Consider the following 189,698-nt stretch of genomic DNA (forward strand, 5'->3'; position numbering starts at 1 on the left):
GCGACACCCGGCTCGGCGATCGGATCCTCGCCTCCTGCGACGACATCGTCGACCAGGGCTGCCACGCCTGGAACCGCCTCATCGATCAACCGTACAAGATCATGTCCATCCGACTGCGCCGGTGACCATATCGGTTATCAGCACCCCAATTGGTATGAGAGGCCCGAGACCATGCCCTACATTATCGAGACCTTCGACAAGCCCGGCAGCCTCGACATCCGCAAGGCGAACCGGGCCGAGCATCTCGCCTATCTCGACCGGATCAAGGAGCGCCTCCTGGCCTGCGGCGCCAAGCTGAACGACGACGGCAGCGACGCGGGCGGGGGCCTCTACGTCGTCGATGTCGAGACCCGCGCCGAGGCCGAGGCGCTCATCGCGGCGGACCCGTTCTTTCAGGTGGATCTGTTCGAGCGGGTCGAGATCCGGCGCTGGCGCAAGGCCTATCTCGACGGCAAAAGCTTTCTTTGAAGCGGGAGGCGGCGGATGGCTTTTGCCGATTTGGACGGTGTCCGGTTGCACTACAGGGCGGAGGGCGACCCGGCGAACCCGGCGCTCGTGCTGTCCAACTCGCTGGGCGCGGCGCTGGACATGTGGGCGCCGCAGGTCGAACCCCTGGCGGCCCGCTTCCACCTGATCCGCTACGACACCCGCGGGCACGGGCAGTCGGCGGTCACGCCGGGGCCCTACACGATCGCCCAGCTCGGCCGGGACGTGATCGGCCTGCTGGACCATCTCGGTCTCGGCCGGGTGCACTTCGCCGGCGTGTCGATGGGCGGCCTGACGGGGCAGTGGCTCGCCCTGAACCATCCCGAGCGCCTGCACCGCCTCGCCCTGTGCAACACCGCCGCCTATATCGGCCCGCCGGAGAACTGGACCAACCGGGTCGCGGCGGTCCGCGCCGACGGCGTCGGGAGCATCGCCGATGCGGTGGCGTCGCGCTGGCTGACCGCGGACTACGCGGCCGCCAAGCCCGAGCTGGCCGCAAGCCTCCGGCAGATGCTGTCCGCCACGGCCTCTGAGGGCTACGCGGCGGCCTGCCTGGCGGTGCGCGATGCCGATTTCCGCGCCGACCTTTCGCGGATCGCCGTGCCGACGCTCGTGATCGCCGGGACGCACGATGCGTCGACGCCGCCGGCGGAAGGCCGCTTCCTGGCCGACCATATCCCCGGCGCGCAGTTTCGCGAGCTGAGCGGCGCGCACCTGACGAACCTGGAGGATGTGGAGCACTTCAACGCGGCGCTGCTGGCGTTCTTCGGCGAAGCGGCTGCATCGTAGGGCCGTGACCACGCGCGATGGTCCAGGCAGGAGGGCCATTTGAGAGCGACCGTCCAATCCACCTGCTCATCCTGAGGTGCCCGCGTCCGCGGGCCTCGAAGGAGAGCTCCAGGGATCGTCGAGCTGGCTGGAGGGCTCCTTCGAGGTCTTCGCTTCGCTCCGGCACCTCAGAAAGAGGGGGAGGGACGGGATCGGCTGGGTTTGGGCCGCCGTGCGGTTGAAACGACGCGCGGCATCAAAAAAATCAAAGACAATCAACGGATGGGGAGGACATCGATGGCTGATCGGATCTCGCGGCGCACGCTGGCCCGGCGCCGGGGCGCGACCCTGGCGGCGGCCGTCTTCACGGCCTGCCTCGCCGCCGCGCCGGCCCGCGCCCAGTACGCCGACGGCGGCATCAAGATCGGCGTGCTGACCGACATGTCGGGCGGCTATTCCGACCTCGCCGGCAAGGGCTCGGTGACGGCGGCGCAGCTCGCCGTCGAGGATTTCGGCCGCCCGATCAACGGCCGCAAGGTCGAGCTGATCTTCGCCGACCACCAGAACAAGGCCGACATCGCCTCCGCGATCGCCCGCCGCTGGTTCGACACCGAGGGCGTCGACGCGATCTTCGACACCAACTCCTCGGTGGCGGGCCTCGCCGTGCGCGAAGTCGCCCGCGCCAAGGGCAAGATCGACATCAACTCCGGCGCCGGTTCCATGGCGCTGACCAATGCCGCCTGCTCGCCGACCGGCGCCCACTGGAGCTGGGACACCTATTCGCTCGCGGCCGGCACCGCCACGGCGCTGGCGGACGACCCCAAGAACACGTGGTTCTTCATCACCGCCGACTACACGTTCGGGCACGACCTGGAGAAGCAGGTCACCCGTGTGGTGAAGGCGAAGGGCGGCACGGTGCTGGGCTCGGTCAAGCACCCGTTCCCCAATCCCGATTTCTCGTCCTACCTGCTGCAGGCGCAGGGATCGGGCGCAAAGATCATCGGCATGGCCAATGCGGGCGCCGACACGATCAACACCATCAAGCAGGCGAGCGAGTTCGGCATCCCGCAGGGCGGCCAGACCCTCGGCGGGCTCAACATCTTCCTGACCGACATCCACTCCGTCGGCCTCAAGGACGCCCAGGGCATGATCCTGACGACGGGGTTCTACTGGGACATGGACGACCAGACCCGCGCCTTCGCCAAGCGCTTCGGCGAGCGGATGGGCGGCCGGATGCCCACCATGGTGCAGGCCGGCGACTACTCGGCCGTGCTCCACTTCCTGAAGGCGGCCGAGGCCGCCGGGACGGATGACGGCCTCAAGGTCATGGCCAAGATGCGCGAATTGCCGATCCAGGACTTCTTCGCCCGCAACGCGACCCTGCGCGTCGACGGCCGCATGGTCCACGACATGTACCTCGCGCAGGTGAAGACGCCCGCGGAGTCCAAGGGGCCGTGGGATTTCTACACGATCCTGAAGGCCATCCCGGGCGAGCAGGCGTTCCAGCCCCTGTCGGAGAGCACCTGCAGCCTCGTGCAGAAGTGAGGCCGGGGCCTACGCGTCGTCGGATGCGGCGCGGGCCTGCGCCCAGGCGCGGTCGCGCTCGGCCTGCCGGGCGCGCTGCTCCGCCGCGTAGGCATCCTGGTCCGGCTGCTCCTGCCGGCTCCGGCGCTTGGCCCGGGTGGCCGCCCGCTTGCGCCACGCCTCGGTCTCGACCTTCTGGCGCAGCAACTCCTCGACCGTGATGGGCGTCACCGGCGCCTTCGGCTGCGCCCAGGCATAGGTGCGCTGCGGGGCCGATCGGGGGGCCGCTCGGGGCGGAACGTCCGCCCGCGCGGGCCGGATGGCGCGGATCGCCGCGTCGAGCGTCAGGCCGGCCCCGGCGGCGATGCGTTCGGCCGCGGCCCGCCCGGCGGCGCGCTCGCCCGAGGTCGCCCCCTGCGCGGCGAGCGCGAGGCACTTCTCGAACCGGTCTCGATCGGCGGGCGTCATCGGCCGCGTATAGCGCCCGGACGACCCGCCGTCCCGCCCGCTCGCAATCCGGCTCGATCAGTCCGGCTTGGCGCTCGCCACCGTGCCGGTGAAGCTGTAGCTGCCGAGCTTCTCGCCGACCACCTGGACCGCGCCCTCCGTCAGGGTGTTCAGCCGGCGCGAGCGGATCGTCATCGTGCCCGACAGGCCCGCGAACTTGCCGGTGCCGCCGATCCACTGGCCCGTCCCCTCGTTCACCGCCGCGAGCGGCTGGCGCGGGTAGTCCCACTTCTCGAACACGTGGTCGCCATCGGCGTCGACGTAGTCGCAATAGCCGTGGTTCTCCAGCGTCTTGGCGCCGTTGTCGATCACCGGTGCGGAGGTGCAGCGCCCGGCCATGTTGTGCAGGAGCTTGCCGCCGGATTCGTTGACCGCGGTCATCAAGTTGATCGACGCCGAGGCCACGCGGTTCTCGCCGATGGTCACGGGCTTCGGCGCCCCCACCACGGTCGAGGTGTAGGTGATCCGGAAATCACCCTGCCGCGGCATGTCGTCGGCGCCGGCCGTGGCGGAGCCGAGGAGCAGCAGGCCGAGTGCCGCAACCGAATATCCCGCGGGTGGTGCGAACGCGATTTCTCTGCATATCATGACGACCTCCCAGTCCGGCGCATGCAAGGCAGGCCGGCGAGGATCCTCCTGGCCGAATCGTCGCCCACCGACTCATTGGCGCCACACGAATATTTGTGCCGTAGAAAGATCCGTTCCACAATACAATTCTCGCGATTATTTCATCGGCAATCGAAAAATATCTACAACGGATGCAGTATTATCTGATTGTAAGATCTTATCGTACGGCCAAAGACGATGCGCCTTTGCCAAGATGGTGCTTTACAGACAAAATCAGCCTTTTTGAGCTACGATTGAGACTTAATGTCCTGATCGGCCGACTCTGTGATTTGATAAAAATTTGTCAACATTAAATATGCGAGTTCCGATCTGTACGAAAGGTTCTCTATGACGCAAACATAGATTCTTGATACGAACGCAATCCCGGGCCGGTACGCCGTGCCGCGGCACCTCACGCGTCGGCGCAGGTCTTGCCGTTCCGCCGGCTCTCCGATGTGCCCGCGCCGTGCGGGGGGCTGAGGACGAGGAGGATCCGCCCCAGCAACACCCGCGAATGCCGCGCGGTGCTGGTCCCGAGGGCATCCGAAAGGTTCGGGCTGGCGTCGTAAGCCGCACGCAACCGGGCGAGCTGGCGCATCCGCAGTTCGGGATCGATGGAAGCCATCCCCCGCCCTCCCGGCTGGCTGTGCTCCGCGGTGCGCCCCCGCGAACGAGCCTTGGACCACCCCGAGTCGGGGAGTTGGAAAACCGTGTCTGAACGGCCCTACGACCTTTAGCGCCGGAACGCCTGGACATACGCCGCAGGCTCCCCGACCGTGTGGTCAAGGTGCAGGTGCCGTTCTGGTCGGCACCAACCATCAGACAGGGGATTCCACGCCCCGGGGCCGCGCGTACGACCCCGCCGGACCTCTAGCCGATTCTAGGAAGCAAATCCAGATCGCCGCGCCGCACCAAGTTCGAGCGCGCGCAAGCCGGCGTCGATCAAAATGGCGAGCGCCGAGACCACGAGACCGCCCTGCAGCACATAGGCCGTGTTGCCCGTGAGGAGGCCCGAGATGATGACTTCGCCCAGCGTGCTGGCCGCCACCGTCGAGCCGATGGTCGCCGTCGCGAGGCCGATTACGGCCGTGAGGCGGATCCCCGAAAGGATCATCGGCAGGGCGAGCGGCAGTTCCACCTGGACGAGCCGCTGGCGGTCGGTCAGCCCCAGGCCGCGCGCCGCGTCCATCAGCGCCGGGTCGAGGCCTTCGAGGCCGGTAAGCGTGGTCTCGAAGATCGGCAGCAGACCGTACAGCACCAGGGCGACGAGGGTCGGCACCGGCCCGAACCCGAAGACGGGCACGGCGAGGGCCAGGACCGCCACCGGCGGAAACGTCTGGCCGAGATTGGCCACAGCCCGGGCGAACGGCAGGACGTCGCGACCGGCCGGCCGGGTCGCCGCGACCGCGAAGCCGATGGCCAGCACGCTCGCCGCCAGGGTCGCACCGGCGACCAGCAGGAGGTGGTTGACGGTGAGCGTCAGCAGCGGGGTCTGCGCGTAGATCGGCGCCGTATCGCCGGGCGCGAAGGGGCGGAACAGCTTCGCAAAGCTCTGCGGCGTGAGCAGGAAGGTGCCGAGCAGCACCAGCAGCGCGCCCTGCGCCAGGGCACCCGCACGGCTCACGGGCGGGCGCCCTGCGCCTCGAGGGCGGCGCGCGTCACCCGGCCGAGCAGCACGCCGTCGCGGCTGACCGGCAGGGCCGGGCGCTGCGACCAGAGGCTCTCGGCCAGCGCCGCGCGCACCGAAGTGCCGGCCGGGATCGGCGCGCCCGGCGCCGGGCCGGGCTCGATCAGGTCGTCCACATCGCGCAGCGCCATGAGCTGGAAGGCCCGGTCCCCGCCGCCGAGGAGGGCGCGGACGAAATCCGTCGCCGGCATGCCGATGAGCGCCGCCGGGTCGGCCTCCTGCACGAGATGGCCCCGGTCCATCACGGCGATCCGGTCGCCGAGGTGCAGAGCCTCGTCCATGTCGTGGGTCACCAGCACGATGGTGGTGCCGGTGCGCCGCTGGATCGCCCGCAGGTCCGCCCGGGCCTGGCCGCGGATGATCGGATCGAGGGCGCCGAACGGCTCGTCCATCAGCAGGATCGGCGGCTCGGCGGCCAGCGCCCGGGCGACCCCGATCCGCTGCTGCTCGCCGCCCGAGAGCGCCGCCGGCAGCCGGTCCCGGTAGGCGGCCGGATCGAGGTTGAACAGGCCGAGCAGCGCGTCGACCCGATCGGCGATGCGCCGCCGGTCCCAGCCGAGAAGCCGCGGCACCACCGCGATGTTCTCCGCCACGGTCCGGTGGGGGAACAGCCCGTAGCCCTGGATCGCGTAGCCGATCCCCCGGCGCAGGACGTGCGGGGGCACCGTCCGGATGTCGCGGCCCCCGACCCGCACCGTGCCGGCGCTCGGCTCGACGAGGCGGTTGATCATCCGCAGCAGGGTCGTCTTGCCGGACCCCGAGGTGCCCACCACCGTCAGGATCGCGCCGGCCGCCACCCGCAGGCTGACGTCGGACACGACCGTGCGGGTGCCGAAGACGCGGCTGATCCCGGCGAGTTCGATCATCGGATCCGTCATCATCGGCGCGGCTCCGCGGTCCGGCTCGCCGCGATGGCGGCGTCGAACAGCACGGCGGCGGCGCTCGCCAGGGCGACGGTGGGCAGGGCGCCGAGGAGGACGAGGTCGCCCGCGTTCTGGCTGATGCCCTGGAACACGAAAACGCCAAGGCCGCCGCCGCCCACGAGGCCCGCGATCACCGCCAGTCCGATGTTCTGGACCAGCACGATGCGGATCCCGGTGAGGAGGCCCGGCAGCGCCAGCGGCAGTTCCACCTGGAGGAGGCGCTGGCGGCCGGTCATCCCGACGCCGGTGGCCGCGTCGCGCACCGGCCCGGGGACGGCATCGAGTCCCGCCACCGTGGCGGCCGTCACGGGCAGCAGCGCGTAGGCGAACAGCGCCACGAAGGCCGGGGCGGGGCCGATCCCCGCGATCCCGAAACCCGCCGCCCCGGGGATCGTGCGGCCGATCCAGGCGAGCGGCGCGATCAGCATCCCGAACAGCGCCATGGAGGGGATGGTCTGCACGACGTTGAGGCCCGCGAGCAGCGCCCGCCGCAGGGACGGGACCGGGCGCGCCAGGATGGCGGCCGGAATCCCGACGAGGGCCGCGGCCGCCACCGACGACAGGGCGAGACCGAGATGGGTCCGGACCTCCCGGCCGAACGTGTCCGCATGGCCGGCATATTCGCGCATCACCGAGAGGTTGTCCCAGAACCCGGACCGAAGCGCGAAACCCGCCAGCATCGCGACGGCCGCCAGCGCGGCGACCCGCATGCCTGGGCCGGGCCGCAGGCGTGCCAGCCCGTCGCCCGTGGCGAGGCCGGCGGCCGCGGATGCCAACCACCAGCCGGAATCCAGCGAGATCCGGCTGTAGCGGTCGCCCGGCGGTGTCAGGTGGTCGGCTGCCCATCCGGCCGCGAGGCCGAGCGTCAGCAGCGCGGCCGCGCCCGCGGCGAGGCGCAGGGGCGGCGGGATCCGGAGCGTCAGCAATGGGGCGGCGAGCGCCGAGACGGCGAGAAGCGCGAGCGCCTGACCGGCCGGCAGCGCCGACCACGCCGTCAGCGCGGTGCCCTCGGCGATCCGGTTCGGCCGCGCGATTATCAGCGGCAGCGCCAGCAGGCCGACGGCGAGCAGGGCGGCGAGAACCGCGCCGAGCGGGTCGAGGCCCTCGGCGATCCGGTCGGCCGGTTGGCGGTCGGTATGCATCCCGGTCGCAGACTCTTGACCCATCCCGAGGCTCCCGGCGCGGCCGCGGGAGCGTGGCCGCGCGTGGCCAGGACTTAGCGCGTCCCGCGCGGACGTGGCGAGCGTCCCGGCCTCACGGCACGAACCCCGCCGCCTTCAAGAAGTCCGACGCCACCGCGGAGGCGGGTTCGCCGCCGATCTGCACCCGGCCGTTGAGGTCGCGCAGGGTGGCGAGATCGAGCCGGCGGAAGATCGGATCGAGCACCGTGGCGATCTCCGGATGGGCCCTCAGGACGGCCCCGCGGACCAGGGGGGCCGGCTGGTAGACCGGCTGGACGCCCCGATCGTCCGCCATGACGACGAGGCGGGCGACGGCGAGGCTGCCGTCGGTCCCGAACACCATGGCGGCGTTGGTCCCGGAGGTGCCCCGCGCCGCCGCCGCGATCGTGGCGGCGGTGTCCCCGCCCGCCAGGATGATCAACTGCTCCGGCTTGAGGGTGAAGCCGTAGGCCCGGCTGAAGGCCGGGAGCGCGGCGGGCGAGGAGACGAACTCCGAGGAGGCGGCGAGCTTGATCGGGCCGCCGCCGGCCACGTAGCGGCCGAACTCGCTCATGGTCGTCAGGCCGTTGGCGGGGGCGCGTTCGGCCCGCACCGCGATCGCCCAGGTGTTGTTGGCGGAGGCCGGCCTCAGCCACACGATGTCGTTGGCCTTGAGATCGAGGCTCCGGGCGGTCTCGTAGGCCGCCTGCGCGTCCTTCCAGACCGGGAGATCCTGCCGACCGAAGAAGAACGCCGCGTTGCCGGTGTATTCGGGATAGATGTCGATCTGACCCTCCAGCAGGGCCTGGCGCACGATCGACGTCGCCCCGAGCTGGGTCTTGTCCACCGTCGGGATGCCCTTCGCCTTCAGCGCCTGAAGGATGATGGCACCGAGCACCCCGCCCTCGGTGTCGAGCTTCGAGCCGACCACGACGGGCGCCGCCAGCGCGGACGACAGGCCGAGGAGCAGCGCGACGAGGCCCGCGAGGATCCGCTTGCCCATCTTGACTGCCTCTCCTGTCGGCCCCCGGCGCAGGATCGGCGCGGGTGTGGCCGCCGTCCAGACCAGGCGGCGGGTGTCCGGTTGGCGAAGACTCAAACAAGTCGTCGAAATCTGATTAAACCTGCTTAACCTTGACGCGAACTTGCGCTGAACCCCTGCGGCCCGGGCGATATATGCACGTATAGGTTGTTTCAGATGGAGCCGAGTGAGACACATGTCGTATTCGATCTTCGTCCGTGATCTGGCCCGGGACGACGGGGGCACGCCGCAGCTCCTGGCCTACGACATCCACGACCGGTCGTTGGCGGCCTCCCTGGTCTCGGTGATCGCCACCTCGTACCGGGACCACGGATTCAACCCGGCCACGCGGGTGCACTGGTTCCGTACCGAGGGCTCCGTGCATGAGATCTACGCCTGGCCCCGGCCCTGACGCGGCTCACGTGCCGCAGAAGGTGCGGTAGCCGACGCCGCCCCCCTCGGGCGCCTGCGCGTAGCGGGCGTTCTCCGGCTGATCGGCATAGGGGTGCGCCAGCACCGACAGGAGGACCTCGAAGGGGCCGAAATCGTCCCGCTCCACCGCCGCCGCGATCATCACCTCGACCTGATGGTTGCGGGGGATGAAGGCCGGATTGACCGCCCGCATGGCAGCGGCGGTCTCGACCGGGTCGCGGGCCTCGTCCGCGAGCCGCGCCCGCCAGCCGGTCGCCCACGCGTCGTAGGCGGTGGGGTCGACGAACAGGTCGCGCACGGCCCCGTCGCCCGCCGGACCTTCGGCGGCCCCGCAGAGGGCCCGGAACGTCAGGGTGAAGTCGGCCTGGTTCTCGGCCATCCGGCCGAGGAGGTCGCCCGCCAGCGCGGGATCGCCCTCCCGCACCGTGCCGAGGCCGAGCTTCCGCGCGAGGCCGCCGTGATAGGCGTCTTCGAAGCGCTGCGCGTAGCCGGCGAGCGCGGCTTCGGCCTCGGCGACCGCCTCCGTTTCGGCTTCGGCGAGCAGCGGCAGCAGGGTCTCGGCGAAGCGGGTCAGGTTCCAGAGCGCGATGCGCGGCTGCTGGCCGTAGGCGTAGCGCCCGCCCTGGTCGATCGAGCTGAAGACGGTGCGGGGATCGTAGGCGTCGAGGAAGGCGCAGGGGCCGTAATCGATCGTCTCGCCGGCCACCGCCATGTTGTCGGTGTTCATCACCCCGTGGACGAAGCCCACGAGCAGCCAGCGCGCCACCAGTTCGGCCTGGGCGGCGATGACCGCGTCGAGCAGCGCCCGGTAGGGATTGGCGGCCTGCGCGGTCGCCGGATAGTGCCGGGCCACGACGTGGTCGGCGAGCGCCCGCAGCGCCTCGACGTCGCCCCGGGCGGCGAAGAACTGGAAGGTGCCGACCCGGATGTGGCTCGCCGCGACCCGGGTGAGCACCGCGCCGGGCAGCACGGTCTCGCGGATCACGGGCTCACCGGTGGCGATGGCGGCGAGCGCCCGGGTGGTCGGGATGCCGAGGGCCGCCATGGCCTCGCTGACGAGGTACTCGCGCAGCACCGGCCCCAGCGCCGCCCGCCCGTCGCCGCGCCGGGAGAACGGGGTCGGGCCGGAGCCCTTGAGCTGGATGTCGCGGCGGATGCCGGTCCGGTCGATCACCTCGCCGAGCAGCACCGCGCGCCCGTCGCCGAGCTGCGGCACGAACTGCCCGAACTGATGCCCGGCATAGGCCGCGGCGATCGGGTCTGCGCCCTCCGGACTCGTGTTCCCCGCGAGTGCCGCGACCCCGTCCGGACCCGCGAGCCAGTCGGCATCGAGGTCCAGCTCTTCGGCCAACGCCCGGTTCAGCCGGATCAGGCGGGGGCCCGCCACGGGCGTCGGCGGGCGGCGCGCGTAGAAGCGCTCCGGCAGGCGGGCGTAGCTGTTGTCGAAGGGAAGTGCCGTCATCGGGGGGATCTATGAAGGGGTGTCGGGGCGGGCAAGCGGGGCGGAGTTCCGGTCAGACCGTGCAGGCCATGCCGGTTAGCGTCTCGGACAGGGACCAGAGCCGCTCCGCCGCCGCTCGATCCTGAGCCTGAGGCGCGATGTCGGCCCGGGCCGGGTGGCCGCGGAGTTCCCAGGCCCCGTCCGGGCCGTAATAGGCGCCGCCCTCGGCCTCCGGCGCCGTCGCGGCGAAGAGAAGCGGCAGCGCGCCGTCCGCGGCCGACTGGCCGAGCACCGAGAAGATCGCGTGCCCGGCGAACCGCTGGATCGGGCCGGCCCTGTCGCCGCGCCGGATGACGTCGGTCCGGGCCACGCCGGGATGAACCGGGATCGACCGGATCGGCGCGCCCACGGCGCGCAGCCGCCGGTCGAGTTCGAGCCCGAACATCAGCATGGCAAGCTTCGACTGCCGGTAGGCCCGCTGGGGGCCGTAGGCGTGGTGAAGTTGCGGATCGTCGAAGTGGATCCGCCCCGACCGGTGGGCGAGGCTGGCCACCGGGACGATGCGGGACGAGGGCCGCCGGTGCAGGAACGGGAGGAGCAGCCCCGTCAGGGCGAAATGACCGAGATGGTTCGTGCCGAGCTGGCGCTCGAACCCGTCCTCGGTCTCTTCGCGGCGGGGCACGCTGGCGATGCCGGCATTGAGCAGGAGGATGTCGATCGACCGCCCCTCGGCCCGCCACCGGTCGCCGAAGGCCTGGACCGAGGCGAGGCGGGCGGTGTCGAGGGGATAGGCGGCGAGCCGCGCATTCGGGTGCCGGGTCCGGATCGACGCCATGGCGCCCTCGGCCTTCGCGGCGTTCCGGGCCGCCAGGACGACCTCGGCCCCGGCCCCTGCCAGCGCGAGGGCGGCCTCGTAGCCGATCCCGCTCGTGGCGCCGGTGATGATCGCCAGCCGTCCGGCCTGGCTCGGCATCGCGCGCGTCGTCCACCGGGGCTCGGGCATGGTCTGTCGGATCTCCACTCTCAGGCTAATACGCCGGCGCCGGGGCGGTTCGCCGCCCGCGCGGTCAGGCGTCGACCGGGCTGATCGCGCCGCGGACCGGGCAGCCCGTGACCGCCGGTGCGCGGCGCCGCGCCCGCCTGCGGACCGCGATGGCGGCGAGCGCCAGGACCGCGCCGCCCAGCAGGTCCGGCAGGTAGTGGCCGCCCGCGCCGAGCGTCGCCACGATCACGGCCGCGTTCAGGAGGATCGCCAGCGGGCCGAGGACGGGCAGGGGCGCCAGCGCCCAGGCGGTCAGGATCGCGAGGCACACGTGGAAGGACGGGAAGGTGGCGAGCCCCCGCAGGTCGCCGAGGGCCAGCGTGTCCAGCGCGCCCGCCCGCAGCCGCGCCACCGGCTCCAGATGCCAGAGCGCGCCGACCGTCTCCAGGTGGTCCGCCGGGACGATGCGCGGCGCGTAATGGGCGTAGGGGCCCAGCGCGGGCAGCAGCGCGGCGAGGACGATTACGCACAGGAGCGTCACGGAAAACAACCGGGTGTAGGCCCAGAGCCGCCCGAGCCGGCGCGTCGCGCTCAACGCGATCACCACGAGGCCGACCTGCGGCCCACTGGAATGGTAGGCGAGGGCCAGCCACCACGACAGGGTGGGATGCTGCGCCAGGAAGCCCACGTAGGCGGTCCAGTCGAAGCCGAGGCGCAGCTCGAACCGGGCCAGGGCCTCGTCGACGAACGGCAGCCCCAGGCCCGCGGCGAGGAAGTGCAGCACCGCGACCGGCACCGTGAAGGCGATCAGGAACGCGCTCGCGAGCGCCATGCCGCGCAGGGGCGGATCCGACTTCACCGTGGCGAGGCAGGCGGCGGCCACCAGAAGAATCGTCACGAGGGCGGCGGCCACGGCGAAACCTGACGGTGCGACCGCGATGCCGGCTAGGCGCATCCAGACGGCGTCGATCCCGACGAGGGCGAGGCTCAGGGCCCAGAGCCGGGGATCGGGGGCGGCGATCCCTGCGGTGTGACGGCGGAGGTGGTGCAACCAGGAGCCTGTCGCGCCCGGATCGGGATCGCCGCTCCGGGGTTTGGCTTCGACCATCCGCTCATGAGGTATCATCCGGCTCAGCTCACCGCACGGCCGATGCTTGGCCGCACCGGACAGACGCACGACGGCGGCAATGGTTCGCCTCCGGACGCTGCAGCCGGTTCCGCGCGGTGTCGTCTATCGGCCCGTGGCGGGGGGCGTGGCAGCCGGCGGCTTGCCGCTGCCGACCGCTCCTTCGGTGGGTGGCACCGCGGCGGGATTGGTGACGGCCTCCGTGGCCGTCTTGCCCGGATCCCGCGTATCGGCGGCGGGCTTGCCCGCGGTCTCAGCCGGCGTGTCGGTTTTGATGACAGCCTTGGGCTCCACCCCGGTCCGATCCTGCGCCCGGGCCGCTATCGACGGGCCGGCGACGGTCGCGGCGGCGATCAGGAGAGCGAGGATCGGTCGGTTCAAGGTCGGCTCCGGGCTGTTCCGAGGGCAACGGTCGGTCGCTCGCGTCGTTCCGGCCCGGGCGGGCGCCGCGGCGCGCCGCCCGGGATGCCGGAACCACCCGCGAAGAGCCTACGCGTCGGCTTTCTTGCGGCCCCGCGTCGCCTTGGCGGGCTCCGGTGCCGCCGCGGCCGTCTCGGACGGGGCGGCGCCCTTCGAGGCAGGGCTCCGGCGCTTGTGGCCGAGGCCGGCATTGCGCGCGAACTCGGCCCGCATCGCCGAGTAGCTGGACGCCGTCGTCGGGTAATCGGGCGGCAGGCCGTAGCGCTGCCGGTACTGCTCGATCGTCATGCCGTTGCCGGTCAGATGACGCTTGAGCGTCTTGTACGGTTTGCCGTCGATGAAGCTGACGAGCGCGTCCGGCGTAATCGACTTCTTGATCTGCGCGGGTGTCGCCTTCTTGAAGTCCGGCTCCGCGGGCATCGAGCTCTGGCCAAGCCCTGTCAGCGCAGCATGGACGCCGGACAGAAGCGTCGGCAGGTCGGGCATGGGAACCGAGTTGTTGGCCACGTAAGCCGAGACGATATCGGCTGTCAGCTCGACGAAATCGATCGAGTCTTGGTTCGGGGTTGAAGTGCTGTCTTCCATCGACGCCTCTCTGTCGGGAGTGCGCCATGAACATGGCTTTCTCTGCTGGCAGTCAAGGGCTGACCTGATCTAATATAACCAATCATGGTCGTTATCTACTGGTTACGTGGCAAATACCAACATAGATTAAAGGCGGCTCCGACGCTGGAGACGTTCAGTTACAAGCCCGCGCGTCCTCCCCGCCGAGGAGACGGCGCGCGCGTCGGGTCGGGCCTGCCCGCCGATGGCCGAGCATGACCCGTGCCGCTCGCGCACGGCGTGGGGGCTCTGCTTCCTTTGGCCGGGCGACCATGCGGGAAGGCCGATCGTGCGCACGGGATGAGGCCGACGCCCCGTCCGGACGCACCCGGATGATGGTTTGGGACGTGCGGGCCCCCCCGGCCGAGGGCTCTGCGTCGCCGTCAGGCGCTGGCTGCCGTCCCGTGCGGCGCGGCGATGGCGCCCCGCGTCCCGGAGGAGACGACCGCCTGGAGCATCCGCGCGGCGCCCGAGCCGGTATCCGCCCGGTAGGTGCGTTCGAGGGTCATCAACGGGCGCATCGGCGTCTCGGCCAAGTCGAGCAGGCGCGCGTCGCGCCAGCGCAGCTTGGTGGAACCGCTGCGGCTCCACCACCGCGGCTTCTCCTCTTCGACGAGCAGGATGAGCTTGCCCGTCCACGTCTTGCGAAACCAGAACCGTCCCGTGAGCTTCGCGGCGCCGAACATCAGACCCTCGCGTGCAAGACACCCAACACGCCCCTCCGGGAAAACGCGGCGGAAACTCCGCGGTTTCTTTGCGAAACCGCACGGGCGGCCCCGGAATTCCGTCGCCGCCCCGAGGTGCTTCGACCGTCGAGGCGCTCCACCCGCGGCCTTACCGATCCGGGACGCGGGTCGGACGACGGGCCGCCGCGGCGGTGACTCCGAGCCCCGCCACGGCGCCGGCCAGCGCCGCGCCCGCCTTGACGAGAAAGTCATCGATCCGGCCGTGGCGCGTGCTGGTCAGGGTCTGCGCCGCCTCGAGGCCGCCGGCGAGGAGAACGCTGCCGATCAGGACCTGGAGCCGGTGCCGCGGGTAGCCGACCATCATCAGCAGCCCGGCGAGCGCGTAGGCCGCGATCCGCTCGATGCTGGGATTGGCGGTGACCACCGGCCGGAGGCCGATCGGCACGAGGGTCACGGCGACGATGAGGGCCACCAGGATCCAGGCCGCGATGCGCACCAAGCGCAGGTGCCGCGTATCCGACTCGAGCATGGGCGGTTCGTAACCTCGCGCTGACGGCTTGAGGATACACGGTTTGTCAGCCGTTGCCTGCCGCTGTACGGCCGATGAGGACCGGATCGACTGATCATGCGCCGTAAGCTGGCCATCGCGACACTGCTCGCGTTCACGCTGATCCCGGTCGCCGACGCGGCCAATCCGGCGCGGGACGTGCTGTGGGTCGCGCTGCAGGGCTGCGTCCTCGCCAAGAAGGCCGCGGGCCGGAGCTTCCCGTGCCTGTCGGTGGATCTCGGCGACGCTGTACGGCCGGGAACGGCGGTGCTGCGCGCGCCGGGCGAGCCGACCCACACCGTCGTGATGCCCACCGACAACGTCTCGGGGATCGAGGCCCCCGTGCTCCAGGGCCCCCGGGGCGTCGCCTACTGGAAGGCCGCCCTCGACGCGCGGCACTTCGTGACGGACGCCCTCAAGGATCGCCTGCCGATCGCCGCGGTGGGGCTGGAGGTGAACTCCGTCGATGGCCGCAGCCAGGACCAGCTGCACATCCATCTCGACTGCATGCGCCGCAGCGTGATGGCGGCCCTGAAGGCGCACGGTTCCGCCGTCGGCGAGACGTGGGCGCCGTTCCCCGTCCCGCTGGCGGATGACGATTACCTCGCCCTGCGGGTGCCGGCGGACGCGGTCGAACGCTTCAACCCGTTCGAGGCGCTCTCCCGCGTGCCGGGCTGGCGGGGGCGGCTCCACGATGTGAGCTTCGCGGCGGTGGCGGCCGATCCGGACGATCCCGCCTCCGGCATGATCGTCCTGGCCTACCGGATGCCGGAGGCGAGCGCGGAGGAACTCATGGATCACGAATGCCGGGTGGCGCGCCCCGGCCGGGCCCGCTGAGCGCTGGTGCCGAACGTCCTGGACTGTTGCCGATCCGTTCTATCCAGAGGGGCCGCCCATGGGGCATAGGACGGCGATGCGCATGCCGTTGCCCGAGCGCTGTCCGTCGGTCTCGATCCGGCGGGGGACAGCGCGTTGCGACACTCGTCTCGAAGGGCGTCCCGCGCCGACGCGGCCGGCGGCGCCCCTGGTCGTGTGCGCCCTCCTCACCCTGGCCACCGTCCCGGCGGGCGCCGAACCGGCCGGTCCGCGTCCGGCCGATCCGCGCACTCTGGAACAGGCATGGCACCGCTGCCTGCGCGAGGCCTCCGGCCATCAGCCCTCGGGGCAGAGTCGCGCCGGGGACGAGCGCAACGCCCTCGACGAGTGCAAGCCGCGGGAGGATGCGCTGGTGGCGGCGCTCATGTCCGGCCATCGCGCCGAGGACAGCCGGACCGGGACGGTCTGGGCCCGGACCTGGGCCGCCTTCGTGGAACCGCTGACGGCCTGGATCGGCGGCCTGCGGCGCTGAACGCCGGGGCTTCGCGTCAGGAGGTCGACCACTCCCGCATGACCTCGGCGGCCGGCCGGTCGAGCTCGACCTTGCCGTCGTTGACCGCGTGCACGAAATCGAGGGGGATGTAGTGGTGCAGGCCGCCCGAGGCGGCATCGCGCTTGGTCAGCTTGATCTCGCCCTTGTCGACGTGATCGACGGTGCCGACATGGACGCCGTCCGAGCCGACCACGTCGGCGTGCTCCCGGATCTGCGCGGCATCGACCATCGGGCTTCTCCCTGCTGTGGGACGACAACCGGCGCGATTCGGTGCTGTTCCGGCTTCAGCGCCGCGGCAGCGCGCCGCGCCGAACCGGAGCGCCGACCGATCGTTGGGCTCGCATGACAGAGCAAGCCCCCACCCCGACCCACGACCCGATCGTCGAGGCAAGCCGCCGCGAGATGGCGACCGAGCACCTGCTGTTCGGGACGATCCGCTTCCTGGCCCAGCGCCATCCGGAACTGCTCGACGAGCTCGACGGCAGCCTGGATCATCTCTGGGACAGGGGGGATGGGGAGGCCCGGGATGATGCGGCCGTGCGCAAGATCGCGAGCCGCATCATCAAGAGCCTGCGGGCCGAGCGCTGAGCCGGCCCGATCCGGTCTTACCGCCGGGACGTTCTTACCGCTGGGACGTCTCGTTCAGACGGATCGTCGGGATCATCTCGACGGCCTTCTTGGTCACGCGGTCGAAGACCTCGCCGGTCAGGCCGCGCTCCGTTGCGAGCTTTCTGATCCGCTCCGCATGCTGGGATAAGGTCAGACCAAAATAGGTCTTGTCTGTCGCCTGATCGACAGCCTCGTTTGCCACGCGTCAACTCCTGTTCATGGTTGGCTTGGGACCGCTGATGTGGCCGATGCTGTGCGGCTGTTCAAGACATCCTGCATCCACGCTGCCATGCCGTGGCCGGGCGCGCGCGCGAGCCCGGCCCGATCCCTACCGTGCGCAGCCGATGCAGATGCCGTTGGTGATGGCGTCGTTGCGCTCCTCGTTCGTGCTGCGCCGGTCGATGCTGCCGGTCTCCCTCGGATTGAGGGCATTCGGGTTCGGCACGGTCTGGCCGGTCGCGGTGGTGTGCGGGGCCTTCGCGGTCGAGGTCGGGCCGCCGCCCGTGCCGGTCTGGCTGATCGGATCCGCGAAAGCCGGGGCGGCGAAGGCCAGGGAGGCGGCCAGGGCGAGGATGGTCGTCGTGCGCATGGGAAACTCCTGACGGGACAAGCGTCTGTTTGCGGAATCGACGCTCCCGGCCGGCGGAAGTTCCCGGGGCGTCCCTGCAACCCGCTGACGGCGCGCCGGTCATGGCCTATGACAACCAGCAGGAGATGCGAGGGGGCGCAGGCATGGGCAACGGCGAGGGCATCCGCGCGCCGAACGCGAAGCTCGCGGAGGTCCAGCGCCTGGCGACGGCGCTCGCCGCCCGGGTGCGCTACGCGCAGCTCGTCGGGCGGCCGGTCTACGACGCGCAGATCACCGCCCTGGTCGGCGCCGCGCGCCTCATGGACGCGGAGAATGCCCCCTGGCCACCCATGGTCGAGGAGGTGCTGACCGAACTCGCCCGCTCGCTCGACGGCGATAATCCGGCTTCCGGAGATGGCGACAGCCCTTGAAGGCGCGGCGTCGGGGCCCCCCTTGTCACCCTCGATCGCGGGACGAGGCAGGTGCGCGGGCGTGCGGCCGGTTGCGGGCCTTCAGCCAGATTGCGGTGTCGAGCAGGACGACGGGTGCCACCGCCAGGGACACCGCCAGGGTGCGGCCGCGGCGGGGATCGGCGGGGGTGGAGCGGGCCGCCGGCAGCCCGCCGTCGCGGAGGTCGCCCGCCACGCGCACGCCGAGCTGCCGCTCCGGCTCGGAGGAGACCAGGATGGCCACGCCCGAGGCGATCTCGGGCAGGCCGTAGAGCCGGATGAGGCCCGCGTGGCCTTCCAGCCCCGCCGCTTCGGCGACGCGCCGCGGCGCGAAGGTCTCGGCGAGACCGAGCCAAGCCAGCCCGCGGGCCCTCGTCCGATCGTCCATGGGATTCCGGCTCCGGGCGCCCGCTCCAGGACAGGCCAACCGGGCGGTCCGGGTCGTGTTCCGGGCGTTTCCCGGCTCGGAACTTCGGCGCGGGGGTCTGATTGGACAGGCAGGCGCGGGGCAATGCCGGGCACGTCCCGTCGCCGCGGATCCTCCCGCCGAAAGCGCGAAGGTTGTGCGCCCCATGATCCTGAACCTGCAGTCGGCGCAGGTCGCAACGCGGAGCGACGACGCCGAGAGCCAGCTCGTCTTCGCGGACGGCTTCCTCGTCGCCGTGCTGGTCCGCCTGTCGGAGCAGCACGGAGCGGACGCGGGCAAGTGGTTCCTCGAAGCGGGCTTCGGTCCGATCGACCCGATCAACCCGCCGGTCTTCGCCAATCTCGCCGTCGCGCAGGTCTGGATCCTGCAGCAGCTCGCCAATGACGATTGAGCCGTCCGCGGTCCGGTGCGCCCTCAGCTGAACCGACCGAGCCAGCGCAGGGCGTGGCGCAGGCGCGCGGTGGCGTCGCCCGCGAACCATAATCCGTGCGCGAAGATGACCCGTTCCGGCTTCAAGGCGATCAGCTCCGCAGCCGCCCGTGCCGCCGCTCGACGCCGCAGCTTGATCACGAGGCGCAGATAGGGCGGCGGCTGTCCGTGGGGCGTCGTCATGCGGGCCAGCTGCAGGAACGGCCGCACCAGGGCCGGCATCTTCGCCGGCTCGAGGTTGAGGACGAGGTCGGTCAGGATCAGGGTCCGGCTCGCGTCGTGGAAGAAGCCGACCTCCCGGAACGACAGGCCGCCCGGCACGACGGTCTGGCGCAGGTCCGCTTCCCAGTCCGGCGGTGCCGCGTCCGCCAGCACCCGGTTGATCCGCAGGCCGGAGCGGCGGACCTGCCCCCGCCGGCGCAGGTTCGGGGCTGCCCAGGTCAGCGCCTCCGGGCAATGGTCCTGCCACGCCTTCAGGTAGGTCCAGTGGGCGATATTCGGCGCGACGAGATGGCGGATCGGCCCGAGCGCCGCGATCTCCCGATGCAGGCGCGGATCGTAGCGCGTCGGCGAGTGCAGCCAGAGCGCGCCGTCGCGGAGCCGGATGACGGTCATCCGGACGGGGAGCGGGATGCCGAGGGCGCGCAACGGCCCGCTGTCGACGATCCACACGCCGTCGGCCACCGCCTTGAGCACGTCGAGCGGGGGATAGGTGGCCTCGGGCAAGGATGGGTCTCCGGTCGATGGCCGGCCGCTGGACGCGGCGCAATCGGCCCTAGCGGAACGCCGGGAACCCATGGGGTTTCCCGGGTCGATCGCCGCAGGGGCCCGCTACGCCCGCAGGCCCTCCGGGGTGATCGGGCGGGCCGGAAGCGCACGCAGCAGCGCGATCGCGAGGCCGAAGATCGTCAGCAGGTCGCAGGTCAGACCGAAGGCCGAGCCGACCAGCAGGTTATGGCCGGCCCAGCACAGGGAGGCGCCGAGGAACAGCAGCCGCATGGGCTGGGGCGCCGCGTGGAGGCGCGCGCCCTCTGGCAGGCCGAGGGCGGCAGCTTCAACCTGCACCTGTTCCAGGCCGAGGCCTGATCCAGCTTTCAGCCGACCTCGATCGGCGCGTGCTTGCCGTCATGCGCGGAGCCGGTTTCGAGGCTGCGCGTCTCGGCGGCGTGCTGCTGGTCCCGCGCCGGCGGCGGGTAATCCGCGAGCGGACGCCAGGGGGCCGCCGGGACGCCCTGGCGGAAGCCTCCGGGCCGCAGGAACAGCCAGGCGGCGACGGCCATCCAGGGGATGACGAAGAAGGCGAAAGCGGCGAGCCCCACGGCAGAACTCCGGGCAGGGGTGGCGGTCCGGGAAAACGCCGCAGCGGCGCAGACGGATCCCGCCGCCGCAGCCGGCCTCAGAACCGGGCGACGAGACCGACCCCGGCGATCATCAGGGCACCGCCGAGGATGCGCCACAGGCTCGCCGGGTGGACCTTGAAGCCGACGAGGCCGAAATTGTCGAGCAGGATCGAGGTGACCACCCCCGCGGTGACGATCAGGCCGAGGAAGGCGGCGGCTCCGATCCGCTTGGACAGGTAGAGCTGCGCCGCCGTCAGGCCCGCGCTCATCAGGCCGCCGAGCCAGGCCCACCAGGGGACCTCGGCGAGGCGACCCATCCCGGGCAGACCGAACGCGCCGCTCACCACCATGATCACCGCGATGGTGACGATGCTGACCAGGAGGCTGACGACGCCCGCCAGGAGCGGCCGTCCAAAGGATTTGGCGAGGCCCGCATTCTGGCCCGGCTCGACCGCGCTGGCGAGGCCGGCGAGCAACGCGAAGCCGTAGAGGAACAGCATGCGACGATCCTGATCGGACGGGGAGGGGCGTGCGGGCGGTCAGAACGCCGCCACCAGGGCGACGCCGACGAGCATCAGGACACCGCCCGCGATGCGCCAGCGGCCGGCGGGATGGCGCTCGAAGCCGACGAGGCCGTAGTGATCGAGGGCGATCGAGCCGACCACGCCCGCCGTGATCACGCAGCCCAGGAAGGGCGCGGCGCCGATCTGCTCCGAGACGTAGAGCTGCGCCAGGACAACGAGGGCGCCGAGGATGCCGCCGGGCCACGCCCACCAGGGGACCGGGGTGGCCTCTTCGGCGGTCGACGGGTTCCACAGCCGGACGACCACCATCGCGCCGAGGAGGCAGACCATCGCCAGGGCGAAGCAGAAGATCCCGGCCAGCATCGGCTGCCCCGTGGCCTTGGCCAGCGTCGCGTTCTGGCCGGGCTCGATGGCGTTCGCGACGCCGGCCAGCAGGGCGAGGCCGTAGAGATACCACATGGCGGCGTCCGGGTTGTCGCGCGAAGGAGCCGCCGGCGCAGACGGTCTGCTGCGAAACCCGTCGGGTCGGCGGATGACTGCATCACATCCGCCGCTCGACCCGGGACAGATCGCCTCAGTCGGTCTACTGTTTCAAATATAGGGCTCGAATAGTGGTCTCGGGAAAGTTCTGTACCCTCAAGCTGTTTGCATACGACAGCCAGGGGACCGGATGGACGCCCGCAGCCCGACGACGTCGCTGAGATCGCAGGACCATCCGGCGGAGCTGACCCTGCGCGGCATCGCCCTGGGCGCGGCCATCACGGTCGTCTTCATGGCGGCCAATCTCTACATGGGGTTGAAGACCGGGATGACGTTCTCGTCGTCGATCCCGGCCGCGATGATCTCGATGGGTGCGTTCCGGCTGATGGGCGGGGCCGGCATCCTCGAGAACAACATCGTGCAGACGCAGGCCTCGGCCGCCGGCACCCTGTGCAACGTCATCCTGGCGCTCCCGGGCCTCGTCCTCGTCGGGCACTGGCACGGTTTCCCGTTCTGGCAGACCACCGCGGTGTGCCTGCTCGGCGGCCTGCTCGGCGTCGCCTTCTCGATCCCCCTGCGCCGCGCCCTCGTGGCGGGCAGCGACCTGCCTTACCCGGAGGGGATCGCGGCCGCCGAGGTGCTCCGGACCGGCCAGGAGGAGGAGGGTAGCCGCGGCCTGCGCGACCTGCTGTCGGCCGCGGGCGTCGCCGGCGCGATCGGGTTCGCCACCACCGGCCTGAAGGTTCTGGGCGACGGCCTCAACGGCGCGATCAGCCTCGGCGGGGCGGCGTTCCGCACCGGGACGGGGTTCTCGCTGGCGCTGGTCGGCGTCGGCTACCTCGTGGGCATCGGCGCCTGCCTCGCGCTGCTGACCGGGGTGGTGATCGCCTGGGGGATCGCGGTGCCGGTGCTGACCGCCCTGTCGCCCGATCCGTCCAAATCCGCCGGGGCGGCGGCCGAGGCCGTGTGGTCCGATCAGGTGCGGCTCATGGGGGCCGGCATCATCGCGGTGGGAGGCCTTTGGACGGTCGGCTCGCTCGCCAAGCCGATCCTCGGCAGCATCCGCGCGGCGCTCTCCGGTGCCGGCGGCCTCGGCAAGGATCATCCCCGCGAGGAGCGCGACCTGCCGATCATTTGGGTCGCCGCCGCGAGCCTCGCCCTGAGCGTGCCGCTGGCGGGCCTGTTCTGGGTCTTCGCCCAGCCCGCCGATCTCGGCGGCCTGCTGATCGTGCTGGTGCTCGCCGCGACTGTGTTCACGGTGCTGTTCGGCTTCCTGATGGCGGCGGCCTGCGGCTACCTCGCCGGCCTCCTCGGCTCGTCGTCGAGCCCGATCTCCGGGATCGGGATCCTGACCACGATGGCGACCGCGCTGCTGCTGCCGCTGATCCTCGGCCATTCCGCCGGGCCGGAGGGCGACCGGTTCGTCACCGGCATGACCCTGCTGCTGACCTCCGTCATCGTCACCACCTCCTCGATCGCCAACGACAACCTGCAGGACCTGAAGACCGGCCAGGTGCTCGGCGCGACGCCCTGGCACCAGCAGGTCGCGCTGATCCTCGGCGTCGGGATCGGGGCCGTGGTGATCGCCCCGATCCTGTCGCTGCTCTACGAGGCCTACGGCTTCGTCGGGGCACCGTTGCGCGAGGGCCAGGATGCGGGAAGCGCCATGGCGGCGCCCCAGGCCGCCCTGATGACCCAGATCGCCAGCGGCATCGTCCACAGCGCGCTGCCCTGGCGCATGGTGCTGATCGGGGCCGGGCTCGGGGTGGTGCTGGTCGCCGCCGAGACGTGGCTGAAGCGGCGCGACTTCACCTTCCCGGCGCTGACCGTCGGGATCGGCATGTACCTGCCGCTGTCGGTCGAGATGACGATCGCCATCGGCGGCATCCTCGGCTGGGTGGCCGAGCGCCGGCTGCGCGCCCGGGTCGGGGCCGGGGGCGACACGGCGGCCGACAAGGCGGTGGGCGCCGCGCGCCGCCGCGGCGTGCTGCTCGCCTCGGGCTTCCTGGTCGGGGAGAGCTGCGTCGGCGTCCTGCTGGCCGGCGCCGATCTCATGGCGGGGCACAGCGCGGCGCTCGCCATCGCGGGGAAGGGCTTTGCGCCCTACGCCACGGGGCTCGGACTCGGGGTCTTCCTGGCGGCCCTGGCGGTCTACCTGCGGATGGTCTCGACCCCGGAGCGGCGCGCGTCCTGATCCGGCTCTACCGATCAGGCGCCCGCGGCCTCGCCGAGCAGCGTGCGGATGAAGCGCCGCGTGCGCGGATCCTCCGGCGTCCCGAACAGGTCGGCGGCCGACCCCTGCTCGACGATCCCGCCGCCCTCCAGGAACACCACCCGGTCGGCGACGCGACGGGCCAGACGCAGGTCGTGGGTCGCCATCAGCATGGTCATGCCCTCGCCCGCGAGACCGGCCAGCACGTCCACCACCTCGGCGGCGAGTTCCGGATCGAGGGCCGAGGTCGGCTCGTCGCAGAGCAGCAGGCGCGGGGACGGCGCGAGGGCCCGGGCGATCGCCACCCGCTGCGGCTGGCCGCCCGACAGGCTGGCGGGCCAATCCGCCGCCTTCTGGGCGAGGCCGACGCGCTCCAGCAGGTCCAGCGCCCGGGCCCGGGCCTTCGCGGGCGGCCACTTCGCCACGGTGACGAGACCCTCCATCACGTTCTCGGCCACGGTGCGGTGGGGGAAGAGCTGGAAGTTCTGGAACACCATGCCGGTCTGGCGGCGCACGGCGAGCACGTCCCGCCGGGCGGGCGGATGCCCGGGCCGGAAGGCGAGGCGGATGTCGCCGAGGGTCAGCGTGCCGCCCTGCGGGATCTCCAGCAGGTTCACGCAGCGCAGGAGCGTCGACTTGCCCGAGCCGGACGGGCCGATCAGCGCCGTCACCTGCCCCTCCGGAATGGCGAGGTCGACCCCCCGCAGCACCGGGTTGGCGCCGAACCGTTTCTCGATGGCCGACAGGGCGATCATGCGCGCGCCTCCAGATAGCCGCCGTAGCGCCCGAGGCGCCGTTCCAGGAGCGTCTGGAGTCCGGACAGGAGCGTGGACAGGACGAGGTAGATCAGCGCGGCCTCGGTGTAGAGGATCAGCGGCTCGTAGGTGACCGCGACGATGCGCTGGGCCGCCTGGAACAGCTCGGGCACCGTGATGGCGGCGGCGAGGGAGGTGTCCTTCACGAGGGCGATGAAGGTGTTGGCGAGCGACGGCACCGCCACCCGCGCCGCCTGCGGCAGGATCGTGCGGCGCAGCGCCTGGGCGGGTGTCATGCCGATCGCGTAGGACGCCTCCCACTGGCCTTTCGGAATGGACGCGATGGCGGCCCGGATGATCTCGGACGTGTAGGCGCCGACGTTCAGGGTGAACCCGATCACCGCGGCCGGGAAGGCGTCGATCAGGATCCCGGCGCTCGGCAGGCCGTAGAAGATCACGAACAGCTGCACGAGGAGCGGGGTGCCCCGGAAGATCCACACGTAAAGCCACGCCAGCGCTGCCACGGGGCGCGGGGCGAACAGGCGCACGAGGGCCGTCCCGAGCCCGAGACTGAGCCCCAGCGCGAAGGCGATCAGCGTCAGCGGAACGGTGAAGCGCAAGCCCGCGACGAGCAGCGGCCCGAGCGACTGAAGCATGAGGTCGAGCCAGTGCGGCACGGGGCGGTGATTCCTTTCGGGGGAAGGGAGTTCTTTACACGGCTGTATCGGAGAATGGGCCGGATCCGCGCATGCTCCCGCCCGCTTGCGGACAGCGGATTCACACGTCCCTGCCGAACACCCAGGTTCTGAGAAACAGGCGCTTTTCCCTCCCCCTTGCGGGGAGGGGCCAGGGGTGGGGGTGGTTCAGGATGGGGCGCAGCGTTGCCTTCTACACCACCCCCACGCGGGATCTGCGATCCCCAAACTCCTCCCCGCAAGGGGGAGGAGAGCGCGTTGCGGCTCGCGCAGTGTCGATATTGTGGCCCGCTGATGAGAGAACTGGACAAACCTACTTCGACACGTCCGTCCCGAAATACTTCTGCGCGATCGCCGCGTAGCTGCCATCGGCCTTGATGTCCGCCAGCGCCTTGTCGAGGGCGGCCTTCAGCGCGGGGTTGTTCTTGCGCAGGATGATCCCGGAGGCGTCCGCGTCGGCCTGCTCGGCGGCGATCTTCACCGGGGCGTTCGGCTTCTGCTTGTGGAAGTCGAGGAACGACAGGCTGTCATTGATGGTGGCGTCGGCCCGCCCGGTGATCACCAACTGGACCGATTGATCGAACCCGTCGGTGCCGACGAGCTGCGCCCCGGATTGCTCGGCGAGGCGGGCGAAGTTGCTGGTCAGGCTCTGGGCCGCCTTCTTGCCCTTCAGGTCGGCGAAGGACGTGATGTCGGCCCGGTCGGCCTTCGTGATCAGCACGGCGCGGGAGCGGATGTACGGCTCCGAGAAGTCGAACTTCGCCTGCCGCTCCTTGGTGATGCCGACTTGGTTGATCACCACGTCGTAGCGCCCGCCGTCGAGCCCGGCGATCAGCCCGTCCCACTTGCCTTCGAGGAATTGCGGCGTGACCCCGAGCTTCTCGGCGACCTTGCGGCCGATCTCCACGTCGAACCCGGTCAGCGCCCCGGAGGCATCGTGGAACGTGAAGGGCGCGTAGGTGCCCTCGGTGCCGATGCGCAGGGTCTTGGCGGCCCGGATCGTGTCGAGATCGTCGGCCCGGGCGGGCGCACCCAGGAGAAGGGCCGAGACGGCCAGCATCGCGGCCAGACCGGTCGAGAAACGTCGCATCCGAAAATACCTCAGGCCGATAACACTATTCTCTCGCGGTGACCGAAGTCGATCCCGGCCCCCGCGCGCATTGCGTCAATGAATCGAGGCCGGCCGTCAAGGCAAGGAAGCGGATCGATCGTGGCAAATCCCCACTCCATCGCGCCGGTCTAGTTCGGCCGCGTCGGGATTGCCCTGGGGCTCGGGCCGAAACTAAGCTGGCGCTCCTGTCACACCGACGGCTCCTCATTGCGACACTGCCGCATGGCGTTCGTGATAGGAGGCGGCCCGCCTCGTTCATCCGATGATTCGCGGGGCGGAACCCCTGGCTCCGCGGCAGAAGGACCGCCCATGACCTCGTTTGCCCAGCCCTATCGCGGCGTCTTCCCGGTCGCCCCCACGGTGTTCGACGCCTCCGGCGCCCTCGACCTCGACGGGCAGCGCCGGGCGATCGACTTCATGATCGATGCCGGCAGCCACGGCATCTGCATCCTCGCCAATTTCTCCGAGCAGTTCGTGCTGACCGACGACGAGCGCGAGCGGGTGATGGACGCGGTGCTGGACCACGTGGCGGGCCGCGTGCCGGTGATCGTCACCACGACGCACTTCGCCACGCAGGTCTGCGCCGAGCGCTCGCGCCGGGCGCAAGACGCCGGGGCCAGCATGGTGATGATCATGCCGCCCTATCACGGCGCCACGATCCGCGTGCCCGAGGCCGGCATCTACGACTTTTTCCGCGCCGTCTCGGACGCGATCTCGATCCCGATCATGATCCAGGATGCACCGGTTTCGGGCACGCCGCTCTCGGCCGCGTTCCTGGCGCGCATGGCCCGGGAGATCGCCAACGTCTCCTATTTCAAGATCGAGACCGCCCAGGCGGCCGCGAAGCTGCGCGAGCTGATCGCGCTCGGCGGCGACGCCGTGGTCGGCCCCTGGGACGGCGAAGAGGCGATCACCCTGATGGCCGATCTCGATGCCGGCGCCACCGGGGCGATGACCGGCGGCGCCTATCCGGACGGGATCCGCCAGATCACCGACGCCTACGCGGCCGGCCGCCGGGACGAGGCCTTGGACGCGTACGAACGCTGGCTGCCGCTGATCAACTACGAGAACCGGCAATGCGGGCTGCTCGCCTGCAAGGCGCTGATGCAGGCGGGCGGAGTGATTGCCCACGAGACCGCGCGCCTGCCGCTCCAGCCGCTCCACCCGGCGACCCGGTCCGGCCTGATCGAGCTCGCCCGGCGCAACAACGCGCTGGTGCTGCGCTGGGGGCGGTGAGATTCATCGACGGCGGACGCGCAGTGGCCTGACAAGCGCGCTGCTTTCCCCCTGCTGTCATGTTGCGACATTGCAGGAGGCGACGCTCCCTCCCCCCTGTGCGGGGGAGGGGTGATACGGAGCCCTTCGTGCCCGTTCGCGATGGAAATGTGTGGATCTACAAGCCCCGCAGGCGGGGCGAGGGAACTCGGCTTTCACGCCGAGCCTGAACTCCGGTCGGTTCGTCCGTCGCGCCCCAGCACGGCCGACAGGCGCGCCACCGCCTCCCGCGCCAGTTCCGGGCTGATGGCGAAGCAGATCCGCACCAGACCCTCGCCCTCCGGCCCGAAAGCGGTGCCGGGGGCCACCCCGACCTTCGCCTCCCGCAGCAGGCGCAGCGCGAGGTCGAGGCTCGGCTCGTCGCCGCCCATCCGGGCCATCAGGTAGAAGGCGCCGTCCGGCGGCGCCACGGTGACACCCGGCAGCCGGGACAGGCCGTCCACCAGGATTGTCCGGGCCTCGGCGCAGCGGTCGACCATGGTGCGGATGAAGCCGTCGCCCTCGTTCAGCGCCGCGATGCAGGCATGCTGCACGAAGGTCGAGATCGAGGTGGTGCTGTACTGCCCGAGCTTGGCGAAGGTCGGCGCCAGCCCGCGCGGATAGATGACCCAGCCGGCCCGCCAGCCGGTCATCGCCCAGTTCTTCGAGAAGGTATTGGTGACGATCAATCGGTCGTCCGGCTCGCAGATCTGCAGGAAGGACGGCGCGATGTGGTTGCCGTAGGTGAAGTGGGCGTAGACCTCGTCCGACAGGATCCAGAGGCCCCGGGCGCGGGCGAGGTCGCGCAGGGCCTCCATCTCGGCGAGCGGCATGGTCCAGCCCGTCGGGTTCGAGGGCGAGTTGATCATGATCACCCGGGTGCGGGGCGTCAGCGCCGCCTCGATATCGGCGAGCGGCAGGGCGAAGCGCCCGTCCGGTTGCCTCCGGTAGGGCACCGCCACCGGCACGCCGCCGGCGATGCGCACCGCCTCCCGGAGGTTCGGCCAGGCCGGGGAGGGGATGATGATCTCGTCGCCCGGCTCCAGCAGCACCTGGGCGGCCTGCATGATCGCGTTCATGCCGCCGGCCGTGACGGCGAACCGGTCGGGCGGGATCTCCACGCCCCAGTGGCGGGCGTGATAGGCGCCCAAGGCCTCGCGCAGGGCCGGCAGGCCGAGGGACGTCGTGTAGCGGGTGTGCCCGTCGAGCATCGCCCGGTGCGCCGCCTCGATGATGAAGGGCGGCGTCGGCAGGTCGCCCTCGCCGATCCAGAGCTTCACCACATCGGGGTCGTCGCGCCCGCGATCCGCCACGAGGCCGATCTGGCTCGTGCCGATGCCGCGGATGCGGTCCGACAGGAGCGCGTTGAGATCGACCGGGGCGGCTTCGGCAAGGGTCGCGGCGGGGGAATCGGCCATGGGGCGCGGTGGGCTCTCGTGGTGTCCGGCCGCGATCGGCTGGGGGCGCGTCGCGGCCCGTCGGCCCGATGCGGCGCCGGGCCGGCAGCGTCCCGATCGTGGGTTGGGCGCCGACCCTGCCGCGTTCCGGACCACGCGTCCAGACCTGTCGGCGACCCTGCGTGGCGCATCGACCCGGATCGGCACGCAGAAGTTATCGTCTTTTCAGAAATTTCTGAAATTGCTATACGGTGAGTCGCCAACGCTTGGCCGGAGGCCTGCCGTGCTCGCCCATCTCGATCCGCTGATCCTCGCCCGCGTGCAGTTCGGCTTCACGGTGGCGTTCCACATCGTGTTCCCGTCCTTCTCGATCGGGCTGGCGAGCTTCCTCGCGGTGCTCGAAGGGCTGTGGCTCGCCACCGGGCGGCCGGTGTTCATGGACCTGTTCCGCTACTGGCTGAAGATCTTCGCGATCGCCTTCGCGATGGGCGTCGTCTCCGGTCTTGTGATGTCCTACCAGTTCGGGACCAACTGGTCGGTCTTCTCCGACAAGACCGGGCCGGTGCTCGGGCCGATGATGGGCTACGAAGTCCTGACGGCCTTCTTCCTGGAGGCCGGCTTCCTCGGCGTGATGCTGTTTGGCATGACGAAGGTCGGCCCGCGGCTCCACTTCGTCGCGACCCTGATGGTGGCGATCGGCACCTTCATCTCCGCCTTCTGGATCCTGGCGGTGAATTCGTGGATGCAGACGCCGGCGGGCTACGGCACCAATCCGCAGGGCCAGTTCGTGCCGCTCGACTGGTGGGCGGTGGTGTTCAATCCGTCCTTCCCGTTCCGCCTCGTCCACATGGTGCTGGCGGCCTACCTCACCACGGCGTTGGTGGTCGGCGCGGTCGGCGCCCGGCACCTGCTGCGCGACCGGACCAATCCGGCCGCCCGGACGATGTTCTCGATGGCGATGTGGATGGCCGCCCTGGTGGCCCCCGTCCAGATCCTGGCCGGCGATGCGCACGGGCTCAACACCCTGGAGCACCAGCCCGCCAAGGTCATGGCCATGGAGGGCCATTACCAGAGCCACCCGGACGGCGCGCCGCTGATCCTGTTCGGCCTGCCCGACCAGGAGGCCGGCACGGTCCGGTACGCGCTGGAGATCCCGAAACTGTCCTCGCTGGTGCTGAAGCACGCCCTCGACGCGCCGCTCGCCGGCCTCGACAGCCTGCCGCGGAAGGACTGGCCGCCGGTGCCGATCGTGTTCTGGTCGTTCCGGGTGATGGTGACGATCGGCCTGCTGATGCTGCTGCTCGGCTGCCTCAGCCTGCTCGCCCGCTACCGGGGCCAGCTCTACGCCTGGGCGCCCCTGCACCGCTTCGCCCTCGCCATGGGGCCGGCCGGCTTCGTGGCGGTGCTGGCCGGCTGGATCACCACCGAGGTCGGGCGCCAGCCCTACACGGTCTATGGGCTGCTGCGCACGGCCGAGTCCGCCTCGCCGCTCGACGGGCCGGCGGTGGCCGCCTCGCTGACCGCCTTCGTGGTGGTCTATTTCTCGGTCTTCACCATGGGGACGCTCTACCTCCTGCGCCTCATGGCCAAGCCCCCGCAGGCCGGCGAGCCCGGGCTCCAGCCCGGCGCGCCGATCCGGACCGCGGGCATCACGCCCGCCCCCGCGGTCGATCCCGACCGCCATCTCCAGCCGGCCGAGTGAGGCAGCCATGCTGTACAGCGTCGATCTGACTGTGGTCTGGGCGTTCGTGATCGCCTTCGCGGTCTTCGCCTACATCGTGATGGACGGCTTCGATCTCGGCATCGGCATCCTGTTCCCGACCCTGCGGCCGGGACCGGAGCGGGATACCGCGATGAACTCGATCGCCCCGGTCTGGGACGGCAACGAGACCTGGCTGGTGCTGGGCGGGGGTGGCCTGTTCGCGGTCTTCCCGCTCGCCTACGCGGTGATCCTGCCGGCCCTCTACGCGCCGATCCTCGCGATGCTGCTCGGGCTGATCTTCCGGGGCGTCGCCTTCGAGTTCCGCTGGCGCGATCCCGGCCATCGCGCCGCTTGGGACGTGGCCTTCGCGGTGGGCTCGGTGGTGGCGGCGCTCGCCCAGGGGATTACCCTCGGGGCGCTGCTCCAGGGCATCACCGTCGAGGGCCGCGCCTATGCGGGCGGCTGGTGGGACTGGCTGACGCCGTTCAGCCTGCTGGTCGGCGTCAGCCTCGCGGTCGCCTACGCGCTGCTCGGGGCCACGTGGCTGGTGCTGCGCACCGAGGGGCTGCTCCAGCTCCAGGCCCGGCGCCTCGCCCAGCACCTCACCCTCGCCACGGTAGCGGCGATCGCGCTCGTGAGCGCCGCGACCCCGTTCCTCCAGGGGCGCTACTTCGCGCGCTGGCTGGCGATGCCGAACGTGCTCGTCACCGCCCAGGTGCCGCTCCTCGTGGCGCTCGCGGGCTTCGCCCTGTGGCGGACCCTGCGGGGAGGGGCCGAGCGGGCGCCGTTCCTGATCGCGCTCGGGCTGTTCGGCCTCGCATTCCTGGGGCTCGGCATCAGCATCTACCCCGACGTCGTGCCGGGGCGGATCACCATTTGGCAGGCGGCCGCCCCCGAGACGAGCCAGATGTTCCTGATCGTCGGCGCCGCGGCGCTGATCCCGATCATCCTGGCCTACACCGCGTATTCGTACTGGGTGTTCCGCGGCAAGGTCGACACGCACGGATATCACTGATGGTCACCGCATCGCCGTTCCCCCTGTGGAAGCGCCTCGCCTGGTTCGTGGCCATCTGGGCGTTCAGCATCGCGGCCCTCGGATCGGTCGCGACGCTGCTCCGGTTCTGGCTCAAGAGCTGATAGGTTGCCGGGTAACGCCGGCCCCGCCGGATCCAGGTCCCGTCGGAACGCCCCGTGCAGCTGCCCCCCCTCGTCCAGACCTTCGTGCTCCATTTCGGCGAGATGGGCTCCCGGTGGGGCATCAACCGGACGGTCGGGCAGATCTACGCCGTGCTGTTCGTGGCGGAGCGGCCGCTCAACGCCGACGACATCGTCGAGCGGCTCGGCGTGTCCCGTTCCAACGTCAGCATGGGCCTGAAGGAGCTGCAGGCCTGGAACCTCGTGCGCCTTCAGCACAGGCCCGGGGACCGGCGGGACTACTTCGCCACCCCCGAGGATGTCTGGCAGATCGTCCGCACCCTGGTCGAGGAGCGCAAGAAGCGCGAGATCGATCCGACCCTGACCATGCTGCGCGAGCTGCTGATGCAGGAGGTCGGGACCGAGGCCGAGCGACACGCTCAGGCGCGCCTCGGCGAGATGCATGACCTCTTCGAGCTGTTCACCGGCTGGTACGACGACATGCGCCGTCTTGAGACCGACCGTCTCATCCAGCTCCTCACCCTCGGCGCGAAGGTCCAGAAGGTGCTGGAGGTGAAGGATCGGCTGACCCGCTTCGGCGGCCGGGGCGACAAGCGGGCGTGAGGCTTCCGGCCGGCCGTGTCGGCGGCGCGCCGCCGATCAGAGCCGGGCCAGCCCGTCCCGGTAGACCGCCACGAGGCACACGCCGACATGCTCGATATGGGCGCGCAGGGCCTCCGCCGCTGCCTCGCTCTCCCGCGCCTCGCACAGGGCCAGGATCTGCGCGTGTTCCTCCTGGGCGCGGGTGACATCGCCGCTGGCTTGAAGTTGCAGGCGTGTCGGGCGATCGCAATCCTGCAGCAGGCCCGACACGATCGTCAGGGCGCGTGGCCGATCCGCGTGGCGCAGCAGGTCGAAGTGGAAGCGCCGGTTCAGCTCGCCCCAGCGCATGACCTCGCCGCCGTTCAGCGCCTCGCCATAGGCCTTCAGCACGTTACGCAGGTCCTGAAAGTCCTTGTCCGTGAGGTGAGGGATCGAGAGCGGCAGGAGCTGGGGCTCGAGCTGGACGCGCAGCCGGAAGATATCCTCCACCTCGTCCACGGAGAGGCCCGACACCACCGCACCGCGATGCGGCGCGATCTTGACGAGATTGACGGCCTCCAGCTGCAGGAGCGCTTCCCGGATCGGGATCCGGCTGATTCCGAACTCCTCGGCCAGCGCATCCTGGCGCAGCTGGTCGCCCGGGCGCAGTTCCCCGTTCAGGATCCGCTCTCGCAGCGAATCGGCCACCGCCGCCGAAACCGTCTTATGCCGAAGCCGTTCAGGCACGCGACGCTCCGGAACCGCAGTGACCATCGGGACCTCGATCGGACGGTATACACTCATACATAGCACCTCTATCCGACAAAGTCCCGGCGCGGGCTTGGACTATAGTCCTTGCATACGTGAGGTTGCTACGCAAGTAGAAGGTTAACCTGATGGTGAGACTCCTGAGAGTCTGACAGTCTTGTGTCGCGTGAAGCATGGTATCGGATGAACGAAGCCGGAACATGCGCTTCGATGCAGGAGGTGTTCCAAGTGTTCATAAGCGGCCTGATGCCCCGGGGTCGGACGTTGTGTCTGGTATTGTCGTCTCAACGCAGGGTAGACTATCGCCGCACAACGCGCCCTAAAGTGCATTAGGTTCAACTACAGGCTGAGGATCGCGCGGCGTCACCCGTTTTCGGATCAGCCCAGGGGGCATGGGCGAGGCGCTGCGCCAGATGGCTCATGAGGACCGTGACGCGTGCCGGCCGGGGATCGCCGGGGGGCGTCACCAGATGCAAGGCGATCGGGGGCGGTGACCAGCCGGGCAGGACGCGCTCCAGGCGACCCGCCTCCAGATCGTCCCAGATCATGAAATCGGGCTGGAGCGCGAGGCCGAGGCCGGCCCTGAGCGCCGGGGCCAGAGCATCGGCGTTGTTGACCCGCAGCGGCCCGCCGGGCGTGACGACGGCTTCCACGCCGGTCGCGTCCGAGAACCGCCACCGGTCGGGCGTCGGCAGGTAGGCGTAGCCCAGGCAGGCATGGCGGGCGAGGTCGTCCGGATGATGCGGGCGGCCGTGGCGGTCGAGATAGTCCGGGGTCGCCACCAGGGACCGGCGGATCGTGCAGAGCCGGCGGGCGCGCAGCGACGAATCCGGCAGGGCCGCGATGCGCAGGCCGATATCGAACCCGCCGCCCACCAGATCGACCACCGCGTCCGACAGGTGCAGGTCCACCGACACCGCCGGGTACGCCCGGAGGAAATCCGGCAGCAGCGGCGCGATGTGCATCACCCCGAAGGTCATCGGGGCGGCGAGCCGCACCAAGCCGCGCGGCTCCGCGGCGCCCGCCATGGCCAGCGCCTCGGCCGCCTCGCCCTCCGCCAGGATGCGCCCGGCGCTCGCCTTGGCGGCCTGACCCGCCTCGGTGAGGGCGAGCTTGCGCGACGTGCGGTTGAACAGCCGGGCGCCGATCCGGATCTCGAGCCGGCCGACGGCCTTCGAGACCGTGCCCTTCGACAGACCGAGATCCGCGGCCGCCCGGCCGAAGGACCCGGTCTCCATCACCTTGGCGAACACCGCCCAGGCCTCGAAATCCGGCAGTCGCATGGGTCAATCCTGGAAACGATGGGTTTCCAGAGTTTCTATTTTCGCCACCAACGGCAAGGGGCACATTGCGGTCATCGCGAAACGCACCGCGCCCGGCGCGGCAGCCCCAGGAGACAGCGCCATGATCCAGACCGGCCTCCACCACGTCACGGCCTTCTCCGGGCCGGCCCTGCGCAACCTCGACTTCCACACCCGCGTGCTCGGGCTGCGGCTGGTGAAGAAGACCGTCAATTTCGACGATCCGGGCACCTACCACCTCTATTACGGCGATGCCGCCGGGCGCCCCGGCACGATCCTGACCTTCTTCCCCGTCGAGCGGGCCGCGCCGGGCCGTGTCGGGGTTGGCGAGACGCAGGAGACCGCCTTCCGCATCCCGCGCGCCTCCATCGGCTGGTGGACCCACCGCCTGATCGAGAAGGGCGTCGCCCACGAGCCGCTGGTCCAGGTGTTCGGCGAGCCGACCCTGCGCTTCCGCGACCCGGACGGGATGATGCTGGCTCTGGTCGGTGTCGCGGATGCCGAGGGCGAAGCCTGGGCCTCCGGCGAGGTGCCGGCCGAGCACGCCATCCGCGGCCTGCACGGGGTCACGCTGCTCCTCGACCGGGCGGAGCCCACGGCCGCGATCCTCACGGAGGTGCTGGGCCTGAGCGAGGCCGGCCGTGAGGGGAACCTGATCCGCTTCGCGGGCAGCGCGGCGATCGGCGGAGTCGTCACCCTGCGGGCTGTGGGCGGCTTCCTGCCCGGCCGGCCCGGCGCCGGCTCGGTCCACCACATCGCGTTCCGGGCGGCGGACGACGCCGCGCAGGCCGCGATGGGCGAAGCGCTGACCGCCCGGGGCCTCGACGTCACCGAGCAGCGCGACCGGCAGTACTTCCGCTCGATCTACTTCCGCGAGCCCGGCGGCGTGCTGTTCGAGATCGCCACGGACGCGCCCGGCTTCGCGGTCGACGAGCCGATCGAGGCCCTCGGGTCCGATCTGAAGCTGCCCGCCGGGCTGGAGCCGCACCGGGCCGAGATCGAGGCCGTGCTGCCCAAGGTCGCCTGACCATGCGGTCCCGCCCCGTCTTCTGTGGGGCGGGACCACCCCCGAATCGCCAGGAGGTCACCATGACCAACGACACCCTCGGTTTCATCCACCGGTTCGAGCCGGGCCCGGATGCCGCCCATCCGCTGCTTCTCCTGCACGGGACCGGCGGCGACGAGACCGATCTCCTGCCGCTCGGCCGGATGCTCGCCCCCGAGGCCGCCCTTCTCGCCCCGCGCGGAGCCGTCCTGGAGAACGGCATGCCGCGCTTCTTCCGCCGGCTGGCGGAGGGCGTGTTCGACGAGGCCGACCTGCGCCGCCGCACAGGCGACCTCGCCGGCTTCGTGGCGGCGGCCCGGGCGCGGTACGGGATCGGCGCGCCGCTGGCGCTCGGCTTCTCCAACGGCGCCAACATCGCGGCCGCGCTGCTGATGCTGCGGCCGGAGAGTCTGGCGGGCGCCGTGCTGATCCGCCCGATGGTGCCCTTCGCCGAGCCCCCGGCGGCCGATCTCGCGGGACAACCGGTCCTGATCCTCTCCGGCGCCATGGACCCGATCGTGCCGGTGGAGAACGCCCGCCGGCTCGCGGCGCAGCTCACCGCCGCCGGCGCGCAGGTCGAACACCGGATCCTGCCGGCCGGCCACGGCCTGTCGCAGGCCGAACTCGGCCTCGCGGCGGACTGGCTGCGCGATGTCGCGCTGCCGCGCGCGGCCTGAACCGCACGCCTCCTCACCCCCACGGAACGGACGACACCCATGGCCTCCTCGATTGCCCCCACGCCGACCACCGCCGGAGCATCCCTGGCGGCGCTGCTGCCGGTGACCGGCCGGGTCCTGATGAGCGCGCTCTTCCTCGTCAGCGGGGCCGGCAAGCTCGCCGCGCCCGGCGCGACCCTCGCCACGATCCAGGCCGCCGGCCTGCCGCTGCCCCCGCTCTCCTACGGGACGGCGACGCTGGTGGAGATCGGCGGCGGCCTGCTGCTGATCGCCGGCTATCGCACCCGGCTCGTCGCCCTGGTGCTGGCCGTGTTCGCGGTCGCCACCGCGGTGACCTTCCACGCGGCTCTCGGGGACCAGAACCAGATGTTCCACTTCCTGAAGAATCTCGCCGTCGCCGGCGGGCTGCTGCAGGTGGCGGCCTTCGGCGCCGGCCCGCTGAGCCTCGATGCCCGGCAGGGTCGAGCCTGACGGTGTATGGGGCTGCGGCCTTTCCCGCGCCGATCAGGATCCGTAAGGCTGCGCCGGGAGGCGCATCCGCGCCGACCCTCCATGCGGGACCCTCCATGCCGGCCACCGACGCTACGCTCGCCCTCGGGATCATCGGCGCGGGCATCATGGGCGAGCGCCTGCTCGGCGCGATCCACGGGGCGAAGGACTCCCCCGTCCGGGTCGCGGCGATCTGGGATCCGTCCCCGGAGGCCCTGGCCCGCATCGGCGCGGCCTTCCCAGGCGTGCCGCGCGTCGCCGACGCCGCCGCGGTCGTGGCGGCGAGCACCTGCCTTTACGTCGCCTCGCCGCCGGCCTCGCATCTCGGCTACGCGCGGGCGGCCCTGGCGGCGGGCCGGAGCGTCTTCTGCGAGAAGCCGCTCGCCATCGATCTGGCCGAGGCCCGCGCCTTCGTGGCCGAGGCCGGAGCCGCCGGCGCGGTGAACTTCCCCTTCGCCTCGTCCCCCGGCGTGGCGGCGTTGCAGCGCTGGATCGCCGAGGGCGCGGTCGGGACGCCGCAGCGCCTCGCCATCGCGGTGGAATTCGCCCGCTGGCCGCGCCCCTGGCAGGCCGACGCGGCGCGCTGGCTCGACGCCCGGGCGGAGGGCGGCTTCACCCGCGAGGTGGTCTCGCACTTCCTGTTCCTGGCCCGCCGCCTGCTCGGCCCCCTGGCGGGGATCGGCGGCCGTGTCGACTTTCCGGAACCCGGCCGCTCCGAGCGTGGGATCACCGTGACGCTCACGGCCGGCGGCATCCCGGTGACGCTGACCGGCCGGGTCGGCGTCACCGACAAGGACGACCACAACACGTGGACGCTGGAGGGCGATGCGGGCGCCGTCCGCCTGCGCGACTGGGCGATCGCCGAGCGCCGCGGGGCCGACGGCCGCTTCGAGCCGGCACCCGACGCGATCCCCAACGAGAAACTGCGCCCGATCACCCTGCGGCGCCAGCTCGACGGCGTCGTCCGCATGGCGCGGGGCGAGCCGCACCACCTCGCCACCCTCGCGGAGGCCCTGGCCGTGCAGGAGGCCGTCGAGGCGATCCTGGCCCTGTGAGGCGGCCTCAGACCTCCAGCAGGTCGATCAGGAACGGGATCAGCGGCGCGTCGGCGGGGGGCATCGCGAGGTCGCGCAGGGCCTTAGGCCGGACCCATTTCAGCGCCTGTCCCTCCAGCGGCTGCGGCGTGCCGGTCCAGCGGCGGCAGACGTAGAGCGGCATCAGGAGGTGGAACTCCGGATAGGCGTGGCTGGCGAAGGTCAGGGGCGCCAGGCACGGCTCCTCGACCCGGATGCCGAGCTCCTCCGCCAGTTCACGGATCAGCGTCTCCTCGGGCCGCTCGCCCGGCTCGACCTTGCCGCCGGGGAATTCCCACAGGCCGGCGAGCTGCTTGCCCGCCGGGCGCTCGCTCACCAGCACGCGGCCGTCGACATCGACCAGGGCCACGGCAACGACCAGCAGGAGGCGCGGGCCGGCAGTCCCGGGCCCGCTCACGGTGCCACCGCGAAGGTGGCGGCGACCTCGGAGGACATCTGGATCGTGCCGGCCTCGATCGGGACGCGCCGGCCCTTCGCCGCCATCGGCGCCGCGAGGGCGCGGTTCGCGAGCGGGTAGGGCGCGCCGCCCGCGGGCCCGAGCGTGCAGAGCGGGCCGAGCTTGACGCCGAGGGCGTCGGCGAGCGCCGCGGCGCGGCCGCGGGCGTCCCGGGCGGCGGCCACCTGAAGGGCGGCGTCGAGCCTGTCGGGATCCCGCAGGCCGAAGCTGACCCCGTCGATCCGGTTGGCGCCGGCATCGAGGGCTTGGCGCAGGAGGTCGCCGAGTCGGTCCATGTCGGCGAGGCGGATGCTGACGAGGTTGCTCGCCCGGTAGCCGTCCGGCTCCTCGGTGAGGCCGCCCCCCGGCCGGGCCACCGACCGCGTGGCGGCCTGGAGCGACACGGCGGCGGTGCCGATATCGGCCACCGGCACGCCGAGGGCGCGGGCCTGCGCCGAGACGCCCGCCACCGCCTTCGAGGCGGCGTCGAGCGCCGCTGCCGCATTGGGCGCGCGCGCCTCGATGCCCACCGTCACCTCGGCGAAATCCGGCGCCCGCGTCTCGGCCGCGCGGCCGACCACGCTGATCTGGCGGGCGCAGGCCGCATCGTCGGCCCGCACCCCGCAGGCCTGCGCCAGGATCAGGGCGGCGCCGACGAGAACCGCCCTCACGAGCGGTAATCCCCGTTGATCTCGATATAGGCCTTGGTCAGATCGCAGGTCCAAACCCGGGCTTGGCCATCGCCGAGCCCGAGATCCACCCGGATCTCGATCTCCGGCGCGCGCATCACCGCGCTCGCCGCCGCCTCGCTGTAATCCGGATCCCGGGCGCCCTGGACGGCCACGCGAACGTCGCCGAACCAGATCGCCAGCCGGTCCCGGTCGGCGGGCTCGCCGGCCTTGCCGACCGCCATGACGACCCGGCCCCAATTGGCGTCCTCGCCCGCCACCGCGGTCTTCACCAGCGGCGAGTTGGCGATCGACATGGCGATGCGGTGCGCCGACGCATCGCCCTCGGCCCCCGTGACCCGGACGGTGACGAACTTGCGCGCGCCCTCGCCATCCTTGGCGACGAGCTGCGCCAGCTCGACGAGCAGGCTGTCCAGGGCTTCCCGGAAGCCCGCGAGTCGCGGATCGGCCGGGTCCGACAGAGCCGCGGTGCCGGCCTTGCCGGTCGCGAACAGCATCAGCGTGTCGGAGGTGGAGGTGTCGCCGTCCACCGTCACGCAGTTGAAGCTGGTCTTCGTGCTCGCCGACAGCAGGTCCTGGAGCACTGCCTGGGGCAGGGCGGCGTCGGTGAACACGAAGGACAGCATCGTGGCCATATCGGGCGCGATCATGCCGGCGCCCTTGGCGATACCGTTGATCGTCACCGTCACGCCATCGATCGTGGCCGTGCGGGTCGCGAGCTTCGGGAAGGTGTCGGTTGTCATGATGGCGCGGGCCGCCTCGGCCCAGGCGGCGGAGCCGTCGGTGGCACGGGCCGCGCAATCGGCGAGTACGCCGTCGAACCGCTCGGCCGGCAGCGGCTCGCCGATCACGCCGGTCGAGGCGACGTAGACCTCGCGGGGGCCGCAGCCGGCCGCCTGCGCGGCGATCTCGACCGTGCGGGCCACCGCCTCCCGGCCGAGCCGGCCCGTGAAGGCGTTGGCGTTGCCCGAATTGACCACCAGCGCCCGGGCCGAGCCCTCGGCCAGGGCCTCGCGGCACCAATCCACCGGCGCCGAGGGGCATTTCGAGCGGGTGAACACGCCGGCCGCCTGCGTCCCGGCCTCCAGCGCGACATAGAGCACGTCGGTCCGGCCGCTGTAGCGGATCCCGGCCTGGGCGGTGGCGATTCGCACCCCCGGCAGGGGCGGCAACTCCGGCATCGCGGCGGGCGCCAGCGGGGAGACGGGCGGGGATTTCGCGGACGACATCGGCTCGGGCTCCGGCAGCGCGCGGTTCGGTCCCGCGGGCGGCCCGGTGTTGAGCGCAGGACCCCGGCGGCGTCAACCGTATGCCCGTCCTATGATCAGGACGTCGGGCTGCCGCTTGCTTGTGCTGCCGCGGCGCGGAATGCGGCGCCTTCGCGGCGCCAGGCTTGCGTCCGGGTTACAACCCGGCATAGCATGCTGCATTGCAAAGCCAGCGCGAAGTCGAGTGCGGAATGCCCACGGCCGACATCGGGACTGCCTCCAGCACGGGAACCGCCTCCGGCACGATGCCCCAGGGCGGATGCTATCGGATTCAGGTTCTGGTGGTCGGCCGCCACAAGCGCTGGCGCGACGAGGTGGCCGCGCAGGTGCGCCTGCTGGGCTATCAGGTCACCGCCTGCGACCGCGGGATCGACGCCATGACGGTCCTGGCGCTCGGTCTGCCGGTCGACGTGTTGGTGGTGGATTCCGGCCTGCAGGGCGGCCTGTGCTGCGCACAGCTCGCGGTCGAGGCGCGGACCCTGCGTCCGGGGCTGCGCATCGTGCTCGCCGGCGATGCGCTCGACGATCCGGAGCCGGAAGCACCGGTCCAGATCCCCGATGCGCTGCGCGTGCGGCACGACCAGCTCCAGAGCGGGATGGTCGCGACCCTGATGCGCGAGGCTCTGGCCGATCGCGCCGCCTGACCTGAACAGCGTTCACCCCTGACCGTCCGTTGCCCGGCCGTTCCGCAGCCTGAAGCTGTGCCGGATGGGCTGTGGCTGCTCGCGGAACGTCGGGTCCGCGCAAGGCTTGATTCGTATCCGCTCGATCAGTGGTCCCATGTGAAGCGGGCCCGGTGAGGATTGGTCGATCAATTCGGGTTCAGGATCCGGCGCCGTTACCCCGGCGGCATCCCGGCCAAAAATCCACTGATCCCGCGGTCATGCGCGTCCCGCCTGAAGCGCCGATGAAGCGTGATGTCTGCCTCTTTCAAGTTGCGCGATGCCAGGATCGCATTTGGGATGTGACTGATCGATCAGCATAGGATCGCGACATCATAGGGACGGCCAAATTCTGTTATTGATATCCGAATTATATTCGCTGGTTGAATGATAATTCTACCCGCATATACCAGACATGGCTGAAGACAACTTCAGGATTTCGTCGGTCGCTGTCATGAAAGCGTCGCGGGTAATTCGCTTGCTGGAGGAGATTGGTCTTGCAAAGATCTTCTCACCTAGAAAGTTGGCTCCCGTGAAGATCGGAATACGTATTCGCCTGTATGCGGGGTTCGCGATGCTCGTCGCGATTGCCGCCATCATTGGTGCCTTTGCGATCTACCAGCAAGATGACCTGAACCGGGAATACGGGAGGCTGATCTTCATCCAGGAGAGCGCGCAGGAGATCATCGCCATGGATGGCCGCGCCGCCCAGCTCTCGGCCAAGGCCGAACACTACCGCGTGGCGCCGGACGTCGCGCAGATCGCCGCCATGCAGGACTTGCGGCGCTCGCTTGAGGAGATCGCCCGGAACCGCACGGCCAAGGCCCTGACCGAAGAAGGGAGAAACCGCTATCGCGCCATCGTGGACAGCGCGACGGCGATGAAGGCCGATCTCGACCATCTCGCGGAGGCCGGCACCCGGCTCGAAGCCGCGAGGCTCCGCCTCATCAAGGCGGGCAATAGCCTTGCGCAGCAGATCGAGGGTCTGATCGCGGAGATTGAACAGGGTGGTCATACGGGGGCGAAGCTGCAGGCCAGCCGCGTCGAGAACGCCATCCTGGCCTCACGCCTCGCGGCCGCCCGCTCCGTGATCAGTCAAGATCTGCGCTTCCAGGAGGACTTCCGCGGGAAGATCGAGCAGGCCCGCGTGGCCCTTCAGGCCCTCGAAGGCTTTGGTGTGACGGGCATCGCCGGGCGGATCACGGAACTCGCCGATACGCTGGCCGGCTACAAGGCGGATCTTGCCACTTTCCATGGGGCGTCGAACGCTTCGAAGGCGACGTTCGAGGCCGGCATCAAGCCGCGAACGGATGCCATCGCGGAGAACTGCGCCAAGCTTCGTGAGCGGATCCTGGTGGCGGCGGCGGACATCAACGCATCGACCGCCGAGCTGGCCCTGCGCGCTTGGCGCATCGAGGTCGGTCTCGGAGCCCTCGCCCTGATCATCGGCGTCGCCCTGGCCTCCATCATCGCGCGCAGCATCATCCGGCCCCTCAACGGCATGCTGGACGCCATGACCCGCTTGAGCGGCGGCGACACGGATGTCGTGGTGCCCTTCCAGGCTGCCGGAGGCGAGTTGGGCGCCATGGCGAAGGCCGTCGAGGTGTTCCGGAAGAACGCCGTCATCCGGGCCGAGCTGGAAGCCGCGCAGGCCGCCGCGCAGGCGGCCAGCCTGCGCCGGGCCGAGCGTCGCGAACAGCTCGTCGAGATCTTCGATCAGAAGATCGCCGCCTCCCTGGAGATCGTCACCCTGGCCACCGGCGAGCTCGATGCGACGGCCCGCTCCATGACGCGGATCGCCGACGACACCAGCAACCAGGCGGTCGCCTCCAGCACGGCCGCCGACCTGGCGTCCATGAATGTCGAGACGGTTGCGGCGGCGGCCGAGGAGATGGTGTCCTCGCTGCAGGAGATCGAGCGGCAGGTGCTGCGGGCCAGCGAAGCGGCCGGCCTCGCCGCCGATGAGGCGGAGGCGAGCAACGCCGCCATGGCGAGCCTGCGCGTGGCTTCCGAGCAGATCGGCGATGCCGTGACGACGATCTCCGGCATCGCGGCTCAGACCAACCTGCTCGCGCTCAACGCGACGATCGAGGCGGCACGGGCCGGCGAGGCGGGGCGGGGCTTCGCCGTGGTGGCGGCCGAGGTGAAGGAGCTGGCCGGCCAGACCGCGAGGGCGACCGATCAGATCGGGGGGCTGATCACCGCGATCCAGACGGCCACCGCCCAGGCCGCGGAGGCCATGGCGCAGATTTCGCGCACGATCGCGAGCGTGAACGACATCAGCGGCGCGATCGCGTCGACGGTGGTGGAGCAGACGGCGGCGACCAGCGAAATCTCGCGCAACGCCAGCGAAGCCGCCCAGGGAACGCAGCACGTGTCGACCAACGTGGGGCGGGTGCTGACGGCCGCGGGCGAGACCGGCAATGCCGCCGCGCAGGTGCTGAACGCGGCGGCCGAACTGGCCAAGCAGTCGCTGGCCGTCCAGGGAGAGGTCGACAGCTTCCTGCGCGACATCCAGGCGGTGTGAAGGCGGCGCGGCCGAGCGAGGTCAGGCCTTGCCCTGACGACCCACCGAAGGGCTCGCCCTTTGAAAACCCGGAATCACGGGTCGTACGCTCAGATCGCGGCGGCGGGATCCGTCTCGTCGCCGTCCCGGCCGCGCCGCGCGCGCGGTCGGCGGTCGAGGACCGAGCGTCCCAGCGCGCGCAGCGGTGCCGTGAACCGCCGGACGTCCTCGGCCCGCTCCATGATCCGCTCGCCGTTGCGGATCTCCTTGTCGAGCCGGGCCATCGTCCGGGCGAGGGCCGGATCGTCGTCCTCAAGCCACGTCTGGGTCACCCGGGCGAAGGCAATCACCACGCCCTGGAGCTTCAGCTGGCCGAGCGGCCCCTCGGTGTCGATCCCCGCCGCCGCCAGCATGTAGCGGTGCGAGTTCAGCATGACGCCGTTCAGCGCCAGCATCGACAGGGGCTCGCCGCGCAACGCGTAGGCGATGCGGCGGAGCGCCGGCTTGTAGGGCTCCATCGCGTCGAGGCGGCGCATCAGCACGTCGAACAGGCGCTCGCGGGTCGGCTCTTCCTCCAGTCCCGCGAGATCGCCTTCGAGCACCTTGCGGTCGATGATCCGGGTGAGGCCGCCGAGAATCGCGCCCTTCGACGGGAACATGTCGCGCAGCTCGGCCAGCGTCAGCCCCGCTTCCTGGGCGATGTCGCCGATCTCGATGTCGTTCCAAGGTTGCTCGGCGGCGAGCCGCATCAGGGCCTCGACGGCGGCCTCCCGGGGCGACGCCTTCGGCGCGCCGTCGATCGATGCGGCGCTCGCTTGGCTTGCCGTCACGGTCTCGGGGGCAACGCTCTCCTGCGCGATGCTCTCGCGTGCGCTGCCGGCCTTGGCCGGGCTCGCGGGCTTGCGGGGGCGCTTTGCGGGGCCTTTGCTTTCAGTCATGGGTCGTCGCCCGCTCCTGTCGGTCGTCTCACCTGATGTAGGCAGTCCGCCGCGGGAGGGCAGGGGCTTCGCGCGGCCATGCCGCACGGGTCCGGCCGAATGTCAGCCGGCGAGTTCCCCCGCCCGCCGCCGGGCCGCCGCCACCGCGTCCCGCATCAGCGCGCCGAGCCCGTCCGGGCGCATCAGCACGTCGAGGGCGGCCGCCGTGGTGCCGCCGGGGGAGGTCACGTTGCGGCGCAGCTCCGCCGCCTCCGCGGGAGTCGCATCGAGGAGCGCACCGGCCCCCGAGACCGTCGCCCGGGCGAGGCGACGCGCCACCTCCGGATCGAGCCCGGCCGCGATGCCGGCCTCGGCCAGCGCCTCCGCCAGCAGGAAGACATAGGCCGGCCCGGAGCCCGAGACCGCCGTGACCGCATCGATCTGTGCCTCGTCGCTCAGCCACGCGACCGTGCCGTTCGCCGCCAGCAGGGCGTCCGCGGAAGCGCGCTGCCCGGGCGTGACCTCGGGATTCGCGTAGGCGCCCGTAGCGCCCCGGCCGATGCTGGCCGGCAGGTTCGGCATCGCCCGCACAACGGCCCGCGCCCGGGGAAGCCGCCCGCGCAGATCCGTCACCGTCTTGCCCGCCAGGATCGAGACGACGAGCGTGTCGCGGCCGATCAGCCGGTCGAGGCCGGGGGCCGCCGCCTCGAGGCCCTGCGGCTTGATGCCCAGGACCAGTACGGCCCCGGGCTCGGGATTCGGGGGATTGAGGGCGAGGCCCTGCTCCGCGCAGAGATCGACGATGTCGCGGCTCGGCACAGGATCGATGAGGGTCGTGCGCCGCGGGTCGAGGCCCGCCGCGAGCCAGCCCGCCAGCATCGCGCCGCCCATCTTGCCGGCCCCGGCCAGGACCAGCGATGCGGGCATCGATGCCGCGTTCGACTCCGGGGTGGTCACGCCTCGCCTTCGGTCTCGAACAGCACGGCGTCCAGCGACTCGCGGGCGCTCTTGCCGGCCCAGAGCACGAACTGGAACGCCTGATAGTAGCGCTCGCAGGCATCCACCGCGGTCTTCATCATGGTGGCGCATTGGGGATGCGTCGGAACCGCGCCGCCGGTCAGCAGGTGCGCATGGCGGAACATCACCACGCTGTCGCTGGACCACAGATCGAAATGCCCGACCCAGAGCTGCTCGTTGATCAGCGCGATGAGGCGCATCACCTCGGTCCGCTGCCGCTCGGGCACCTTGAGATCGAACGCGCAGGCGACGTGCAGCGCCTCCACGTCCTCGATCCAGGTGAAGGCCACGTTGTAGTCGGTCCAGCGACCGGGGCTCGTCACCGACATCTCGTCGGTCTCCGCCCGGTCGAAGATCCAGTCGCGCAGGGACGCCAGACGTTCGACGACGTCGAGCGGATGCTCGTTTCGATCCGGATCGTGGAAGTCGACGTTGAGCAGCGGCATGACGATCCAAAAGGACGGCCCGGACACAGATCCGGTCCACCGTGAGCGATGATGCGAAACCGGAGTGCCGAGAACACCCCGAGACCTTGAACAGCCGGCCGATTTGCGCCGGGGGTGATGCGATCGACTGTCGAAGCTCCGCGGACATCGCCCCGCAGCCCCCGAATCACCCTATGCCCGACTATAAACCGGCCATGACTCGCGACACAAAGTGCAGGTCATAATCGGTGAACAGGAAACCGGATCGTCGCTGCGGCTTCCTGTGTAAAAGCCCCGGGCGTTGCCCCGAAGACTCAGACCACTTCGCTCAGGCCCGCAGCGCCCGCCGCGGCCGGGCCGGATTTCGCCTCAAGGGCCGCGACCCGGGCTGCCAGGGCCTCGTTCTGCGCCTGCAGGCTGGTCACGAGGTCGCGCAGGACGTCGAGCTCTTCGCGGGAGGCGATGTCGAGGTCACGGATGACGCGCTCGAGCTGGGCTCGAGCGACGGTTTCGGCCTCGCGGCGCACGCCCTGCGCGGCGCCGGCCGCGTCGGTCATCAGGCGGGCGAGGTCGTCGAACAGGCGATTGGAGGGGGGCATTCAAGACTCCCGGATCGGCCGGCTGCCGCGACGGCCGCCTGACGGCGCGATTCGAGGTGACGAGATAGGAATCTTCGAGGGGGCGGGCAACGTCAGGACCGCCCGGGTTGCGGAGCGGGGCCGGATTGGACCCCACTCCGCACCGAAATCACATGCGGTGCATGCGGCGATGCATGCGGTGATGCATCATGCGCCGCTCCATCCGACGGTGCATGCGGTGGTGCATCATCCGGCGCTCCATCCGGCGGTGCATCATACGCCGCTCCATGGGCGTCACCCGGACCTGAGTCACGGCGTCGGGGGCCGCGACGGCGCCCGGCATGGCGGGGGCCGCGGAGGCGGGCTGCACGAGGGCGGCACCGCCCAGCGAGGCCAGCACGGCGAGGGCGAAGGTCAGTTTCCTCACGAGGAGACTCCAATTCTCTGATGGCCGGGTATGAGGCCCGGTTCATCCTCCCGGACGGGAGGTGCGGAGAGTCGTCTCGTGCCGCGGGCGGCACGGCGGGCCGTCGAGGGCCCGCCGCAACCAACTTCTGACTTAGAGATTTGTTTCCTCGAACGCCTTCACCCATTCGGCGCAGATGCCCGAGCGGACGATGTCATTTCGGGTAAACTCAACCACCGGTATCGGCATCATCCGGCTTTTGACCATATGCATGACGGTGCGCAGGCCCGAGGTCTCGCGCAGGTCTGTCTGCGAGACGTCGCCGTTGATGATGACCTGGCAATCGTCGCCGATCCGGGTCAGGAACATCTTGATCTCGTTGACCGTGGTGTTCTGCGCCTCGTCGAGGATCACGAGACAGTTCTTGAAGGTCCGCCCGCGCATCACCTCGAACGGGACGATCTCGATGTCGCCGGTCTTGAGGGCGATCTCGAAGGCGGCGGCGCCCATCCGCTCCTTCATGGCCTCGGTCAGCGGGGCGACCCAGGGGGCGATCTTCTCTTCCAGGGTTCCGGGGAAGAAGCCGAGCGAGCGGCCGGACGGCACGTTCGGGCGCGTGATGACGACTTTGGAAATGCGGCGCTGGCGGAGCTGGTCCGCGGCGCGGGTGCCGGCGATGAAGGTCTTGCCGGTGCCGGCGGGCCCCAGGACGATGACCTGCGGGGAGCGGGCGAGGGCGTCGAGATATTCGGCTTGGCGCTCGGTGAGGGGTTGTATCGGGGCGAGGTTGCGTTCTTCGTCGAAGCGTGTGCGGTGGATGCGGGACGTGCGGTCTTCAACCAGTTCAAGTCGTGCGCGGCGTCTCTTCATGGATGTACACTCCAACGGGACTAGCCAACCTGGATCTGTCTCTGAACTGCCGTTTACCTGCGTGCTCCCGGTTCTACGTCTTTCGCGGAACTAATACGGCCCCCTTCCCAAAGGTTCCGCAGCGCGCTCGTCCGCCTGTGGAGAGCGTCACGACATGAGGCGCGCGGCCGAATACGCAATGCAACTGCCGCACCAGCGTGATTCGTACCCAACGATTGCCCGCGGGGTGTGACCAGGGGGTGACGGTCGACTCGGCCGGTTCGAAAAAGGCGCCGTGCTGGCGCGGATGCATCAGGTTCGCATCGGGCTTGGGATGAGGGGAGACGCGGTAACGCGGCATCCGGCACGATCGCGATCCTCCCCGCCCGCAGGGGCGAAGCCGGCCGACCCTGCCGCCCTGAAACGTCCGGGCTTGGTCGGCGGGACGCGCCTCACCCGGCCTGGATGAAGCTGTCGAGGACCATTTTCCGGCCGGCCTTGTCGAAGTCAACGGTCAGCTTGTTGCCGTCCACGCCGGCGATCGTTCCGGGGCCGAACTTGGTGTGGAAGACCCGCTGGCCGGCCTCGAACGCCGAAGGCGCACCCGTGGATTTGGCGATCAGCTCGCCCTCGATCTGGCGCGGGCCGCCGCCCGCCCGTCCGCCGGGTGCGGAGCCGAAGCCGCGGCCGCCCTGGGGCGCCGTGTTGGCCTGCGCCCGCTGCCAGCCGGGCGTGCCGTAGCTCGACCCGAACGGCGTCGGGTTGCGGTCGAACCGCGAGGCGCCGGCGGAGAAATGCGCGGGGGCCTCGACCACGTCGACGGCCGATTCCGGCAATTCGTCGATGAACCGGGACGGGATGGTCGACGACCAGAGGCCGTGGATGCGCCGGTTCACCGCGAAGGACAGCTTCGCGCGCTTGCGCGCCCGGGTCAGGCCGACATGGGCGAGGCGCCGCTCCTCCTCCAGGCCGGCCCGGCCGCTCTCGTCGAGCGCCCGCTGGCTGGGGAACAGGCCGTCCTCCCATCCGGGGAGGAACACGGTATCGAACTCCAGGCCCTTGGCGGCGTGGAGCGTCATGAGCGAGACCTTCTCGGCGCCCTCGGTCTCGGACGCCTCCATGACCAGCGAGACGTGCTCCAGGAAGGCCGCCATGTCGGGGAATTCCTCCATGGAGCGGACGAATTCCTTCAGGTTCTCCAGGCGTCCGGCGGCATCGGCCGAACGGTCCTTCTGCCACATCTCGGTGTAGCCGGATTCCTCCAGGATGGTCTGCGCGACTTCGCTGTGCGGCTGCGATTCCACGAGGCGCGCCCACCGCGAAAAGCTCTCGGTGAGCGCCCACAGGGTAGAGCGGACCCGGGGCTTCAGCTCGTCGGTTTCGATCAGGCGCTCGGCGGCGATCCGCAGGGGCAGCCGATTGGCGCGGCCGTAGGTGTGGAGCTGCTGCAGCGTGGCGTCGCCGAGGCCGCGCTTCGGGGTGTTGGCGATCCGCTCGAAGGCGAGGTCGTCGCTGACATTCATGGTGGCGCGCAGATACGCCAGCGCGTCGCGGATCTCGGCTCGCTCGTAGAAGCGCGGGCCGCCGATCACCCGATAGGGCAGCCCGAGCTGGACGAACCGATCCTCGATCTCACGCATCTGGGCGGAGATCCGCACCAGCACGGCGATCTCCGACAGGGGATGCTGCTTGGACTGGAGGGACTCGATCGACTCGGCGAGCAGACGCGCTTCTTCCTCCGAATCCCAGGCGCCCGTGACGGTGACACGCTCGCCCGGCTCGTCGTCGGTGCGCAGGGTCTTGCCGAGCCGGCTCTCGTTCTTGGCGATCAGCCCGGAGGCCGCCGCCAGGATGTGGCCGGTGGAGCGGTAGTTGCGCTCCAGGCGCACCACCACCGCGCCCGGGAAATCGTGCTCGAACCGCAGGATGTTGTCGACCTCGGCGCCGCGCCAGCCGTAGATCGACTGGTCGTCGTCGCCCACGCAGGCGATGTTCTTTCGGGATTGCGCCAGCAGGCGCAGCCAGAGGTACTGAGCGACGTTGGTGTCCTGATACTCGTCCACCAGGATGTAGCGGAACCGGTCCTGGTAGTTGGCGAGCACGTCCGGGTTCTCGCGCCAGAGCTTGAGGCACAGCAGCAGAAGATCGCCGAAATCGACGGCGTTCAGCGTCGCCAGCCGGGCCTGATAGGCGGTGTAGAGCGTGCCGCCCTTGCCGAACGCGAAGGCCGAGGCTTCCCCCGGGGGCACCTGCTCGGGGCCGAGGCCGCGGTTCTTCCAGCCGTCGATCGCCGAGGCCAGCGCCCGGGCGGGCCAGCGCTTCTCGTCGACGTTCTGGTCGGCGATCACCTGCTTCATCAGCCGGAGCTGATCGTCGGTGCCGAGGATGGTAAAGTCGGATTTCAGCCCGACCAGCTCGGCATGGCGGCGCAGGATCTTGGTGCCGATGGCGTGGAAGGTGCCGAGCCAGGGCATGCCCTCGCCCGCCGGGCCGATCAGGGCGCCGATCCGGTGCTTCATCTCCCGGGCGGCCTTGTTGGTGAAGGTCACCGCCAGGATGTCGAAGGGCCGGGCGCGGTTCGTGGCGATCAGGTGGGCGATGCGGGTGGTGAGCACCCGGGTCTTGCCGGTGCCGGCCCCGGCCAGCACGAGGACCGGGCCCTCCGTGGTCTCGACCGCCCGGCGCTGCTCGGGGTTGAGGCCTTCGAGGTAGCCGGCGGCGTCGCGGCGGAGCGCGCCCATGGCGCGGGCGGCGATGGAGGAGGACGGAGCGCCGTCCCCGGCGGGCTGCGCATGCGGGCGGTTCTGCATCCCGCTTCCCTGGACCAAATCGCGAACGGCGTCGAGGTGGTTCGGGTCAGGATGCGACCGGTGGGTGTGGGGTGGGGGGCTGCGACGCTGCGCTCGGGCCGGCCGCCTCGGCACATTGAAAAGGAGCGATCACCCATATATCTTCTTTTTCCGCGGAAACTTTATGGAGGCGACTATGGGAGAAGCGGCGATCCTGCTCCGCTCTCCGCAGGCAGCATTCGTCTCCGGCACCGCCGTGAAGGCGGTCGATCGCGCGATCGACGAGCACGTGCTCCCTGAGGGCTTCTACGTACTCGATGGCGGCCGTCGGCTCACGCCCGGTGCCTGCGTGATGATCGCCTTCTACCACGGGGCGGCCGACACCTTCACACCGGGCCAGCGCAAGCACATCATCACGCATTTCGAGGGACGGCTGCGTCACATCGCGTTCGACCGCTGCAAGGTGATCGCAGGCGAAGATTGGAAGCTCGGCGAGCAGTACTGGAGCGTCGATCTTGCGCCGTTCATCGAGCGCACCGCTTGCAGCTACGAGCGGCTGCGCGAGGCCGAGGCCGCCGTGTCACGCAGCGAGGATGTGATGGGCGGCGCAGACGTGGTGCGCGGGACACGGGTGCCTGTTCACGACATCGCCGCCTCAGTGGCCGTCGGCGAGCCGATCGATCGCATCCGCGACGCCTATCCGTCGCTGACCGATCGCCAGATCCAGCTTGCGATCGTCTACGCGGCCGCCCACCCGCCGCGTGGCCGGCCGCGCGGCACCGCTTTGCCGGCCGGCACCGAGCACGTCGCGCGCAAGATCATGCAGCGTAAATCGGCCGGATGAAGTTTCTGGTCGACGAATGCCTGAGCCAGCGGTTGACGATGATGGCTCGGGACAGAGGATATGCTGAGTCCTCGCACGTCCACTGGCTCGGCCTCGGCGGAATCCAAGACTGGAATCTGATCCTCCGCGCCGTCGAGGAAGATTGGACGCTGGTGACCTAGAATGCCTATGACTTCCGCGGCGCAGCTGGTGCGCCCGGTAAGCCTGGGCTCCATGCCGCGCAGCCGATTCATGCTGGACTCGTCTGCCTGAACGGTCCGCCCGGCATGAATCTCATTCTGCAGGAGGAGCTATTCGATATCGCGCTCTGTGAGATCTCTGCTCTCGGCGACGATCTGGTCAATCACGTGCTCGAGGTAACAGCCGATGCAACGACGATCGCGGTAACGCGCTACCCGTTGCCCGTGACCTGATTCACCGGAATAGATTACATCTTCGTTCCCCAATCGACACGCTTGCTGAAGGGGACGAGCCGCCCACCCACAAACCTCACCGGGAAGCGCCCCCGACCGCGTAGATCCCCGCTGGCGCTCCCGGCCCCTGATCGTGCTATGGCCCTAGCGGTTTGCCCGCGGGGGCACGCGGGGGCTCCCGCGCGGAAATCGAGTGCGGAACGGGACCATTGCGTGATCTTCTGACCGCGCTGGCGGGCGCCGTCATCCTGGTTCTCGTGGCGGCGCTGGCCGTCCCGCCCTTCGTGGATTGGCAGGCCCATCGCTCCCTGGTCGACCGGGCGATCGCCCGGTCGCTCGGCGTCCCGGCCCGGACCGACGGACGGATCGAGGTCCGGCTGCTGCCCTCGCCGCGGCTGCGCGTCGACCGGCTGCATCTCGGGACCGATCCGGAGCGCCCGACCCTCGATGCCCGCTTCGTCAAGGCCGAGGTCGCGCTGGCGCCGCTCCTGAAGGGTGAGTTCCGCTTCACCGAGACCCGGGTCGGCCGGGCCGAGATCAAGCTCCCGCTCGCCGGACCCGACGCCGTGAAGCTGCCGGACGATCTCGGCGCCGCTCTGCGCGGGCGCGATTTCGCCATCGAGGCCCTGCACGTCCAGCAATTCCTCGTCACCACCCAGGTGCCGGCGACCGGTCGGACCGACCAATTCTACGCGCAGGATCTGACCCTGCAGGCGCCGGCGCTCATCGGGCCCTGGCGGGTGGAGGGCACGAGCGGCGGCGTCCCATTCCGGGCGGTCAGCGGCACGCCGGGGCCGGACGGGCGGCTCGCCGTGAAGATCTCCGGCGGCGGCGACGCCCATCCGCGGTTCGAGGCGGATGCGCGGTTCGGCCTCCTCCCGCAGGACAATGGCCAAGCCGTCCAGGTGGAATCCGAGGGCACGGCCCGCCTCGTGGTCGGTCCGCCGACCCAGGCCGCGGGGCCATACCTGCCGTTCTCCCTGAGCGCCGCGTTCAAGGCCCGGGGCGCGCAAGTGCGGTTCGAGGGGGTGGATCTCGCCCTCGATCCGGGCGGGCGCACCCTGCGGCTCGGCGGCACCGGCCGGCTCGACCTGCGCCAGTGGCGCGCCGGCCTGAGCCTGGAGGCCCGCCGCCTCGACCTCGACGCCTTCCTGGCCTCGACCGAGGGGCAGAACCTGATCGCCCGCGGGCTGCCCAGCTGGGGCGGCGCGCTGCCCGCGATGCTCGACCTCGACCTCGCGGTCGGCAGCGCCATGCTCGGGGGCGACGAGTGGTCGAATCTCGCGCTCACCGGGACCCTGGAGCGGGCCGGCGGCCTGCTGCTGCGCCGCTTCTCGGTCACCGGCCCGGCCGAGTCGACCCTGAGCGTGAGCGGTCAGATCGAGACGGCGCCGTTCCGCCTCACCGGCCCGGTGGCGCTCACCGCCCCCGATTCGGACGCGCTCGGCCGCTATCTGCGCCGCCTCGGTGTCGAGGGGCCGCTCACCGCGCTGCTCGACGGACGCCGGATCGAGGCCGCTGCCGACCTCTCGGCCGATGCCGCGAGCCTGTCCCTGAGGAACCTCCGCCTCGGCCTCGGCAACGCCCGGATCACCGGGAACGCCCGCTACACGGCCGCCGAGGCAGGCGCGCGGGGTCGGTTCGACGCCCAGATCCGGGCGAACGGCATCGACATCGCGGCCCTGCCGCCCGTCGGGACGACGCTCGGGACCCTGCGGGACCTCGACCTCGCCCTCACCCTGGAGGCCCGGGACGTTCGCTACGGGACCATCGGCTCCGGCAACGGCACCATCGCGGCCAGCATCCAGACCGACGGGGCCAGCGTCGTGGTCGACAGCCTCGCGGTGACCGACCTCGCGGGGGCCAGCGCCACCCTCTCGGGGCGGATCGGCGCGGACGGGACCGGGCGCGTCTCGGGGCGCCTGAAGGCCCCGGTGGCGGCGCCCTTGCTCGGCCTGCTCGAACGGGTCTGGGTCGGCGATCTGCGGCTGCTCCCGGCTTTCCTGCAGGACGCGCCCCTCGATCTCGCCGTCACCCTCGACCGGGAGGGGGGCGCCGCCGAGGCCCTGCGCACGCAGGCGAAGGGCAGCGCCGGCGGCGGGACCCTCGACCTGACGCTGACGAGCCAGGGGACGCGGATCGCGGGCGGCACCGCCACCTTGAGCACCGCCCGGGCCGGGACGTGGTTCGGGCGGACCGACCTCCCGGGCCTTCAGCAGCCCGCCGAGTTGCGCCTGAGCGCCGAGCGGCCGGACGGGTCTGCCCTCGCGGTCACCGCCAACGGGACGGTGGCGGGGTTGCGGGTCGCGACGACCCGGCCGATCCTGATCGGCGCCGATGGACTGCCGACCGGCGGCGCGATCCGGACCGACACGGCCGACCTCACCCCCTTCCTGACATTGGCCGGCGCCGCGCGCCTGCAGCCCGGTGCCTGGCCCGCCGACCTGACCGTTACGCTGTCCCAGGAAGCGGGCGCCGGCACCGCCGCGTTCACCGGGCAGATCGCCGGATCCACGATCAACGGCGCGCTGCTGCGCCCGCCCGGGGGCATCCCGCGCGGCCGCGTCAGCCTCGATCGGCTGTCGGTGCCGCAGCTGGCCGAGGCCCTCGTGCTCCCGGTGCAGGGGAACGGGCGGTTCGCGCCGCCGGCCCATCCCCCGGCCCTCACCCTCGACGCCCGCGTCGCCAAGCTCGATCTCGGGCGCGGCCTCACGGCGACGGATGCGGCCGTGGCGCTCGCCCTGTCGGATTCGAGCCTGACCCTGCGCGACCTGACGGCCAAGCTCGCCGGCGGGCGGATCGCGGGCTCGGCCGCGCTCACCCGGGCGGGCGCCGGCGCGGCGGTTTCGAGCTCCGGCCACCTGGAGGATGTGGCGATCGCCGGGCTCGGCGGCGGGCCGATCGGCGGGCGCCTGGATGCGGATCTGCGCGTCTCCACCGCGGCCGAGACGCTGTCGGGCCTCGGCGATGGACTCTCGGGCAGCGGCACGCTGACCCTCAAGGATCTGCGCATCCCGGCGGCCGATCCGGGGGCGGCGGGCCGCGCCCTGGCCCGGGCGGTGGAGATCGACGACCCCCTGCGCGAGGGGCGCCTCCAGTCCCTGGTCGCGGAGGAACTCGGCAGGGCGGCGGCCCAGGCGACCGGGCCCGCGCGCGCCGCCGCCACGATCGTGGGCGGGATCCTGCGGGCCGGCCCGTTCGACATCGATTTCGGACCTGCCCGCTGGGCTGGGACGATCGGCTACGACCTGCGCAACGCGCGCCTCGACGCCCGCGGGACGCTCACGGGCGGCCCGGTGCCCCGGGGTTGGAGCGCCGGCCCGCCGACGATCCAGCTCGGCCTCGCGGGGCCGCTCGCCGCCCCCGAGCAGGTGCTCGAGGTCGGTGCCTTGTCGAACGGGCTCGCCGCCTTCGTGCTTCAGCGCGAACTGGAGACGATCGAGCTGACCGAGGCCGACCAGGTCGAGCGCCAGCGCCGCCGGGCCCGGATCGAGATGGACAAGGTGCGGGCCGCGGCGGTGAAGGCGGCGGCCGACAAGGCCGCCGCGGATAAGGCCGCCGCGGAAAAAGCGGCTGCGGAGAAGGCCGCTGAGGAGGCGGCGCGCCGGGCTCGGATCCTGGGGGAGGGGATCGCCCAGCCGCCCGCACCCGCCGAGGTACAGCCCTGAACCGAGCGGTTCAGGCCTTCCCCACCGCCATCAGCGCGAAGGCGTAGATCAACGCCACCTCCTCCAGCCGGTCGAAGCGGCCGGCGGCGCCGCCGTGGCCGGCCTCCATGTTGATCCGCAGGAGCACCGGGCCGCCCCCCGTCATGGTGGCGCGCAGCCGGGCGACCCACTTGGCCGGCTCCCAGTAGGTCACCCGCGGGTCGGTGAGCCCGCCGAGCGCCAGGATCGCCGGGTAATCCTTGGCGGCGACGTTGTCGTAGGGGGAGTACGCCAGGATCGTCCGGAAGGCGGTCTCGCTCTCGGCCGGGTTGCCCCATTCGGGCCATTCCGGCGGGGTGAGCGGCAACTCGGCGTCGAGCATCGTGTTCAGAACGTCGACGAAGGGCACGTCGGCGACGATCCCCGCGAACAGATCGGGCGCCAGGTTGGCCACGGCCCCCATCAGCATCCCGCCCGCCGAGCCGCCATGGGCGACGATGCGCTTCTCGGCGGTGTAGCGGGCCGCGATCAGGGCGCGCGCGCAGGCGATGAAGTCCGTGAAGGTGTTGGGCTTCTTCTCGCGCTTCCCGTCGAGGTACCAGCGCCAGCCCTTCTCGGTGCCGCCGCGGATATGCGCGATGGCGTAGACGAAGCCGCGATCGACGAGGCTCAGCAGGTTGGTCCGGAACGCCGCCGGCATCAGCGTGCCGTAGGAGCCGTAGCCGTAGAGCAGGAGCGGCGCGCTGCCGTCGAGGACGAGGTCCCGCCGGTGCAGCAGCGAGATCGGCACCTGCTCGCCGTCCGGCGCGGTGGCGAACAGCCGCCGGGTCACGTAGGCGGCCGGATCGTGCCCGCTCGGCACCGCCTGCCGCTTGCGCAGGGATCGCGCCCGGCTGGCGCAGTCGTAATCCCAGGTCTCGGACGGGGTCGTCATCGACGAGTAGACGAACCGGATCGTCGCCGTGTCGAAGGCGAGGCCGCCGCGCAGGCCGAGGGAATAGGCCTCCTCCTCGAACGCCACGCTGTGCTCGCCGCCGGACTCGAGATCGCGCACGACGATCCGGGGCCGGGCGTTCTCGATCTCCAGCCGGATGAGATGGCCCGAGAGCAGGTGCAGGTGACGGATCATCACCCCGGACCGATGGGGCACGAGGTCGGTCCAGTTGGCGCGGCCCGGATCGTCGAGGGGGGCGGTGACGATCTTGAAATCCTCGGCCCCGTCCGCGTTGGTGCGGATGTAGAGCCGGTCGCCCCGGTGCTCCACGCCGTAGATCAGGAGCGGCGTGCGCGGCTCGACGAGGCGCAGGGCGGCCCCCTCCGCGTGCCGGTCGAGCAGGCGGACCTCGGAGGTCTCGTGGTCGCTCGCCGTGACGTCGAGGAAGGCGCCGGACTGGGTCTTGCCGATATGTACGAAGTAGCCGGCATCCGGCTCGGTATAGACCGTCTCGTCCGCGCTCTGGGGGGCGCCGAGGCGGTGGCGCATGACCTTGGCGGGGCGGTGGTTGGCGTCCACCGCCACGTACCAGAAGCTCTCCCCGTCCGCCGCCCAGACCGCCTCGCCGGAGGTGGCCTCGACCCGGTCGTCGCGGTCGAGGCCGGTGGCGATGTCGCGCACCCGGATCGTGTAGAGTTCCGATCCCTTGGTGTCGGCGCTCCAGGCGAGCCGCGTATGGTCGTCGGAATGGACGGCCGCGGCGATCTCGAAGAACGGCAGGCCCTCGCCCTCGCGGTCGCCGTCGATCAGGATCGTTTCGTCGGGGTCCGCGCCTGATTCGGGCACGTCGGGGGAGGTCGCCGGGCGCCGGCAGATCAGCGGGTGCTGCCCGCCCTCGCGATGGCGGGTGTAGTAGGCGAACGGACCGTCGGGCTCCGGGACGCCGCTCTCGTCCTCCTGGATGCGGCCGCGCATCTCGCCGACCAGCTGCCTGCGCAGATCCGCGGTGCCGGCGAGCGCCGCCTCGGCGAAGGCGTTCTCGGCCTTCAGGTAGGCGGCGATATCCTCGGGCAGGGCCGTGGGGTCCTTGAGGACCGTCTGCCAGTTCTCGGCCTTCAGCCAGGCGTAGGGGTCGGTGATCTCCTGCCCGTGGACGCTGAAGTGCCGGGGCCGGGCCTCGGCCCGGGGTGGCTCCATCGGCGCACCGGCCTGCTGAACCGGGAAGCCTCGGCCGATTTCCGTCATCGTGTCTCCCGTCGGATCGCGCCGTCTGCGGGGCAGGGCGTGCTGGTCACGGGATGTGTCCCGGCGTGCGGCGGGATGCAAGACGGTGCTGCGCGGGGCTGGCGGCCGACTGGCGCCCCCTGCGGGACCCCATTCCAGCCTTGGACGTTTAACCAGCGCCGCGGCGCATCCGCGCGGGCGGCGCCGGTCCAGGTCCGAGGTGCCGTCATGGTCGCAGCCCCCGATTCCCAGCCCGACTCGCCGGGCGACCCGTCCCCGCCCGATCTGGAGCAGGTCAACGACATCCTTGCGGACTGGGCGGCCCGCTCGGCCTCAGGCAGTGCGGCGTTGATCGATCGGTTCGAGGCGATGGGCTACGAGGTCCGCGGCAAATCCGAGGACGAGATCGCGGACGTGCTGCATCGGCCACCGACCCGGGCTGCGACGCAATAGCTGGGGATAGTAGGTAAAAATACCTTGATCTTCTGATATTTCCTGGCAGGCTGATTCCGTGCGTACGAGGCATACCGCATCAGGAACAAAACATGAACATAAAACACGGAACGGCGTCCCTCGGCGTCAGCCCGTCGAAGCGGGCCCGGGCGCGGAAGGCCGATCTGCCGCCGGAGGCGACACGCCTGCTCGGCCGGCTCGGCGAGCCCGGCGCCTATGCCCGGCCCGACCCCTTCGCCGAGGATTCGCTCATCGTCCGGCGCGGCGGAGACGGGATCTCGGTGGGGAGCGGACGTTTCGCGGCGGCATCCGGCCGGGCCCTCGCGGCGGCCGATCTGGCGACGTGGGACGAGTCCGGCGTCCGGCTGACGATCAGCACGGCCGGGCGGTCGCGCCTGCGCCGGCAGGCGGCCGGGGGCGAGGCCGCCTTCGCCGCGCAGCATCGCGAGCTGACCGTGGAGCGGGGGGAGGGGGGATCGGAGCCGATCCTGCGCAACGCCGCCGAGAACCCGCTCGCCTGGATGGTGCGCCGCCGCGGCCGGGACGGGGTCCCGCTGATCGACGCGGCGTCCTTCGAAGCGGGCGAGCGGCTGCGGCGGGACATGACGACCGCCGCGCTGCTGCCCCGGATGGGGGGCGAGTTCGGAGCCACGCGGGTCGATGGCGGTGGCCCGCGCGACCCGGCCTCGGCGGCGGACCACGTGATCGCGGCCCGGCAGCGGGTGCGCGGCGCCCTCGACGCGGTCGGCAGTGACCTGTCCGGCCTTCTGATCGACCTGTGCGGCTTCCTGAAGGGCCTGGAGCGGATCGAGGTCGAGCGGCGCTGGCCGGCGCGCTCCGCCAAGGTCGTGGCGCGCATCGCCCTCGGGCGGCTCGCCGAGCATTACGGCCTGGAGCGGGAGGCGACCGGGCCGGAGCAGGCGCGGCTGCGCCTGTGGCGGGGGTGAGGGCCGCCGCGCCCTATGCCTCGGCGGCGAGCCGGGTCGCGTCCCGGTGGATGCGCTCGGCCATCGCGCGCACGCCGTTCGACCGCTTCGACGTCACGTGGGAGCCGAAGCGGAGCTGCCGGAACAGGTCCAGCCCGTCGGTCTCGGCGGCCTCGCGCGGGGTCTTGCCCGTGTAGAGCGCCACCATCAGCGCCACGAAGCCGCGGACGATGAACGAATCGCTGAACCCCTGCAGCCTGAGGCGGCGCTCCGCGCCCGAGCCTTCGGCAGCCGTGTCGATCCAGACCTGGCTCTCGCAGCCATGGACCCGGTTGGCCTCGTTGCGCAGGGGCTCGGGCAACGGCGGCAGGGCGCGGCCGAGCTCGATCAGATATTCGAGCCGCATATCGTCGTCTTCGACGATCTCGAAATTCTCGATGATGGTTTCGATCGGGGGCAGCATGCGGGTCCGGATCCGGAGGACGTCCGCGCCGCTATAGGCCGGTCCGGCGGTCGTGGCGACGGGGCCCGGCGACGCGGCGGGGTACGGGGGGCCTCATTGGGCGGTGGCGCTCGGCGGCAGGGTCAGCCTCAGGGGAGCAACCGGACTGGCATCGCCGGACACGGCAATCTCGGCCTGCGCCGCGTAGGCCGCGATCAGCCTCGGCCCGAGCTTCGGCACGTTGGGCCGGCCGGAGGCGGCCATCTCGCTCACGCCCGAGACGATCGAGACGCAGAGCGGCTGGCCTGCCGGGGCGTCCAGGCCGATGCTGATGGCGCAGGCGACGTGCTCGGCCGTGGCGTCCAGGCATTCGGCCACGATCTCGGCGACGATCATACCGAGCGCGTTGGCGGTGCGCGGCTCCACGAGCCCGTTGCCCGAACCGTCGACCTGCACGCTGATTCGGCCGGCCCGGCGGAGCTGGCCGAGGCCCGAGGCCAGGCGGTGCAGGTAATCCCGGAGATCGATGGACGCGATGTGCGGCGCCTCGTGAAGGTGCTGCTGCACCAGCGCGATCGCCCGGACCCGCTGCCCCAGGGCCTCGAAGCTGCCGCGGCAGGCGTCCGGCGCCGCGCGTCCGTACAGGCCGATCAGACTGACCATCACCTGCAGGTTGTTGCGGACGCGGTGATAGACCTCGGCGAGCAGCGTCTCCTTCTCGGCGAGCGCGTGCTCGATATGCTCCTCGGCGTGCTTGCGGTCGGTAATGTCGAAGCAGGAGCCGAGATAGCCCTGGAACCGCCCGTTCTCCATCAGGGGGCGCGCCGTATCCAGCAACCAGCGATAAACGCCGTCGTGTCGGCGCAGGCGGAACTCCACCACGAACGGCTTGCGCGCCTCGAAGGCCTCGGCGACGATCCGGGCGTGACGGTCGAAATCCTCGGGGTGCAGCCCTTCGCGCCAGCCGAGGCCGAGTTCCGCCGCGAGCGGGCGGCCGGTGAATTCCAGCCAGCATTCGTTGTGGTGGATCGCGTGCCCATGCTCGTCCGAGCGCCACATCATCAGCGGGACGACATCGGCGAAGCGCTTGAAGCTGTCGCTCAGCGCGGCCGCCTCGGCGCTGCCCTGCGTCACCGCCACATCGGACGCCTCCCCAGAACCATCGTCCTGCGGACCAGCCGTTCCGGACCCTGGGGGCTGTCCGACCATACCTTGTTTGACCCGCTGTGACGCTCTGTGTGGGGAGAGGACCGTTCGGAATGCGCCGGTCAACGTGCCGACCGGGGCGCCGTTCCGGTCCTCGACCGCCTTTGGCGCGGTCATTCACAGGGATGGGATGATTGGTCCACCTGCAACGTATGCCTGCGCACGGGAGAGGGGGCCTGTCGCGCACTGCCGTCAGCGTCGATGGGCGCCGGAGATGGGTAAATTGCGTAGCCTCTGCGGGGCAGCCCTTTCAAGGTGTTTGCAGGACCACTCAGACACCGGTCCGCGGCGCACGCTCCTCCCCTGGGCGATCCCGGGCCTGCCCGGAATCGCTCAAGCTTGTGGGAAGGAATTTGGGGATCGCAGATCCCGCGTGGGGGTGGTGCAGACGGCACCGCTGCGCCTCATCCTGCACCACCCCCACCCCTGGCCCCTCCCCACAGGGGGGAGGGAAAAGGCGGCGCTCTTTCAGGACGTCAGGACCACAAATTGCGATCCTCGCAGTCAGCTCAAACACTCTGAAAGGGCTGCCTCTGCCGGGGAGACTGCCGGTCCAATTGGATCTACACGCCCTGAACGACGCTGCCCCCGAACAACCCTCGTACCGCTGCGGCTCAAATTCCCAAATTCTACTCGCATTAGGAATTTGGGCTTGACAGCGGCACGCTCCTGGGCTATCCATCAAGCACGGTCGAGACGTATGCGGAGGGGGCGGCGATGCAGGTCGGCGCTGCTCACCCCAAGGCGCAGCGCACCGAGGTGCTGCGGCTCCTGCGCGAGACCGACCTGACGATCGCCGGGATCGCCGCCCGTACCGGGATCCCCCCGAGCACGATCAAGACCTGGAACGCCCGGGACGGGTGGCCGCGGTCGCCGCGATGGCGCTTCGTCCTCGCGCGATGGTCCGAGCCGCGGCGCCAAGCCGTCAGGCGGCTCCTGAGCCAGCCGGGCCACGATCCCGTCGATGTCGCGGTGGCTCTGGGCTTCGGGCGCAGCCAGACGGAATGCCTGAGCGCGGCCATACAGCTGACCCCGCTGGTGCAGCAAACCCGCCGCGGTGGTGCGCGCGATCCGGCGACCGCGATCGACCCATCGAACCTGCGCGCACACCTGCGCGCCCATATCGCCCGGCAGATCGCGGCCTTCGACACGGCGCTGAGCCAGGACGGGGTGGCGCTCGCCGAATCCGCCCGGGTCCTGCGCGACCTCGGCGGCCTGAAGCGGCTGCTCGACGACGTGGGCGGCGCGCAGGGCACAGGGGAGGGCGGCGATGACACCACCGAGCTCGACCTGCCCGCGCTCCGCGCGGAGATCGCGCGACGCTATGATCGCTTTGTCGGCGGCGGGGCGCCTGCCTGATTTCCTCGCCGCGCTGCCGCCTGAGCTGATCCGGGCGCTCGAGGCCGACTGGCTGCACTGCGCCCGCGCCGATCAGCTCCCGCCGGCCGATCCGGAGGCGCGTGACGCGGAGCCCCGCGGGGAACCCTGGACGACCTGGGCGGTGATCGGCGGCCGCGGCAGCGGCAAGACCCGAACGGGGGCCGAATGGGTCGATGCCCTGGCCCGGGGCGATCCGGCCTTCACGTCCGAGCCGGTCGGGCGCATCGCGCTGGTGGGCGAGACCCATTGCGACGTGCGCGAGGTGATGGTCGAGGGCCCGTCGGGGCTCCTCAGCCTGCCCCGGCGCGGCCGGAGCCGGCCGGTCTGGTCCCCGAGCCGGCGGCGGCTCGAATGGGGCAACGGTGCCGTCGCCCAGGCGTATTCGGCCGAGGAGCCGGATGCGCTGCGCGGCCCGCAATTCGGCGCGGCGTGGTGCGACGAGGCCGCCAAGTGGCGCCGGCCGGAGGCGACCTTCGACATGCTGCAATTCGGCCTGCGGCTGGGCGCCCGCCCGCGCAACCTCGTCACCACCACGCCGCGGCCGGTGCCGCTGATCCGCCGCCTGCTCGCCGATCCGCGGACCGTGGTGAGCCGCGCCCGCACCCGGGACAACGCCGCTCACCTCGCGCCGGACTTCCTGGAGCACGTGGTCGGGCGCTACGCCGGCACGCGGCTCGGCCGCCAGGAACTGGACGGCGAGCTGATCGAGGATCGCGACGACGCCCTGTGGGACCGCGCCGGCCTGGACGCCGGCCGGGTCGCCGCCGCCCCCGATCTCGGGCGGATCGTCGTGGCGGTCGATCCGCCCGCCACCTCGGGGGCGCGCTCGGATGCCTGCGGGATCGTGGCGGCGGGCCGCGCCGGGGAACACGCCTACGTGCTGGCCGATGCGAGCCTGCCCCGCGCCACGCCGCAGGCCTGGGCCGGGGCGGCGCTCGCGCTCTATCACCGGCTCGCCGCGGATGCCCTGGTGGTCGAGGTCAATCAGGGCGGCGAGATGGCGGCGTCCGTCCTGGCCCAGTGCGATCCGGCGGTGCCGGTGACCCGGGTCCACGCCACGCGCGGCAAGTACCTGCGGGCGGAGCCGGTCTCGCTGCTCTACGCCCGCGGCCTCGTCCACCATGTCGGGGCGTTCCCCGCCCTGGAGGACGAGCTGTGCGATTTCGGGCCGGACGGCCTGTCCGGCGGGACCTCGCCCGACCGGCTCGACGCCCTGGTCTGGGCGCTCACCCATCTCATGCTGGAATCGCGGGCGGTCCCACGGATCCGCCGTCTGTGACGCGGCGCAACCGGCGCACGGCCCGAAAAACAATACGGCGCGCCTCCATGGGAAGCGCGCCGAAAGGCGGTTCGTGGTCTCATGAACGAACTGCATCCTGTATACACGATATGGTGTGCCCCACTGTGGCAACCGCACCACGGTTGCGCTTCGCGGTTGGGTTGAGCCCGTCTTTTTTCCTGTCGCGGCGGATGATTTTGGTGCGGTGCGGCTTCGCGGGGCGTCGCCGCGCCGCCGGGCGCAGCCCCATGGCCTGACGGCGCGGCCCGGGCGGCGCGGACCTCCGGCCCCCATCGCCGTCATCAGACCCCGCGCGACCCCAACGCAGGACCGGACCGGCATGTCGACCCTCCTCGAACGGCTGGCGCGGGTCGCCCGCCGCACCGCCCGCGACGCGGCCCCGGCCGCGAAGGCCGCCCCGGCCTTCGCGCTGTATGCCGACAGCCGGGCCTGCTGGACGCCCCGCGACCCGGCGGCGCTGGCTCAGGCCGGCTACGCGCGCAATCCGGTGGTCCACCGGGCGGTCCGGCTGGTCGCCGAGAGTGCCGCGAGCCTGCCGCTGATCGCCACCGGATCCGGCGCCGACCAGGGCGCCGACCTGCTGGCGCTGCTCGCCCGGCCGAACCCGCGGGAGAGCGGCACGCATCTGCTGGAGACGATCTACGCCGATCTGCTCCTGGCCGGGACCGCCTATCTGGAGGCGGTGAGTCTCGACGGCCGGGTCGCGGCGCTGCAGGCCCTCCGGCCGGGGCGGATGCGGATGCTGCCGGGGCCGGACGGCTGGCCGGCCGCCTATGTCTACACGGCGGGCGGGCAGAGCCGCCGGTTCGACCTGCCGCCGCCCGGCGCCCCCGAGATCGCGCCGATCCTGGCGCTGAGTCTGTTCCATCCGGAGGACGAGGCGGGCGGCCTTGCCCCCGTGGCGGCGGCGGCCGCGGCACTCGACATCCACAACGCCGCGAGCGCCTGGAACAAGGCGCTCCTCGACAACGCCGCCCGGCCCTCGGGGGCGCTGGTCTTCGCGGGCGCCACGCTCTCGGAGCCGCAATTCGACCGGCTCAAGGCCGAGCTGGAGGCGAACTATCAGGGCGCCGCCAATGCCGGCCGGCCGCTGCTGCTGGAAGGCGGGCTTGACTGGAAGCCCCTCGCCCTCTCGCCCCGGGACATGGATTTCGTGGAGGCCAAGAACGCGGCGGCCCGGGAGATCGCCCTGGCGTTCGGGGTTCCGCCCCTGCTGCTCGGCTTGGCGGGCGACAACACCCACGCCAACTACGCCGAGGCCAACCGGGCGCTCTACCGTCAGACCCTGATCCCGCTGGCGCGCCGTACCGCGCAGGCCCTCGCGGTCTGGCTGGAGCCCGCCTTCGGGCCGGTTGATTTGGAGCCCGACCTCGACCGGATCGAGGCGCTGGCCGCCGAGCGGGAATCGCTCTGGCGCCGGGTGCAGGCGGCGGACTTCCTGTCTGTGTCCGAGAAGCGCGAGGCGGTGGGCTACCCGCCGGCGATGCCCGGAGCGGGGGAGGGCTGACTGTTCTGCGCGCCGCGCGGCGGATCCCCTCTCCCCGCGGGCGGGGAGAGGCCCGCACGGACCTTGTCGTCCATGCGGGAAGCGGAGGCGAAGCCGCGGCAGCGGTGAGGGGGATTGGCCGGAAGCGTCTCGTCCTGAACCACCCCCTCACCTTCGGCTGCCGCCGCGATGCGCCGACGGCGAGGTCGTCGCATCCCTCTTCTCGCCCGCGGGGAGAGGGGATCCACCGCGATCCGCGAGAGCGGACCACCCCTGAGGACTCCCATGGACGGCCATTTCACCGGCTACGCCAGCGTCTTCGGCGTGCCCGATCTCGGGCGCGACGTGGTCGTGCCGGGCGCCTTCGCGGCGAGCTTGGCCCGCCAGGGGCCGGCCGGCGTGCGGCTCCTGTTCCAGCATGACCCCGCCGAGCCGATCGGCCGCTGGCTCTCCCTGCGCGAGGATGCCCACGGCCTGTTCGCCGAGGGGCAGCTCAACCTCGCGGTCCAGCGCGCCCGGGAGGTCGATGCCCTGCTGCGCGGCGGCGGGATCGACGGCCTGTCGATCGGCTTCCGCACGCTGCTGGCCCGCCGGGGCGCGGGGGGCGAGCGCCGGCTGCATCGGGTCGATCTCTGGGAGATCTCCCTGGTGACCTTCCCGCTGCAGCCGAGCGCCCGGGCGAGCCCCGCCCCGGACCCCCGCGCCCCCGATGCCCTGGCGGCCGAGATCCGCGGCCTCGCCCGACGAATCGCCCCACCCGCGACCCCGCGGCCCTGAAACCCACGACCCGGAGCTTCCCGATGCACGCCGACACCCCGCTCGCGCCCGCCGCCTACGAGACCAAGGGCGGCCTCCCCGATTTCGGGACCCTGGACAACAAGGCCGTCCGGCCGGACGGCGCCCCGGTCCGCTCCGCCCTCGACGAGCTCTCGGCCGCCTTCGCGGCCTTCAAGGAGACCAACGACGCCCGGATCGGCCGGATCGAGGGCCGCCTTGGTACCGATGTGCTGACCGAGGAAAAACTCGCGCGGATCGACGCGGCGCTCGATGCCGCCCGCACCCGCCTCGACCGGATCCACCTGGAGCAGGCCCGGCCGCCGCTCGGCCAGCCGGGGCCACGGATGGAGGCCGGCGCGCAGGAGCACAAGGCGGCCTTCGACCTCTACGTCCGGGCCGGCGAGAGCGCCGGCCTCAAGCGTCTGGAGGCCAAGGCCCTCTCGGCCGGCTCGGGGCCGGACGGCGGCTACCTCGTGCCGGACACGATCGAGCGGACCGTGCTGACGCGGCTGGGCGAGATCTCGCCGATCCGCGCCATCGCCAGCGTGCAGCAGATCTCGGGCGCGCAGTACAAGCGCGCCATCTCGGTCGGCGCGCCGGTGACCGGCTGGGCGGCCGAGACCGCGCCGCGACCGCAGACCGACGCGCCGGCGCTCTCCGAGATCGCGTTCCCCGCCATGGAACTCTACGCCATGCCGGCCGCCACGCAGACGCTGCTCGACGACGCCGTGGTCGATCTCGACGCGTGGCTCTCGGCCGAGATCGAGACCGCCTTCGCCGAGCAGGAAGGCGTGGCCTTCGTCACCGGCAACGGCGCCAGCCGCCCGCGCGGTTTCCTGAGCTACGACACGGTCGCCAATGGCGCGTGGGTGCCGGGCAAGCTCGGCTTCGTCGCCACGGGCGCGGCCGGGGCGTTCCCGTCGGGCAATCCGGGGGACGTGCTGTTCGACCTGATCTACGGGTTGCGGGCGGGCTATCGCCAGAATGCCGGCTTCGTGATGAACCGGCGCACCCAGAGCGCGATCCGGAAGTTCAAGGATTCCGAGGGCAACTATCTCTGGCAGCCGCCGCTCGCCGCCGGCCGGCCCGCGACCCTGATCGGCTTCCCGGTCACGGAGGCCGAGGCGATGCCCGACCTCGCCAAGGACAGCCTGTCGGTGGCCTTCGGCGATTTCCGACGGGGCTATCTGGTGGTGGACCGCACCGGGATGCGCGTGCTGCGCGACCCGTATTCCGCCAAGCCCTACGTGCTGTTCTACACCACCAAGCGCGTCGGCGGCGGGGTGCAGGACTTCGACGCGATCAAGCTGCTGAAGTTCGGCTGAGCAGGAGGGATCGCGCGCTCCCTCCCCCTCCGCGGGGGAGGGTGGTCCCCGAAGGGGGTCGGGAGAGGGGAGCGACGGGGCAGATCGAGGCTCTGCCCTTCAAGCCGCTCGCGCCCCTTCCTGAACCCGGGTTCCCCCTCTTGCGGGACTTCGTCCCGGCCCGACCCCTGCTGACGCAGGGGCCACCCTCCCCCGCAAAGGGGGGAGGGGGGTCTGCGGCTCAGAACCGGCTCAGCGGCCCGAATTGCCGTCGCGCATGGCGCCGGTCGGCTCCTGCACGTGGGCCTCGAGGAACCAGAGCTGTTTGTCGACCGCCCGGGAGATCTCGGTGAACAGGTCGGCCGTGTCGGGGTCGCCCGCCTCGTCGGTCTCGTCGATGTTCTCGCGCACGGCGTTGGCGTAGGCGGCGTAGCTGTCGATCAGCGCGGCGATGTGATCGGCGATGGCGTAGATGCCGGTCGGGTAGGGCGGCAGCTTGGTGCGCTCGGCGACCGCCTGGGTCGAGCCGAAGGCCGTGGCGCCGAGCTGGACCGCGCGCTCCGCGACGCTGTCGTTGAACTCGTCGAGCTCGGTCCGGAACCCGTCGAGCATCTCGTGGACGCCGATGAACTGCGGGCCCTTGAGGTTCCAGTGCGCCTGCTTGATCGCGAGCGCGAGATCGATGCCGTCCGCCAGCCGGGCGTTGAGGGCTTCGATCGACACCTTCTTGGCGTTGGAATCGGTGTTGTTGCGGGTCTTGTGCGACCGGGGGGTGTTGCTGGTGCCGGTGTCGGCCATGGGTCTCGCTCCGTGTCCGGAAAGGTTCGGATGCGAAAGTGCCGATGCGGCCTCAGGTTCCCACCCGCGTGCGGGATCCCCTGGCGGATGAGGGGCGCGCGGGGCGCATATCGCCCTATCGACGGCGCGGGCGCGCCATCCAGGTGGACCGGTTGCCGCGCGGCGTGGCGTCGCTCACCTGCATCTGAGACAGTTCGGCCGCGCGCGCCGAGATCCAGCCGGCATGTTCGGCCACCGGGGTCACCGCGGTGAAGCCGCCGCAGGCGGTCCGGCGGCTGCCCTGCTGCAGGGCGCCGCTCGACCAGCTCACCACGCCGACGATCCGATAGCCGCCGGGGCCGCCGGTGAGGATCGGGCCGCCGGAATCGCCCAGGCACGCGCCGGCCCCCGAGGTCTCGGCCATGCGCCGCCGGTCGGTCACCACGGCCACCCGATTGGCGACCTGCAGCGAGCCGATCGAGACGAGATGGGCCAGCCGCAGGACGCGGGCCGAGCCCCGCCGGTTCTCGGCGACGACGCCGAAGCCCGCGATGTCGACCGGCTCGCCGTTGCCGATTGCGCCCGCACCCCGCGGATCGAGGGGGACGAAATCGGCGCCGAGGGGACGTTCGAGCTTAAGCAGCGCCAGGTCGACCCCGGGCTGGTCCTCCGGCGTCGTGCCGGGGACGAAATCCGGATGCATCGTGGTGGCGATCACCGCGGAGCGGCGCTGGCGGAAGCTGCGGTCCACGCCGATCACCGTGTAGCCCGCCGGACGCATCACGCAGTGGGCGGCGCTGAGCACGAGATCCGGGGCGATCAGCGTGCCCGAGCAGATCTCGCCCTCCGTGCTCTCGATGCGCACGACGAAGCTGCGCGCCCCGTCCCGATCCCGGGTGGTCGTGCCGTTGATCACGGCCGAAGCGGGAGCGGGGAGCAGCCCGGCCAGCGCCCCGAGCACCATCGCGCCCAGCAGGCCGGCCCCGAGGCGCCCGCGCGCAGGGCGCTCGCAGGGGCGGGCCTTGCGGATCGGGCGAGGGAACATCGGGCACTCCGGGGCGCGGTCGGCGCGCCCTCGACGTGCGGGCGACGGGGGCGAGCCTAGAGCAAACCAATGGGTTGGCCAAGCTGAGGTTCCCTGCGGATTCGGACCGTCCGGAGGGAGGCGTCTTTCCGGCGTCCCGGCGATGCCCGGCGGTTTTTCGGCAAAAGCCGGCGCCGCGCGAAACGATACGGTAGCCCTACCGTGCTATGAACACGGACACGCGATCCCAACCCCGATAAGGGGGTGTTGCCGCGATCGACCGAAGGGTGCGGCACGCCGCATGCAAGCCGAACCTATTCTACGCCGGTCTCCCGGGAAGAACTTCAGGCCGTCTCAGCCATGAACGACCTGATCGCAGCAGTGGGCCTGGGGATCCGAACCGATGATTGGCTTGCTGGTTGTGGCCGTGGCTGGCGTATTGATGGGATGGTACTTCCGGGTCGGCTTCGTCGTCATCGCCTGTCTGGTGTTCCTGATTGCCGACATCCTGCGCATCCTGCTGAAAGCAGAGTTTCAGTTCGCCGATCTCTTGATCTTGTTTGCTTATATGTCGGCCTTGCAGGGTGGATTCATGCTGGGTGCTTATCTTAAGCATCGGCGCCGCAACTAGAGCGTGTACTGCCGTAGCGGACGCCTCTGCGGGGCACCGTCACCCCATTTCACGAGCTGCCCCGTTTCCCGGACCGGGGGAGCGGAGTCTGAACGGGATTGAGCACGGGAAACGCCGCGCGAGCTGTTCGAGGCGGGTTGGGCGGAGGCTTCGCGGCGTCTCGCGCCGGCGCCCGCGTCCCTGTCCGCGACCCTGTCCGCGGCATGCACCTGGATCAGCTGCTGATCCGATCGACGTGTGCGCTCGGCGCCCGCCGATCAGCGCAGAGGCCGGCGTGGGCTCGGCTCAGAGCCACCAGATCACGCCGCCGCGCAGGTAGGAGGCCGCAGCCCAGAGGATGATGGCCGTCATCGAGAGCGTGAGGCCCCAACCCAGGCGTTGTCGGTTGCTCAACATGCGTCGCGGATATCCCGAGGCTCGCTCGTCTGGCGCGCTCGACCGCCCTCGGCTCGCCGCGCGGCGAACGATCTCGGCTGCGCGCCGACCCGTTAGTCCGAGATCTGTCGCGTAACAGGCCCGGTTGATAACGCGTCTGGCTCAATCGCCGACTCGTATTCGGTCCGATTGAATTGTGGGCGATGCAGACTGCGCAGCGCGCGCCCCGTACCCGGAGGCGTACTACTCGGTCCAGCGGGCGCTCCGGCCCCATCCGCCCAGCACCTGATCGATCCAGCCACGCTGCGGTCCGACCAGCACGCCCTGGGTGAGGCCACCGCAGGCCCCGCCGATCCAGGCGGCCAGCGCCCGCACGGCGCCGTCCGGCCCGGTGATCGGGCCGCCGGAATCGCCCTGGCAGGCCCCGCCGGCGCCGCCCTTGAGCCAGACCAGGATGCGGCTCGGCCCGTAGGGCTCGATCACCGGCAGAGTCACGCTCCGGTAGGTGCCGGTCGAGCGCGGATCCCCGGGCTTGGCGGCGCCGTAGCCGCCGAGGGTCAGATCCTCGCCCGCCCGCGGCGCCGCGGCGCTCAGGGTCGCCGGCGTGAAGCGCGGCGGCAGCGGCGTCGCTGTGCGCAGGAGGGCGAGGTCGATGGAGCGCCGCCGGGCCTTGGCGGCGCCCGCGTCGTAGCCCGGATGCACCGCCCGCGCCGCCACCTCGACCAGCACGGGGGCACCCGCGTCATCGCGAAAATGAACGCGGTGCTGCGGGGCGTCGGCGAGGCAATGGCCGGCGGTGAGCACCGTGTCGGGGGCGAGCACCACGCCGGTGCAGACGCCACCCTTCGAGGACAGGACCATCACGGCCCCGCCCGCGGGCGCCTCGGCCCCGCCCACGATGGCGCCGGCCGGCGAGCCAGCCAGCGACAGGGCGGCCGCGAGTGAAGCGGCTGCCGCCGCGCGGCTTTTCGAGACCAGCATCGGATCACCGCTCAGAGGGACACACCATGATCCCGTTACGCATCGATGCCGCCGTCGTCGAGCCGGTGAGCGTGGCCGAGCTGCGCGCCTACCTGCGGTTCGACTCGGACGATGACGGCGCCGAGGATGGGCTGCTCCAGGCCCTGATCACGGCGGTGCGGGCGAGCCTGGAGATCGAGACGCGCCGGATCCTCGTCCCCGGCCGCTACCGGATCGCGCTGCCCGCCTGGCCGCCGGACGGGCGGATGCCCCTGCCGCTGAGCCCCCTGGTGACGGTCCTGCGCGCCGGGCTCGCGGACGCTTCGGGCGTCACCGACCTCGCCGGGGGGCTGGTGCGCCCCGGCCCCGACCCGGTCGAGGCGCCGGGCCTGCTGATCGACCCGGCGGTGCCGGACCCCGCCGGGCGCACGATCCTGATCGAGGTCGCGGCCGGGTTCGGCGGTGACGGGCCGCCCCTGCCGGCGCCCCTGCGGCTCGCGATCCTGCGGCTGGCCGCCGCCCGCTACGAGCACCGGGGCGACGAGGCGGACGCAGTCCGCACCGACGCCGCCGATCTCGCCGCGCCGTTCCGCCGGATGCGCCTGTGATGGCGGGTATCGGAGACCGCCCGATGGGCCTGACGCCCCGTCACCCGCCGCTCGGCGCCCGGCGGCGGCGCTTCGTGCTGGAACGCCCGCTTGAGGCGCCGGACGGGTTCGGTGGCGTGCTGCGTCGCTACGTGGCCGGCCCGGTCCTGTGGGGCGCCCTGGCGCCCGCCGGGGTGGTCGACCGGCCGGAGGGCGGCCGGACCGACACGCTGCCCGCCTACCGCATCACCCTGCGCGGCCGGGCCGACCTCGACCCGACCATGCGGCTCGCCGCCGGCCCCCGCCGCTTCGCGATCCGCGCCGTGACCGAACCGGACGGGCGGGGCCGCGACCGCATCTGCCACGTCGAGGAGCTGCCGCAGGAGAGCGCGTCGTGAGTGATCCGAGCCCGCTCCTGGCGCTCCGCGCCGGCCTGATCGCGCGCTTCACCCCGGATGCGGCCCTGGCGGGTTTGCTGGGTGGCCGCGTCCGGCTCTACGACGAGCCGCCCCGGGGCGCGCCTCCGGTCTATGCCCTGTTCGGCGATGCCGCGATCGAGGACGATTCCGTCGATGGCGCCGAGCGCCACCGCCACAGCCACGAGATCGCGGTGATCGCCAAGCCCGGCTCGGTCCGCACGGCGCTCGACGCCGCCGAGCGCATGGCGACGCTGCTCGCCGACACCGCGATGCCGCTCGCCGGCTGCCGCCTCGTCACCCTGCGGGTGCGCGCCATCAAGGCCCACCGCGACACCCGGACCGGCGAGGCGCGGGCGAGCCTCACCGTCGAGGCCGTCACCGAGAGTCTTTGAGGAGGGAGCCGATGGGCGCGCAGAAGGGCAGGGACCTGCTGATCCGGGCCGGGGACGGCGCGGGCGGCTTCGTGGCGGTGGCGGGCCTGCGCAGCCGCCAGATCACCCTCAACGCCGAGGCCGTGGACGTCACCAACGCCGATTCCGCCGGGCGCTGGCGCGAGCTGCTCGCCGGGGCCGGGGTGCGCCGGGCCGCGATCGCGGGCTCGGGCGTGTTCCGCGACCAAGCCTCGGACGCCCGCCTGCGCCTGATCTTCTTCGAAGGGGTCATCGAGACCTTCCAGATCGTGGTGCCGGCCTTCGGCCTCCTCGAAGGCCCGTTCCAGATCGCGAGCCTGGAATACCGCGGCGACCACGCGGGCGAGGTGACCTTCGACATGAGCCTCGATTCGGCGGGCGCGCTCGCCTTCGCGGCGGTTTGACGCCAAGGGGAGTTCGATGGCGAACCGGATCCGCGGCGCGGTGCCCCTCGACCTCGCCGGGCGGCGCTACACCCTCTGCCTGACCCTCGGGGCGCTGGCCGAGCTGGAGGACCTGCTCGGCGCCGGCGACCTCACGGGGCTCGCGGCACGCTTCACCGCCGGCCGCCTCTCGGCGCGGGACCTGATCGCCCTGCTGGGGGTCGCCCTGCGGGGCGGCGGCCACGACCTCGACGACGCGGCGGTGGCGGGTCTGCCGCTGGCGGGCGGGCTCGAGGCCGTCACGGCGGCCCTGGAGGCGGTGCTCGCCGCGGCGTTCGGGGCGGCGCCGGGGCCCTCCCGATTGCCGCGCGACGCGGGACACGACAGTGGCGCGCCGACGCGCTCGGAGGACGCGGCGGGCCCCCTCTCCCGGGCGGGGGAAGGTTGGGGTGAGGGACCAGGACTCGCAGGATCGAGCGCGTCGTCGACGCGCGTCGCATGCGCGCCTCCTTCGGAATCCGCGTATCCCTCACCCTGTCCCTCTCCCGCACGGGAGAGGGGACCTGTGCCTCATTTGGGCAAGACGGCACGCCCTTCGGCAGAGAGCGCTCCCGAGTCGGAGACGGATGCTCCGACCGGAGTCCCGCCGGCTTTCCCCTGGGACGACGCCCTGTCCCTCGGCCTCGGCGTGCTGGGCTGGCGCCCCGGCGACTTCTGGTCGGCGACGCCCCGCGAGTTCGCCGCCGCCCTCGGCCGGCGCGCCCGGCCGGAGCCGCTGACCCGGGCGGGTTTCGAGGATCTGCTCGCCGCCTATCCCGACCGAACCTGAGACGGGGCTGATCCATGGCCGATACCGACACCGAGGAGGCCGCGCGGGTCGAGCGGCTCCAGACCCTCGACCGTCTGGCCCAGAATTTCGGCCGCAGCCTCGACGCGGCCCTGACCCGCGGCGCCGCCTCCGGGCGCAGCCTCGACGGCGTGCTCGGCCTGATCGGCACCCGGCTCGCCGGCGTGGCGACCCGGGCGGCCGGCGGCGCGATCCAGACCGGCGTCACCGGCCTGATCAATTCCGTGCTGGGTGCCGGTTCGGAGGCCGGCTACGCCCGGGGCGGTGTGTTCCGGGGCGGGCGGGTGCAGCCCTTCGCGGCCGGCGGGGTCGTGGCGGCGCCGACCTACTTCCCGATGGCGAGCGGCACCGGCCTCATGGGCGAGGCCGGGCCGGAGGCGATCCTGCCGCTCGCCCGTGGCCCGGACGGCCGCCTCGGCGTCGCGGCGGGCGGCGCGTCGGCCCGGCCGGTCTCCGTGACGGTCAACATCGCCACGCCCGATCCGGCGGCCTTCCGCCGCTCCGAGGCGCAGGTGACGGCGAGCCTCGCCCGGGCGGTGGCGCGCGGCCAGCGGGCGACGTGAGGGACCGCCAAGCCACCCACCTCAACCCCGGGGACCATCATGGCCGACGACTTCCACGAGGTGCTGTTCCCCCTCGACGTCTCGCTGCGCGCGAGCGGCGGGCCGCAGCGACTGACCGAGATCGTCACCCTGGCCTCCGGCCGGGAGCACCGGAACGGCCGCTGGGCGGATTCCCGCCGCCGCTACGATGCCGGATTCGGGCTGCGCGGCCTCGACGCGCTCCACGCCGTGCTGGCCTTCTTCGAGGAGCGGCGGGGCCGCCTCTACGGCTTCCGCTTCCGCGACCGGGTCGATGGCCGCTCGGGGCCGCCGGGGCGGGCGATCGGCCCCCTCGATCAGCCGATCGGCACCGGCGACGGCGCCACCGCCACCTTCCCGCTGGTGAAGACCTACGGGAGCGGCTTCGCCCCCTATCGCCGCCGCATCGCCAAGCCGGTGGCGGGCAGCGTGCGGATCGCAATCTCGGGGCAGGAGATCGGTCCGGGGGCCTTCGCGTGCGACCCGACGACCGGCCTCGTCATCGTCACGCCCGACCACGTCCCGGCTCCCGGCGCCCCGGTCACCGCGGGCTTCGCCTTCGACGTGCCGGTTCGCTTCGACACCGACGAGCTCACCATCGACCTCGCGGCCTTCACGGCCGGGGAGATCCCGCGGGTGCCCCTCGTCGAGATCGTGCCCTGAGGGAACACCCATGCGCGACATCCCGGCGGCCTTCGCGGCCCATCTCGCGGGGGGCGTGACCACCCTGTGCCGCTGCTGGTCCCTGCGGCGGCGGGACGGGCTCGCCCTCGGCTTCACCGACCACGACCGCGACCTGACCGTCGCGGGTCTCGTCCATCTCGCCCGGACCGGCCTCGACGCCGCCGAGGCCAGCGCGGAATCCGGCTTCGCGGTCTCGGGGGGCGACGTGGCCGGCGCCCTGAGCAGCCTCGGCCTGACCGAGGCCGACATCGCCGGCGGCCTCTATGACGGCGCCGCGGTGGAGACCTGGCTGGTCGACTGGACCAACCCCGAGACGCGCCTGCTCCTCGACCTTGCCACGATCGGCGAGGTGCGCCGGGACGGCGATGCCTTCGTGGCGGAACTGCGCGGCCTCGCGCACCGCCTGGATGCGGAACGCGGCCGGACCTACCGGGCGACCTGCGGGGCCGATCTCGGGGACGGGCGCTGCCGGGTCGACCTCACGGCATGGCGGACAACCGGCCGGGTCACCGCCATGCCGGAGCCCGCCACGCTGGCGGCAGCGCTGGCCGGGGATTTTCCGGACGGCCTGTTCACGGGCGGGCGCCTCGCCTGGATTGCGGGCGCCAATGCCGGACACGCCGCGGATGTGCGCCTGCAGCTCGGCGGCCTGATCGAGCTCTGGACCGCGCCGCCCCGGCCGGTCGCGGTCGGCGACGCCTTCACGCTGACCGCCGGCTGCGACAAGCGCCTCGCCACCTGCCGGGACCGCTTCGCCAACGCGGTCAACTTTCAGGGCTTTCCGCACATGCCCGGCAACGACACGGTGATGCGCGCCGTCCCGGGCTCCGACCACGCCCTCGATGGCGGGAGCCTGTTCCGATGAGCGCGATGCGGCGGGACATCGGGGCGGCGGCGCTCGGCGAGGCGCGGCTCTGGCTCGGCACGCCGTATCGGCATCAGGCCTCGCTCCGCGGGGTCGGCTGCGACTGCCTTGGCCTTCTCCGCGGGGTCTGGCGGGGGCTCTACGGCGCCGAGCCGGAGGTGGTGCCGCCCTACTCCGGCACCTGGGCGGAATCGGCCGCCCCCGGCACCGACCCGCTCACGGAGGCGGCCCTCCGCCACCTCGTGCCGGTGCCGGGCCCCCTGGCGGAGGCCGCCCCGCGGGCGGGCGACGTGCTGCTCTTCGCCTTCCGCCGCCACCTGCCGGCCCGCCACTGCGCCATCGCCACGGGCGACGGCGCCATGATCCACGCCCATGACGGCGCCTGCGTCGCCGAGGTGGCGCTCACCGGATGGTGGCGGCGGCATGGGACGGGGGTGTTCCGGTTTCCAGTGGGCTGGTCAGATCCGATTCACGACGAACCGGTTGCCACGGTCAGCTTCACGCCCAAGGCGTCCATGACCTTGCGGACGGTCTCGTAGCGAAGCTTCGAGCCGGGCATCAGGGCCTTGTAGAGGCTTTCCCGTCCCAGGCCCGCCTCACGGGCAATCTGCGACATGCCGCGGGCCTTGGCGATGTCGCCGAGGGCGGCGATGAACAATTCGGGATCGGGATCATCCAGGGCGGCAGCGAGGTACTCGGCGATGGCCACCTCGCTGTCGAGAAATTCCGAGGCGTCGAAGGGGACGAAGCGCATCAGGCAATCCCATCAAGCTTGGCAGCCATGGCTCTGGCTCGCTGAATGTCCCGGCTTTGACTGGACTTGTCGCCGCCGCACAGCAGCAGGTACGTCACCTCGCCGCGTCGGATATAATAGACCCGGTATCCGGGGCCATACGGGATCCGCATCTCGAAGATGCCTGTGCCGACCGGTTTGACATCACCGAGATGACCGAGCCCCGCGGCGCGGATCCGCGCCGTGATGCGAGCCTTGGCGCGATGATCCCGCAGGCCAGCGAGCCAAGCGCGGAACGTATCGGACAGTAGGATCGTCGCCACGCCAGAAACGTATCCGAATGGATACCGCTTCGGCAATGCGTTCCCGCCCGGCCGGCCGTGGCCCGACCCGCCCGCAGCTTCACCACGGAGCCCCGCCATGGCGACCCTCATCCTGTCCTCGGCCGGGGGGGCGGTGGGCACCGCCCTCGGCGGGCCGATCGGCGCCGTGGTCGGGCGCACCCTCGGGGCTGTCGCGGGGGCCGGGCTCGACGGCGCGCTGTCCGGCTCCGGGCCGCATACGCGCTTCGTCGCGGGGCCGCGGCTCGCCGATGTCAGCGGACTCACCTCCACGGAGGGCGATCCGATCCCCCGGGTCTACGGCCGGGCGCGGATCGGCGGCAGCCTGATCTGGGCGACGCGTCCGCTCGAGGTCGCCAACACCACGGTGCAGCGTGCCGCGACCCCCGCCAAGGGGATGGGCGGCGGCCAGAAGACCGTGACGACCCGCTACAGCTACTTCGCCAACCTCGCGGTTGGCCTGTGCGAGGGGGAGATCGCCCTTGTCCGCCGGATCTGGGCGGACGGCAAGGAACTCGATCAGGTCGGCCTTTCCATCCGGGTCCATACCGGCGGCCCGGATCAGGCGCCCGACCCGCTGATCGTCGCCAAGGAGGGGGCGGAGACCGCGCCCGCCTATCGCGGCCTCGCCTACGTGGTGTTCGAGAACCTGCCGCTCGCCGATTTCGGCAACCGCATCCCGCAATTCGCCTTCGAGGTGATCCGCCCCGTCAACGGGCTGTACGGCCGCATCCGCGCCGTCGAGATGATCCCCGGCGCCAGCGAGTTCGGCCTCGATCCGGATCTCGTCACCGTCGATCTCGGCCTCGGCCGCACCGAGGCCGCCAACCGGCACCAGCTCCAGCGGGCCACCGACGTCCTCGCCTCCCTCGATGCGCTTCAGGCCCTGTGCCCCAACCTGCGGCGGGTCGCCGTGGTGGCGACGTGGTTCGGCACCGACATGCGGGCCGCGTCCTGCCGGGTGGTGCCGAAGGTCGAGGCGCGCACCAAGCGGGCGGTGCCGGCGGATTGGAGCGTCGCCGGGATCAGCCGCGCGGATGCCGAGGTCGTCTCGATCCTGCCGGACGGCAACCCGTCCTACGGCGGCACCCCGAGCGACGACGGCCTGACCCGGCTGGTGGCCGAGCTGGCCGGCCGCGGCCTGGAGGTGCTGCTCTACCCCTTCGTGATGATGGACGTGCCGGCCGGCAACGGCCTGCCCGATCCGCGCGTGCCCGGGGCAACGCAGCCGCCCTATCCCTGGCGGGGCCGCGTCACCTGCGATCCGGCGCCGGGCGTCCCGGGGAGCCCGGACGGGACCGGGGCAGCCGACGCGCAGGTCGCGGCCTTCTTCGCCAACGGCTACACCGCCGAGGTGCTGCACTATGCCGACCTGGCGGCGCAGTGGGCGGCCAACGGCGTCCAGATCGCGGGCTTCGTGATCGGCAGCGAGTATGTCGGGCTCACCCGGGTGCGGGGCGTCTCCGGCTACCCGGCCGTGCAGGCCTTCCGGGCGATCGCGGCGGCCGTGCGCGCGCGCCTCGGCCCGGGCGTCGCCCTGGTCTACGGCGCGGACTGGACCGAGTACGGCGCCCATGTCGTCGACGGCGGCGCCACGATCCGCTTCCCCCTCGACGACCTGTTCGCGGATCCCAACATCGCGGCGGTCGGGATCGACTGGTACGCGCCGGTCTCCGACTGGCGCGACACGCCCGACCACGCCGATCTCGCGGCCGCCGGCGACATCTACGACCGCGCCTACCTCAAGGCGCGCGGCGCCTCCGGCGAGGCCTTCGACTGGTACTACCCCGACGCGCAGGCCCGCGCCGCCCAGGCCCGCAGCCCGATCACCGACGGCGCCGCCGGCAAGCCCTGGATCTACCGGGGCAAGGACCTCGTGGCCTGGTGGTCGAACCCGCATGTCGAGCGGGACGGCGGCGTCGAGACCCGGGCCACCGCCTGGGTGCCGATGGGAAAGCCGATCTGGCTCACCGAACTCGGCGTGCCGGCGGTCGACAAGGGCACGAACGGCCCCAACGTCTTCCCCGATCCGAAATCGATCGAGAACGCCTACCCGCCGGAATCGCGGGGCTTGCGCGACGAGCTGATCCAGCTCCGGGGCCTGGAGGCGGCGATCGCCCGGTTCGATCCGGCGGTGCCGGGCTTCCGGGAGGCCGACAACCCGGTCTCGCCGGTCTATGGCGGCCGGATGGTCGATCCCGCCGGGATCTTCGTCTGGGCCTGGGACGCGCGGCCCTATCCGGCCTTCCCGACCGTCCGCGGGGTCTGGGCCGATATCGGCAACTGGCGGGTCGGACACTGGATCACCGGGCGGATCGAGGGTTGCGACCTCGACCTGCTGGTCCTGACGATCCTCGCGGATTTCGGCTTCGACGCCCCGGTCGCGATCGAGGCCGCAGCCTATCTCGACGGCTACGTGCTCGACCGGCCGCTCTCGGCGCGGGGCGCCCTGGAGACCCTGGCGCAGATCTACGGGCTCGATGTCTCGGCGGTGGCCGGCCGATTGCACCTGCGCGGGCCGCGGCGGGACCGGCCGGTGGTGCTGGAGGAGGCCGACCTCGTCCGGCTCTCCGAGGAGACGCCCGTGCTCCGTCAGGTCCGGGCCGAGGAGAGCGCCCTGCCGCGCTCGGTCGAACTCGGCCTTACCGAGTCCGAGAGCCCGGATTACCGCCGCGCCACGGCGGCGGCTGTGCGGCCCGTGGGCGAGCGACGCCACGAGACCCGGATCGAGGCGGCGATCGTCACCCGGCGCGAGACCGGCGACGGTCTCGCCGAGGCGATGCTGGATCGGATCATCGCGGCCCGCGATAGCGCGGTCCTGACGTTGAGCCCGCGCCGGGTCGAGCTGGAGCCCGGCGACCTCCTGGCGGTGCCGGCCGATGTGCCGGGCGGCACGGTGCTGCGCAGGATCGACCGGATCGACGATGCCCCCACCGGCCGCCGGATCGCGGCGAGCGGCGTGCCGCCCCGGGCTGGGCCGGTGCGCGGCGTGCCGCGCAGCATGGCGCTGACCGGGGTGGCGCGCCCGTCCTTCCCGGGGCCGCCGCTGGCGCTCGCCCTCGACCTGCCGGCGGACCGCGGCAGCCCCCCGATCCTGCAATACCTCGCGGTGGCGGCCGAGCCCTGGCCCGGGGCGGCCGCGATCTGGCGCGCCGAGGGGGCGGGGCCGCTCACGCTCCAGGGCATCGTCGATTACCCCGCCTGCCTGGGCCGGACCCACACGGCGCTGCCCGCCGGGCCGCTCTGGCGGATCGACCGGCATCGGCACCTGGACGTGACCCTGCGCCGGGGTGGGGCGCTGGCGTCGATCGGCGAGGCCGCGATGCTGGCCGGCGGCAACCTGTTCGCGCTGATCGGTCCGGACGGGGCCGTGGAACTGCTCGGCGCCGCGTATGCCGTGCTGACCGGGTCCGACACCTACCGGCTATCGGGCCTGCTGCGCGGGCTCGCGGGCAGCGAAGCGGTTGCGGGCCGGACGGCACCCGCGGGCAGCCTGATCGTACGCCTCGACGATGGCGCCGTGGGGCCGCTGGTGACCGGGCTCGACGCGGTCGGCCGGGCCTTCCGCTACCGGATCGGGCCGGCGGGGCGCGACCCGGGCGATCCGGCCTTCACGGAGCTGACCGCCACGGCCGGGCTGACGGCGCTCCGGCCGCTCAGGCCGGTCCACCTGCGGGCGCGCCGGACCGGCGAGGGCGTGCTGCTCTCCTGGATCCGGCGGGCGCGCCGCGACGGCGATGCCTGGGAGCCCGCCGAGATCCCCCTGGACGATCCGGAGGCCTACGCGGTCACGGTGTTCGCCGGTACCGGCACGGCCCTGCGCACGCTCAGCGCCGAGGCGCAGCAGCTCCTCTACGCCGATGAAGTGGCCGATTTCGGAGGCCCGCAGCGGAGCCTCGACGTGGCGGTCGCGCAGATCGGCCTCGTCGCCGGTCCCGGACCCGCCTGCCGCGCCCGCATCCCCGTCCGTTCGGCCTGATCCCGGAGACGCCCATGTTCGACGCGACGCCCCACCTCGGCCTGCCGCTGATCGCGGCGAGCCAGGCCCAGAAGCACGTCACCCACAACGAGGCGCTCGGCCTCCTCGACGCCCTGGTTCAGCTCGCCTGCCTGGACAAGGATCTCACGGCACCGCCGCCGAGCCCCGCCGAGGGCGACCGCTACTTGGTGGTGACGGCGAACCCCGGCGGCGCCTGGGCGGGGTTTGCGGGCCAGGTGGCGCGCTACGCCGACGGGGGCTGGACCGGCGCGATCCCGCGGGCCGGCTGGCTCGCCTACGTGGTGGACGAGGCCGACCTCTACGTGTTCGACGGCGCGGCCTGGACCAGCGTCCGCCGCACGCTGGCGGCGATCCGGAGCGTGAGCCGCCTCGGGATCAATACGGAGGCCGATGGGTCCAACCGTCTCGCCGTGAAGGCGGATGCGGCGCTCCTGAGCTGGGACGACGTCACGCCCGGAACCGGCGACATGCGGGTCACCGTCAACAAGAAGGCGGCCGCGCGGGACGCCGGCTTCGTGTTCCAGACCGGCTACGCGACCCGGGCGCTGTTCGGGACGCTGGGCGGCGACGACTTCGTCCTCAAGACATCGCCGGACGGGGCCGCCTTCACCACCGCACTGACCGCCGCGGCGGCGACCGGCATCGTCGCCTTCGCGGCGAGCCCGACCGCGCCGACGCCGGCCGCGCAGGACAACGCGACCCGCCTCGCCACCACGGCCTACGTGGACCGCGCCGACGCGGCGGCCGTCGCCCGCACCCAGGTCGCGGACGCCGCCTACGCGATCCAGCCGACCGACCGCACGGTCGCGGTGATCGCCCTGACCCAGGCGCGCACCCTCTCCCTGCCGGCGGCCTCGGCCTTCCCGGAGGGAGCGACCCTGACCATCCTCGACGAAAGCGGCGCCGCCTCGGTGGCACTGAAGCTCACGGTCGCGGCTTCCGGGGCCGACCGCGTCAACGGCGCGGCCTCGGCTGCCATCGTGGCGGCCTACGGGGTCCTGGCGCTCCAGAGCAACGGCTTCGACAAGTGGACGATCGTGGACCAGGCGACGGGGGCGATGCCCGCGCTGCTCGGTGCGCCGGTCGGGAACTTCCTGTTCACCCCCGGCGGCGACGGCACGGTCTCCCTGTTCCGCAACACGGCCCCACACGGCGCCAATCCGCGCGGGACCACCCTCGCGGGGGTCTCCGGGACGACGCTGACCCTGAGCGGGGGCAACGATGCCGCCCTGTTCTACGACGCTGCCATGCAGGGCGTGTCCCTCGCCCGGATCTGGAACACCACGCGCGGCACCGCGGCGTGGATCGCCGCCGCGCCGGCCGCCAACCAGCTCGACGTGACGAGCGCCGCCGACGTCGCGGGCTGGGCCTCTGGCGATGCCGTGCAGCTCGGCGATCCGCCCGGGCAGCACGGCGGCCTCAACGTGGTCGCGCTCGATCCCAGCCCGATGCTCGTCAAGCTGTTCGGCCGCGCGTTCCCGCAGACCGGCATCCTGTGCAAGGCCTCGCTGGCGGGCGCACAGGCGAGCCTCGCCCTGTCGGGCTCGGCCGTCACCGGCAGCTTCGTGGCGATCTCCAGCCCGAACGACGGATCGCCGAGCAACGGCCTGATTCTCGTCCCCTGCACCGTCGCCTCGCCGGTCTCCGCCGCGAACCTCGTGTTCCTGCGCGAGACGATCACCGGCTCCGGCGGCATCACGGTGAGCCTCGCCTCGTCGCTCGCGGTGTTCGCCTGAGCGTCGCGGCCCGTCGGAGTCCCGTTCCCAATCCCCGATCCGGGAGGTTTCCATGACCGCACCACTCGTGCGGGCGACCTTCTTCGCCCGTCTGCGCACCGCGGGACCGTGCGGGCCGCGCCTCACGCAAGTCGAGGTCGACGGGCTGACCGCGCTGCTCGACGCGTGGGAGCGGCTGGGCTGGCCGCCCGATCCGCGCCCGGTCGCCTACACGCTAGCGACCGCGTGGCACGAGTGCCGGCTGGACCTGTCGATCCGCGAGGTCGGGCTCGGGCGCGGCCACGCCTACGGCGTGCCGGTGAACGGCCGGATCTACTATGGCCGCGGCGCCGCCCAGCTAACCTGGATCGACAATTATCGGACCTTCGGCCGACTGCTCGGCCTCGACCTCCTAGGCGATCCCGACCTGGCGCTGGTGCCGGCGACGAGCGCCACGATCCTGGTGCTCGGCGCCCGGGATGGGCTGTTCCGGCCGGGCCACGCGCTCGGGCGGTACTTCGACGCCGACACCGATGATCCGGTCGGCGCGCGGGCGATCGTCAACGGCGACGGCGCGAAGAACGGGCTGCGGATCGCCGGCCACCACAGGAGCTTCCTGGCCACCCTGACCGCCGCGCTTCAGCCCGCCGCACCCAACCAACAGCCGACCGCGTGGTGGCCGCGCCTGCGCACGGTGATCCGCCGCAACATGCAGAAGGGTGTCTGACCATGGGATTTCTCGCCATCCTCCCCGCGCTGCTCGGCGCCGTCGGTCCGATCCTCGCCAAGGTGCTGCCCGACGAGGGCCAGCGCCTGCAGGTGCAGCTCGACCTGCAGAAGGCCCTGATCGACCAGCAGGGCGACCTCGGCCGGGCCATGGCCGAGGTGATGAAGGCCGATGCCGGTTCGGAGAGCCCGCTCGCCCGCAACGCCCGGCCGATCACGGTGCTCTGGGCCCTGGCGATGATCACCTGGGTCGGCGTGGTCTCTCCGATGATTGGGTTGCAGGTCGAGGTCATAGCCGCGCTGAAGGGCGTGCCGGCCGAGCTGTGGTCGCTGCTGACGGTCGGGATTGGCGCCTACATGCTGGCCCGCTCGGTCGACAAGATCGTGCCGCAGATGGTGGGGCCGAAGGCATGAGCCCTCGAAGCCCGGACAGCGCACCGATGACCGAGCAAGCACCATCCCGGACGCGCGCGGTGCGTGTGGCCCGGGGCGAGCGGAGGACTGGAGCGATGGCCGACCACCTGCCCGAATGGATCGGTCGCCTGATCGAGCGCGTGGAGGCGACCGGCCGTCAGGTGGACGCGCTGGGCAGCAAGCTCGACCGGATGGACGAGAAACTGGAGGGGGTGGCCTACCGGCGGGACATCGAATCGTTCGTGGCGCGGGACGAGATCGAGCGGCGGATCGACAAGGCGGTGGACGGGGCGAAGCTTGAGACGGCACGGGGTCTGGCCGAAATCAACGGCCAGGTGCGGGTGCTGTATCGGATCGGCTGGGGGCTGGCGTCGACGGCGCTGCTGGCGTTCGGCGGCATCGTGCTGGCGAAGGTCGGACTGACGCCGCATTGAGCGCGGTGTGCCGGCGAGACCGTCCCATCGGCATCCTGCCCCGGCGGGCTGTTACTCGCCGCCTGGGCGCCGCCTTGGGGCCCCTCCGGTCATTCGCGACGGGAAGTCGCTGCTGGTTTCGGCTGTGCTCTGCGGGGATATCGGGGGCAACCCCAAGGTTAGCCGACACAGGTTGTTGCGCCGGTCCAGTCATTAACGCAGCGCGCCGTCCCGCATCGCAAGATGCCGGCATGTTCAAACCCGCGAGCCTGCCATGCATTTCAAAATTCGCTCAACCGGTCGTCACCTGTGGACCTGGGTCCTGCTGGATGCGACGCAGATGACGGTTCTGGAGTCGGACCGTACCTTTCCGTCCGAGACGCAGGCCTCGGCCGCCGCGCTCGCCTTCGCGAAGCTCGTGACCCGGGCTGGCCGATCGCTGACCGCCGGGCCGAGCAACGCATTGCTCTGAGTTTGAACGCCGCGCCGCATCGTCGCAACTTTTTCTGCGAATACGCGATCGCGGAATCGCGATGAACGGCGATCTTCAGCACCTCGGAGTGCTGAGTTTTACGCTATCGACCGCGCAGGAAGAAGAACCAGATCAGGATGAGGACGGGAATCGGCACGCCCAAAAGCCACAAAAGACTACCGGTCAGCATGTTTTACTCCTTCAACTGAAGGAGCAACCCCAGGCTCCGCAACCTGTTCCTGGATGCGATCCACTCTTCCGCCCGTGCCGTCGCGCCGAAATACGGGGCGACGGCACGCATGGGGCCATTCGAGCCCTTCGTGATGTTGACGGCCCGCGTCACGGCTGCGGCATGCGCCGGATCGAATTGACGTTTTCCGGCGAGAGATCCGCTTCGAGACTGCCGTGCGGATGCGAGGCCGCGGGCTTGTCGTCGTGGCGCGCCGCGACCGGCTTCGTCGGGCGGGCAACCGATCCTGTGGTGGCAGGCCCGGCGCGGTCGGGCCAATCCTGCACCTTGAGGGCTCTGGCGGGCTTCTGGTCGCCGCAGCCATTGCAGACCGAGACCAGCCACGACTGCCAGAGACCGTCGGTCCGTTCCTTGACCGATTCCGCGCGCTCTCGATGCGCGGACGCCAAGGCGACGGTATCGAGATCCGATTGCTGCTTCGGCGCCACCGCGCCAAGGCTCGTGTCCCGCTGGCCGATGCGGTCGTCCGGCGGGCCGCCACGCACCTCCGGCGAGACGGGCGGGCGGATCCGCAGATTGAGTGTTTCCGCCGACGCGGACTCGGTGTTGCAGCCGACGCAGATCTGGGCCGCGATCGCATCCGTCGAGACCTGTTCGGCGGTCGGGCGCTCGATGGGCTTGATTGCGGTGGGGCTCGCATCGCGGCTCGGCGGCTTGGTCTGCCCGACGGCCGTTGTATTGGGCGCCCGTTCAGTCGACAGCACGCCGCCTTGCGTACTCGCTGGGTCCGTCTGTGCGAATGCTGTGCCAATTGGCAACGTGCTGATCAAGGACGTGGCGATCAGGATACGGAATGCTGTCATGGCTTCCTCCATGACAGGGTTAATGCCCCGACTCGCGTCGTGTTCAATCTCGAAACCAGATTCAATACCCCCCAGGGGTTGGCGGAGAGCTGTCTAGGAGCGCAGGGGTCGCCTCAGGATCTTGCCGGCTGAGCGGCCGCGCCGCGATCCCTCCTGAGCGGATATGAGCCCCCCCACCACGCCGCGCGGGAACCGGGGGCGGCCTCAGCCGTAGTGCCGGCACGATGCCGTCCGCACGTCGCATATCCGATTCCCACCTGCCGGCCGTGACCCGTCCACGGCTACGTATTCAGGGCGCATTCAGTGCCATCGGCCCACATCTGCCACCAATGCGCTACGCCATCGCCCTCGTCGCCATCAGCCTGACCGCCGCGGCCCTCGCCGCGGGCGGCCTCGGCTCCATGGCCGACGACGGGCCGGCCCCGCAGACGGGCGCGGTCTCCGGCCAGGCGCCCCTGCGGGTCGAGACCTGCCTGTCGCCGGCCGATATGCGCGAGGAGGTCGGCGAGCGGCGGGTGATCCCACCCGTGGCGGCGATCCGCGCGGCCCGCACGGTGATCCCCCGGGCCGAGATTCAGCGGGCGAGCCTCTGCCGTTACGAGGACACCCTCGTCTACATGCTGACCGCCTTGCGCCGGGACGGTCATTTCGTGCACGTCATCGTGGACGCGCGCACCGGCAGCGTGGCTGGTCAGTATTGAGCGGGCGCCGAGATCGTTTCGGAGGGGAGTGAGCCGTGCGTCTGCTCGTCGTGGAGGATGACAAGGACATCAACCGGCAGGTCGTCGCCGCCCTCGAAGAGGCCGGATACGTCGCCGACAAGGCCTATGACGGCGAGGAGGGTGGCTATCTCGGCGAGAGCGAACCCTACGATGCCATCATCCTCGACATGGGCCTGCCCAAGGCCGACGGCGTCACGGTGCTGCAGAAATGGCGGCGCTCCGGGGTGAAGACGCCGGTGATCATCCTCACCGCCCGCGATCGCTGGTCCGACAAGGTCGACGGCTTCGATGCCGGCGCGGACGATTACGTCACCAAGCCGTTCCACATGGAAGAGCTGATGGCCCGGGTCCGCGCGCTCCTGCGCCGCGCCGCCGGCCACGCCACCAGCCAGATCGCCTGCGGGCCCGTCACCCTCGACACGCGCTCCGGCAAGGTCTTCGTCGACGGCGCCCAGGTGAAGCTGACGAGCCACGAATACCGGCTGCTCTCCTATCTGATGCACCATACCGGCCGGGTCGTCTCCCGGGCCGAACTCACCGAGCACCTCTACGACCAGGATTTCGACCGGGATTCCAACACCATCGAGGTGTTCGTCGGGCGCCTGCGCAAGAAGCTCGCGGTGGACCTGATCCAGACGGTGCGCGGCCTCGGCTACCTGGTGGATCCCAACCAGCCGCCGGCGCGGGTGTGAGCGTGGCCCGTCCCGGCACCCTGCCGGCGGTCTTCATGCGCGGCGGCACCAGCAAGGCGCTGATGCTGCACCGCCGGGACGTGCCGGGGGATCTGGCCGCCTGGGAGCCGGTCTTCCTCTCCGCCATGGACAGCCCCGATCCGTTCGGGCGCCAGCTCAACGGCATGGGCGGGGGCGTCTCCTCGGTGTCGAAGATCTGCGTCGTCGCGCGGTCCGAGCGGCCGGACGCCGACATCGACTACACCTTCGTGCAGGTCGTGGTCCGCGAGGGCCGCATCGACCTGTCGGGCAATTGCGGCAACATGCTCTCGGCGGTCGGGCCCTTCGCGGTGGATGAGGGGCTGATCGCGGTTCCGGACGGCCCGGCGCGGCTTCGGATCTACAACACCAACACGCGCAAGCTGATCGAGGCCGGGTTTACGGTTCGGGGCGGTCGCACCGTCTATCGCGGCGACCTCGCGATTCCCGGCGTCACCGGCACCGGGGCGCCGATCCGGCTCGACTTCATCGATCCCGGCGGCGCCACCACGGGCCAGCTTCTCCCGACCGGGGCCGTCCGCCAGATCCTCGATGTCCCGGGCCTCGGCCCGATCGAGGCCTCGCTGGTGGATGCCGCCAATGCCTGCGTGTTCGTCCGCGCCGCCGATCTGGGGCTCGCCGGGACCGAGCTGCCCGCCGCCCTGGAGGCGGTCCCCGGTCTCCTCGACCGGCTCGGGCGGATCCGCCGGGCGGCCTCCATGGCGATGGGGATCGCGCCCGACCTTGAGGCCGCCGCGCGCATCGTTCACGTGCCCTTCGTGGGCATCGTGGCGCCGCCGCGCGAGGCCGGCAGCCTCTCCGGTGAGGCGGTGCGAGCCGCCGACATCGACCTGACCGCCCGGGTGATCTCCAACGGCGTGCCGCATCAGGCCCTGCCGCTCACCGCCACGCTGTGCCTCGCGGTCGCCGCCCGGATCGAGGGCAGCCTCGTCCATGAGGCCGCGCGTGCGACCGACGCGGCGCTGCGGGTCGGCATGCCCTCCGGCATCCTCACCGCCGACGCCGTGGTGACGCGCGACGGCGGTGTCTGGCAGGGGGAGCGGGGCTCGTTCTACCGCACCGCGCGGCCGCTGATGCGGGGCGACGTGTTCCATGATTCCGCGCCGCCGGTCTGAGCGTCGAGTGCTGTTGTCGCTGTGTCGCTGATCGTACTAGATGGCGCAGGCCGCCACGCTACGGACCCGTCCTCCCCATGACCCCTGCCCACAAAACCGGTTCGGCGCAGCGGATCCGTCGGTTCAGCGCCTGGAGCGGTCTGGGTACTCTGGCCTCCCTATGGCCCCCCACCGAGCTGCTTCCGTATCCCCATCGCGACGAGGCCGATGCTCTGCGCGGCGACTTCTCCCGGATCGGCAACGATTTTTGGCGCGTGATCGAGCGTGAGGCGGCACGTGGGACGGTCAAGCAGGACTAGAACGCCTGCGCGCCAGCCCGGCCCGACCGACCAGGGTGCATCCGCTCCCCGAGGCGACACCGCAGCCGAGGTCGGGCGCGCCAGCTACTGGCACGGCCCGCTGCCGCCGCCGTCCATGCTGGAAGGCTTTGCCCGCTTGGTGCCGGACTCGCCCGAACGCATCGTCCGGCAATGGGGGTTGGAAGCCGAACATCGGCGGGCGTACGAGCGGCAAGCGTTGGAGGCCGCGATCCGCCGCGATGCGCGCGGTCAGGTCAGCGCGCTCTTTTCCGCATTGACGGCCCTCTCGGTGTCCGCCTTCGCGGTCTGGCTGGGCCAGCCCTGGGGTGCCGGGACGATCGGGGGCGGAACCATTGCCTCCGTGGTCGGGGCGTTCCTGTACCAACGTGCGACGGCGAAGACGCAGGCGCTACCCCGTTCCCCGAGCGATCGATGACCGACCTGATCGGCCTCTTCTCCCTGCGCCGCCGCTCCATCGCGGTGCGGCTCGCCGTGTCGGCGTTCCTGTCGAGTTCGGCGATCCTGCTGATCGCCGCCTGGATCCTGACCACCCTCTATCGCGAGAACACCGAGCGCGCCTTCGACAGCCGGCTGCTCGTCTTCACCAACAACCTCGCCACCGATCTCGTCTCGCCGAACGATCCCGAGAGCCGGACCTTCTCGCTGGGCGATCCGCGCTTCGACCTGCCCCTGTCGGGCTGGTACTGGCAGGTCGGCAAGCCCGACGCGAAGCCCCGGGACGTGCGCACCTCCCGCTCGCTGGTCGGGGTGCCGCTGCCGCCGGCCACGGATTCCGAGGGCAAGGTCGGGGTCGGGCAGATCCGCCAGGGCTACGGCCGGGCGCAGGACGGGCGCCTGCTGCGCATCATGGAGCGCGACGTCGATCTCGGCGAGGAGGGGCGCTACACGGTCCGGGTCGCGGGGCCCGCCGACGAGATCGTCAACGACGTCGACCGCTTCCGCAATTCGCTGACCATCACCTTCGGCCTGCTCGGCCTGTCGCTGGCGCTCACCACCCTGCTGCAAATCCGGTTCGGCCTCGCGCCCTTGAAGAAGATGCGCGCGGCTTTGGGCGCCGTCCGCCGGGGCGAGGCCGATCGCATCACCGGCACCTATCCCCGCGACATCGCCCCGCTCACCGGCGAGGTGAACCTGCTGATCGAGACCAACCGCGAGATCCTGGAGCGGGCCCGCACGCAGGTCGGCAACCTCGCCCACGCTTTGAAGACGCCGCTCTCGATCATCGTCAACGAGGTCGGCGCCTCGGACGCGCCGGAGGAGCTGGCCCAGAAGATCCGCGAGCAGGCCGCGGTGATGCGCGATCAGGTGAACTACCACCTCGACCGGGCCCGGGCCGCCGCGCTCGCCGGCACGCTCGGCACCTCCACGGAGGTCGAGCCGGCGCTCGCGGGCTTGGTGCGCACCTTCGGCAAGATCTACCGCGACAAGGACATCGCCTACGAGGTCCACGTGCCCCCCGGCCTGCGCTTCCGCGGCGAGCGCCAGGATTTCGAGGAGATGGTCGGCAACCTCGTCGACAACGCCTCGAAATGGGCCCATGCCCGGGTGGCGATCCGGGCCGAGGCGGTGACCAAGGCCGATTATCCCCACCTCGTCGTCGCCATCGAGGATGACGGCCCGGGATTGCCGCCGGAGGCGCGCCAAGCCGTGCTCGGCCGGGGGCGGCGGCTCGATGAATCGAAGCCGGGCTCCGGCCTCGGCCTCTCCATCGTGGCGGATCTCGCCGCCCTCTACCGGGGGCGCTTCACCCTGGAGCAGGCGGCTTTGGGGGGCCTGCGCGCCGTGCTGGAGGTGCCGGGCGATGCGCCGGTGGGCGCGGCGACGCATTGATACGATCCGGGAAGCCGGATCGTGGTCGGCGTAAGTCTTGGCCCTGAATCAACCTTTTGTTTCACTCTTGTCTTCGCGCGGCAGTTGCGTGACACCGTGCCGCCGCCGGGGGGCGTCGTGGCGTTCCGCTGCCGGGTCCACATGGTGTGGCGAGATACGGGCCGGTCCGGCCCGCTGGCGAAGGTGCGATGACGGCGATCTGGTTCATCCTGGCGGCCATGACCGCGGCGGCCGTGCTCGGCCTGCTCTGGCCCCTGTCGCGGCGTGCCATCGTGCCGGCCGGCGAGACCGGTGGAACGGCCATCGCCACCGAGACCGCCTTCTATGAAGACCAGATCGCCGAGATCGCCCGCGATCTGGATCGCGGCCTGATCGCCCCGGAGGAGGCGGAGTCCGCCAAGGCCGAGGCGGCGCGCCGCCTGCTCCGCGCCAGCCGCGAGGGGAAGCTCGAGGCCGAGGATGCCGGCGCCGTCGAGGCCGCGCGCCCGGCCGAGCCGCGCCTGCGCCGACGCCGGGCGGCTTCGGCCTTCGCGGTCTCCACCATCCCCCTCGTGGCGCTGATCGCCTACGGCCTCTACGGCTCGCCGGAACTGCCCGCCCAGACCGACGCGGACCGGCAGGCGGCCCGCGGCGGGGCCGACGAGCTGATGAAGGCCGTCGGGCAGATCGAGGCGCGCCTCGCCCGCGATCCGAACGATGCCCGCGGCTGGGCGGTCCTCGCCCCCGTCTACATGCGCACGGGCCGGTTCGACGACGCGGCCCGCGCCTACGGCAACATCGCCCGGCTGAAGGGCGAGACCGCCGACCTCCTCGCCGATCAGGGCGAAGCCCTCACGGCGGCCGGCGACGGCACCGTCACGCCCGACGCCAAGGCGCTGTTCGAGAAGGCGCAGGCCAAGGACCCGAGCGCGCCCAAGCCGCGGTTCTACCTCGCCCGGGCGGCCGAGCAGGCCGGCGATACCGGTGAGGCGATCCGCCAGCTCACGAGCCTCGAAGCCGCGAGCCCGCCGGACGCCCCCTGGCTCGGCGTGGTCCGCCAGACGCTGGCGCGCCTCAAGGGCGAGCCGGCACCCCCGACGCCGGCGCCGACCGAGCCGAAAATCCCGGCCGCGCAGCAGGCGGCGATCCGCGGCATGGTCGATGGGCTCGATGCCCGTCTCAAGACCGGCGGCGGCACGCCCGACGAGTGGCTGCGGCTGATCCGGTCCCGTGTCGTGCTGGGCGAGCACGATCAGGCCGCCGACGCCCTGGCGCGCGCCCGCACCGCGCTCGCCGGCGATCCGCAGGGTCTGACCCAGGTGGAGCAGGGCGCCCGCGCCGTCGGCCTCGGTCCGGAGGGCGAGCCGGCGCGCCCCGCGGAGCCCGCCCCCTCCGGGCCGTCGGCCCGGGCCGAGACCGAGGCGGCGATGGCGGCCGTGCGCGCCATGCCCCAGGCGGAACGCGATGCTGCCATCCGCGGCATGGTCGATGGGCTCGACCGGCGGCTGGCCGCCCGGGGCGGCACGCCCGACGAGTGGATGCGGCTCGTGCGCTCCTACAGCGCGCTGGGCGAGCGCGATCAGGCGATCAAGGCCCTGGACCGCGCCCGGATGGCGCTCGCCGCCAATGGTGACGCCGTGACACGGCTCGATGGGCTCGCCCGGGAACTCGACCTGCCCGGCAAACCCAATCCCTGATCGAGCAAATCCCGATCGAGCAAATCCTGATCGAGAAGGCGTGAGGTCCCGGCTGTACGACAATCGGTCCCGACGCCCGGCCTTGACCGGCGCCCTCGTGAAGCCGACACCCTTGTCAGCTAGAATGAGAACGGTTCGGGTCTGGGCGGGTGACCGCCCACCGGATCGCGGGGTGGAAGTATCGTGACGCGTAAGAGCCGCCGCCTGATCCTGATCGCCGCCTGCGGCAGCGTGCTGGCGCTGGCCGTGGGGCTGATCCTGTTCGCCATGAGCGGCTCGATCGTGTTCTTCCGCTCGCCGTCCGATATCGCCCTGCAGGCCATCGCCCCGGGCACGCGGCTGCGGCTCGGCGGTCTGGTGAAGGACGGCTCGCTCAAGCGCGGCCCGGACCAGGCGGTGGACTTCGCCGTCACCGATACGAACGCCACCGTCGAGGTGCACTACAAGGGCCTGCTGCCGGACCTGTTCCGGGAGGGGCAGGGGGTCGTCGCCGAGGGTGTGCTGGAGCCGGGCGGGATGTTCCGCGCCGACACCGTGCTGGCCAAGCACGACGAATCCTACATGCCCCGCGAGGTCGCCGACGCGCTGAAGGCGCAGGGGCGCTGGCAGGAGGGCGGCCCGAACAAGGCCGCGCCGCCGAAGCCCACCACGGCGGCCGCCGATTCGACCCTCGGCCCCCGCAGCGAGCGGTGAGGGAACCCGCATGATCGTCGAGACCGGCCACTTCGCCCTCGCGCTCGCGCTGGCGATCTCCCTCGTCCAGATGGTGATGCCGATCTGGGCCGCCCGCTCGGGCGATCCGGCGCTCCGGCAGATCGCCTCGCAGGCGGCGCTCGGGGCCTTCGCGTGCGTGCTGTTCGCCTTCGCGGCGCTGACATACGCGCACGTCACCTCGGACTTCTCGGTCCAGAACGTCGTCGAGAACTCGCACACGCAGAAGCCGCTGATCTACAAGATCTCCGGCGTCTGGGGGAACCACGAGGGCTCGATGCTCCTCTGGGTTCTGATCCTCACCCTGTTCGGCGCCTGCGTGGCCGCCGCCAAGAACTCCGTGCCGCCGCGGCTCCGGGCCAACACGCTCGGCGTGCAGGGGCTGATCACCTTCGTGTTCGTGCTGTTCATCATCACGACCTCGAACCCGTTCAGCCGCGTCGTCCCGGCGCCCCTGGAGGGCAACGACCTCAACCCGCTGCTCCAGGATCCCGGCCTCGCGATCCACCCGCCGCTCCTCTACGTCGGCTATGTCGGCTTCTCGATCAGCTTCGCCTTCGCGGTCGCCGCGCTGATCGACGGGCGGATCGACGCCGTCTGGGCGCGGGCGGTGCGGCCCTGGACGCTCACCGCATGGTGCTTCCTGACGCTGGGAATCGCGATGGGCTCGTACTGGGCCTATTACGAGCTCGGCTGGGGGGGCTGGTGGTTCTGGGATCCGGTGGAGAACGCCTCCCTGATGCCGTGGATCGCCGGGACGGCGCTGCTGCATTCCACCGTGGTGATGGAGAAGCGCGACGCCCTGAAGGTCTGGACGGTGCTGCTCGCCATCCTGACCTTCTCGCTCTCGCTGATCGGCACCTTCCTGGTCCGCTCGGGCGTGATCACCTCGGTGCATTCCTTCGCCACCGACCCGACCCGCGGCGTCTTCATTTTGGCGATCCTGATCCTGTTCATCGGCGGTTCGCTGACGCTGTTCGCGTGGCGGGCGCCGCTCTTACGGCAGGGCGGGCTGTTCGCGCCGATCTCCCGCGAGGGGTCGCTCGTCCTCAACAACCTCTTCCTGGTCGCGGGCTGCGCCACGGTGCTGGTCGGCACCCTCTATCCGCTGCTCCTCGAGATGCTGACCGGTGAGAAGATCACGGTCGGGCCGCCCTTCTTCAATTCGACCTTCGTGCCGCTGGCGATCCCGCTCCTGCTGATCGTGCCGGCCGGGCAGGCGCTCGCCTGGAAGCGCGGCGACGTGCTCGCCGCCGCGCAGCGCCTGTTCGCCGCCCTGGCCCTGGCCCTGGTGGTCGGCTTCGCGGTGCTCGCCCTGACCTGGGGCGGCCCGGTCATGGCCCCGGTCGGGATCGGCCTCGGCGTCTACCTGCTGATCGGCTCCGCGCTGGAGATCGTCTCCCGCGCCCGAGGCTACGGCGCGAGCCGGGCCCGGTCGCTCGGCCAGATCGGCCGCCGCGCCATCGGCCTGCCGCGCTCGGCCTGGGGGACGGCGTTCGCCCATGCCGGGGTCGGCGTGGTGGTGCTGGGCATCGCGGCCCAGGGATGGGCCGCCGAGGGTTTGGCCACGCTCAAGCCCGGCCAGAGCCTGACGACGGGACCCTACACGGCGACCCTGGAGCGCGTCGCGCCGCGCAAGGGCCCGAACTACGAGGAGGCCGCCGCCTATCTCACGATCCGGACCCGCGCCGGCGACGAGGTTGGGCAGGTCGAGACCGGCAAGCGCTTCTACCCGAGCCGCAAGATGGCGGTGACGGAATCCGGCCTGCTGACCATCGGGGCGAGCCAGGTCTATGCGAGCCTCGGCGAGATCGGCCAGGACGGCAGTATCGGCCTGCGGCTCTACTACAAGCCGCTCGTCCTGCTGATCTGGCTCGGCGCGGTGGTGATGGCGGCGGGGGGCGGGCTTTCGCTCACGGACCGCCGGATGCGTGTGGGCGCGCCCGCCAAGGCGAGGGTGCGGCCGCTGCCGAATGCGGTGCCGGCCGAGTGAGGGCGGCGATGAGGATTTTCGCGCATCTCCCTCCCCCCTTTGCGGGGGAGGGTGGCCCTCGAGTCGGCGCCGCGCTCATGCTTCTGGCCGCGCTCGTCACCCCAGCCCACGCCGTGCAGCCGGATGAAGTCCTGAAGGACCCCGCCCTGGAATACCGTGCCCGGGAGATCTCCGCCGAACTGCGCTGCCTCGTCTGCCAGAACCAGTCGATCGACGATTCCGACGCGCCGCTCGCCAAGGATCTCCGTTTGATCGTCCGCGAGCGTCTGGAGAAGGGCGACAGCGACAAGGCCGTGCTCGCCTACGTGGTGGCGCGCTACGGCGAGTTCGTGCTGCTGCGCCCGGTCTTCGCCCTGCACACGCTGCTGCTCTGGCTGACACCCGTGCTCGCGGTCCTGCTCGGCGGGTTCGGAATCTGGCGCCTCGCCCGCCGCCGCAGGCCGGCACCGACGCGCGGCCTGTCGGCCGCCGAGGAAGCGGAGGTCGCCGCGCTCCTGCGACGGGAGTAGAATCGGCCCCAGCGGTGATTCGCGAGGCCCCGCGGCACGAGTCTTGGATCGGGTCTCGCAGACCGCATGATCGGCGACGTACCTGGGGGCAGGACGATGACGGCCGCGACGCTCACCATTTCGAGCCGCAACTACTCCTCGTGGTCGCTGCGGGGCTGGCTGATCTGCCGGATGGCGGGTCTCGACTTCCAGACCGAGGTCCTGTCCGGGACCGATGCCAGCAGCCGGGCGGAACTGCTCCACCTGTCGCCGTCCTTCCTCGTGCCCCGCCTGCGGCACGGCGATGTCGTGGTCTGGGACACGCTGGCCATCGCCGAGTACCTCGGCGAGATCGTCCCGGAAGCCGGCCTGCTGCCCGGCCCCGTGGCGGAACGCGCCCATTGCCGGTCGATCTCCGGTGAGATGCATTCGGGCTTCGTCAACCTGCGCTCGGCCCTGCCGATGAACCTGCGGGCCTTTCACCCCGATTTCCGGGTGTTCAACGGCGCGAAGGCCGATATCGAGCGCATCGTCACGATCTTCGACGATTGCCTGGACCGCTATGACGGGCCCTTCCTGTTCGGCGCCAAACCCTGCCTGGCCGACGCGATGTACGCCCCGGTCTGCACGCGTTTCCGCACCTACGATGTCGCGCTGCCGCCCCGTGCCGCCGCCTATCGGGACACGATCCTGCACTGGCCGCTGATGGTCGAATGGGCAGAGGCCGCCGCCGACGAGCCGGATGAGATCGAAGAACTCGAGATGGAGTTCTGATCCGTCCCCGGCGCTGTAGCCTCGCGCGCTTGTAACGTGGCGGTACAAATCCGACGCTGAGGAGCGGTTTGGGCTGCGCCCCGTCGTAGGTCGGGCTGCCTGATGCGCGGTGGCGCGGCACGGCGATACCGATCGCAGATTGCAAGCGCGGCAGGCGGTTGAACTGTCCGGGGCTATGCAATTTCTTGCAGGGCACAAATCTTTGCTGCGGTGCGAAAAAGAATTTTCTGCCCCGCGGTCGATTCGAAACTGAGAAGTGTGACAATTGTTTAAGGCAATGCGCCCTGAACCCCCCGGGCCGAGTGACAGCTCGACAAACGTCCTTTGTCGCGCAACCGGACAGCGCGGTTGAAGCGAACCGGCATTTCTGTTCCTCTTCGCATTAGAACAGGAACAGACTGGGCTGGAAACCATGGCGCGTCACGAGCCCTGGAGCGCCGAGCGCGCCACCGGGATCATCGCCGAACACACCCATCTCGAAGGGGCCACGCTGCCGATCCTGCACGCGCTGCAGGAGACGTTCGGCTACGTGGATCAGAATGCCGTGCCGCTGATCGCGGATGCGCTGAACCTGTCGCGCGCCGAGGTGCACGGCTGCGTGACCTTCTACCATGACTTCCGCGCCCATCCCGCCGGCCGCCACGAGGTGAAGCTGTGCCGGGCCGAAGCCTGTCAGGCCATGGGTTCGGACAAGCTCCACCGCGAGATCCTCGGCCGCCTCGGCTGCGACTGGCACGAGACCACCGCGGACGGCAACGCCACGGTCGAGCCGGTCTACTGCCTCGGCCTCTGCGCCAATGGCCCCGCCGCGCTGGTGGATGGTGAGCCGGTGGCGCACCTGACCGCCGACGCCCTCGAAGCTGCCCTGACGGAGGTGCGCCAGTGAGCGTCACGCTCTACGTTCCGCGCGACGCCGTCGCGCTCGGCCTCGGCGCCAACAAGGTCGCCCGGGCCCTCTTCGCCGGCGCCGAGCGCCGCGGCCTCGATGTCACCATCGTGCGCACCGGCTCCCGCGGCCTGGCGTGGCTGGAGCCGATGGTCGAGGTCGGTACGCCCGAGGGGCGGATCGCCTACGGCCCGGTGAAGCTGGAGGATGTCGACGCGCTTCTGGATGCCGGCCTGACCGAGGGCGGCGACCATGCCCTGCGCCTCGGCGACCCGGAAAAGATCCCGTTCCTGGCCCGGCAGCAGCGTCTGACCTTCCACCGCTGCGGCGTGATCGACCCGGTCTCCGTGGACGATTACCGGGCCCATGGCGGTTACCGCGGCCTCGAGGCCGCGCTGAAGCTCGATGCCGAGGGCATCGTGGCGGCGGTGCGCGATTCCGGCCTGCGCGGCCGGGGCGGTGCCGGCTTTCCGGCCGGCATCAAGTGGAACACCGTGATGCTCGCCAAGGCGGACCAGAAGTATGTGGTCTGCAACGCCGACGAGGGCGATTCCGGCACCTTCGCCGATCGGATGATGATGGAGGGCGACCCCTTCAACCTCATCGAGGGCATGACCATCGCGGGCGTCGCGACCGGCGCCACGCGCGGCTACATCTACCTGCGCTCCGAGTATCCGCAGGCCTTCGCCACCCTCAAGGAGGCGATCGCCAACGGGATCCAGGCCGGCATGCTGGGCGAGAACATCCTGGGCTCGGGCAAGACCTTCCACCTGGAGGTTCGCCTCGGCGCCGGCGCTTATATCTGCGGCGAGGAGACCTCGCTGCTGGAGAGCCTGGAGGGTCGCCGCGGCATCGTCCGCGCCAAGCCGCCGATCCCGGCGCTCAAGGGCTTCCTCGGCAAGCCGACGCTGGTCAACAACGTCATGACCTTCACGGCCGTGCCGTGGATCCTGGAGAACGGCGCCAAGGCCTACGCCGACTACGGCATGGGCCGGTCGCTCGGCACCCTGCCGATCCAGCTCGCCGGCAACATCAAGCATGGCGGCCTGATCGAGATGGCCTTCGGCATCACCCTCCGGCAGGTGATCGAGGATTTCGGCGGCGGTACGCGCTCGGGCCGTCCGGTCCGCGCCGTGCAGGTCGGCGGGCCGCTCGGGGCCTACTTCCCCGACCATCTCCTCGACACGCCCCTCGACTATGAGGCGATGGCGGCCAAGAAGGGCCTCGTCGGCCACGGCGGCATCGTGGTGTTCGACGACACCGTCGACATGGCGGCCCAGGCCCGCTTCGCCTTCGAGTTCTGCGCCACCGAGTCCTGCGGCAAGTGCACCCCCTGCCGCATCGGCGCGACCCGTGGCGTCGAGACCATGGACAAGGTCATCGCCGGCATCCGCCCGGACACGAATCTCAAGCTGGTCGAGGACCTCTGCGAGGTCATGACCGACGGGTCGCTCTGCGCCATGGGCGGGCTCACCCCGATGCCCGTGATGAGCGCGATCACCCATTTCCCCGAGGATTTCAGGCGCGCCGGCGATCTGCCGGCCGCGGCCGAGTAAGGAGGCGTCGATGGGCCTGATCAAGGAGATCGACTACGGCACGCCGATCCGCGTGGCGGAGCAGACCGTCACGCTGACGATCGACGGCATGTCGGTGACGGTGCCGGCGGGCACTTCGGTGATGGCGGCGGCGATGCATGCCGGCACGCAGATCCCGAAGCTCTGCGCCACGGATTCGCTGGAGCCGTTCGGCTCTTGCCGCCTGTGCCTGGTGGAGATCGAGGGGCGGCGCGGCACGCCCGCCTCCTGCACGACGCCGGCCGAGAACGGCATGGTGGTGCACACGCAGAACGACAAGCTCCACAAGCTCCGCAAGGGCGTGATGGAGCTCTACATCTCCGACCACCCGCTGACCTGCCTGACCTGCGCGGCCAACGGCGATTGCGAGCTGCAGGACATGGCCGGCGTCGTCGGCCTGCGCGACGTGCGCTACGGCTACGACGGCGACAACCACGTCGCGCCGACGGCCGAAAAGTACCTGCCGAAGGACGAGTCGAACCCCTACTTCACCTACGACCCGTCGAAGTGCATCGTCTGCAACCGCTGCGTTCGCGCCTGTGAGGAGGTGCAGGGCACCTTCGCGCTGACCATCGCGGGCCGCGGCTTCGACAGCCGCGTGGCGGCCGGTCCGACGAACTTCTTCGAGTCCGAGTGCGTGTCCTGCGGCGCCTGCGTGCAGGCCTGCCCGACCGCGACGCTCCAGGAGAAGTCGATCCACGAGTTCGGTCAGCCCGAGCACGCGGAGGTCACGACCTGCGCGTATTGCGGCGTCGGCTGCTCGTTCAAGGCCGAGATGCAGGGCGAGCGCGTCGTCCGCATGGTCCCCTACAAGGGCGGCAAGGCCAACGAGGGCCATAGCTGCGTGAAGGGCCGCTTCGCCTACGGCTACGCCACCCACAAGGACCGCATCACCAAGCCGATGATCCGCGAGAAGATCACGGATCCGTGGCGTGAGGTCTCCTGGGAGGAGGCGATCGACCGCGCGGCCTCCGAGTTCAAGCGGATCCAGGCGAAGTACGGCAAGGACTCGGTCGGCGGCATCACCTCGTCGCGCTGCACCAACGAGGAGGCCTACCTCGTCCAGAAGCTGGTGCGCGCCGCCTTCGGCAACAACAACGTCGATACCTGCGCCCGTGTCTGCCACTCGCCGACCGGCTACGGCCTGATGTCGACGCTCGGCACCTCGGCCGGCACCCAGGACTTCAAGTCGGTCGAGAATTCCGACGTGATCCTGGTGATCGGCGCCAACCCGACGGACGGCCACCCGGTCTTCGGCTCGCGGATGAAGAAGCGCCTGCGCCAGGGCGCGAAGCTGATCGTTGCCGATCCCCGCAAGATCGACCTCGTGAAGTCGCCGCACATCAAGGCCGACTTCCACCTGCCGCTGAAGCCCGGCTCCAACGTCGCCTTCATCAACTCGCTGGCGCACGTGATCGTCACCGAGGGGCTGATCGACGAGGCCTATGTCCGCGAGCGCTGCGATCTGGCCGAGTTCGAGTCCTGGGCCCGGTTCATCGCCGAGGAGCGTCACTCCCCGGAGAACCAGCAGCAATTCACCGGTCTCGACCCCGAACAGGTCCGCGGCGCGGCCCGGCTCTACGCCCAGGGCGGTGCGGCCGGCATCTACTATGGGCTGGGCGTCACCGAGCACAGCCAGGGCTCGACCATGGTGATGGGCATGGCCAACATCGCCATGGCCACCGGCAACATCGGCAAGCTCGGCGCCGGCGTGAACCCGCTGCGCGGCCAGAACAACGTGCAGGGCTCCTGCGACATGGGCTCGTTCCCGCACGAGCTCACCGGCTACCGCCACGTGTCGGACGATGCGACCCGCGAGAGCTTCGAGGCCCTCTGGGGCGCCAAGCTCGACGGCGCGCCGGGCCTGCGCATCACCAACATGCTGGACGAGGCCGTCGAGGGCTCGTTCAAGGGCATGTACATCCAGGGTGAGGACATCGCCCAGTCGGACCCGGACACGCACCACGTGACCGCCGGCCTGATGGCGATGGAGTGCATCGTCGTCCAGGACCTGTTCCTGAACGAGACCGCCAAGTACGCCCACGTCTTCCTGCCGGGCGCCTCGTTCCTGGAGAAGGACGGGACCTTCACCAACGCCGAGCGCCGCATCTCGCGGGTCCGCAAGGTCATGGCCCCGATGGGCGGCTACGGCGACTGGGAGGGCACAGTGCTGCTCTCCAACGCGCTGGGCTACAAGATGGAGTACAGCCACCCGTCCGAGATCATGGACGAGATCGCCTCGCTCACCCCGAGCTTCACCGGCGTGTCCTACGCCAAGCTCGACGAGCTCGGCTCGGTGCAGTGGCCCTGCAACGAGAAGGCGCCGCTCGGCACGCCGATGATGCACGTGGACCGGTTCGTCCGCGGCAAGGGCCGGTTCATGATCACCGAGTTCGTGGCCACCGAGGAGCGGACGGGGGCGAAGTTCCCGCTGATCCTCACCACGGGCCGGATCCTCTCCCAGTACAATGTCGGCGCGCAGACGCGGCGTACCGAGAACTCGCGCTGGCATGAGGAGGACGTGCTGGAGATCCACCCGTTCGACGCGGAGCTGCGCGGCATCGTGGACGGCGATCTCGTCGCCCTGGAGAGCCGTTCGGGCGACATCGCCCTGAAGGCCAGGATCTCCGAGCGGATGCAGCCCGGGGTGGTCTACACCACCTTCCACCATGCGAAGACCGGCGCCAACGTCATCACCACCGACTACTCGGACTGGGCGACCAACTGCCCCGAGTACAAGGTGACGGCGGTGCAGGTCCGGCGGACCAACCGGCCGTCCGATTGGCAGGCGAAGTTCTACGAGGAGGATTTCTCGTTGACGCGCATCGCCAATTCTCAAGGCACCACGCTCGACGCGGCGGAGTGAGGCGATGAGCGCAGTGACGCAGGAGGACAAGCTCCTCCGGATGGCCAACCAGATCGCGTCCTTCTTCCGGTCCTACCCGGAAGAGGAGGCGGTCGCCGGGATCCACAAGCACATCGTGGCGTTCTGGACGCCCAAGATGGTCTCGAGACTCGAAGCCGCTCTGCCCGAGATGGGTGACCGGGCCGACACCCTGGTGCAGCGGGCTCTGCGCGGCGCCGAGCCTCAGGCCGAGAGCCCGGTGCGACCCGCGACCCGCGACCCGCAGAAGCTCGGCGAGGGGGCCAGCGACGCCGGCTGAGTCGTTCGACCGAGATCGATCGCATCGCGTCATCGAAGCATCGCCAGGGTCCGGACATTCCGGGCCCTGATTTATTGCCGGGCCCTGATTTATTGAGACGCCTTGCAATATTGAGCGCCTGGCGCCCGTGTCCTCCCTCGGGTCAACGGGGCCCGTTGTAGCGATCCGCGAGGCTGTCGGCGCGGCCCGTACGACACCGGCGAGGGCACGAGACCTTCGGACGTTCGCCTGCAGAATGCGCAGACATGGATTAAATCTGTCCACGCAGCGTGCATCACGCTAGCGCCTTGTACACAGATCGCGCATCGTGCGGCCTCGCGTGGTCCACCGAAGTGACCGCCGTCGAGGAGTCCATCATGGGTGCTGGAGTAGCGGGCGCGGTCGCGCCTGGTGGCGCGCCGGGTCTGTTGACCCGCGAGCGGATCGTGGCCAAGCCGGGCTTCAACCGGTGGCTGGTCCCCCCGGCGGCGCTGGCGATTCATCTCTGTATCGGCATGGCCTACGGCCTGTCGGTGTTCTGGCTGCCGCTGACCCGGGCTCTCTCGGTCGGCAAGCCGGCTCCCGCGGCCTGCCCCGACATGGGCGTGATGACGGCCCTGTTCACGACCACCTGCGATTGGCGTGTCAGCGACCTCGTGACGGTCTTCTCCATCGGCATCGTCGTGCTCGGTCTGTCGGCCGCCCTGTTCGGCGGCTGGCTGGAGCGGGCCGGTCCGCGCAAGGCCGGCATCGCGGCGGCCCTGTGCTGGGGCGGCGGCTTCCTGATCGGCGCGCTCGGCGTCTACGTTCACCAGCTCTGGCTGGTCTGGCTCGGCATGGGCCTGATCGGCGGCATCGGGCTGGGACTCGGCTATATCTCGCCCGTTTCGACGCTGATCAAGTGGTTCCCCGACCGGCGCGGCATGGCCACCGGCATGGCGATCATGGGCTTCGGTGGCGGCGCGATGATCGGCTCGCCGCTCGCCGACACCCTGATCAAGAGCTTCCGGACGGCGGATTCCGCCGGGGTCTGGCAGACGCTGGCGGTGATGGGCGTCGGCTACATCCTGTTCATGCTGGGCGGCGCCTTCGGCTACCGGGTCCCCCCCGCCGGCTGGCGTCCGGACGGCTGGACCGCGCCGGCCTCGAAGAATGCCATGATCGCCTCCGGTCACGTCCATCTCCGCGACGCCCACAAGACGTTCCAGTTCTGGATGATCTGGCTCGTCCTGTTCCTCAACGTGTCGGCCGGTATCGGCGTGCTCGCGCTGGCCTCGCCGATGCTGCAGGAGATTTTCGGCGGCGAGCTGATCGGCCTGCCGGGCACCGGCTTCTCCGCCCTCGACGCCGGCCAGAAGGCGCAGGTCGCCGCGATCGCGGCCGGCTTCGTCGGCCTACTCTCGCTGTTCAACATCCTGGGCCGGTTCTTCTGGGCCTCGATGTCCGATCGCATCGGCCGCAAGGTCACCTACGCGATCTTCTTCGCGCTGGGCGGCGTCCTCTACGCGGCCGCGCCCTGGGCGGCCGGCATCGGCTCTCAGGCCCTGTTCGTCGCTATCTTCTGCGTGATCCTGTCCATGTATGGCGGTGGCTTCGCGACCGTGCCGGCCTACCTCGCCGACGTGTTCGGCACGCAGTTCGTGGGCGCCATCCACGGGCGCCTGCTCACCGCGTGGTCGATGGCGGGCATCGTCGGGCCGTTCGTCATCACCAAGATCCGCGAGGCGCAGGTCGCCGCGGGCGTGCAGGGCGCGGACCTCTACGGCCGGACCATGTACGTGCTGGCGAGCTTCCTGGCGGTCGGGTTCCTCTGCAACCTGCTCGTCCGGCCGCTGGCCCAGAGCTGGTTCATGTCCGACTCCGAACGGGCTGCCCTCGATGTCAAATCCGGCGCGACGGCCGCCGGGCCATCGGGCTCCTTCGGCATCGGCCGCGGCGGGTTCAGCCCCGGTGCGGCGGTGGCCTGGGCGGTGGTCGGCATCCCGATCGTCTGGGGTATCGGCATCACCCTGTCGAAGGCCTTCATCCTGTTCCGGTGAACGCGCGCGGCGCGCGGTTGTGGGTGTCGCCGGGGGTCGCTAGGCTCCCGGCGACTCGCGGTGCCGGGATCCCTGCGTGGTGATCGACAAGCTGGACTTCCTGCTCGCGCTCGCCCGCGAGCAGCATTTCGGACACGCCGCCGAGGCCTGCGGGGTGACCCAGCAGACCCTCTCGGCCGGCGTGAAACAGCTGGAGAACCGCTTCGGCGTGCAGCTCGTGCTGCGCGGCTCGCGCTTCCAGGGCTTTACCCCGGAGGGGGAGCGGGTGCTCGCATGGGCGCGCCGAATCGTGGCCGATGCCCGGGCCATGCACGAGGAGGTCACCGGGCTGCGCCGGGGCCTCACCGGGCATCTGCGGATCGCGGCGATCCCCACGGCGCTGCCGATGATCGTGCGCCTCACCACCCCCTACCGGGAGCGGCACCCGGACGTGCGCCTGACGGTCGAATCCGCCACCTCGGCCGACATCTTCTCGCTGATCGAGAATCTCGAGGCGGATGCCGGCCTGACCTACCTCGACAACGAGCCCGTCGGGCGTGTGATCTCCGTGCCGCTCTACCGGGAGCGCTACCGCCTCGTCACGGCCATCGGCGGCCCCTTCGACCAACGCGCGAGCGTCACCTGGGCCGAGACCGGCAGCCTGCCGCTGTGCCTGCTGACCCCGAACATGCAGAACCGGCGGATCATCGACCAGCAGATCCGGGAATCGGGCGCCGAGCCCGCCGCCACCCTCGAATCCAATTCGATGATCGTGCTGCTGACCCATGTGCGCACGCTGCGCTGGGCCTCGATCATGCCGGAGATCCTGGTGGATGCCCTCGGGCCCATGGAGGGCGTGCGGACCATCCCGATCACCGCGCCGGATCTGGTGCACACGATCGGCCTCGTCGCCCCGCGCCGCGAGCCGTCCACGCCGATGGTCACCGCCCTCGTGGCCATCGCCCGGTCGCTGGCGCGGACGCTCGACCCGGGATTGTCGGACACGACATCCGCCTGATCGCAGGTCGCGTCCTCTGCGCCATCCGCCGGGACCAACGAAAAAAGCCGCCCCGTCTCCGGAGCGGCTTCCCGAAGGCCGGGATGCGGCCTGCCGGCTTACTTGATCTTGGTTTCCTTGAAATCGACGTGCTTGCGCGCGACCGGGTCGTACTTGCGCATCGTCAGCTTCTCGGTCTGTGTCCGGGAGTTCTTCTTGGTGACATAGAAGTAGCCCGTGTCGGCGGTGGACATGAGCTTGATCTTGACGGTGACGGCCTTGGCCATGGCGCGGCGCTCCTGCAGGGGTGCGGCATTCCGCGTGAGCGAAACGCAAATGGCCGGGAAGACCCGGCCGAATACGGCCGGGTGAATGCCCGATCAGGCCGGGCAGGTCAAGAGCGGACGCGCTTGCGCGCCATGGCGGCGAGGAAGCCGGCGAAGGCGAGGAACAGGGCCAGCAGTGCCCACGCGAAGCCGTGCGGCGGCACGAGATCGAGCCCGCCGCCGATCACCGGCGGCCCCAGCATCAAGCCGACATTGTAGAGCACCACGAAGGCCGCGTTGGCGCCCGCGAGGTCATTCGGGGGCGTCCGGTCGCCCAGCATGGCGAGCCCGACCGTGTAGAGCGTGCCGGCGATGCCGCCCCAGACCAGCAGGAGCAGGCCGAACGCAACGGGGCTTCCGGCCGCCAGGGGAATCAGGGCCGAGCCCGCCGCCCCCGCGAGGCCCGCGCCGAGCAGGACCAAGCCCCGGTCGAACCGGTCGGCGAGCCAGCCGAACGGGATCTGGAACAGCACGTTGCCGAGGGCGATCAGGCTGACCAGTCCGGCCGCGCCCTGCGCGTCGTATCCCAGGCGCAGCCCGTAGAGAGGCAGGATCGCGAAGATGCCGGTCTCCACCGCCCCGTAGGCGAGGGCGGCCGCCAGCGCCCCCGGGGCGAGGCGCAGATAGCCGAGGATGCCCCGGCCCGATCCCGGCTCGATCGTCGGCGACAGGCCGCGGGCGAGTAGGATCGGTAGCCCGCCGGCCAGCATGAGGGCGGCCCCGGTCGCGTAGGGCGCCAGCCCCTGGGTGCCGACCAGCGCCAGCAGCAGCGGGCCGACCGCGAAGCCCGCCGCCAGCACGGTGGCGTAGATGCCCATCACGAGGCCCCGGCGCTCCGGCGGGGCGGCGGCGTTGATCCAGTACTCGGAGAGCACGAACAGGGCGCCGAGCGTCATCGAGAAGACGAAGCGCAGGGGGAACCAGAGCGCGATGCCCGGCAGAATCGGAAACAGGGCGAGGCTCGCTGCCCCGACGATCAGCGCCAGGCCGAGCAGCCGGGCGACGCCGATCCGTGCGGCGAGCCGCGGCACGAACGGCACCGTGCAGATGCTGGCGATGCCCGCAACCGCGGTGTTGATCCCGATCAGCGTGCTCGAGGCCCCGCGCCGCTCCAATTCGATCGACAGAAGCGGGATCGACAGGCTGAGCCCGATGCCCACGACGGTGACGCAGGTCACGGCCGCCGCGATCGCCGCCACATCCTCCGACCTGATCCCGCGCCGTCCGTCCTGTTCCAGGTCCTCCGAACGCCTCACAGAGCCACCCGTTCGCGGCGGCCGTAGCGTTCGTAATGGAAGGGGATCATGCGGTGCGGGGCGAAATCGGCGGCGATCTGGGCCTCCAGATCGTCCAGGATGGCGCGGGTGATATACGGCAGGTCGAGCTTGCGGGCCGCATCCAGGCGGACCCAGGCGAGTTCGGTGAATTCCGCGTCGGCCTGGACCCGGCCCGGCTCCTCGGCAGCCACCATCCGGCTGTCGACGGCGAAGAAGCGCGTGTCGAACCGGCGCACGCGCTTGGGCGGGGTGATCGCCCGGGCGACGAGGTGCAGCGCCTCGAGATCCGGCAGGACGCCGTGCCGGGTAAACCCCTCCCAGCCCGCGGGCGTCTCCTCCGGGGCGCCGTGCTCGGTCGTGCCGAGCAGCAGGCCGGTCTCCTCGTAGGTCTCGCGGATGGCGGCGAGGGCGAGCGCCCGGCCGAGATGATGCGGCGGCCGGGAGACCTGCCGGGTCAGGGCCGCCTCGGCATAATCGGGCAAGGCCCCCGCCACCGGCATGTGGCGGTCGCCGAGCTCGATCCGCCCGCCCGGGAAGACGAACTTGCCCGGCATGAAGGCGAGGTTCGGGTTGCGCCGGCCCATCAGGATCTTGGGGCCGCCCCGCCCGCGCCGGTCGATCACGATCATGGTGGCGGCATCCCGCGGGCGCAGGCGCGTCGTGGCGGGCTTGCGCTCAGGCGCGGTCGCGGTCTGGGACTCCGGCTGCGGCAGCGGCAAGGCGCGTTTCCTCCGGCCCCGGGGCAGGGCGTCTCCGCGGTAGCTTGGCGAAGCCGTGCATGCCAAGGGCGTATTGCAGCCCGACGACGGCACCTTTGACGGGCTGAAGCAGAACCAGGGCGAACAGCAGCGTGAAGACCGGCCAGACCCCCATCTCGACCCAGAGGGGAACCTCGTAGGCGCTCTCCGTCTCCAGGATCAGGTAGCCCACGATGTGGGCGACGATGAAGATCACCACGTAGGGCGGCAGGTCGTCGGCCCGGTGGTGATGCAGTTCGAGGCCGCAGGCCTCGCATTCGGGCCGCACCTTGAGGAAGCGGCCGAAGATCCGGCCCTGGCCGCAATGCGGGCAGCGGCCGATGAAGCCCCGGGCCAGCGCGGGGATCAGGCGGGTGCGCTCGGGAATCGCGTCAGTAGCCATGTCCGGGGTCTACACCGCCCGGCTCAGCGGCGCGAGCCGCGGTGACGCGACCCGGTGTTGCGGATGCCGGCGGGGCGGCCGGGCGGCGCGGCCTTGAACGGACGGCCGACGGGCTTCTTGGCGGGGCCGGACTTGCCGGTTCCGGAACGGTCCTCGCTCAGCAGCTCGAAGCGCAGGGCGCCCGCCACCGGGGCGGCCTCGACGAGGCGCACCTCCACCCGGTCGCCGAGGCGGAAGGTCTCGCCGGTGCGCTCGCCCACGAGGGCGTGGCGGCCCTCCTCGTAGCGGAAGTACTCCGCGCCGAGCTGCGAGATCGGCACGAAGCCGTCCGCCCCGGTCTCATCGAGCTTGATGAATAGCCCGGCCCGGGTGACGCCCGCGATCTGGCCCGCGAAGGTCGCGCCGACCTGATCGGCGAGGTGGTGGGCGATCAGCCGGTCGATGGTCTCGCGCTCGGCCGCCATGGCGCGGCGCTCGGCCGCCGAAATCTGCTCGCCGATCTGCGCCAGCTCGCCCGCCGAGACATCCGGGGACAGTCCATCGGAGCCGAGCTTGCCGGCGGTGATCAGCGCCCGATGGACGATCAGGTCGGCGTAGCGCCGGATCGGCGAGGTGAAGTGGGCGTAGCGGCGCAGGTTCAGGCCGAAATGCCCGAGATTCTCGGCGGCGTAGACGGCCTGGGCTTGGCTGCGCAGGATCACCTCGTTGAGGAAGACGCCGTGCTCGGTCTCGGCCGCCATGGCGAGGATGCGGTTGAACAGGGCCGGGCGCAGCGCGCCTTCCTTCGGCAGCTTGATGCCGACCGAGGCCAGGACCTCGCCCAGCGCCCGCATCTTCTCGAGCGCCGGCTCGTCGTGGACGCGGTAGATCAACGGCTGCTTGGCCTGCTCGAGCGTCTCGGCGGCCGCGACGTTCGCCTGGATCATGAACTCTTCGATCAGCCGGTGCGCGTCGAGGCGCTCCGGCACGATCACCCGGTCGACGGCGCCGTCCGGGCTCAGCAAGACCTTGCGCTCGGGCAGGTCGAGGGCGAGCGGCCCCCGGCGATCGCGGGCCGTGCGCAGGGCCGCGTAGGCGGCCCAGAGGGGGCGGAGCGCCGTCTCCAGCAGCGGACCGGTCGTGTCGTCCGGATGCCCATCGATGGCGGTCTGCGCCTGCGCGTAGGCGAGCTTGGCGCGGGAGCGCATCATGACCCGGTGGAAGCCGTGGCGGCGCTTCTCGCCGTCGGCCGAGATGACCATGCGCACCGCGAGCGCCGGCCGGTCCTCGCCCTCGCGCAGTGAGCAGAGGTCGTTGGAGATCCGCTCCGGCAGCATCGGCACGACCCGGTCGGGGAAGTAGACCGAGTTGCCCCGCTCCAGCGCCTCGCGGTCGAGGCTGGAGCCCGGCCGCACGTAGGCGGCAACGTCCGCGATGGCGACGGTGAGGATGAAGCCGCCGGGGTTGGCCGGGTCGGGATCGGCCTCGGCCATGACGGCGTCGTCGTGATCCTTCGCGTCCGGCGGGTCGATCGTGAGCAGCGGCCGGTCGCGCCAATCCTCCCGGCCCTTCAGCGTGACGGGCTTGGCGGCATCCGCCTCGGCCAAAGTCGAATCCGCGAAGACGTGCGGGATGTTGTGCAGGTGGAGCGCGATCAGGCTCACCGCCTTCTCGGAGCCGAGGGAGCCCAACCGCTCGCGCACGCGCCCCCGCGGCAGGCCGAACCGGGTCTCGCGCTCCAGCGAGACGCTGACGAGGTCGCCGTCGCGGGCCTGCCCCTCCTCGCCGGGCGGGATCAGGATCTCGCGGCCCTGCGAGCGCTTCTCCACCGGCACGATCCGGCCGCCCTGCGCGCCTTCCCGGTAGACGCCGATGATCTCGGCCTTGTTCTTCCCGATGACCTTGACGACGCGGCCGCTGTAGCCGCCCTCGGCGTCGCGCTCGACGCGGATCAGGGCCCGATCGCCGATCCCCGGCGCCGGCCGGCTGCCCTTGCGGGGGCCGCGCCCCTGCGTCAGCACGATGGAGGGTGGCTTGCCGGTGCCGGTCCACTCCGCGGGAACCGCCAGGAAATCGCCGTGGCGGTCGCGCGAGCGGATGTCGGCCAGCACCACCGGCGGCAGATGACCCGCCGGAGCGAGGCCACCGCGACTCCGGTCGATGGCGCCGTCCGCCTCGATCTCCTTGAGGAGGCGCTTCAGCTCGATCTTGGCGGACCCCGTGATGCCGAAGGCCTTAGCGATCTCGCGCTTGCCGACGCGCTCCTTCGACTCGGCCACAAAGGCGAGGATCTGCTCCCGGGTGGGGACGGGCGGCGGAGCGGCGGGCTCGGCCGCCGGAACGGTGGTGCGTCGTGCCAAACGAGGGATGCCGGATAAGTCTCTGGAAACGAAGCCCATGCGGGCCGAGGACCGACTCGATCCTATGCGCCTAACATGGGTGCCGGACCCGCCCACGGCAACGCCGCGACGACGCTCCTCAACAGGCGCGCTCAGCCGGTCGAGGCGATCTTCCGGATGTGGTCGACCGCCTGATCCACGTCGAAGCCCGGTGCGACGATCGCCTCCAGGGTGAAGGGGCAGGCGCGCGGCAGGGTCAGATTCACCTGTCCCTCCAGCGGCGCCAGTTCGGGCGTCTCGGCCTCCTGGATCGCCAGCGTCCAGGCGCCATCCATGCGCAGGCTCGCCGGGTCGGGCGGATCGCCCGCGAGCGCCGCGAGCTTGGTGCGCCCTGCGTCCCGGCAGGCGAGACTCGCCGCGTCGTCCGAGATCAAGGCCGCCTTGATCAGCTCGGCCAGGGCATCCCTGACCCGTTCCACGCTCGCGTTCATGGGCATCCGTTCCGAAGGTCCTGGCCGTATGGCAAGCCGGATGCCAGCGTTTGGCGAAGCGATGTGACAGAACCGCCGATCTTCCCTCGCGACCGCCGCGGTGTAGAAAGCGGGGATGATCCCTGTCCTGACCCGCACCGCCGAGGCCGTGCCGCTCTACGCCGCGGCCTGCGCCGAACTGCGCCTGCGCGGCTTCGAGGGTGACCTGTCCCTGTCGGACGCCGACCGCACCGTCTTCTCCACCGACAACTCGATCTATCAGGTCGAGCCGGGCGCCGTGGCCTTCCCGCGCTCCCGCGACGACCTCGTGCGCATCGCCAAGCTGCTTGAGGATCCGCGTTTTGCGGAGATCGTGATCCGGCCCCGGGGCGGGGCCACCGGCACCAACGGCCAGTCGCTCGGCCATGGGCTCGTGGTCGACACCTCGCGGCACATGAACCGCATCCTGGAGCTCGACGTCGCCAACCGCACCGTGCGGGTCGAGCCCGGTGTGGTGAAGGACCAGCTCAACCGGGAATTGGCCAAGTACGGTCTGTTCTTCGCGCCCGAACTCTCGACCTCGAACCGCGCCACGATCGGCGGGATGATCTCCACCGATGCGTGCGGGCAGGGTTCGTGCCTCTACGGCAAGACCCGGGACCATGTCCTGGCGCTGACCTGCGTCCTCACCGACGGCGCGGTCTGGACCGCCGAGCCCCTGGATGCGGCCGGCCTTGAGGCCGCCAAGGCGCGCAACGACCGGGTCGGCGCGATTCACCGCACCGTCGATGCCGTCGTCACCGAGAACGCGGCGCTGATCGACGAGCGCTTCCCGAAGCTCAACCGCTGCCTCACCGGCTACGACCTCGCGCATCTGCGCGATGCGGAGGGGCGGTTCGACCTCAAGAGCGTGCTCTGCGGCTCGGAGGGCACCCTGGCGCTGATCGCCGAGGCGCGGCTCAACGTGCTGCCGATCCCGAAGGCCGCGGTGCTGGTGGCGCTCTCCTACGTGGATTTCGATGCGGCGCTCCGGGACGCGCAGGCGCTGCTGCCCTTCGGCGCCGCTTCGGTGGAGACCATCGACTCGACCGTGCTGGCGCTCGCCCGGAAGGATCCGATCTGGGCCGAGGTGCAGGCCTTCTTCCCCGACGACCCGGCCGGACGGCCGGTGGACGGCATCAACCTCGTGGAACTCGTCGGCGACGACGAGGCCGGCGTCGAGGCCGCCCTCGGACGCGTGACCGGGATGCTCGAGGCCGAGCGCGGCACCGACACCAAGCGCCTCGGTTTCACGATCGCCCGGGGCGAGGCGATCGAGCGGCTCTGGACCATGCGCAAGAAGGCGGTGGGCCTGCTGGGCGCCGCCAAGGGCGATGCCCGGCCGATCCCCTTCGTGGAGGACACCGCCGTCCCGCCCGAGCGGCTCGCCGACTACATCGCCGAGTTCCGGGCGCTCCTCGACGGCAAAGGGCTGCGCTACGGCATGTTCGGCCATGTCGATGCCGGCGTGCTGCATGTCCGGCCGGCTATCGATCTGAAGGATCCGGACCAGAACAAGCTCATCCGCGAGGTCACGGAGGGCGTGGTCGCGCTCACCGCCAAGTATGGCGGCCTGCTCTGGGGCGAGCACGGCAAGGGATTCCGTTCGGAATTCGTGCCCGCGACCTTCGGGCCGCTGATGCCCGCCTTGGAGGCGATCAAGGGGGCCTTCGATCCGGGCGACCGGATGAACCCGGGTAAGATCGCCTCCGCCAAGGGGCAGGGCCTCACGCGGATCGACGGCGTGCCGCGCCGGGGCGAGCAGGATCGCACCATCCCGGCCCCGGTCCGGCAGACTTTCGACGAGGCGCTCCACTGCAACGGCAACGGCGCCTGCTTCTCGTTCGACGCCGACGAGGCCATGTGCCCGTCCTGGAAGGCGACCCGCGAGCGTCGTCACTCGCCCAAGGGTCGTGCCTCGCTGATGCGCGAGTGGCTGCGGCTGGCGGCGACGGAAGGGCTCGATCCGGCTGCCGAACTGGCCCGGCAGCGGTCCGGCTGGCTCCGCGACGTGGCTGCCACGCTGCTGCGTGCCGTGCGACCGCGCTTCGCGGCTGCGGATTTCTCGCACGCCGTGAAGGAGGCGATGGACGGCTGCCTCGCGTGCAAATCCTGCACGGGATCGTGCCCGATTAAGGTCGACGTGCCCACGTTCCGGGCGAAGTTCCTGGCGCTCTACCACACGCGCTACGCCCGGCCGCTGAAGGACCACCTCGTGGCGGCCCTGGAGCCGCTCCTGCCGCTGGCGGCCCGGGCGCCGCGCCTCAGCAACGCACTCCTGACCAGCCCGATCACCCGCCTGCTTCTCGCCAAGGCCGGGCTGGTGGCGATCCCGCCCCTGTCGCCCGTCGATCTCCGGACCCGGCTCGCGGATCTCGGCGTCGCCGTCGCGAGCCCGGAGGCGCTGGCGCGATTGAGCCCGCAGGAGCGGGAGACGGCCGTTCTGGTGGTGCAGGACGCCTTCACCAGCCACTTCGACGCGGAGGTCGTGGCCGATGCCTGCGCGCTGCTCCTCGCCCTCGGTTTCCGGCCCTGGCTGGTGCCTTACCGACCGAACGGCAAGCCGCTGCACGTTCACGGCTTCCTCGCCCGGTTCGCCGGCGTCGCGCGGGCGAATTCTACCATGCTGCGCGACTTCGCCCGACAGGGTGTGCCGCTCGTCGGCATCGACCCGTCGATGACGCTGACCTATCGCTCCGAATACGCGCAGGTCCTGGGCGACGACCTGCCGAAGGTCCATCTCCTGCAGGAATGGCTGGCGACCCGGCTCGACCGGATCACGCCGCGTCGGGGCGGTCGGACCATGCGGCTCCTGCCCCATTGCACCGAGCGCACCAACACGCCGGGGGCGGTGCGCGACTGGCAGGCCGTGTTCGCCCATCTCGGCCTGCGGCTCGATGTGCCGGCGGCCGGCTGCTGCGGCATGGCGGGGACCTACGGGCACGAGGCGCATCACCGTGCCACCTCGGAGGCCATCTACGGCCTGAGCTGGGCCCGCCACGTCGCCGAAGCCCCCGGCTGCACGCTGCTCGCGGACGGCTATTCCTGCCGGTCCCAGGCCAAGCTGGTCGACGGCGTGCGGCTGCGCCACCCGGCCCAGGCGCTGCTCGAGCATGTCCGTTCGGAGGCCGGTGCGGCGCCGTTCCATCCCGAGCGCGCGGCGGCCGCGGCGCAATGAGCGAGGCAGGCCTCACCGTCGCAGTGGTGGGGGCCGGCGCGGTCGGCTGCTACTACGGGTTCCTCCTGGCGAAGGCCGGCCACGCGGTCACCCTGATCGGACGCCCCGCCCTGGTCGAGGCTGTCCGTACGTCGGGACTGATCTTGGACAGCGCGGCCGGGACCGACGTCGTGCCCGTGCAGGCCCGCACGGAGGGAAGCGGTGTTGCTGGCGCGGATCTCGTTCTGGTCTGCGTGAAGTCCGGCGATACCGAAGCGGCCGGCGCGATGATCGCCCCGCATCTCGACCCCGCGGCGACGATCCTGAGCCTCCAGAACGGCGTCGACAACGCCGAGCGCTTGGCCGCGGTGCTCGGGCGGCCCGTCGTGCCGGTGGCCGTCTATGTCGCCACCGCGATGGCCGGGCCCGGCCGCGTCCGGCACAACGGGCGGGGCGACCTGATCGTCGGCGCCTCACCGACGAGCGGGCGCATCGCCGCCGCCTTCACGGCGGCCGGCATCCCGACCACGGTGTCGGAACGGGCCATCGACGCCCTCTGGGGCAAGCTGATCCTCAATTGCGCCTACAATGCCCTCTCGGCGCTGACGCAGCTCCCCTACGGCCGGCTGGTCCAGGGCGAAGGCGTCGTCGCGTGCATGACCGATGTGGTGCAGGAATGCGTCGCCGTGGCCGGGGCGGCCGGGATCTCGGTGGCGCCCGACATCCTCGATCAGGTGCTGAGCCTCAGCACCACCATGGCCGATCAGCGCTCCTCCACCGCGCAGGACCTCGCCCGGGGGCGTCCCAGCGAGATCGACCACCTCAACGGCTACGTGGTGCGCACGGGCGCCGCGCTGGGTCTTGCGACGCCGACCAACCGGATGCTGCACACGCTCGTCAAGCTCGCCGAGGCGCAGCTTCGCGACTGAGCTCGGGAGCCGCGACGGACTTCAGGCGCGACGGCTGCCGACCGCCATTCCGCTGGGTCGGGTGTGAGGCTCGGCCGGGAAGTAGGTCTGCTGGACCTGCCCGAAATCGTCGATCCAGTGCTGCATGGTCTCGGCTACGACGGCGATGCCGGTCGACGTCAACTGAATGTGCCGCGAGCCCATGGAGTCGATGGTCGCGACGAAGCCCAGTCGTTGCGCCTTCGCGACGTATTTCCGGATCGTCTCAGGCTTCAGCGATGCGATCTTGATGCTTCCGAAGGCCAGCTTCTTCTCGACCTTCAGGCCGGGCTGAAGCGCGAGGAACGACAGGATGTGCCAGAGATCCATCGCGTCTCCGGCATCCGTCGTCTGACCCGACACGGTGCGGAGAGAGGCGTCCCACCCGACGAATTGCCGATTCGTGAGTTTCAGAAGCTCCTGGACGCCCTCACTGCACAGAAAATCGGTCTTGGCGCCGGTCATTTCGAGACCCTTTGGTCAAATGCGCCCAACCCGGGCGCAGCTCGCCGCCGGAGCACAACATAGGCGGTGGTCGACTTCTAGCCCCCTTTCTACCAATCCTACATTCGATGAATACAAATTTCGGCAAACTTCAGCCGATCCAAAAGAATGAAAAGTTTCAGATCAGCCATGATCTGATGGGTGAGGGTCATATCATGCATCGTATCGATCGACGGCGGCCAAGGAATGCCGCCGTCTGGATCAGCATCATGCCCAAATCAAAAAAATACGGTGCCTCGATGAGCCGCGTGCTGGTGCTGCGATGGATCGGCGCCAAGCAGAAAACTGCTGGAACAAGCGTCGGTTCTCTCGCTGGACACGATGTATCCAAGTCGAACGTGATCTATCTCAATTGGAAGACGATTTCCAGAATCCCCAAAGTTTGATTTTCTTTGAACTAGCATGCATCTCCGGGGCGCAACTTAAAGGCGAGATTGTCGACCGAAGCGGGGCGCGCAGCAGCTTGGCCGTTCTGTTGCGTGCCGCCGGCGCAAGATCTTAAGTGGTTGGCTTCCGGTCCGCGAGCCTACGATGTCCAAACTGCCGTCGCGGGACAGATCGGGTCGCCATCGTGGCGACCATCCCCTGACCGAGGGCGCAGGGTCGGTATCGCTCGATCACGCCCGCGCAGCGGCGTTGGCCTTGCGGGTGGCTGCGGCTTTCTTGGCCGATGCGGAGCGCTCGGCGGCCGTGCGTTCGCCGGCGGCCTTCCCCCCGGCTTTTCCGCCCTTGCGGGCCGCCGGGTGACCCGTGTCCTTGCCGCGCCCGGAGCCACCGGGCTTCTTGCCGCCGCCATCGTCCTTGTTGACGGTGGCCCAGGCCCGAGCCTCCGCCTCCTGCTCGGGCACGCCGCGCGATTCGTAAGACTCTGCGATGTGCTCGGCCTTGCGCTTCTGCTTGTCGGTGTATTTCGACTTGTCGCCCTGGGACATCGAACGTCTCCCGAAGCTCAGCCGACCCCGGTCGGACCGTCGAGAATGGACCGTACGCGGCGGACCAGCTCCGTGCGCCGGTACGGCTTGTTCAGCAGGTCAAACTCCGAGCCGCCGATATCGGTTCGCTCCAGGCTCGCCTCCGCGTAGCCGGTGGCGAGCAGGACCTTTAGCTTGGGCTGGCGCCGCCGCGCCTCGCGGGCGAGCAGCACGCCGTTCATGCCGCCGGGCATGATCAGATCGGTGAACAGCAGATCGACGCGCTCGCTGGAATCGAGGATCTCCAGCGCCTCGCGGGCATTGCTGGCCACCAGGGTGACGTAGCCGAAATCCCGCAGGATCGTGCGGGCGAGTTCGGCGACGTCCTCGCGATCGTCGACGATCAGGATCGTCTCGGTGCCCTGTCGGTCCACGGACCGCAGCGAGACTTTGGGCGGCGCGTGGACATCGCCATCGGTCGCCGGAAACGAGAGCCGCACCGTCGTGCCTTCGCCGACCGTGGATTCGATCTGCGCCGCGCCGCCGGACTGCTTGGCGAAGCCGTACACCATGGAGAGGCCGAGGCCAGTGCCCTTGCCCTCCTCCTTGGTGGTGAAGAACGGGTCCATCACCCGGGCCAGCACGGCCGGCGGGATGCCGGTGCCGGTGTCCCGGATCGCGATGCTGACGTAGCGGCCGTCGCGCAGGGGGCCGATCTCGCGGCCGCGAGCGGCGATCTCGCTGTTCTCCGTGGTGATGCGCACCGTGCCGCCCTCCGGCATCGCGTCGCGGGCGTTGATCAGCACGTTCAGGATCGCGACCTCGGCCTGGGTCGGGTCGACACGGCAGTTCCAGAGATCCGGGGCGAGATCGAGCTCGATCTTGACCTCTTCGCCCACCGACCTGGCGACCATCTCGCCCATGCCCTCGATCAGGGTGTTGAGGTTGACGGCGCGCCCGTCGAGCCGCTGCTTGCGGGCGAAGGCGAGCAATTGCTGCGTCAGGGTGGTGGCGCGATCGGCGGCTTGCCGGATGTTGTCGGTGGCCCGCCCCAGCCGGGCGCGGTCGGCATCCGGCTTCTCCAGGCCGGCCGCCAGGATGTCGACGTAGCCGACGATCACCTGCAGCAGGTTGTTGAAGTCATGCGCGATGCCGCCCGTGAGCTGGCCGAGCGCCTCCATCTTCTGCGCTTGGCCCAGGGCCTCCTCGGCGTCGCGGCGCCGCGAGACGTCGAGCTGCGAGCCGAAAAAGTACACGAGCTCGCCGTCGGCGTTGTAGACCGGCGAGACGAACAGCGCGTTCCAGAAGGTCGAGCCGTTCTTGCGGTAGTTCAGGATCTCGGTGGCGAATTCCCGCTTGTCGGCGATCGCCGCGCGGACCTGCGCCACGGTCTCTCGGTCGGTGTCGGGACCCTGCAGGAAGCGACAGTTGCGCCCGATCAGCTCCTCGGGCGTGTAGCCGGTCATCGCCAGGAAGGCGCGGTTGGCGAAGATGATCGGGTTGTCGGGCTGGCGCGGATCGGTGACGATCATCGGCATCCGCGTGGTCTCGACCGCCGCGAAGAAGATGTCGCTCTTGCGATCCGTGACGTCGCTCGGTGCGCTGTCCCGGACCTGGGGACCGGGTCCGGAGGGCGGGGTTTCTGGGGTCTCGGACATGCGCGGTGGTCTTAACCCTTCAGGCGTGGCAGGTGCGTGCGGCCCGTCACGACCTGCCGGTGTGAACTTTATCGGTCTGCAACGCGAAGTCGACCGCGTGGGTTCTCCGTATCGAACGCTCAGGCGGGCTGCGTCGTGCGCACCGGGCCTGGAAGGGCGGCCGGTGACACAGGGGCGAGCCGTGGTGGGCGTGTCGGCTCGCGGCAGGCGCCGAGCACCGCCGAGAGCCCTTCGTTGAGTGAGGTCACGAGGAAATCCGCCGACGTCGCGCGGCGCAGGCGGTCCAGCGTCGCGGGATCGCGCTCCCGCCAGAAGCCCACCAGGATGCGCACCCCCGGTACCGCGGCCCGCGCCTGCCGGACGGTGAAGCGGATCTGCGAGAGGCTCACCGGTTCCAGGTAGGAGAAGCAGATCAGCGCGAGCTGCTCGGGGTTCTCGGGCTTCTCGCCGGCGCGGATCGCCGCCATCGACATGACCTGCGAGGCGAGCCCGTGTCGGGCGAGGATCTGGCTCAGCATCAGCGTCGCCGCCTCGTCGAACGGTCCGCGGCTCGACACGCACAGCACGGGCGTCTTGCTGCGCCACTGCGGCGCCAGATCCTCGCGGGTGAGGACGATGCCCGCCACCTGCCGGTCGGGGCCGATCGCGGCCAGGGCCGCGGCTGTTTCGGTATCGGGCGTGCGGCCCGAACCCCGCCGGGCACGCCGCGCGACCGGCGCGGTACCGAGGCGATCCACGACCGTGCGGATCGCGGCGCCGACTTCCTCCTGGCGCGCGCGGTCGAGGGTGCCGCGCGACATGTCCTCCTGCGCAAGGAGCAGGCCGGCGAGCGCAACTTCATCATAGTAGGTGACGAGGGCACGTTCCTTGAGGAACTGCCAGCCCTGGTCGATGGCTTCGGCCGGGTCGCCGGCCAGCATGCGCTGGTAGAAGATCTCGGGCGGCGACAGGGCCGGCTGGTCGCCGAGCAGCACGTCGAGATACCAGAGCCGCTCCACGTGCCGCCCGAGCACCACGAGGCAGACCGTCAGCGGCGTCGCCAGCACGAGGCCGATCGGCCCCCACAGGAAGGTCCAGATCGTCGCCGCCAGGATGACGGCGATCGGCGACAGGCCGGTGGAATGCCCATAGAGCAGCGGCTCGATTACGTGGCCGCAGATCGGCTCGACCACGAGGAACAGGGCCGCGGTGGAGATCACCATCGACCAGCCGGGATCGACCGCGGCGGCGAGGATCAGCGGCAGCAGGGCGCTGATCGCCGCACCGATATAGGGGACGAACCGCAGGATCGCGGCGAGCACGCCGAACAGGGTCGGGCTCGGCACGCCGATGAGCCAGAGGCCGAAGCCGATCACCAGGCCGAAGGCGATGTTGAGGGCGAGCTGGGCGAGGAAGAAGCGGCTGAGCCGGCTGGTCGCGTCGTCGATCGCCGCCGTGGTCCGGCGCAGATCCTCCGAGCCGCCGGCAAGGCGGATCGCCCGGTTCCGCAGATCCTCCCGCTGGAGCAGGATGAAAACCGTGAAGATCAGGATCAGGCCGGTCGTGGCCAGCGGGTGAAGGACGGGCCCCGCGAAGGTCTGGAGCGTGTCGATCACGCTGGTGCGGGCGGGGGTGATCTCGACGGTGAGCGGATGGGTGGCCGATCCCCGCTCGCCGCGCACCTCCGCGGGCGGCGGCGGCTGCAGGGTGGCGCTCAGGTCCTGAACCATGTCGACGATGCGCGCGAGGCTGCCGCTCCCGGCTGTGGCGCCGCGCAGATCCTTGATCTTGGTGCGCATGGTCTGGGTGTAGCGCGGCAGGTCGGTGGCCAGCTGCGAGGCCTCGCTGGCGATCAGGCTGCCGAGACCGAACAGGGCGCCGAACACGATCACCACCACCAGCAGCACCGCCGGGGCGCGCGGTACGCGCATCCGCCGGAGCAGCCGGACCGCCGGCACCAGCACGAAGCTGAGCAGGATCGCCAGCGTCACCGGCACGAGGATCTCGCGCCCGAGATACAGAGCCGCCATCGTCGCAACGACGAGGAGGAGCGAGGCCAGCGCCACGATGACCGGAAGGCCCTCCCGCAGGCGCTGGGCAGTGACGGGATCCTCGCTCACGGATACGCTCCAGACTTCTCACGCGCAGGGGTCGGGTGGGAACGGCCGTGGGCGCGAACGGATCCGCGTCAGCTCGCCTGCGCGGTCTCGCCCAGGGCAGCGCTGATCTGGCTGAGCAGCTTCGAGAAATCGACGGGCTTGGGGTGGTAGTCGTCGCAGCCCGCCTGAATCGCCTTGTCGCGGTCCCCCGACATGGCATGGGCCGTGAGCGCGATGATCGGGATCGCCCGTGTGTCGGACCCCGATTTCAGCGTGCGCGCGACCGACCAGCCGTCGAGGACCGGCAGGTTCATGTCGAGGAGGATCACGTCGGGCTGGCCCGAGCGCGCCTGCCGGACGCCGGCTTCGCCGTCATGGGCCAGGATCACCTCGTAGCCGCGGCGCTTGAGCCGCCGAGACAGGAAGTCCCAGATCTCTTCGTGGTCCTCGACCAGCAGAATCTTAGCCATCAGAACTCGAATCCCCGGCTCGCGAAATTCCCGGCTCGCGACCTGCCGGCCGACAGGCCAACGCGCGGCACCGCACAATCGCCCAACGTTCCTGCCGCGATTCCGGTCCGTGGAGAAGGAGACGGGCCGCGCGGTTGACCCCGGCGTCGGCTGGTATGAGCGTACCACCCCGCGAATCGTCAATATCGGAGAGGAACAGAGTGGCGGATCGAGCTGACATCACGTTCTATCATTCGCCCAATACGCGCTCCTCCGGGGTACGCGTGCTCCTCGAGGAACTGGGCGTCCCATATCGGCTCCACGCGCTCAACATGCGCGCCGGCGAGCACCTGCAAGAGGCCTACCGCGCCATCAACCCGATGGCGAAGGTGCCGGCGATCCGGCACGGCGACGCCCTGGTGACCGAACAGGCCGCCGTCTACCTCTATCTGGCCGACCTGTTCCCGGAGGCCGGCCTCGCCCCGGCGACGACCGATCCCGCCCGGGCGACCTACCTGCGCTGGATGGTGTTCTACGGCTCCTGCTTCGAGCCCGCCGTGATCGACCGGCACCTGAAGCGGGAGCCGGGCCCGCGCGGCATGTCGGCCTACGGGGAATACGAGACCGTGATCGCGCGCGTGACCGAGGCGTTGACGCCGGGTCCCTACCTCCTCGGGGACCGGTTCAGCGCCGCCGATATCCTGTGGGGCAGCGCCCTCGGCTGGACCACGGGCTTCGGCCTCGTCGCACCCGATCCGGTGCTGACCGCCTACGTCGAGCGGGTCCGGTCCCGGCCGGCCTTCCAGAGGGTGGCGGCCGCGGATGCGCAACTCGCCGCGGAGCACGAGGCGGCCGCGGCGAAGGGTGGGTCGGCCTGACGGGGAGTCATGCCGTTTCCCAGATGCCGGTGCGGGCGAGCTGTGGCGCCGGCTCGGGCCGGCTCCAGCGCAGGGGCACGGCGGCCCGGCGCCGCCAGCCGCCCTCGACGGTAAACCGCCAGGTCCGCTGCGCCCCTGTCAGCTTGGCGGCCTCCGCATTGCTCCAGTCGATCGCCGTGTGCCCCTGGAGCACCAACAGGTCGCCGCGCTCGAAATCGAGGATCAGCAGGGCGGCCCGTGGCTCGCCGAGCAGGTTGCCCAGCGTGTTGAAGTAGCGGTTGCCGGAGAAATCCGGCAGCGTCAGCACATCGCCCGCGACCCGAACGAAGCCCGGCCGGCCGCCCCGATGCGAGATATCGGCGCCGCCATCGGCGAGCCCGCCCCGGGACCGGCTGGCCACGAACAGCGTGTCGGCGCCCCGGACGAGCGCCGCGGCCTCGGGGTCCAAGGCCGTCAGGGGTTCGATCGGCCCCGGTTGGCGCATCGCCGGCTCGGCCTCGCGCCGCTGGATGTATTGCGGACAGTTGCCGAAGCTCTGGGCGACGGCGATCGTCAACCCGTCCCGGTCGCGGCGCACCACGCGGCCGTTGGCCCGATTGCGGCGGCGCGTGGCGAAGTCGAGACCCAGGAGACCGGCCTCGGCGCCGGGCACGAGGACGCGCAGTGCCGGATCGTCCGGATCGAGGGCCGCCGCGATGGCGAGATGCATCGCGTTGGGGGATTGCACGAAGCCCGGCTGCCCTGTGAGCATGGTGGCGACCGGCGCGCCGGACGCATCCACGGCACCGACGAACAGGTAGGGCAGGCCGGCGAAGAACGCGCGGTGCTGCTCGGGCATGAACGGGCGGATCGCCGGGGTCTCGCCGAGGACGTGGCCCGCCCGCTCCTGAGCGCGGATCTCGTCGGCATGGAAGCTGGCCATCGGGCGCCTCACGCGGCTTCGGGGATGGGGGAGGCTGGCATCGGCACGAAGCCCGGCAGCGCCTCCACGCGGGCGAGCCACGCCCGCACTTCCGGGTAGGGTGCGAGCGAGACGCCACCCTCGGGTGCATGGGCGACGTAGGAATAGCAGGCGATGTCGGCGAGCGTCGCCCGGTCGGCCGCGAGATAGGCGCGATCGGCCAGATGGCCGTCCATGAAGGTGAGAATGCGCGCCGCGGCGGCATGGACGGTGGCGCGGTCGGCCTGGGCGCCGAACACCACCATCAGCCGGGCCAGCGCCGGCCCGTACCGCACTTCGCCGGCCGCGATGGACAGCCAGCGCTGGACCTGCGCGGCGCCGAGCGGATCGCGGGGCATCCAGCCGCTCTCCGGCGCGTAGCGGGCGGCGAGATAGACCAGGATCGCGTTGCTGTCGGCGATCACTTCCGGCCCGTCGATCAGGACCGGGATCTGGCCGAGGGGGTTGAGGCGCCGGAGCTCCGCCGCCTCGGGCTGATCCCGGCCCGCCACCGCGATGAAGCGATAGGGCAGGCCGAGCAGCGACAGGAACAGCTCCGCCCGGTGCGAGTGGCCGGAGAGGCGCAGGCCGTAGAGGGTGAGATCGGGTTCGGTCATCGTTTTGGCTCCGGTTGCCCACCCGATATCGCCCTTGCGCAGACCGCCGGAAATCCGGAGATCTAGGCAGTCAGAATTTCAATCTGTGCAGCAATCGATGGACCGGCTGGACGAACTCACGCTCTTCGTCGCGATCATCGATGCCGGCAGCCTCGCCGCGGCGGCGCGCCGCCAGCGTCGGTCCGCCGCCGCGGCGACCCGCGCGCTGGCCAGCCTGGAAGCCCGGGCCGGAACCCGCCTCGTCGAGCGGACGACCCGGCGCCTCGCCCCGACGGCCGCCGGGCTCGAACTCGCCGAACGGGCCCGCGCCGTCCTGGCGGGTTACGCGGCGGCCGTCTCGGGGGCGGGGCGCGACGCGGTGCGCGGCCTCCTGCGGATCACGGCACCGGTGCTGTTCGGGCGCAAGCATGTGGCGCCCGTCGTATCGGGCTTCCTCGATGCCTATCAGGAGACGCAGGTCGAGCTGCTGCTCGCCGACCGCAACCTCGACCTCGTGGAGGAGGGTATCGACGTCGCCCTGCGGATCGGGCGGCTTGCGGAATCGCGCCTCATCGCACGGCCGGTCGGGCGGGTGCGCCAGATCGTTGTGGCAAGCCCGGACTATCTCGCCGCCCGGGGCACGCCCCACAGGCCAGCGGATCTTGCCGAGCACGACACCATCCAGGGCTTCGTGCGCGCGGGCCTGCGGGAGTGGCGGTTCGGGGCGAACCGCGTGCGCCTGACCCCCCGCCTCATCGTCAACGAGGTGGAGGCCGCCCTGATTGCCGCCCGGGCCGGGCGCGGCATCGCGCGCGTGCTGTCCTACCAGGCGGCCGAGGACATCGCTGCGGGCCGGCTCGTGCGCCTGCTCGCGGATCACGAACCGCCGCCGGTGCCGGTGCAGCTCGTGACCCCGAGCGCGGATTTCCGGCCGGCCCGGGTGAACGCCTTCCTGGATTTCACGACCGAGGCGCTGAGAGCCTTACCGGTTCTGCGCGGCCCGTGATCCGGCGCGGAGACCGGTCATCGCGAAGGGTGCAGCGAGAGAAGCGACCGTGAAACGCCCGCGCTGCCGCAATCTGGGCGCGGAAGGCAGACTTCAACGCGGTGGTGAATCGGGCGACCGCCGCTCTCGACCGCCGCCCCGGGATCCTGACGATCGAGGGCCACGGGTTCTGCAAGCCAGTGTCGCCGCGCGGAATCGATGTCGGCGTCCCGCTCGCCCCGGCGTATCGCGGGGCGTTCGCGCATCCGACCGACGCATCGGATCCTGTTGTCGACGCATAGTGATCTGTCGCGCGGCGGGGTTCCGCTGCGGTCGGGGAGATGCGATGCGCTGTGACGCACCCCGCCCGCGTCGCGAAGCGTTCCCATGACCGATCGCCCAGAGCAGGCTCTCAACCCCGCGGTCGCCCAGGCTGCGCCGCCCGCCACGTCGATCCCGCGGCTGATCGTGGTGTTGGCCTGCGCGGGGTTCGGCAGCACCTTCGCGCTGCGCTCGGTCGAGCCACTGGTCGGCGTGCTCGCCCGGGATCTGGCGAGCGACGCCCACACGGTAGCGCTGCTCTCCACCGCCTTCGCGCTGCCCTACGCGTTCATCCAGCCGGTGCTGGGGCCGATCGGCGATGCACTCGGCAAGGAGCGGGTGATGAGCACCTGCCTCGCCGTGCTCGCGGTGGCCCTCACCCTGTGCAGCGTCGCCCCCGATCTCAACAGCCTGTTCGGCCTGCGGATGCTGGCCGGCGCGGCGGCGGGCGGCTGCATCCCGCTCTCCCTGGCGCTGCTCGGCGACCGCGTGCCGATGGAGAGCCGTCAGGTGGCGATCGGGCGCTTCCTCGTGGCGGTGATCCTCGGCCAGCTCTCCGGCTCGACCTTCGCGGGCCTGATCGAGGCGGCGATCGGCTGGCGCGGCGTCTTCGCGGTCACCGCCGGGGTGGCGGCCTGCGCCTGCGCCGCGACGGTGTTCGGCTTCGACCGGGCCGGACGGCCGCCTGCCCGCCGCCCGGCCTTCCGCGAGGCGGTGACGCGCTACCGGACGATCCTGGGCAATCCCCGGGCACGGGTGCTGTTCTCGGCGGTGTTCATCGAGGCCATCGCGATCTTCGGAGTCTTCCCGCACCTCGCGCCGCTGATCGAGGCCCGCGGGGAGGGCGGCCCACGCGAGGCCGGCCTCGTGCTGGCAGGGTTCGCGGTCGGCGGCCTGCTCTACTCGGCGCTGGTCGGGCTGCTGGTGCGGCTGCTCGGCCTGCCGCGGATGCTGATCGGCGGCGGGCTGATCTGCGGCGCCTCGCTCACCGTGGTCGGGCTCGCGGGCTCGTGGCCGGTCGATTGCGCCGCGCTCACCGCCATGGGGCTCGGCTTCTACATGCTGCACAACACCTACCAGACCCAGGTGACCGAGGTGGCACCCAAGGCCCGGGCCTCCGCGGTGGCGCTCCACGCCTTCTCGTTCTTCTGCGGGCAGGCGCTGGGCGTCGCGGTGATCGGGCAGGCGCTGGTGCGGCTCGGCCAGTTCGGGGCGCTGATGGGCTGTGCCGTCACCATCCTGGCGCTCGGCATCGCCACGGCCTACGCCCTGCGACAGAAGCCGGGACCAGTCCCCTTTGCAGGCTGAGCACGCCCTTTTCCCGGACGCCTGAAACGCAGTGGAAGGTGATCCGGGATCCAGCACAAGAAGCGCCGCGCAAGCGGCCCGCGTTCATCCCGTTGGACGCTTCGCGACGCTGTGTGCTGGTTCCCGGGTCGCATTCCGCTGGCGCTGCATGCGCCCGGGACAGGGGTGGTGCTCGAACGAACCCGCTCGGCCCTGCGATCTCCGGGGCATCCCGAACGAGCGGGCCTCAGGCTCGGCCCATCGCCAGCGCCTTGAGGTCGAAGCCCGGATCCTCCGCCTGATCGGGCGTCAGCGGCGTCCCGGCGGCGAGGAGGCGCCGGGCCACCATGTGGTCGCCCGCCCGGTCGACGGATTCCACCGCGCTCAGGCGCCCGTCGCGGAAGCGGAACACCGAGAAGGCCGGGCCGGAGCCGCGGACCACGCTGGCATCGCCGGGGCCCGACAGACCGGCGATCTGCAGCTTGTGCGGGCCCTGGTCGCTCCAGAACCAGGGCAGCGCGCCGTAGGCGGCGGGCTTGCCGAGGAGCCGGGCCGCGAGGCAGCGGCCCTGGTCGATCGCGTTCTGCACCGACTCGATCCGCACCGTGCCGTCCGCCGTGAGCCCGTGCGCGAAGGGGCTCGGGAACCGCGCGCAATCGCCGATCGCCGAAATGGCTGGATCGGGGGTAGCGAGGAACGCATCGACCCGCACGCCGTCTTCGGCCGGCAGCTCCGACTCCAGGGCGAGTTCCCGGTTCGGCAGCACGCCGATGCCGATCAGGACGAGGTCGGCGGGAAGCTCCGTCCCGTCCGCCAGCGCGATCCCGGTCGCGCGGCCGTCGCGCCCGAGGATCGCGGTCACCCCCGCCCCGAAGGCGAAGCGCACGCCCATCGCCTCATGGGCGCCGCGGAAGAACGCCCCCATCTCGGCCGAGACCGCCCGGGCCATCGGCCGGTCGGCCGCCTCGATCACCGTCACCGGGAGGCCGCGTGCGGCGGCGACCGCGGCGAATTCCAGCCCGATAAAGCCCGCGCCCACCACCACGATGGCCCGGGCCGCCGCGATCTCGGCTTGGAGCGCGTCGGCATCCGCGAGGCCGCGCAGCTGGTGCACACCGCCGAGGTCGGCCCCGGGGACCGGCAGGGGGCGGTTGCGGGCGCCGGTGGCGAGGACGAGGTGATCGTAGGGAAGGCTGTCGCCGTCCGACAGGGCGAGGCGGCGCGCGGCCCGGTCGATCGCGACGGCCCGGATCCCCGGCCGATGCGTGATCGCATGCTCGGCGAAGAAGCCGGGCTGGCGCAGGAACAGGCCCTCCCGGTCGGTCTTGCCGGCGAGATAGGCCTTCGACAGGGGCGGGCGCTGATAGGGCAGGGCGGTCTCGTCGCCCACCAGGGTGATCGGCTCCCGGAAGCCGCCCTCGCGCAAGGAAGCGGCGAGCTGGAAGCCCGCCTGGCCCGCGCCCGCGACGACGATCCCGGCCGCGCTCATGCCCGGGCTCCCGCCAGTACCAGGCCGCTCTGCGCGACGCCCGGCAGGCTGTTGGCGCCCTCCGACATCAGGTAGGACCAGACCGCCGAGGCCGCCGGCCCCAGAACCTTGTCGGCGCGCCGGACCGCGTACCAGTCGCGCCGGATCGGCAGGCCCTTCACGTCGAGGAGCACGAGGCGCCCGCTCTCCAGCTCGGCCGCCACCGAGTGCACCGAGAGCAGCGCGATGCCGAGCCCGGCCATGACGGCCTGCTTGATGGTCTCGTTCGAGCCGGTGTCGATCTCCAGCGGCGCCCGCTTGACCAGCACGCCGGCCATGAATTCCTCGAACACCATCCGCGTGCCCGAGCCTTCCTCCCGCAGGAAGAACGGCTGGTCGGTGAGATCCTCGCGGGCGAGGCCGGGCCGCCCCGCCAGGGGATGGTCCGGGGCCGCGATCAGCACGATCGGGTGCGGCCCGAAGGTGGCGGCCTCGATCGGGAAGTCCCGGGGCGGGCGGCCCATCAGCGCGAAGTCGATCTCGTAGCCGCGCAGGGCCTCCACGGTCTGGCCGCGGTTGCGCACCGACAGGCTGATCTCGACCCCCGGATGCTTCTTGACGAAGCCGGCGATCACCTGCGGCGCGAAATACTTGGCGGTGGAGACGACGCCCAGTGCCACGCGCCCGCCCTCGGCGCCGCGGAGCGTCCGCAGGCGGTCGGTGCAGGTCTCCAGCACCGTGTTGATGCTGTCGATCGCCCAGAGCATCTCGCGGCCGGCATCGGTCGGCTTGAGGCCGCCGGGCGTCCGGTCGAACAGCAGCAGCCCGGCCTCCTCCTCCAGCTGGCGGATGCGCGCGTAGAGGGCGGCCGAGGTGACGTTCAGCTCCTGCGCCGCCCGGGTCATGGTGCCGAGCCGGGCCACAGCCGCCACCGCCTGGAGCTGCTTGAGGGAGAGGTTGCGCATGGCGGATTTCTCGGCGGACATCGCGTTTTTTTCGTCCTATGGCACAAGATCGAACAGAAATCTTGAAGACCCGGCCGCGCCGTCCTGTCGATCCGGGGACAGAGACCGCTATCTTGACAGGATCGCGGCCGCTACAGAGCCGGCGCGGAACGCACGATCCCGACGGGCGGGATCCGAGCAGGAGAGTGAAGCCGATGGCAATCTCAGCGGCGATCGGGACGCCCCTCGACACCTGTCTGGCGCAGGCCGTGGAGGCAAATGCGGCGCTGAAGGATGCCGCCGCGGTGATCGCCGCGATCGCGCGCTCGGCGGTGGAGATCAGCGAGCGCATCGGGCGCGGGGCGCTCGCCGGCGACCTCGCGGCGGCGGGCGACCACAACAGCGACGGCGACGTGCAGAAGGCGCTCGACGTGATCGCGCACGAGAGCGTGACGGCGGCCCTGCGCGGCGCGCCCGTGGCCGAGGTCGCCTCCGAGGAGGCCGAGGAGGTGATGCGGCTGAACCCCGACGCGCCGCTCGCCGTCGCCATCGACCCGCTCGACGGCTCGTCCAACATCGGCGTCAACATGGCGGTGGGGATGATCTTCGGCATAAGGCCGTCGATCAAGGACCCGGCCAATCCGCTCGCCTCGTTCACGACCCCCGGCTCGGCGCAGATCGCGGCGGGCTTCGTGACCTACGGCCCGGCCACCGCGCTGATCCTGACGCTCGGCCAGGGCACCCAATCCTACGTGCTCGACCGCAAGGACGGGACGTTCAAGCTGACGAGCCCGGCCATGGCGGTGCCGGCCTCCGCCAAGGAATTCGCCATCAACGCCTCGAACGCCCGGCACTGGGACGCGCCGGTGAAGGCCTATATCGAGGATTGCCAGCGCGGCACCGAGGGCCCGCGCGACAAGGACTACAACATGCGCTGGCTCGCCTCCCTGGTGGCCGACATCCAGCGCGTGCTGACCCGCGGCGGCGTCTTCCTCTATCCCGGCGACGCCCGGAAGAACTACGCCCGCGGCCGCCTGCGGCTCCTCTACGAGGTCGCCCCCGTGGCGATGCTGGTCGAGCAGGCCGGCGGCGCGGCGACCGACGGTCAGCAGCGCATCCTCGACATCGTGGCGACCGGCATCCACGAGCGCGCCCCGCTGGTCTGCGGCTCGACCGAGGAGGTCGAGTGCGTCGCCGCCTATTACGGCGGCGGCAAGCCCGATGCCGGCCGCTCGCCGCTCTTCGGCCAGCGCGGCCTGATGCGGTCATAACCGCAACGCGACGTCGTAAAAATGTCGGCGCGGCATCCCATCATCTCGGTGACCGGCTCCTCGGGGGCCGGCACGACCTCGGTGCGCAACACCTTCGAGCAGATTTTCCGCCGGGAGGATGTGCGGGCGGTGTTCATCGAGGGCGACGGCTTCCACGCCTTCGACCGGGACACGATGCGGGCGATGATGGCGCGGGAGCCGACCCTGTCGCACTTCGCGCCCCGGGCGAACCTGCTGCCGGAGCTGGAGGCGGTGTTCCGCAGCTACGCCGAGTCCGGCACCGGCCGCACCCGCCACTACGCGCATGACGCCCACGACGCGCAGGCTTACGGCATCCCGGAGGGCAGCTTTTCCGAGTGGGAGGCGTTCCCGCCGGATTCCGACCTGCTGTTCTACGAGGGGCTGCATGGCTGCGTGGCCGACCCGGATGTCGACATCGCCCGCTACGCCGACCTGAAGATCGGTGTCGTGCCGGTGATCAATCTGGAGTGGATCCAGAAGCTGCACCGGGACCGCTCGTTCCGCGGCTACTCGACGGAAGCCGTCACCGACGTGATCCTGCGGCGGATGCCCGATTACGTGCAGACCATCTGCCCGCAATTCTCCTTCACCGACATCAACTTCCAGCGGGTGCCGACGGTCGACACCTCGAACCCGTTCATCGCCCGCTGGATCCCCACCGCCGACGAGTCGATGGTGGTGATCCGGTTCAAGGATCCGAAGGGGATCGATTTCTCCTATCTGGTCTCCATGATCCACGACAGCTTCATGAGCCGGGCCAATTCCATCGTGATCCCCGGCGGCAAGCTCGACCTCGCCATGCAGTTGATCCTGACGCCGATGATCATGCAGCTCGTCGAGCGGCGACGCCGATTGGCCTGAGAGGAGGGGACACCTTGAAACGCCCTCGAACGTTGATCCCGGCCTCGGCCTCATCCTGAGATGCCTGCGTCAGCGGGCTTCGAAGGAGCCCTCCAGCCGGCCGCGCGATCCCTGGAGTCCTCCTTCGAGGCCTCCGCTGCGCTCCGGCACCTCAGGATGAGGGTGTGGATGGGATAAGCCCGCTTCGACTTGCATGTACCCGATCGTTGCTGAAAGACTTGTGATGCTGCCTCCCGTCATCGCCCCCTCGATCCTCTCCGCCGACTTCTCGAAGCTCGCGGAAGAGACGCGCGCCATCGACGCGGCCGGCGCCGACTGGATCCATCTCGACGTGATGGACGGCCATTTCGTGCCCAACATCACCTTCGGCCCGCCGGTGGTGAAGGCGCTCCGGCCGCACACGCAGAAATACTTCGACGTGCACCTGATGATCGCTCCGGCCGATCCGTATCTCGCGGCCTTCGCCGAGGCCGGTGCCGACGGGATCACGGTCCATGCCGAGGCCGGGCCGCACATCCACCGCTCGCTCCAGACCATCCGCGACCTCGGCAAGCGCGCCGGCGTGGCGATCAATCCCGGCACCCCCGCCGCCCTGGTGGAGCCGGTGCTGGAGCTCGCGGACCTCGTGCTGGTGATGACCGTCAATCCGGGCTTCGGCGGCCAGAAGTTTCTCAGGAGCTGCATGGAATCCGTGGCGCGGGTGCGCGCGATGGTGGCGGGGCGCGACATCCGCATCCAGGTCGATGGCGGCATCGATGCCGAGACCGTCAAGGCCGCGAGCCGGGCGGGTGCCGACACCTTCGTGGCCGGCAACGCGGTCTTCAGCGGCGGCCCGGGCGCCTATGCCGAGCGCATCGCGGCGATCCGCGAGGGCGCGGAGGGCGCCTCCGGCCGCGACCTGTCGTGCTGAGGGCGCTGATCTTCGACGTCGACGGGACGCTGGCCGAGACCGAGGATCTGCACCGGCAGGCCTTCAACTGCGCCTTCGCGGAGCTCGACCTGCCCTGGCGCTGGGATCCGGCCCTCTACGCCGATCTGCTCACCGTGATGGGCGGCAAGGAGCGGCTCGCCCACTACATCGACACGCAGCACCCGGCGGACGCCAAGGCGCTCCATGCGCGCGCCCCCGAGATCCATGCCCGCAAGACCGCGGCCTACGGTGCGCTCGTGGTGGAGAGCCGGCTGCCGCTGCGCCCCGGCATCGCCCGCCTGATCGCCGAGGCCCGGGCGGCCGGTATCCGGCTCGCGGTGGCCACCACCACCAGCCGGCCGAATGTCGATCAGCTTCTGGCCATCAACTTCCCGCCGGGCGACGCGCCCTTCGACGTGATCGCGGCCGGCGACGAGGCTAACCGGAAGAAGCCCGCCCCCGACGTGTTCCTCCTGGCGCTCGCCGGGCTGGAGATTGCCGCCGCGGAGGCCGTCGCGTTCGAGGATTCGGCGGCCGGGATCAGCTCGGCCCGCGCCGCCGGCCTGCCGGTCCTGGCGACCCGCAGCCGCTACACCGAGAGCCACCGGCTCGATGGCGCCTTCTCGGCGGTCTCGGATCTCGGCGAGCCCGGGCGGCCGCACCGCCATATCGCGGGCCTGGAATGGCCCGGCGGCGTCGTGGACCTCGCAGGCCTCATCCGGTGGCACGAGGCCCTGGAGGGTGGAGGCGTGGCATCCCAGGCGCCGACCAGGCGGTAGATAGGCCGGCGCGGCGGCGCGTCCCTGCACGAGTCCCGGCGGTTCCCGATCTGCACCGGGGCAAGCCGAGCGCGACCAAAGGGGGAGGGTGCATACCTCGAACACCGGCAGATAGATTTATTTCTGCAAGACTGCGTTCTAAGCCGCAAATTGATGTGAGCGCCGATAATATATTGGTGGATCTGCTATTCTTAGAAGATGAATTTTGATAACAAGATTCATTCAAAGATTTGTAGCCAGCCGCTTCGACAGGTCATAAGAAAAATACAACATTTGTGCGGACAAAGACCCATGCGATCTCCATCAATTAGAGTTGTGTTGATTGGAATCATCATCCTTATAAGTGCTTGTGTTGCCGTATTGTCGGGTATACGTATCAATGAAAGTAGAGAGAAACTGTCGGTTGCCGACCAAGTTGCGGCTTACATGGGTATCGACCGCGATCTTTTTGTGAGTTTGACCCAGGTGCGCCTGGAGCGCGGATGGGCGATGAGCGCCTTGCTGAAGGAACCCGCCGCCAACCGCGCCAATCGGCAAACCGTGCTTGAGGGCCGCACGGCGCTCGATCCGGTCGTAGATCTCGGCCTGACCGCGCTCGGTCAGGTGCCCCGTGAGACGCTGCGCGCCCGCAGCGCCGAACTCCAATCCCTCGTCCGCGAGTGGCGACGCCAGCGATCAGCCGTCGACGCGGCCTTCGACCAGCCCCTGGCCGCGCGCGATCCCGGGGTACGAAAGGCTCTGGACGAACTCGGGGCTCGTCTTCTGACGGCGCTGGAGGCCGCCTCCACGATCACGGAAGCCGAAATTCAGGCCCTCGACCCGACCTATGGTATCCTGCTCAACGCCAGGGCGGCGACATGGCTCGCGCGGACAAGCAGCAGCCGCAACACGTCGATGATCGGCGAATTCCTGGCGACCGGCCGCACGCTGACGCCCGCCGACTGGATCCGGGTCAAGGGCGCCGAGATCGAAGCGCGGACGGCTTGGACTCTCGCGAAGCGTGCCGTCGAGATCGCGGGCCCCGATGCCCGCGTCCGAGAGCCCTTTGAGCGCGCCGAAACACGCTACTTCGGCGGCCGGATGGCCGCCTTGCAGGAGGCGATCGCGGCTGCCGTCGCGGCCGGCCACAGGATCGAGCTACCCATGGCGGAGTGGAATGAGAGCGTCATCGGCGGTCAGAAGGCGATCTCCGATGCCGCAATCGCCGTGATCGACTGGGCGGCCGACCGAGCCAAAGTGTCAGCTGGTCGCGCCCGGCAGGACCTTCTCGTAGTCGTGGTCGTCGGCCTCGTCGCGACGATTCCCGCGGTGGCGGCCATCCTGATCGTGCAGTTCCGCGTCGTGCGGGGCTTGCTCGACCTGGCCGGCTTCATGCGGGGTCTGGCCGACGGGGAACTCGACAGGGTCGTGCCGGGCACCCAACGCACCGACGAACTCGGCACGATGGCCGGCGCGGTGCAGGTGTTCCGGGACAATCTCATCCGGACCCGGGCCCTGGAGCAGGAGGCGGTCGAGGCCCGGCAGGCCGGGGAGGCGCAGCGCCGCGCCGCCCTGCATCAATTGGCGGACGTGTTCGAGCAGGCCGCCGGGGCGGTCGTGCACGACGTCTCCGACGCGGCCGGCGCGTTGCAGGCCACCGCCAGAGCCATGGCGGCCACGGCCGCCGACACGGCGGCGCGCTCCACGACCGTGGCGACCGCCGCCGACCAAGCGGCATCGAATGTCGGCACGGTCGCTGCCGCCGCGGAGGAGCTGGGCACGTCGGTGCAGGAGATCGGCCGCCAAGTCGATGGTTCGGCCCGGCTGGCGCGGGAGGCCGTGGCCGAGGCGGACCAGACCGGTACGCTGGTGCAGGCGTTGAACGCCAGCGTGGCCAAGATCGGCGAGATCGTGGCCCTGATCTCGGGAATCGCCGCGCAGACGAACCTTCTGGCGCTGAATGCCACCATCGAGGCCGCCCGGGCGGGGGAGGCCGGCAAGGGCTTTGCCGTCGTTGCGGCGGAGGTGAAGGCCCTGGCCGACCAGACGGCCCGCGCCACCGACGAGATCGGCCAGCAGGTCAGTCAGGTGCAGAGCGTATCGGGGCAGGCCACGGCGGCGATCGGCACCATCGCGGCGCGAATCCGCGATATCAACGACGTCGCATCCTCGATCGCGGCCGCCGTCGAGGAGCAGGAGGCGGCCACCCAGGAGATCGTCCGCAATGTCGGGCAGGCCGCGACCGGCACGGGCGAGGTGACGCGCAACATCGCAAGCGTCGCCGGAGCCGCCGAGCAGACCGGAACCGCCGCGGATCGTGTTTTGACCGCCGCCTCCGCGCTCTCGAGCCAGTCCGAGCATCTGACGGCCGAGATCCGGCACTTCCTCGCGACCGTACGCGCGGCGTGACGCTTCGATCCGCTTCCGGCGGCTCGTACGGCAGCCGGGCCTGCACGGTGCCGTCGTGGAGCTGTGCCGCGATGACGGTGAGACGTTCGGATGCGGCGGCGTGAGCACGGGGCCTGCACGGGTCAGGGCGACCCGCAGCCGCATGCGCGACGGCGTCTTCCGGGCGGTTTCCCACCTTGGCGAGCCCGGCCGCCCGCACCGGCACATCGCCGTGTTGGCAGGGCCGGGCCGCCGGGTCACGCGTGCCTCCAGCGACCGTGGCACACGCGCTCGCCGTGGAGGCTCCGTCGCCGCGCTGCCCGGCAGGGCGCGTCCCGGTCCGCGACCCTGCCCACGACTGCGGAAGGCCGCACGGAGTTGAGTGGGTGCGCGCCTTGGCCATGCAGCAAACGACCGCGGCATCGCGCTCGCTCTCAGCAGGGTACCCTTTGTCGGCCGCGAGCTTGATTTGAATATACGATTGGCCCCGCGTTCTTTTCTATATAGTTTCTGCGCTGGCAATAGATGATTATGTAGTTTAGGGTTGTGTACAGTCAAAGATGTAACGTTTTTACTTGAAAGGCGAACGATTGAGCGTCATGTAGGGATGGTTTTGAATTCTTAGCGACGCGTGGCTGGCGATGTTTCGCATATCTGTTCGCTTCGTCCTCATTGCCGTTTTGGCATTGGTCAGTATCGTTGCGGTCGGGCTCGCAACCTTGGATGTCGTGCGGAATACCAAGCAGTTTGATGTTGCGACTCAGGCAGCGCAATATGTGGACATAGACCGCAATCTCTTCGTGAGCCTGAATTATCTCCGGGCCGAGCGCGGATGGAGCCTGATCAAGCTCGGTCTCGAGGCCGGAAGCAGTCAGAGCCAGCTGCAAATCATCCTGAAAGCCCGCAACGCCTTCGATACCGCCACCGATAATGCGCTGGCCGGACTGAGCCGCGTGCGAGACGGCGCGTTGAAGGCACGGCACGCCGAACTCCAGACGCTGGTGGATGGGTGGAAACGTCTGCGCCCCATCGTGGATGCCGCCTTCAGCCAGCCTCCTGCGACCCGCGATCCGGCGCTGCGCAAGACGCTGAGCGAGGCCGGTCTTCGCCTCCTCGCCGCGTTGGAGGCGGCCTCCGACGCGATCGAGATCGAGGTCTCTGCGTTGCAGCCCGATCTCGGCGCCTTCCTGGACGCGCGGGCTGCGACGTGGCTCGCGCGGACGTCGGGCAGCCGCGTCGCGTCCCTGGTGAGCGATCTCGCGACGACCGGTCGCGTTCCCACGCCCGCGGATTGGACAGAACTCAACGCAGCCGAAACGGAGGTTCTGGCGCATTGGCGCTTCGCCCAGCGGGTGGTGGCGATCGCCGGAGCCGATGAAGCAGTGAGGGCCGCCTATGCCCGGGCCAACGCCACGTACTTCACCGGCAGGCTGGCCGACATGCGGAAGAGTGCCGTCGCCGATGTCGCGGCGGGACGCAAGGTTTCGATCGCCGCCGCGGCGTGGGACGAGGCGATCCAGGCCCAGCAGACGATCGCCGATGCGGCGGTCGCGATCATCGACGCGGCCCTGGCCCGATCCAGGGTGGCGGCTGAGGAGGCTCGCTGGAGTCTGGTGCTTGCGGTCCTGGTCATCCTGTTCACCGTCGCACTGGCGGCGACGGCGGGTCTGACCGTGCAGTTCCACGTCATGCGGCGGCTCTTCGCCCTCGCGGCCGCGATGCGGCGTCTCACCGAGGGTCAGCTCGACGCACCCGTGCCCGGCACGCAGCGCAACGACGAGATCGGCGACATGGCCGCCGCCGTGCAGGTCTTCAAGGACAATCTGATCCGGACCCGCGTGTTGGAACAGGAGGCGGCCGAGGGTCGCCGCACCGCGGAGGCCGCGCGCCGGACGGCCATGCAGCAGGTGGCCGACGCGTTCGAGCGCGCCACCGGTGGCATCGTCGAAACGGTCTCGTCCTCGGCGAGCGGACTGCAGGCCACCGCCCGGTCGATGGCGGCGACCGCGGCCGAAGCGGCGACGCAGTCGATCACCGTGGCCGCCGCCGCCGAACAGGCGGCGTCCAATGTCGGGACCGCTGCGGCGGCCGCCGAGGAACTCGGCACCTCGGTTCAGGAGATCGGCCGTCAGGTCTCCGGCTCGGCCGATCTGGCGCAGGCGGCGGTGCGCGAGGCGGATCAAGCCGCCACACGCGTCCAGGCGCTGAACGCCAGTGTGGTCAAGATCGGCGAGATCGTCGGGTTGATCTCGGGGATCGCCGCGCAGACCAATCTGCTGGCCCTCAACGCCACGATCGAGGCGGCGCGGGCCGGCGAGGCCGGCCGGGGCTTCGCGGTGGTGGCCGCCGAGGTCAAGGCCTTGGCCGACCAGACCGCCCGGGCGACGGGCGAGATCGGCGCGCAGATCGATCAGGTCCAGGGGGCGACCGGCGCGGCGGTGGCGGCGATCGGCGGCATCGCCGGCCGGATCCGCGACCTCAGCACGGTTTCCGCCTCGATCGCCGCGGCGGTCGAGGAGCAGGGCGCGGCCACCCAGGAGATCGTCCGCAATGTCGGGCAGGCCGCGGTCGGCACCAGCGCGGTCACCGGCACGATCACGGTCGTGGCCGGTACGGCGGAGGCGACCGGGACGGCGGCGAACGCAGTCCTGGCCTCGGCCTCGGAGCTGGCGCATCAGTCGGACCAGCTCTCGACCGAGATCCAGCGCTTTTTGACAACGGTGCGGGCGGCGTAGGGGTGCGCCGATCTACCGGCCGACGCGACCGCCCAGGTTCCGCCGGCCGTTGTGCCGCTCCGCGCGCCCTTCGCTCCGCCCCTGCGCCTCGGTGGCGAACAGCATCGTGCCCGCCACCACGCCGAGCGCCGCCGCGATCCCGAGCTTGAGCCAGCGCGGATCGGCGGCCGCCACATGACCGGTCGCGCGGGCGTCGAAGCGGCCATGCGCCCCGGGATCGGTGTCGACCGGGTCGTAGAGATTGTCCGGGCGGTTTGCTTGAGCCTTCACGCTGGTCATCTCCCCTCGATAGCCATGCCGGGCGAGGTAGCCGTCGATCCAGCCCGGGATCAGCATGTTGCCGACGATCGCCTTCCAGGCCGAGGCGCCGATCCACAATTCCCGCGGCGCGTCGTGGGCCGCCTTGAACACGTGGCGGGCGATCGCCTCCGGCTGGTAGATCGGCGGCACCGGCTCGAGCTTGAGCGGCAGCCGCGAGCGCGCCCAATCGAATTGCGGCGTGTTCACCGCCGGCAGCTGGACCATCGTGAGCCGCACCCGGCTGCCGTCGTGCAGCAGTTCGCTGCGCAAGGAATCGACGAAACCCCGCACCGCGGCCTTGGCGGCGCAGTAGCTCGCCTGGAGCGGGATCGACCGGTAGGCCAGCGCCGAGCCGATATGGACGATGGTGCCCCGATCGCGCGGCACCATGTGCCGGAGCGCGGCGAGCGTTCCGTGGACCTGCCCGAGATAGGTGACCTCGGTCGCCCGGCGGAACTCCTCGGGACTCGTCTCCTGCACGGGGGCGTAGATCGTCACCATCGCGTTGTTGACCCACACGTCGATGCCGCCGAACCGCTCGGCCAGTTCATCGGCGGCCTGCGCGACGGCGTCGGCATCGGCCACGTCCGCCAGGAAGCCCAGCGCACGGCCGCCGGCCTGCTCCACGTCGCGGATGGCGCCCCGAAGGCCTGCCTCGCCCCGGGCGATCAGGCCGACATTCCAGCCCTGCCGGGCGAATTCGTAGGCGACCGCGCGTCCGACGCCGGCGCTCGCGCCCGCCACCATCACCGTATTGCGTCCGTTCCGGCTCGACATCAGGTCCCCAGCGCGCGAGAAAATCCCTGCGGCAACGTCCGATCGCGGCGATCTTTCCGCTTCCCTCCCATCACGAACCGCGTGGGCGAGCGCGTTGCTTCGTCGAAACCGGGCAGCCTATAACGCGGGCGACCTCACAGCCGCGTCGGCGGGGTCATCACCCCCGCCCGCGCCAACGAACAAAGTCCGATACGCCATGGCAGGCCATTCCCAGTTCAAGAACATCATGCACCGCAAGGGCCGGGTGGACGCCGTCCGCTCGAAGGTGTTCGGCAAGCTCGCCCGCGAGATCACCGTGGCGGCCAAGCTCGGCACGCCGGATCCGGCCATGAACCCGCGCCTGCGCGCCGCGATCCTGGCGGCTCGGGCCGAGAACATGCCCAAGGACAATATCGAGCGCGCCATCAAGAAGGCCGCCGGCGCCGATGGCGAGAACTACGAGGATATCCGCTACGAGGGTTACGGCCCCGGCGGCGCCGCCCTGATCGTCGAGGCGCAGACCGACAACCGCAACCGCACCGCCTCGGACGTGCGCTCGGCCTTCACCAAGTCGGGCGGCAGCCTCGCCGAGACCGGCGCCGTCGCCTTCATGTTCGACCGCGTCGGCGTGATCGCCTACCCGGCCTCCGTGGCCGATGCCGACACGATGCTGGAGGCCGCCATCGAGGCCGGCGCCGACGACGTGAATTCCGGTCCGGACGGGCACGAGGTGATCTGCGCCCAGGAGTCCTACGGTGAGGTCGCCAAGGCGCTCGAAGCCCGCTTCGGCGAGCCGAGCCGCACCGGCCTGATCTGGAAGGCGCAGAACACGATCGACGTCGATGACGAGACCGGCGAGAAGCTGATCCGCCTCGTCGAGGTGATCGAGGACCAGGACGACGTCCAGAACGTCTACGTGAACTTCGCCCTGTCGGATGCGCTGGTGGCCAAGCTGCAGGCCTGAGGCGGGTGCGGGGCGGGGGCGCTGATCGAACGGCGAACCCAGCATAATCCAGAGACCGGGCGGACGTGCGGCCGCTTGTCAGCGCGTTCGCTTCGATTCGAGGTTCATGAGAGATCGAGGAAGAATGCTATCGCGCTGCTCACACTCTGCATGATAGTATCTTCCAAGACACCGATCTTCAGATTGATCTTGCCGGCGGGCACCGTGACGATCTTGTCGATCTGCACTTGGCTTTCCGCGGTGAGCCCGTTCACAGGCGTCGGCTTCACATCGACGCGCAGCATCGGTACGCCCACGATCAGCTCGGTGGTGATCAGGCACACCGTCACACTGTCTAAGCCGGCGAACGCGCTATTCTGCACCACCACCCATGGCCGGGGCTTGCCCGTGTAGGCGCCCTTGGTGGCCAGAAGGACGATGGCGCCGCGATGCCTCATTGTCGAAGGTCATCGTCCAGATCCTGCACGTCTTCGATCAGCGCAAGGCTTTCGGCAGCGTCCGACGCACCCGACACCACGTGGCATTGCCGGGCGGCCTCACGTCTGAGACTGTCCCGGACGTATTGTTGCATCAGGTGCCGCAGCGCGTCGCTGGGCGTGGTCCGCTCCCGCTGCGTGGCCTCGGTGAACGCGGCCCTCAGGCGGCTGTCCGTCCTGAATTGCATCATTGCACCGTCGCGCGCCATGGTCACCTCCGGTGTACGACGAACTTGTAATCCGGATTGGCGTGACGGCAAACGCTCAGAGGCGACCGGCGTGACCGACGGCGTTCTCGCGCGCGCCGCTCAACCGTTGATCGCTGCGAGCTCCGCGCCGTACCGCTCCTGCGCGTAGGCTTCCACCGAGACCGTGTCGTCGGGCAGCTGGACCATGAAGCGCTCGGCCACCTCGGTGAGCACGATGTCGGGCCGCACCCGCGCGATGTAGGACCAATCGAGCGACGTGCTCCACACGAAGTGCACTTCTCGAAAGGTCTCGGCCAACAGGATCGTCAGCATGTACGGCATGACGTGCGAGAAGGAATCGCCGAACAGCACCATGCGGCGGGGATCGGTGGCCGCGGCGTTGCCGTAGACCACATGGGCGCCGACATGCAGCGTGTGCAGGAGGCCCGCCTTCTCCCGCGCTTCGACGATCGGGCTGGCATAGGTCCGCACCGCATCCTGCTGGATCATCACGGTCCGCGACCGCGCCCGCCGGGGCGGATCGAAGCTGCTGCCGAGGTCGCCGTCGTGGTCGGTCTCGAAGGAGGGCCGATCCCGGAGGTCCGCCCGGGGCTCGGCGCCGAGCGCCCGGCAGATCTCCGCGTAGGCGAGGTAGCAGCCCTCGAAGGACCAGTGCGTGTCGGTCCGGCAATACAGATCGGCCGCGTCGCGTCCCGCGCGCAGCGGCGTCACGAGGTCGATGCAGGTTTTTCGCCAGCGCCGCCGCCGCCGCCACGCGGCGTAGAGGCCGAGGGGGCCGGAACGACCAGGCGGCTCGCTGTGGAGGAGCCGGAAGGCCGGCGAGGCGCTGGGCCGGATCGCGATCCCGTCGAGCCGGTGATCGTAGATCATCAGCTTTTCCGGGGCGACGACGTGGCGGTAGAGGATCCCCATGGCGCGCAGCCGCCGTTCCCGCGTCGCGATCAGGCTCCGCCATTGCCAGACGCGTTCGGTCGTCTCCTCCGGGCGTTCGTATTGGCCGAGGACGTCGTTCGTCCCGGTCTTCAGGAACAGCCAGCCGTCCTGTCCGACGTGGATATGGTCGGGGTTGCTCGACGCCACGGTCACCCTCGCGAGGCAGGCCGTCCGCTTTACAGCATCGTGCCGGATCTGGAACGATGCCGCCGCGAATTCGGCAGCAAGGCGCGGGATGCCGGACCGGCATCGGACCGCCAGGATGACGCATCGTTCCGCAACCGCCCGGCCATGTCCGTCATGCCCCGCCTCGCCACCCCCGCCAAGCCTCAGAGTGCCGCCATGCGCTTCGTTCCGAGCCCCGACCCGGCGACGGATCCTGACGCCGACCGCTGGGCGGCACTTGCCGCCCGCGACGCAGGGGCGGACGGCACCTTCGTGTACGCGGTCCGCACCACCGGCGTGTATTGCCGGCCGAGCTGCGCGTCGCGCGCGGCCCGGCCCGAGAACGTCAGCTTCCACCGGACCTGCGCCGAGGCCGAGGCCGCGGGCTTCCGACCCTGCCGGCGCTGCCGCCCCGACGCACCCGGCCTCGGGGCGCGCCGGGCCGAGGCCATCGCCCGCGCCTGCCGGCTGATCGAGACGGCGGAGACCGCCCCGACCCTCGCGGCGCTCGCCGGGGCCGCGGGGATGAGCGCCTATCATTTCCACCGGGTGTTCAAGGACGCCACCGGCGTGACGCCGCGGGCCTACGCCGCGGCCCATCGCGCCGCGAGCCTCGCCGCCCGGCTTCCCGGAGCGGGCTCGGTCACCGAGGCGCTGTACGAGGCCGGCTACGGCGCGGCGAGCCGCTTCTACGCCGAGGGCGCCCCGCGCCTGGGCATGGCGCCGGCGCTCTACCGCAAGGGCGGGGCGGGCCTGCGCATCCGGTTCGGCATCGGCGCCTGCTCCTTGGGCGCGATCCTTGTCGCGGCGACCGATCGGGGCATCTGCGCGATTCTGCTCGGCGAGGCGCCGGCGCCGCTCCTGGAGGATCTCCAGGACCGGTTCCCGGGGGCGGAGATCGTGGGCGGCGATCCGGAGTTCGAGGGGTGGATGGCGAAGGTCATCGGCGTCGTGGAGGCGCCGGGACGCGGTCTCGATCTCCCCCTCGATATTCGCGGAACCGCCTTCCAGCAGCGGGTCTGGGAGGCGCTGCGGCGCATCCCGGTGGGCTCGACCGCGAGCTACGCCGAGATCGCCCGCGCCATCGGCCTCCCCACCGCATCGCGGGCCGTGGCCCAGGCCTGTGGTTCCAATCCGATCGCCGTCGCGATTCCCTGTCACCGGGTGGTGCGCGCCGACGGTGCCCTGTCGGGCTATCGCTGGGGCGTGGCGCGCAAGCGCGACCTGCTCCAGCGCGAGGCCGGGGGCTGACGGCAACCCGATGGGCAGAGGCTGGGATCGATCGATCTCAGCCCGAGAACGCGCCTGATCGGGCGCGACGCTCAGCGCCGCCCACCCGGCGGGCCGCCGAACCCGCCGCCGGGACCTCCGAAGCCGCCCGGGCCGCCTCCGGGCCCACCCGGACCACCCCCTGGGCCGCCCGCACCGCCGAATCCGCCCGGGCCGACCGGGAAGGCACCGGGGCCACCGGGCGGAGAACCGCCGGGCCCGCGCGGCACCCCGAAGCTGCCCGGTCCTTCGCCGCCGGAAATCGGCCCATTCCCGGGCCGGGTATCGATGCCGAAGCCCCGCGGCGCGCCGGCGTCGCCGATGCCGCCCGGCCGGCCGCCGGGTTCCGCACCGAAGCGCCCCGGCAACTCGTCGGGCAGGTTGCGCAGATCCAGGCGGTCGCGCTCGCGCTCGAAGCCCGGGGCTTCGCGCTGCGGCGGCTCGGGGGCGATCCGATCCTCGATCCGCAGCCGCTCCACCGTCAGGTCGCCGTCCCGGGCGATGCCGGCGGTCAGCACGGCGCGGACACTGCCCTGTCGCGGCACCTTCGCGCCCGGTCGGCCGGTGACCCGGTAGCCGGAACCGATGTCGAGCCCCGCGCCCGCACGGCCGATATAGGCCTCGATCGAGACCTGCTTCAGGCCCGGCGGGAACGGCAAACCGATCTGGGCGGCGTTGGTGGTATGCAGGACCCCGTCCGCCGCCGAGCCGGTCACCAGGGCGCGCTTGCCCGGGGGCAGGGCGTCGGCGCCGGTCAGGCGCAGGGCCCCGATCAGGAGGGCGCCGTCCGCCCCGCGTCGCACCGGCCCGGCGACCCGATCCGGCCCGGCGTCCCGCGGCTCGACGAGGCTTGCCACGATCACCCCGTCCGGCCGCCGCAGCCCGCTCACCGCGACCCGCGTGCCGGGCTTCCAGTCGCCGGTCAGGCCCGCGGTGGAGACCCGCTGGCCGAGCACGATCATCCGCCCCGGCGCGCTCGCCTCCACCGGGCCCACCACCTCGCTGGTCACGTCGATGCGGCGCGTGGCGAGGCCGCCGCCCTCCGGCCGCGCCACAACGTGGACGACGTGCCCGATCTTCAGGTCGGCCGCCTTTGCGGCTGCCCCGTCGATGCGCACTTCCACCTCCGGCGGGTAGGCGATGCGCAGGTCGTTGACGATGATCGAGCCGAAGCGCCGGATCGTGCCGATCACGCCGGTGCCGCCGATGCCGCGGTCGCCCTCGCCGAGCGGAGTCTCGCGCGGCGCGTCGGTCCGCATCATGCCGGTGCCGCCGATGCCCTGATCGCGCGGCGCCTCCTGGGGCCGGACGGAGGTCGGCAGCAGCGTCGCGGCGCCCGCGAGAAGGCGCAGGACGAACCGGCGGTCGGGCAGGGTTCGCACCGGCGGGCTCCTCAACGCCCGCCCGTGGGAGGCGTCGGCGGCGCAGCCTCCGCGTAGACGTAGAGGCCGAAATTCCAGCGGTGGTCGCCGCCCGGATCCTCCTGGCAGGCGGCATGGGCCTCGCGATTGGCCTGTTGCAGCGCCTCCATGGCGATCTCGCGGGCCCGCGCCTCGAGCTTGGCGGCGAGCTCCTTCGAGAGCCCGTCGTAGTGGACGGCCCGCTCCAGGAACCGCGGCGTCTCGCCGACGATGTTGGCGACCGCTGCCGCGATGTGGTCGTGCAGGTTGCGGCCGAAATAATAGAGCTGCGGCCCCTCGGCGCCGTCGCCGCGCGGGACGTAGGCGGCTTCCGCCAGCACGATCCGGTCCTGCGCATCCGTGAAGGCGAGGCCGCGATCGAGCCACTCGTCGAGGACCGCCCGGGGGCGCAGGTCGCGCGTCACACCGGCCACCAGGGTCTCGAAGGACGGCGCGTTGTCGTCGGCGGTCCGCGGCAACGGCAGGGGATGGCCCTGCGGATCGGTGAAGGCCGGGTCGGCGATCCAGCGGGCGATGATCCGGCTCGTGCGCGAGACCACGGCGGGCACCGCGCTCACCGGGGCGCCGGCCCCCCGCAGGCGACGCACCTCCTTGCGGTGGATGCCGGTGAGCAGGGAGACGCGGCTGTCGGTCTGCTCCTTGCCGGTCAGCGCGAAATCGTACTCGGCCACGTTCACGTAGAGCTCGCGCAACAGGTCGGTGAGGGCCGGAAAGGTGATGCCGCGCGCTACCAGCAGGCGCACCAGCGGCCGCAGGAGGCGGGCCAGCGGCGCGTGCAGGGCTGCGCCCTCGCGCGGTGTATCGGCGGTCTCGGACATGCGGGCATCGTTACAGCGTGCTGCGTGGGAGACAATCCCACAACGTGCGCCGACGCACACCGAAACACCGTTTCCGAATTGACGTGGGATTTTTGCACACGTAAAACGGACTTGTGGTCAAATTTCCCACGTGAGGCCAGGGGACGAGCGATGACGGTCGAGACGCGCATTCTTGTCGGGAAGGCACTCCCGCCCCTGCGGATGGGTGATCTCGACATCCGCCGGTCCAGCCAACACGCCCCCATGCCGCGGCTGGGACGCATCGCCTGCGTCCTAGCCGCCCTCGCGCTGCCCGCCCTCGGTATCGCTGTCGCGGATACGGTCCACCGCGTCAGGGAAACGAAGGCGTCGCAGGCCGCCGCTCCCGTTACCCCCTCAGACGGGGCGGCGGCACCCCAGCGGGCCATCACGCCCGCACGTGCCTTGAGAACCGCCAGGACAGCCACCTGGGCGACAGGATGGACAGAGACACGGTCGTGATCGCCCTGTCCGGGACCCACCGCGACGATACACGGCATGCGCCTACCTGCGGTGGGGCGCCCGTCCTCGATCTCGCGCTCTGCCTGATCCTCTCGGTGACCGTGGTCGGCCTGCTGCTGCTGGCCCTCTGATCCCGGCCCTCTGACCCCGCGGCTTGGCCGCCCCTCGAACGAGACCTCCATGATGACATCGCTTCGCGTTGCGCTCCTCGGCGTAGCGGCCGGCAGCGTCGCGCTCGGTGCCCAGGCCGCGGATCTGCCGCGTCGCGCCCCGCCTCCGCCGCTCCCGTTGCCGCCAGCCTTCACGTGGACGGGCTTCTATGCCGGCGTGAACGCCGGCTACGCGTTCCGCACCGGCAGCGGAGGCTTCACGGATCCCGCCTACGGCGCCGTCACTGGCGGCAACCGATCGGGCGGCTTCGCCGGCGGCGGGCAGATCGGCTACAATTATCAGTTCACGCCGGGCTCCGGTTTCGTGATCGGCGTCGAGACCGACATCCAGGGGACAGCCTTCGGCAAGGCGGACGCGGCCTATCTCGGGACGACGCCCTATTACAGCGTCCGTCCAAGCCTCGATTATTTCGGCACGGTCCGCGGCCGGCTCGGCTACGCCTTCGACCGCGTTCTGATCTACGGGACCGGCGGCTTCGCGTATGGCGGCGGCGCGCGTTCGTCCTACGTGGCCACCTACCCCTACACGCTGCCCGGGACCGGCCGGACCGGCTACGCCGCGGGCGGCGGCATCGAGTACGCCTTTACCGAGAAGCTGTCGGCCAAGGTGGAAGCCCTGTACCTCCATCTCGATCGCGGCTTCACAGGAACGACATACTACAGCGCCGCCGTACCGGCGTATTACGGTGCCGGCAAACAGGATTCAGGGTTCGCTCTGGTCCGGTCCGGGGTAAACTACCGTTTCTAATCAGTATTGATTGAAACGGACCTTGACGGAGCGGCCGGGTTGAGGCGCTATGCAGGGCGTTCGGCCTCGCGACGTCATGGACCCGTCGTGCGTGATCACGGCTCGTTCGGAAGCGCCGGTGCCGAAGGCCGCGCGGATACCACCGCGCGGTATCGGGGCCTTTCCGACAGGATCGTCCGTGAGCACTTCACGCCCGCACGTCATCGCGACGACGCTTCTCGCGCTCGCAACCTCCGGCTTCGCCGCGTCGGCACAGGAGATCATCCCGCCCGGGCCGAACGGGCGGGGCGCCATCCTGATCTACGGGAACTTCTGCGGGCCGGGGAACCGCGGTCCCGGCTACACGCCGATCGACGCGCTCGACCGCGCCTGCGCGCACCACGATGTCTGCTCGGCCGACCCGATGTCGGGCACGCTGACGGCCTGCGCCTGCAACCGCCGCCTCGAAGTGGAGGCGGGCGTGGTCGCCCGCGACCCGCGCACGCCGGCCCAGACCCGCGAGGCGGCGCGATTCATCGCCGACTTCGCGGCGGCGCTGCCCTGCCAGTAGGGGCGCCGCCGGGCCGCTCAGGCGGCGTCGGCCGGGTTGGCGGCCTTGGGTCCGCCCTTGGCGACACCCACCAGCGCGGGGCGCAGCACCCGGTCGCCGATGACGTAGCCCGACTGGACCACCTGCACGACCGTGCCGGCGGGCACGTCCGGGTTCGGCACCTCGAACATGGCCTGATGCCGGTTCGGATCGAACTTCTGGCCCTGCGGCTCGACGATCTTCACGCCGTGGCGCTCCAGGGTCTTGGCGAGGTCGCGCTCGGTCAGCTCGATCCCGTCTATGAGCCCCTTCAGGGCGCCGTCGGCCGAGGCCTTGGCGTCGGCCGGCACGCTGTCGAGGGCGCGGCGGATGTTGTCGGCTACGTTCAGCACGTCGCGGGCGAAATTCGTGACCGCGTAGGTGCGGGCATCGGCAACCTCGCGCTCGGTCCGGCGGCGCAGGTTCTCCATCTCGGCGAGGGTGCGCAGCGTCCGGTCCTTCAGCTCGTCGCGCTCGGCGGTGAGGAGGGCGAGCGTCTCCGCGATGGGATCGACGGACGCCTCGGCGCCGTGGCCCGCGGAGGCGGGATCCTGGGCCGCACCGGCACCGGCCTCGACCGTGGTCTGGCGCTGGTCATCCTGGGGCATGTCGTTGCTCGTCATCGTGTTTCAGTCGTCCGGGGGATGGGTTCGGGCACGCGGGAACCGGCGCTGATATCTGGCCCGGAGCCTGCGAAATCAACCCGTTGCTCAAGCTTCGCGCGGCGGCGGAGCGGCGACCAGCGCCTCCAGGCCCTCGGCCTTGAGGGCGGCCACGTCGCCCGCGAACACGTCCATCACGGCGCCGCGGATCGCGGCCTGCCGATCGGGCTGCGTCACCCGTGTCCCGGTGAGGTCGGTGACGTAGAAGACGTCCACCGCGCGCTCGCCGAAGGTCGCGACATGGGCCGAAGTGATGTTGAGCGACAGCCGGCCGAACGCCGTGGTCAACTCGTAGAGGAGGCCCGGCCGGTCCAGGCCGGTGACCTCCACGACCGTCTCCCGGCTCGATAGGGCGTTGTCGATGATCACGTCCGGCGGCACCGGGAAGGTCTTGGCGCGCGTGGGCGACGGCGGGTGCTTGTCGGCCACGAGGTCGGCGATGCGGATCTCGCCCTTCAGCGCCCGCTCGATCGCCGCCGTGATGCGCTTCGTCCGGCGCGTCTCGTCCTCGTCCCGCTCGAAGGCGCGCGAGATGACGATCGTGTCGAGGGCGAACCCGTCCGTGGTGGTGAAGATCTGGGCGTCGACGATGTTGCTGCCGGCCGCCGCGCAGGCGCCGGTGATGATGGCGAGCAGGCGTGGGTGGTCGGGCGAGTAGATCGTGATCTCGGTCACCCCCCGCACGGGGTCGAGGGCGACGTCGGTGGCGCTGGTGCGGCCGTCGTGGAGCGCGTCGCGCAGGAACAGCGCGTTCTTGAGCTGGCGCGGGCCGTCGACCTTGAGCCAGTAGGCCTGCCCGTGCCGGCCCGCATAGGCGTCGAACTCCTCCGACGACCAGCCCGACAGCCGCTCGCGCAAGCCCATCTGGACCAGGCGCACCCGGTCGGTGCGGGCGATCTCCGAATGCCCGCCCGACAGGTAGACCTCGGTCTCGTCGTAGAGGGTGCGGATCAGGGTACCCTTCCAGGCGGTCCAGACACCGGGGCCCACCGCCGTGATGTCGGCCACCGTCAGGATGGTCAGGAGCTTCAGCCGCTCCAGGGTCTGCACGCTGGCGGCGAACCGCTCGATCGTCTTCGCGTCCGAGAGATCGCGGCTCTGCGCGGTCATCGACATCAGCAGGTGGTGTTCCACGAGCCAGCAGACCGTCTCGGTCTCGGCTTGGTTCAGGCCGAACCGGGGGCAGAGCTTTTCCGCGATGGCGGCGCCCGCGATCGAGTGGTCCTCCGGCCGGCCCTTGGCGATGTCGTGCAGCAGGATCGCCACGTAGAGCGCCGTCCGGTTGTGGATCGTGTGCGCGAGGCGTGAGACCAGCGGATAGGTCTCCTGGTTGCGGCCCGATTCGATGTCGGCCAGCACGCCGACCGTGCGCAGCAGGTGCTCGTCCACCGTGAAGTGGTGGTACATGTTGAACTGCATCATCGCGACGATGCGGCCGAAATCCGGGATGAACCGGCCGAGCACCCCCGCCTCGTTCATCTCCCGCAGTGCCTCCTCGGGGGCGTTGCGCGAGGTGAGGATGTCCAGGAACAGGCGGTTCGCCTCCGTGTCGCCGCGCAGCGACGGGTTGATGAGCCGCAGCGAGCGGTTGGCGAGCCGCTTGGCGTCCGGATGGATCGCGAGGTTGTGCCGGTCGGCGAGCCAGAACAGCCGGATCAGGTTGACGGGATCGCGCTCGAAGGCGTCCTCCGCCCGCAGGTTGACCCGCCCGTGGTCGATCCAGAAATCCTCGGCCTCCATGGCGGTCGCCCGGAACCGGTCGCGGAACCGGCCGATCCAGCGGTCGAGCACCGGCGTCCGCTTGGCGTGGCGTGCCTCCAGCTCCGCGCAGACGATGGCGGTGAGGTCGCCGACATCCTTGGCGAAGCGGAAATAAGCCTTCATGAAGCGCTCGACGCCGGAGAGGCCGCCCCGGGCCTCGTAGCCGAAGCGCTCGGCGATCCGCGGCTGCAGGCCGAACGACAGGCGCTCCTCCGCGCGCTTCGTCACGAAGTGCATGTGGCAGCGCACCCGCCACAGGAACTCCTCGCAGCGCTCGAACAGCGCGTATTCCTCCGGGGTGAACAGGCCGGCGCTGACCAGCTCGGCCTGATCGCGCACCCGGTAGGTGTACTTGGCGATCCAGAACAGCGTGTTGAGGTCGCGCAGGCCGCCCTTGCCGTCCTTGACGTTGGGCTCCACGAGGTAGCGCGACGAGCCGGCCTTCGAGACGCGCAGGTCGCGCTCGCGCAGCTTGGCCTCAACGAACTCCGCGGCCGAGCCGACCACCAGCTCCATGTCGAAGCGCGTCACCAGCTCCTCGAACAGGATCCGCGAGCCGAACAGGAACCGCGCTTCCAGCAGGGCGGTCCGGATCGTCATGTCGGCCCGCGCCTCGCGCAGACATTCCTCGACCGAGCGGGTCGCGTGGCCGACCTTCAGCTTCAGGTCCCACAGCACGTAGAGCATCGCCTCGACGACGCTCTCCGACCACGCGGTCTGCTTGTAGGGGAGCAGGAACAGCAGATCGATGTCCGAGCCTGGGGCCATCGTGCCCCGGCCGTAACCGCCGGTCGCGACCACCGCGAGCTGCTCGCCCGTGGAGGGGTTGTCGTTCGGATAGAGCCGCCAGACTACGGCGTCGTGGATCGCCCGGACGACCGCGTCGGTGAGTTTGGAGAGCGTCTGCGCGCAGCGCAGGCCGTTGCGGTCCCTCAGGAGCTGGGCTTCGGCGGCGCGGTGGCCCTCCGCGATCACCCGGCGCAACTCGGGCACGAGGGCGGCACGGAGCTTGGTGGGCTCGCGGGCCTCGCGATCGAGGTTCTCCAGGACCGTGGCAAGGGCGGCGACGGGATCGAACATGGCTCCCGTTAGCATGATATCCCTACGCCGCCAGCCATGCGGCGCGGCAGGCCGGGTCGCTGTGCCCGCGTATCATTACTCCGCCGCCGGCAGGTCGAGGGCGAGCAGCCGCGCCGTCCGGCTGCGGGCGTGCCGGCGCGTCTCCGTCTGATCGGTCTGGCGCCGCGCATCCGCAATGGCCGCGTGAACCCCGTCCACCGCCAGGATCAGGGCGCTGACCGTGCGGGCGTCGATGCTGCGCTCCCGCGCGTAGCAGACCACGTCGGCCACCAGCCCGTCGGTCTCCACCGCGAGGGCATCAAGCGCCTCGCTCTGCGTCGCCGTGCGCACCTCGCGCATGATGGCGAGCAGGCGATCGAGGACGTAATCGACGCGCTCCCGGCGCTTGCGGGCCAGCCGCTGCCCCAGCCACGCGAAGCCGGAGCCGATCGTGCCGCCGAAGAAGGCGAACAGGTAGATGTAGTCCTCGTAGCGATCGAGGAAGGTCTGCTGCTCGCGCTCGAAATAATCGACCGCGCCGGGGTGGTTCGGCAGGCGTGCCGAGGTCGCCGCCACCGTCGTGTCGAAGTCGGGCGCCTTCATCAGCTTGGCGACGGGCGCCGCCGAGGCGAGCCGCGAGCGCCACTCGAATAGGTGCTGCGTCGCCGAGGCCACCGCGACCCGGCTCACCGTGCCCCGGGCCATCAGGCGATAGGAGGCGCCGACGGTCTTGATCTCCTCATCGGGCCGCTTCGGGCGTCCGCCGAAGGTCCCGGCCGGGATGGTCACCGATTGCAGCTCGGGGAAGCGCTGCAGGATCGCGTCCCCGTCCGGGATCGAGACGAAGCCGATCTTGCGCTCCGGCGAACCCAGCTCGACGGCGTGCACCACCGCGCCGGCCGTCTTCGAGGCCGGGCTCGCGATCACCGCGACCGCATCGACCCGCTTGTCGTTGAGCGCAGCCGTCACCTCGCCGACCTTCAGCGGCACCAGCACCACGTGGCCGGTCTCCGCCTCCTCGGTCGCGGCGCCGTCCTGGAGCGCCGTCTCGCCCCGGTTCTCGGGCACGAGGTCATAGAAGGACAGCAGGTTCGTCAGGAAGGGCAGGTCGGCGCTGTGGCGCACCACGATGCCGAGGCGCTTGCGCGCCAGGGCGGGAATGTCGTCGAGATCGGCCGCCTCCGGCGCCGCGATGACCAGGGCCTCGTCGTGCAGGATCGCCAGCGTCAGGCCGTTCTCGGGCAGGAACACGTCCGGCCGCACCACGGCGAGGTCGGCCTTGTTGCGCTGGAGCGCGAGGGCACTGTCGCGGACGTCGCCGTAGCGCACGATCTTGAGGCGCACATCTTCGCGTGCCCGGTCCAGCGCGCCGGCGTAAGCCTCGATCAGGGCGGCTTCGGGCCCGTCCTGCGGGCCGACCGCCACCGTGAGGGTGTTCGGGCGTGAGAGGTAGACGATCGCGGCCGCGGCCGCGGCCAGCCCCAGGGCAACGAGGACCAGGAGCCATTCGCGCCGCATCAGCGCCGCCGCCAAGGCGTGGAGGCGCTGCCGCCATGGGGGGCGTGGACGATCGGGCGAGAGACTGTGGTTCGGGCCATGGCCGAGCCTGTCGCGTTGCGCGCGTTCCATACCCAAGTCATGGAACGCAAACCTGTCGAGATCGTGAAGAACCGGTGAAACGAACATTCGTTGCAGGATCCGGGCCGGGGGGGCCGAACGCCGCGGCTCCGCCCCCGAAGCCGATCAGTCCGACCTGGCTCGAACGGTCGGCGCTGCACTATCTCGAGCGCTACAGCGCCTCCACGGAGATGCTGCGCCGGACCCTGGCGCGGCGCGTGGAGAAGCGGGCGCGGCTGCGCGGCGAGGACCCGGCGGCCTTCGCCGAGATGATCGCCGCCACGGTGGCGCGGGCGGTCTCGGCCGGCCTCGTGGACGATGCGCGCTTCACCGAGACCCGCGTCGCCACCCTGCGCCGCCGGGGCACGTCGAGCCGGGGCGTGTCGGCGAAGCTCGCCGCCAAGGGCGTGCCGCGCGACGTGGTCGAGGCCGCCATGCAGGCCGAGCGCGACGCCGTGCCGGAGGGCGAGATGGAGGCGATCGAGGACCAAGCCGCCCAGGCCTACGCCAAGCGGCGGCGGCTCGGACCGTATCGCCGGCCGGACCAGCGGGCCTCGTACCGCGACCGGGATCTCGCCGCGCTGGCCCGGGCTGGATTTGCCTACGCTCTCGCCCGCCGGGTGGTGGATACGGAGGTCGAGGAAGCGGAATGATGGGTGCGGCATCGCGGCCTGGGGTGGATAGCTGGTCGCCCTTGCACCTTCGGCCGTGTCGTTCATTGTCTGTTCGATGGACGAGACCCTCGCCAAGAAGCTGCGCATCCTGGCCGATGCCGCGAAGTACGATGCATCCTGCGCGTCCTCGGCCGCGCCGAAGCGGGCCGCCGGCAAGGATGGTCTCGGGTCCACGACCGGCGCCGGGATCTGCCACGCCTACACGCCGGACGGGCGCTGCGTCTCGCTGCTGAAGATCCTGCTGACCAACTGGTGCCTGTTCGACTGCGCCTACTGCATCAACCGCCGCTCCTCGAACGTGCGGCGGGCGAAATTCTCGGTCGAGGAGGTCGTGAACCTCACCCTCAATTTCTACAAGCGCAACTATATCGAGGGCCTGTTCTTGTCCTCGGGCATCATCAAGTCGCCCGACCACACGATGGAGTTGCTGACCCGGGTGGCGAAGTCGCTGCGGCGCGACCATGGCTTTGCCGGTTATATCCATCTGAAATCGATCCCCGAGGCGAGCCCCTGGCTGATCGAGGAGGCGGGCCTCTACGCCGACCGGCTCTCGATCAACGTCGAACTGCCCACCGAGGCGAGCCTGCAGCAGTTGGCTCCGGAGAAGGACGGCGCTGCGATTCAGGGCGCCATGGCGCAGATCGGCGAGCGGATCGTGCAGGCCAAGGCCGAGAAGCGGCGCTTCTCGCCGGCCGGTCACTCGACGCAGGTGATCGTCGGGGCGGACGCCACCACCGACGAGGCGCTGATCCGCAAGAGCGCGCTGCTCTACGGCAGCGTGGGACTGAAGCGGGTCTACTACTCGGCCTTCAGCCCGATCCCGGACGGGTCCGCGATCCTGCCGCCGAAGCCGCCGCCTCTCCAGCGGGAGCACCGGCTGTACCAGGCCGATTGGCTGCTGCGGTATTACGAGTTCACCCCCGACGAGGTCGCCGATGCCTCGGAGGGCGGGATGCTCGCCCTCGACATCGATCCGAAGCTCGCCTGGGCGCTGAAGCACCGCGATAAATTCCCGGTCGACGTCAACAAGGCCGATCGGGAATGGCTGCTGCGGGTGCCGGGGCTCGGCGCCCGGGCGGTGGACAAGATCGTGAAGGCCCGACGCCATGCGACCCTGCGCCTGGACGACGTCGCGCGGTTGACCTCGGGTTTGAAGCGGGCGCGGCCATTCCTCGTGGCGGCCGATCACAGGCCGGTGGGGCTCACTGACCGGCTCGATCTGCGAACGCGCCTCGTCGAGCCGGCGCAGCAATTGAGCCTGTTCTGATGAAGCTCGGACTTGCGCCGCTCCCTCCCCCCTCTGCGGGGGAGGGTGGCCCGTGCAGCGGGTCGGGTCGGGACGAAGTCCCGCGAGGGGGGAGCGACGGTGCAGAACAGGGCTCGGTGCTGAATGAAGGTCGCGGTCCTCTTGGAAACGTCGCTCCCCCCCTCGCGGGACTTGGTCCCGACCCGACCCCTGCTGAGTCAGGGGCCACCCTCCCCCGCAGAGGGGGGAGGGGATGCGCTTACGCCGCGCGCCATCACCTTACGCCCCGGCGCCGATCTCGACGGTTTTCGCAACGCCGCCCGAAGCCTCGTCGCGCAGGGCGTCCCGCCCGAGGCGGTGACGTGGTCGGTGACGGACGCGCCCGGCCTGTTCGGCGCCGATGCGGATCATGCGCCCGCCCCTCCGCTCGCCCTGCCGAAACCCGTCGCCGCTCTGATTCCGCAGGTGATCCCCCACCGGGATCCGGAGCGCTACGGCCTGCTCTATGCCCTGATCTGGCGTGTCTGCCACGGTGAGCGGCACCTCATGGAGGTGGGTAGCGATCCGCTGATTCATCGCCTGCACCGGATGGCGAAGGCGATCGGGCGCGACCTCCACAAGATGCACGCCTTCCTGCGCTTCCGCCGAGCGGAGGATAGCGGCGGCGAGCACTACGTCGCGTGGTTCGAGCCCGATCACCACATCCTGGAGGCGGCCGCCCCGTTCTTCGTCAGCCGCTTCCGCGGGATGCGCTGGTCGATCCTGACGCCGGACGGCTCGGCCCATTGGGATACCGAGACCCTGACCTTCGGCCCCCCGGGCGATCGTGCAGCGCTGCCCGAGGGCGATGGCTTCGAGGCCGGCTGGCAGACCTACTACGAAAGCACATTCAACCCGGCCCGAACCAACCTGAAAGCCATGCGGGCCGAGATGCCCAAGAAGTACTGGCACAACATGCCCGAGACCGCCGCGATCCCGGCCCTGGTCCGGGCGGCGGCCGGGCGCACCGAAGCGATGATCGAGAGGGAGCCGACCTTGCCCACCCGCCGCGAACCCGCCCGCGCCGTCGCCGCCATGGCCGACCAGGATCCCAAGACCCTCGACGCGCTGAACGCCATCATCCGGCGGACCGAGCCGCTGGTCCCGGGCGCCACCCAGGCGGTCCTCGGCGAGGGGCCGGTCGGCGCCACGATCGCGTTCGTGGGCGAGCAGCCGGGCGACCAGGAGGACCGGCAGGGCCGGCCCTTCGTCGGGCCGGCCGGACAGCTTCTCTCGCGGGCCATGGCGGAGGCCGGGATCGACCGGGGGGCGAGCTACCTCACGAACGCGGTCAAGCACTTCAAGTTCGAGGAACGCGGCAAGCGGCGCATCCACCAGAAGCCGACGGCCGGTGAGGTCAGCCATTATCGCTGGTGGCTCGATCGGGAGCTGGAATTCGTCGCCCCGAAGCTCGTGGTGGCGCTCGGCGCGACCGCCGTGCTGGCGCTGACCGGCAAGGCGGTGCCGATCACCCGGGCGCGCGGCCCGTTCCGCTTCGAGCGGCACGACAACCGCTTCCAGGGCTTCATCACGGTCCATCCCTCCTACCTGCTGCGCCTGCCCGACGAAGCGAAGGAGGAGGCCTATGCGGCCTTCGTGGATGACCTGCGCCGGGTGGAGGCGCTGGGGCAAGAGCTCGCGGCGTGATCCTCACCGCCTCGCGTTCTGTTATGCTGGCGGGTGCCGATTCTTCGAGTTCCGCCACCATGGACAAACTCGCCGCCCTCGACATCCTGCGTGCCAACGAGCCGGAGCTGCGCCGCCGCGGAGTCCTGCACGCGGCCCTGTTCGGTTCGGTCGCCCGCGGCGAGGCGGGGACGGAGAGCGACTTGGACGTGATGATCGAGATCGACCGGGAGCGCGTGCGCGACCTCTTCGCCTATGCTGGCCTGTGCCGGTTCATCGACGAGCTGTTCCCGGTTCCGGTCGACGTGGCCGACCGGGAAAGCCTGAAGCCGCGCGTCCGTCAGAGGGCCGAGCACGATGCCGTTCCCGCCTTCTGAACGGGCGCTGGCCGCCTGCGAGGACATCATCGACAACGCCGATGCCGCCCAGTGCTTTGTGGCCGGTATGACGTTCGACGCCTTCGTGGCGGACCTGCGGACCAATTATGCCGTGGTCCGCTGTCTGGAGATCGTCTCGGAGGCGAGCCGGCGGCTGACCGACGCGATGCGCGAGCGCCATCCGGACGTGCCTTGGCGCGACATCGCCTCCATCGGGAATGTCTTTCGCCACGGCTACCACGGCGTCAAGCTGGACATCGTTTGGCGGACCGTCCACGAGCGTCTGCCCGTTCTCGTCGCGGCCTGCCGCGCCGAACTCGCCCGCGCGCCCGATTCCTGATCGCCCCGAGCCGCCTGAGCCCATGACCGACGCGAAGCCCGAAATTAAGCCCGTCGGCCCCGGCGATCAGGTGATCCTGGTCGATGGCTCCTCGTTCATCTTCCGGGCCTATTTCCAGTCGATCAACCAGGACCAGAAGTACAATTCCCGTCCCTCCGACGGGCTGCCCACCGGCGCCGTGCGGCTGTTCTGCACCAAGATCGCGCAGTTCCTGCAAGACGGCGCCGCCGGCACGATGCCGACGCATCTCGGCATCGTCTTCGACAAGTCCGAGGGCTCGTTCCGGAAGGAGATGTTCCCGGACTACAAGGGCCACCGGCCCGACGCCCCCGACGACCTCAAGCGCCAGATGCCGCTGATGCGCGACGCGGTGCGCGCCTTCGGCCTGCACGCCGTCGAGTTGCAGCGCTACGAGGCCGACGACCTGATCGCCACCTACACCCGCCAGGCCGAGGCGCGGGGCGCGGGCGTCATCATCGTGTCCTCCGACAAGGACCTGATGCAGCTCGTGGGGCCGCAGGTGCGGTTCTACGATTTCGAGTCCGGCGCCAAGGGCAAGCCCGGCTACCGGCCCGAGCGCAACCTCGACGTCGAGGCGATCATCGCCAAGTGGGAGGGCCTGCAGCCGAACCAGATCGGCGACGCACTGGCGCTGATTGGCGACACCTCCGACAACGTGCCGGGCGTCCCCGGCATCGGCCTGAAGACCGCCGCGGCGCTGATCAAGGAGTTCGGCAGCCTCGACGCGCTGCTGGAGCGGGCGGCCGAGATCAAGCAGCCCAAGCGCCGGGAGACCCTGCTGGCCAGCATCGATCAGGCCAAGCTGTCCCGAAAGCTCGTGGCGCTGATGGAGGACGTGCCGGTCCCGGTGCCGCTCGACGACCTCGGCGTGCCGAAGCCCGATCCGGAAAAGCTCGTCGGCTTCCTGAAGGCGATGGAGTTCAATACCCTGACCCGCCGCATCGCGCAGATGCTGCACGTCGACCCCGAGGCGGTGAAGCCGGATCCGCGGCTCCTGCCCGGCGCCCGGCCGCACGGCTACGGCAACGGCGCGGGCGGCAGCGACGCGGTGCCGTTCTTCGGCGATTCCGTGCCGCCGGACCCCGAGACCGCGGCGGCCGGCGCCGAGCGCCCGCCGGGCGATGCCCCGCCGGAAGGCGGTGAGATCGACCCCTTCGCCGACCTCGACCTGCCGGACGCCCCCGCCAAACCCCGGGCGCCCGTCGAGGCGACGCCGGGCAACGTCGTGGCGGCCCGCGCCGCCGAGGCGGTGGCGCCGTTCGACACCGCCGCCTACGAGACCGTCGCCAGCCTGGAGCAACTCGACGCCTGGATCGCGGAAGCTCAGGAAGCCGGGGTGATCGCGGTCGACACCGAGACCGACGCCCTCGACGCCCACAAGGCCGGCCTCGTCGGCGTCTCTCTGGCGGTCGCCACCGGCCGGGCCTGCTACATCCCGCTCGCCCACATCCAGGCCGCGAAGGTGCAGGCCGACGCCACCGACCTGTTCGGTGAAGGCGCCGCCGCCTCCGACGTGGCCGAACCGGTGCCCGGCCAGATCCCCCTGAAGGACGCCATCGCCCGGCTGAAGCCGCTTCTGGAGAACCCCGGCGTCCTGAAGGTCGGCCAGAACCTCAAATACGATTGGGTCGTGCTCGCCCGCTACGGGATCGAGATCGCGCCCTTCGATGACACGATGCTGATCTCCTACGTGCTCGACGCCGGCAAAGGCGGTCACGGCATGGATGAACTCGCCCGCCGCCATCTCGGCCACCAGCCGATCACCTTCTCGGACGTGGCCGGCACCGGCCGCAACAAGGTGACGTTCGACCGCGTCGCCATCGACAAGGCCACCGCCTACGCGGCCGAGGATGCGGACGTCACCTTGCGCCTGTGGCGGATGATGAAGCCGCGCCTCGTGGCCGAGCACCGGGTCGCGGTCTACGAGACCCTGGAGCGGCCCCTGCTGCCGGTGATCGCCCGGATGGAGCAGCGCGGCATCCGGGTCGACCGGGAGATGCTGAGCCGGCTCTCGGGTGATTTCTCGCAGATCCTGGTGCGCCTGGAGGAGGAGATTCAGGAGGATGCCGGCGAGACATTCTCCGTCGGCTCGCCGAAGCAGATCGGCGACATCCTGTTCGGGAAGATGGGCCTGCCCGGCGCCAAGAAGACGCCCTCCGGCCAATGGGCCACACCGGCCACGCTCCTCGAAGAACTGGCCCAGGCCGGGCACGAACTGCCCAAAAAGATTTTGGAGTGGCGCCAGCTCTCGAAGCTGAAATCCACCTACACGGATTCGCTCCAGACCCATGCGGATCGCGAGACCGCGCGGGTCCACACCTCGTTCTCGCTGGCGGCGACCACCACCGGCCGACTGTCCTCCTCCGAGCCGAACCTCCAGAACATCCCGATCCGCACCGAGGAGGGCCGGCGCATCCGCCGCGCCTTCGTGGCCGCCCCCGGCAACCGGCTCATCTCGGCCGATTATTCGCAGATCGAGCTGCGGCTGCTCGCCCACATGGCTGACATCCCGGAGCTGCGGAAGGCGTTCGAGGACGGGATCGACATCCACGCGGCCACGGCCTCGGCGATGTTCGGCGTACCGCTGAAGGAGATGACGCCCGACCTGCGGCGGCGGGCCAAGACCATCAATTTCGGCATCATCTACGGCATCTCGGCCTTCGGGCTGGCCGACCGGCTGGGCATCGGCCGCGAGGAGGCCTCGGCGTTCATCAAGCAGTATTTCGAGCAGTTCCCGGGGATCCGCGACTACATCGACACCACCAAGCGCAGCTGCCGCGACAAGGGCTACGTCACCACGCTGTTCGGCCGGGTCTGCCACTATCCGCAGATCCGCTCCAACAACCCGTCCGAGCGCGCCAGCGTCGAGCGGCAGGCGATCAACGCGCCGATCCAGGGCTCGGCCGCCGACATCATCCGCCGGGCCATGACCCGGATGGAGACGGCGCTCGCGGCCAAGCGGCTCAAGGCGCAGATGCTGCTGCAGGTGCACGACGAGTTGGTGTTCGAGGTCTCCGAGGATGAGGTGGAGGCGGCGATCCCGGTGATCGCCGGGGTGATGGAGCAGGCGCCGGCTCCCGCTTTGACGCTACGGGTGCCGCTGGTGGTGGAGGCCAAGGCGGCGGGGAATTGGCAGGAGGCACATTGAGGGCGCGGCGACCGCGAACCATGCAGTGCCGGCCCAAGTCCGGCACAGACGAAGCCGCACGATGCCCGATGTCCAATCCATCCCCCTCATCCTGAGGTGCCCGCGTCAGCGGGCCTCGAAGGAGGACTCCAGCCATCAAAGCGACTTCTGGAGGGCTCCTTCGAGGCCTCCGCTGCGCTGCGGCACCTCAGGATGAGGGCGCGGATTGGATCGAGGTTGAACCGTTTCGTCCAAGCGAACGGAGCGGAGCGGTCCAGCGCAGCGCCACCTCAACGGGAGGGCGAGCGTTCCCTCAGAACACCGGCAATGAACGCATCCTTGGCCGCCCGATAGAGCGCCATCGGCCGGTCCTGATGCGCCCGCTTAAGCGCATTGTAGCGCTCCACGAGCGCAGGGTCAGACTGTAAAGCGTCGGCGAAATGGTGGAACACGTCGAGGGTGCCCCCTTTGACAGTCAATTGCACGCCGAGATGCGGGGTCCGGCTCGCATCGGCGAAGGCCGAAAACGCATCGGTTCGGATCGACCCTACGTTTCGGGCGAAGACCCGTGCGAGCCGTTCATCGGCGGCGGCAAAGTTGGCCTGCGCGACGCGTACAACCACATCGAGATCGCCCTTGGTCAGGCAGCCGGGTATGGCAGTCGCGCCAACGTGTCGGATCTCCGCCGACCTGGGAAGTTGCGGGTGCAGCTGGCTGGTGACCGTCTGGAACAGGCGTTCGGCCACCGCACGCGCTGCGTCGCAGTCGGCTGCGAGGCGAAAAAATGAATCGTCCGTCATGGGGTCCGCCCGCGACCTTCCACGATTGACCCTCTTCAAGCGTCCTTAAGTTGCAGATCGATAGCGGCATCTTGGAGATGCCGCCAAAGCCGGTCATACGCCGTACGCCCATGACGTGTCCCGTTCCCATCTCGTGACCGACCCTCTCGCCTTCCTCGCCGGCGGCGGCGAAGCCGCGCGCATGATCCGCGCGCGGGACTGGACCGGCCACCCCCTCGGCCCCCCGGAGACGTGGCCGGCGGAGTTCCGCGCGGCGCTCTCCCTCGTGCTCAACTCGCCGGAATCGATGATCCTGGCCTGGGGGCCCGATCTCCATTTCTTCTTCAACGACACCTACTTCCCGCTGCTCGGGCCGCGCCTGCCCTGGGCCATGGGGGCGCGGTTCGACGCCGTCTGGGCCGATGCCTGGGAACAGGCCAAGCCGATCATCGACGCCGCCCAGGCGGGCCAGCCGGAGCGCTTCGTCGACCTGCCCTGGCAGCTCGATACCGACCGGGGCGCCCGGGACACGTGGTGGACGTTCTCGTACTCGCGCGTCCTCGATGCCGACGGCGCGGTCGCCGGGCTGTTCATCCTCACCAACGAGACCACCGGCCGGGTTCTGGCCGATGCCGCCCTGGTCGAGAGCCGCGCCCAGCTGGAGACTGCGCTCGCGGAACTCGGCCGCCTCAACGGCACGCTGGCGCAGCAGGTCGCGGACCGGACCGCCGACCGCAACGCCCTGTGGACCCTCTCGTCCGACATGATGCTGCGCAGCCTGTTCGACGGGACCATCATGGCGGTGAACCCCGCCTGGACCGAGGTGCTGGGCTGGCAGGCGGACGAGCTGATCGGCACCAACCTGATGGCCCTCGTCCACCCGGACGATCTGGACCGCACGACCGAAGGCGCCGGGCGCCTCGCCGCCGGCGAGCGCCTGACGCGCTTCGACAACCGCTACCGGCACCGGGACGGCAGCTACCGCTGGATCAGCTGGGCGGCGCGGCCGGGGGAGGGGGTAATCAACGCGGTCGGGCGCGACTTCACGGCCGAGCGCGAGCGCGCCGACGCCCTGGCGGCCGCCGAGGAGGCCCTGCGCCAGTCGCAGAAGATGGAGGCGGTCGGCCAGCTCACCGGCGGCCTCGCGCACGACTTCAACAATCTGCTCGCCGGCATTTCCGGCTCGCTGGAGCTGATCCAGACCCGGCTCAGCCAGGGCCGGATGATGGATGTCGACCGCTACATCAACGCCGCCCAGGGCGCGGCCCGGCGCGCCGCCGCCCTGACGCATCGGCTGCTCGCCTTCTCGCGCCGGCAGACGCTGGATCCCAAGCCCACCGACGTGAACCGGCTGGTCGCCGGCATGGAGGAGCTGATCCGCCGGACCGTGGGGCCATCCATCGCGGTGGAGGTGGCGGGCGAGCCCGGCCTGTGGCCGGCCTTGGTCGACCCGCCGCAGCTCGAGAACGCCCTGCTCAACCTGTGCATCAACGCCCGGGACGCGATGCCGGAGGGGGGGCGGATCGCCATCCGGACCGCCAACACGCGGCTCGACACGGAGGCCGCCCAGCGCCACGACATGCCGCCGGGGCCGTATCTCTCGCTCTGCGTCACCGATACCGGCACCGGGATGCCGCCGGAGGTCGTCGCGCGGGTGTTCGAGCCGTTCTTCACCACCAAGCCGCTGGGGCAGGGCACGGGCCTCGGCCTGTCGATGATCTACGGCTTCGCCCAGCAATCCGGTGGGCAGGTGCGGATCGACTCGGAGGTCGGCCGGGGCACCACGGTGTGCCTCTACCTGCCCCGCCACGGTGGCGCGGTGCCGGACGAGGATCCCCTTGCGACGCTCGGCGCGCCGCCCCGGGCCGCTCCGGGGGAGACGGTCCTCGTCGTCGACGATGAGCCGACGGTCCGGATGCTGGTGACGGAGGTTCTGGAGGATCTCGGCTACACCGCGATCGAGGCCGCCGACGGCGTCGCCGGGCTCAAGGTGCTGCAATCCGACGTGCGCATCGATCTGCTGGTGACCGATGTCGGGCTGCCCGGCGGGATGAACGGGCGCCAGATGGCCGAGGCGGGCCGCGAGAAGCGCCCGGGGCTCAAGGTGCTGTTCATCACCGGCTACGCGGAGGCGACTGTGCTGGGCCACGGCCAGCTCGCCCCCGGCATGCAGGTGATTACCAAGCCGTTCGTGGTCGAGGTGCTGGGCGCCCGCATCCGCGAGATGATCGGCCACAGCCCGCTTCCCCACTCTTGACCGCGCGGCCTATCGGGCCCTGAACTGCCGGTCCTGAACAGGACCAACCCCACCGGGAGGACGAGACGCCATGAAGGCGCTGCTGTGCACGCGGCTCGACGGGCCGGACCATCTGGCGATCGCCGAGCGGCCCGATCCGGTCCCCGGGCCGGGCCAGGCCCTGGTACGGATCCGGCTGGCGGCGCTGAATTTCTTCGACACGCTGATCGTGGCCGGCCGCTATCAGGTGAAGCCGCCGCTGCCGTTCTCGCCGGGGGGCGAGGGTGTCGGCGTGGTGGAGGCGTTGGGCGAGGGGGCTTCGGGCGTCGCGGTCGGCGACCGGGTGATCGTCCATGCCGGGCACGGCTGCTGCGCCGAGCGGATCGCCATCGACGCAAGGCGGCTCACGCCGGTGCCGGACGCGGTGCCGGACGAGCAGGCGGCCGGGCTCACCATCACGTACGGCACCTCGCTCCACGCGCTGGCCAACCGGGCGCGGATCCAGCCCGGCGAATGGCTCGCGGTGCTGGGCGCCTCCGGGGGTGTCGGGCTCGCCGCCGTGGAACTCGGCCGGCTGATGGGCGCCCGGGTGATCGCCTGCGCGTCCTCGGAGGAGAAGCTCGCGGTCGCCCGCGCCCACGGGGCCGAGGCGGGGCTCGTATACGATCCCGCCACCCTGAAGGATGACCTGCGCCGGATCTCCGGCGGCGGGGTCGACGTGGTCTACGACGCCGTCGGCGACGCCTTCGCGGAGCCCGCCCTGCGGGCGCTCGGCTGGCGCGGGCGCTACCTCGTGATCGGCTTCGCCGCGGGGGACATCCCGCGGCTGCCGCTGAACCTGATCCTCCTCAAGGAACTCGACGTGCAGGGCGTCCACTGGGGCGCCTTCCTGGAACGCGAGCCGGAGGCGCACCGCGCCGATCAGCGCCGGCTGCTCGACTGGGTGGCCAAGGGCAAGCTCACCGCGCAGGTGCACGGGACCTACCCCCTGGCCGAGTTTCCGGTGGCCTTCGGTCTGCTGACCCGCCGAGCGGCGGTCGGCAAGGTGCTGCTGCGGCCCTGATCGGCCTGCCACGCGGTTCCGATGTGTGACGCTACGCAGAATCGTAGGGCAGCTCTGCGTCGGCCGCATCGAAGAAGAGGTCTGGTCCAACGACTCGTGTCATCGTTGTGTGTCAAAATCCCGATGCCGATGCATTGGGGATAGAATGATGAGTTGGTTTCGAGGCGTAACTTTGAAATTAGCGCTGCCGTCTCTACTTGGATTTATATTACTGCTTGCGACCGCCTATGAGAACTTGTCGCAGATCGCATCAGTCGAATCTTCGAGTGCGGAGATCCGCGAGACGTGGATGCGGAAAGACGCCGAACTGAACGCGCTTCAATTCGTGGTCCTTCGCTACCACACGACGACCATACGCAAGGTTGTAGCCGTCGAGGCGGCCGAGAACCGGGACCTCGATCAGGAACTCGTCGAGATGGATGGGGCGATTCCGGAGGCGTTCCGGCACTATCGCATCCTGATCGGCTCCCCCCGGGAGGCGGCGCTCTGGGATACGTTCGAGACGCGGTGGCAGGGCTATCGCGCGGCCCGGGCCTCCATCCTGGCCGCCCTGACGCGCGGCGACCGTGATGCCGCTCGGGACGCGATCGCCCCGGCCCGCCAGCCCCTGGTCGACACCTTCGGAGCGCTCGGGGAACTGGCGCGGGTCAACGCCGAGGGCACGAGGCTATCCGCGGAACGGGCCGCCGGGGCTTATCGGACCGCCTGGACCGCGTCGATCGGCCTGCTGCTGGCCGGCCTGCTCGTCACCGGTGCAGGTCTCTGTGCGGTCTGGCATCTGGTCGCGCGGCCGATCCGGTCCCTGGCGGGCGTCATGGGACGTCTGGCCGCCGACGATCTCACCGCGACGGTGTCCGGTGCGCGACGGGGCGACGAGATCGGCGCCATGGCGGCCTCCGTTCAGGTCTTCAAGGACGGGCTGATCCGGGCCCGCACCCTGGAGGTAGGGGCCGTGCAGGCCCGCGCCGGTGCCGAGGAGCAGCGCCGGGCGGGCATGCACCAGATGGCCGTGGCCTTCGAGAACGCCGTCGGCGGCATCATCGGTACGGTCTCGGCGGCGGCCTCGGCGCTCCAGGGCACGGCCTCGATCATGACCAAGACGGCCTCCGGCACCGCCGACCGGTCCAGGCGCGTAGCCAGCGCGGCCGAGAATGCCGCCACCAACGTCAACACTGCGGCCTCCGCGGCCGAGGAACTCGGCGCGTCGGTCCAGGAGATCGGCCGTCAGGTGTCGAACTCGTCGGCCCTGACCCAGGCGGCCGTCGAGGAGGCCGACGCCACCGGCCACTTGGTGCAGGATCTGAGCGGTGCGGCGACGCGGATCGGCGACGTGGTGACGATGATCACCTCCATCGCCGAGCAGACCAACCTTCTGGCGCTCAACGCTACGATCGAGGCCGCCCGAGCCGGGGAGGCGGGGCGCGGCTTCGCCGTGGTGGCCGCGGAGGTGAAGGAGCTGGCCGGCCAGACTGCCAAGGCGACCGATGAGATCAGTGGCCACATCGCCCGGATCCAGGGCTCGACCGGCGAGGCGGTCTCGGCCATCAGCCGGATCGGCGGCCGCATTCAGGAGATCCGGGCCGTCACGACCCTGATCGCCGCTGCGGTGGAGCAGCAAGGCGCGGCCACGCAGGAGATCGTCCGCAACGTCGCGCAGGCGGCCCAGGGGGCGGGCGAGGTGACCGGCACCATCACGGGCGTCGCGGAGGCCGCGCACGAGACCGGGATGGCGGCCGATCAGGTGCTCACCGCGGCCTCGGAGCTAACGCAGCATTCCGAGCATCTCGGCCGCGAGGTGACACGCTTCCTCGCGACCGTGCGGGCGGCCTGAGCGCTCTCTGCAGAAGGCGGTGCCGGCTGCGGAGCAGGCTCAGAGCAGCCCGCGGGCCTTGGCAAGGCCGACGAGATCCGTCTGCGGGCGGGCGCCGATGTGCTGGATCACCTCGGCGGCCGCCAGCGTGCCGAGGCGGGCGCTGGCGACGTTGTCGAGGCCGCGGGCGTGCCCGGCCAGGAACCCGGCCGCGAACAGGTCGCCTGCGCCGGTCGTGTCCACCACCGCGTTCACGGGGCTCGCCTCGACGGCACGGACTTCGCCGCCCTGCACCACGAGCGCGCCCTCGGCCGAGCGCGTGACGAGGCCGAGCAGATGCCGGCCGCGGGCATTGCGCTCGTCGCGGAGCGCCGCCACGGCGGCCTCGGCATCGTCGGTCTGGTACAGGCTCTGGAGCTCGCCCATGTTGGCGAACAGGATGTCGATGCTGCCGTCGCGGATCAGGCCCAGGAACTCGTCGCGATAGCGGCCGACGCAGAACGCATCCGACAGGGTGAGCGCCACGGCGTTGCCGGCTTGATGGGCGATCTGGGCGGCCTTGCGGAACGCGTCCTTGGCGGCCGGCGGATCCCACAGGTAACCTTCGAGGTAGACGACCCGGGCGGACTTCACCAGCGCGTCGTCGACATCGGCGGGCGAGAGGCCCTGGCAGGCGCCCAGATAGGTGCTCATGGTGCGCTCGCCGTCCGGCGTCACCAGGATCAGGCAGCGGGCCGTGGCCGGCCCTTCGCTCGCCGCCGGAACGGTGAAGCCGACGCCCGTGGCCTTCAGATCGTGGCCGAACAGGCCGCCGAGTTCGTCGTCCCGCACCTTGCCGACGAAGCCGGTCTTCGCGCCGAGCAGCGCCGCGCCCACGGCGGTGTTCGCCCCCGAGCCGCCCGACACGATGGTCGTCTGGCCCATGGCCTGGAACAGCGACTCCGCCCGGGGCTCGTCGATGAGCTGCATGGCGCCCTTGGTGACGCCCTGGTCGGCGAGGAAAGCATCGTCCGCGCGGGCGATCACGTCGACGATCGCGTTGCCGAGCACGAGGAGATCGAGGGAGGCTGTCATTCGGGCGTCCTGCTTCGGGTTCGCGCCGCTGTGGCATCCGCCTCGGATCGGATCAAGCCGCGGGATCTGCGGGGGGCGGGAGATCGGCGAACAGGTCGGCGACGGGGAGGGTCAGGCCGGGCGGGGTCAGGTCGAGGGCGCCGTCGGTGGCGATCCGGGTCGTGATCAGCTCTTCGGCGCCGCGTCGATGGTGGATGACCAAGCGCTTGACCGGATCGACCATCAGGTAATGCGCCACGCTCGCGAGACTGAAATACCGCGCCAGCTTGAAGCCTGCATCGACTGAGCGCGTACCCGGCGACTGCACTTCCACGACAATCGCAGGATCGGGTACCTCAATCGCCTCGACATCCATCCGGGGCCCGCAATACACGAGCGCATCGGGCTCGAAGGTCGTCGTCGCGTCGATGCGGACCGTCATGCCGTCGGGCATCATGTGGCAGTGGCAGGCCGTGCCGGCAGCCAAGATCGCCCGCTTCAAGGCCGTTTGGGTCGCGTACTTGACCAGAGCATGTCCGGCCCGTTCCGGCGCCATCGCGAAGACCTCACCATCGACCAGCTCGAAGCGCCCCGGTTGCCCTTCGGCCCAGGCCAGGAACGTGTCGACGGTCATCCGTTGCTTCGGCAGTGCGACCATGCGCTCAGCCTAACACGATTCGGACCGGTAAACCTCAGCCCGCAATCTTCTCCAGCGCCACATCCCGGGTCCGGGGGCCGAGGAGACCGACGAGCAGCCCCGCCATCAGCATCGCCGCCGAGATGAACAGGAATACCCCCGGCGTCCCGGTCTCGCGCAGCACGAAGGCGATGATGAAGCCCGTGAAGATCGCCGAGAACCGGCTCCAGGAATACACGAAGCCCACCGCCCGGGCGCGGATGCCGGTCGGGAACAGCTCCGCCTGATAGGCGTGGAAGCTGTACGACATGACGTTGGAGGCGAGCGTCAGGCCGATGCCGAGCGCCACGATCCCCTCGACCGCCGTGGTCCGCGCGAAGGCGAGCCCGCAAGCGATATACACGAGGGCCGCGGCCACGATGACGTGCTTGCGCTCGAACCGATCGGCGATGAGAAGCCCGATCAGCGGCCCGACCGGGGCGGCCAGCGCGATCAGCGCCGTGTAGGCGAGGCTCGACGTGACCGTGATGCCCTGCGCCACCAGCAGGGTCGGCACCCAGTTGGCGAAGCCGTAGAAGCCCACCGTCTGGAACACGTTGAAGCCGGCCATCATCAGCGCCCGGCGGCGGTAGGGCGGCGCCCAGAGATCCCGGAAGGCGCCGCGCGGCTGCACCGGCTCCGGGGCGGCGGGCGGGGGCAGCGGGCGCCCGGCTTCCGCGGCGACCTGCGCTTCGAGACGCCGCAGGACGGCATCCGCCTCCGCGAGCCGCCCGCGCTCGATCAGCCAGCGCGGGCTCTCCGGCAGGCCCGCGCGCAGCCACCAGACCACGAGGGCCGCCGAAGCGCCGATCAGCACGACCCAGCGCCAGCCGTCGATGCCCAGCGGGGCGGTCGGGATCAGCAAGTAGGACAGGAACGCCACCACGGGGACCGCGGTGAAGCCGATGCTCTGGCACAGGGCGAAGGCGCGCCCGCGCACCGCCTTCGGCACCAGCTCCGACAGGTAGCTGCCGATCGTCACCATCTCGAGCCCGAGGCCGATACCCGCGATCAGCCGCCAGAGGTTGAGCCCGAAGGCCTCATGCTGGCAGGCCATCACGAGGTTGGCCGCCGTGTAGGCCAGGAGCGATCCCGTGAAGATCGCCCGGCGCCCGAACCGGTCGGCGAGCCAGCCGCACAGGAGGGTGCCGATGAACAACCCGGTGAACAGGGCGGCCACGAAGCTCGCGACGCCGCTCGCGCCGAACAGGCCGGGCGTCGTGGGGGTCAAAATCCCGGCCTTGACGAGGCCCGGGGCGACGTAACCGGTGAACAGCAGATCGTAGAGCTCGAAGAAGAAGCCGAGGCCGAGGAGGATCACGAGCCGCCAGACCGTGCGCGTGGCGGGCAGGCGGTCCAGGCGCGCGAGGAGGCTGCCGGGATCGAAGGCGTCGGCCGAGATCGGTGCCGCCGTGAGCGTCGCCATGCCGCCGCGTTCCCTCAAGCGCCGGATCGGCGCCCCGGCGCAGTGCCGTGGAACCTCGCGCTGCGCAAGGGTTCGGTCACGCCCCGAACACCGACCAGCCCATGCGCTGCGTCAGCTGCTCCAGGGCGATCCGCCCGAGATGGGAATTGCCGGCGGCGTCGAGGCCCGGCGACCAGACCGCGATCGAGGCCTTTCCGGGCGCCACCGCCAGGATGCCGCCGCCGACGCCGCTCTTGCCGGGTAGGCCGACCCGGTAGGCGAACTCGCCCGAACCGTCATAGTGGCCGCAGGTCAGCATGATCGCGTTGATGCGGCGCGCGCGCTCCGCCGAGACCACCGAATGGCCGGTCGCGGGGATGCGGCCGTTATGGGCCAGGAACCGCCCGGCATTGGCGAGCTGGCGGCAGGTCATCGCGATGGCGCAGTGGTGGAAGTAGACGCCCAGCGTGTAGTCGACCGGATTGTCGATGACCCCGAAGGATTTCATGTAGTTGGCGAGCGCGGTGTTGCGGAAGCCCGTGCGCTTCTCCGAGGCCGCCACCCGTTCGTCGATGGTGATACCGGAATCCTGGGCCAGGAACTGCATGAAGCGCAGGATCTCGCCCAGGGCCTCGCGGGGCTCGTGACCCGAGAGGATCAGGTCGGTCACCGCAATGGCGCCGGCATTGATGAAGGGATTGCGCGGCACCCCGCGTTCCCGCTCCAGCTGGACGATGGAGTTGAACGGGTTCCCGGACGGCTCGCGGCCGACCCGCTTCCACAGCCGGTCGCCGGCCATGCCGAGCGCCAGCGTCAGGGTGAACACCTTCGAGACGCTCTGGATGGAGAACGGCGTGTCGCTGTCGCCACCCGTGAAGACCTGCCCCTCGGCGTCGATCACCGCGAGGCCGAATTTGTTCGGGTCGACCCGGGCGAGTTCGGGAATGTAGTCGGCGACTTTGCCCCGGTCGGGGCGCTGGGCCATCTCCTCGGAGATCTCCCGGATGACGTGGGCGAGGTCGGGCACGGATGGGCTCAGGGTCGGGATGCCGCGGCGGCAGGCCGGGCCACGACGGCGATGCAAGGTCCGGTCCGCAGGGCGCGGCGTAAGGGGCTCTAGCAGTGCCGGTGGGGGGAGGGAACCGCGGTGTTGGGATTGGGGCAATGGGAGCAGACGCGCTTCTCCCTCCCCCTTTGCGGGGGAGGTTGGCCCGCGAAGCGGGTCGAATGAGGGGAGCGACGGTGCAGAAGAAGGCAGAGGCCTACATGAAGGTCGCGCGCTGCCCTGAAGCCGGGTTCCCCCCTTGCGGGACTTCGTCCCGACCCGACCCCTGCTGACGCAGGGGCCACCCTCCCCCGCAGAGGGGGGAGGGTGCAGCGGCATCCGGCTCGCGTAATCGACGCAGGCTCACGCCGCGGCGAGCGCCATCGCCATCGACTCCTTCTTCATCAGCTCCCGGAAGAAGCCGTCGAGATGGGTCAGCTTGTCGGGCGAGCCGTCCTGGGCGATCCGGCCGCCCTCCAGCACGACGATCCGGTCGAAATCCTGCAGCGTCGAGAGACGGTGCGCGATCGCGATCACGGTCCGGCCCTTCATCAGGTTGGCGAGCGCGTGCCGGATCGCCTCCTCGGATTCCGCGTCGAGCGCCGAGGTCGCCTCGTCGAGGAGCAGGATCGGCGAATTCTTGAGGATCGCCCGGGCGATCGCGATGCGCTGGCGCTGGCCACCCGAGAGCTTCACGCCGCGGTCGCCCACGATGGTGTCGAACCCCTCCGGGAGCGCCTTGATGAAGTCCGTGCAATGGGCCGCCTCGGCCGCCTGCCAGACCTCATCGTCGGTGGCGTCGGGCCGTCCGTAGCGGATGTTCTCGCGCAAGGAGCGGTGGAACATCGAGACGTCCTGCGGCACCACCGTGATGGCCTCGCGCAGGGATTCCTGCGTCACCCGCTGGACGTCCTGTCCGTTGATCCGGATCGCCCCGCTCTGCACGTCGTAGAAGCGCTGGAGCAGCGAGAACAGGGTCGACTTGCCCCCGCCCGACCGACCCACCAGCCCGACCTTCTGGCCCGGCTCGATCACGAGGTCGAAATCCGTGAAGACCGGGCGGCCGTCCGGATAATTGAAGGCGACGTGGTCGAACTCGATCTTGGCGCCCTGGCCAGTCAGCGGCTTCGCCTCCGGGTGGTCGACGAGGTCGTGGGGCTGGAGCAGCGTGTGCAGCGCCTCGGACAGGCGCGCCGTGTGCTGCGTGGCGTCGACCAGCGCGACGGCGAGGTCGCGGGTGGCGGCGAGGATGCGGATGCCCAGCGTGCAGACCAGCACGACCTGGCCGTTGGTCGCCTGCTTGGCCTCCCACATCTGGATCGCCCAGTAGAGCAGGCCGAAGACGGCGAGCACGGTGAGCACCGCGTGCACGATGCGCAGCTTCTCGAGGTAGAGGAGCGAGGAGCGCCGCGCCCGCATCTCGGTGGCGACCGTGCCCTCGAAGCGCACGCCCTCGCGCTTGAACGCCGAGAAGGCGCGCACGAGCGACATGTTGCCGACGAGATCGACCATCTCGCCGTCCACCGAGGCGGCCTTGGCGGCGAAGTCGTGGTGCAGCGGCTTGCCGGCCGCCGCCATCTTGAACATCAGCACGACGACGGCGGCGAAGACGCCCGCCAGGATGGCCGCCATGGTGGTGTTGACGGTGGCGATGTAGGCGATCGACCCGAAGGCCGCGACCGTCGGCGGCATCACGTTGAACACGAACATGTTCTCGACCGTGAAGATCGCGTTCGAGGTCGCCGTGATGCGCGACGCCAGGGTGCCGGGCTGCCGATCGGAGAAGAAGGTCGGGGAATGGCCGGTCAGGTGCCGGAACAGGTCGCGGCGGATGTCGCCGGTGATACCCACGAAGGTGAAGGCGCCGGTCAGCGCCGCCACGCGCCAGAGCATGTTGTCGGCGGCGATGAAGGCGATCAGGACCGCCAGCGCGCTCCAGATGACGGTGTTGTCGGGGCCGGGACCCTTGGTGAGCGCATCGACCACGCCCTTCAGGGCGTAATCGGTCGAGACCGAGAAGCCGACGGCGCCGAGCACGGAGATCAGGATGACCATATGCGGCAGCCAGCGGCGGCGGAGATACCGCCCGACGAAGGCGAAGGGCCTGTCGGCGTATCGGTGCAGCTCTTCCATCGCGGTGACCATTCCGTATTCGCGCGGCTGTGGCTACGGGTAAGGCGGTGTGCAGCGCGGGCGCAGTCTGACCCGCAGCGGCAACGCGAGAGCGTTGCCATATGTTGCACCGGTCCGCACCTCCCGTGCGCTTTTATCCGTCAAACCTGAACACCGCTTGAGCGGTCTGGAAACACCCAAGCGAATCCGATGCCGTCGCGGGTCAGGCCTGGGCTCAGGCTGCCTGCTCGGCCGGCCGGACCTCGGATTGGCGGGTCTCCGGCATGATCAGCGCCACCAGCATGAAGGCCGCGAAGCCCACGCAGGCGAGCCCCAGGAAGGCGCTGTGACTGCCGAGATGATCGGCCATCACGCCGGCGAGCGACGTGGACAGGGCGGCGCCGATGCCCATCGCGGTGCCGACCGCGCCGAGCGCGAGATTGAACCGCCCCGTCCCCCGGGTGAGGTCGGACACGATCAGTGGCACCATCACGCCCAGCACCGAGGCCGAGATCCCGTCGAGCACCTGGATGGCGACGAGGCCGTAGGGATTGGTCGTGTAGGCGAGCATCAGGCCGCGCACGGGCAGCGCGCCGAAGCCGAGCAGCAGCACCGGGTAGCGGCCGAACCGCTCCGCCGCCCGCCCGACCGCGGGGGCGCTCACCGCCAACACCGCCTGCGGGACCATGATGCAGGCCGCCACCAGGGCGGTCGCGGTCTCGCTCGCCCGGAGCGTCAGGACGCTGCCGACCAGGGGCAGCATCGCCGCGTTGGCGAGGAAGAACAGCACCATGCAGGCCGAGAAGCACAGGAGGCCGCGGTTGGTGAGCAGCGTGCGGATGCCGTCCTGGCCGGCGGCGCGGGGCGCCTCCGGGCTCGACGGCTCCTTGAACACCCCGGGATCGATGTCCCGGGCGCGGATGCGCGCCAGCGCGATCACCGTGGGGATGCCGAGCGCGGCCGTCAGGTAGAACACCGCGCCGTTCGACAGGCAATAGCCGATGGCGCCCATCCCGGCGGCACCCAGCGCGTTGCCCAGCGCCGCGAAGCTGGCGTTGCGCCCCAGGCGTTCGCCGGCATGCGCGCGGCCGACCAGACCGATGCTGATCGCCGCGATGGCGGGCGTCAGCACGCAGCTCGCCGCCGAATGCGCCGCCATCGCCAGCAGGACCACCGGGAAGCTCGGCCAGACCGCCAGGGCGAAGGCGCTGCCCGCAATCCCGATCACCGCCACCGCGGCGGCGAAGCGCTTCGAGCGGACCACATCCACGAAGGCCCCGCCCGGCACCTGGCCGAGCAGGGCGACGAGGCTGCCGACCGTGAGGGCGAAGCCGATATCCGACTGGGTCCACTTGGCCTGCGAGAAGTACACGGCCAGGAACGGCCCGAAGCCGGTCTGCAGGTTGGCGACGAAGAACGCGAAGGCGTCGAGCCCGTAGCGGCTCGCCGCCGAGATCCGGCGCTCGCCGGCCGCGGCGTCGGACGCCGAGGCAGGCGAGCGCGGGGCTTCGGCCGCCTGATCCTTCAGGCGCACGGGCCGCGCGCGGATATCCTGCCGGTGCATCTCGCGCTCGCGGGGGGGAACGGCGGTTCGTACCTTCGATCGGGCCACCGTCATTTATCCGGCGCCTTCTCCGGTGAGGCGGCGGCCGGGGTCTGGCCCGCGGAGGCGGGCGGTGCCGGGGCGGCGGCGGGGGGCGCCGGGCTGGCCGCGGGGGCGGGCGCCGGGGCGGCCGGCGGAGCCGCAGGCGCAGCGGCCTGATCGCCCTCGGCCGGCGGCGCAGCGGGGCTCGCGGGGCCCAGCACCACGATCGGCTCGCCCGACTTGTACTCGGGCGACACGCGGACCTGATTGCGGGTCAGCGCCACCGACAGCTTGCGCTCCTTGCCGCCGTCCGACGTGAAGCGCAGCGCCCGCCAGTCGACCGCGATCTTGCGGGTGCCGACGCCGAGGAAGCCGCCGAAATCGATGATCGCGGCCCGGGGGTGCCCCTCCTTGTCGATGATGATGTCGATGACCCGACCCAATTCGTCGCCCTGGGCGCTGCGCACGCTGCGGCCGAGCAGGCTCTCGTAATCCGAGGTGTCGAGGACGGTGGCGGGCGTGCCCTGCTGCTGCTGCTGCGGCGCGGCCGCTGCGGCCGGCGGCGTGGATCCCGGCGGCGTCGCGGCCGGCGCGCCCAAAAGGGGCGCCGCCGGAGCGACGGGATTGACTGCCGGGGCCGGATTCGCCGTGGGCGCCGGATTGACCGCAGGGGTCTGCGGCGCGGCTTGGCCGGATGCGCCGTCGCTCTCGCTCGCCTGGGCCTGCGCCGCGGGTCCCGACGCCCAGAGGGCGAGCGTCACGGCCGCGATCATCCGGTTGGTTCTGAACACGCTACGTCCTCTGAGGAAGGGCCGGGCCGGCATGCCGGCACAGACCATGTCGGCCGGATCCGGGCCGGCCGCCGGCAGGTCTGCGCCTGCGGATGGCCGTCATGCCGCAGGACCTGGGCGAAGTTATGGATCCCGGCGGCCACGCCGCAAGGTTCAGGCCGGCCCCGGCGCCGCGCGGGCGTCTGGTTTTCGCCGCATCCCCGGAGTAGACGACGGTCGATAAGTCACGCGAGCCGCGGACATCACCGCGGCCCTTTACGAGGACCACACGATGCCGACCCTCTCCCCGTCGCGATGCACCGCCCTGCGCGGCCTCGCGCTCGGCGCGGCGCTCGCCGCCCTCACGGCCGGCTGCCAAGCGCTTGGAGGCGGGGGCGGCGTGATGCCGGACACCGAAGTCGGGCTCCCGCCCTCGATGCGCGGCGCCCTGCCGAACCGCGAGGCGCGCAACGCCGGGGTGGATGCCGACGGGCGCCCGCTCCAGACAGCGCCGACGCGGCAGCTCGCGATCCCGAAGACCGCCGGCGCCGCGACGCGCTCGGCCGACGCGGGGGAGCGCCGCATCCGGCGTGAGGATCTCGACGGCGGCAACGGCGCGGTCGGCGGCGGCAGCAGCGGCAGCGGCTCGATGGGCCCCACGATGGCGCCCGGCGGCAGCGTCGGCCTCGGCGGGAAGTTCTGAGCGGACCGGAGCGGTCGCCTGCGGATCGACGCATCCGCAGGCCGGCCGATCAGGCCCCCTGCGTCGGGGCACCCGCCAGCACGCCCGGCTCGATGTCGACCACGTAGCCGCCAAGCTCGGTGCTGTAGCTCAGCGCGTTCCAGGGCAGGGGATGATGGGTCTCGCCGAGGCCCAGGAACCCGCCGAAAGCCAGCACCACGTAGGCGACCTGCCCGGACATCTTGTCCACCATGATCGTGTGGATCGCGCCGAGATGGCGGCCGGTCCGGTCATAGACGTCCGCGCCCTCGACCCTGTGCGAGCCGATCAGCCGCGGAGTCTCGTCGATGGCGACGCCCTCGCCGCCGGCGGGGTCGAGCTCCAGGGTTCCGGGCTTCCTCACGGCACGTTCGGTGGGCAGGTCCGTCGGCATGATCGCTCCCTGTCGGGGAATGCGGTGTGATCCGCATCCCGTGGCTCCTGCGAACCAAGCGGGACGCGGATGGCCGGTTCCATGTCCCGGCCTGTTCACGTTTCCGTCGGCAGGCCCGCACTGGCCCGCCGCTCGGTGATCCGGTCGCGGACCGAGCGGCTGGCGAGCAGCATCTCGAAGCCGAAGGCGACGAGGGCGCAGAGCGTGCAGAGGATGGCGGCGCCGAACAGCCCGAACAGCAGCGTCGCCACGGTCGCGTCGCGCAAAGCCCCGACGAACAGCGTCAGCACCGAGGCGCAGGTCGCCACGCCGCCCAGCGCGGCCATGAACACGGCGGCGTCGAGGGCCAGCGAGCGCCGGTGCAATCTGTCGAGGCGCCGACCCAGGCGGCGGCGCTCCGCATCCGTGGCGCCGGCGAGCTGCGCGGAGACGTGATCGGCTTGGTCGGCCACGCGGGCGAGCCGGGCGCCGAACACGTTGAGCAGCGTCGCGATGCCGGAGAGCAGGAAGACGGGGCTCAGCGCGACCTGGACGACGTGGGCCGTGCTTTCCAGGGTGGTGGCGACGGTCGTGGGGAAGATCGGATCGGTCATGCCGCCGGGCAGATGGGCCAGGTGAGCCCTCCGGGCAATCCCGGTGGTCAGACCAGGCCGCGGCCCGGCGCGGTGCCGGACTGCGCCGCTTCGGTTCGGATGCCGACCCCGAGCGCCGTGACGAGCCCGGCGGCGAGCAGCAGGGCGAGGGTGAGGGCCGGGGCGAACATGCAAGCACATCAGCGGCAAGATTGTTAAGAACAGGTTTCGCGTAACCGCGATCGCTGAATCATCTTCGCGAGCCCCGGATTGGCCGCTTCCGGTGTGGATTTTCGCGTGTGCCTTGTGGATGAGGGCCCCGTGAAGGCGATTTCCCCTTGGAACGGCAGCGGCACCGCTTAGTTGCTGCTATGCTGGCTCGGCCGTGGGGCGATCATGCCCCGGCCTGCGGCCCGAGAACCGGAGGAAGTTTATGGCCACAAAGACCGAGAAGGCTGCGCCGAAGGCGGCCAAGACCACCAAGACCGCGGACAAGGAGGCTCCTGCCAAGGCTGCTCCGGCGAAGGCCGCCAAGCCCACCGCGACCAAGGCCGCCGCCGGCGCCAAGCCGAACGCCCTGCAGCAGCCGCTGAAGCCCTCCGCCGATCTCGGCGCCATCGTCGGCACCAGCCCGCTGCCGCGCGGCGAGGTGGTCAGCAAGGTGTGGGAATACATCAAGAAGCACAACCTGCAGAACCCCGAGAACAAGCGCGAGATCATGGCCGACGACAAGCTGAAGAAGGTCTTCGGCAAGGACAAGTGCTCGATGTTCGAGATGAACAAGCACCTCGCGGCGCATCTCAAGGCCTGATCGCTCCCTAGGGCCATGTCCGGCGTCAATCCGGACTGTCGGCTCTAGGAGCATTTCAGGATCCTCGCACGGTCGGGTCGGGCGCGGGTCGTCCCGGTGGTTGCCGCGGGCGGGAGCCCGGAATCCAGAACCGCAGGTCTGAGCGGGCTTCGCGCCGCACGGTGTCGACCGGCGGAGTGTGGCGGCTCTGGATTTCGGGCTCCGCGACAGGCTGATCGCTGCGGCGTCAACCGTCCTGCTGCCTGAACGGGGTCCGACGCGACGTTGCCAATCGATCGGGCCGGGATCGCCTGCGCGGTCCCGGAGCGACACCGTCGCGTGGCGGTCTACGCGATCCCCTGCAGGACGCCGCCGTCGACGCGCAGGGCGGCGCCCGTGGTGGCGCTCGCCGCGGGGCTGCACAGATAGGCGACGAGGTTCGCCACCTCCTCCACCCGCGCGAGGCGCTGAATCAGCGAGGTCGGGCGGTGCTCGGCCACGAAGGCGCGACCCATCGCCTCCAGATCGGCGTCGGCCTGCCCACCGGCCATCTGCTTCATGAACTCCGCCACGCCCTCCGACAGGGTCGGCCCCGGCAGGACGCTGTTGACCGTCACGCCGCTGCCCGCGACCGTCTGGGCGAGGCCCCGGGCGATGGCGAGCTGCGCGGTCTTGGTCATCCCGTAATGGACCATCTCGGTCGGCGTGTTGATGCCGGACTCGCTGGAGATGAAGATCACCCGGCCCCAGCCGCGCTCGGCCATGCCGGGCGTGTAGGCCCGCGACAGGCGCACGCCGCTCATCACGTTGACGTCGAAGAAGCGCTGCCAGTCGGCATCCGGAATTTCGAAGAATGGCTTCGGCTCGAAGATCCCGGTGTTGTTGACGAGGATATCGACCGCGGGCAGCGCCCGCACCAGGGCCGCAACGCCCTCCGCGGTGGCGACATCGCCGGGCGCCGCGAAGGCGCGACCGGATTTCGCCTCGCCGCGCAGCTTGGCGAGCGTCGCCTCGACGCGCTCAGGGGTGCGGCCGTTGATGCCGACCTCGGCGCCGAGATCGCAGAGTTCCTTGGCGATGGCGTAGCCGATGCCCGCGGTCGAGCCGGTGACCAGGGCCTTCCGGCCTGTGAGATCGAGATCCATGGCAATCCTCCGCTGGTGCGACCCAGCGTCAACGCGCCTGTGGGGCCTCGGTCACAGGACGGTTCCGTCTAGCCGGTCCGACTTCGCCGCAGGACGCTCGCGCAGCCGCCGACGACCGCGAGCGCCGCCGCGCAGGACAGCGACAGGGTGACGGCCCGGTCCGGCCCGAGCCCGTGGGTCAGGCCGAAGATCACCGCCACCAGCGCGGCGCCGAGCGACTGCCCGGTGAGCCGCGCCGTCGACTGCATCCCGCTCGCACCCCCGGCCCGGTCGCGCGGCGCCGAGGTGACGATGACCTTGTTGTTGGGCGACTGGAACAGGCCGAAGCCGAGGCCGCACAGGGTCAGGCGCCAGACGATGTCGAGGGTCGCGGGCGCGGCCGGCAGGAGGGTCATGCAGACGAGGCCGGTCGCCAGCATGGCCAGCCCGATCCCGCCGAGGATCCCGGGTGGGTAGCGATCGGCGAGGCGGCCCGAGAGGGGCGCCATCGCCGCCACCGCGATCGGCCAGGGGGTGAGTAGAAAGCCGGTCTGCGTGCTGGAGAGGTGCAGCACGTCCTGGAAGTAGAAGGGGAGCGCCACGTAGGAGACCATCTGGGCGCAGAACGAGGCCACGGAGGTCGCCATCGATAGCGCGAAGGCGGGGATCCGCAGCAGGTCCACCGGCAGCAGCGGCGCCGGCAGCCGGATCTGGCGCCGCACGAAGATCGTCCCGATCGCGAGCGCGCCGACGAGCTCGGCGACGGCCACGCCCCGGTCCTCGAGATCGCCCAACCCGTCGATGCCGATGATCAGCAGGCCGAAGGTCAGGGCGTTCAGGACGGCGCTCACGGCGTCGAAGGGCCGTCCGCTCGCCGGCGTCACCGGCAATGTGCGGGAGGCCACCGTCAGCGCCAGGAGGCCCACCGGGATGTTGACCAGGAACAGCCAGGGCCAGGTCGCCACCGAGAGGATCGCGGCCGCCACGGTCGGGCCGGCCGCGGAGGCCACCGCCACCACGAGCGCCACGTTGGCGACGCCCTGGCCGATCATCCGGTGCGGATAGATGAAGCGCACGAAGCCGATATTGACGCTCATGATCGCCGCCGCCCCGAGCCCCTGGACGATGCGGGCCGCGATCAGCAGGGGCAGGCTCGGCGCGACCGCGCAGGCCAGGGAGGCGGCGACGAACAGTGCCAGCCCCGGCAGGTAGACGCGCCGGAAGCCGAAGATGTCGCCGAGCGCGGCAAACGGCAGGAGGCTCGCCGTCACCGCGATCTGGTAGGCGTTGACGACGAAGATCGCGTCCGCCGGCTTGACCGCGAGGTCCTTGGCCATCACGGGGAGCGCCACGTTGACGATGGCCCCGTCGAGGACCGCCATGGTCATGGCGAGCCCGATCGCCGCCATGGCGAAGACCCGCTCGCGCGGCGGCAGGCCGTCCTGCGAACTGCCCTGGGCGGCGGCGCCTGAACCGGGCGGGACCTGCGCCATGATCGCGCGCTCCTGCGGCGTCCGGGGAGTCCGTGACGTCGATGGCTGGGGAGATCCGGGCGCGGGGGCGCCGCGGATGCCGCTCCCTGTCGCGCAGGCGGGGCGGCCCGTCGAGGGGCGCGGTGTGTTCTATGTCACGGCGCGGACGGGTTCGTTCCGGCACCGCGGCGCGGCACCGCTTGGTCCCCGATGCCGCTTACGCCAGCATGAAGGTCAGCAGCGAGCGCAGCTGCGCCGGCTTGATCGGCTTGCGCACGAGTTCGGCGCCGGCCGCCGCGACGCGCTCCTCCACCTCGGCGGTGTGGTCGGCGGTGGTCACGATCACCGGGAGCGGATCGAGGCGACGCCCGCGCAGGTAGGCGGCGACGTCCAGCCCGCAGGCGCCGTCGTCCAGGTGGTAGTCGAGCACGAGGATGTCCGGCAGCGCCGCCCCCGCCGCGACGGCCGCCCGCACCCCGGCGAGATCGCGAAACGTCGAGACCTGCGCGTCCCAGTTCTGCAGGAGGCGGGCGAGGGCGTCGGCCGTGGAGGCGTCGTTCTCCACCACCAGGACATGGGCCCCCGACAGCCGGGTCGCCACCGGGGCGGGCGGCGCCGCGGCGGCCGGGACCGCGCTCAGCGGCAGGGACAGCGTGACCCGTGTGCCGTGGCCGGGCCGCGAGGCCAGGGTCAGGGGATGATCCAGCGCCTGCGCCATGCGGCGCACGATCGACAGGCCGAGCCCCAAGCCCGGCTCATCGCCGCTGCTCGACCGGGCGCCGCCGCGGAAGAACTCGTCGAACACGAGGGCGCATTCCTCGGCGGCGATGCCGCAGCCCGTGTCGGTCACCTCCACGCGGACCCCGCCGGCCCGCCGCCGGGCGGCGAGCACGATGCCGCCCGCGCCGGTGTAGCGCACGGCGTTCGAGACGAGGTTCTGCAGGATGCGCTGGAGCAACACACCGTCGCTGACGACGGTGAGATCCGGGCAGCGCACCGCGAGCCGCAGGCCCTTGCGTTCGGCGAACGGCTTGAAGCTCTCGGCGAGCTCAGCCAGCAGATCGGGCAGGAAGACCGGCTGGAGCTGCGGGCGGACGATCCCGGCATCGAGCTTGGAGATGTCCAGCAGCGTCTTGATCAGGTCCTCGATCGTCTGCAGCCCGCGCTCCACCTGTCCGGCGATGGTGCGGGCCTCCGGCGGCACGTCGAGGTCGGCGAGCGCCGAGATCGACAGGCGGGCGGCGTTCACGGGCTGCAGCAGGTCGTGGCTGGCCGCCGCCAGGAAGCGGGTCTTGGAGCGGTTGGCGGTCTCGGCCTCCTCCTTGGCGGCGGCCAGCGCCTCGTTGGAGCGCTCCAGGCGGTGCATCAGCCCGGTCAGCTCCTCGGTGCGGGTGCGGACCCGCCCCTCCAGCATGATTGCGGTCTGGAACAGCGAATAGGCGCTGCCCCGCTGGTCCATGCTGCGCTCGACATGGGACATCAGCGCGGCGTTGATGCGCTCGAGCTTCTCGATCCGCCGGCGCAGGGACGCGTCGGTCTCCAGCCCGTTCGGATGGAGGGTCACGACGCGACCGGAGCCCCGCCGGACGCCAGACGCTTGCCGATCGCGATGCCCGTGAAGGTCTGGTTCAGGTGCATCGCCCGGTACTGCTCGCCGAAGGTCTCGAAGCCGACGACGTTGTAGCGGCGGTAGAGGTCGGTGATGCCGTGGCGGACCTGCCGGCTCTCGGCATCGAGGCGGCGCAGCACGCATTCGAAGCCGATGATCAGGTCGACGCCGCCGAGCTGCGCGTCGAGGCGGGACAGCTCGTCCCGGGTGGAGGCGACGATGTCCCGGGGCTCGGCGAGCGTCAGCACCACGCCCTCGTCGACCGCGCAGAAGAAGCTGAGCGAGCCGTCCTCGTTCATCCGCCGGATCGAGCGGCAGAAATACTCGCCGCCGACCTTCACGGCGAGCGGGTAGGCCGCGAAACTCATCGGCGACAGGCCCTCGGGATCGAGGCCGATCGCCATGGCGTATTCCCGGGCCGCCGGCTCGGCGTTCAGTTCCTGGACCTCGCGCCGCTCACCGTCCGAGGCGGTGACCACGAACTTGGTCTGGGTCGGCTCGAAATTGTCGCTCTTGAAGATCTCCACGGAGAAGTCGGTCTCGACCAGCACCAGCACCGCCGCCTTGCGGTGGATCCGGCCGCCATGGATCACCACAGCGTCGCGGAAGCGCAGGTCGTCGCCGGCCGAGCCGCCGACGATCGGGATGCCGTCGAGCGCCCAGGCGATGGCCGAGACGACGGTCTCCTCGGAATTGGCCAGCCCGTCGATCAGCGACAGGGCGAAGCGGCGGCCGGAAGCGGTCGGATCACCGTCGCGGCAGGGATCGAGCGGGTCGAGGGTCCGGCGCAGGGCCCGGACCGCCGAGGCGGTGCGCTCCACGTCGAGATGGTCGATGGCGTCGAGCACCGTCGAGACGATGCGGAAGCGCTCGGCCGGAAACGCGATGACCACGAGCCCGCGGTCGAGGCCGCCGGCCGGCGCGATGCCCCCCGACATCGAGCAGCCCGAGACCGGCACGCCGGGGAACCACGTCTGCAGCTCGCGGGCCAGGGCCTCGGCGTCGTAATCGGCCGAGAAGAACGCGACGATCTGGGACAGGTGGGCTTGACGGACCGTCCGGGCGACGTCGGCCACCGCGTCGGCGGCCGACGTCGCCTCCGTCCAGGCCGTCCAGATGCCGCACAGATGGCGGCGCACACCCGATCCCTGAGCCACGTCTCACCCCCTGCGGACCCCCTCGGCGGGCTTGCTGCCCGCTCTTCAGTCTCACGGGGTGAGTATGTCGTGCGCAACCGATCCGCGCAACGGGGGGGGGGGTTCCGCCATACATGACTGGATGTTGCGCGGGCGGCGTCACTTCATGCAGGCATCCTCCGCCTTCTCGAAGGCAGCGGGCTTGGGCTCGTGCTCCGGGGGCCGGTTGCGGCCCAGCGCCCCGTCCGAGCGGGCGCGCAGGTAGGTGTAGATGTCCGGCATGTAGCACATGACGTTCCGATTATCGCCGAAGGCCGGCATGACCAGCTCCTGGGCGGCGTTCACGTCCTTCTTGCCGCCGACGATGATGCCGGCGAAGTGCGCGTAGTCCATGCCCTTGAGAGCATCGACCAGGGAGGGCGCGTAGGTCGAGCCCATGCCGTCCGGCCCGTGGCAGACGATGCAATTGGCGTTGTACCGGAGGTATCCGGACATGGTGTACCAATCGACCTTCTTGCCGTCGTCGGTGATGTGGTAGGTCGGGTCGCCGTTCTTGTCCGTGTACTGGCCGTCCTGGACCTTCGCGGGCTGGGTCGGGCCATCGCTCTTCAGGTCCGCCGAGCCCGCGGCGGTGGACGGTGCGGCGGGGGGAGCCGCACGGGCCGGGATTGTCGAGAGCGAGCCTGCAACAAGTCCGGCCAGAAACAGTCCGGTCACTCCGTTCGCGCACCGCATGGGCGTTCCTCCTGCCGCCCACAGGCGTCCTCGCGCGGGTGCGGTACCGATACAACGGGACTTGGCCGCGTCGGGCCCGCGGCGGCCCCATCACGATTTCGCGCTGTTTCCAACGCCGCCCCGCACCTCCCGCCGATCGGTTGCCTTATCCGCGTTGCGCACAGCGTTAACCTTTTGTTAATCGGCGGATTGCCGCCGGGCCGCCGGCGTGAGAGCTTTCGTTAACGAGAGCTTAACGGTTGAGACACGGCGATGCGGTTCGCGGTTTCCAAGGTGCAGGGGCAGGTGTCCGGCTCTGCATCGCGTCGGCTCTCCCGCGGCCGCCGTGCCGTCTGCGGTCTGGCCCTCGCGGTGTTCGGCCTCGCCGGCCTCGCCGCCACGGCCGAGGCTCAGACGCTGGCGAGCCTTCCCGCCGATGTCGGTGCCCGGGTGCAGGGCGATGCGAAGCCGATCGCGGCGTGGGTGACGTTCTGCCAGTCCTACGCGGCCGAGTGCGCGGTGGACCGGACCGAGCCCGCCCGCATCAGCCTGACGCCCGCCACCTGGGCGACGATCGTGTCGGTCAACCGCCGGGTCAACAAGGCCGTCGAGCCGATGACCGATCAGGACCACCTGCACGTGGCCGATCGCTGGGATCTGGCCGAGGACGGCATCGGCGACTGCGAGGATTTCCAGCTGCTCAAGCGCCACCTGCTGGTCCAGGCCGGCCTGCCGCGCCGGGCGATGCGCATGACCGTGGTGATCGACGAGAAGGGCGAGGGCCACGCGGTGCTGACCCTGATCACCGACCGGGGCGATCTGGTGCTCGACAACAAGACCAGCGCGATCCTGCCCTGGCACAGGACCGGCTACGTGTTCATCAAGCGCGAGAGCCAGGATGCGGTCGCCTGGGTATCGCTCGGCGGCGTCACATCCCCCGTCACCACCGCGAACCGCTGACGCCTATCGCCGGGTCCGCTGGCGGATCGACGCTAGGGTCAGCGCCGATGCAAAGGCTCGGCGCAGTGCACCGCCGGTCGATCGTGCACTCCTGACCAACCCCCCCATCCTGAGGTGCCCGCGTCAGCGGGCCTCGAAGGAGGGTTCCAGACATCACGGCGGCTTCTGGAGGGCTCCTTCGAGGCCTCCGCTGCGCTCCGGCACCTCAGGATGAGGTCGTGTGTTGGATGGCCGTTTTCGTTCAGGCGGCGCGGCTCAGCGAGGGCTGCGCGAGGCTCGCCACGTAGGCCTCGACACGGCCGATGAACCCGGCGAGATGGGGCGCGATGCCCCGCAGGCTCGCGAGGTCGCGCACCAGGATGTCCCGCGACAGGGTCCGGTCGCCTTCGCTCGGCGCATCGGCGAGGTAGGCGCTGACCGCGTGCTCGGCGATCTGGATCGCGCCGGCCCGACCATCCTCGGCGAGCGCTCTGATCACCTGCTGGATGGCGGGCTGCATAACGGTGTCCTTGTCCTGGCTGCGGCCGAAGTCTCGGGGACTGGCCGATCTTTTGCGAAGCTGAGAACCCGCCGCGAATCCACCGCGCGGGCGCCCTTTGACAAGCCGGCAAAGCTGACGCGAATCAAGCACTTCCAGAGCCCCGCAGAACGGGTATTCGCGCAGTGCATGCGGATCTGCGGCGTTTTGCGGAGAAAAATCGACATCCTGCGGAACCAATGCGCTGCGCAGCCGTTTCTTTGCCCGCTTCAGCCCATTGTGCGTCGCCGAAGGCCGTGTCACCTTTCCGTCATCATCGGGCGGCGGGGCTTGGACCATGCGGCACGCGGATGTCGGATTCACGTCTCAGGCGTTCGAGTCCCTGCGGTGGCGGGGTTGGACCGGCGCGGTACGCCGGGGCCGGCAGGCGGCGAGTTTCGCCCTGATCGGCCTCATCCTGACGCTGAGCGGCGCGACCACCCATGCCCATGCGCGTCTCGTCCTCCCCGGCGAGGCCTCCGTGGAGGAGCCGACCGGCGCCGTCCGCGCGATCGCGGGCTGGACCGAGTTCTGCACGCGGGTGCCCGAGGAATGCACGGTCGATCCCGCCGAGCCCCGCGTGATCCCGCTGACCGTGGCGGTCTGGCGGACGCTGCTCAGCGTGAACCGGCGGGTCAACGCGCGCATCCGGCCGATCACCGATCAGGCGCATTGGGGCGTCGTCGATCGCTGGGACTTCCCCGATGACGGGTCGGGCGATTGCGAGGATTACCAGCTCCTGAAGCGGCGGATGCTGGTGGAGCGCGGCCTGCCCCGGCGCGCCCTGCTGATGACCGTGGTGATCGACGAGATCAACGAGGGCCATGCGGTGCTCACGGTGCGCACCGACCAGGGCGACGTCATCCTCGACAACAAGACCGACGCGATCCGCCCCTGGCGGCGCACCGGCTACAGCTTCATCAAGCGCGCCGGCCAGGACGGCCCGGCTTGGGTCTCCCTGGAGGGTAAGGACGGCGCCGCCCAGGTGGCGACCGCCGAACCCTGAGGGGTCAGGCGCCGACCAGCATCGCCGCGAGGTCGAGGGCGACCCGGCCCGAAAGCAGGCCCCAGCCGCAGGCGATCACCGTGGCGAGCATCACGAACGGCATCGGCCGGCCCTCGATCCGCCGGCCGCGCACGGTGTTGCGCAGGATGATGAAGGGGGCCGAGAAGGCCAGCATCGGCAGGGCGGCCACCGCCGGAAGGCCGCCGGACTGCAGCAGGCTGAAGCTCGCCCGCCGGGCCGCGAACAGCTCGAATGCAGTGGCGATCAGCCCCGAGAGCGCGAGGCCGATGCACAGCGTCCGGATCGAATCGAGGGCGGCAGGCGTGAAAACCATTATTCGCGCTCCTTTACAGGTCGCGCGCAGTTTAGCCACGCCATTTACCGCGTGTTAAGCAAGACCGCCGGTTAGCGTTAACCCATGCACAGGTCGATCCCGGCGGAACCAATTCGCCCTGTGGTTCAGGCTTCCTCTTCGAGGTCGATATCCAGGATCGCCATCCGGAACACGAAGGAATCGTCGCCGTCTTCCTTGTCGTCGGCGATCACGCCGATCGACTCCTCGCCGATGAACACCTCGGCGGAATCGCCGGTCTTCATCGCCGTCAGGCGGATGTTGTTGTTGGCGAACTTGCGGCGCAGGTAGTCCTGGAGCTTCGCGGTTTCGGCTTTGGTCACGCTGTTGGGTCTCCCTGGCGGCGCAGGCGCCGCGGATAGGGCTGGGGCTTGCCACGCCGGGGACGGAGCGGCAAGCACGATAGGCCGGTTCAGATGCCGTCGCCCAGGTGGATGAACTGGTCCAGCGCGACGAGCTGGTCCATGGCCCGGGCCGGATCGTCGCAGCCCGCGGTGCCGACGACGCGGGCGGGGACGCCCACCACCGTGGTGTTGGGCGGGACCGGCCGCAGCACCACCGAGCCTGCCGCGACCCGGGCGCAGGCCCCGACCTCGATGTTGCCGAGGATCTTGGCGCCGGCGCCGATCATGACGCCGCGGCGGATCTTGGGGTGGCGGTCGCCGCGCTGCTTGCCGGTGCCGCCGAGCGTCACGGCGTGCAGGATCGAGACGTCGTCCTCGATCACCGCGGTCGAGCCGACCACGAGCCCGGTGGCGTGGTCCAGGAACACGCCCCGGCCGATCCGCGCGGCCGGGTGGATGTCGCACTGGAACACCTCCGAGACGCGGCTCTGGAGGTAGAGGGCGAGGTCGCGCCGGCCGCGGTTCCAGACGTGGTGGGCGAGGCGGTAGGCCTGCAGCGCGTGGAAGCCCTTGAAGTAGAGAACGGGTTCGAGGGCGCGGAGCGTCGCGGGATCGCGATCGATCACGGCGCCGATATCGGCCCGGAACGCCTGCCCGATGTCGGGATCGGCCGAAATCGCCTCGTAGAAGGCATGGGCGATCAGCTCGGCCGGCAGCGACGGGTGCCCGAGCCGGGCCGCGACCCGGTGGGCGACCGCCCCTTCGAGGGTGGTGTGGTTCAGGATCGTCGCCACGATGAACGAGGCGAGCTGGGGCTCGGTGTGCAGCAGGTCCTCCGCCTCGGTGCGCAACCGCGACCAGACGGGATCGAGGATCGCGAGATCGCGGGACTCCGCGTTGCGGACAGGACTGGCGCTCATGTCCGAGCCTCCAAGTGAAAAAAGGTTCCTGGGCGGCGGATCACCGACCGATCTCCGGTCGCGGGATTCCAAAGGGATCATCCCTTCGGCGGGGCGTCGGTGCGAAGCCCGACGCCGGGCAGGGCCCGACAGCAGGGCGCTGCCCTGCACCCGCAAAAGGTCACAGACCTTTTGAAACCAGGACCTTTCAAGATCCGCCTAAGCGTGGGGCGCCGCGGGGCAGCGATCAAGGGCTGGCGCGGTCGGGGACCTGCGTCGCCGGCATGGCTGTCACCCGGCCGGCGAGACCGCCTGCCCGAAGCGCGTCTCGATGGCCGAGGTCAGCCGGTCGAGCATCGTCTGGATCGGGATGTTGGAGGTGTCCACCGTGGCGGAGGCGCGGGCGTAGAGCGGCTCGCGGCTCGCCAGCACGGCGCGCAGCTCCTGCATCGCCGAGGCGTGGTCGCCCGTGGTGGCGAGGTGGCCCTGCTCGCGCACGCGGCTCATGTGCTCCTCCGGCCGGGCACGCATCCAGATCGTGTAGAAGGCCTGGAGCAGCAGATCGTAGGTCAGCGGCTCGGCCACGATGCCGCCGCTCGTCGCCAGGATCAGCGGCCCCGGATGCTCGGTCAGGCGGCGCAGGGCCGCCTGTTCCAGGCGCCGGTAGCCCTCCTGGCCGTAGATCGCGAAGATCTCCCGCACCGAGAGCGCGTTCTCCCGCTCGATCTCGGCGTTCAATTCCACGAAGGTCCAGCCCAGCCGCTCGGCCGCGAGCTTGCCGAGCGTCGACTTGCCGGCGCCGCGCAGGCCGATCAGCGCGACACGCGGGCGGTCTCCGGCCTCGGGCCGGCTGCCGCCGGACAGCGCCTGCTTGGCGGCCGCGACCTGCGCCGGGCTCGCGTGGCTGAGGAGATCGCGGATCAGCGGCCAGTCGGGCTGGGCGTCGTTACCGGTGATCAGGTCGTCGAGCCGCACGCCCATGGCGTTGGCGACCCGCCGCAGCAGGATGATCGAGACGTTGCCCTGGCCGCCCTCCAGCTGCGCGATGTAGCGCTCGGACAGACCGGAGGTCTGCGACAGGACCTTGCGCGACAGTCCGCGCACGGTGCGCGCGTGCCTGACGCGGCGCCCGAGGTCCGTGAGAAAGAGCGATTCCTGTTCTAACACGCCGGTCATGGCGCCGTCCGCTTTCCTGCCAGCTCGAAAGCAGAGTCCGTGCCCTGCATGCCCGCCGCTTCAAGATCGGTCGCGCACGACGGTTCGGACAAACGCTGTCCAAGCCTGCGCGCGAAGATCCGCGTATCCTGCCCAGAAGATCTGTGTTGCGCCGCCCGTGCCCGGCCGCTGCGACCGGCCGTAGGTCTGTGCCGCGCCGGCCCAACCACGCTGCTGGCGTGGCGCCTATGTGTTGCGGAACGTCCCGATGGTCAAGGCTTGAGCATGATCCTTGTGTGGGCAGGGGCCCATTCCGATGCCCGTTCCGAACGCACGCAGGCCCGGCGGTCCTAGTCGACCGGGAGCGCGACGGCCTCCTGGACGGTGGCTGTGGCCGGTGCGCGGCGCGGCGCGGCCGCGGCCAGCATCTGGCTGGTCGGGCGGCGCGGCGGCAGCGGCACCTCCACCGCCTCGGTGACGGGCACCGACGCGGCGGCAAGGGTCATCTGGGCGGCCGGCTCGGCCATCGGCTCGGCCATCGGCTCGGCCTTGGGCGAGAGGCGAAGTTCCGCGAGCTCGACGGTGGCGGCCGATCCGAATCCGGCCGGCCGGCGCGGCGGCAGCGGGACCTCAACGGCGTCGACCTGCGTGATCGGGGCGGCCTGCGCCACCGGGGCGGCAGCGGCAGCGGCGGTCGGCTCGACCGACAGGCTGGCAAACTGGATCGTGCCCGCAAGGGCCGCCGGACGACGCGGGGGCAGGGGCACCTCGACCGTCTCGGTCGGCGCCGCGACGGCCGCGGCGGTGGGGGCGTAGGCCAGGGCCGCGGGGGCGGTCCTGGCATCCGCGGCGCCGCCGCCGAACAGGCTCGCCAGGGCGCTGGCCGAGGCGGCGACCGGCGCCACCACGGAGGCGACCTCGGTGGAGATGCCCTGGCGCTTGGCGGCGTAATAATAGCCCCGGTTGTAGTACTGATAGGCTTGGCTGAGGTTGCCCTGAGCGGTGCGGTAGGCCCCCGCGAGATAGGCCACGCCGTAGCGGAGGTTCGTCGCCGGGTCGTACAGACCTGCGGCGTCGCCGGTATAGCCGAGGCTGCGGGCGGTCGCGTGCTTGATCTGCATGAGGCCGAGCGCGCTGCCGCCCTTGGCGCGCGGATTGTAGTTGCTCTCGCGCTTGACCACCGCGTGCACGAAGCTCGCCGGAACGCCGTTCGCCTTGGCCTGCTGCTCGATCAACGCGTCGATGTTGTCGTGCGCCTGCCCGAAGGCGGCGGCAGGCACGACCGCGAGGGAGGCGGCCAGGAGAAGGCGATGCATTCCGAGACCCGGTGCTGCTTGTTCTGTGGTCAAGCTAGGTCGCGGGCAAATGAGGCCGGAAAGCGGCCCCGCTTCGGCAACCTGTGGGCGGAGGCCCCCTGTGCTCCGCCGGACACAGGCCGGAGACATTCGCCGGGGATGCGCCGCCGACGTGATCCGCACTTCGGCAGACGGGCCGTTAAGGAAGAATGAAGCGTTCGACGCCGTGGGCGAAGCCGTCCGCGTCGTTGCCATCGGTGACGGCGCTGGCCGCGGCCTTCACGGCGTCCTCGGCGTTGCCCATCGCCACCGAGAAGCCGCTGCGGGCGAACATCGGGCGGTCGTTGCCGGCATCCCCGAAGGTCGCGATCCGCTCCGGCGGGATCCCGAGATGCGTGCTCATCCAGGCGACGAACCGGCCCTTGTCGAGATGGGGCGGCGTGACGTCGAGATAGTAGGGCTGAGAGCGGTGGACGGTGGCCCCGTCGGCGAGCGCCGCCCCGATCCGCGCCTCGCAATCCGCCAAGTGGGCGTGGTCGCGGCTCACGCCGACGATCTTGCCGGCTTCGCCCATGAGCGTGCCGAGATCGGCCACCACCCGGGGCTCGGCGCCGATCGTCCGGCGCTCGAGGTCGGTGTAGGGCCCGTGCGGATCGCGCAGGCACCACGCCCCGCGCGCGAACACCCAGACGTCGAGCCCCTCGGCCAGCATCCGGTCGAGGGCCTCCCGGGCGGCCGGTTCGGGGATGGTCCGCTCCTCGATGGTGGACAGGTCGGGCCGCACCACGCTGGCGCCGTTGAACGCGCCCATCGGCAGGTCGAGGCCGAGTTCGGCCGCGAGCCCCCGCAGCCCGACCGGCGGCCGGGCCGAGGCGATGCTGAAGCCGATCCCGGCGGCCCGCAGCCGGCCCACGGCCGCGACCGTGGCGGCGGTGAGGCGCTTGTCGGTCGTCACCAGGGTGCCGTCGACATCCGAGATCACCAGGGCGATGCCGGAAGCCTTGCCGGGTTGCGCCGTCATCGGTTCGCTCCACTGTCCGCCTCGAGACACGCCACGACGCGCTCCGCGATCACGGCGGGCGGGTCCGCGATCCCGACGGTGATCGGGTGCTCGTCGGGGCCTGGGGCTTCCAGCGTCGCGAACTGGCTCTCGAGGAGGAGGGGCGACATGAAGTGCCCGTGGCGCTCGGCGAGGCGCCCGGCGATCAAGGCCCTGTCCCCCTCGAGGTAGACGAGCCGCACCCGGCGGCTCCCGTGGGTCAGGCTGTCCCGGTAGGCCCGGCGCAGGGCCGAGCACACCACCACCGCCGACTCCCCGGCCTCCAGCCGCGCCTGGATCCAGGCCCCGATCCGCGCCAGCCAGGGGGCGCGGTCCGTGTCGTCCAGGGCGTGCCCCGCATGCATCTTCGCCACGTTCTCCGGGCTGTGGAAGCTGTCGCCGTCGATGAAGGTCCAGCCCAGGCGCTCCGCGATCAGCGCCGCGACGGTGCTCTTCCCCGACCCCGAGACGCCCATCACGATGAGCACCCGCGCGTCGGACGCTGCCGGTCCGGTCCCGTGCCCTGTCATCCCTTGCGACCTCATCCGGACCTCGCGACGCCCCCGGCGCCGCCCCGGACGCCAGGGTCATCAATAGGATTGGCGGACGGGATGGAAAGGTCGGGGATAAGGCAACCGTCCCGACGCTTTGCCGGAACTGCGCGCCGGGCCACGCGTTGCCTTCGGGAAGTCGGAACATTTCAGGAACAAATCGACCATGTCCCAGTCAACCGCGAAGGCGCCTGCGAAGTCGGACGCGAAGTCGGATGCCAAGGCCTCGTCGCCCGAAGCGAATCCGAAGACCGATCCCAAGGACGTCTCCAACCAGATCAAGGATCCCGACCAGTGGACCACCGGCGGCGAGCCGATGACCGGCGCTCAGGCCTCCTACCTGAAGACCCTGTCGGAGGAGGCGAAGGAGCCCAAGGCGTTCGATCCCGACCTCGATAAGGCCGAAGCCTCGAAGCGCATCGACGATCTCCGGCACAAGGCCGGACACGCCTGACCGGCCCGGGCGCTCCCGTATCGACGGGGGCGCCCTGTTTCGTACGGAGGCTTCGCTTGGGGATATTCTCGATCGACCAGTAAGAACGAGGCTGTTTCGAAGACTACATTAAGATCGCAGAAATCGCCGACCGGTTAGAACCTCTGTCGGGCCGCGCTGTCCGCCGAATTGGCGGGGCGAGGTGGAAGGGCGGTTTCAACCATGCATGACCCGAACGGCGGCAGCGCGGAGAACAGGGTCCCGCAATCCGGGATTCCCGCGAGCGGCGCGGATGCGTCGGCCGTCGGTATGGCACGGTTCGTCCGCGACAAGCGGGGCTCTACGGCCATCGAATATGCACTGATCGGCTCCCTGATCTTCCTGGTCGCGGCTGGAAGCATCCGCGTCTACGTCAACCGGATGGGCGGCGTTTACAACCAGATCAGCACCGCGGTCGGTCAGGGCAACTGAGCGGCCTGCCGATCGTCCGGGACGATCGGCAACCCATCGACGGGCCTGCCCGCCGAGCGGGATCGGCGCCCGCATTCTCGTCTCCAGTCGCGATCCGCTTCCGTTCCGGCAGGGGATTTTCCAAACCCATCGGGCGATTGCATCCGGTCCGTTGTCGGGCCGGACGATCCGGCGCGCGGGATCCGGATCGATCCCGGCGCGACACGTTCTGCACGATACACCGCGCTGTTTGTTCACCTGCCCCGAAAAAGCTGTGCTTAGCGAGGATGAAACCGCAACTTCAGCCGTCCCGGGCGGAGTGTGGCGCACCCGCTACGGACACTTGGGCCGCCATGGGCTAGGCACGGGCTCGGCAATACCGATGGACAACATCTGGATGCGAACTCTTCCCCTCGCCCTGCTCGCCGCCGCGGCGATGTCAGGCTGCACGTACCTGCCTGCGGCGGGTCCGACGGCGAGTGCGATCCAGGCGGGGGCGGAGGTGGCCACCGCCGATGGCGGCCTGCTGACCCGCTACGAGATCATCGACGTCAATCCCGCGGTGGTCGAGG

Annotated in this window: 193 protein-coding genes and 3 pseudogenes; 99 read left to right on the forward strand and 97 right to left on the reverse strand. The window is 70.8% G+C overall.

All coding sequences use genetic code 11. From position 1 onward, the window contains the following. The 4 genes and pseudogenes from AAHG09_RS19735 to AAHG09_RS19750 form a co-directional block, all read left to right on the forward strand. Window positions 1-125: pseudogene (locus AAHG09_RS19735) on the forward strand (IS630 family transposase); the annotation flags it as partial. 46 nt (window positions 126-171) lie between these two features. Further along, window positions 172-468 (forward strand): YciI family protein, encoded by a 297-nt coding sequence (locus AAHG09_RS19740; RefSeq protein ID WP_342109186.1) that lies wholly within the window; start codon window positions 172-174, stop codon window positions 466-468. Between the two features lie 15 nt (window positions 469-483). Then, a complete protein-coding gene (pcaD, locus tag AAHG09_RS19745; protein ID WP_342109187.1) occupies window positions 484-1,275 on the forward strand; it encodes a 3-oxoadipate enol-lactonase in 792 nt (263 codons plus the stop codon). A gap of 276 nt (window positions 1,276-1,551) precedes the next feature. Continuing rightward, window positions 1,552-2,799: an ABC transporter substrate-binding protein gene (locus AAHG09_RS19750; protein ID WP_342109189.1), complete on the forward strand. Its 1,248-nt coding sequence runs from the start codon at window positions 1,552-1,554 to the stop codon at window positions 2,797-2,799. A 9-nt stretch (window positions 2,800-2,808) separates the two neighbouring features. Here the strand turns inward: AAHG09_RS19750 and AAHG09_RS19755 are convergent, their stop codons facing one another. The 7 genes from AAHG09_RS19755 to osmF all read right to left on the reverse strand — a co-directional run bounded on the left by AAHG09_RS19755 (window position 2,809) and on the right by osmF (window position 8,664). Further along, entirely contained in the window at window positions 2,809-3,246 is a 438-nt protein-coding gene (locus AAHG09_RS19755) for a hypothetical protein (RefSeq protein ID WP_342109192.1), read from the reverse strand. A gap of 57 nt (window positions 3,247-3,303) precedes the next feature. Next, complete coding sequence (locus AAHG09_RS19760; protein WP_342109193.1) at window positions 3,304-3,873, reverse strand: hypothetical protein; 570 nt, start codon at window positions 3,871-3,873, stop codon at window positions 3,304-3,306. Window positions 3,874-4,303: 430 nt separating this feature from the next. After that, window positions 4,304-4,516: a hypothetical protein gene (locus AAHG09_RS19765; RefSeq protein ID WP_342109195.1), complete on the reverse strand. Its 213-nt coding sequence runs from the start codon at window positions 4,514-4,516 to the stop codon at window positions 4,304-4,306. 255 nt (window positions 4,517-4,771) lie between these two features. Beyond that, window positions 4,772-5,515 carry an ABC transporter permease gene (locus tag AAHG09_RS19770; RefSeq protein WP_342109196.1) on the reverse strand — a complete coding sequence of 248 codons (744 nt, stop codon included), beginning with the start codon at window positions 5,513-5,515 and terminating at the stop codon, window positions 4,772-4,774. Further along, window positions 5,512-6,444 (reverse strand): ABC transporter ATP-binding protein, encoded by a 933-nt coding sequence (locus AAHG09_RS19775; protein WP_342109378.1) that lies wholly within the window; start codon window positions 6,442-6,444, stop codon window positions 5,512-5,514. Before AAHG09_RS19775 ends, AAHG09_RS19770 begins: the two co-directional genes overlap by 4 nt. Window positions 6,445-6,455: 11 nt before the next feature. Then, window positions 6,456-7,667 (reverse strand): ABC transporter permease, encoded by a 1,212-nt coding sequence (locus tag AAHG09_RS19780; protein WP_412760061.1) that lies wholly within the window; start codon window positions 7,665-7,667, stop codon window positions 6,456-6,458. Between the two features lie 88 nt (window positions 7,668-7,755). After that, entirely contained in the window at window positions 7,756-8,664 is a 909-nt protein-coding gene (gene osmF / locus AAHG09_RS19785; protein ID WP_342109197.1) for a glycine betaine ABC transporter substrate-binding protein OsmF, read from the reverse strand. A 214-nt stretch (window positions 8,665-8,878) separates the two neighbouring features. Here osmF and AAHG09_RS19790 point away from each other — a divergent pair, with 214 nt between their 5' ends. Next, entirely contained in the window at window positions 8,879-9,094 is a 216-nt protein-coding gene (locus tag AAHG09_RS19790) for a hypothetical protein (protein ID WP_342109198.1), read from the forward strand. 6 nt (window positions 9,095-9,100) lie between these two features. Here AAHG09_RS19790 and AAHG09_RS19795 read toward each other — a convergent pair whose 3' ends face one another. The 7 genes from AAHG09_RS19795 to AAHG09_RS19825 form a co-directional block, all read right to left on the reverse strand. Continuing rightward, window positions 9,101-10,576, reverse strand: a complete 1,476-nt coding sequence (locus tag AAHG09_RS19795) for a protein adenylyltransferase SelO (protein WP_342109199.1) — start codon at window positions 10,574-10,576, stop codon at window positions 9,101-9,103. A 52-nt stretch (window positions 10,577-10,628) separates the two neighbouring features. Then, the gene (locus tag AAHG09_RS19800; RefSeq protein WP_342109200.1) at window positions 10,629-11,558 is read right to left on the reverse strand and encodes an oxidoreductase; all 930 of its coding nucleotides are present in this window, start codon (window positions 11,556-11,558) and stop codon (window positions 10,629-10,631) included. Window positions 11,559-11,622: 64 nt separating this feature from the next. Further along, a complete protein-coding gene (locus AAHG09_RS19805) occupies window positions 11,623-12,645 on the reverse strand; it encodes a phosphatase PAP2 family protein (RefSeq protein ID WP_342109201.1) in 1,023 nt (340 codons plus the stop codon). Between the two features lie 123 nt (window positions 12,646-12,768). Continuing rightward, complete coding sequence (locus AAHG09_RS19810) at window positions 12,769-13,044, reverse strand: hypothetical protein (RefSeq protein WP_342109203.1); 276 nt, start codon at window positions 13,042-13,044, stop codon at window positions 12,769-12,771. A 108-nt stretch (window positions 13,045-13,152) separates the two neighbouring features. After that, complete coding sequence (locus tag AAHG09_RS19815; protein ID WP_342109204.1) at window positions 13,153-13,668, reverse strand: Ros/MucR family transcriptional regulator; 516 nt, start codon at window positions 13,666-13,668, stop codon at window positions 13,153-13,155. Window positions 13,669-14,069: 401 nt separating this feature from the next. Next, window positions 14,070-14,372, reverse strand: a complete 303-nt coding sequence (locus AAHG09_RS19820; RefSeq protein ID WP_342109206.1) for a hypothetical protein — start codon at window positions 14,370-14,372, stop codon at window positions 14,070-14,072. 148 nt (window positions 14,373-14,520) lie between these two features. Further along, window positions 14,521-14,901, reverse strand: coding sequence for a hypothetical protein (locus AAHG09_RS19825; protein ID WP_342109207.1), 381 nt, complete (start codon window positions 14,899-14,901; stop codon window positions 14,521-14,523). 96 nt (window positions 14,902-14,997) lie between these two features. On the opposite strand from AAHG09_RS19825, the gene AAHG09_RS19830 reads away from it, so the two are divergent. Together AAHG09_RS19830 and AAHG09_RS19835 are read left to right on the forward strand one after the other, a co-directional pair. Beyond that, window positions 14,998-15,756: a CDP-diacylglycerol diphosphatase gene (locus AAHG09_RS19830; RefSeq protein WP_342109208.1), complete on the forward strand. Its 759-nt coding sequence runs from the start codon at window positions 14,998-15,000 to the stop codon at window positions 15,754-15,756. 193 nt (window positions 15,757-15,949) lie between these two features. Beyond that, window positions 15,950-16,267 (forward strand): hypothetical protein, encoded by a 318-nt coding sequence (locus AAHG09_RS19835; protein WP_412760062.1) that lies wholly within the window; start codon window positions 15,950-15,952, stop codon window positions 16,265-16,267. Window positions 16,268-16,283: 16 nt separating this feature from the next. Here AAHG09_RS19835 and AAHG09_RS19840 read toward each other — a convergent pair whose 3' ends face one another. Then, window positions 16,284-16,517: a DUF2171 domain-containing protein gene (locus tag AAHG09_RS19840; RefSeq protein ID WP_342109209.1), complete on the reverse strand. Its 234-nt coding sequence runs from the start codon at window positions 16,515-16,517 to the stop codon at window positions 16,284-16,286. 113 nt (window positions 16,518-16,630) lie between these two features. Between AAHG09_RS19840 and AAHG09_RS19845 the strand changes: the two genes are divergently transcribed. Then, a complete protein-coding gene (locus AAHG09_RS19845; RefSeq protein WP_342109210.1) occupies window positions 16,631-16,876 on the forward strand; it encodes a hypothetical protein in 246 nt (81 codons plus the stop codon). A gap of 34 nt (window positions 16,877-16,910) precedes the next feature. Here the strand turns inward: AAHG09_RS19845 and AAHG09_RS19850 are convergent, their stop codons facing one another. Next, on the reverse strand, window positions 16,911-17,099 hold the full coding sequence (locus AAHG09_RS19850) for a hypothetical protein (protein ID WP_342109211.1): 189 nt from the start codon (window positions 17,097-17,099) through the stop codon (window positions 16,911-16,913). 126 nt (window positions 17,100-17,225) lie between these two features. Further along, entirely contained in the window at window positions 17,226-17,486 is a 261-nt protein-coding gene (locus AAHG09_RS19855; RefSeq protein WP_342109212.1) for a hypothetical protein, read from the reverse strand. Window positions 17,487-17,587: 101 nt separating this feature from the next. Here AAHG09_RS19855 and AAHG09_RS19860 point away from each other — a divergent pair, with 101 nt between their 5' ends. Further along, window positions 17,588-17,896, forward strand: a complete 309-nt coding sequence (locus AAHG09_RS19860; RefSeq protein ID WP_342109213.1) for a hypothetical protein — start codon at window positions 17,588-17,590, stop codon at window positions 17,894-17,896. A gap of 25 nt (window positions 17,897-17,921) precedes the next feature. On the opposite strand, the gene AAHG09_RS19865 is transcribed toward AAHG09_RS19860, so the two are convergent. After that, on the reverse strand, window positions 17,922-18,302 hold the full coding sequence (locus tag AAHG09_RS19865; protein ID WP_342109214.1) for a hypothetical protein: 381 nt from the start codon (window positions 18,300-18,302) through the stop codon (window positions 17,922-17,924). A gap of 184 nt (window positions 18,303-18,486) precedes the next feature. Here AAHG09_RS19865 and AAHG09_RS19870 point away from each other — a divergent pair, with 184 nt between their 5' ends. Next, entirely contained in the window at window positions 18,487-18,732 is a 246-nt protein-coding gene (locus tag AAHG09_RS19870) for a hypothetical protein (RefSeq protein WP_342109216.1), read from the forward strand. Between the two features lie 23 nt (window positions 18,733-18,755). On the opposite strand, the gene AAHG09_RS19875 is transcribed toward AAHG09_RS19870, so the two are convergent. From AAHG09_RS19875 to AAHG09_RS19895, 5 genes are all read right to left on the reverse strand, one after another. Beyond that, complete coding sequence (locus AAHG09_RS19875) at window positions 18,756-19,496, reverse strand: DUF4336 domain-containing protein (protein WP_342109217.1); 741 nt, start codon at window positions 19,494-19,496, stop codon at window positions 18,756-18,758. Between the two features lie 105 nt (window positions 19,497-19,601). Further along, window positions 19,602-19,835, reverse strand: a complete 234-nt coding sequence (locus tag AAHG09_RS19880; RefSeq protein WP_342109218.1) for a YgjV family protein — start codon at window positions 19,833-19,835, stop codon at window positions 19,602-19,604. Between the two features lie 29 nt (window positions 19,836-19,864). Next, window positions 19,865-20,089 (reverse strand): hypothetical protein, encoded by a 225-nt coding sequence (locus AAHG09_RS19885; RefSeq protein WP_342109219.1) that lies wholly within the window; start codon window positions 20,087-20,089, stop codon window positions 19,865-19,867. A 77-nt stretch (window positions 20,090-20,166) separates the two neighbouring features. After that, window positions 20,167-20,610 (reverse strand): DMT family transporter, encoded by a 444-nt coding sequence (locus tag AAHG09_RS19890; protein ID WP_342109220.1) that lies wholly within the window; start codon window positions 20,608-20,610, stop codon window positions 20,167-20,169. Window positions 20,611-20,649: 39 nt separating this feature from the next. Next, window positions 20,650-21,093 carry a DMT family transporter gene (locus AAHG09_RS19895; RefSeq protein ID WP_342109221.1) on the reverse strand — a complete coding sequence of 148 codons (444 nt, stop codon included), beginning with the start codon at window positions 21,091-21,093 and terminating at the stop codon, window positions 20,650-20,652. Between the two features lie 211 nt (window positions 21,094-21,304). Here AAHG09_RS19895 and AAHG09_RS19900 point away from each other — a divergent pair, with 211 nt between their 5' ends. Beyond that, window positions 21,305-23,308, forward strand: coding sequence for an OPT family oligopeptide transporter (locus AAHG09_RS19900; RefSeq protein ID WP_342109222.1), 2,004 nt, complete (start codon window positions 21,305-21,307; stop codon window positions 23,306-23,308). Window positions 23,309-23,322: 14 nt separating this feature from the next. Here AAHG09_RS19900 and AAHG09_RS19905 read toward each other — a convergent pair whose 3' ends face one another. The 3 genes from AAHG09_RS19905 to AAHG09_RS19915 all read right to left on the reverse strand — a co-directional run bounded on the left by AAHG09_RS19905 (window position 23,323) and on the right by AAHG09_RS19915 (window position 25,866). Next, window positions 23,323-24,081, reverse strand: coding sequence for an amino acid ABC transporter ATP-binding protein (locus AAHG09_RS19905; protein WP_342109223.1), 759 nt, complete (start codon window positions 24,079-24,081; stop codon window positions 23,323-23,325). Continuing rightward, window positions 24,078-24,758 carry an amino acid ABC transporter permease gene (locus AAHG09_RS19910; RefSeq protein ID WP_342109224.1) on the reverse strand — a complete coding sequence of 227 codons (681 nt, stop codon included), beginning with the start codon at window positions 24,756-24,758 and terminating at the stop codon, window positions 24,078-24,080. The genes AAHG09_RS19905 and AAHG09_RS19910 overlap by 4 nt, the downstream gene beginning before the upstream one ends. Before the next feature lie 331 nt (window positions 24,759-25,089). After that, window positions 25,090-25,866 carry an amino acid ABC transporter substrate-binding protein gene (locus AAHG09_RS19915; RefSeq protein WP_412760063.1) on the reverse strand — a complete coding sequence of 259 codons (777 nt, stop codon included), beginning with the start codon at window positions 25,864-25,866 and terminating at the stop codon, window positions 25,090-25,092. Window positions 25,867-26,196: 330 nt separating this feature from the next. Here AAHG09_RS19915 and AAHG09_RS19920 point away from each other — a divergent pair, with 330 nt between their 5' ends. After that, complete coding sequence (locus AAHG09_RS19920; RefSeq protein ID WP_342109225.1) at window positions 26,197-27,123, forward strand: dihydrodipicolinate synthase family protein; 927 nt, start codon at window positions 26,197-26,199, stop codon at window positions 27,121-27,123. 194 nt (window positions 27,124-27,317) lie between these two features. Here AAHG09_RS19920 and AAHG09_RS19925 read toward each other — a convergent pair whose 3' ends face one another. Beyond that, on the reverse strand, window positions 27,318-28,559 hold the full coding sequence (locus AAHG09_RS19925; RefSeq protein WP_342109226.1) for a pyridoxal phosphate-dependent aminotransferase: 1,242 nt from the start codon (window positions 28,557-28,559) through the stop codon (window positions 27,318-27,320). Window positions 28,560-28,821: 262 nt separating this feature from the next. On the opposite strand from AAHG09_RS19925, the gene AAHG09_RS19930 reads away from it, so the two are divergent. Genes AAHG09_RS19930 through AAHG09_RS19945 form a run of 4 tightly spaced genes read left to right on the forward strand, consistent with a single transcriptional unit; the run spans window position 28,822 to window position 31,998 of the window. Beyond that, window positions 28,822-30,240 (forward strand): cytochrome ubiquinol oxidase subunit I, encoded by a 1,419-nt coding sequence (locus AAHG09_RS19930; RefSeq protein ID WP_342109227.1) that lies wholly within the window; start codon window positions 28,822-28,824, stop codon window positions 30,238-30,240. 7 nt (window positions 30,241-30,247) lie between these two features. Next, window positions 30,248-31,255 (forward strand): cytochrome d ubiquinol oxidase subunit II, encoded by a 1,008-nt coding sequence (gene cydB, locus AAHG09_RS19935; RefSeq protein WP_342109228.1) that lies wholly within the window; start codon window positions 30,248-30,250, stop codon window positions 31,253-31,255. Beyond that, window positions 31,255-31,377 (forward strand): DUF2474 family protein, encoded by a 123-nt coding sequence (locus tag AAHG09_RS19940; protein WP_342109229.1) that lies wholly within the window; start codon window positions 31,255-31,257, stop codon window positions 31,375-31,377. The genes cydB and AAHG09_RS19940 overlap by 1 nt, the downstream gene beginning before the upstream one ends. 54 nt (window positions 31,378-31,431) lie before the next feature. Further along, the gene (locus AAHG09_RS19945) at window positions 31,432-31,998 is read left to right on the forward strand and encodes a GbsR/MarR family transcriptional regulator (RefSeq protein ID WP_342109230.1); all 567 of its coding nucleotides are present in this window, start codon (window positions 31,432-31,434) and stop codon (window positions 31,996-31,998) included. Between the two features lie 36 nt (window positions 31,999-32,034). Here the strand turns inward: AAHG09_RS19945 and AAHG09_RS19950 are convergent, their stop codons facing one another. Both AAHG09_RS19950 and AAHG09_RS19955 read right to left on the reverse strand, forming a co-directional pair. After that, entirely contained in the window at window positions 32,035-32,730 is a 696-nt protein-coding gene (locus AAHG09_RS19950; protein WP_342109231.1) for a GntR family transcriptional regulator, read from the reverse strand. Between the two features lie 329 nt (window positions 32,731-33,059). After that, complete coding sequence (locus tag AAHG09_RS19955) at window positions 33,060-34,007, reverse strand: LysR family transcriptional regulator (protein WP_342109232.1); 948 nt, start codon at window positions 34,005-34,007, stop codon at window positions 33,060-33,062. 121 nt (window positions 34,008-34,128) lie between these two features. Here AAHG09_RS19955 and AAHG09_RS19960 point away from each other — a divergent pair, with 121 nt between their 5' ends. The 4 genes from AAHG09_RS19960 (at window position 34,129) to AAHG09_RS19975 (ending at window position 37,291) form a co-directional block, all read left to right on the forward strand. Beyond that, a complete protein-coding gene (locus AAHG09_RS19960; protein ID WP_342109233.1) occupies window positions 34,129-35,052 on the forward strand; it encodes a ring-cleaving dioxygenase in 924 nt (307 codons plus the stop codon). 62 nt (window positions 35,053-35,114) lie between these two features. Further along, complete coding sequence (locus AAHG09_RS19965) at window positions 35,115-35,747, forward strand: alpha/beta hydrolase (protein WP_342109234.1); 633 nt, start codon at window positions 35,115-35,117, stop codon at window positions 35,745-35,747. Window positions 35,748-35,786: 39 nt separating this feature from the next. Next, complete coding sequence (locus AAHG09_RS19970) at window positions 35,787-36,218, forward strand: DoxX family protein (RefSeq protein WP_342109235.1); 432 nt, start codon at window positions 35,787-35,789, stop codon at window positions 36,216-36,218. Window positions 36,219-36,313: 95 nt separating this feature from the next. Then, window positions 36,314-37,291, forward strand: a complete 978-nt coding sequence (locus AAHG09_RS19975; RefSeq protein ID WP_342109236.1) for a Gfo/Idh/MocA family protein — start codon at window positions 36,314-36,316, stop codon at window positions 37,289-37,291. A 7-nt stretch (window positions 37,292-37,298) separates the two neighbouring features. Here AAHG09_RS19975 and AAHG09_RS19980 read toward each other — a convergent pair whose 3' ends face one another. Genes AAHG09_RS19980 through argJ form a run of 3 tightly spaced genes read right to left on the reverse strand, consistent with a single transcriptional unit; the run spans window position 37,299 to window position 39,684 of the window. Continuing rightward, window positions 37,299-37,727, reverse strand: coding sequence for a (deoxy)nucleoside triphosphate pyrophosphohydrolase (locus AAHG09_RS19980; protein ID WP_342109237.1), 429 nt, complete (start codon window positions 37,725-37,727; stop codon window positions 37,299-37,301). Then, on the reverse strand, window positions 37,724-38,437 hold the full coding sequence (locus AAHG09_RS19985) for an SIMPL domain-containing protein (RefSeq protein ID WP_342109238.1): 714 nt from the start codon (window positions 38,435-38,437) through the stop codon (window positions 37,724-37,726). The genes AAHG09_RS19980 and AAHG09_RS19985 overlap by 4 nt, the downstream gene beginning before the upstream one ends. Next, window positions 38,434-39,684, reverse strand: a complete 1,251-nt coding sequence (gene argJ / locus AAHG09_RS19990) for a bifunctional glutamate N-acetyltransferase/amino-acid acetyltransferase ArgJ (protein ID WP_342109239.1) — start codon at window positions 39,682-39,684, stop codon at window positions 38,434-38,436. Before argJ ends, AAHG09_RS19985 begins: the two co-directional genes overlap by 4 nt. A 230-nt stretch (window positions 39,685-39,914) precedes the next feature. Between argJ and AAHG09_RS19995 the strand changes: the two genes are divergently transcribed. Together AAHG09_RS19995 and AAHG09_RS20000 are read left to right on the forward strand one after the other, a co-directional pair. Continuing rightward, entirely contained in the window at window positions 39,915-40,367 is a 453-nt protein-coding gene (locus tag AAHG09_RS19995; protein ID WP_342109240.1) for a response regulator, read from the forward strand. A gap of 592 nt (window positions 40,368-40,959) precedes the next feature. After that, window positions 40,960-42,912, forward strand: a complete 1,953-nt coding sequence (locus AAHG09_RS20000; protein ID WP_342109241.1) for a methyl-accepting chemotaxis protein — start codon at window positions 40,960-40,962, stop codon at window positions 42,910-42,912. A gap of 89 nt (window positions 42,913-43,001) precedes the next feature. Here the strand turns inward: AAHG09_RS20000 and AAHG09_RS20005 are convergent, their stop codons facing one another. The 7 genes from AAHG09_RS20005 to AAHG09_RS20035 all read right to left on the reverse strand — a co-directional run bounded on the left by AAHG09_RS20005 (window position 43,002) and on the right by AAHG09_RS20035 (window position 49,893). After that, entirely contained in the window at window positions 43,002-43,829 is an 828-nt protein-coding gene (locus AAHG09_RS20005; RefSeq protein WP_342109242.1) for a TetR/AcrR family transcriptional regulator, read from the reverse strand. A 102-nt stretch (window positions 43,830-43,931) separates the two neighbouring features. Continuing rightward, on the reverse strand, window positions 43,932-44,735 hold the full coding sequence (gene proC, locus AAHG09_RS20010; protein ID WP_342109243.1) for a pyrroline-5-carboxylate reductase: 804 nt from the start codon (window positions 44,733-44,735) through the stop codon (window positions 43,932-43,934). Window positions 44,736-44,761: 26 nt separating this feature from the next. Next, entirely contained in the window at window positions 44,762-45,271 is a 510-nt protein-coding gene (locus tag AAHG09_RS20015; RefSeq protein ID WP_342109244.1) for a type III secretion system chaperone family protein, read from the reverse strand. A gap of 293 nt (window positions 45,272-45,564) precedes the next feature. After that, the gene (locus AAHG09_RS20020) at window positions 45,565-45,849 is read right to left on the reverse strand and encodes an accessory factor UbiK family protein (RefSeq protein ID WP_342109245.1); all 285 of its coding nucleotides are present in this window, start codon (window positions 45,847-45,849) and stop codon (window positions 45,565-45,567) included. 148 nt (window positions 45,850-45,997) lie between these two features. Next, complete coding sequence (locus AAHG09_RS20025; protein ID WP_342109246.1) at window positions 45,998-46,255, reverse strand: hypothetical protein; 258 nt, start codon at window positions 46,253-46,255, stop codon at window positions 45,998-46,000. 132 nt (window positions 46,256-46,387) lie between these two features. Then, window positions 46,388-47,104, reverse strand: coding sequence for a PhoH family protein (locus tag AAHG09_RS20030; RefSeq protein WP_342109247.1), 717 nt, complete (start codon window positions 47,102-47,104; stop codon window positions 46,388-46,390). A gap of 431 nt (window positions 47,105-47,535) precedes the next feature. Next, on the reverse strand, window positions 47,536-49,893 hold the full coding sequence (locus AAHG09_RS20035; protein ID WP_342109248.1) for an ATP-dependent helicase: 2,358 nt from the start codon (window positions 49,891-49,893) through the stop codon (window positions 47,536-47,538). Window positions 49,894-50,068: 175 nt separating this feature from the next. Between AAHG09_RS20035 and AAHG09_RS20040 the strand changes: the two genes are divergently transcribed. From AAHG09_RS20040 to AAHG09_RS20055, 4 genes are all read left to right on the forward strand, one after another. Continuing rightward, the gene (locus tag AAHG09_RS20040) at window positions 50,069-50,716 is read left to right on the forward strand and encodes a DUF433 domain-containing protein (RefSeq protein ID WP_342109249.1); all 648 of its coding nucleotides are present in this window, start codon (window positions 50,069-50,071) and stop codon (window positions 50,714-50,716) included. Then, window positions 50,713-50,877, forward strand: coding sequence for a DUF5615 family PIN-like protein (locus AAHG09_RS20045; RefSeq protein ID WP_342109250.1), 165 nt, complete (start codon window positions 50,713-50,715; stop codon window positions 50,875-50,877). The genes AAHG09_RS20040 and AAHG09_RS20045 overlap by 4 nt, the downstream gene beginning before the upstream one ends. A gap of 105 nt (window positions 50,878-50,982) precedes the next feature. Further along, the gene (locus AAHG09_RS20050) at window positions 50,983-51,129 is read left to right on the forward strand and encodes a hypothetical protein (RefSeq protein WP_342109251.1); all 147 of its coding nucleotides are present in this window, start codon (window positions 50,983-50,985) and stop codon (window positions 51,127-51,129) included. Between the two features lie 209 nt (window positions 51,130-51,338). After that, complete coding sequence (locus AAHG09_RS20055; protein ID WP_342109252.1) at window positions 51,339-54,797, forward strand: AsmA family protein; 3,459 nt, start codon at window positions 51,339-51,341, stop codon at window positions 54,795-54,797. A gap of 10 nt (window positions 54,798-54,807) precedes the next feature. Here AAHG09_RS20055 and AAHG09_RS20060 read toward each other — a convergent pair whose 3' ends face one another. Next, a complete protein-coding gene (locus tag AAHG09_RS20060) occupies window positions 54,808-56,955 on the reverse strand; it encodes a S9 family peptidase (protein WP_342109253.1) in 2,148 nt (715 codons plus the stop codon). Between the two features lie 207 nt (window positions 56,956-57,162). Between AAHG09_RS20060 and AAHG09_RS20065 the strand changes: the two genes are divergently transcribed. Both AAHG09_RS20065 and AAHG09_RS20070 read left to right on the forward strand, forming a co-directional pair. Further along, a complete protein-coding gene (locus AAHG09_RS20065; RefSeq protein WP_342109254.1) occupies window positions 57,163-57,387 on the forward strand; it encodes a hypothetical protein in 225 nt (74 codons plus the stop codon). 92 nt (window positions 57,388-57,479) lie between these two features. Next, window positions 57,480-58,334: a DUF6456 domain-containing protein gene (locus AAHG09_RS20070; RefSeq protein ID WP_342109256.1), complete on the forward strand. Its 855-nt coding sequence runs from the start codon at window positions 57,480-57,482 to the stop codon at window positions 58,332-58,334. A 13-nt stretch (window positions 58,335-58,347) separates the two neighbouring features. Here the strand turns inward: AAHG09_RS20070 and AAHG09_RS20075 are convergent, their stop codons facing one another. Together AAHG09_RS20075 and AAHG09_RS20080 are read right to left on the reverse strand one after the other, a co-directional pair. Continuing rightward, window positions 58,348-58,776, reverse strand: coding sequence for a SufE family protein (locus tag AAHG09_RS20075; RefSeq protein WP_342109257.1), 429 nt, complete (start codon window positions 58,774-58,776; stop codon window positions 58,348-58,350). A gap of 93 nt (window positions 58,777-58,869) precedes the next feature. After that, window positions 58,870-59,964 carry a sensor histidine kinase gene (locus AAHG09_RS20080; RefSeq protein WP_342109258.1) on the reverse strand — a complete coding sequence of 365 codons (1,095 nt, stop codon included), beginning with the start codon at window positions 59,962-59,964 and terminating at the stop codon, window positions 58,870-58,872. A 714-nt stretch (window positions 59,965-60,678) separates the two neighbouring features. On the opposite strand from AAHG09_RS20080, the gene AAHG09_RS20085 reads away from it, so the two are divergent. From AAHG09_RS20085 to AAHG09_RS20105, 5 genes are all read left to right on the forward strand, one after another. Continuing rightward, window positions 60,679-61,320 (forward strand): hypothetical protein, encoded by a 642-nt coding sequence (locus tag AAHG09_RS20085; RefSeq protein WP_342109259.1) that lies wholly within the window; start codon window positions 60,679-60,681, stop codon window positions 61,318-61,320. Further along, window positions 61,286-62,620, forward strand: coding sequence for a DNA-packaging protein (locus tag AAHG09_RS20090; protein ID WP_342109260.1), 1,335 nt, complete (start codon window positions 61,286-61,288; stop codon window positions 62,618-62,620). Before AAHG09_RS20085 ends, AAHG09_RS20090 begins: the two co-directional genes overlap by 35 nt. Before the next feature lie 340 nt (window positions 62,621-62,960). Continuing rightward, window positions 62,961-64,148, forward strand: coding sequence for a phage portal protein (locus tag AAHG09_RS20095; RefSeq protein WP_342109262.1), 1,188 nt, complete (start codon window positions 62,961-62,963; stop codon window positions 64,146-64,148). 264 nt (window positions 64,149-64,412) lie between these two features. Beyond that, window positions 64,413-64,904, forward strand: coding sequence for an HK97 family phage prohead protease (locus AAHG09_RS20100; protein WP_342109263.1), 492 nt, complete (start codon window positions 64,413-64,415; stop codon window positions 64,902-64,904). Window positions 64,905-64,927: 23 nt separating this feature from the next. After that, window positions 64,928-66,229 (forward strand): phage major capsid protein, encoded by a 1,302-nt coding sequence (locus tag AAHG09_RS20105; RefSeq protein ID WP_342109264.1) that lies wholly within the window; start codon window positions 64,928-64,930, stop codon window positions 66,227-66,229. A 231-nt stretch (window positions 66,230-66,460) separates the two neighbouring features. On the opposite strand, the gene dps is transcribed toward AAHG09_RS20105, so the two are convergent. Together dps and AAHG09_RS20115 are read right to left on the reverse strand one after the other, a co-directional pair. Further along, the gene (gene dps, locus AAHG09_RS20110) at window positions 66,461-67,006 is read right to left on the reverse strand and encodes a DNA starvation/stationary phase protection protein Dps (protein WP_342109265.1); all 546 of its coding nucleotides are present in this window, start codon (window positions 67,004-67,006) and stop codon (window positions 66,461-66,463) included. 115 nt (window positions 67,007-67,121) lie between these two features. After that, entirely contained in the window at window positions 67,122-68,030 is a 909-nt protein-coding gene (locus AAHG09_RS20115; protein ID WP_342109266.1) for a S1 family peptidase, read from the reverse strand. Between the two features lie 382 nt (window positions 68,031-68,412). Here AAHG09_RS20115 and AAHG09_RS20120 point away from each other — a divergent pair, with 382 nt between their 5' ends. Then, window positions 68,413-68,640, forward strand: a complete 228-nt coding sequence (locus AAHG09_RS20120; protein ID WP_342109267.1) for a hypothetical protein — start codon at window positions 68,413-68,415, stop codon at window positions 68,638-68,640. 618 nt (window positions 68,641-69,258) lie between these two features. Here the strand turns inward: AAHG09_RS20120 and AAHG09_RS20125 are convergent. Next, complete coding sequence (locus AAHG09_RS20125) at window positions 69,259-69,996, reverse strand: S1 family peptidase (protein WP_342109268.1); 738 nt, start codon at window positions 69,994-69,996, stop codon at window positions 69,259-69,261. Window positions 69,997-70,022: 26 nt separating this feature from the next. On the opposite strand from AAHG09_RS20125, the gene AAHG09_RS20130 reads away from it, so the two are divergent. The 10 genes and pseudogenes from AAHG09_RS20130 (at window position 70,023) to AAHG09_RS20175 (ending at window position 75,290) form a co-directional block, all read left to right on the forward strand. Further along, a complete protein-coding gene (locus AAHG09_RS20130) occupies window positions 70,023-70,583 on the forward strand; it encodes a head-tail connector protein (protein WP_342109269.1) in 561 nt (186 codons plus the stop codon). Between the two features lie 23 nt (window positions 70,584-70,606). Next, window positions 70,607-70,960, forward strand: coding sequence for a head-tail adaptor protein (locus AAHG09_RS20135; RefSeq protein WP_459558969.1), 354 nt, complete (start codon window positions 70,607-70,609; stop codon window positions 70,958-70,960). Then, window positions 70,957-71,373 (forward strand): DUF3168 domain-containing protein, encoded by a 417-nt coding sequence (locus AAHG09_RS20140; protein WP_342109271.1) that lies wholly within the window; start codon window positions 70,957-70,959, stop codon window positions 71,371-71,373. The genes AAHG09_RS20135 and AAHG09_RS20140 overlap by 4 nt, the downstream gene beginning before the upstream one ends. A gap of 11 nt (window positions 71,374-71,384) precedes the next feature. After that, entirely contained in the window at window positions 71,385-71,795 is a 411-nt protein-coding gene (locus AAHG09_RS20145) for a phage major tail protein, TP901-1 family (RefSeq protein WP_342109272.1), read from the forward strand. 16 nt (window positions 71,796-71,811) lie between these two features. Beyond that, window positions 71,812-72,123 (forward strand): annotated as a pseudogene (locus AAHG09_RS20150) (gene transfer agent family protein); the annotation flags it as partial. A 216-nt stretch (window positions 72,124-72,339) separates the two neighbouring features. Further along, window positions 72,340-72,603, forward strand: a complete 264-nt coding sequence (locus tag AAHG09_RS20155) for a phage tail assembly chaperone (protein ID WP_342109382.1) — start codon at window positions 72,340-72,342, stop codon at window positions 72,601-72,603. Window positions 72,604-72,617: 14 nt separating this feature from the next. Further along, on the forward strand, window positions 72,618-73,184 hold the full coding sequence (locus AAHG09_RS20160; RefSeq protein WP_342109273.1) for a phage tail tape measure protein: 567 nt from the start codon (window positions 72,618-72,620) through the stop codon (window positions 73,182-73,184). A gap of 39 nt (window positions 73,185-73,223) precedes the next feature. Beyond that, a complete protein-coding gene (locus tag AAHG09_RS20165) occupies window positions 73,224-73,865 on the forward strand; it encodes a DUF2460 domain-containing protein (RefSeq protein WP_342109274.1) in 642 nt (213 codons plus the stop codon). Window positions 73,866-73,875: 10 nt separating this feature from the next. After that, window positions 73,876-74,751, forward strand: coding sequence for a DUF2163 domain-containing protein (locus AAHG09_RS20170; RefSeq protein ID WP_342109275.1), 876 nt, complete (start codon window positions 73,876-73,878; stop codon window positions 74,749-74,751). Next, entirely contained in the window at window positions 74,748-75,290 is a 543-nt protein-coding gene (locus AAHG09_RS20175; RefSeq protein WP_342109276.1) for an NlpC/P60 family protein, read from the forward strand. The genes AAHG09_RS20170 and AAHG09_RS20175 overlap by 4 nt, the downstream gene beginning before the upstream one ends. Here AAHG09_RS20175 and AAHG09_RS20180 read toward each other — a convergent pair. After that, window positions 75,221-75,505 carry an addiction module antidote protein gene (locus tag AAHG09_RS20180; protein ID WP_342109277.1) on the reverse strand — a complete coding sequence of 95 codons (285 nt, stop codon included), beginning with the start codon at window positions 75,503-75,505 and terminating at the stop codon, window positions 75,221-75,223. The genes AAHG09_RS20175 and AAHG09_RS20180 overlap by 70 nt on opposite strands. Further along, entirely contained in the window at window positions 75,505-75,807 is a 303-nt protein-coding gene (locus AAHG09_RS20185; protein ID WP_342109278.1) for a type II toxin-antitoxin system RelE/ParE family toxin, read from the reverse strand. The genes AAHG09_RS20180 and AAHG09_RS20185 overlap by 1 nt, the downstream gene beginning before the upstream one ends. Window positions 75,808-75,904: 97 nt before the next feature. Between AAHG09_RS20185 and AAHG09_RS20190 the strand changes: the two genes are divergently transcribed. From AAHG09_RS20190 to AAHG09_RS20215, 6 genes are all read left to right on the forward strand, one after another. After that, window positions 75,905-79,804 (forward strand): baseplate multidomain protein megatron, encoded by a 3,900-nt coding sequence (locus AAHG09_RS20190; RefSeq protein ID WP_342109279.1) that lies wholly within the window; start codon window positions 75,905-75,907, stop codon window positions 79,802-79,804. Window positions 79,805-79,818: 14 nt separating this feature from the next. Continuing rightward, on the forward strand, window positions 79,819-81,561 hold the full coding sequence (locus AAHG09_RS20195; RefSeq protein ID WP_342109280.1) for a DUF2793 domain-containing protein: 1,743 nt from the start codon (window positions 79,819-79,821) through the stop codon (window positions 81,559-81,561). A 52-nt stretch (window positions 81,562-81,613) separates the two neighbouring features. Then, entirely contained in the window at window positions 81,614-82,267 is a 654-nt protein-coding gene (locus tag AAHG09_RS20200; protein ID WP_342109281.1) for a glycoside hydrolase family 19 protein, read from the forward strand. A gap of 2 nt (window positions 82,268-82,269) precedes the next feature. Beyond that, the gene (locus AAHG09_RS20205) at window positions 82,270-82,680 is read left to right on the forward strand and encodes a 3TM-type holin (protein ID WP_342109282.1); all 411 of its coding nucleotides are present in this window, start codon (window positions 82,270-82,272) and stop codon (window positions 82,678-82,680) included. 95 nt (window positions 82,681-82,775) lie between these two features. Continuing rightward, on the forward strand, window positions 82,776-83,114 hold the full coding sequence (locus AAHG09_RS20210; protein WP_342109283.1) for a hypothetical protein: 339 nt from the start codon (window positions 82,776-82,778) through the stop codon (window positions 83,112-83,114). 253 nt (window positions 83,115-83,367) lie between these two features. Next, entirely contained in the window at window positions 83,368-83,565 is a 198-nt protein-coding gene (locus tag AAHG09_RS20215; protein WP_342109284.1) for a hypothetical protein, read from the forward strand. Between the two features lie 339 nt (window positions 83,566-83,904). Here the strand turns inward: AAHG09_RS20215 and AAHG09_RS20220 are convergent, their stop codons facing one another. Then, window positions 83,905-84,618 (reverse strand): hypothetical protein, encoded by a 714-nt coding sequence (locus tag AAHG09_RS20220; RefSeq protein WP_342109285.1) that lies wholly within the window; start codon window positions 84,616-84,618, stop codon window positions 83,905-83,907. Window positions 84,619-84,947: 329 nt separating this feature from the next. On the opposite strand from AAHG09_RS20220, the gene AAHG09_RS20225 reads away from it, so the two are divergent. The 17 genes from AAHG09_RS20225 to AAHG09_RS20305 all read left to right on the forward strand — a co-directional run bounded on the left by AAHG09_RS20225 (window position 84,948) and on the right by AAHG09_RS20305 (window position 103,617). Continuing rightward, entirely contained in the window at window positions 84,948-85,319 is a 372-nt protein-coding gene (locus AAHG09_RS20225) for a PepSY domain-containing protein (RefSeq protein ID WP_342109286.1), read from the forward strand. 35 nt (window positions 85,320-85,354) lie between these two features. Then, a complete protein-coding gene (locus AAHG09_RS20230; RefSeq protein WP_342109287.1) occupies window positions 85,355-86,032 on the forward strand; it encodes a response regulator transcription factor in 678 nt (225 codons plus the stop codon). 2 nt (window positions 86,033-86,034) lie between these two features. Further along, entirely contained in the window at window positions 86,035-87,186 is a 1,152-nt protein-coding gene (locus AAHG09_RS20235; RefSeq protein WP_342109288.1) for a 2-methylaconitate cis-trans isomerase PrpF family protein, read from the forward strand. A 77-nt stretch (window positions 87,187-87,263) separates the two neighbouring features. Further along, on the forward strand, window positions 87,264-87,485 hold the full coding sequence (locus AAHG09_RS20240; RefSeq protein WP_342109289.1) for a hypothetical protein: 222 nt from the start codon (window positions 87,264-87,266) through the stop codon (window positions 87,483-87,485). A gap of 115 nt (window positions 87,486-87,600) precedes the next feature. Next, the gene (locus AAHG09_RS20245) at window positions 87,601-87,921 is read left to right on the forward strand and encodes a DUF2335 domain-containing protein (protein WP_342109290.1); all 321 of its coding nucleotides are present in this window, start codon (window positions 87,601-87,603) and stop codon (window positions 87,919-87,921) included. After that, window positions 87,918-89,336 carry an ATP-binding protein gene (locus AAHG09_RS20250; protein ID WP_342109291.1) on the forward strand — a complete coding sequence of 473 codons (1,419 nt, stop codon included), beginning with the start codon at window positions 87,918-87,920 and terminating at the stop codon, window positions 89,334-89,336. The genes AAHG09_RS20245 and AAHG09_RS20250 overlap by 4 nt, the downstream gene beginning before the upstream one ends. A 188-nt stretch (window positions 89,337-89,524) precedes the next feature. Next, window positions 89,525-91,012 (forward strand): c-type cytochrome biogenesis protein CcmI, encoded by a 1,488-nt coding sequence (gene ccmI, locus AAHG09_RS20255; RefSeq protein ID WP_342109293.1) that lies wholly within the window; start codon window positions 89,525-89,527, stop codon window positions 91,010-91,012. A gap of 183 nt (window positions 91,013-91,195) precedes the next feature. Beyond that, complete coding sequence (gene ccmE, locus AAHG09_RS20260) at window positions 91,196-91,705, forward strand: cytochrome c maturation protein CcmE (protein WP_342109295.1); 510 nt, start codon at window positions 91,196-91,198, stop codon at window positions 91,703-91,705. Window positions 91,706-91,715: 10 nt separating this feature from the next. Continuing rightward, entirely contained in the window at window positions 91,716-93,716 is a 2,001-nt protein-coding gene (locus AAHG09_RS20265; protein ID WP_342109296.1) for a heme lyase CcmF/NrfE family subunit, read from the forward strand. Window positions 93,717-93,793: 77 nt separating this feature from the next. Then, window positions 93,794-94,225 (forward strand): cytochrome c-type biogenesis protein, encoded by a 432-nt coding sequence (locus tag AAHG09_RS20270; protein ID WP_342109297.1) that lies wholly within the window; start codon window positions 93,794-93,796, stop codon window positions 94,223-94,225. Window positions 94,226-94,321: 96 nt separating this feature from the next. Continuing rightward, complete coding sequence (locus tag AAHG09_RS20275; RefSeq protein WP_342109298.1) at window positions 94,322-94,978, forward strand: glutathione S-transferase family protein; 657 nt, start codon at window positions 94,322-94,324, stop codon at window positions 94,976-94,978. Window positions 94,979-95,390: 412 nt separating this feature from the next. Beyond that, window positions 95,391-95,864 carry a formate dehydrogenase subunit gamma gene (locus tag AAHG09_RS20280; protein ID WP_342109299.1) on the forward strand — a complete coding sequence of 158 codons (474 nt, stop codon included), beginning with the start codon at window positions 95,391-95,393 and terminating at the stop codon, window positions 95,862-95,864. Then, window positions 95,861-97,420 (forward strand): formate dehydrogenase beta subunit, encoded by a 1,560-nt coding sequence (locus AAHG09_RS20285; RefSeq protein WP_342109300.1) that lies wholly within the window; start codon window positions 95,861-95,863, stop codon window positions 97,418-97,420. Before AAHG09_RS20280 ends, AAHG09_RS20285 begins: the two co-directional genes overlap by 4 nt. A gap of 10 nt (window positions 97,421-97,430) precedes the next feature. Continuing rightward, window positions 97,431-100,304: a formate dehydrogenase subunit alpha gene (fdhF, locus tag AAHG09_RS20290; protein WP_342109301.1), complete on the forward strand. Its 2,874-nt coding sequence runs from the start codon at window positions 97,431-97,433 to the stop codon at window positions 100,302-100,304. Between the two features lie 4 nt (window positions 100,305-100,308). After that, entirely contained in the window at window positions 100,309-100,602 is a 294-nt protein-coding gene (locus AAHG09_RS20295) for a formate dehydrogenase subunit delta (protein ID WP_342109302.1), read from the forward strand. A 356-nt stretch (window positions 100,603-100,958) separates the two neighbouring features. Continuing rightward, on the forward strand, window positions 100,959-102,620 hold the full coding sequence (locus AAHG09_RS20300) for an OFA family MFS transporter (protein ID WP_342109303.1): 1,662 nt from the start codon (window positions 100,959-100,961) through the stop codon (window positions 102,618-102,620). Window positions 102,621-102,699: 79 nt separating this feature from the next. After that, window positions 102,700-103,617, forward strand: a complete 918-nt coding sequence (locus tag AAHG09_RS20305) for a LysR family transcriptional regulator (protein ID WP_342109304.1) — start codon at window positions 102,700-102,702, stop codon at window positions 103,615-103,617. 98 nt (window positions 103,618-103,715) lie between these two features. Here AAHG09_RS20305 and rpmG read toward each other — a convergent pair whose 3' ends face one another. From rpmG to AAHG09_RS20335, 6 genes are all read right to left on the reverse strand, one after another. After that, window positions 103,716-103,883 carry a 50S ribosomal protein L33 gene (gene rpmG / locus AAHG09_RS20310; RefSeq protein ID WP_244044390.1) on the reverse strand — a complete coding sequence of 56 codons (168 nt, stop codon included), beginning with the start codon at window positions 103,881-103,883 and terminating at the stop codon, window positions 103,716-103,718. 107 nt (window positions 103,884-103,990) lie between these two features. Further along, window positions 103,991-105,121, reverse strand: a complete 1,131-nt coding sequence (locus tag AAHG09_RS20315) for an MFS transporter (protein ID WP_342109305.1) — start codon at window positions 105,119-105,121, stop codon at window positions 103,991-103,993. A gap of 53 nt (window positions 105,122-105,174) precedes the next feature. Then, window positions 105,175-105,918, reverse strand: coding sequence for an NUDIX hydrolase (locus AAHG09_RS20320; protein ID WP_412760064.1), 744 nt, complete (start codon window positions 105,916-105,918; stop codon window positions 105,175-105,177). Then, on the reverse strand, window positions 105,875-106,339 hold the full coding sequence (locus AAHG09_RS20325) for a DUF983 domain-containing protein (protein ID WP_342109306.1): 465 nt from the start codon (window positions 106,337-106,339) through the stop codon (window positions 105,875-105,877). The genes AAHG09_RS20320 and AAHG09_RS20325 overlap by 44 nt, the downstream gene beginning before the upstream one ends. Before the next feature lie 23 nt (window positions 106,340-106,362). Beyond that, the gene (gene rnr, locus AAHG09_RS20330) at window positions 106,363-108,678 is read right to left on the reverse strand and encodes a ribonuclease R (RefSeq protein ID WP_342109307.1); all 2,316 of its coding nucleotides are present in this window, start codon (window positions 108,676-108,678) and stop codon (window positions 106,363-106,365) included. 131 nt (window positions 108,679-108,809) lie between these two features. Further along, entirely contained in the window at window positions 108,810-109,148 is a 339-nt protein-coding gene (locus tag AAHG09_RS20335; protein WP_342109308.1) for a hypothetical protein, read from the reverse strand. A gap of 115 nt (window positions 109,149-109,263) precedes the next feature. On the opposite strand from AAHG09_RS20335, the gene ydiJ reads away from it, so the two are divergent. Both ydiJ and AAHG09_RS20345 read left to right on the forward strand, forming a co-directional pair. Further along, complete coding sequence (gene ydiJ / locus AAHG09_RS20340) at window positions 109,264-112,344, forward strand: D-2-hydroxyglutarate dehydrogenase YdiJ (protein WP_342109309.1); 3,081 nt, start codon at window positions 109,264-109,266, stop codon at window positions 112,342-112,344. Continuing rightward, on the forward strand, window positions 112,341-113,252 hold the full coding sequence (locus AAHG09_RS20345; protein ID WP_342109310.1) for a ketopantoate reductase family protein: 912 nt from the start codon (window positions 112,341-112,343) through the stop codon (window positions 113,250-113,252). The genes ydiJ and AAHG09_RS20345 overlap by 4 nt, the downstream gene beginning before the upstream one ends. A 21-nt stretch (window positions 113,253-113,273) precedes the next feature. Here AAHG09_RS20345 and AAHG09_RS20350 read toward each other — a convergent pair whose 3' ends face one another. Next, entirely contained in the window at window positions 113,274-113,735 is a 462-nt protein-coding gene (locus AAHG09_RS20350) for a hypothetical protein (RefSeq protein WP_342109311.1), read from the reverse strand. 107 nt (window positions 113,736-113,842) lie between these two features. Between AAHG09_RS20350 and AAHG09_RS20355 the strand changes: the two genes are divergently transcribed. Continuing rightward, window positions 113,843-114,160 carry a hypothetical protein gene (locus AAHG09_RS20355; protein ID WP_342109312.1) on the forward strand — a complete coding sequence of 106 codons (318 nt, stop codon included), beginning with the start codon at window positions 113,843-113,845 and terminating at the stop codon, window positions 114,158-114,160. A 231-nt stretch (window positions 114,161-114,391) separates the two neighbouring features. Here the strand turns inward: AAHG09_RS20355 and AAHG09_RS20360 are convergent, their stop codons facing one another. The 4 genes from AAHG09_RS20360 to AAHG09_RS20375 form a co-directional block, all read right to left on the reverse strand. Then, window positions 114,392-114,706: a plasmid stabilization protein gene (locus AAHG09_RS20360; protein ID WP_342109313.1), complete on the reverse strand. Its 315-nt coding sequence runs from the start codon at window positions 114,704-114,706 to the stop codon at window positions 114,392-114,394. Between the two features lie 17 nt (window positions 114,707-114,723). Continuing rightward, entirely contained in the window at window positions 114,724-116,343 is a 1,620-nt protein-coding gene (locus AAHG09_RS20365) for a hybrid sensor histidine kinase/response regulator (protein ID WP_342109314.1), read from the reverse strand. 119 nt (window positions 116,344-116,462) lie between these two features. Next, window positions 116,463-118,442: an AI-2E family transporter gene (locus AAHG09_RS20370; RefSeq protein ID WP_342109315.1), complete on the reverse strand. Its 1,980-nt coding sequence runs from the start codon at window positions 118,440-118,442 to the stop codon at window positions 116,463-116,465. A 68-nt stretch (window positions 118,443-118,510) separates the two neighbouring features. Continuing rightward, window positions 118,511-118,891: a response regulator gene (locus tag AAHG09_RS20375; RefSeq protein WP_244044378.1), complete on the reverse strand. Its 381-nt coding sequence runs from the start codon at window positions 118,889-118,891 to the stop codon at window positions 118,511-118,513. 200 nt (window positions 118,892-119,091) lie between these two features. Between AAHG09_RS20375 and AAHG09_RS20380 the strand changes: the two genes are divergently transcribed. Further along, a complete protein-coding gene (locus AAHG09_RS20380) occupies window positions 119,092-119,748 on the forward strand; it encodes a glutathione S-transferase family protein (RefSeq protein ID WP_342109316.1) in 657 nt (218 codons plus the stop codon). A gap of 7 nt (window positions 119,749-119,755) precedes the next feature. On the opposite strand, the gene AAHG09_RS20385 is transcribed toward AAHG09_RS20380, so the two are convergent. Both AAHG09_RS20385 and AAHG09_RS20390 read right to left on the reverse strand, forming a co-directional pair. After that, entirely contained in the window at window positions 119,756-120,670 is a 915-nt protein-coding gene (locus tag AAHG09_RS20385; RefSeq protein ID WP_342109317.1) for a pyridoxamine 5'-phosphate oxidase family protein, read from the reverse strand. Window positions 120,671-120,678: 8 nt separating this feature from the next. Further along, on the reverse strand, window positions 120,679-121,305 hold the full coding sequence (locus tag AAHG09_RS20390) for a glutathione S-transferase family protein (protein WP_342109318.1): 627 nt from the start codon (window positions 121,303-121,305) through the stop codon (window positions 120,679-120,681). A 97-nt stretch (window positions 121,306-121,402) separates the two neighbouring features. Here AAHG09_RS20390 and AAHG09_RS20395 point away from each other — a divergent pair, with 97 nt between their 5' ends. Further along, window positions 121,403-122,290, forward strand: coding sequence for a LysR substrate-binding domain-containing protein (locus AAHG09_RS20395; protein ID WP_342109319.1), 888 nt, complete (start codon window positions 121,403-121,405; stop codon window positions 122,288-122,290). A gap of 366 nt (window positions 122,291-122,656) precedes the next feature. Next, on the forward strand, window positions 122,657-123,898 hold the full coding sequence (locus AAHG09_RS20400; RefSeq protein WP_342109320.1) for an MFS transporter: 1,242 nt from the start codon (window positions 122,657-122,659) through the stop codon (window positions 123,896-123,898). 226 nt (window positions 123,899-124,124) lie between these two features. Here the strand turns inward: AAHG09_RS20400 and AAHG09_RS20405 are convergent, their stop codons facing one another. Further along, window positions 124,125-125,366: an NAD(P)/FAD-dependent oxidoreductase gene (locus AAHG09_RS20405; RefSeq protein WP_342109321.1), complete on the reverse strand. Its 1,242-nt coding sequence runs from the start codon at window positions 125,364-125,366 to the stop codon at window positions 124,125-124,127. Next, window positions 125,363-126,310: a LysR family transcriptional regulator gene (locus tag AAHG09_RS20410; RefSeq protein WP_342109384.1), complete on the reverse strand. Its 948-nt coding sequence runs from the start codon at window positions 126,308-126,310 to the stop codon at window positions 125,363-125,365. Before AAHG09_RS20410 ends, AAHG09_RS20405 begins: the two co-directional genes overlap by 4 nt. Window positions 126,311-126,504: 194 nt before the next feature. Here AAHG09_RS20410 and AAHG09_RS20415 point away from each other — a divergent pair, with 194 nt between their 5' ends. From AAHG09_RS20415 to AAHG09_RS20435, 5 genes are all read left to right on the forward strand, one after another. Next, window positions 126,505-127,560 (forward strand): class 1 fructose-bisphosphatase, encoded by a 1,056-nt coding sequence (locus tag AAHG09_RS20415; protein ID WP_342109322.1) that lies wholly within the window; start codon window positions 126,505-126,507, stop codon window positions 127,558-127,560. Window positions 127,561-127,581: 21 nt separating this feature from the next. Then, a complete protein-coding gene (locus AAHG09_RS20420) occupies window positions 127,582-128,442 on the forward strand; it encodes a phosphoribulokinase (protein ID WP_342109323.1) in 861 nt (286 codons plus the stop codon). Window positions 128,443-128,665: 223 nt separating this feature from the next. Further along, window positions 128,666-129,352 (forward strand): ribulose-phosphate 3-epimerase, encoded by a 687-nt coding sequence (gene rpe, locus AAHG09_RS20425; protein WP_342109324.1) that lies wholly within the window; start codon window positions 128,666-128,668, stop codon window positions 129,350-129,352. Beyond that, entirely contained in the window at window positions 129,346-130,131 is a 786-nt protein-coding gene (locus AAHG09_RS20430) for an HAD-IA family hydrolase (protein WP_342109325.1), read from the forward strand. The genes rpe and AAHG09_RS20430 overlap by 7 nt, the downstream gene beginning before the upstream one ends. Window positions 130,132-130,329: 198 nt before the next feature. Further along, window positions 130,330-132,519 carry a methyl-accepting chemotaxis protein gene (locus AAHG09_RS20435; protein WP_342109326.1) on the forward strand — a complete coding sequence of 730 codons (2,190 nt, stop codon included), beginning with the start codon at window positions 130,330-130,332 and terminating at the stop codon, window positions 132,517-132,519. Window positions 132,520-133,052: 533 nt separating this feature from the next. Here the strand turns inward: AAHG09_RS20435 and AAHG09_RS20440 are convergent. Beyond that, a complete protein-coding gene (locus AAHG09_RS20440; protein WP_342109327.1) occupies window positions 133,053-133,481 on the reverse strand; it encodes a hypothetical protein in 429 nt (142 codons plus the stop codon). Between AAHG09_RS20440 and AAHG09_RS20445 the strand changes: the two genes are divergently transcribed. Continuing rightward, entirely contained in the window at window positions 133,467-135,233 is a 1,767-nt protein-coding gene (locus AAHG09_RS20445) for a methyl-accepting chemotaxis protein (RefSeq protein WP_342109328.1), read from the forward strand. The two genes, AAHG09_RS20440 and AAHG09_RS20445, sit on opposite strands and share 15 nt — an antisense overlap. A 12-nt stretch (window positions 135,234-135,245) precedes the next feature. Here the strand turns inward: AAHG09_RS20445 and AAHG09_RS20450 are convergent, their stop codons facing one another. Beyond that, window positions 135,246-136,310, reverse strand: a complete 1,065-nt coding sequence (locus AAHG09_RS20450; protein WP_342109329.1) for an SDR family oxidoreductase — start codon at window positions 136,308-136,310, stop codon at window positions 135,246-135,248. 196 nt (window positions 136,311-136,506) lie between these two features. Here AAHG09_RS20450 and AAHG09_RS20455 point away from each other — a divergent pair, with 196 nt between their 5' ends. Beyond that, window positions 136,507-137,253 carry a YebC/PmpR family DNA-binding transcriptional regulator gene (locus AAHG09_RS20455; protein ID WP_342109330.1) on the forward strand — a complete coding sequence of 249 codons (747 nt, stop codon included), beginning with the start codon at window positions 136,507-136,509 and terminating at the stop codon, window positions 137,251-137,253. Window positions 137,254-137,357: 104 nt separating this feature from the next. Here the strand turns inward: AAHG09_RS20455 and AAHG09_RS20460 are convergent, their stop codons facing one another. The 3 genes from AAHG09_RS20460 to AAHG09_RS20470 form a co-directional block, all read right to left on the reverse strand. Further along, window positions 137,358-137,690, reverse strand: coding sequence for a type II toxin-antitoxin system PemK/MazF family toxin (locus AAHG09_RS20460; protein ID WP_342109331.1), 333 nt, complete (start codon window positions 137,688-137,690; stop codon window positions 137,358-137,360). Next, window positions 137,687-137,938: a hypothetical protein gene (locus AAHG09_RS20465; protein WP_342109332.1), complete on the reverse strand. Its 252-nt coding sequence runs from the start codon at window positions 137,936-137,938 to the stop codon at window positions 137,687-137,689. The genes AAHG09_RS20460 and AAHG09_RS20465 overlap by 4 nt, the downstream gene beginning before the upstream one ends. A 99-nt stretch (window positions 137,939-138,037) precedes the next feature. Beyond that, window positions 138,038-139,018, reverse strand: coding sequence for an alginate O-acetyltransferase AlgX-related protein (locus AAHG09_RS20470; protein ID WP_342109333.1), 981 nt, complete (start codon window positions 139,016-139,018; stop codon window positions 138,038-138,040). Window positions 139,019-139,213: 195 nt separating this feature from the next. Between AAHG09_RS20470 and ada the strand changes: the two genes are divergently transcribed. Next, on the forward strand, window positions 139,214-140,287 hold the full coding sequence (ada, locus tag AAHG09_RS20475; RefSeq protein WP_342109385.1) for a bifunctional DNA-binding transcriptional regulator/O6-methylguanine-DNA methyltransferase Ada: 1,074 nt from the start codon (window positions 139,214-139,216) through the stop codon (window positions 140,285-140,287). A 71-nt stretch (window positions 140,288-140,358) separates the two neighbouring features. On the opposite strand, the gene AAHG09_RS20480 is transcribed toward ada, so the two are convergent. Then, complete coding sequence (locus AAHG09_RS20480; protein WP_342109334.1) at window positions 140,359-141,687, reverse strand: DUF5666 domain-containing protein; 1,329 nt, start codon at window positions 141,685-141,687, stop codon at window positions 140,359-140,361. Between the two features lie 11 nt (window positions 141,688-141,698). Next, window positions 141,699-142,544 (reverse strand): DUF6502 family protein, encoded by an 846-nt coding sequence (locus AAHG09_RS20485; RefSeq protein WP_342109335.1) that lies wholly within the window; start codon window positions 142,542-142,544, stop codon window positions 141,699-141,701. A gap of 458 nt (window positions 142,545-143,002) precedes the next feature. Here AAHG09_RS20485 and AAHG09_RS20490 point away from each other — a divergent pair, with 458 nt between their 5' ends. The 3 genes from AAHG09_RS20490 (at window position 143,003) to AAHG09_RS20500 (ending at window position 144,492) form a co-directional block, all read left to right on the forward strand. Next, window positions 143,003-143,155, forward strand: coding sequence for a hypothetical protein (locus AAHG09_RS20490; protein WP_342109336.1), 153 nt, complete (start codon window positions 143,003-143,005; stop codon window positions 143,153-143,155). Between the two features lie 49 nt (window positions 143,156-143,204). Beyond that, complete coding sequence (locus tag AAHG09_RS20495; RefSeq protein WP_342109337.1) at window positions 143,205-143,942, forward strand: outer membrane protein; 738 nt, start codon at window positions 143,205-143,207, stop codon at window positions 143,940-143,942. Window positions 143,943-144,120: 178 nt separating this feature from the next. Further along, on the forward strand, window positions 144,121-144,492 hold the full coding sequence (locus AAHG09_RS20500; protein ID WP_342109338.1) for a hypothetical protein: 372 nt from the start codon (window positions 144,121-144,123) through the stop codon (window positions 144,490-144,492). Window positions 144,493-144,509: 17 nt separating this feature from the next. Here AAHG09_RS20500 and grpE read toward each other — a convergent pair whose 3' ends face one another. From grpE to AAHG09_RS20515, 3 genes are all read right to left on the reverse strand, one after another. Next, on the reverse strand, window positions 144,510-145,118 hold the full coding sequence (gene grpE / locus AAHG09_RS20505) for a nucleotide exchange factor GrpE (RefSeq protein WP_342109339.1): 609 nt from the start codon (window positions 145,116-145,118) through the stop codon (window positions 144,510-144,512). A gap of 102 nt (window positions 145,119-145,220) precedes the next feature. Continuing rightward, window positions 145,221-148,013 carry a [protein-PII] uridylyltransferase gene (locus tag AAHG09_RS20510; RefSeq protein ID WP_342109340.1) on the reverse strand — a complete coding sequence of 931 codons (2,793 nt, stop codon included), beginning with the start codon at window positions 148,011-148,013 and terminating at the stop codon, window positions 145,221-145,223. A 75-nt stretch (window positions 148,014-148,088) separates the two neighbouring features. Further along, a complete protein-coding gene (locus AAHG09_RS20515; protein WP_342109341.1) occupies window positions 148,089-149,510 on the reverse strand; it encodes a TAXI family TRAP transporter solute-binding subunit in 1,422 nt (473 codons plus the stop codon). 224 nt (window positions 149,511-149,734) lie between these two features. Here AAHG09_RS20515 and AAHG09_RS20520 point away from each other — a divergent pair, with 224 nt between their 5' ends. The 6 genes from AAHG09_RS20520 (at window position 149,735) to polA (ending at window position 157,080) form a co-directional block, all read left to right on the forward strand. Continuing rightward, window positions 149,735-150,262: a regulatory protein RecX gene (locus AAHG09_RS20520; protein WP_342109386.1), complete on the forward strand. Its 528-nt coding sequence runs from the start codon at window positions 149,735-149,737 to the stop codon at window positions 150,260-150,262. A 76-nt stretch (window positions 150,263-150,338) separates the two neighbouring features. Further along, window positions 150,339-151,550, forward strand: coding sequence for a putative DNA modification/repair radical SAM protein (locus AAHG09_RS20525; RefSeq protein ID WP_342109342.1), 1,212 nt, complete (start codon window positions 150,339-150,341; stop codon window positions 151,548-151,550). Between the two features lie 123 nt (window positions 151,551-151,673). Further along, window positions 151,674-153,215: a UdgX family uracil-DNA binding protein gene (locus AAHG09_RS20530; RefSeq protein WP_342109343.1), complete on the forward strand. Its 1,542-nt coding sequence runs from the start codon at window positions 151,674-151,676 to the stop codon at window positions 153,213-153,215. A 59-nt stretch (window positions 153,216-153,274) separates the two neighbouring features. Continuing rightward, a complete protein-coding gene (locus tag AAHG09_RS20535) occupies window positions 153,275-153,571 on the forward strand; it encodes a nucleotidyltransferase family protein (protein WP_342109344.1) in 297 nt (98 codons plus the stop codon). Beyond that, window positions 153,552-153,911, forward strand: a complete 360-nt coding sequence (locus AAHG09_RS20540) for a HepT-like ribonuclease domain-containing protein (protein WP_342109345.1) — start codon at window positions 153,552-153,554, stop codon at window positions 153,909-153,911. The genes AAHG09_RS20535 and AAHG09_RS20540 overlap by 20 nt, the downstream gene beginning before the upstream one ends. A 22-nt stretch (window positions 153,912-153,933) precedes the next feature. Next, the gene (gene polA, locus AAHG09_RS20545) at window positions 153,934-157,080 is read left to right on the forward strand and encodes a DNA polymerase I (RefSeq protein WP_342109346.1); all 3,147 of its coding nucleotides are present in this window, start codon (window positions 153,934-153,936) and stop codon (window positions 157,078-157,080) included. 269 nt (window positions 157,081-157,349) lie between these two features. Here the strand turns inward: polA and AAHG09_RS20550 are convergent, their stop codons facing one another. Continuing rightward, a complete protein-coding gene (locus tag AAHG09_RS20550) occupies window positions 157,350-157,859 on the reverse strand; it encodes a GrpB family protein (RefSeq protein WP_342109347.1) in 510 nt (169 codons plus the stop codon). Window positions 157,860-157,992: 133 nt separating this feature from the next. Here AAHG09_RS20550 and AAHG09_RS20555 point away from each other — a divergent pair, with 133 nt between their 5' ends. The 3 genes from AAHG09_RS20555 (at window position 157,993) to AAHG09_RS20565 (ending at window position 162,968) form a co-directional block, all read left to right on the forward strand. Further along, the gene (locus tag AAHG09_RS20555) at window positions 157,993-160,095 is read left to right on the forward strand and encodes a hybrid sensor histidine kinase/response regulator (protein WP_342109348.1); all 2,103 of its coding nucleotides are present in this window, start codon (window positions 157,993-157,995) and stop codon (window positions 160,093-160,095) included. 70 nt (window positions 160,096-160,165) lie between these two features. Then, window positions 160,166-161,137, forward strand: a complete 972-nt coding sequence (locus AAHG09_RS20560; RefSeq protein ID WP_342109349.1) for an NADPH:quinone oxidoreductase family protein — start codon at window positions 160,166-160,168, stop codon at window positions 161,135-161,137. 148 nt (window positions 161,138-161,285) lie between these two features. Continuing rightward, window positions 161,286-162,968, forward strand: a complete 1,683-nt coding sequence (locus AAHG09_RS20565; protein ID WP_342109350.1) for a methyl-accepting chemotaxis protein — start codon at window positions 161,286-161,288, stop codon at window positions 162,966-162,968. A 39-nt stretch (window positions 162,969-163,007) separates the two neighbouring features. Here AAHG09_RS20565 and AAHG09_RS20570 read toward each other — a convergent pair whose 3' ends face one another. From AAHG09_RS20570 to AAHG09_RS20600, 7 genes are all read right to left on the reverse strand, one after another. Then, on the reverse strand, window positions 163,008-164,021 hold the full coding sequence (locus tag AAHG09_RS20570; protein WP_342109351.1) for an adenosine kinase: 1,014 nt from the start codon (window positions 164,019-164,021) through the stop codon (window positions 163,008-163,010). Window positions 164,022-164,073: 52 nt separating this feature from the next. Next, window positions 164,074-164,634, reverse strand: a complete 561-nt coding sequence (locus AAHG09_RS20575; protein ID WP_342109352.1) for a Uma2 family endonuclease — start codon at window positions 164,632-164,634, stop codon at window positions 164,074-164,076. A 58-nt stretch (window positions 164,635-164,692) separates the two neighbouring features. After that, window positions 164,693-166,102 (reverse strand): MFS transporter, encoded by a 1,410-nt coding sequence (locus AAHG09_RS20580; RefSeq protein WP_342109353.1) that lies wholly within the window; start codon window positions 166,100-166,102, stop codon window positions 164,693-164,695. Between the two features lie 76 nt (window positions 166,103-166,178). Beyond that, entirely contained in the window at window positions 166,179-167,108 is a 930-nt protein-coding gene (locus AAHG09_RS20585; RefSeq protein ID WP_342109387.1) for a glutaminase, read from the reverse strand. A gap of 381 nt (window positions 167,109-167,489) precedes the next feature. Then, complete coding sequence (locus AAHG09_RS20590; protein WP_342109354.1) at window positions 167,490-169,259, reverse strand: ABC transporter ATP-binding protein; 1,770 nt, start codon at window positions 169,257-169,259, stop codon at window positions 167,490-167,492. A 214-nt stretch (window positions 169,260-169,473) separates the two neighbouring features. Beyond that, entirely contained in the window at window positions 169,474-170,856 is a 1,383-nt protein-coding gene (locus AAHG09_RS20595; protein ID WP_342109355.1) for an MFS transporter, read from the reverse strand. Continuing rightward, a complete protein-coding gene (locus AAHG09_RS20600; RefSeq protein WP_342109388.1) occupies window positions 170,853-171,596 on the reverse strand; it encodes a PRC-barrel domain-containing protein in 744 nt (247 codons plus the stop codon). The genes AAHG09_RS20595 and AAHG09_RS20600 overlap by 4 nt, the downstream gene beginning before the upstream one ends. Window positions 171,597-171,885: 289 nt before the next feature. Between AAHG09_RS20600 and AAHG09_RS20605 the strand changes: the two genes are divergently transcribed. Next, the gene (locus AAHG09_RS20605) at window positions 171,886-172,296 is read left to right on the forward strand and encodes a hypothetical protein (protein WP_342109356.1); all 411 of its coding nucleotides are present in this window, start codon (window positions 171,886-171,888) and stop codon (window positions 172,294-172,296) included. Window positions 172,297-172,351: 55 nt separating this feature from the next. Here the strand turns inward: AAHG09_RS20605 and AAHG09_RS20610 are convergent. The 3 genes and pseudogenes from AAHG09_RS20610 to AAHG09_RS20620 form a co-directional block, all read right to left on the reverse strand. Next, window positions 172,352-172,708 (reverse strand): annotated as a pseudogene (locus tag AAHG09_RS20610) (PRC-barrel domain-containing protein); the annotation flags it as partial. Window positions 172,709-172,803: 95 nt separating this feature from the next. Then, window positions 172,804-173,301: a DUF2721 domain-containing protein gene (locus AAHG09_RS20615; RefSeq protein WP_342109357.1), complete on the reverse strand. Its 498-nt coding sequence runs from the start codon at window positions 173,299-173,301 to the stop codon at window positions 172,804-172,806. A gap of 47 nt (window positions 173,302-173,348) precedes the next feature. Then, window positions 173,349-173,471: a hypothetical protein gene (locus AAHG09_RS20620; protein ID WP_342109358.1), complete on the reverse strand. Its 123-nt coding sequence runs from the start codon at window positions 173,469-173,471 to the stop codon at window positions 173,349-173,351. Between the two features lie 242 nt (window positions 173,472-173,713). Between AAHG09_RS20620 and AAHG09_RS20625 the strand changes: the two genes are divergently transcribed. Further along, entirely contained in the window at window positions 173,714-174,091 is a 378-nt protein-coding gene (locus AAHG09_RS20625; protein WP_342109359.1) for an SWIB/MDM2 domain-containing protein, read from the forward strand. A gap of 326 nt (window positions 174,092-174,417) precedes the next feature. Here the strand turns inward: AAHG09_RS20625 and AAHG09_RS20630 are convergent, their stop codons facing one another. From AAHG09_RS20630 to AAHG09_RS20650, 5 genes are all read right to left on the reverse strand, one after another. Continuing rightward, entirely contained in the window at window positions 174,418-175,215 is a 798-nt protein-coding gene (locus tag AAHG09_RS20630; protein ID WP_342109360.1) for an SDR family NAD(P)-dependent oxidoreductase, read from the reverse strand. 68 nt (window positions 175,216-175,283) lie between these two features. After that, window positions 175,284-176,687, reverse strand: a complete 1,404-nt coding sequence (locus AAHG09_RS20635; protein WP_342109362.1) for an MFS transporter — start codon at window positions 176,685-176,687, stop codon at window positions 175,284-175,286. A gap of 196 nt (window positions 176,688-176,883) precedes the next feature. Next, window positions 176,884-178,230: an ATP-binding response regulator gene (locus AAHG09_RS20640; protein ID WP_342109363.1), complete on the reverse strand. Its 1,347-nt coding sequence runs from the start codon at window positions 178,228-178,230 to the stop codon at window positions 176,884-176,886. Further along, complete coding sequence (locus AAHG09_RS20645) at window positions 178,227-179,414, reverse strand: FIST signal transduction protein (protein ID WP_342109364.1); 1,188 nt, start codon at window positions 179,412-179,414, stop codon at window positions 178,227-178,229. The genes AAHG09_RS20640 and AAHG09_RS20645 overlap by 4 nt, the downstream gene beginning before the upstream one ends. 156 nt (window positions 179,415-179,570) lie before the next feature. After that, on the reverse strand, window positions 179,571-180,146 hold the full coding sequence (locus tag AAHG09_RS20650) for a c-type cytochrome, methanol metabolism-related (RefSeq protein WP_342109365.1): 576 nt from the start codon (window positions 180,144-180,146) through the stop codon (window positions 179,571-179,573). A gap of 252 nt (window positions 180,147-180,398) precedes the next feature. On the opposite strand from AAHG09_RS20650, the gene AAHG09_RS20655 reads away from it, so the two are divergent. After that, window positions 180,399-181,085: a transglutaminase-like cysteine peptidase gene (locus AAHG09_RS20655; protein ID WP_342109366.1), complete on the forward strand. Its 687-nt coding sequence runs from the start codon at window positions 180,399-180,401 to the stop codon at window positions 181,083-181,085. A 241-nt stretch (window positions 181,086-181,326) separates the two neighbouring features. Here AAHG09_RS20655 and AAHG09_RS20660 read toward each other — a convergent pair whose 3' ends face one another. Next, on the reverse strand, window positions 181,327-181,584 hold the full coding sequence (locus AAHG09_RS20660) for a hypothetical protein (RefSeq protein ID WP_342109367.1): 258 nt from the start codon (window positions 181,582-181,584) through the stop codon (window positions 181,327-181,329). A gap of 316 nt (window positions 181,585-181,900) precedes the next feature. Here AAHG09_RS20660 and AAHG09_RS20665 point away from each other — a divergent pair, with 316 nt between their 5' ends. Next, entirely contained in the window at window positions 181,901-182,608 is a 708-nt protein-coding gene (locus AAHG09_RS20665) for a transglutaminase-like cysteine peptidase (RefSeq protein WP_342109368.1), read from the forward strand. A 4-nt stretch (window positions 182,609-182,612) separates the two neighbouring features. Here AAHG09_RS20665 and AAHG09_RS20670 read toward each other — a convergent pair whose 3' ends face one another. The 7 genes from AAHG09_RS20670 to AAHG09_RS20700 all read right to left on the reverse strand — a co-directional run bounded on the left by AAHG09_RS20670 (window position 182,613) and on the right by AAHG09_RS20700 (window position 188,222). Further along, the gene (locus tag AAHG09_RS20670; RefSeq protein ID WP_342109369.1) at window positions 182,613-182,942 is read right to left on the reverse strand and encodes a DUF6949 family protein; all 330 of its coding nucleotides are present in this window, start codon (window positions 182,940-182,942) and stop codon (window positions 182,613-182,615) included. 125 nt (window positions 182,943-183,067) lie between these two features. Continuing rightward, window positions 183,068-183,283: a DUF3126 family protein gene (locus tag AAHG09_RS20675; RefSeq protein WP_007565940.1), complete on the reverse strand. Its 216-nt coding sequence runs from the start codon at window positions 183,281-183,283 to the stop codon at window positions 183,068-183,070. A gap of 89 nt (window positions 183,284-183,372) precedes the next feature. Further along, a complete protein-coding gene (gene cysE, locus AAHG09_RS20680; protein WP_342109370.1) occupies window positions 183,373-184,224 on the reverse strand; it encodes a serine O-acetyltransferase in 852 nt (283 codons plus the stop codon). A 270-nt stretch (window positions 184,225-184,494) separates the two neighbouring features. After that, a complete protein-coding gene (locus AAHG09_RS20685) occupies window positions 184,495-185,379 on the reverse strand; it encodes a helix-turn-helix transcriptional regulator (protein WP_342109371.1) in 885 nt (294 codons plus the stop codon). Between the two features lie 329 nt (window positions 185,380-185,708). Then, complete coding sequence (locus tag AAHG09_RS20690) at window positions 185,709-186,674, reverse strand: lytic transglycosylase domain-containing protein (RefSeq protein ID WP_342109372.1); 966 nt, start codon at window positions 186,672-186,674, stop codon at window positions 185,709-185,711. Between the two features lie 178 nt (window positions 186,675-186,852). After that, window positions 186,853-187,674 (reverse strand): Cof-type HAD-IIB family hydrolase, encoded by an 822-nt coding sequence (locus tag AAHG09_RS20695; protein ID WP_342109373.1) that lies wholly within the window; start codon window positions 187,672-187,674, stop codon window positions 186,853-186,855. Next, on the reverse strand, window positions 187,671-188,222 hold the full coding sequence (locus AAHG09_RS20700) for a gluconokinase (protein WP_342109374.1): 552 nt from the start codon (window positions 188,220-188,222) through the stop codon (window positions 187,671-187,673). Before AAHG09_RS20700 ends, AAHG09_RS20695 begins: the two co-directional genes overlap by 4 nt. 187 nt (window positions 188,223-188,409) lie before the next feature. Between AAHG09_RS20700 and AAHG09_RS20705 the strand changes: the two genes are divergently transcribed. Together AAHG09_RS20705 and AAHG09_RS20710 are read left to right on the forward strand one after the other, a co-directional pair. Further along, complete coding sequence (locus AAHG09_RS20705; protein WP_342109375.1) at window positions 188,410-188,697, forward strand: DUF3072 domain-containing protein; 288 nt, start codon at window positions 188,410-188,412, stop codon at window positions 188,695-188,697. Between the two features lie 201 nt (window positions 188,698-188,898). Next, window positions 188,899-189,147, forward strand: coding sequence for a Flp family type IVb pilin (locus AAHG09_RS20710; RefSeq protein ID WP_342109376.1), 249 nt, complete (start codon window positions 188,899-188,901; stop codon window positions 189,145-189,147). Window positions 189,148-189,698: the final 551 nt, after the last annotated feature.

This window comes from Methylobacterium guangdongense (genome assembly GCF_038442355.1).
Lineage (GTDB): Bacteria > Pseudomonadota > Alphaproteobacteria > Rhizobiales > Beijerinckiaceae > Methylobacterium > Methylobacterium guangdongense.

Bases quoted from the DNA above. Each gene is read 5' to 3' on its own strand.
- AAHG09_RS19890 (WP_342109220.1), bottom strand. From the start codon at position 20,610: ATGCTGTTCCTCTACGGCTTCGCGTTGCTCGCCGGCCTCGCCAGCGCG.
- AAHG09_RS19855 (WP_342109212.1), bottom strand. From the start codon at position 17,486: ATGCGCACGACGACCATCCTCGCCCTGGCCGCCTCCCTGGCCTTCGCC.
- AAHG09_RS20660 (WP_342109367.1), bottom strand. From the start codon at position 181,584: ATGCAGCCCGCCATCCAGCAGGTGATCAGAGCGCTCGCCGAGGATGGT.
- grpE (WP_342109339.1), bottom strand. From the start codon at position 145,118: ATGCCCCAGGATGACCAGCGCCAGACCACGGTCGAGGCCGGTGCCGGT.
- AAHG09_RS20190 (WP_342109279.1), top strand. From the start codon at position 75,905: ATGGCGACCCTCATCCTGTCCTCGGCCGGGGGGGCGGTGGGCACCGCC.
- AAHG09_RS20090 (WP_342109260.1), top strand. From the start codon at position 61,286: ATGATCGCTTTGTCGGCGGCGGGGCGCCTGCCTGATTTCCTCGCCGCG.
- AAHG09_RS20170 (WP_342109275.1), top strand. From the start codon at position 73,876: ATGCGCGACATCCCGGCGGCCTTCGCGGCCCATCTCGCGGGGGGCGTG.
- AAHG09_RS19960 (WP_342109233.1), top strand. From the start codon at position 34,129: ATGATCCAGACCGGCCTCCACCACGTCACGGCCTTCTCCGGGCCGGCC.
- AAHG09_RS20200 (WP_342109281.1), top strand. From the start codon at position 81,614: ATGACCGCACCACTCGTGCGGGCGACCTTCTTCGCCCGTCTGCGCACC.
- AAHG09_RS19750 (WP_342109189.1), top strand. From the start codon at position 1,552: ATGGCTGATCGGATCTCGCGGCGCACGCTGGCCCGGCGCCGGGGCGCG.
- AAHG09_RS20560 (WP_342109349.1), top strand. From the start codon at position 160,166: ATGAAGGCGCTGCTGTGCACGCGGCTCGACGGGCCGGACCATCTGGCG.
- cydB (WP_342109228.1), top strand. From the start codon at position 30,248: ATGCTGTACAGCGTCGATCTGACTGTGGTCTGGGCGTTCGTGATCGCC.
- AAHG09_RS19965 (WP_342109234.1), top strand. From the start codon at position 35,115: ATGACCAACGACACCCTCGGTTTCATCCACCGGTTCGAGCCGGGCCCG.
- AAHG09_RS20395 (WP_342109319.1), top strand. From the start codon at position 121,403: ATGGACCGGCTGGACGAACTCACGCTCTTCGTCGCGATCATCGATGCC.
- AAHG09_RS19905 (WP_342109223.1), bottom strand. From the start codon at position 24,081: ATGATCGCCCTGTCGGCCATCGAGAAACGGTTCGGCGCCAACCCGGTG.
- AAHG09_RS20620 (WP_342109358.1), bottom strand. From the start codon at position 173,471: ATGTTCGCCCCGGCCCTCACCCTCGCCCTGCTGCTCGCCGCCGGGCTC.
- AAHG09_RS19950 (WP_342109231.1), bottom strand. From the start codon at position 32,730: ATGGTCACTGCGGTTCCGGAGCGTCGCGTGCCTGAACGGCTTCGGCAT.
- AAHG09_RS19740 (WP_342109186.1), top strand. From the start codon at position 172: ATGCCCTACATTATCGAGACCTTCGACAAGCCCGGCAGCCTCGACATC.
- AAHG09_RS20385 (WP_342109317.1), bottom strand. From the start codon at position 120,670: ATGGCCAGCTTCCATGCCGACGAGATCCGCGCTCAGGAGCGGGCGGGC.
- AAHG09_RS19825 (WP_342109207.1), bottom strand. From the start codon at position 14,901: ATGCTCGAGTCGGATACGCGGCACCTGCGCTTGGTGCGCATCGCGGCC.
- AAHG09_RS20690 (WP_342109372.1), bottom strand. From the start codon at position 186,674: ATGCATCGCCTTCTCCTGGCCGCCTCCCTCGCGGTCGTGCCTGCCGCC.
- AAHG09_RS20295 (WP_342109302.1), top strand. From the start codon at position 100,309: ATGAGCGCAGTGACGCAGGAGGACAAGCTCCTCCGGATGGCCAACCAG.
- AAHG09_RS19865 (WP_342109214.1), bottom strand. From the start codon at position 18,302: ATGGACGATCGGACGAGGGCCCGCGGGCTGGCTTGGCTCGGTCTCGCC.
- AAHG09_RS20120 (WP_342109267.1), top strand. From the start codon at position 68,413: ATGATTGGCTTGCTGGTTGTGGCCGTGGCTGGCGTATTGATGGGATGG.
- AAHG09_RS20085 (WP_342109259.1), top strand. From the start codon at position 60,679: ATGCAGGTCGGCGCTGCTCACCCCAAGGCGCAGCGCACCGAGGTGCTG.
- rpe (WP_342109324.1), top strand. From the start codon at position 128,666: ATGCTGCCTCCCGTCATCGCCCCCTCGATCCTCTCCGCCGACTTCTCG.
- AAHG09_RS20685 (WP_342109371.1), bottom strand. From the start codon at position 185,379: ATGACCGGCGTGTTAGAACAGGAATCGCTCTTTCTCACGGACCTCGGG.
- AAHG09_RS20280 (WP_342109299.1), top strand. From the start codon at position 95,391: ATGGCGCGTCACGAGCCCTGGAGCGCCGAGCGCGCCACCGGGATCATC.
- AAHG09_RS19775 (WP_342109378.1), bottom strand. From the start codon at position 6,444: ATGATCGAACTCGCCGGGATCAGCCGCGTCTTCGGCACCCGCACGGTC.
- AAHG09_RS19815 (WP_342109204.1), bottom strand. From the start codon at position 13,668: ATGGAAGACAGCACTTCAACCCCGAACCAAGACTCGATCGATTTCGTC.
- AAHG09_RS20655 (WP_342109366.1), top strand. From the start codon at position 180,399: ATGCGGTTCGCGGTTTCCAAGGTGCAGGGGCAGGTGTCCGGCTCTGCA.
- AAHG09_RS20035 (WP_342109248.1), bottom strand. From the start codon at position 49,893: ATGCAGAACCGCCCGCATGCGCAGCCCGCCGGGGACGGCGCTCCGTCC.
- AAHG09_RS19755 (WP_342109192.1), bottom strand. From the start codon at position 3,246: ATGACGCCCGCCGATCGAGACCGGTTCGAGAAGTGCCTCGCGCTCGCC.
- AAHG09_RS20030 (WP_342109247.1), bottom strand. From the start codon at position 47,104: ATGAAGAGACGCCGCGCACGACTTGAACTGGTTGAAGACCGCACGTCC.
- ydiJ (WP_342109309.1), top strand. From the start codon at position 109,264: ATGATCCCTGTCCTGACCCGCACCGCCGAGGCCGTGCCGCTCTACGCC.
- AAHG09_RS20275 (WP_342109298.1), top strand. From the start codon at position 94,322: ATGACGGCCGCGACGCTCACCATTTCGAGCCGCAACTACTCCTCGTGG.
- AAHG09_RS19955 (WP_342109232.1), bottom strand. From the start codon at position 34,007: ATGCGACTGCCGGATTTCGAGGCCTGGGCGGTGTTCGCCAAGGTGATG.
- AAHG09_RS20300 (WP_342109303.1), top strand. From the start codon at position 100,959: ATGGGTGCTGGAGTAGCGGGCGCGGTCGCGCCTGGTGGCGCGCCGGGT.
- AAHG09_RS20510 (WP_342109340.1), bottom strand. From the start codon at position 148,013: ATGTTCGATCCCGTCGCCGCCCTTGCCACGGTCCTGGAGAACCTCGAT.
- AAHG09_RS20015 (WP_342109244.1), bottom strand. From the start codon at position 45,271: ATGCCGCTGCTCAACGTCGACTTCCACGATCCGGATCGAAACGAGCAT.
- AAHG09_RS20195 (WP_342109280.1), top strand. From the start codon at position 79,819: ATGTTCGACGCGACGCCCCACCTCGGCCTGCCGCTGATCGCGGCGAGC.
- pcaD (WP_342109187.1), top strand. From the start codon at position 484: ATGGCTTTTGCCGATTTGGACGGTGTCCGGTTGCACTACAGGGCGGAG.
- AAHG09_RS19765 (WP_342109195.1), bottom strand. From the start codon at position 4,516: ATGGCTTCCATCGATCCCGAACTGCGGATGCGCCAGCTCGCCCGGTTG.
- AAHG09_RS20665 (WP_342109368.1), top strand. From the start codon at position 181,901: ATGCGGCACGCGGATGTCGGATTCACGTCTCAGGCGTTCGAGTCCCTG.
- AAHG09_RS20540 (WP_342109345.1), top strand. From the start codon at position 153,552: ATGCCGTTCCCGCCTTCTGAACGGGCGCTGGCCGCCTGCGAGGACATC.
- AAHG09_RS19940 (WP_342109229.1), top strand. From the start codon at position 31,255: ATGGTCACCGCATCGCCGTTCCCCCTGTGGAAGCGCCTCGCCTGGTTC.
- AAHG09_RS20355 (WP_342109312.1), top strand. From the start codon at position 113,843: ATGAATACAAATTTCGGCAAACTTCAGCCGATCCAAAAGAATGAAAAG.
- AAHG09_RS20705 (WP_342109375.1), top strand. From the start codon at position 188,410: ATGTCCCAGTCAACCGCGAAGGCGCCTGCGAAGTCGGACGCGAAGTCG.
- AAHG09_RS20000 (WP_342109241.1), top strand. From the start codon at position 40,960: ATGCTCGTCGCGATTGCCGCCATCATTGGTGCCTTTGCGATCTACCAG.
- AAHG09_RS20410 (WP_342109384.1), bottom strand. From the start codon at position 126,310: ATGCGCAACCTCTCCCTCAAGCAGCTCCAGGCGGTGGCGGCTGTGGCC.
- AAHG09_RS20175 (WP_342109276.1), top strand. From the start codon at position 74,748: ATGAGCGCGATGCGGCGGGACATCGGGGCGGCGGCGCTCGGCGAGGCG.
- AAHG09_RS20495 (WP_342109337.1), top strand. From the start codon at position 143,205: ATGATGACATCGCTTCGCGTTGCGCTCCTCGGCGTAGCGGCCGGCAGC.
- AAHG09_RS20450 (WP_342109329.1), bottom strand. From the start codon at position 136,310: ATGTCGAGCCGGAACGGACGCAATACGGTGATGGTGGCGGGCGCGAGC.
- AAHG09_RS20375 (WP_244044378.1), bottom strand. From the start codon at position 118,891: ATGGCTAAGATTCTGCTGGTCGAGGACCACGAAGAGATCTGGGACTTC.
- AAHG09_RS20630 (WP_342109360.1), bottom strand. From the start codon at position 175,215: ATGGATCTCGATCTCACAGGCCGGAAGGCCCTGGTCACCGGCTCGACC.
- AAHG09_RS20095 (WP_342109262.1), top strand. From the start codon at position 62,961: ATGTCGACCCTCCTCGAACGGCTGGCGCGGGTCGCCCGCCGCACCGCC.
- AAHG09_RS20490 (WP_342109336.1), top strand. From the start codon at position 143,003: ATGGACAGAGACACGGTCGTGATCGCCCTGTCCGGGACCCACCGCGAC.
- AAHG09_RS20570 (WP_342109351.1), bottom strand. From the start codon at position 164,021: ATGACAGCCTCCCTCGATCTCCTCGTGCTCGGCAACGCGATCGTCGAC.
- AAHG09_RS19920 (WP_342109225.1), top strand. From the start codon at position 26,197: ATGACCTCGTTTGCCCAGCCCTATCGCGGCGTCTTCCCGGTCGCCCCC.
- AAHG09_RS20240 (WP_342109289.1), top strand. From the start codon at position 87,264: ATGACCCCTGCCCACAAAACCGGTTCGGCGCAGCGGATCCGTCGGTTC.
- AAHG09_RS20530 (WP_342109343.1), top strand. From the start codon at position 151,674: ATGAAGGTCGCGGTCCTCTTGGAAACGTCGCTCCCCCCCTCGCGGGAC.
- AAHG09_RS20635 (WP_342109362.1), bottom strand. From the start codon at position 176,687: ATGGCGCAGGTCCCGCCCGGTTCAGGCGCCGCCGCCCAGGGCAGTTCG.
- AAHG09_RS20400 (WP_342109320.1), top strand. From the start codon at position 122,657: ATGACCGATCGCCCAGAGCAGGCTCTCAACCCCGCGGTCGCCCAGGCT.
- AAHG09_RS20485 (WP_342109335.1), bottom strand. From the start codon at position 142,544: ATGTCCGAGACCGCCGATACACCGCGCGAGGGCGCAGCCCTGCACGCG.
- AAHG09_RS20020 (WP_342109245.1), bottom strand. From the start codon at position 45,849: ATGCCCCCCTCCAATCGCCTGTTCGACGACCTCGCCCGCCTGATGACC.
- AAHG09_RS20115 (WP_342109266.1), bottom strand. From the start codon at position 68,030: ATGTTCCCTCGCCCGATCCGCAAGGCCCGCCCCTGCGAGCGCCCTGCG.
- AAHG09_RS20225 (WP_342109286.1), top strand. From the start codon at position 84,948: ATGCGCTACGCCATCGCCCTCGTCGCCATCAGCCTGACCGCCGCGGCC.
- AAHG09_RS20575 (WP_342109352.1), bottom strand. From the start codon at position 164,634: ATGACCGTCGACACGTTCCTGGCCTGGGCCGAAGGGCAACCGGGGCGC.
- AAHG09_RS19840 (WP_342109209.1), bottom strand. From the start codon at position 16,517: ATGGTCGATGCCGCGCAGATCCGGGAGCACGCCGACGTGGTCGGCTCG.
- AAHG09_RS20365 (WP_342109314.1), bottom strand. From the start codon at position 116,343: ATGTCCGAGACCCCAGAAACCCCGCCCTCCGGACCCGGTCCCCAGGTC.
- AAHG09_RS20075 (WP_342109257.1), bottom strand. From the start codon at position 58,776: ATGCTGCCCCCGATCGAAACCATCATCGAGAATTTCGAGATCGTCGAA.
- AAHG09_RS20345 (WP_342109310.1), top strand. From the start codon at position 112,341: ATGAGCGAGGCAGGCCTCACCGTCGCAGTGGTGGGGGCCGGCGCGGTC.
- AAHG09_RS19795 (WP_342109199.1), bottom strand. From the start codon at position 10,576: ATGACGGCACTTCCCTTCGACAACAGCTACGCCCGCCTGCCGGAGCGC.
- AAHG09_RS20390 (WP_342109318.1), bottom strand. From the start codon at position 121,305: ATGACCGAACCCGATCTCACCCTCTACGGCCTGCGCCTCTCCGGCCAC.
- argJ (WP_342109239.1), bottom strand. From the start codon at position 39,684: ATGTCGTCCGCGAAATCCCCGCCCGTCTCCCCGCTGGCGCCCGCCGCG.
- cysE (WP_342109370.1), bottom strand. From the start codon at position 184,224: ATGAGCGCCAGTCCTGTCCGCAACGCGGAGTCCCGCGATCTCGCGATC.
- AAHG09_RS20710 (WP_342109376.1), top strand. From the start codon at position 188,899: ATGCATGACCCGAACGGCGGCAGCGCGGAGAACAGGGTCCCGCAATCC.
- AAHG09_RS20525 (WP_342109342.1), top strand. From the start codon at position 150,339: ATGGACGAGACCCTCGCCAAGAAGCTGCGCATCCTGGCCGATGCCGCG.
- ada (WP_342109385.1), top strand. From the start codon at position 139,214: ATGCGCTTCGTTCCGAGCCCCGACCCGGCGACGGATCCTGACGCCGAC.
- AAHG09_RS19895 (WP_342109221.1), bottom strand. From the start codon at position 21,093: ATGTGGTATCTCTACGGCCTCGCCCTGCTGGCCGGCGTCGCGAACGCC.
- AAHG09_RS20625 (WP_342109359.1), top strand. From the start codon at position 173,714: ATGGCCACAAAGACCGAGAAGGCTGCGCCGAAGGCGGCCAAGACCACC.
- AAHG09_RS20040 (WP_342109249.1), top strand. From the start codon at position 50,069: ATGGGAGAAGCGGCGATCCTGCTCCGCTCTCCGCAGGCAGCATTCGTC.
- AAHG09_RS19995 (WP_342109240.1), top strand. From the start codon at position 39,915: ATGCCCACGGCCGACATCGGGACTGCCTCCAGCACGGGAACCGCCTCC.
- AAHG09_RS20695 (WP_342109373.1), bottom strand. From the start codon at position 187,674: ATGACGGCGCAACCCGGCAAGGCTTCCGGCATCGCCCTGGTGATCTCG.
- AAHG09_RS19900 (WP_342109222.1), top strand. From the start codon at position 21,305: ATGGACGCCCGCAGCCCGACGACGTCGCTGAGATCGCAGGACCATCCG.
- AAHG09_RS20360 (WP_342109313.1), bottom strand. From the start codon at position 114,706: ATGTCCCAGGGCGACAAGTCGAAATACACCGACAAGCAGAAGCGCAAG.
- AAHG09_RS20205 (WP_342109282.1), top strand. From the start codon at position 82,270: ATGGGATTTCTCGCCATCCTCCCCGCGCTGCTCGGCGCCGTCGGTCCG.
- AAHG09_RS20565 (WP_342109350.1), top strand. From the start codon at position 161,286: ATGAGTTGGTTTCGAGGCGTAACTTTGAAATTAGCGCTGCCGTCTCTA.
- AAHG09_RS20415 (WP_342109322.1), top strand. From the start codon at position 126,505: ATGGCAATCTCAGCGGCGATCGGGACGCCCCTCGACACCTGTCTGGCG.
- AAHG09_RS19800 (WP_342109200.1), bottom strand. From the start codon at position 11,558: ATGCCCGAGCCCCGGTGGACGACGCGCGCGATGCCGAGCCAGGCCGGA.
- AAHG09_RS20420 (WP_342109323.1), top strand. From the start codon at position 127,582: ATGTCGGCGCGGCATCCCATCATCTCGGTGACCGGCTCCTCGGGGGCC.
- AAHG09_RS20005 (WP_342109242.1), bottom strand. From the start codon at position 43,829: ATGACTGAAAGCAAAGGCCCCGCAAAGCGCCCCCGCAAGCCCGCGAGC.
- AAHG09_RS20210 (WP_342109283.1), top strand. From the start codon at position 82,776: ATGGCCGACCACCTGCCCGAATGGATCGGTCGCCTGATCGAGCGCGTG.
- AAHG09_RS20590 (WP_342109354.1), bottom strand. From the start codon at position 169,259: ATGGAAGAGCTGCACCGATACGCCGACAGGCCCTTCGCCTTCGTCGGG.
- rpmG (WP_244044390.1), bottom strand. From the start codon at position 103,883: ATGGCCAAGGCCGTCACCGTCAAGATCAAGCTCATGTCCACCGCCGAC.
- AAHG09_RS20595 (WP_342109355.1), bottom strand. From the start codon at position 170,856: ATGACGGTGGCCCGATCGAAGGTACGAACCGCCGTTCCCCCCCGCGAG.
- AAHG09_RS20460 (WP_342109331.1), bottom strand. From the start codon at position 137,690: ATGAGGCATCGCGGCGCCATCGTCCTTCTGGCCACCAAGGGCGCCTAC.
- AAHG09_RS20435 (WP_342109326.1), top strand. From the start codon at position 130,330: ATGAATTTTGATAACAAGATTCATTCAAAGATTTGTAGCCAGCCGCTT.
- AAHG09_RS20535 (WP_342109344.1), top strand. From the start codon at position 153,275: ATGGACAAACTCGCCGCCCTCGACATCCTGCGTGCCAACGAGCCGGAG.
- AAHG09_RS19870 (WP_342109216.1), top strand. From the start codon at position 18,487: ATGATCCTGAACCTGCAGTCGGCGCAGGTCGCAACGCGGAGCGACGAC.
- AAHG09_RS20065 (WP_342109254.1), top strand. From the start codon at position 57,163: ATGGTCGCAGCCCCCGATTCCCAGCCCGACTCGCCGGGCGACCCGTCC.
- AAHG09_RS19860 (WP_342109213.1), top strand. From the start codon at position 17,588: ATGGCCTATGACAACCAGCAGGAGATGCGAGGGGGCGCAGGCATGGGC.
- AAHG09_RS20145 (WP_342109272.1), top strand. From the start codon at position 71,385: ATGGGCGCGCAGAAGGGCAGGGACCTGCTGATCCGGGCCGGGGACGGC.
- AAHG09_RS20245 (WP_342109290.1), top strand. From the start codon at position 87,601: ATGCTGGAAGGCTTTGCCCGCTTGGTGCCGGACTCGCCCGAACGCATC.
- AAHG09_RS20125 (WP_342109268.1), bottom strand. From the start codon at position 69,996: ATGCTGGTCTCGAAAAGCCGCGCGGCGGCAGCCGCTTCACTCGCGGCC.
- AAHG09_RS20455 (WP_342109330.1), top strand. From the start codon at position 136,507: ATGGCAGGCCATTCCCAGTTCAAGAACATCATGCACCGCAAGGGCCGG.
- AAHG09_RS20600 (WP_342109388.1), bottom strand. From the start codon at position 171,596: ATGATCGCGGCCGTGACGCTCGCCCTCTGGGCGTCGGGACCCGCGGCG.
- AAHG09_RS20550 (WP_342109347.1), bottom strand. From the start codon at position 157,859: ATGACGGACGATTCATTTTTTCGCCTCGCAGCCGACTGCGACGCAGCG.
- ccmI (WP_342109293.1), top strand. From the start codon at position 89,525: ATGACGGCGATCTGGTTCATCCTGGCGGCCATGACCGCGGCGGCCGTG.
- proC (WP_342109243.1), bottom strand. From the start codon at position 44,735: ATGCCCGCATCGCTGGTCCTGGCCGGGGCCGGCAAGATGGGCGGCGCG.
- AAHG09_RS20135 (WP_459558969.1), top strand. From the start codon at position 70,607: ATGGGCCTGACGCCCCGTCACCCGCCGCTCGGCGCCCGGCGGCGGCGC.
- AAHG09_RS19845 (WP_342109210.1), top strand. From the start codon at position 16,631: ATGACAGAGCAAGCCCCCACCCCGACCCACGACCCGATCGTCGAGGCA.
- AAHG09_RS19925 (WP_342109226.1), bottom strand. From the start codon at position 28,559: ATGGCCGATTCCCCCGCCGCGACCCTTGCCGAAGCCGCCCCGGTCGAT.
- AAHG09_RS20165 (WP_342109274.1), top strand. From the start codon at position 73,224: ATGGCCGACGACTTCCACGAGGTGCTGTTCCCCCTCGACGTCTCGCTG.
- AAHG09_RS20050 (WP_342109251.1), top strand. From the start codon at position 50,983: ATGAATCTCATTCTGCAGGAGGAGCTATTCGATATCGCGCTCTGTGAG.
- osmF (WP_342109197.1), bottom strand. From the start codon at position 8,664: ATGGGCAAGCGGATCCTCGCGGGCCTCGTCGCGCTGCTCCTCGGCCTG.
- AAHG09_RS20325 (WP_342109306.1), bottom strand. From the start codon at position 106,339: ATGGCTACTGACGCGATTCCCGAGCGCACCCGCCTGATCCCCGCGCTG.
- AAHG09_RS19780 (WP_412760061.1), bottom strand. From the start codon at position 7,667: ATGGGTCAAGAGTCTGCGACCGGGATGCATACCGACCGCCAACCGGCC.
- AAHG09_RS20250 (WP_342109291.1), top strand. From the start codon at position 87,918: ATGACCGACCTGATCGGCCTCTTCTCCCTGCGCCGCCGCTCCATCGCG.
- AAHG09_RS19790 (WP_342109198.1), top strand. From the start codon at position 8,879: ATGTCGTATTCGATCTTCGTCCGTGATCTGGCCCGGGACGACGGGGGC.
- AAHG09_RS20270 (WP_342109297.1), top strand. From the start codon at position 93,794: ATGCTTCTGGCCGCGCTCGTCACCCCAGCCCACGCCGTGCAGCCGGAT.
- AAHG09_RS20350 (WP_342109311.1), bottom strand. From the start codon at position 113,735: ATGACCGGCGCCAAGACCGATTTTCTGTGCAGTGAGGGCGTCCAGGAG.
- AAHG09_RS20265 (WP_342109296.1), top strand. From the start codon at position 91,716: ATGATCGTCGAGACCGGCCACTTCGCCCTCGCGCTCGCGCTGGCGATC.
- dps (WP_342109265.1), bottom strand. From the start codon at position 67,006: ATGGCCGACACCGGCACCAGCAACACCCCCCGGTCGCACAAGACCCGC.
- AAHG09_RS20220 (WP_342109285.1), bottom strand. From the start codon at position 84,618: ATGACAGCATTCCGTATCCTGATCGCCACGTCCTTGATCAGCACGTTG.
- AAHG09_RS19820 (WP_342109206.1), bottom strand. From the start codon at position 14,372: ATGTTCGGCGCCGCGAAGCTCACGGGACGGTTCTGGTTTCGCAAGACG.
- AAHG09_RS20670 (WP_342109369.1), bottom strand. From the start codon at position 182,942: ATGGTTTTCACGCCTGCCGCCCTCGATTCGATCCGGACGCTGTGCATC.
- AAHG09_RS20070 (WP_342109256.1), top strand. From the start codon at position 57,480: ATGAACATAAAACACGGAACGGCGTCCCTCGGCGTCAGCCCGTCGAAG.
- fdhF (WP_342109301.1), top strand. From the start codon at position 97,431: ATGGGCCTGATCAAGGAGATCGACTACGGCACGCCGATCCGCGTGGCG.
- AAHG09_RS19975 (WP_342109236.1), top strand. From the start codon at position 36,314: ATGCCGGCCACCGACGCTACGCTCGCCCTCGGGATCATCGGCGCGGGC.
- AAHG09_RS20605 (WP_342109356.1), top strand. From the start codon at position 171,886: ATGCCGACCCTCTCCCCGTCGCGATGCACCGCCCTGCGCGGCCTCGCG.
- AAHG09_RS19970 (WP_342109235.1), top strand. From the start codon at position 35,787: ATGGCCTCCTCGATTGCCCCCACGCCGACCACCGCCGGAGCATCCCTG.
- AAHG09_RS19830 (WP_342109208.1), top strand. From the start codon at position 14,998: ATGCGCCGTAAGCTGGCCATCGCGACACTGCTCGCGTTCACGCTGATC.
- AAHG09_RS20160 (WP_342109273.1), top strand. From the start codon at position 72,618: ATGGCCGATACCGACACCGAGGAGGCCGCGCGGGTCGAGCGGCTCCAG.
- AAHG09_RS20405 (WP_342109321.1), bottom strand. From the start codon at position 125,366: ATGAGCGCGGCCGGGATCGTCGTCGCGGGCGCGGGCCAGGCGGGCTTC.
- AAHG09_RS20650 (WP_342109365.1), bottom strand. From the start codon at position 180,146: ATGCGGTGCGCGAACGGAGTGACCGGACTGTTTCTGGCCGGACTTGTT.
- AAHG09_RS20180 (WP_342109277.1), bottom strand. From the start codon at position 75,505: ATGCGCTTCGTCCCCTTCGACGCCTCGGAATTTCTCGACAGCGAGGTG.
- polA (WP_342109346.1), top strand. From the start codon at position 153,934: ATGACCGACGCGAAGCCCGAAATTAAGCCCGTCGGCCCCGGCGATCAG.
- AAHG09_RS20045 (WP_342109250.1), top strand. From the start codon at position 50,713: ATGAAGTTTCTGGTCGACGAATGCCTGAGCCAGCGGTTGACGATGATG.
- AAHG09_RS20060 (WP_342109253.1), bottom strand. From the start codon at position 56,955: ATGACGGAAATCGGCCGAGGCTTCCCGGTTCAGCAGGCCGGTGCGCCG.
- AAHG09_RS20580 (WP_342109353.1), bottom strand. From the start codon at position 166,102: ATGGCGACGCTCACGGCGGCACCGATCTCGGCCGACGCCTTCGATCCC.
- AAHG09_RS20215 (WP_342109284.1), top strand. From the start codon at position 83,368: ATGCATTTCAAAATTCGCTCAACCGGTCGTCACCTGTGGACCTGGGTC.
- AAHG09_RS20615 (WP_342109357.1), bottom strand. From the start codon at position 173,301: ATGACCGATCCGATCTTCCCCACGACCGTCGCCACCACCCTGGAAAGC.
- AAHG09_RS20105 (WP_342109264.1), top strand. From the start codon at position 64,928: ATGCACGCCGACACCCCGCTCGCGCCCGCCGCCTACGAGACCAAGGGC.
- AAHG09_RS20700 (WP_342109374.1), bottom strand. From the start codon at position 188,222: ATGACAGGGCACGGGACCGGACCGGCAGCGTCCGACGCGCGGGTGCTC.
- AAHG09_RS19915 (WP_412760063.1), bottom strand. From the start codon at position 25,866: ATGCGACGTTTCTCGACCGGTCTGGCCGCGATGCTGGCCGTCTCGGCC.
- AAHG09_RS20335 (WP_342109308.1), bottom strand. From the start codon at position 109,148: ATGAACGCGAGCGTGGAACGGGTCAGGGATGCCCTGGCCGAGCTGATC.
- AAHG09_RS20465 (WP_342109332.1), bottom strand. From the start codon at position 137,938: ATGGCGCGCGACGGTGCAATGATGCAATTCAGGACGGACAGCCGCCTG.
- AAHG09_RS20515 (WP_342109341.1), bottom strand. From the start codon at position 149,510: ATGCGGCGCGAATGGCTCCTGGTCCTCGTTGCCCTGGGGCTGGCCGCG.
- AAHG09_RS20080 (WP_342109258.1), bottom strand. From the start codon at position 59,964: ATGGTCGGACAGCCCCCAGGGTCCGGAACGGCTGGTCCGCAGGACGAT.
- AAHG09_RS19760 (WP_342109193.1), bottom strand. From the start codon at position 3,873: ATGATATGCAGAGAAATCGCGTTCGCACCACCCGCGGGATATTCGGTT.
- AAHG09_RS20130 (WP_342109269.1), top strand. From the start codon at position 70,023: ATGATCCCGTTACGCATCGATGCCGCCGTCGTCGAGCCGGTGAGCGTG.
- AAHG09_RS20100 (WP_342109263.1), top strand. From the start codon at position 64,413: ATGGACGGCCATTTCACCGGCTACGCCAGCGTCTTCGGCGTGCCCGAT.
- AAHG09_RS19805 (WP_342109201.1), bottom strand. From the start codon at position 12,645: ATGGTCGAAGCCAAACCCCGGAGCGGCGATCCCGATCCGGGCGCGACA.